General features: G+C 62.8%; 212 protein-coding genes and 4 pseudogenes (2 of these 216 cut by a window edge). 121 read left to right on the top strand and 95 right to left on the bottom strand.

The features are described 5' to 3' along the window. The 5 genes in view from AC0L24_RS12600 to AC0L24_RS12580 are tightly spaced (at most 18 nt apart) and all read right to left on the bottom strand, a layout consistent with a single transcriptional unit that may run on beyond the window. Positions 1-622, bottom strand: partial view of a GNAT family N-acetyltransferase gene (locus AC0L24_RS12600; RefSeq protein WP_473563764.1) — the 5' portion only. Its footprint begins 155 nt before the window's first position; 622 of the gene's 777 nt are visible here — the first part of the coding sequence; its start codon is at positions 620-622; the stop codon falls past the left edge of the window. Further along, on the bottom strand, positions 619-1,290 hold the full coding sequence (locus tag AC0L24_RS12595) for a hypothetical protein (protein WP_473563763.1): 672 nt from the start codon (positions 1,288-1,290) through the stop codon (positions 619-621). Before AC0L24_RS12595 ends, AC0L24_RS12600 begins: the two co-directional genes overlap by 4 nt. Then, positions 1,290-1,874, bottom strand: coding sequence for a hypothetical protein (locus AC0L24_RS12590; RefSeq protein WP_473563762.1), 585 nt, complete (start codon positions 1,872-1,874; stop codon positions 1,290-1,292). The genes AC0L24_RS12595 and AC0L24_RS12590 overlap by 1 nt, the downstream gene beginning before the upstream one ends. Further along, the gene (locus AC0L24_RS12585) at positions 1,875-2,138 is read right to left on the bottom strand and encodes a hypothetical protein (RefSeq protein ID WP_473563761.1); all 264 of its coding nucleotides are present in this window, start codon (positions 2,136-2,138) and stop codon (positions 1,875-1,877) included. A gap of 18 nt (positions 2,139-2,156) precedes the next feature. Next, a complete protein-coding gene (locus tag AC0L24_RS12580; RefSeq protein WP_473563760.1) occupies positions 2,157-2,972 on the bottom strand; it encodes a terminase small subunit in 816 nt (271 codons plus the stop codon). 117 nt (positions 2,973-3,089) lie between these two features. Between AC0L24_RS12580 and AC0L24_RS12575 the strand changes: the two genes are divergently transcribed. The 3 genes from AC0L24_RS12575 to AC0L24_RS12565 all read left to right on the top strand — a co-directional run bounded on the left by AC0L24_RS12575 (position 3,090) and on the right by AC0L24_RS12565 (position 4,716). After that, entirely contained in the window at positions 3,090-3,404 is a 315-nt protein-coding gene (locus AC0L24_RS12575; RefSeq protein WP_473563759.1) for a hypothetical protein, read from the top strand. Positions 3,405-3,654: 250 nt separating this feature from the next. Further along, complete coding sequence (locus AC0L24_RS12570; RefSeq protein WP_473563758.1) at positions 3,655-4,065, top strand: hypothetical protein; 411 nt, start codon at positions 3,655-3,657, stop codon at positions 4,063-4,065. A gap of 81 nt (positions 4,066-4,146) precedes the next feature. Beyond that, a complete protein-coding gene (locus tag AC0L24_RS12565) occupies positions 4,147-4,716 on the top strand; it encodes a hypothetical protein (protein ID WP_473563757.1) in 570 nt (189 codons plus the stop codon). A 174-nt stretch (positions 4,717-4,890) separates the two neighbouring features. Here the strand turns inward: AC0L24_RS12565 and AC0L24_RS12560 are convergent, their stop codons facing one another. Continuing rightward, positions 4,891-7,320, bottom strand: a complete 2,430-nt coding sequence (locus AC0L24_RS12560) for a hypothetical protein (protein WP_473563756.1) — start codon at positions 7,318-7,320, stop codon at positions 4,891-4,893. An 88-nt stretch (positions 7,321-7,408) separates the two neighbouring features. On the opposite strand from AC0L24_RS12560, the gene AC0L24_RS12555 reads away from it, so the two are divergent. Together AC0L24_RS12555 and AC0L24_RS12550 are read left to right on the top strand one after the other, a co-directional pair. Continuing rightward, positions 7,409-8,476: a hypothetical protein gene (locus AC0L24_RS12555; RefSeq protein WP_473563755.1), complete on the top strand. Its 1,068-nt coding sequence runs from the start codon at positions 7,409-7,411 to the stop codon at positions 8,474-8,476. A gap of 34 nt (positions 8,477-8,510) precedes the next feature. Next, positions 8,511-8,885: a hypothetical protein gene (locus AC0L24_RS12550; RefSeq protein WP_473563754.1), complete on the top strand. Its 375-nt coding sequence runs from the start codon at positions 8,511-8,513 to the stop codon at positions 8,883-8,885. Positions 8,886-8,916: 31 nt separating this feature from the next. Here the strand turns inward: AC0L24_RS12550 and AC0L24_RS12545 are convergent, their stop codons facing one another. From AC0L24_RS12545 to AC0L24_RS12530, 4 genes are all read right to left on the bottom strand, one after another. After that, positions 8,917-10,734 (bottom strand): hypothetical protein, encoded by a 1,818-nt coding sequence (locus tag AC0L24_RS12545; protein ID WP_473563753.1) that lies wholly within the window; start codon positions 10,732-10,734, stop codon positions 8,917-8,919. Next, entirely contained in the window at positions 10,731-11,345 is a 615-nt protein-coding gene (locus AC0L24_RS12540) for a GNAT family N-acetyltransferase (RefSeq protein WP_473563752.1), read from the bottom strand. The genes AC0L24_RS12545 and AC0L24_RS12540 overlap by 4 nt, the downstream gene beginning before the upstream one ends. A gap of 210 nt (positions 11,346-11,555) precedes the next feature. Beyond that, on the bottom strand, positions 11,556-11,756 hold the full coding sequence (locus tag AC0L24_RS12535; RefSeq protein WP_473563751.1) for a helix-turn-helix transcriptional regulator: 201 nt from the start codon (positions 11,754-11,756) through the stop codon (positions 11,556-11,558). Positions 11,757-11,839: 83 nt separating this feature from the next. After that, complete coding sequence (locus tag AC0L24_RS12530) at positions 11,840-13,036, bottom strand: tyrosine-type recombinase/integrase (protein WP_473563846.1); 1,197 nt, start codon at positions 13,034-13,036, stop codon at positions 11,840-11,842. A gap of 315 nt (positions 13,037-13,351) precedes the next feature. On the opposite strand from AC0L24_RS12530, the gene AC0L24_RS12525 reads away from it, so the two are divergent. The 6 genes from AC0L24_RS12525 (at position 13,352) to AC0L24_RS12500 (ending at position 16,112) form a co-directional block, all read left to right on the top strand. Further along, positions 13,352-13,540: a YodC family protein gene (locus AC0L24_RS12525; RefSeq protein WP_023811455.1), complete on the top strand. Its 189-nt coding sequence runs from the start codon at positions 13,352-13,354 to the stop codon at positions 13,538-13,540. Positions 13,541-13,878: 338 nt separating this feature from the next. Continuing rightward, the gene (locus AC0L24_RS12520) at positions 13,879-14,133 is read left to right on the top strand and encodes an EF-hand domain-containing protein (RefSeq protein WP_245481809.1); all 255 of its coding nucleotides are present in this window, start codon (positions 13,879-13,881) and stop codon (positions 14,131-14,133) included. 45 nt (positions 14,134-14,178) lie between these two features. Beyond that, positions 14,179-14,721: an RNA polymerase sigma factor gene (locus tag AC0L24_RS12515; protein WP_473563750.1), complete on the top strand. Its 543-nt coding sequence runs from the start codon at positions 14,179-14,181 to the stop codon at positions 14,719-14,721. 86 nt (positions 14,722-14,807) lie between these two features. Then, complete coding sequence (locus AC0L24_RS12510) at positions 14,808-15,260, top strand: hypothetical protein (protein WP_292336125.1); 453 nt, start codon at positions 14,808-14,810, stop codon at positions 15,258-15,260. Beyond that, positions 15,257-15,712: a periplasmic heavy metal sensor gene (locus tag AC0L24_RS12505; protein WP_127397732.1), complete on the top strand. Its 456-nt coding sequence runs from the start codon at positions 15,257-15,259 to the stop codon at positions 15,710-15,712. Before AC0L24_RS12510 ends, AC0L24_RS12505 begins: the two co-directional genes overlap by 4 nt. Positions 15,713-15,824: 112 nt before the next feature. Next, complete coding sequence (locus AC0L24_RS12500) at positions 15,825-16,112, top strand: GCG_CRPN prefix-to-repeats domain-containing protein (RefSeq protein WP_127397731.1); 288 nt, start codon at positions 15,825-15,827, stop codon at positions 16,110-16,112. 120 nt (positions 16,113-16,232) lie between these two features. Here the strand turns inward: AC0L24_RS12500 and AC0L24_RS12495 are convergent, their stop codons facing one another. The 5 genes from AC0L24_RS12495 to AC0L24_RS12475 form a co-directional block, all read right to left on the bottom strand. Beyond that, entirely contained in the window at positions 16,233-17,813 is a 1,581-nt protein-coding gene (locus AC0L24_RS12495; RefSeq protein WP_473563749.1) for an indolepyruvate oxidoreductase subunit beta family protein, read from the bottom strand. Beyond that, the gene (locus AC0L24_RS12490) at positions 17,806-19,959 is read right to left on the bottom strand and encodes a thiamine pyrophosphate-dependent enzyme (protein WP_127808054.1); all 2,154 of its coding nucleotides are present in this window, start codon (positions 19,957-19,959) and stop codon (positions 17,806-17,808) included. The genes AC0L24_RS12495 and AC0L24_RS12490 overlap by 8 nt, the downstream gene beginning before the upstream one ends. 100 nt (positions 19,960-20,059) lie before the next feature. Beyond that, the gene (locus AC0L24_RS12485) at positions 20,060-20,542 is read right to left on the bottom strand and encodes a MarR family winged helix-turn-helix transcriptional regulator (RefSeq protein ID WP_127808055.1); all 483 of its coding nucleotides are present in this window, start codon (positions 20,540-20,542) and stop codon (positions 20,060-20,062) included. Continuing rightward, positions 20,542-22,113 (bottom strand): phytoene desaturase family protein, encoded by a 1,572-nt coding sequence (locus tag AC0L24_RS12480; RefSeq protein WP_127808056.1) that lies wholly within the window; start codon positions 22,111-22,113, stop codon positions 20,542-20,544. Before AC0L24_RS12480 ends, AC0L24_RS12485 begins: the two co-directional genes overlap by 1 nt. A 15-nt stretch (positions 22,114-22,128) precedes the next feature. Then, positions 22,129-22,920, bottom strand: a complete 792-nt coding sequence (locus tag AC0L24_RS12475) for a cyclase family protein (RefSeq protein ID WP_127808057.1) — start codon at positions 22,918-22,920, stop codon at positions 22,129-22,131. A gap of 119 nt (positions 22,921-23,039) precedes the next feature. Here AC0L24_RS12475 and AC0L24_RS12470 point away from each other — a divergent pair, with 119 nt between their 5' ends. The 13 genes from AC0L24_RS12470 to AC0L24_RS12410 all read left to right on the top strand — a co-directional run bounded on the left by AC0L24_RS12470 (position 23,040) and on the right by AC0L24_RS12410 (position 36,758). After that, entirely contained in the window at positions 23,040-24,614 is a 1,575-nt protein-coding gene (locus tag AC0L24_RS12470) for a phytoene desaturase family protein (RefSeq protein WP_127808058.1), read from the top strand. 111 nt (positions 24,615-24,725) lie between these two features. Next, on the top strand, positions 24,726-26,255 hold the full coding sequence (locus AC0L24_RS12465; protein WP_127808059.1) for an ABC transporter substrate-binding protein: 1,530 nt from the start codon (positions 24,726-24,728) through the stop codon (positions 26,253-26,255). An 89-nt stretch (positions 26,256-26,344) separates the two neighbouring features. After that, positions 26,345-27,352, top strand: a complete 1,008-nt coding sequence (locus AC0L24_RS12460; protein ID WP_128364289.1) for an ABC transporter permease — start codon at positions 26,345-26,347, stop codon at positions 27,350-27,352. Beyond that, complete coding sequence (locus AC0L24_RS12455; RefSeq protein ID WP_127808061.1) at positions 27,345-28,193, top strand: ABC transporter permease; 849 nt, start codon at positions 27,345-27,347, stop codon at positions 28,191-28,193. The genes AC0L24_RS12460 and AC0L24_RS12455 overlap by 8 nt, the downstream gene beginning before the upstream one ends. Next, positions 28,190-29,068 (top strand): ABC transporter ATP-binding protein, encoded by an 879-nt coding sequence (locus tag AC0L24_RS12450; RefSeq protein WP_127808062.1) that lies wholly within the window; start codon positions 28,190-28,192, stop codon positions 29,066-29,068. Before AC0L24_RS12455 ends, AC0L24_RS12450 begins: the two co-directional genes overlap by 4 nt. After that, positions 29,061-29,897, top strand: a complete 837-nt coding sequence (locus AC0L24_RS12445; protein WP_127808063.1) for an ATP-binding cassette domain-containing protein — start codon at positions 29,061-29,063, stop codon at positions 29,895-29,897. Before AC0L24_RS12450 ends, AC0L24_RS12445 begins: the two co-directional genes overlap by 8 nt. Before the next feature lie 78 nt (positions 29,898-29,975). Beyond that, on the top strand, positions 29,976-30,575 hold the full coding sequence (locus AC0L24_RS12440; protein ID WP_127808064.1) for a VOC family protein: 600 nt from the start codon (positions 29,976-29,978) through the stop codon (positions 30,573-30,575). 141 nt (positions 30,576-30,716) lie between these two features. Beyond that, positions 30,717-33,011 (top strand): bifunctional salicylyl-CoA 5-hydroxylase/oxidoreductase, encoded by a 2,295-nt coding sequence (locus AC0L24_RS12435; protein WP_128287529.1) that lies wholly within the window; start codon positions 30,717-30,719, stop codon positions 33,009-33,011. Then, positions 33,008-33,781: an SDR family NAD(P)-dependent oxidoreductase gene (locus tag AC0L24_RS12430; protein ID WP_127808066.1), complete on the top strand. Its 774-nt coding sequence runs from the start codon at positions 33,008-33,010 to the stop codon at positions 33,779-33,781. The genes AC0L24_RS12435 and AC0L24_RS12430 overlap by 4 nt, the downstream gene beginning before the upstream one ends. Next, positions 33,775-34,245 carry a MarR family winged helix-turn-helix transcriptional regulator gene (locus AC0L24_RS12425; protein ID WP_127808067.1) on the top strand — a complete coding sequence of 157 codons (471 nt, stop codon included), beginning with the start codon at positions 33,775-33,777 and terminating at the stop codon, positions 34,243-34,245. Before AC0L24_RS12430 ends, AC0L24_RS12425 begins: the two co-directional genes overlap by 7 nt. After that, the gene (locus AC0L24_RS12420) at positions 34,242-35,054 is read left to right on the top strand and encodes an enoyl-CoA hydratase family protein (RefSeq protein ID WP_127808068.1); all 813 of its coding nucleotides are present in this window, start codon (positions 34,242-34,244) and stop codon (positions 35,052-35,054) included. The genes AC0L24_RS12425 and AC0L24_RS12420 overlap by 4 nt, the downstream gene beginning before the upstream one ends. 99 nt (positions 35,055-35,153) lie before the next feature. Continuing rightward, positions 35,154-36,302: an acyl-CoA dehydrogenase family protein gene (locus AC0L24_RS12415; RefSeq protein ID WP_127808069.1), complete on the top strand. Its 1,149-nt coding sequence runs from the start codon at positions 35,154-35,156 to the stop codon at positions 36,300-36,302. A 60-nt stretch (positions 36,303-36,362) separates the two neighbouring features. Then, a complete protein-coding gene (locus AC0L24_RS12410) occupies positions 36,363-36,758 on the top strand; it encodes a RidA family protein (protein ID WP_127808070.1) in 396 nt (131 codons plus the stop codon). Between the two features lie 144 nt (positions 36,759-36,902). On the opposite strand, the gene AC0L24_RS12405 is transcribed toward AC0L24_RS12410, so the two are convergent. Further along, on the bottom strand, positions 36,903-37,994 hold the full coding sequence (locus AC0L24_RS12405; RefSeq protein WP_128287525.1) for an LLM class flavin-dependent oxidoreductase: 1,092 nt from the start codon (positions 37,992-37,994) through the stop codon (positions 36,903-36,905). A gap of 112 nt (positions 37,995-38,106) precedes the next feature. Here AC0L24_RS12405 and AC0L24_RS12400 point away from each other — a divergent pair, with 112 nt between their 5' ends. The 4 genes from AC0L24_RS12400 (at position 38,107) to AC0L24_RS12385 (ending at position 41,447) form a co-directional block, all read left to right on the top strand. Then, complete coding sequence (locus AC0L24_RS12400) at positions 38,107-38,430, top strand: hypothetical protein (RefSeq protein ID WP_127322019.1); 324 nt, start codon at positions 38,107-38,109, stop codon at positions 38,428-38,430. 71 nt (positions 38,431-38,501) lie between these two features. After that, on the top strand, positions 38,502-39,299 hold the full coding sequence (locus AC0L24_RS12395; RefSeq protein WP_127268313.1) for an ABC transporter substrate-binding protein: 798 nt from the start codon (positions 38,502-38,504) through the stop codon (positions 39,297-39,299). Between the two features lie 152 nt (positions 39,300-39,451). Continuing rightward, positions 39,452-40,126, top strand: coding sequence for an amino acid ABC transporter permease (locus tag AC0L24_RS12390; RefSeq protein ID WP_023811481.1), 675 nt, complete (start codon positions 39,452-39,454; stop codon positions 40,124-40,126). A gap of 46 nt (positions 40,127-40,172) precedes the next feature. Next, on the top strand, positions 40,173-41,447 hold the full coding sequence (locus AC0L24_RS12385) for a cysteine desulfurase-like protein (RefSeq protein WP_473563748.1): 1,275 nt from the start codon (positions 40,173-40,175) through the stop codon (positions 41,445-41,447). A 252-nt stretch (positions 41,448-41,699) separates the two neighbouring features. On the opposite strand, the gene AC0L24_RS12380 is transcribed toward AC0L24_RS12385, so the two are convergent. Beyond that, a complete protein-coding gene (locus AC0L24_RS12380) occupies positions 41,700-42,284 on the bottom strand; it encodes a TetR/AcrR family transcriptional regulator (protein WP_245481810.1) in 585 nt (194 codons plus the stop codon). A gap of 103 nt (positions 42,285-42,387) precedes the next feature. Here AC0L24_RS12380 and AC0L24_RS12375 point away from each other — a divergent pair, with 103 nt between their 5' ends. Beyond that, complete coding sequence (locus AC0L24_RS12375; protein ID WP_127397773.1) at positions 42,388-43,299, top strand: alpha/beta fold hydrolase; 912 nt, start codon at positions 42,388-42,390, stop codon at positions 43,297-43,299. A gap of 144 nt (positions 43,300-43,443) precedes the next feature. Here the strand turns inward: AC0L24_RS12375 and AC0L24_RS12370 are convergent, their stop codons facing one another. The 5 genes from AC0L24_RS12370 to AC0L24_RS12350 all read right to left on the bottom strand — a co-directional run bounded on the left by AC0L24_RS12370 (position 43,444) and on the right by AC0L24_RS12350 (position 48,706). Then, the gene (locus tag AC0L24_RS12370) at positions 43,444-44,274 is read right to left on the bottom strand and encodes a dipeptide ABC transporter ATP-binding protein (protein ID WP_127397772.1); all 831 of its coding nucleotides are present in this window, start codon (positions 44,272-44,274) and stop codon (positions 43,444-43,446) included. Beyond that, complete coding sequence (locus AC0L24_RS12365) at positions 44,271-45,128, bottom strand: ABC transporter ATP-binding protein (protein ID WP_127267322.1); 858 nt, start codon at positions 45,126-45,128, stop codon at positions 44,271-44,273. Before AC0L24_RS12365 ends, AC0L24_RS12370 begins: the two co-directional genes overlap by 4 nt. 2 nt (positions 45,129-45,130) lie before the next feature. Beyond that, the gene (locus AC0L24_RS12360; RefSeq protein WP_224618710.1) at positions 45,131-45,985 is read right to left on the bottom strand and encodes an ABC transporter permease subunit; all 855 of its coding nucleotides are present in this window, start codon (positions 45,983-45,985) and stop codon (positions 45,131-45,133) included. 70 nt (positions 45,986-46,055) lie between these two features. Next, on the bottom strand, positions 46,056-47,063 hold the full coding sequence (locus tag AC0L24_RS12355; protein WP_127398204.1) for an ABC transporter permease subunit: 1,008 nt from the start codon (positions 47,061-47,063) through the stop codon (positions 46,056-46,058). 50 nt (positions 47,064-47,113) lie between these two features. After that, entirely contained in the window at positions 47,114-48,706 is a 1,593-nt protein-coding gene (locus tag AC0L24_RS12350; RefSeq protein ID WP_127330705.1) for an ABC transporter substrate-binding protein, read from the bottom strand. 470 nt (positions 48,707-49,176) lie between these two features. On the opposite strand from AC0L24_RS12350, the gene AC0L24_RS12345 reads away from it, so the two are divergent. Together AC0L24_RS12345 and AC0L24_RS12340 are read left to right on the top strand one after the other, a co-directional pair. Next, positions 49,177-51,180 carry a long-chain fatty acid--CoA ligase gene (locus AC0L24_RS12345; RefSeq protein WP_127397300.1) on the top strand — a complete coding sequence of 668 codons (2,004 nt, stop codon included), beginning with the start codon at positions 49,177-49,179 and terminating at the stop codon, positions 51,178-51,180. Next, the gene (locus tag AC0L24_RS12340) at positions 51,177-51,914 is read left to right on the top strand and encodes a class I SAM-dependent methyltransferase (protein ID WP_127808075.1); all 738 of its coding nucleotides are present in this window, start codon (positions 51,177-51,179) and stop codon (positions 51,912-51,914) included. The genes AC0L24_RS12345 and AC0L24_RS12340 overlap by 4 nt, the downstream gene beginning before the upstream one ends. 233 nt (positions 51,915-52,147) lie before the next feature. Here the strand turns inward: AC0L24_RS12340 and AC0L24_RS12335 are convergent, their stop codons facing one another. Continuing rightward, entirely contained in the window at positions 52,148-52,762 is a 615-nt protein-coding gene (locus AC0L24_RS12335) for a TetR/AcrR family transcriptional regulator (RefSeq protein WP_127397304.1), read from the bottom strand. 94 nt (positions 52,763-52,856) lie between these two features. On the opposite strand from AC0L24_RS12335, the gene AC0L24_RS12330 reads away from it, so the two are divergent. The 4 genes from AC0L24_RS12330 (at position 52,857) to AC0L24_RS12315 (ending at position 54,701) form a co-directional block, all read left to right on the top strand. Next, entirely contained in the window at positions 52,857-53,042 is a 186-nt protein-coding gene (locus AC0L24_RS12330) for a hypothetical protein (protein ID WP_127808076.1), read from the top strand. A gap of 41 nt (positions 53,043-53,083) precedes the next feature. Then, a complete protein-coding gene (locus AC0L24_RS12325) occupies positions 53,084-53,545 on the top strand; it encodes a GFA family protein (protein ID WP_127808077.1) in 462 nt (153 codons plus the stop codon). A 60-nt stretch (positions 53,546-53,605) separates the two neighbouring features. Next, positions 53,606-54,418: an oxidoreductase gene (locus AC0L24_RS12320; protein WP_127808078.1), complete on the top strand. Its 813-nt coding sequence runs from the start codon at positions 53,606-53,608 to the stop codon at positions 54,416-54,418. Positions 54,419-54,512: 94 nt separating this feature from the next. Next, on the top strand, positions 54,513-54,701 hold the full coding sequence (locus AC0L24_RS12315; RefSeq protein WP_174800301.1) for a hypothetical protein: 189 nt from the start codon (positions 54,513-54,515) through the stop codon (positions 54,699-54,701). A gap of 287 nt (positions 54,702-54,988) precedes the next feature. Here the strand turns inward: AC0L24_RS12315 and AC0L24_RS12310 are convergent, their stop codons facing one another. Then, positions 54,989-55,711, bottom strand: coding sequence for an HAD family hydrolase (locus tag AC0L24_RS12310; RefSeq protein ID WP_127808079.1), 723 nt, complete (start codon positions 55,709-55,711; stop codon positions 54,989-54,991). 5 nt (positions 55,712-55,716) lie between these two features. Beyond that, positions 55,717-57,366 carry a glucose-6-phosphate isomerase gene (gene pgi, locus AC0L24_RS12305; RefSeq protein ID WP_473563747.1) on the bottom strand — a complete coding sequence of 550 codons (1,650 nt, stop codon included), beginning with the start codon at positions 57,364-57,366 and terminating at the stop codon, positions 55,717-55,719. A gap of 351 nt (positions 57,367-57,717) precedes the next feature. On the opposite strand from pgi, the gene pdxR reads away from it, so the two are divergent. The 3 genes from pdxR to AC0L24_RS12290 all read left to right on the top strand — a co-directional run bounded on the left by pdxR (position 57,718) and on the right by AC0L24_RS12290 (position 62,393). Beyond that, positions 57,718-59,211, top strand: a complete 1,494-nt coding sequence (pdxR, locus tag AC0L24_RS12300; protein ID WP_127399042.1) for a MocR-like pyridoxine biosynthesis transcription factor PdxR — start codon at positions 57,718-57,720, stop codon at positions 59,209-59,211. Positions 59,212-59,400: 189 nt separating this feature from the next. Further along, positions 59,401-60,990 (top strand): trimethylamine methyltransferase family protein, encoded by a 1,590-nt coding sequence (locus AC0L24_RS12295; RefSeq protein ID WP_127395777.1) that lies wholly within the window; start codon positions 59,401-59,403, stop codon positions 60,988-60,990. Between the two features lie 173 nt (positions 60,991-61,163). Beyond that, positions 61,164-62,393, top strand: a complete 1,230-nt coding sequence (locus AC0L24_RS12290) for an aromatic ring-hydroxylating oxygenase subunit alpha (protein WP_292702017.1) — start codon at positions 61,164-61,166, stop codon at positions 62,391-62,393. A gap of 45 nt (positions 62,394-62,438) precedes the next feature. On the opposite strand, the gene AC0L24_RS12285 is transcribed toward AC0L24_RS12290, so the two are convergent. The 4 genes from AC0L24_RS12285 to AC0L24_RS12270 form a co-directional block, all read right to left on the bottom strand. Beyond that, complete coding sequence (locus AC0L24_RS12285) at positions 62,439-62,837, bottom strand: hypothetical protein (RefSeq protein ID WP_127317745.1); 399 nt, start codon at positions 62,835-62,837, stop codon at positions 62,439-62,441. 64 nt (positions 62,838-62,901) lie between these two features. Continuing rightward, a complete protein-coding gene (gene chrA, locus AC0L24_RS12280; RefSeq protein WP_292702014.1) occupies positions 62,902-64,290 on the bottom strand; it encodes a chromate efflux transporter in 1,389 nt (462 codons plus the stop codon). Next, a complete protein-coding gene (locus AC0L24_RS12275; RefSeq protein WP_292702011.1) occupies positions 64,287-65,105 on the bottom strand; it encodes a chromate resistance protein ChrB domain-containing protein in 819 nt (272 codons plus the stop codon). The genes chrA and AC0L24_RS12275 overlap by 4 nt, the downstream gene beginning before the upstream one ends. 214 nt (positions 65,106-65,319) lie before the next feature. After that, positions 65,320-67,125 carry an IlvD/Edd family dehydratase gene (locus AC0L24_RS12270; RefSeq protein WP_023811496.1) on the bottom strand — a complete coding sequence of 602 codons (1,806 nt, stop codon included), beginning with the start codon at positions 67,123-67,125 and terminating at the stop codon, positions 65,320-65,322. Positions 67,126-67,271: 146 nt separating this feature from the next. Between AC0L24_RS12270 and AC0L24_RS12265 the strand changes: the two genes are divergently transcribed. Then, positions 67,272-67,724, top strand: coding sequence for an SRPBCC family protein (locus AC0L24_RS12265; protein WP_013528005.1), 453 nt, complete (start codon positions 67,272-67,274; stop codon positions 67,722-67,724). A gap of 21 nt (positions 67,725-67,745) precedes the next feature. Here the strand turns inward: AC0L24_RS12265 and AC0L24_RS12260 are convergent, their stop codons facing one another. Further along, complete coding sequence (locus tag AC0L24_RS12260; RefSeq protein WP_473563746.1) at positions 67,746-68,927, bottom strand: Mrp/NBP35 family ATP-binding protein; 1,182 nt, start codon at positions 68,925-68,927, stop codon at positions 67,746-67,748. 269 nt (positions 68,928-69,196) lie between these two features. On the opposite strand from AC0L24_RS12260, the gene AC0L24_RS12255 reads away from it, so the two are divergent. Beyond that, the gene (locus AC0L24_RS12255; protein ID WP_027039668.1) at positions 69,197-69,574 is read left to right on the top strand and encodes a VOC family protein; all 378 of its coding nucleotides are present in this window, start codon (positions 69,197-69,199) and stop codon (positions 69,572-69,574) included. Positions 69,575-69,585: 11 nt separating this feature from the next. Here the strand turns inward: AC0L24_RS12255 and AC0L24_RS12250 are convergent, their stop codons facing one another. Continuing rightward, positions 69,586-70,590, bottom strand: a complete 1,005-nt coding sequence (locus AC0L24_RS12250) for an anion permease (RefSeq protein ID WP_473563745.1) — start codon at positions 70,588-70,590, stop codon at positions 69,586-69,588. Positions 70,591-70,593: 3 nt separating this feature from the next. Continuing rightward, positions 70,594-71,235 (bottom strand): DUF47 domain-containing protein, encoded by a 642-nt coding sequence (locus AC0L24_RS12245; protein WP_127267007.1) that lies wholly within the window; start codon positions 71,233-71,235, stop codon positions 70,594-70,596. Positions 71,236-71,386: 151 nt separating this feature from the next. Between AC0L24_RS12245 and AC0L24_RS12240 the strand changes: the two genes are divergently transcribed. The 10 genes and pseudogenes from AC0L24_RS12240 to AC0L24_RS12195 all read left to right on the top strand — a co-directional run bounded on the left by AC0L24_RS12240 (position 71,387) and on the right by AC0L24_RS12195 (position 81,356). Then, complete coding sequence (locus AC0L24_RS12240; RefSeq protein WP_127267008.1) at positions 71,387-72,301, top strand: LysR family transcriptional regulator; 915 nt, start codon at positions 71,387-71,389, stop codon at positions 72,299-72,301. 176 nt (positions 72,302-72,477) lie between these two features. Then, complete coding sequence (locus tag AC0L24_RS12235; protein ID WP_023811689.1) at positions 72,478-72,957, top strand: formate dehydrogenase subunit gamma; 480 nt, start codon at positions 72,478-72,480, stop codon at positions 72,955-72,957. After that, positions 72,954-74,510, top strand: a complete 1,557-nt coding sequence (locus AC0L24_RS12230) for a formate dehydrogenase beta subunit (RefSeq protein WP_128287515.1) — start codon at positions 72,954-72,956, stop codon at positions 74,508-74,510. Before AC0L24_RS12235 ends, AC0L24_RS12230 begins: the two co-directional genes overlap by 4 nt. A 10-nt stretch (positions 74,511-74,520) precedes the next feature. Next, positions 74,521-77,433, top strand: coding sequence for a formate dehydrogenase subunit alpha (fdhF, locus tag AC0L24_RS12225; protein WP_473563744.1), 2,913 nt, complete (start codon positions 74,521-74,523; stop codon positions 77,431-77,433). Between the two features lie 2 nt (positions 77,434-77,435). Continuing rightward, positions 77,436-78,266: a formate dehydrogenase accessory sulfurtransferase FdhD gene (fdhD, locus tag AC0L24_RS12220; RefSeq protein WP_292680983.1), complete on the top strand. Its 831-nt coding sequence runs from the start codon at positions 77,436-77,438 to the stop codon at positions 78,264-78,266. After that, positions 78,256-78,567 (top strand): formate dehydrogenase subunit delta, encoded by a 312-nt coding sequence (locus AC0L24_RS12215; RefSeq protein WP_023811684.1) that lies wholly within the window; start codon positions 78,256-78,258, stop codon positions 78,565-78,567. The genes fdhD and AC0L24_RS12215 overlap by 11 nt, the downstream gene beginning before the upstream one ends. A 112-nt stretch (positions 78,568-78,679) precedes the next feature. Beyond that, positions 78,680-80,233 (top strand): alpha/beta fold hydrolase, encoded by a 1,554-nt coding sequence (locus tag AC0L24_RS12210; protein ID WP_292632214.1) that lies wholly within the window; start codon positions 78,680-78,682, stop codon positions 80,231-80,233. Positions 80,234-80,389: 156 nt separating this feature from the next. Further along, positions 80,390-80,542, top strand: a pseudogene (locus AC0L24_RS12205) (carboxymuconolactone decarboxylase family protein); the annotation flags it as partial. Positions 80,543-80,623: 81 nt separating this feature from the next. Further along, positions 80,624-80,986 (top strand): nuclear transport factor 2 family protein, encoded by a 363-nt coding sequence (locus AC0L24_RS12200; protein WP_127267880.1) that lies wholly within the window; start codon positions 80,624-80,626, stop codon positions 80,984-80,986. Positions 80,987-81,041: 55 nt separating this feature from the next. Further along, on the top strand, positions 81,042-81,356 hold the full coding sequence (locus tag AC0L24_RS12195; protein ID WP_127267881.1) for a hypothetical protein: 315 nt from the start codon (positions 81,042-81,044) through the stop codon (positions 81,354-81,356). Between the two features lie 137 nt (positions 81,357-81,493). Here the strand turns inward: AC0L24_RS12195 and AC0L24_RS12190 are convergent, their stop codons facing one another. From AC0L24_RS12190 to AC0L24_RS12165, 6 genes are all read right to left on the bottom strand, one after another. After that, the gene (locus AC0L24_RS12190; protein WP_127808092.1) at positions 81,494-82,921 is read right to left on the bottom strand and encodes a gamma-aminobutyraldehyde dehydrogenase; all 1,428 of its coding nucleotides are present in this window, start codon (positions 82,919-82,921) and stop codon (positions 81,494-81,496) included. 103 nt (positions 82,922-83,024) lie between these two features. Next, positions 83,025-83,840 carry an ABC transporter permease gene (locus tag AC0L24_RS12185; RefSeq protein ID WP_127267883.1) on the bottom strand — a complete coding sequence of 272 codons (816 nt, stop codon included), beginning with the start codon at positions 83,838-83,840 and terminating at the stop codon, positions 83,025-83,027. After that, positions 83,830-84,780 (bottom strand): ABC transporter permease, encoded by a 951-nt coding sequence (locus tag AC0L24_RS12180; RefSeq protein WP_210214668.1) that lies wholly within the window; start codon positions 84,778-84,780, stop codon positions 83,830-83,832. Before AC0L24_RS12180 ends, AC0L24_RS12185 begins: the two co-directional genes overlap by 11 nt. A gap of 14 nt (positions 84,781-84,794) precedes the next feature. Continuing rightward, a complete protein-coding gene (locus AC0L24_RS12175) occupies positions 84,795-85,805 on the bottom strand; it encodes an ABC transporter ATP-binding protein (protein WP_127808094.1) in 1,011 nt (336 codons plus the stop codon). A 202-nt stretch (positions 85,806-86,007) separates the two neighbouring features. Further along, on the bottom strand, positions 86,008-87,162 hold the full coding sequence (locus AC0L24_RS12170) for an ABC transporter substrate-binding protein (protein WP_127808095.1): 1,155 nt from the start codon (positions 87,160-87,162) through the stop codon (positions 86,008-86,010). A gap of 218 nt (positions 87,163-87,380) precedes the next feature. After that, positions 87,381-88,292, bottom strand: a complete 912-nt coding sequence (locus AC0L24_RS12165; protein ID WP_127808096.1) for a LysR family transcriptional regulator — start codon at positions 88,290-88,292, stop codon at positions 87,381-87,383. Positions 88,293-88,380: 88 nt separating this feature from the next. On the opposite strand from AC0L24_RS12165, the gene AC0L24_RS12160 reads away from it, so the two are divergent. Together AC0L24_RS12160 and AC0L24_RS12155 are read left to right on the top strand one after the other, a co-directional pair. After that, positions 88,381-88,830, top strand: a complete 450-nt coding sequence (locus tag AC0L24_RS12160) for an RrF2 family transcriptional regulator (protein WP_127330683.1) — start codon at positions 88,381-88,383, stop codon at positions 88,828-88,830. Continuing rightward, complete coding sequence (locus tag AC0L24_RS12155; protein WP_127808097.1) at positions 88,820-89,719, top strand: NAD(P)/FAD-dependent oxidoreductase; 900 nt, start codon at positions 88,820-88,822, stop codon at positions 89,717-89,719. The genes AC0L24_RS12160 and AC0L24_RS12155 overlap by 11 nt, the downstream gene beginning before the upstream one ends. Here the strand turns inward: AC0L24_RS12155 and AC0L24_RS12150 are convergent. Further along, complete coding sequence (locus tag AC0L24_RS12150; protein WP_027039687.1) at positions 89,716-90,492, bottom strand: DeoR/GlpR family DNA-binding transcription regulator; 777 nt, start codon at positions 90,490-90,492, stop codon at positions 89,716-89,718. The genes AC0L24_RS12155 and AC0L24_RS12150 overlap by 4 nt on opposite strands. A gap of 400 nt (positions 90,493-90,892) precedes the next feature. Here AC0L24_RS12150 and AC0L24_RS12145 point away from each other — a divergent pair, with 400 nt between their 5' ends. Both AC0L24_RS12145 and AC0L24_RS12140 read left to right on the top strand, forming a co-directional pair. Beyond that, positions 90,893-91,780 carry a phosphotransferase family protein gene (locus AC0L24_RS12145; RefSeq protein ID WP_127382604.1) on the top strand — a complete coding sequence of 296 codons (888 nt, stop codon included), beginning with the start codon at positions 90,893-90,895 and terminating at the stop codon, positions 91,778-91,780. Further along, positions 91,777-94,230: a GcvT family protein gene (locus tag AC0L24_RS12140; protein ID WP_127808098.1), complete on the top strand. Its 2,454-nt coding sequence runs from the start codon at positions 91,777-91,779 to the stop codon at positions 94,228-94,230. The genes AC0L24_RS12145 and AC0L24_RS12140 overlap by 4 nt, the downstream gene beginning before the upstream one ends. Position 94,231: 1 nt before the next feature. Here the strand turns inward: AC0L24_RS12140 and AC0L24_RS12135 are convergent, their stop codons facing one another. Further along, positions 94,232-94,864, bottom strand: coding sequence for a class I SAM-dependent DNA methyltransferase (locus tag AC0L24_RS12135; RefSeq protein WP_164873721.1), 633 nt, complete (start codon positions 94,862-94,864; stop codon positions 94,232-94,234). A 101-nt stretch (positions 94,865-94,965) separates the two neighbouring features. Here AC0L24_RS12135 and AC0L24_RS12130 point away from each other — a divergent pair, with 101 nt between their 5' ends. Beyond that, the gene (locus AC0L24_RS12130; RefSeq protein ID WP_127267471.1) at positions 94,966-95,868 is read left to right on the top strand and encodes a phosphotransferase family protein; all 903 of its coding nucleotides are present in this window, start codon (positions 94,966-94,968) and stop codon (positions 95,866-95,868) included. Positions 95,869-95,875: 7 nt separating this feature from the next. On the opposite strand, the gene AC0L24_RS12125 is transcribed toward AC0L24_RS12130, so the two are convergent. From AC0L24_RS12125 to AC0L24_RS12115, 3 genes are all read right to left on the bottom strand, one after another. Further along, entirely contained in the window at positions 95,876-96,799 is a 924-nt protein-coding gene (locus AC0L24_RS12125; RefSeq protein WP_127808100.1) for a DMT family transporter, read from the bottom strand. A 115-nt stretch (positions 96,800-96,914) separates the two neighbouring features. Then, positions 96,915-97,181: a hypothetical protein gene (locus AC0L24_RS12120; RefSeq protein WP_127267473.1), complete on the bottom strand. Its 267-nt coding sequence runs from the start codon at positions 97,179-97,181 to the stop codon at positions 96,915-96,917. A gap of 87 nt (positions 97,182-97,268) precedes the next feature. Beyond that, positions 97,269-98,558, bottom strand: a complete 1,290-nt coding sequence (locus AC0L24_RS12115; protein ID WP_473563743.1) for an amidohydrolase family protein — start codon at positions 98,556-98,558, stop codon at positions 97,269-97,271. Between the two features lie 169 nt (positions 98,559-98,727). Between AC0L24_RS12115 and AC0L24_RS12110 the strand changes: the two genes are divergently transcribed. Beyond that, positions 98,728-100,482: an ABC transporter ATP-binding protein gene (locus tag AC0L24_RS12110; RefSeq protein ID WP_127808102.1), complete on the top strand. Its 1,755-nt coding sequence runs from the start codon at positions 98,728-98,730 to the stop codon at positions 100,480-100,482. 158 nt (positions 100,483-100,640) lie between these two features. On the opposite strand, the gene ilvD is transcribed toward AC0L24_RS12110, so the two are convergent. Further along, a complete protein-coding gene (ilvD, locus tag AC0L24_RS12105; RefSeq protein ID WP_127808103.1) occupies positions 100,641-102,485 on the bottom strand; it encodes a dihydroxy-acid dehydratase in 1,845 nt (614 codons plus the stop codon). A gap of 250 nt (positions 102,486-102,735) precedes the next feature. On the opposite strand from ilvD, the gene AC0L24_RS12100 reads away from it, so the two are divergent. Then, entirely contained in the window at positions 102,736-103,206 is a 471-nt protein-coding gene (locus tag AC0L24_RS12100) for a VOC family protein (RefSeq protein ID WP_127808104.1), read from the top strand. Between the two features lie 76 nt (positions 103,207-103,282). On the opposite strand, the gene AC0L24_RS12095 is transcribed toward AC0L24_RS12100, so the two are convergent. Next, positions 103,283-104,875, bottom strand: coding sequence for a peptide chain release factor 3 (locus tag AC0L24_RS12095; protein ID WP_127808105.1), 1,593 nt, complete (start codon positions 104,873-104,875; stop codon positions 103,283-103,285). Positions 104,876-105,111: 236 nt separating this feature from the next. Between AC0L24_RS12095 and AC0L24_RS12090 the strand changes: the two genes are divergently transcribed. Further along, positions 105,112-106,185, top strand: a complete 1,074-nt coding sequence (locus tag AC0L24_RS12090; protein ID WP_127808106.1) for an NAD(P)/FAD-dependent oxidoreductase — start codon at positions 105,112-105,114, stop codon at positions 106,183-106,185. On the opposite strand, the gene AC0L24_RS12085 is transcribed toward AC0L24_RS12090, so the two are convergent. From AC0L24_RS12085 to AC0L24_RS12075, 3 genes are all read right to left on the bottom strand, one after another. Further along, complete coding sequence (locus AC0L24_RS12085; protein ID WP_127396465.1) at positions 106,179-107,552, bottom strand: amidase; 1,374 nt, start codon at positions 107,550-107,552, stop codon at positions 106,179-106,181. The genes AC0L24_RS12090 and AC0L24_RS12085 overlap by 7 nt on opposite strands. Positions 107,553-107,881: 329 nt before the next feature. Continuing rightward, positions 107,882-108,682 (bottom strand): class II glutamine amidotransferase, encoded by an 801-nt coding sequence (locus AC0L24_RS12080; RefSeq protein WP_473563742.1) that lies wholly within the window; start codon positions 108,680-108,682, stop codon positions 107,882-107,884. 15 nt (positions 108,683-108,697) lie between these two features. Beyond that, positions 108,698-108,946 (bottom strand): DUF6356 family protein, encoded by a 249-nt coding sequence (locus AC0L24_RS12075; RefSeq protein ID WP_127808107.1) that lies wholly within the window; start codon positions 108,944-108,946, stop codon positions 108,698-108,700. Positions 108,947-109,061: 115 nt separating this feature from the next. Between AC0L24_RS12075 and AC0L24_RS12070 the strand changes: the two genes are divergently transcribed. The 6 genes from AC0L24_RS12070 (at position 109,062) to AC0L24_RS12045 (ending at position 113,908) form a co-directional block, all read left to right on the top strand. Continuing rightward, the gene (locus AC0L24_RS12070; RefSeq protein WP_127808108.1) at positions 109,062-109,532 is read left to right on the top strand and encodes an Lrp/AsnC family transcriptional regulator; all 471 of its coding nucleotides are present in this window, start codon (positions 109,062-109,064) and stop codon (positions 109,530-109,532) included. A 404-nt stretch (positions 109,533-109,936) separates the two neighbouring features. Beyond that, positions 109,937-110,422 carry a dUTP diphosphatase gene (gene dut, locus AC0L24_RS12065; RefSeq protein WP_127396467.1) on the top strand — a complete coding sequence of 162 codons (486 nt, stop codon included), beginning with the start codon at positions 109,937-109,939 and terminating at the stop codon, positions 110,420-110,422. Then, positions 110,422-111,084, top strand: coding sequence for an HAD family hydrolase (locus tag AC0L24_RS12060; protein WP_127408497.1), 663 nt, complete (start codon positions 110,422-110,424; stop codon positions 111,082-111,084). Before dut ends, AC0L24_RS12060 begins: the two co-directional genes overlap by 1 nt. A 72-nt stretch (positions 111,085-111,156) precedes the next feature. Next, positions 111,157-112,011, top strand: a complete 855-nt coding sequence (locus tag AC0L24_RS12055) for a hypothetical protein (protein WP_473563741.1) — start codon at positions 111,157-111,159, stop codon at positions 112,009-112,011. A gap of 80 nt (positions 112,012-112,091) precedes the next feature. Then, complete coding sequence (locus AC0L24_RS12050) at positions 112,092-112,895, top strand: isocitrate lyase/PEP mutase family protein (RefSeq protein WP_127808110.1); 804 nt, start codon at positions 112,092-112,094, stop codon at positions 112,893-112,895. A 14-nt stretch (positions 112,896-112,909) separates the two neighbouring features. After that, positions 112,910-113,908: a proline racemase family protein gene (locus AC0L24_RS12045; RefSeq protein WP_127808111.1), complete on the top strand. Its 999-nt coding sequence runs from the start codon at positions 112,910-112,912 to the stop codon at positions 113,906-113,908. A gap of 9 nt (positions 113,909-113,917) precedes the next feature. On the opposite strand, the gene AC0L24_RS12040 is transcribed toward AC0L24_RS12045, so the two are convergent. After that, positions 113,918-114,628, bottom strand: a complete 711-nt coding sequence (locus tag AC0L24_RS12040; RefSeq protein ID WP_127266633.1) for a sulfate transporter family protein — start codon at positions 114,626-114,628, stop codon at positions 113,918-113,920. Between the two features lie 175 nt (positions 114,629-114,803). Then, positions 114,804-115,721, bottom strand: a complete 918-nt coding sequence (locus AC0L24_RS12035) for a DMT family transporter (RefSeq protein ID WP_127321750.1) — start codon at positions 115,719-115,721, stop codon at positions 114,804-114,806. A 221-nt stretch (positions 115,722-115,942) separates the two neighbouring features. Between AC0L24_RS12035 and AC0L24_RS12030 the strand changes: the two genes are divergently transcribed. Both AC0L24_RS12030 and AC0L24_RS12025 read left to right on the top strand, forming a co-directional pair. Beyond that, a complete protein-coding gene (locus tag AC0L24_RS12030) occupies positions 115,943-116,935 on the top strand; it encodes an adenosine kinase (protein WP_292133643.1) in 993 nt (330 codons plus the stop codon). A 391-nt stretch (positions 116,936-117,326) separates the two neighbouring features. Next, positions 117,327-118,027 (top strand): annotated as a pseudogene (locus tag AC0L24_RS12025) (antitoxin Xre/MbcA/ParS-like domain-containing protein). 33 nt (positions 118,028-118,060) lie between these two features. Here the strand turns inward: AC0L24_RS12025 and AC0L24_RS12020 are convergent. Then, positions 118,061-120,340, bottom strand: coding sequence for an NADP-dependent malic enzyme (locus tag AC0L24_RS12020; RefSeq protein WP_127395289.1), 2,280 nt, complete (start codon positions 120,338-120,340; stop codon positions 118,061-118,063). Positions 120,341-120,553: 213 nt separating this feature from the next. Between AC0L24_RS12020 and mutS the strand changes: the two genes are divergently transcribed. Then, complete coding sequence (gene mutS / locus AC0L24_RS12015) at positions 120,554-123,283, top strand: DNA mismatch repair protein MutS (RefSeq protein WP_473563740.1); 2,730 nt, start codon at positions 120,554-120,556, stop codon at positions 123,281-123,283. Here mutS and AC0L24_RS12010 read toward each other — a convergent pair whose 3' ends face one another. The 3 genes from AC0L24_RS12010 to AC0L24_RS12000 form a co-directional block, all read right to left on the bottom strand. After that, positions 123,284-124,129, bottom strand: a complete 846-nt coding sequence (locus tag AC0L24_RS12010) for an aldo/keto reductase (protein ID WP_473563739.1) — start codon at positions 124,127-124,129, stop codon at positions 123,284-123,286. An 84-nt stretch (positions 124,130-124,213) separates the two neighbouring features. After that, a complete protein-coding gene (gene copM, locus AC0L24_RS12005) occupies positions 124,214-124,606 on the bottom strand; it encodes a CopM family metallochaperone (RefSeq protein WP_013528057.1) in 393 nt (130 codons plus the stop codon). A gap of 43 nt (positions 124,607-124,649) precedes the next feature. Continuing rightward, the gene (locus tag AC0L24_RS12000) at positions 124,650-127,154 is read right to left on the bottom strand and encodes a heavy metal translocating P-type ATPase (protein WP_473563738.1); all 2,505 of its coding nucleotides are present in this window, start codon (positions 127,152-127,154) and stop codon (positions 124,650-124,652) included. Between the two features lie 185 nt (positions 127,155-127,339). On the opposite strand from AC0L24_RS12000, the gene AC0L24_RS11995 reads away from it, so the two are divergent. From AC0L24_RS11995 to AC0L24_RS11965, 7 genes are all read left to right on the top strand, one after another. Beyond that, positions 127,340-128,158 (top strand): glycosyltransferase family 25 protein, encoded by an 819-nt coding sequence (locus AC0L24_RS11995; protein ID WP_127395943.1) that lies wholly within the window; start codon positions 127,340-127,342, stop codon positions 128,156-128,158. A gap of 78 nt (positions 128,159-128,236) precedes the next feature. Then, positions 128,237-131,038, top strand: a complete 2,802-nt coding sequence (locus AC0L24_RS11990; protein WP_127808116.1) for a [protein-PII] uridylyltransferase — start codon at positions 128,237-128,239, stop codon at positions 131,036-131,038. 46 nt (positions 131,039-131,084) lie between these two features. Then, the gene (gene murJ / locus AC0L24_RS11985; RefSeq protein ID WP_128289498.1) at positions 131,085-132,692 is read left to right on the top strand and encodes a murein biosynthesis integral membrane protein MurJ; all 1,608 of its coding nucleotides are present in this window, start codon (positions 131,085-131,087) and stop codon (positions 132,690-132,692) included. Between the two features lie 172 nt (positions 132,693-132,864). Then, positions 132,865-133,932, top strand: a complete 1,068-nt coding sequence (gene trpS, locus AC0L24_RS11980) for a tryptophan--tRNA ligase (protein WP_127256391.1) — start codon at positions 132,865-132,867, stop codon at positions 133,930-133,932. Between the two features lie 93 nt (positions 133,933-134,025). Then, complete coding sequence (locus AC0L24_RS11975) at positions 134,026-134,517, top strand: universal stress protein (protein WP_013528063.1); 492 nt, start codon at positions 134,026-134,028, stop codon at positions 134,515-134,517. 156 nt (positions 134,518-134,673) lie between these two features. Beyond that, positions 134,674-135,243 (top strand): NifU family protein, encoded by a 570-nt coding sequence (locus AC0L24_RS11970; RefSeq protein WP_023811631.1) that lies wholly within the window; start codon positions 134,674-134,676, stop codon positions 135,241-135,243. A gap of 82 nt (positions 135,244-135,325) precedes the next feature. Next, a complete protein-coding gene (locus AC0L24_RS11965; RefSeq protein ID WP_127269475.1) occupies positions 135,326-135,652 on the top strand; it encodes an NIPSNAP family protein in 327 nt (108 codons plus the stop codon). A gap of 111 nt (positions 135,653-135,763) precedes the next feature. Here AC0L24_RS11965 and AC0L24_RS11960 read toward each other — a convergent pair whose 3' ends face one another. Continuing rightward, the gene (locus tag AC0L24_RS11960; protein ID WP_127397760.1) at positions 135,764-136,381 is read right to left on the bottom strand and encodes a L,D-transpeptidase; all 618 of its coding nucleotides are present in this window, start codon (positions 136,379-136,381) and stop codon (positions 135,764-135,766) included. 226 nt (positions 136,382-136,607) lie between these two features. On the opposite strand from AC0L24_RS11960, the gene cueR reads away from it, so the two are divergent. From cueR to AC0L24_RS11930, 6 genes and pseudogenes are all read left to right on the top strand, one after another. After that, positions 136,608-137,030, top strand: coding sequence for a Cu(I)-responsive transcriptional regulator (cueR, locus tag AC0L24_RS11955; protein WP_127382668.1), 423 nt, complete (start codon positions 136,608-136,610; stop codon positions 137,028-137,030). 58 nt (positions 137,031-137,088) lie between these two features. Then, complete coding sequence (locus AC0L24_RS11950; RefSeq protein ID WP_127382669.1) at positions 137,089-137,520, top strand: OsmC family protein; 432 nt, start codon at positions 137,089-137,091, stop codon at positions 137,518-137,520. Positions 137,521-138,461: 941 nt separating this feature from the next. Then, positions 138,462-138,722: a hypothetical protein gene (locus AC0L24_RS11945; protein WP_473563737.1), complete on the top strand. Its 261-nt coding sequence runs from the start codon at positions 138,462-138,464 to the stop codon at positions 138,720-138,722. Positions 138,723-138,833: 111 nt separating this feature from the next. Further along, positions 138,834-139,789, top strand: a pseudogene (locus tag AC0L24_RS11940) (IS1595 family transposase). Positions 139,790-140,400: 611 nt separating this feature from the next. Next, on the top strand, positions 140,401-140,898 hold the full coding sequence (locus AC0L24_RS11935; protein ID WP_473563736.1) for a hypothetical protein: 498 nt from the start codon (positions 140,401-140,403) through the stop codon (positions 140,896-140,898). Next, positions 140,870-141,064, top strand: coding sequence for a hypothetical protein (locus AC0L24_RS11930; protein WP_473563735.1), 195 nt, complete (start codon positions 140,870-140,872; stop codon positions 141,062-141,064). The genes AC0L24_RS11935 and AC0L24_RS11930 overlap by 29 nt, the downstream gene beginning before the upstream one ends. Here AC0L24_RS11930 and AC0L24_RS11925 read toward each other — a convergent pair. Together AC0L24_RS11925 and AC0L24_RS11920 are read right to left on the bottom strand one after the other, a co-directional pair. After that, entirely contained in the window at positions 141,061-141,456 is a 396-nt protein-coding gene (locus AC0L24_RS11925) for a hypothetical protein (protein ID WP_473563734.1), read from the bottom strand. The genes AC0L24_RS11930 and AC0L24_RS11925 overlap by 4 nt on opposite strands. Beyond that, positions 141,422-141,940, bottom strand: a complete 519-nt coding sequence (locus AC0L24_RS11920; protein ID WP_473563733.1) for a Panacea domain-containing protein — start codon at positions 141,938-141,940, stop codon at positions 141,422-141,424. The genes AC0L24_RS11925 and AC0L24_RS11920 overlap by 35 nt, the downstream gene beginning before the upstream one ends. Before the next feature lie 249 nt (positions 141,941-142,189). Between AC0L24_RS11920 and AC0L24_RS11915 the strand changes: the two genes are divergently transcribed. After that, entirely contained in the window at positions 142,190-142,690 is a 501-nt protein-coding gene (locus AC0L24_RS11915) for an MmcB family DNA repair protein (RefSeq protein ID WP_050596738.1), read from the top strand. Positions 142,691-142,719: 29 nt separating this feature from the next. Here the strand turns inward: AC0L24_RS11915 and nhaA are convergent, their stop codons facing one another. The 5 genes from nhaA to AC0L24_RS11890 all read right to left on the bottom strand — a co-directional run bounded on the left by nhaA (position 142,720) and on the right by AC0L24_RS11890 (position 149,808). Then, entirely contained in the window at positions 142,720-143,916 is a 1,197-nt protein-coding gene (gene nhaA, locus AC0L24_RS11910) for a Na+/H+ antiporter NhaA (RefSeq protein ID WP_473563732.1), read from the bottom strand. A 303-nt stretch (positions 143,917-144,219) separates the two neighbouring features. Continuing rightward, on the bottom strand, positions 144,220-144,783 hold the full coding sequence (locus AC0L24_RS11905; protein ID WP_013528072.1) for an ActR/PrrA/RegA family redox response regulator transcription factor: 564 nt from the start codon (positions 144,781-144,783) through the stop codon (positions 144,220-144,222). Positions 144,784-144,868: 85 nt separating this feature from the next. Continuing rightward, positions 144,869-146,200 carry an ActS/PrrB/RegB family redox-sensitive histidine kinase gene (locus AC0L24_RS11900; RefSeq protein WP_127383477.1) on the bottom strand — a complete coding sequence of 444 codons (1,332 nt, stop codon included), beginning with the start codon at positions 146,198-146,200 and terminating at the stop codon, positions 144,869-144,871. Positions 146,201-146,407: 207 nt separating this feature from the next. Continuing rightward, positions 146,408-148,870 (bottom strand): ATP-dependent helicase HrpB, encoded by a 2,463-nt coding sequence (gene hrpB, locus AC0L24_RS11895; RefSeq protein ID WP_127808126.1) that lies wholly within the window; start codon positions 148,868-148,870, stop codon positions 146,408-146,410. 47 nt (positions 148,871-148,917) lie between these two features. Continuing rightward, the gene (locus AC0L24_RS11890; protein WP_292631015.1) at positions 148,918-149,808 is read right to left on the bottom strand and encodes a DMT family transporter; all 891 of its coding nucleotides are present in this window, start codon (positions 149,806-149,808) and stop codon (positions 148,918-148,920) included. A gap of 28 nt (positions 149,809-149,836) precedes the next feature. Here AC0L24_RS11890 and AC0L24_RS11885 point away from each other — a divergent pair, with 28 nt between their 5' ends. The 17 genes from AC0L24_RS11885 to AC0L24_RS11805 all read left to right on the top strand — a co-directional run bounded on the left by AC0L24_RS11885 (position 149,837) and on the right by AC0L24_RS11805 (position 165,670). Then, on the top strand, positions 149,837-150,526 hold the full coding sequence (locus tag AC0L24_RS11885) for a PIG-L deacetylase family protein (protein ID WP_127273168.1): 690 nt from the start codon (positions 149,837-149,839) through the stop codon (positions 150,524-150,526). Positions 150,527-150,803: 277 nt separating this feature from the next. Continuing rightward, complete coding sequence (locus AC0L24_RS11880) at positions 150,804-152,135, top strand: ABC transporter substrate-binding protein (RefSeq protein ID WP_027039732.1); 1,332 nt, start codon at positions 150,804-150,806, stop codon at positions 152,133-152,135. 126 nt (positions 152,136-152,261) lie between these two features. Next, positions 152,262-153,209 carry a carbohydrate ABC transporter permease gene (locus AC0L24_RS11875; RefSeq protein WP_032901495.1) on the top strand — a complete coding sequence of 316 codons (948 nt, stop codon included), beginning with the start codon at positions 152,262-152,264 and terminating at the stop codon, positions 153,207-153,209. Next, positions 153,206-154,156: a carbohydrate ABC transporter permease gene (locus tag AC0L24_RS11870; RefSeq protein WP_013528079.1), complete on the top strand. Its 951-nt coding sequence runs from the start codon at positions 153,206-153,208 to the stop codon at positions 154,154-154,156. Before AC0L24_RS11875 ends, AC0L24_RS11870 begins: the two co-directional genes overlap by 4 nt. Further along, on the top strand, positions 154,153-154,359 hold the full coding sequence (locus tag AC0L24_RS11865; RefSeq protein ID WP_127320730.1) for a hypothetical protein: 207 nt from the start codon (positions 154,153-154,155) through the stop codon (positions 154,357-154,359). The genes AC0L24_RS11870 and AC0L24_RS11865 overlap by 4 nt, the downstream gene beginning before the upstream one ends. A gap of 2 nt (positions 154,360-154,361) precedes the next feature. Beyond that, the gene (locus AC0L24_RS11860) at positions 154,362-155,474 is read left to right on the top strand and encodes an ABC transporter ATP-binding protein (protein WP_127398595.1); all 1,113 of its coding nucleotides are present in this window, start codon (positions 154,362-154,364) and stop codon (positions 155,472-155,474) included. Next, entirely contained in the window at positions 155,467-156,480 is a 1,014-nt protein-coding gene (locus tag AC0L24_RS11855; RefSeq protein WP_127398593.1) for an ABC transporter ATP-binding protein, read from the top strand. Before AC0L24_RS11860 ends, AC0L24_RS11855 begins: the two co-directional genes overlap by 8 nt. Positions 156,481-156,535: 55 nt before the next feature. Then, the gene (locus tag AC0L24_RS11850; protein WP_473563730.1) at positions 156,536-158,179 is read left to right on the top strand and encodes a dihydroxyacetone kinase subunit DhaK; all 1,644 of its coding nucleotides are present in this window, start codon (positions 156,536-156,538) and stop codon (positions 158,177-158,179) included. A 72-nt stretch (positions 158,180-158,251) separates the two neighbouring features. Beyond that, positions 158,252-158,854, top strand: a complete 603-nt coding sequence (dhaL, locus tag AC0L24_RS11845; protein WP_292702043.1) for a dihydroxyacetone kinase subunit DhaL — start codon at positions 158,252-158,254, stop codon at positions 158,852-158,854. Then, positions 158,851-159,240 carry a dihydroxyacetone kinase phosphoryl donor subunit DhaM gene (gene dhaM, locus AC0L24_RS11840; protein WP_013528085.1) on the top strand — a complete coding sequence of 130 codons (390 nt, stop codon included), beginning with the start codon at positions 158,851-158,853 and terminating at the stop codon, positions 159,238-159,240. The genes dhaL and dhaM overlap by 4 nt, the downstream gene beginning before the upstream one ends. Positions 159,241-159,261: 21 nt before the next feature. Next, a complete protein-coding gene (locus AC0L24_RS11835; RefSeq protein ID WP_127271907.1) occupies positions 159,262-159,564 on the top strand; it encodes an HPr family phosphocarrier protein in 303 nt (100 codons plus the stop codon). Next, a complete protein-coding gene (gene ptsP, locus AC0L24_RS11830; RefSeq protein ID WP_127808130.1) occupies positions 159,548-161,134 on the top strand; it encodes a phosphoenolpyruvate--protein phosphotransferase in 1,587 nt (528 codons plus the stop codon). Before AC0L24_RS11835 ends, ptsP begins: the two co-directional genes overlap by 17 nt. Positions 161,135-161,145: 11 nt before the next feature. Further along, a complete protein-coding gene (locus AC0L24_RS11825; protein ID WP_127328785.1) occupies positions 161,146-161,568 on the top strand; it encodes a hypothetical protein in 423 nt (140 codons plus the stop codon). Between the two features lie 90 nt (positions 161,569-161,658). Next, positions 161,659-162,645: a dihydroxyacetone kinase subunit DhaK gene (gene dhaK / locus AC0L24_RS11820; protein ID WP_127808131.1), complete on the top strand. Its 987-nt coding sequence runs from the start codon at positions 161,659-161,661 to the stop codon at positions 162,643-162,645. A gap of 63 nt (positions 162,646-162,708) precedes the next feature. After that, complete coding sequence (locus tag AC0L24_RS11815) at positions 162,709-163,734, top strand: nucleotidyltransferase family protein (RefSeq protein WP_127808132.1); 1,026 nt, start codon at positions 162,709-162,711, stop codon at positions 163,732-163,734. A gap of 122 nt (positions 163,735-163,856) precedes the next feature. Continuing rightward, positions 163,857-164,714 carry a glycosyltransferase family 2 protein gene (locus AC0L24_RS11810; protein ID WP_245481811.1) on the top strand — a complete coding sequence of 286 codons (858 nt, stop codon included), beginning with the start codon at positions 163,857-163,859 and terminating at the stop codon, positions 164,712-164,714. Beyond that, positions 164,711-165,670 carry a glycosyltransferase family 4 protein gene (locus tag AC0L24_RS11805; RefSeq protein WP_127808134.1) on the top strand — a complete coding sequence of 320 codons (960 nt, stop codon included), beginning with the start codon at positions 164,711-164,713 and terminating at the stop codon, positions 165,668-165,670. Before AC0L24_RS11810 ends, AC0L24_RS11805 begins: the two co-directional genes overlap by 4 nt. 217 nt (positions 165,671-165,887) lie before the next feature. Here AC0L24_RS11805 and AC0L24_RS11800 read toward each other — a convergent pair whose 3' ends face one another. The 4 genes from AC0L24_RS11800 to AC0L24_RS11785 form a co-directional block, all read right to left on the bottom strand. Next, complete coding sequence (locus AC0L24_RS11800) at positions 165,888-166,874, bottom strand: phosphoenolpyruvate carboxykinase (ATP) (RefSeq protein ID WP_127808135.1); 987 nt, start codon at positions 166,872-166,874, stop codon at positions 165,888-165,890. Then, a complete protein-coding gene (locus AC0L24_RS11795; RefSeq protein WP_127808136.1) occupies positions 166,871-167,305 on the bottom strand; it encodes a lasso peptide biosynthesis B2 protein in 435 nt (144 codons plus the stop codon). The genes AC0L24_RS11800 and AC0L24_RS11795 overlap by 4 nt, the downstream gene beginning before the upstream one ends. Further along, positions 167,305-167,589 (bottom strand): PqqD family protein, encoded by a 285-nt coding sequence (locus tag AC0L24_RS11790; RefSeq protein ID WP_013528093.1) that lies wholly within the window; start codon positions 167,587-167,589, stop codon positions 167,305-167,307. Before AC0L24_RS11790 ends, AC0L24_RS11795 begins: the two co-directional genes overlap by 1 nt. Before the next feature lie 444 nt (positions 167,590-168,033). Next, positions 168,034-168,864, bottom strand: coding sequence for a DUF2259 domain-containing protein (locus AC0L24_RS11785; protein ID WP_245481813.1), 831 nt, complete (start codon positions 168,862-168,864; stop codon positions 168,034-168,036). Positions 168,865-169,007: 143 nt separating this feature from the next. On the opposite strand from AC0L24_RS11785, the gene AC0L24_RS11780 reads away from it, so the two are divergent. From AC0L24_RS11780 to AC0L24_RS11770, 3 genes are all read left to right on the top strand, one after another. Then, positions 169,008-170,915, top strand: coding sequence for a propionyl-CoA synthetase (locus AC0L24_RS11780; RefSeq protein WP_127808137.1), 1,908 nt, complete (start codon positions 169,008-169,010; stop codon positions 170,913-170,915). A 113-nt stretch (positions 170,916-171,028) separates the two neighbouring features. Beyond that, positions 171,029-172,111, top strand: a complete 1,083-nt coding sequence (locus tag AC0L24_RS11775; protein WP_127808138.1) for an acyltransferase family protein — start codon at positions 171,029-171,031, stop codon at positions 172,109-172,111. A gap of 245 nt (positions 172,112-172,356) precedes the next feature. Beyond that, entirely contained in the window at positions 172,357-173,115 is a 759-nt protein-coding gene (locus AC0L24_RS11770) for a metallophosphoesterase family protein (protein ID WP_127395428.1), read from the top strand. Between the two features lie 76 nt (positions 173,116-173,191). Here AC0L24_RS11770 and AC0L24_RS11765 read toward each other — a convergent pair whose 3' ends face one another. The 6 genes from AC0L24_RS11765 to AC0L24_RS11740 form a co-directional block, all read right to left on the bottom strand. Beyond that, on the bottom strand, positions 173,192-175,579 hold the full coding sequence (locus AC0L24_RS11765) for a polysaccharide biosynthesis tyrosine autokinase (protein WP_473563729.1): 2,388 nt from the start codon (positions 175,577-175,579) through the stop codon (positions 173,192-173,194). Positions 175,580-175,804: 225 nt separating this feature from the next. After that, positions 175,805-176,701, bottom strand: coding sequence for a UTP--glucose-1-phosphate uridylyltransferase (locus AC0L24_RS11760; protein WP_127269746.1), 897 nt, complete (start codon positions 176,699-176,701; stop codon positions 175,805-175,807). Between the two features lie 74 nt (positions 176,702-176,775). Beyond that, positions 176,776-177,744: a glycosyltransferase family 2 protein gene (locus AC0L24_RS11755; protein WP_127808139.1), complete on the bottom strand. Its 969-nt coding sequence runs from the start codon at positions 177,742-177,744 to the stop codon at positions 176,776-176,778. Then, positions 177,734-178,684, bottom strand: coding sequence for a glycosyltransferase family 2 protein (locus AC0L24_RS11750; RefSeq protein ID WP_127321007.1), 951 nt, complete (start codon positions 178,682-178,684; stop codon positions 177,734-177,736). The genes AC0L24_RS11755 and AC0L24_RS11750 overlap by 11 nt, the downstream gene beginning before the upstream one ends. Further along, a complete protein-coding gene (locus AC0L24_RS11745) occupies positions 178,684-179,679 on the bottom strand; it encodes a glycosyltransferase family 2 protein (protein ID WP_127808140.1) in 996 nt (331 codons plus the stop codon). Before AC0L24_RS11745 ends, AC0L24_RS11750 begins: the two co-directional genes overlap by 1 nt. A 40-nt stretch (positions 179,680-179,719) precedes the next feature. Continuing rightward, a complete protein-coding gene (locus AC0L24_RS11740; RefSeq protein WP_127808141.1) occupies positions 179,720-180,892 on the bottom strand; it encodes a glycosyltransferase in 1,173 nt (390 codons plus the stop codon). A gap of 185 nt (positions 180,893-181,077) precedes the next feature. On the opposite strand from AC0L24_RS11740, the gene AC0L24_RS11735 reads away from it, so the two are divergent. Together AC0L24_RS11735 and AC0L24_RS11730 are read left to right on the top strand one after the other, a co-directional pair. Continuing rightward, a complete protein-coding gene (locus AC0L24_RS11735; RefSeq protein ID WP_473563728.1) occupies positions 181,078-182,574 on the top strand; it encodes a lipopolysaccharide biosynthesis protein in 1,497 nt (498 codons plus the stop codon). Positions 182,575-182,626: 52 nt separating this feature from the next. Then, complete coding sequence (locus AC0L24_RS11730; protein WP_473563727.1) at positions 182,627-183,649, top strand: phosphoribosyltransferase family protein; 1,023 nt, start codon at positions 182,627-182,629, stop codon at positions 183,647-183,649. Positions 183,650-183,667: 18 nt separating this feature from the next. Here the strand turns inward: AC0L24_RS11730 and AC0L24_RS11725 are convergent, their stop codons facing one another. From AC0L24_RS11725 to AC0L24_RS11690, 8 genes are all read right to left on the bottom strand, one after another. Continuing rightward, entirely contained in the window at positions 183,668-184,747 is a 1,080-nt protein-coding gene (locus AC0L24_RS11725) for a glycosyltransferase (RefSeq protein ID WP_127267654.1), read from the bottom strand. A 74-nt stretch (positions 184,748-184,821) separates the two neighbouring features. After that, positions 184,822-185,271, bottom strand: a complete 450-nt coding sequence (locus AC0L24_RS11720) for a hypothetical protein (RefSeq protein WP_127267655.1) — start codon at positions 185,269-185,271, stop codon at positions 184,822-184,824. Between the two features lie 13 nt (positions 185,272-185,284). After that, a complete protein-coding gene (locus AC0L24_RS11715) occupies positions 185,285-186,727 on the bottom strand; it encodes a GMC oxidoreductase (RefSeq protein ID WP_127808143.1) in 1,443 nt (480 codons plus the stop codon). Between the two features lie 92 nt (positions 186,728-186,819). Further along, complete coding sequence (locus tag AC0L24_RS11710) at positions 186,820-188,151, bottom strand: UDP-glucose dehydrogenase family protein (protein ID WP_127808144.1); 1,332 nt, start codon at positions 188,149-188,151, stop codon at positions 186,820-186,822. A 67-nt stretch (positions 188,152-188,218) separates the two neighbouring features. Next, positions 188,219-189,076, bottom strand: coding sequence for an endo-1,3-1,4-beta-glycanase ExoK (exoK, locus tag AC0L24_RS11705; protein WP_127808145.1), 858 nt, complete (start codon positions 189,074-189,076; stop codon positions 188,219-188,221). Between the two features lie 149 nt (positions 189,077-189,225). After that, the gene (locus tag AC0L24_RS11700) at positions 189,226-189,621 is read right to left on the bottom strand and encodes a single stranded DNA-binding domain-containing protein (protein WP_127322326.1); all 396 of its coding nucleotides are present in this window, start codon (positions 189,619-189,621) and stop codon (positions 189,226-189,228) included. A 291-nt stretch (positions 189,622-189,912) separates the two neighbouring features. Then, positions 189,913-190,935: a glycosyltransferase family 2 protein gene (locus AC0L24_RS11695; protein WP_127808146.1), complete on the bottom strand. Its 1,023-nt coding sequence runs from the start codon at positions 190,933-190,935 to the stop codon at positions 189,913-189,915. A gap of 95 nt (positions 190,936-191,030) precedes the next feature. Then, positions 191,031-192,161 carry a nucleotidyltransferase family protein gene (locus AC0L24_RS11690; RefSeq protein WP_127808147.1) on the bottom strand — a complete coding sequence of 377 codons (1,131 nt, stop codon included), beginning with the start codon at positions 192,159-192,161 and terminating at the stop codon, positions 191,031-191,033. A gap of 504 nt (positions 192,162-192,665) precedes the next feature. On the opposite strand from AC0L24_RS11690, the gene AC0L24_RS11685 reads away from it, so the two are divergent. The 6 genes from AC0L24_RS11685 to AC0L24_RS11660 all read left to right on the top strand — a co-directional run bounded on the left by AC0L24_RS11685 (position 192,666) and on the right by AC0L24_RS11660 (position 198,571). After that, positions 192,666-192,818: a lasso peptide gene (locus AC0L24_RS11685; RefSeq protein WP_013891488.1), complete on the top strand. Its 153-nt coding sequence runs from the start codon at positions 192,666-192,668 to the stop codon at positions 192,816-192,818. Positions 192,819-192,954: 136 nt separating this feature from the next. Beyond that, positions 192,955-193,269: a PqqD family protein gene (locus tag AC0L24_RS11680; protein WP_127289880.1), complete on the top strand. Its 315-nt coding sequence runs from the start codon at positions 192,955-192,957 to the stop codon at positions 193,267-193,269. Then, positions 193,253-193,816 (top strand): lasso peptide biosynthesis B2 protein, encoded by a 564-nt coding sequence (locus AC0L24_RS11675; RefSeq protein ID WP_292631057.1) that lies wholly within the window; start codon positions 193,253-193,255, stop codon positions 193,814-193,816. Before AC0L24_RS11680 ends, AC0L24_RS11675 begins: the two co-directional genes overlap by 17 nt. Beyond that, positions 193,813-195,735: a lasso peptide isopeptide bond-forming cyclase gene (locus AC0L24_RS11670; protein ID WP_127808149.1), complete on the top strand. Its 1,923-nt coding sequence runs from the start codon at positions 193,813-193,815 to the stop codon at positions 195,733-195,735. Before AC0L24_RS11675 ends, AC0L24_RS11670 begins: the two co-directional genes overlap by 4 nt. A gap of 59 nt (positions 195,736-195,794) precedes the next feature. After that, a complete protein-coding gene (locus tag AC0L24_RS11665) occupies positions 195,795-196,718 on the top strand; it encodes a phosphoenolpyruvate carboxykinase (ATP) (protein ID WP_473563726.1) in 924 nt (307 codons plus the stop codon). Positions 196,719-196,726: 8 nt separating this feature from the next. Next, on the top strand, positions 196,727-198,571 hold the full coding sequence (locus AC0L24_RS11660; RefSeq protein WP_127808151.1) for an ABC transporter ATP-binding protein: 1,845 nt from the start codon (positions 196,727-196,729) through the stop codon (positions 198,569-198,571). A gap of 97 nt (positions 198,572-198,668) precedes the next feature. Here the strand turns inward: AC0L24_RS11660 and AC0L24_RS11655 are convergent, their stop codons facing one another. Beyond that, positions 198,669-198,944, bottom strand: a complete 276-nt coding sequence (locus tag AC0L24_RS11655) for a hypothetical protein (protein WP_023811582.1) — start codon at positions 198,942-198,944, stop codon at positions 198,669-198,671. A 601-nt stretch (positions 198,945-199,545) separates the two neighbouring features. On the opposite strand from AC0L24_RS11655, the gene AC0L24_RS11650 reads away from it, so the two are divergent. Both AC0L24_RS11650 and AC0L24_RS11645 read left to right on the top strand, forming a co-directional pair. Then, a complete protein-coding gene (locus AC0L24_RS11650; protein ID WP_023811581.1) occupies positions 199,546-200,223 on the top strand; it encodes a sugar transferase in 678 nt (225 codons plus the stop codon). Between the two features lie 100 nt (positions 200,224-200,323). Beyond that, positions 200,324-201,589, top strand: coding sequence for a polysaccharide biosynthesis/export family protein (locus AC0L24_RS11645; RefSeq protein WP_164761652.1), 1,266 nt, complete (start codon positions 200,324-200,326; stop codon positions 201,587-201,589). 191 nt (positions 201,590-201,780) lie between these two features. On the opposite strand, the gene AC0L24_RS11640 is transcribed toward AC0L24_RS11645, so the two are convergent. The 5 genes from AC0L24_RS11640 to AC0L24_RS11620 form a co-directional block, all read right to left on the bottom strand. After that, on the bottom strand, positions 201,781-203,094 hold the full coding sequence (locus tag AC0L24_RS11640) for an O-antigen ligase family protein (protein WP_127395548.1): 1,314 nt from the start codon (positions 203,092-203,094) through the stop codon (positions 201,781-201,783). Positions 203,095-203,278: 184 nt separating this feature from the next. After that, on the bottom strand, positions 203,279-204,106 hold the full coding sequence (locus AC0L24_RS11635) for an SDR family NAD(P)-dependent oxidoreductase (protein WP_127395547.1): 828 nt from the start codon (positions 204,104-204,106) through the stop codon (positions 203,279-203,281). Between the two features lie 88 nt (positions 204,107-204,194). Beyond that, positions 204,195-204,689: an acetone carboxylase subunit gamma gene (locus AC0L24_RS11630; RefSeq protein ID WP_127328812.1), complete on the bottom strand. Its 495-nt coding sequence runs from the start codon at positions 204,687-204,689 to the stop codon at positions 204,195-204,197. Next, positions 204,686-206,890, bottom strand: a complete 2,205-nt coding sequence (locus AC0L24_RS11625) for a hydantoinase B/oxoprolinase family protein (protein WP_473563725.1) — start codon at positions 206,888-206,890, stop codon at positions 204,686-204,688. Before AC0L24_RS11625 ends, AC0L24_RS11630 begins: the two co-directional genes overlap by 4 nt. A 13-nt stretch (positions 206,891-206,903) precedes the next feature. Next, positions 206,904-209,063 carry a hydantoinase/oxoprolinase family protein gene (locus tag AC0L24_RS11620; RefSeq protein ID WP_127808153.1) on the bottom strand — a complete coding sequence of 720 codons (2,160 nt, stop codon included), beginning with the start codon at positions 209,061-209,063 and terminating at the stop codon, positions 206,904-206,906. A gap of 112 nt (positions 209,064-209,175) precedes the next feature. Between AC0L24_RS11620 and AC0L24_RS11615 the strand changes: the two genes are divergently transcribed. Further along, the gene (locus AC0L24_RS11615; protein ID WP_127397718.1) at positions 209,176-209,955 is read left to right on the top strand and encodes a helix-turn-helix transcriptional regulator; all 780 of its coding nucleotides are present in this window, start codon (positions 209,176-209,178) and stop codon (positions 209,953-209,955) included. A gap of 45 nt (positions 209,956-210,000) precedes the next feature. Here the strand turns inward: AC0L24_RS11615 and AC0L24_RS11610 are convergent, their stop codons facing one another. The 3 genes and pseudogenes from AC0L24_RS11610 to AC0L24_RS11600 all read right to left on the bottom strand — a co-directional run bounded on the left by AC0L24_RS11610 (position 210,001) and on the right by AC0L24_RS11600 (position 210,579). Then, positions 210,001-210,135, bottom strand: a complete 135-nt coding sequence (locus tag AC0L24_RS11610) for a hypothetical protein (RefSeq protein ID WP_348639499.1) — start codon at positions 210,133-210,135, stop codon at positions 210,001-210,003. Between the two features lie 25 nt (positions 210,136-210,160). Further along, a pseudogene (locus AC0L24_RS11605) lies at positions 210,161-210,301 on the bottom strand (type II toxin-antitoxin system RelE/ParE family toxin); the annotation flags it as partial. Further along, entirely contained in the window at positions 210,298-210,579 is a 282-nt protein-coding gene (locus AC0L24_RS11600; protein ID WP_023811572.1) for a type II toxin-antitoxin system ParD family antitoxin, read from the bottom strand. The gene AC0L24_RS11600 and the pseudogene AC0L24_RS11605, both read right to left, overlap by 4 nt. Before the next feature lie 279 nt (positions 210,580-210,858). Here AC0L24_RS11600 and AC0L24_RS11595 point away from each other — a divergent pair, with 279 nt between their 5' ends. The 3 genes from AC0L24_RS11595 to AC0L24_RS11585 all read left to right on the top strand — a co-directional run bounded on the left by AC0L24_RS11595 (position 210,859) and on the right by AC0L24_RS11585 (position 216,029). Further along, on the top strand, positions 210,859-213,033 hold the full coding sequence (locus tag AC0L24_RS11595; RefSeq protein WP_127808154.1) for an alpha-ketoacid dehydrogenase subunit alpha/beta: 2,175 nt from the start codon (positions 210,859-210,861) through the stop codon (positions 213,031-213,033). Positions 213,034-213,117: 84 nt separating this feature from the next. Next, positions 213,118-214,680, top strand: a complete 1,563-nt coding sequence (locus AC0L24_RS11590) for an ABC transporter substrate-binding protein (RefSeq protein WP_164761653.1) — start codon at positions 213,118-213,120, stop codon at positions 214,678-214,680. A 119-nt stretch (positions 214,681-214,799) separates the two neighbouring features. Further along, on the top strand, positions 214,800-216,029 hold the full coding sequence (locus AC0L24_RS11585; protein WP_127808156.1) for an aminotransferase class III-fold pyridoxal phosphate-dependent enzyme: 1,230 nt from the start codon (positions 214,800-214,802) through the stop codon (positions 216,027-216,029). Positions 216,030-216,062: 33 nt separating this feature from the next. On the opposite strand, the gene AC0L24_RS11580 is transcribed toward AC0L24_RS11585, so the two are convergent. After that, positions 216,063-216,800 (bottom strand): GntR family transcriptional regulator, encoded by a 738-nt coding sequence (locus AC0L24_RS11580; protein WP_127267755.1) that lies wholly within the window; start codon positions 216,798-216,800, stop codon positions 216,063-216,065. A gap of 146 nt (positions 216,801-216,946) precedes the next feature. Here AC0L24_RS11580 and otnK point away from each other — a divergent pair, with 146 nt between their 5' ends. Together otnK and AC0L24_RS11570 are read left to right on the top strand one after the other, a co-directional pair. Beyond that, positions 216,947-218,320: a 3-oxo-tetronate kinase gene (gene otnK / locus AC0L24_RS11575; protein WP_127397187.1), complete on the top strand. Its 1,374-nt coding sequence runs from the start codon at positions 216,947-216,949 to the stop codon at positions 218,318-218,320. Beyond that, a complete protein-coding gene (locus AC0L24_RS11570; RefSeq protein ID WP_127808157.1) occupies positions 218,320-218,958 on the top strand; it encodes a class II aldolase/adducin family protein in 639 nt (212 codons plus the stop codon). The genes otnK and AC0L24_RS11570 overlap by 1 nt, the downstream gene beginning before the upstream one ends. A gap of 102 nt (positions 218,959-219,060) precedes the next feature. Here the strand turns inward: AC0L24_RS11570 and AC0L24_RS11565 are convergent, their stop codons facing one another. The 5 genes from AC0L24_RS11565 to AC0L24_RS11545 are packed head-to-tail and all read right to left on the bottom strand — an operon-like array spanning position 219,061 to position 224,331. Next, complete coding sequence (locus AC0L24_RS11565) at positions 219,061-220,332, bottom strand: CaiB/BaiF CoA transferase family protein (RefSeq protein ID WP_127808158.1); 1,272 nt, start codon at positions 220,330-220,332, stop codon at positions 219,061-219,063. Between the two features lie 35 nt (positions 220,333-220,367). After that, positions 220,368-221,399 carry an ABC transporter ATP-binding protein gene (locus tag AC0L24_RS11560; protein WP_473563724.1) on the bottom strand — a complete coding sequence of 344 codons (1,032 nt, stop codon included), beginning with the start codon at positions 221,397-221,399 and terminating at the stop codon, positions 220,368-220,370. Continuing rightward, positions 221,396-222,472, bottom strand: a complete 1,077-nt coding sequence (locus tag AC0L24_RS11555) for an ABC transporter ATP-binding protein (protein WP_127808159.1) — start codon at positions 222,470-222,472, stop codon at positions 221,396-221,398. The genes AC0L24_RS11560 and AC0L24_RS11555 overlap by 4 nt, the downstream gene beginning before the upstream one ends. Before the next feature lie 3 nt (positions 222,473-222,475). Beyond that, entirely contained in the window at positions 222,476-223,318 is an 843-nt protein-coding gene (locus tag AC0L24_RS11550) for an ABC transporter permease (RefSeq protein ID WP_127276927.1), read from the bottom strand. Next, entirely contained in the window at positions 223,318-224,331 is a 1,014-nt protein-coding gene (locus AC0L24_RS11545; RefSeq protein WP_127808160.1) for an ABC transporter permease, read from the bottom strand. The genes AC0L24_RS11550 and AC0L24_RS11545 overlap by 1 nt, the downstream gene beginning before the upstream one ends. Before the next feature lie 185 nt (positions 224,332-224,516). Between AC0L24_RS11545 and AC0L24_RS11540 the strand changes: the two genes are divergently transcribed. The 4 genes from AC0L24_RS11540 to AC0L24_RS11525 form a co-directional block, all read left to right on the top strand. Continuing rightward, the gene (locus AC0L24_RS11540) at positions 224,517-225,326 is read left to right on the top strand and encodes an IclR family transcriptional regulator (RefSeq protein WP_127808161.1); all 810 of its coding nucleotides are present in this window, start codon (positions 224,517-224,519) and stop codon (positions 225,324-225,326) included. Between the two features lie 132 nt (positions 225,327-225,458). Continuing rightward, positions 225,459-226,211 carry an SDR family NAD(P)-dependent oxidoreductase gene (locus tag AC0L24_RS11535; RefSeq protein WP_127266933.1) on the top strand — a complete coding sequence of 251 codons (753 nt, stop codon included), beginning with the start codon at positions 225,459-225,461 and terminating at the stop codon, positions 226,209-226,211. A gap of 212 nt (positions 226,212-226,423) precedes the next feature. After that, positions 226,424-227,773 carry a glucoamylase family protein gene (locus AC0L24_RS11530; protein WP_127266934.1) on the top strand — a complete coding sequence of 450 codons (1,350 nt, stop codon included), beginning with the start codon at positions 226,424-226,426 and terminating at the stop codon, positions 227,771-227,773. Beyond that, on the top strand, positions 227,763-228,005 hold the start of the coding sequence (locus AC0L24_RS11525; protein WP_473563723.1) for a mercuric reductase. Its footprint extends 1,290 nt past the window's final position; 243 of the gene's 1,533 nt are visible here — the first part of the coding sequence; the start codon lies at positions 227,763-227,765; the stop codon falls past the right edge of the window. The genes AC0L24_RS11530 and AC0L24_RS11525 overlap by 11 nt, the downstream gene beginning before the upstream one ends.

Genomic DNA, 228,005 nt, shown 5'->3' with positions numbered 1-228,005 from the left:
AATCGCCCTCATACGATGGAGTTCGGTACCAATTACTGAAGCCGCAGCGCGTGAGGAACGCTTTCTTTCTCAGATGATCGAGGTTGATGACGACGCCGACGACTGGGGTGCTGGAAATTATGTGCTGCAGGACTTGTCGGACAATCGGCCCTCCTATTCCCAACCCACGAAAATCACGCCGCACCGCACCCATCATAATTCGAAGAGGCAAAACATGATCGACGCACGAACAGACGACTACTCCTACAAGCTCACCGTCGCAGAATGCCGTGTAAATTGGTGCCTCCCTACCCCCTTTTCGTCGCTTGCTTGGATATGGAATAGGGAAAGGCGTGGCATCGAGTCCGCTCAGCACATGCCATTGCCGCTGCGGCTGTAAACCGTAGGTGACTGCACATTGCGAGCGCATGCTATCTGGCTGGTGGGGATTTATGGTGTCCGTCGCAAAGAGTGCGGCTTTGATGCGCTCCGCAATAGTGATCGCCTTGCGCACGGTTATGACATGGCCTGCGGCTGTTCGAAGCGCGATTGTCTCTGCCGTCACACCGTTCTGACGGCGCTTGGCCTTCCAAGCCTCATATTCAGCTAGTGTTGCCAAAGTCGATCTCTTGAAGTTTGTCACCGGTATCCGCGCCTCTTGGCTTCTTTGATGGCCGCGCGGACGAGACGCGGATCATTGCCCGCGCCATGGCGCTCCAGGCTGGCGACGACGCCAGGGCTGACCAACTCCATGTCCGCGATGAACCGGCGCGCAATGCTGATATCGCCCTCAGCGACCCCGGAAGCCGTCAGTTCAGACATACCGGCGACGAAACCCGCCTCGATCTGTTCAGGCGTCGGCGGCGAGAAGCTGTCGGCGCTCTGTCGGACAATGGTGAAGGCTTCCTGGATAGAGGCCGGGTCGGTTCCAGAAGTTCGGAAATCCTCACTCAGCGCTGCCGTCGCTACCTTCAAGGCGCTGGCCCGCTCAGCGTCGCCGTCCTTCATCGCGTCGAGCGTGAATTGATCCAATTCGCCACCAACGTGCGCCGCGTAATCGACATCCTTTCGGGCCGCGTCATCCCTGAAAAGGACCGTCGCAGCATCGTCATCTTTGCCGGCAGAGGGCGGAGCATCAGCCTTGCGCTCGCTCGGGAACACCACGGCAGCGGCAGGATCTGGCTTTCCGTGATTGCCTACCAATCGTTGTTCCGCAGCCGTTTGCTGTGCCCGCGCCCACTCAGGCACGGCCGCAGGCTTCGACGGCGCATCGTTGGGGAATAGGATGCTCGCGTGGTCAATCTCAGCCATCACGCCGTCTCCCGTTCGGCGTCGGCGGTGAGCAAGACGGCCCATGCCGAGCTAGCGATTTCTTCGATGGATTTGCCTGGACCGGAGAGCCGCGCGCGGCCATTCGCAAGCTTTGACAGCTTATCCATCGCCATGACCGGCAAGCCCATCTGGCCAACAACACTGCCAGACACAGGGAATGCTGCGCGGCCCAAGTGCTGGCGGATGGCGATCTCATGATCCGAAAGGTCGGGCAACGCGGCGATGAACTCGGCAATCGCCGCATCAATGCGATTTGCGGCGGTTAGGAGGCCTCTTGCGTGCGTCTTGGCGATGTCGAAGTGTTTCCGGCGCTCGACTTCCTCTTTGGCCTCCCGTGCGGCGGCTTCGGCCTCCTGGGTGCGATCAAGCGCCCTCGACAGGATGCGGCGATCCACGGCTAAGCGTTCCAGCCTCTGATTGATATCGGCGGCTTTGCGGGCAGCATCGGGAGCGCCGGCAACCGCATCAACTGCCACCTCATCGAATGCTTGGCCAAGCGAAGTGACGAGCCTGTCCAGCCCGGCGATCTTTTCGCTGATCTCGCGTGACGTTTGCTGGGTCATCTAGGCCACCCCTGCCCAGGCAGTGACAGCGAGTTCGGTAATCGTCTTGTCGCCAGCGATGGAAGGCTTTGCAATGGCATCCAGCGCGACGAGCGCGAGACGTTCCTGGTAGGCTCTGGACGGCTCGGAAACGGGCCGAAGCCGCCTGATGTCTGCTTCGGCGGCGTCGATGATGGCCTTGGCTGTTCGGACCTGGGTGACTAGTCCGTCTAGCTCTGCGGCCTTCGACTGGATCGTTGCGATGTTGCTGGCAATGTCTGCCATTGGTCGTTCCCTTTCTTTTCAGGTGTTGCGGCGGGCGCTTAGAAACCCGTCATCAGCATTTTCGTAGTCAGTGTCGGCAAAGCCCTGCCGATCTGGCAGGATGGGTTGATACGGCGCGGGCGGCCTCGGCGCTTCCCAGTCCGATGAAATACGCGGCGGCGGGGCCGGCTCTGGTTTCGGCGCTGGCGCAACCTGTTCAAGTGCACAGGTTTTGTCCGGCTTGAGCGCTGGCAATTCGGCTGGCTCTGAAACAGAGGTTTCGTGGTCGGCTCGGGTCTGAGCACGCGCCAGCCGATCGGCGAGAGCGTCAAGCCCGCCAAGTTCCAGCTTGTCGTTGTAGAGCGACAGGTGACGCGCAAGCTGATCGAGCGCCTTGCTCTTGTCTGCGAGCTTGAGCGTGAAATTCTGGTTGCGGTCGTAGCCCCAGCCTACGATTGCGCGGCGAACGCTTTCCGGCAGTTTGAGGATGTCGACGGCTGAAGTGATACCGCTGACGGCGTAGCGCTTGCCGTCGATCGAAACGACCCCCTCGCCGTCAAGCGGCTCATCGCCTGGGCCAAGCTCGCGCGCCGCGCCAATCAATTGGGCGGGATCGTAGAAAGCCATGGTGGCGATCTCTTCCAGGACACGTTCGGAAGTGATCTCCGTTTTTTCGGAGCGCTCAGCTTTTGCTGCGTCGATCGCGGCCTGAACCTCGGGATTTTCCAGCAGCCTGGGTCCGGCTGTATCTGCTCCTTTAGCGCTATATCCAGCCCTGATCGCCGCCTGAGTAGCGTTCAGGTCGATCAGGTATTCTTCAACGAAGCGCGTTTGCTTTGGCGTAATGTCATGCATGATCAATGCTTGTGGGTCGAATGGTTGGCTGCACCACTACGTATTTGCAAAACCCACATTTCCCCACATTGGAAGATGTGTTAGCTGCCCATTCAGAGATATCGGGACGGGTGTATCATGCGACTTCTATTGGGCGGGATTTTGCTTGTAATCTGCACGCATTCGGCAACTGCTGGCGGTCTCGATCTGGAGTGCTCGGGATACCGGCCTTTGCTTGAAAACGATCAGGTCAAACGGCCCGAGCCGCCTGACTGCGTTTCATCTGGCTTCCAGTTCGCAGACGAATACCAATTCAACAGCTGCAAATCTGATATTGAAGAATATCGGCGCAAAATAGCTGGCTACGGTCGCTGCCTGGCGAGCGAGCAAGAACAAGCCATCAAGCAATTCAATGAGACGGTCGAAAGCTTCAATCGGAAAGCATCCAACTAGGCTGCTCTTTCGTGCAACTTTTTGGCGATTACGTGAAATCTTGCCACTTAGGATTTCCGGCTCATCCGGATCAGTTTTTCCCAAACGCGGGAATTTCGCAGTAGAGGACGATTTATACCTACCCATACTGCGAAATTTACAGAGGTAGACAAAACTGATCCGGAAATGGTGATAATCCGGTGAGTAATGTCGGGCCGCTTGACACCGGTTGTTTTCAAATTAACAACTTGGGCAAGCAGGGGGGGGCTACATGAAGATTCAGAATATTTGGGCCTTGGTCGCGGTTGCGATCGTGGCGGGGTGCCAGACGTTCGAAAATATGGATGCGGGCCTTAGCTCGTTGCGCGGGCAACCATACCAGGCAGCGTTCGACGTTCTCGGCTTCCCCGACGCCGAAAACAAGATAGACGACAAGCGAGTGTTCACATGGGGAAGCCGAAATTTGGGCTCCTATACGGTTCCGACATTCAATTCGAGCACGGCTTACGTGAACGGACAGCCGATTTATGTCCAGTCGCAAGGCACTGCGACGGAAACCTATGATTATCACTGCAAGATCGACGTGATCGTAGGGTCATCAGGCCTTATTGAATTCACGAAATACGACGGAAACATCGGCGGCTGCGAAAGGTACGCGCGCCGGTTCCCTAAGCTTAAGTAGACCAAAACTCGCCAGCACAGCGCCCCTTGACTAGGGCTTCCTTTTCCTTTCGCGTTTCTATGGCCTTTTGGAGGTTCAGACATGGAATTTTGTGACCCCGCTGACCGGCTGATGTTCTACGTTGGCACAATCGTTGTCACTACGCACGAGATCAGCGAAACTTTCAAACTTGGCGGCGCGATGAAAGCGCTTGAAGACTTCGGCGAGGAATTCAACCGTCGCAGAACGGCTTGGTATGCAGCCCTCAAAACAGCCTTCGCCGAATTTCCTTCCCTCACCGAACGCCTGCGCAAGTGTAACGACCAACTTGTTCAATTGCAGCAACTAAGAGATGCCTTGGTCCATGGCGGCCCGCGCACGATGCATTTCGAACAGGAGGGTCTCGTAGAATGTCGCCTCAACCCCTCTCGAAAGCGATACCGAGAAGCCGCCCTTATGCATGTCAGACGGACATCGCCGCCAGAGCACAAGAAGAACCGATTGGGCTGGATTAAGACCCTGATCGACAAAAAAGCCAGCGACATCACCATCTCATACCCTTTGAAGCACATCGAGCAATGGTCTGAGGACGCTAAGTTAATCAGGTTTGAGGTTATGGCACTGACCGCCGCGTCCCAAAACGTCAAGATACCCGGATACCCTCGCGATTAGAGCGGTCGCCGCTGCCCTGTACGACAGGGCCTCTTCAAATTCCTTGTCTCCGGTTTCCTCGCCGAGTTCCCTCATCTCTAGGAAATGCGAGATATCTGAAACCAGCTGCTCATGAGCCGGCCCGTCTCCGCGAATCATAGGAATATTTCCTTCACGCCAGGTATCTATTGGGCTCTAGGCTGTTACGGCCTTGATTACCGCAAAGGCAATTACCATCGCCTCTGACAGCGATCCGGCCGTGTTATTCCTCACGTCGATCGTTGCCGATCCTGCCGCACTGCTTGCGTTTATCGAGTACGCCCCACGCGTGCCGCCAGATATATGATTGAGGATAAGCACGTCGCCAGCCGCGATGGCGCTGTTGGTCAGAACAAAACTAGCGATGGTGCCGGCAGCGAGCGCGGCAGCGTTCATCGTAATTTGGCCTGTCGCCTTGTTAAGCGTCACGCCAGTTGTCTTGCTGGTGGCTTGCACTACCGTGCCGCCAGCGCCCGCTGAGTAACCGATGCCTTTCAACGGCTGCGCCTGGAGTTTTGGGCCGAACACCGTAGTGGCCGCGTTATCCGCGACAGCAAGCGCTCCGCCAGAAATATCGCTGTTTCCGTCCCTGATCTGCGTCCGTTGAGCCCCGGCAACGACCCATATGTGAGCGGTCTCACCTACGCCGAACTCGCAATCCTCAACAACGGTGTCGTTCGAAGTGCCGTCTACTGTAAGAGCATAGGCCGTCGACACAACCGGCGCAGCGAGGGGCTGGATCGTGCAATCTCGAATGACCGTCTTCTGCGCCCCCGACAGCAACACCTGTGCGCCGAGAGCGCCAAGCGCATCACCCCAATATGAGGGATGTTCAATCCAGGTCTTGAGAATTTTGACCCCAGTGGTTCCGACAAGCTGAATACCGCCACCCTGGCAGGTGATGTTGCAATCCCAAATCGTGAACTCGCGCGCGCCCGCCGCTTGAGTAAGGTAGACGCCGATGAAATTCCCTTGAGCGTTTATGGTCGTGCTGGACAGCATGACGCTGTCACCGACATTGTTGCCTTTGAAGCCGTTGGCAATAAAGCAGCGGTTGACGTGAAGGGAAAAGAACCCGCCTGTTGTCCCTGTGTTGTTGAAGTAAAATCCGTTGGTCCCGAACTGCCCGATGTAGCAGCGCTCCACCATAGAGTTCGAAACGTATTCCGTCCCGGCGACGGTCCAGATCATCCCATAGGTGCCGCCGTTCTGGGCGGATGGCGCAACGGAAAAATCAGCGAAGTAATAGCCGGTGTTGTCGTTAGCGAAAGTCGCATCAGGATTGATGAACATCGCCGAGAAAGCGCCCGTGTAGACAAGCCGAGAACGGAACATGCCGTCGCCGGTCATGCGGATCACACTCTTAATCGTGAGACCGGTATCGTAGCTGTAATCCCCGGCAGGAATGCGCAGCGGGAAACTGTACTTCTGGCACAGATTGATCGCGGCCTGAATTGCGGTCGAGTTAGCCGCCGCTGCGGCAGACGTTCCCGCACCGAACATTTCAATATCGGCTTGACCCCGGCATTGCCGGATCCAAGTGTACGTGCCCGAGGTGAGATACATCCCCTCTTGCGCGTCATCTGCCGCAGCGGATTGATCGCTGGCCGACAGAGTTGACGTGAGATAGGCGACCCACGTTCCATTTCGTCCGCGACCCTCGCCGTATGTGGTTGCGGCTTTATCCTTGGTGGGATCAAGGGCCTTAACCGAGGCACGATTAGCGACGAAAGCGGCAGCGGCAAGCGCATTGCGCACCTCAACCGCCGTTTTGGTTGCGTAGCCGGTTGCGCCGGGGTTGGCCTGTAGGAAGGCGTTTGCCACAATGGGCGGCAGATTAATAGACGCGGCGGACGCCGCAGCGGCGATCGCGGATACAGACGCGGAAGCGGCATAGCCCAGCGCCTTGCGCATCCAATGGAAGGCAGAGAAGCCAACCGCGTGAACGCCGTCATTGACCGGAACGTCTTCCGCTTCCGTTGCCCACTTGTTCGCTACGAAGACCGCAGCGCTTGCCGAAGCCGCCGATCCCGCCGCCGCAGATGCCTGCGCAGGCGCGGCAATGATCGCCGCCATGTTTGCGGATGCAGTATTCACCGCTCCAATGTTGTTCGCAACAGCATCGATCTCGTCGGCGCTATCAGCCAGACGAAGAATATCCGCGACAAGGCCCTCAAGCTGGGCAGGGTCTTCCGAGGCCGGGATTGTCACCGCCCTGCTGACCTGTTCTTGCAATTGCTGATCACGCATAACCGCGAGGTCAAGGGCATCTTCGACCGTTTCGGCGTAATATGCGCCTTGGTTCTCCAGGTCGATTTCCTGTGTGAATGGAACGCTCGGGATCATCGTGAGCGTTTGCCCCGTTGGCAACGGCACAGTGAGCGACACTTGCCCGCCTGCCGGGTTGCCGACATCGGAAACGATGTAATCGGCATCGATCGTCAGGATGGTTTCAACGCCAGCGGCGTTAGCCTTGATCACCTTGATATAGTTCTCATTGGTGATCTTGAACTCATAATCAAAAACGGTCGTGACCCCGTTCCCGCTGTAGGGCCCGGAACGGTTGGTTTCGCTTGGAACAGTCATGATTTTTTCGCGCCCAAAGGTGTTTCGGGCACGATAGGAGCCGATGGTTGGGAGCTAGAATCAGGGCTTCCATCGCCCAAGGTAGTTGTTGCAAGGCCTGCTGTACGCGATACTTGCCCGATTGAAGATTCGCGGGCGGTATATTTCTTCGATGTCAAAGAGTCCTTTCAGCCAGAAGTTTGCCTATTTCATAACGGGATGGCCCAAAGAGCACCTGCACCAGGTCACGTGGTGGCATGTGGCGCGGTTCATTTCTTCACTGTGCGCGTCTGCCGGTATGATCTACGTGCTCGTTGCCATTGGGCTAGGTGGTTGGGATTCCTTAGCGCTGTTGCGCTCGGAGAAGATCCAAGCCTATCAACAAGAAAAAAGGGGTTCAGAAGCACAGCGCAGCGAAGCTGCCCGCCGTATTAGCCAGGATTGCGCCGTTTCTTCCGCGCCCGCCGATTTCGTCGCCGAATGTCTGGTTCATGCTCTCCAGTCGTTCGAGCAAACCAGAGACATCAACGTAGATGCTCAAGCGCAGCAGGAGATGGCCTATTGGGCTGACTGGACATTTAAGGCGACAGCGACCGGCGTAGCCCTCAGCTTCATTGGCGTGGTCTTCCTGCTTTGGTCGCTAATGCAAACTCGGCTGGCCATCAGCACCGATCGTGAGGTCGGCCACGCTCAGGTACGAGCCTACGTTTCTGCCCTGCCTGCTGACGTGGTGGAATTTGGCGAGGACTTGGTCCCGAGATTTGAATTCAAGTTGAAGAATTCGGGCGCGTCTCCCGCCTTTAACTTGCGCCACATAGCGATCTTAATGATCCATACTCATCCGGTCGGACAAGTTGTCGGAGAAATGATCGTGCCGGCAGAGGGCCAAATCACTCCTGCTAATGCCCTTGCGTCGGGAGCAGAAGTCACATGCAATGGCGATGGCTTGAAGCCTCTGTCAAAGGATGAAGTAGCTGCCGTTGTTGCCGACAAAAGCCGACGCCTCTACGCATTTGGCCGCGTTTTCTACGACGATGTGTTTGGGAAAAGTCACGAAACAAAATTCTGCGCCAGCGCCGTCCCCGACCTGAGAGAACCGGAGGTCGTGACTGTCGAGGGCCGCAGAGGTTTCAAATTCAGCTGGGAACTCTCGCCTTTCAACAATGAGGCGAGTTAAGCGCTGCGGCGGCATACAGAGTGGAGAGACCGAAATGGGTGGCGGCACAGGCGGCAAGTTTAAGGCTACGGCTCTCGTAGAGCAAAAGGGCATGATGCGTTTTTCGATCGAAGAGAACGGAAAGGAGAATGCTTTCTGCGAAATGAAAACGAAAGAGGCCGGAACTGTTGCGGCTCTCTTGCTCAAAACCGCAAAGGACGCCAATGCAAACTACGCTTCGACCGGGCGGCCGACTTTCAGCGTTCTTGTCCCATCTGGAATAAATGTAGCGCCGGGCCAAACGCAAGGGTACCACAACCTTGTTTTTCATTTTGGGGATACAACGATTGGATTCGCCATTCCTCATCAAGAATTGCAGGTATTTGGGCAACGTCTGATGACTCTCGGGGCGAAAGGGCAGGCTCAGTAGGCCAGCTTTGACAGAGATGCAGCCCCTTTTTTCACCAGCTATCAAGCTCCGGTTCCGTGGAACTCGCTTGCCCTGTGGAATGCATGCTATCCCCGCCCGCGATCCGCCAAACGCTGCTATTGGTGTTGCGGTCACGCGGCATCTGCTCAATCCAGCGCCCACCAATTCGAGTACCTTCGTAACGTGCCAGGTAGCGTCCGAACTTCTTGGAGGAAAATACACCGCCTCGATCGATGAAGAATGCGAGCGCTTCCCTGAGCAGCGGGTTTTCGCCGACCTTGAGGGCTATTTGCCGCGACGTGAACGGCCCGCCAGGCAGCGCTTCGATGATCTCCGCAAGTTCGTCCTTCTCAGGGTCCGCCGCCCGCTGGGCGGCTACGTCGCCTCGGCAGTCGGCCAGGCCAAGCCAAATCAGCGAGGAGCGCACTAGGTCGCTCCAATCTTCAAAGCTGCCCATAGGTGAGGCTCGATTGGGTGTGCCCGCTGAGAGATAGGCGCGCATGATTGTCAGAGCCGCCGCGACAAGCTCCGGCCTTTTGCGCATGGCCAGGTCAACCGCATCAAACTCGAAAAGCCTGTCTTCGGGTCGCTCAGTCTTGGCATCTAGCCTGATCTGGATCGTGCGCCGGTTTAGATCGCCATATACCGTTAGGTTGTTGCCTGTGGCGCAAATCAGGCTCGTCGCGGGAATACGGACGTTCTTTGAAGAACCGAGCACGCGAACCTGAACCTCGTCTTGCGTGAGCATCTGACATAACTGGTCGCTTCGTAGAATGTGAGTGACGTTGTCGATGCTCAAGATCTGATCGCCAGCCAGCGCACAGGCTCCAATGCGCTTCTCGAGTTCCGCCTCGTCAGGTGTGGGGGTGACAACGGCGGCTCGCCGACCGGTCGCCATCACCGCCGCGACATCGACAACCAAGCTCTTGCCGGTACCGGCAGAAGGTGCAGACACTGCGAACATTGGCGCGGTCTTCAAGCTGGGTCGCATGACGCTTGTAATCAACAGTGCCAGGGCAGCGGCGCGGTCGCTTTCGCCGACGTAAGGCAGCGCGGCGATCGGTTCCGACAGGACAGCAACAGCTTCCATTGCCTCGCGTTTAGACGGGCTGTCAGGGACGTGTCGCCAGAGTCGGTCTCCAACCAGGAGCAAACCCGTCGCAGTGTCATACCCCGGTTCGCTGATCACGGTGCCGTCATGGCGCAGCGTTGGCGCGCTGATCACCGCCCTTAGGCGGGGCATGGTCCAGTTGTGCCCCTTTCGAGCAAGGGCCATTCTTGCCACCTCAGGCGGACAGTCGCACGGCTCGAAGTCATGTACCCGCTTGTTGAACTTTACAAATAGCGCTCTTTCCGTCAGCACCTCAATAAGCGCGGCCTCTGTCATGGTTGTAACGATCACCGATCCGTCTGGACGACTGACGTTCTCGCCCTGCTTTGCAACGGTCAGAGTTTGAGTGGGCGTGAAGTGCGTCACCGGCCGGACAAGTTCATCCGCTCGGGCGAAGATCCCGACTTCCGGGGCTGAGAGGACGGCGATAGCCTGGTTTACTGCCCGGTGAATTTCGCCCTTCACAACTGCGATCTTGGGCTTAACACGCGGCGCTCCAGGAAGCCCGTTGTCATTGCCTCCCTTAGGCAACCGCACAGTCTGTGGCGAAACACTTTCAGCGCCGCTCTCTGCCGGTTTCTGTTGTGGCGGCGACCAAGGCCGAGCCGTCGCGCGCATGAAGGCGTCTAACTGGCTCTTGCTCCATCCGTCATCCACCGCGTCGGCGCAGTCCCAGCCCTTCTTTGGGGCCTTGCCTTGCTGCCAATCGGAATAGGTGTAGCGTGGATGCGAGTTCATTGGTCGCGGCCAATGCGCCAGCTGTTGCGTACGCGCATTTCAGATGGACGGTACGCGGAAACGGGAGGCGATTCAGATAACAGCGGCTTGCCGAAAGCGAGTGTTTGATTTTCCCGCGCTGTTGAGCCGATGAACCAGGGCGCGACTGGCGGGCCAGCCTCTTGCCAGAACCGGAAGCCAGCATTGTCATAGAAGCCAATCAGGCGATCTTTGTTGGTGCTCAAATGCACGACCGGCGCAGACCGCACCACGTGCCGAGCCAGCGCCATACCGATCCCGCGAGCGCGAAAGGCGGGATCGACCGCAAGCCAAAGCAGCCGCAACGGCAACGATGAAGTCAGAACCGAACAGACTGCTGCACCAACAATGTCACCGCCTTCGCGAACCACATAAATCGGCAGTGTTGCCTCGACATCGTGCATGAGACTGGACGGCACACAATCATCGCGAGTGTCAGTGACGAACTCAGGACAGGACAGGACAGCGAAGCGTCGAGCGGTGGCCATGCGGCTTTCCGCGGACTTTTCGGGCAACACAATGCGCTGTGCAAATTCGGCGGCGGCAAACCTGTCACGGAAGTCCGTCAGTGGAAGGAGCGTGATCTCACGCACAGCGCGCCTCTCTTGTCGTCCCGGACACATCAGGACGCGTTTTTCAAATGTCATCATTTTCAGGGACTGAGGCTGTTTCGACTGGGATTGGCTTGGTTTCGCTCTCGGCTGGAGATGGCCTTGCGCCAAGGTGAGGGAACGGGACAACGTTATCATCGACAATCCGGTGACCGGTCTTGGCGCAGAAAACGATTTCTTCGGCCACGGCGATCACGCGGCAGCGCGAGCAGCTTTGGCCCGCTCGATCACGGCGAGGATTTCAGAGCGCGGCCAGCGGCTCATACCGCCAATCTTGACCGGCTGCGGGGCGGTTTTGTCCCGCACTCGCCGCCAGAAAGTCGGCTTGGACATGCCAAGGATGGCGGCTGCTTCTGCGTCCCTGAGAAGTGGGTCTGTGTGTTCGAAATTCATAGTCGGGCCTCTTTGCTGCACGAGTGACCCGGACTGATCTAAGGTGAGATGGTTGCTTTCTAAAACACCCGATATGAGAACGGTCAGACGGCGCTAACCAGCTGCACCACCTTGCCGCCCTTGCCGGTGCAATGGTCTGCCCACCGCTCCATGAGCTTGGCCCGCTGGTCGATGAAGTCCGTCCGTCGATACGCGCGTTCGACGGCACCACCGACTTTGTGGCCTAGGACCGTTTCAGCGACATCGTGAGGCGCGTCGGTGCATTCAGCGAGCCAATCCCGCAACGATGACCGGAAGCCATGCGGGCGCGCTGTCAGCTTACGCCGCTCCATGTGTCGGCTCAGCGTCATGTCACTGACGACACCGCGCTTGATTGACGGGAACAGGAAGCCGCCGCGAGCATGGCGCTTAGCTTGTTCGATCACGGCCAGGGCTGCCTTCGACAACGGCACTCTGAAATCGCCAGTCGTACCCTCCCGACCCTTCATCAGGTCGGCAGGGACGGTCCACACTTCCCCGGCAATGTGATCGACCTGCAAGAATCGAAGGGGCCGCGAGCGAACACCCGTAAGGATCAGCAGGCGCAATGCCAAGTGCGTCACTGATCCGTCGCTCAAGCTCTGATAGAACGCAGGCACCTCGTGCCAAGGCATCGCTGGGATATTTACGGCTTTGTGCTGTGACGCTCCGATCAGCGCCTTCGCCTTGTCCACAACTTGCGTGTCAACGTCGAGACCGAGCGCCGCAGCATGACGGACAACCATATCGAGGCGATTGAGAGCCTTACGCATCGTCTCGAATTTCGTGTCTCGCAGCGGCTTCAAGGTATCGCGAATGTCCACCTGATCGAGGTCGGCCACCGGCACCTTTCCGAGCTTGGGCAATACATGCAGTTCGAGCGGCGAGAACCATCGGCCCGCCTTTCCTTGGCCCCGCAGATTGCCCTTGATCGCTTCGAAACAGTCTTCCGCGACATCTTTCAAAAGATGGAGATTCCGCGCCGCCTCGCGCTTCTGTCGAACGCGCTCTTTGATGGGATCGCCGCCGTCCCGCACGACTGTACGCCACTTGTCAGCCGACCTGCGGGCCTCGGCCAAGCCGACATCGGAAATCGAGCCAAGACCCATCTCACGGCGACGGCCATTGACCACGGCGCGCAGCACCCACTTGCCGGTTTCTTTGTCGGACTTCACAAGCCAAAGGCCGCCGCCGTCCGCATATTTGCCAGCAGGCGATTGCTTAATCTGCACCGCCGACAGTCTGTCTTTCGCCCTTGCCATTTCTTCGTCCACCCTTTGGTCCACCTTCTAGGTGTAGATGAAACGATCCTACATGACAATGCTTGACGCTGATTTGTTGCAGATTTCGCAACAAAATCAGCATCATCGAAGATCCGGCGAAACTGCCGACACTACATGATGTTGTCTGATATCGCGATTATGTGCACGCAAGCGGCACCATTCCTCCTCCATTTTTGTCGTCTGTCTGCCCCTTCGCAGCTGGTGCAAAGGATTGCGGCGCCGGCCTGGCAGATCTGCCATTGTCGAGACACCGGTTTGGTGTGAAAATCATGGCCTCAGCATGGGAGGTCAAAAATGCCCAACAATTTCAAGACCGGAGACGTCGTCAGGCTGAAATCCGGAGGTCCCAGGATGACGATCAGCGATGGGGCAGCCTCGGGCATGTATCTGTGCCACTGGTTCAATCGCGAGGGCGAGGTGTGGACCCCGCAACATGCCGGGTTCAAGCCGGAACAACTGATTGCGGCGGACCAGTCGGACTAGAGTTCCTTCCATCCCGATCGAGTCGGGATGGGCACCCTCTTTTGTCCGGGCGTGAACGGATCAGCAGGCGCGACCGACGGATTTTCCGGGTCGCGGCGTTTAACGGTTGAAGCGCGATGGCGGCACAAGCCGTCTGCGTCGCGCCAACCTGGAGAGACGCACAACATGATCAACCGTTCGATTCGTTGCCTTGAGTTTGCAGGCCGTTGCGGCTCTCGCCCAGGCAACGACGCCGCCTGCACCGCCGACCGCCGCGCCACTTGCCGCGCCAGGCGCCTCGGTGGCCAGGTCCGACATCACGCTGGCCAAAATTCCAGAAGCGGCGCGAAAAGGCGATCATGGCGGCCGACACGGATGGCGACGGCAAGATCAGCCTGCTGGAATGGGAGGCCTTTCAGACGAAGCGCAACGTCAAGGGCGACGCCGCCAAATCCTTCGCGCGGATCGATTCCAACCATGACGGCTTCATCGACCGCGCCGAACTCGATGCCTTCTTCGCCAGGCGCTTTGCAAGGCTGGACAAGAATGCCGACGGCATTCTGACGGCCGACGAACTGCCGGGCCATAAAACCGCTCCCAAGCCGGGGCAATGACCAAGAGGCAATGACGCGCGATGAATATCGGGAGTGCGCCGACTGATGGCTGCGGATCCGGACGAGGAGCTGGTTCGCCGTGTTGGGGCCGGCGAGCCCGCAGCCGTGCAAACCCTCGTCGCGCGCAAGCTGCCGCGTATCCTGGCGCTTGCCGTGCGCATGCTCGGCGATGCGGCGGAGGCCGAGGATGTCGCGCAGGAAACCTTCGTGCGGATCTGGCGCCATGCCGCGAGCTGGCGGCGCGGCAATGCGCGCTTCGACAGCTGGACCCACCGGGTGACGCTCAACCTTTGCTACGACCGGCTGCGTCGCAGGCGCGAGTGGGTGACCGGCGACCTGCCGGACGTGGTCGACCCTGCGGCACTTCCCGACGCCCCTCGCCAGGAGGACGCGCTTCGGGTCGAACGGGCGCTGCAAGCCATAGCGCCGCGCCAGCGCGAAGCGATCGTTCTGGTCTACTATCAGGAGATGTCCAATATCGAGGCGGCAGCGACCTTGCAGATCAGCGTCGATGCCCTGGAAAGCCTGCTTGCGCGCGGCCGGCGGTCGCTGCAGGCGATCCTGGCGGGGGATGGCGCCGATGAGTAAGCACCGGGCAAGCACCAACGCACCACGGCCATTGCGCCTTGCTGGTGCCGCCTGGCGCCCGGCGCCGACGGGCAAGGGGGCGACACATGGCTGAAGGATCCAGGAACGAACCCGCAATGGATGCCAGGCGCTTTGCCGTCTTGGCCCAGGCCTATGGCGGCGACTTGCGGCGATGGCCCGAGGCTGAGCGAATGGCCGGCACGGTCTTTGCCGCGAGCGGCGCGGGCAAGGCCATCTTGAGGCAGGCCGGGACACTTGACGCGCTGCTCGACAGCTACCGCGTCGACGCCCCGGACAAGGCACTGCACGGCAGCATTCTGCAGGCTGCCGGCCGGCACCTCGTCCAGCGCAGGCGCCAGTGGTTCTGGTGGCTGGGACTCGGACTTGCCGGCATTGGTGTGGCCGGTGCCGTAGCAGGGCTGGCCCTGGTGACCATCGTCACGCCGGAGGTCCAGCCGGACCATTATGTGCTGGATGCCAATGCGACGGCGTTTGGCGATGCCGGCCCCGCTGCCGAGAACGGTGAGGAAAGCCTATGAGCACGCGCTGGGTCCGTGGTCTGGTTATTGCTTCCGTGGTGCTGAACGTCTTTCTTGCCGGCGCATTCGTCGGCGGTGCGGTCTGGCTGAGAAATGCCAAAACAGGTGTCTCGCTGGAATCGGCCGGCCGACAGCTTCCCGACCAGGATCGCAAGGCGTTCCGCGAGGCGCTGCGCCAGGTTCGCGTGCAGTCCCGTCAGATCATTCTCGATGGCCAGCAGGCGAGGCAGCAGGCAGCGGACCTGCTGCAACAGCCTGTCATAGACAAGGCCGCCGTGTCGGCGGCCCTGGAGCGGGCACGCAACGCCGACGCGACGGTTCGCACCCGGCTCGAGCAGGCCATTGTCGACTTCGCGGCGAACACATCACCCGAAAACCGGAGCGTGCTGGCACAGGCATTGCTGCGCCACATGGAACGCCGCGCTGCCGTGGCGCCGAAAAAATCGCCATGACGACCGACGGAAAAGGCGGGAGACGCCGTTTAACGAAGAGAAGGGACAAGCCTGCCCGATCGCACCGTGCCGGGCGGCCATCTTCAACCTCGAATGCACTCGGAGCCCAATTATGAGTCGCCTGAAAAACTATGCAGCAGCCGCTATCCTGGCGGTCAGTGGAACTGTCGTGACCGCCACCGCGTCCAACGCAATGCCCGTCATGTCTGTAACCCATCCGGCCGCCCCGGCATTGGTCGAGCATGTCCGCTGGGGGTGCGGCATCGGCTGGCACCCGAACCGATGGGGCCGTTGCGTGCCGAACGGCGTCGTCATCGTGCGCCCGCGTTACCACTACTGGCACGCTCCGGTCTATGGCTGGCACCCGCACCATCACTGGCGCCGCTGGCACCATAACTGATCAAAGCACGGCGGGGTCAGGCACCTGGCCCCGCGTCAGCGCCGGCGCACGGGCAATCCTGTCAGCCAGCCCGGAGTTAAGGTTAGCGCCGCTCCAATCCGTGGACGCCCGCTAGATATCTCAGCTGATTGGGTCCGGCCCCAGCGTCGCCACCGTCTTCAGCGCGCCGTCGAGCATGTCGCCCTTCTCATCCTTCAGCGCCATTTCGCGCAGGCGGCGGATCCAGTCGGCGGCGTCGGCGCGGCCCTTGACCAGGTCGAGCGCGGACAGAACGCGGTCGAATTTCGACTGTGCCCGGACATGGGTGTCGCTGTAGCCCTTGATCAGCCGGCGACAATTGAGGATCTCGACGGCCAGTGCGTAATCCTGGGGCACCTGGTCGAGAGCCAGCGCGTACCAGCGATCGAGATGCGCGATCTCAACCTTGTGGCGCAGAAAGCTGCGGCGCCAGCGGCGCAGGCCGCCGATGAACCACAGAGCGGCAAAGCCAGCAAAACTGTCGGTGCGGATGCGGCGGCCATGGTTGATGCGGCGATCGAGAAAGGCGGCCAGCTTCGGGCGGCTTTCGATATAGCTTCCCAGTCCCGCCGGCAGCGTGCCGCAGAACTCCTCGATGCGCGGGTGGAAATATTCGGTCACCTGCAGGATCGAGCCGTCCTTGACGCCGACCTCGCGGCGCACACGTTTGCCGCGCGTCGAGCGCGTCTTGAGATCGGCGACGCGGATCATGTCGTCGTAGCACAGCGCGTTGGCCAGATGCTTGGCGGCGGCGATGGACAAGCCATAGCCCTGAAGCGGCCCGTCCAGCGCGACGGCCTTGTCCAACCGGTCGAGATACTCGCACCCATAGGCGATGTCCTGATAGTCGACGACCTTTCTCAAGCCCCGAAGTGCCATGTCGCGCACGGCTACCGGCAACAGGTCGATGCGGGCAGCCAAGGCCTGCCAGCCCTGCAGCAGGTTTTGCGGGCCACTCACCTGTCCTGTGCCCAAGGCAGATTCGACCATCGCGGGCTCGGCCGGCTTCGGCGCCGGCGCTGCCGTGCCGCGCGCGCGGTCAAACGCAGCGCCGAAGGCAGCGAGGCTGGCCTTGACGCCCCGGCCGCCGGCACCGATCGCCTGTTCGTAGCTCTCGCGGGTGAAGGGCAGCGCATCGGACCCCGCCAGCGCGCCAAGCAGGCTGGCCGAGATCATCGAGCCATTGTCGGCTGCGATCTTCTCCATGTCGAAAGCGATGAAGCGCTTCGATGCGGCTTCCGCCGTCGCATGCACCTTGGAGGACGAAGCCCGGCCATCGCCCGGTTCGATCTTTTCCGACACGGCGGCGATGCGGTGCGACGAGGCAATCAGCGTGGTCCGGTCGGGCGTGACGAAGCCGCGAATGATGGCACGGCCGGCTTCCATCAATTCGGCGGCGATCAGGATGTCGACGTCGCCCTGCGACGGCGACAGCGCGAAGACCGGCAGCCGGCCGGTGTCGCGGGCCATCTCGACATAATAGATGGTGGCGCCGGTACGCTGGGCGACGCCGGCGACCGAGGTCGATTGCCCAACATAGCCGTTGCGCTCGGCGACAGCGGTGATCCAGTCGGCGAGCACGCCACCGCCCTGGCCGCCGACCGCCAGCACGGCGAGCTTGATGACACGCTCGCTATCCTGAGCGCCGGCGCGGGCGCGAAGTGGGGGGACGGCGTCAAGCATCGGCGAAGGTCAGGCGCCGGCTTTCGCGGCGGCGTTGCAACAGGCTGATGGTGGCCCGGCGCGCGGCTTCCAGGAAGCGATCCCAGCGGCTCGGATTGTGCACGACATCGGCGCGGTAGAAGGATGGGCAGAGCACCGCCGCATCGGCGACGTCGCCACAATTGCCGCAGCCAACGCAGCTCTGGTCGATATGAGCGACCGGATCGTCGCGCAGCGGATCGTCTGTTGACTTGACCGACAGCGAGGGACAGCCGGACAGCCGCATGCAGGCATGGTCGCCCGTGCAGATGTCCTCATCGACGCCGAATTTCGGTTTCACCACACGCTCGCCGCCCTTGATCGCCTTGTCGACCAGCGGCTTTTCGCGGCGCTGCCGGTTGAGCATGCATTCGGACGAAGCGACGATGACCTTCGGCCCTTTCTCCTCCGTCGTCAGTGCTTCGCGCAGCGTGTCCTGCACCTTGGTCACGTCATAGGTGCGGTCGACATGGCGCAGCCATTTGACGCCCATGCCTTTGACCGCCTCGGTGATCGGGTGCTTCGTCGACTTGGTCTTGTTGCCGGCGCGCGATGACAGGATGTCCTGCCCACCCGTGGCCGCCGAATAAAAATTGTCGACGATGACGATGACGCCGTCGTTCTTGTTGAACACCGCATTGCCGATCGAGGAGGTCAGGCCATTGTGCCAGAAACCGCCATCGCCGACGAAGGAGATCGAACGGCGCTTGGCATCGGGCGAGTTGAAGGCTGAGGCAGAGGCCGGACCCAGGCCATAGCCCATGGTGGTGGCACCGAGCTCGAAGGGCGGCATGATCGAGAACAGATGGCAGCCTATGTCGGAGGCTATGTGGTGCTTGCCGAGCTCCTGCTCGACCAGCTTGGTCGCGGCAAAGATCGGCCGTTCCGGGCAGCCGATGCAGAAGCCCGGCGGACGGCCCGGCACGACATTGATCAGATCGGCTGCGTCGACGCCGTCACCGACCTTGTTGGGCGCGCGCACTTCGCCGGGCAGCAGATGCGGCGCCTCGGCGCGCAGGAAGGCGCCGATGCCGTCAAGCATGACCTGGCCGGTATATTCGCCGGCCATCGGCAGGTACTCCTTGCCGACCAGCCTGGTGCCGCGACCGGCCTTGTGCAGCATCGAAGCAAAGGCCTGTTCGATGTAGTTGGGCTGGCCTTCCTCGACGACCAGCACCGCCTGCTTGCCCTCGCAGAACGACAGGAACTCGTCATCGATCAGCGGATAGACGGCGTTGAGCACATAGAGCGGCACGTCGGTGTCGCCATAAATGTCGGCAAGGCCGAGCCGCTGCAGCGCGCGGATGACCGAATTGTACATGCCGCCCTGCAGGACGATGCCGACCGAACCATGATCCGAGCCGAAGAACTCGTTGATCTTGTTCTTGGCGATGAAGTCCACCGCCGCCGGCCAGCGCTTCTGCACCTTCTCCTTCTCATGCAGGAAGGACGCTGGCGGCAGCACGATGCGGCCGGTGTCGCGGCGCGGCGCGTCGAGCGCATCGGCGACGGTCATCGGCGGCCGCTTGTTGTCCTTGGCGATGAAATGGCCATGCACGTGGCAGCAGCGGATGCGCACCTGCAGCATGACCGGCGTGTTGGAAATCTCGGACAGTTCGAAACCATCCTCCACCGCCTTGACGATCGACGGCAGATTGGGTCGCGGGTCGAGCAGCCAGACCTGGCTTTTCATGGCGAAGGCATGGCTGCGCTCCTGCATGATCGAGGAGCCTTCGCCATAGTCCTCGCCGACAATGATCAGCGCGCCGCCGGTGACGCCGCCGGAGGCGAGGTTGGCCAGCGCATCGGAGGCGACATTGGTGCCGACCGTCGATTTGAAGGTGGCGGCGCCGCGGATGGGATAATGCACTGACGCCGCCAGCATGGCGGTGGCGGTGGCTTCCGAAGCGCTGGCTTCGAAATGCACGCCGAGTTCGCCCAGAATGTCCTGCGCGTCGGCCAGCACGTCCATCAGGTGACTGATCGGAGCGCCCTGATAGCCGCCGACATAGCCGACGCCGCATTGCAGCAGCGCCTTGGTGATGGCGAGGATGCCTTCGCCGGCAAATTCCTCGCCGGCGCCGAGCCGAAGCTTTTCGACTTCCCTGGCAAAAGAGCGTTCGGCCATTTTTCAATCCTTCCGTTGCCGCCCTGCGCTGGCGGCGCGTAGGTCTATCTGCTTGAGCATGACCTCTTCCGAAAACCGGGATCCACTTTTCGGGGTCATGTTAGATGTCGTGCTTGCGAATGTTCTTCAGCATCTTCAAAAGCGTGGCGATGAGTGCGGAATATTCGGCGTCGTTGATATCGTCGAACATCGCCTCGAAGGCGTCATGCATGGCCGGCCAGGCGCGCGCGAACTCGGCGCGGCCCTCGTCGGTCAGGAACACATGGCGGATGCGGCTGTCGGTGACACCCTGTTCGCGCCGTACCAGGCCCTGGCCCTCCAGTGAGTCGAGCGTCCGGCTCAAGGTCGATTGCTCGATGACCGTATAGACCGAGAGGTCGTTGACGGTGATGCCGTCGGTGACCGACAGCACGGCCAGCGTGCGGACCTGCGGAATGGTCAGGCCTTGCTTGCGGAAATCGTCGCGCAAAGTGGCGTTGTAGCGGCCCATGATGCGGTTCATCAGATAGGGCGCGAATTGCTGCAGGCCGATCTGCCCCAGGGTCGAAATGCGCTGGCGCTTCTCAGTGACCTTCTCTTCCATTACAGCCTCCCCGCCAGGAGAAAGCCGGAACCGCCGCCAAGGCCCGCGCCCGGGTGGGTCGAGGCGCCGATATGGTAGAGGCCCTTGATGCCGGTCTGATGGTTGCGGCTGGTCTTGAACGGCCGCCAAAGGAAGGACTGGTCGATGGTCGAGGAACCGCCATAGGGATCGCCGCCGATCAGATTGATGTTCATCGCCTCGAGATCGGCCGGCGAATAGGCGCGCCGCGCAATGACGCTGTCCTTGAAGCCCTCGATATGGCTGGCGAGGATCGCTTCAGCGCGATCGGCATAGGCTTCGCGCAGCACATCGGTCCATTGCCCGTCCGCTGGTGCCTGCAGCTTGCCGGCGGCGTCGCCCTTGATGTGGCGAGGCGCCTCGGGCAGTTGCAGCCAGAGGACCGCCTTGCCTTCCGGGCAGCGCGACGGGTCGAGCGCATGCGGCTGGCCGACACAGATGGTCGGCACCTCCGGCAGCATACCGCGCGCCGCCTCGTTGCAGGCTTTGGAGACGCCATCCAGCCCAGGCGTCAGATGCAGCAGTGCCACCTTGTCCAGGCCTTCGCCCCGCCATGCTGGCGATTTGTCCAGGGCGTAGTGGATCTGGAAATTGCCTTTGCCGTAGCGGTATTTCCGCGTCGCCTCGACATCGGCTTTGGGAGCATCCGCGCCAAGCAGCCTGCCATAGAGCTGCGTCGGCGTGACCGAGCAGATGACGCCCTTATTGGCCGTGATTGTCTCACCCGAGGCCAGCAGCACGCCGGTTGCCCGGCCATTGCTTTGAACGATCGAAGCGACGTCGGCGCCGGTGCGGATGTCGCCGCCGCGTTCCCGGATCAAAGCCTCGAAGGCCGCCAGCAGGTTTTTTGCCCCGCCCTTGACGATCGGCGCGCCCGCCGCCTCAAGCGCGAAGGCGATAACCCTGGCGATCTGGCCGGAGAACGCATCTTCAGGGCCTAATCCAGCATGCAGTACCCAGGGCGCCCACAGCGCACGGATGGTTTCAGACTGGTAGGTGCTTTCGAGCCAGCCGCGCGCCGGCACGAGCGCTTCGCCGAGAAAGGCGGCAAGGCCACGCGGGCCCCGCCGCCAGCCATCACCGGCAAGCAGCTTCGCTGTCGGGTAAGACCACAGGCTGCCGCCGAGCAGGCCGAAAAGCAGGCCGGCATTGCGCTCGATGCCGCCGACATCATCCGCGTGCCGGTCACCCTCGCCTGCCGCGATCGCATTAAGGGCGACGACGTTGGCGGCACGGTCGGTGGCGAGCACGGCATGGCTGCCGTCCGGCCGCAGCACGCCGGTCGGCGTGCCCGTGTGGCAGAACTCCAGCCCGTGGCGCGCGAGGTCGGCGCCCAGTGCCGCAAAGGCCGGCGAGGTGATGAACAGCACGAAGGTCGTCGCCATCACATCATGGATGAAGCCGGGCGCGGTGATCTCCTCGGTGCGCAGGCAGCCGCCGATGCGGTCGTTGCGCTCCAGGACGAGCACACGCGCCCCTTTGCCGCCGAGCATCGCCGCGCAGACCAGCGCGTTGATACCGCTGCCGACGATGATGTGATCCGGCTGGGTCACGGCAAACGCTTTCGCTTAGCCCTTCGAAACCAGCGCCAGCGCGCGGATCGGGCTGCCGGTGCCATGTTCGATCTTGAGCGGCGCCGCGATCAGGATGGCGCCCTTCGGCGGCAGCTGGTCGAGGTTGCAGAGGCTGGCAAGACCGTAGCGGTTGGCCTTGTGCATCAGCGTGTGCGCCGGGAATGGCGGCTCCATGCCGCCGGCCTTGCCGGCATCCGTGCCGATCGTCTCCGAGCCCCAGCCCTTGATGTCCTTGCCGATCAGGAACTGGATGGCTTCGGCCGTCGGCCCCGGCGTGTGCGGGCCGGTCTCGTTGGCGTTGAGGAACTCGGCTTCCGAGCCGTTGCGCTTGTACCAGTCGGTGCGCATCACCACCCATTCGCCGGCATTGATCGCGCCATGCTCGGCTTCCCAAGCCTTGATGTGGTCGACGGTGAGCAGGAAATCGTGGTCGGCGGCGGCTTCCTTCGAACAGTCGATGACATTGACCGGGCCGACGAAATTCTGCGCCGGAATGGTGTCGGTGGCGCCGTCCGGATAGTCCTTGCCGGAGATCCAGTGCTGCGGCGCATCGAAATGCGTACCCGAATGCTCGCCGAGCTTCAGCCAGTTCCAGGCCCACCACGGACCGTTCTTGTCGTAACGGGAGATATTGTGGATCTCGACCTTCGGCGTGTCGACGGCGAGTTCCGGCGGCAGCTTGATCAACGGCGTATCCGGCCCGAGCGTCGCCGACAGGTCGACCACCTTGATGGCGCCTGAAAGAAGCTGGCTGGCGACTTCGCCGAGGAGTTTTTGCGTGTCCATGGTTTGAAGTTCCCTCTTTCGTGTGATGATCAAGGCTCGTCTCGGCCCTTAATATCCTACTAGACGAAAACATATGCATCTGCAATTATCTTTAAGCATAAAGGAAATGGGGACGAGGCGTGAGCGAGTTCGACGCCATCTTTGTCGGGGCGGGCCACAACAGTCTGGCATGCGCCGCGCATTTGGCGCTCAAAGGCTGGAAAACCGGGATTTTCGAGCGCCGCGCAACAATCGGCGGCGCCGTCCAGACGCGCGAATTCACCCTCCCCGGCTTCCGCCACGATTTCGGCGCGATGAATCTCAGCCTCTTCGCCGGCTCGGCCTTCCACCGGAAATATGCAAATGAATTGAAAGCGCAGGGGCTGGAGTTCGCCCCGGTCGTCGACTGTTTCGCCAGCGCATTCCCCGACGGACGCTGGTTCGGCGTCAGCAACGATCTGGAAAAGACCGCCGCGCGCATCGCCGCCTTCTCCGCCGCCGACGCCCAGACATGGCGCAGGCTGGTCGCCGCCTTCCCGGCGGAGGCCGAACACCTGTTCCGGCTGCTGGGATCGCCGATGAGCGCCCGTGCGCTGGCCGGCACGGCGTGGAACCTGTGGCGCAAGAAAGGCATGTCTGGGGCGGTCGACACCTGCCGGCTGCTGTTGTCCTCGCCCCGCGCCTGGCTGGAGGAGAATTTCGAGTCGCCGCATATCAGGGCAACGCTCGCCACCTGGGGCATGCATCTCGACTTCGCGCCCGACATCGCCGGCGGTGCTGTGTTCCCTTATCTGGAATCGATGGCCAACCAGAGTTTCGGCATGGTGCTGGGCAAGGGCGGCGCCGACACCATCATCCGTGCCCTCTCGGGCATGGTGACCTCCGCCGGCGGCAGGATCGTCACCGGGGCCGAGGTAGCGGAAATCACGGTTTCAGCCGGCAAGGCGACCGGCGTGCGGCTCGCTTCGGGTGAAACGCATAGCGCCACCAAGGCGGTCATTGCCGGCGTCGCGCCCAAGGCGCTGACCGGCAAGCTGCTGGCGAACGGTTCGGGCGATGCCGGCTTCGATACGGCGATGCAAAAATTCCGCCACGCGCCGGGGACGATGATGATCCACCTAGCGCTCGACGATCTGCCCGACTGGCGTGCCGGAGCGGAGCTTCGGCAGTTCGCCTATGTGCATCTGTCGCCGTCGCTCGACGCCATGTCCCGCACCTATCAGCAGGCGATGGCGGGCATGCTGCCGGACGAGCCGGTGCTGGTCGTAGGCCAGCCGACGGCGATCGACCCGTCGCGGGCGCCTCAGGGAAAGCATGTGCTGTGGGTGCAGGTGCGCATGCTGCCCGCCGAAATCCTGGGCGATGCCGCCGGCAAGATCGCGCCGGACCATTGGGACAAGGTGAAGGAAGCCTACGCCGAGCGTGTCCTCGATATCATCGAGACCTATGCGCCCGGCCTGCGCAACAAGATCCTCGGCCGCGCCGTGTTTTCGCCCATCGATCTCGAGCGCGAGAACCCCAACCTCGTCGGCGGCGACCAGGTCTGCGGCAGCCATCATCTGGCGCAGAATTTCCTGTTCCGCCCGGCGCGCGGCTATGCCGGATGGAACACGCCGGTGGCCAATCTGCACCTCACCGGGGCCGCGACATGGCCGGGCGCCGGCACCGGTGCGGCGTCGGGCTTCATGCTCGCACAACAGCTTGGCGGGAGGTAGGAGCCGAGGATTTCCTTGAGGCTGCAAGGGGCAAGGCGCTGCTGCCCAAGAAGCCTGAACCAATGAACTAAGACGCCGCGCGCAGAAACAAAACCAACAAGGGGAACGACCATGACAATCAACAGACGTGAATTGCTGGGATACAGCGCCGCGGCACTCGGGGTGGCCGCCGTCGGCCTGCCGTCGATCGCTAGGGCGGCTGCCGGCGAACTGACCATCGCCTACAACGTCAACCTGCCATCCTGGGATCCAACCACCGGCCCCTCGGCCGTCAACCCGACCATCCAGGGGCTGTACCAGTCGGTGTTCGACCAGTTCATCCCACAGAAGCCCGACCTTTCCTTCGCGCCGGGCCTGCTCACCGAATGGGGCTGGAACGACGACCGCACCAAGATCATGATGACGGTGCGCGAGGGCGTGACCTGGCATGACGGCTCGCCGTTCACGGCCGAGGACGTCGTCTGGTCGCTGCAGCGGGCAGGCGACGAAAAGACCGGCAACCCGATCCAGTTCGTCTGGAAGAACGTCAACAACTTCAAGATCGACGGCAACAAGATCACCGGCGACGTCGTGCAGTTCGACCCAGTCTATTTCAAATGGATGTCGTTCCTGACCGGCTACATCATGCCGAAGGCCTACTACGAGAAGGTCGGCGCCGAAGGTTTCGAGAAGGCGCCGATCGGCACCGGCCCCTATATGGTCGAAAAATTCGAGCGCAACGCCTTCCTGCGGCTCAAGGCAAACCCGAACTACTGGGGCGGCAAGCCGGCCTTCGAGAATGTGACGATCAAGTTCGTCGCCGACGCGGCAAGCCGCGTCGCCGAGATCGAATCCGGCTCCTCGCAGGTGACGCTCGAAATTCCCTATGAGGAGTATGACCGGCTGATCGCCAAGGACGGGCTTGCCGGCTCGTGCAAGAACGTTTCCGACATCGGCATGATCTTCTTCAACGATATCGAGGCGATGCTGGACAAGAACGTCCGTCAGGCCGCCGTGATGGCCGTCGACAAGAAGCTGCTGGTCGATCGCCTGCTGCGCGGCTACGGGCAGCCGATCGATACGCTGGAAACGCCGGAATACGCATCCTACGACGCGTCGATCAAGGTCGAGCACAATCCGGAAAAGGCCAAGGAATTGCTCGCCGCTTCCGGCTACTCGCCGGAAAAGCCGGTCAAGTTCACCATCCAGACGACCAAGGGCTTCAAGCCCAAGGACTATGAGATGATCCAGGCGATCGTCGGCATGTGGCGCAAGGTCGGCATCGAGGCGACGATCGAGGTCTACGAGATCGCCAAGCACTACGAACTGCGCGCCGCCGACAAGCTGGCGCCGGCCGCCTTCTACAATTGGGGCAATGCCATCGGCGATCCGACCACCTCGACCGGCTTTGCCATGTACGGCCCGAGCCCGCATTCGGTGTGGGACAGCCAGGATCTGATCGACATGATCAACCCGCTGTGGGGCGAAAAGGACGAGGCCAAGCGCATCGCCGGCTGGAAGGGTGTCGACAAATACATCGCCGAGCAGGCCTATGTGCTGCCGCTGATGCAGTATGCGCAGCCGATCGTGCATGCCAAGGGCGTCAATGTGGTGCAGCATGTGTCCGGCGCGCTGCTGCCGGCCCTGATGACCCCGGCCTGACATCGGCCTGGAATTGCCGCGCGCCGTCCATAGCGACGGCGCGCATTTCTATCCGGCATACGAGCCAACGAGCTCCTGCAAAGATTTACATGCTCCTGCAACGATTCCTGATCCGCCTTCTGACGATGCTGATCACGCTGTTCGGCGTGGCCGTCGTCGTCTTTGTCGTGATCCGCGTCGCGCCCGGCGATCCGATCGCCATGATGCTGCCGCCCGGCGCGACGGATGCCGACATTGCCCGGCTGCGCGCGCTCTACGGCCTCGACAAGACCATCGTCCAGCAATTCTTCATCTGGCTGTCGGGCGTGGCCCGGGGCGATTTCGGCACTTCGATTTCGCTGCGGCAGGATGTGCTGGGCCTCGTCTTCAACCGGCTGCCGGCGACGCTGGAACTCGCCATCGTCGCACTTGTGATGGCGGTGGCGATCGGCGGCACGACGGCGATCATCGGCGCGCGCGAACGCGGCACGGCGGTCGAGACCGGCATCGACATCGCCAGCGGCGCGGCGCTTTCGATTCCCGATTTCCTGTGGGGCCTGGTGCTGATCCTGCTGTTCGGCGTGCTGGTGCCGATCTTCGACATTTCCGGGCGGGTGTCGCCGCAACTGGACCTGCCCTTCGTGACCCAGTTCTATCTGTTCGAGAGCCTGTTGCGCCTGCGCCTCGACCTCACCTGGGATCTGCTGAAGCACATGCTGATGCCGGCCGTGGCGCTGGCGCTGCCGCTGGCAGCAATCATCTCGCAGCTGCTGAAACAGTCGCTGAAGGAAGTGCTCGACCTCGACTATGTCGTGCTGGCGCGGGTCAAGGGGTTTTCGGAAACGCAGGTCATCCTGCGCGAGGCGCTGAAGAATGCCGCGCTGCCGACGCTGACGCTGGTCGGCGTGCAGTTCACCTTCCTGATCGGCGGCACCGTCATCGTCGAACGGCTGTTCTCCTATGAGGGTCTCGGCAATATGGCGATCGACGCGGTCATCAACCGCGACCTGCCTTTGATTCAAGGCATCGTGCTGGTCTTCGCGCTGCTGTTCGTGCTGATCAACCTCAGCGTCGACATGATGTATGCGCTGCTCAATCCGAGGCTGCGCCATGGATGAGGGCCGTGCTCGAAGGCGAGGTGTGTCGCCACGCCTGTGGCTGGCCGGCGGCTGGCTGCTGCTGGCGCTGTTGGCCGCGATCTTCGGTCCGCTTGTCGCGCCCCAGGATCCGCTGGCACAGGATCTGATGCTGGAACGACTGCCGCCATTCTGGATGAATGGAGCCGAACCCGGCTATTGGCTCGGCACCGACAGCCTCGGCCGCGATCTGTTGTCGAGGCTGATCTTCGGCGGCCGCATCGCCTTCATCGTCGCATTCGCCGCAGCCATCGCCGCCTGCGTGGTCGGTTCGACGCTAGGCCTGATCGCAGGCTATTTCGGCGGTTGGGCCGACCGCATCATCTCGCGCATCGTCGATGTCTGGATGGCGTTTCCGCCGGTGCTGTTTGCCATATTGCTGGTGGCGGTGCTCGGCACGGGCTTGAGTTCCGTCATCCTGGCCATCGCCATCATCGACTGGACGCGTTTCTGCCGGGTGATCCGTGCCGAGACGATGGGTCAGTCGCGCATGGACTATGTCGAGAATGCCCGCATTGCCGGCTACGGCCGCATCGGCATCATGCTGCGCGAAGTGCTGCCCAATGTGGTGCCGTCGATCGTCGCGCTGCTGTCGCTGGAAATGGGCATCGCCGTCATCGTCGAGGCGATCCTGTCCTTCGTCAATCTGTCGATCTCGACCGACGATCCGACCTGGGGCGGCATCATCGCCGAGGGCCGGCTGTCGATCCATCAGGCCTGGTGGGTGCTGGTGTTTCCGCTGATCACGCTGATCCTGACCGTGCTGTCGTTCAGCCAGTTCGGCGAGGCGCTGAAGACGCGTTTCGATCCGGTGCTGCGATGAGCGCCTGCCTCGACATCAGGGATCTGAGTGCGGTGCTGCCCAACGGCCAGCGCGTGCTGCGCTCGGTGTCGCTCTCCGTTCAGCCCGGCGAAGTGCGCGCGCTGGTCGGCGAGAGCGGCGCTGGCAAGACGATGATCGGCAAGGCGGTGCTCGGTGTGCTGCCGTCGAGCGTGCGCATTGTCGAAGGCGACATGCTGCTCGAGGGTGAAGACCTCGGCAAATTGCAACCCAAGGCACGACGCACGCTGATCGGGGCGCGCACGGCGCTGATCCCGCAGGACCCGCTGACCGCGCTCAACCCGTCGCGGCGCATCGGCTCGCAGATGACCGACCGGCTGGTGCGCATCCTCGGCTGGAGTGGCGAGAAGGCCGATACCCGCATCCGGCAATTGCTGGACGAGGTGCAAATCCGCGATCCCGACCGCGTGCTGAAGAGCTATCCGCACGAACTTTCCGGCGGCATGCGCCAGCGCGTGCTGATCGCTGCGGCCTTCGCCGCGGAGCCAAGGCTGATCGTCGCCGACGAGCCGACCACGGCGCTCGACGTCACCGTGCAGAAGCAGATCCTGCGGCTGATCGTGCAATTGCAGCGCGAGCATGGCACGGCGATCCTGTTCGTCACCCATGATCTCGGCGTCGTCGCCAAGATCAGCCAGAGAGTCTCGGTGCTTTATGCCGGCAAGGTGGTGGAGGAGGCCGACACGGCTGCCCTCTTCGCAGCACCGCAGCACCCCTACACGCGAGCGCTGATGGCGGCGACGCCACGCTACACCGATCCTTTCGCCTCGCTGAAGCCGGTGGACGAGGCGGTGCTGGCCGGGCTTGCTTCGGAGATCGCTGCCGCCGACCAAGCCTGGAGGCGGCCGTATGGTTGAACCGTTGTTCTCCGTGCGCGGGCTGAAGGTCGCGCTGCCCGACATGACGCGCAAGCCACTGATCGGCCGCGCGCCATTGGTCGAAATCCTGAAGGGCCTGGATTTCGACCTGCCCAGGGGCTCGGTGACCGGCATCGTCGGCGAATCCGGTTCCGGCAAGTCGACGCTCGGCCGCGCTTTGGTGCGCCTGCTGGAACCCAGCGCAGGCAGCATCACTTTCGACGGCCGCGACATCACGCATCTGCCGGAAGCGGAGCTCAGGCCTCTGCGCCGCAATCTGCAGATGATTTTTCAAGATCCGATGTCGTCGCTCAACCCGCGCCGCACCATTGCCAGCATCATCGCCGCACCGCTCAAGCAGAATGGCCTCGGCGACAATCTCAAGGCGCGCGTGGCTGAGGCGCTGCAGCGTGTCGGCCTGCCGCAAAGTTTCGCCAGCCGCTACCGCCACGAACTGTCGGGCGGCCAGCGCCAGCGCGTCGGCATTGCGCGCGCGCTGGCGCTGTCGCCGAAATTCGTGCTGGCCGACGAGATCGTCTCCGGCCTCGACGTGTCGACGCAGGCGCAGATCCTCACCCTGCTGGAGAAGCTGGCGGCGGAGATGGGCCTGACCGTCGCTTTCATCAGCCACGATCTGTCGGTCATTCGGCGGCTGTGCCGGCAAGTGATCGTCATGCGCGAGGGCGTGATCGTCGAGGCGAGCACCACCGACGTCTTGTTCGACAATCCACGGCAGGCCTACACGCGCGACCTGATCGCAGCCATTCCGCTGCCCGAGATCGATGCTGGCTGGCTGGACATCCCCGCCGCCGCCAAGGCGCCGACATGAATGCATACGCACGCCGAAGAGCGGGCCTCGGGCGTGCGACCACAAAGACCCAAGTCCCGCCAAATGGAGAGGACTGACATGAAGACCACTATCGCAATTGCAACGCTGGCCGCCGCGATGCTCGGCAGCGCCGGCATGGCCTCGGCGGATTCGATCCCGGGCATGCGCGGCCACGACCACACCGGCATCACCGTTCCCGACATGAAGCAAGCGGTCGACTTCTTCACCGAAGTGGTCGGCTGCAAGAAGGCGATGTCGTTCGGTCCGTTCGCCGACGACAAGGGCACCTTCATGCAGGATCTCCTGGGCGTCGACCCGAAGGCGGTGATCGAAGAGGTCACCATGGTGCGCTGCGGCTATGGATCGAACATAGAGCTGTTCAAATACACAGCACCGGACCAGAAGGACCTGACGCCGAAGAACAGCGACATTGGCGGCTTCCACATCGCCTTCTATGTCGACGACGTCGCTGCCGCCAAAGCCTATCTCGAAGGCAAGGGCGTCAAGACGCGGATGGGGCCGCTGCCGGTCAAGGAAGGGCCGGCCGCCGGCCAGACCATCCTCTATTTCCAGGCGCCGTGGGGACTGCAACTGGAAGCGATCAGCTATCCCGATGGCATGGCCTATGAGAAGGACGCCGAGACGGTGCTGTGGAGCCCGAAGAACCCGGAAAAGTGATCCGGCAGCGCGCTTGCGCGATGACACGCAGGCGCGCTTTCGCCATGTCAGGATAATCGTTTTGATATAAAACTTTAAGCTTGAAATATCTTGTTGCCGGCGCGATACTGAACTCCAGCAAGCGAAGAGGAGATCGCAGACATGAAGGTTGCGGTTCTCGGCGGCGGACCAGCCGGCCTCTACTTTGCCATTTCGATGAAGCTGAGGGACGCCGCGCACGATGTGACGGTGTTCGAGCGCAACCGCGCCGACGACACGTTCGGCTGGGGCGTCGTGCTGTCGGCCGAGACGCTCGACAATCTGTCGAAAAACGACCCGGTCAGCGCTGTCTGGATCAAGAAGCACTTTGCCTACTGGGACGACATCGCCGTCATCCATGACGGCGTGCGCACGGTCTCGTCAGGTCACGGTTTCTGCGGCATCGGCCGCAAGCGGCTGCTGGTCCTGCTGCAGCGCCGGGCGCGCGAACTCGGCGTTAAGCTGATGTTCGAGACGGACATCGCCGATCCCAAGCCCTACATGGAGACGCATGATCTGGTTGTCGCGGCCGACGGCCTGAACTCCAGGGCGCGCAACAGTTTCGTCGACATCTTCAAGCCCGACATCGACACCCGCAAATGCAAGTTCGTCTGGCTCGGCACCAACCAGAAGTTCGACGACGCCTTCACCTTTATCTTCGAGAAGACCGAGCATGGCTGGGTGTGGGCGCACGCCTACCAGTTCGACAGCGACACCGCGACCTTCATCGTCGAGTGCAGCGAACAAACCTGGGCTGCCTTCGGCTTCGGCGCGATGTCGCAGCAGGAATCGATCGCCCTTTGTGAGCGGATCTTCGAAAAACATCTCGGCGGCCACGCGCTGATGACCAATGCCAACCACATCCGAGGTTCGGCCTGGATCAATTTCCCGCGCGTGCTGTGCGAGCGCTGGTCCTACAAGAATCTGGCGCTGATGGGCGATGCGGCGGCCTCAGCCCATTTCTCGATCGGCTCCGGCACCAAGCTGGCACTGGAAAGTGCCGTGGCGCTGGCCGAATATGTCGAAACCGAGCCGGACCTGGATGCCGCCTTCCGTAAATATGAGGATGCCCGCCGCACCGAGGTGCTGAAGCTGCAATCGGCGGCGCGCAATTCGCTGGAATGGTTCGAGGAGGTCGAGCGCTATCTCGGCCTCGATCCGGTGCAGTTCAACTATTCGCTATTGACCCGCTCGCAGCGCATCAGCCACGAGAATCTGCGACTGCGCGATGCCGAATGGCTTGAAAGCGCGGAGGAATGGTTCCAGCGCCAGGCGGGCGCCGGCGGCAACAGCCTGCGCCGCGCGCCGATGTTCGCGCCGTTCAAGCTTCGCGACATGAGGCTGCAGAACCGCGTCGTCGTTTCGCCGATGGCGCAGTACAAGGCCGTCGACGGCTGTCCGACCGACTGGCATTTCACCCATTATGCCGAGCGGGCCAAGGGCGGCGCCGGCCTCATCTATATCGAGATGACCTGCGTCAGCCCGGAAGGGCGGATCACGCCCGGTTGTCCGGGGTTCTATGCGCCCGAGCATGAGGTGGCATGGAAGCGGCTGGTCGATTTCGTCCACACCGAGACCGAGGCGAAGATCTGCGCCCAGATCGGCCATTCCGGCGCCAAGGGCTCGACCCGGCTCGGCTGGGAAGGCACCGACATGCCGTTGACCTCGGGCAACTGGCCTGTGATGGCGGCCTCGGCTGTCGCGTGGTCGCCGCAGAATCAGGTGCCGAAGGCGATGGATCGCGCCGACATGGACCGTGTGCGCGACGAATTCGTCGCATCCACCGAGATGGCCGCTCGTTGCGGCTTCGACATGCTCGAGATCCACGCCGCACACGGCTATCTTTTGTCGTCCTTCATCACGCCGGTCACCAACCGGCGCACGGATGAATATGGCGGTTCGCTAGATAATCGCATGCGCTATCCCCTCGAAATCTTCCGCGCGGTGCGCGCCGCCTGGCCGGCGGAGAAGCCGATCTCGATGCGCATTTCGGCCAATGACTGGGTCGGCATCGAGGGCGTCACACCGGCCGACGCGGTCGAGATCGCACGGCTGCTGCACGAGGCCGGCGTCGACATCTGCGACGTCTCGGCAGGCCAGACCTCGGCACTGGCCAAGCCTGTCTATGGCCGCATGTTCCAGACGCCGTTTTCCGACCGCATCCGCAACGAAGTCGGCATGGCGACGATGGCGGTCGGCAACATCTACGAGCCGGACCATGTCAATTCGATCCTGATGGCCGGCCGCGCCGATCTGGTGGCGCTGGCACGGCCGCATCTCACCGATCCCTACTGGACACTGCATGCCGCCGTGACGCTCGGCGACCGTGGTGTCAAATGGCCAGATCCCTATCTGCCCGGGCGCGACCAGCTCTACCGTCTGGCCGAGCGCGACGCCGCAGCGGGGCTGAAAGTATGAGTACCGCCGCGACGATACCCGGCAAGCATGCGCTGGTCACCGGCGGTGGCTCCGGCGTCGGGCGGGCCATCGCGCTGGCGCTGGCTGCTGCCGGCATCGATGTCACCATCTGCGGCCGCCGGGAAGCCGAGCTCACTGAGGTGGCCGGGGAGAACGGCCGCATCTTCGGCATTGCCGCCGATGTCACCGACGAAGTGGCAATGGCGGCGCTCTACGAGACGGCGCAAGCCGCGCGCGGACCCTTCGACATCGTCGTCGCCAATGCCGGCATGGCCGGCAGCGCCCCGGCGCACAAAACCGCGCTCAGCGACTGGCAGCGAACGCTCGACGTCAATCTGACCGGCGCCTTCCTGACGGTGAAGCCGGCGCTGGCCGGCATGGCCGTGCGGAAAACAGGACGAATTGTTTTCATCGCCTCGACCGCCGGCCTGAAAGGCTACGCCTACGTCGCGTCTTACGTCGCCGCCAAGCATGGCGTCGTTGGCCTGATGCGGGCGCTTGCCGCCGAAACGGCGAAATCGGGCGTCACCGTCAACGCGGTGTGCCCAGGCTTTGTGGAAACCGAAATGCTGGAAGAGTCCATCCAGCGCATCATCGAGAAGACCGGCCGCTCGGTCGAGCAAGCGCGGTCAAGCCTCGCCTCGACCAACCCGCAAGGCCGCTTCATCCAGCCGGATGAGGTCGCCGCCGCCGTGCTGTGGCTGTGCGGCGACGCCGCCCAGTCGATAACGGGACAGGCGATTTCCATCTCAGGAGGCGAAACATGGTAGCCGGCCCCCTGCCCGCGCCGTCGGGACCCGGCAAAGACCGCTTGCGGCTGTGGATCAGGCTGCTGCGAGCCTCCCGCACGATCGAGGCCGAGCTGCGCGAGCGGCTGAAGAAGGAGTTCAACACGACGCTGCCGCGCTTCGACGTGATGGCAGCACTCTATAGGATGCCGGAAGGCATGCTGATGAGCGACCTGTCGCGCTTCCTGCTGGTCTCCAACGGCAATGTCACGGGCATCGTCGACCGGCTGGTTTCGGAAGGACTTGTCGCCCGCGCAAGGCGCAATGGCGACCGCCGCACGTCGATGGTGCGGCTGACCGAGGAAGGCGCGCAGGCATTTGCCGCCATCGCTGCGGCGCATGAAGGCTGGATCGGCGAATTGCTGGGCAAGGTCAGCGAGGACGACGCGCGCCGGCTGACCGGCATGCTGACCTCGTTCCGCAGCAACTGGGAGGGACGCGAATGACCGCAATGGCCGGGCGCAAGCCGAAGCATTTCCTGTGGGAGGTCGAGGGCAGGATCGCCAAGGTCCGGCTCGACCGGCCGGAGCGCAAGAACCCGCTGACCTTCGACAGCTATGCCGAGCTGCGCGACACGTTCCGCGACCTCGTCTATGCCGACGATGTCGACGCCGTGGTGTTCCTCTCCAATGGCGGCAATTTCTGCTCCGGCGGCGATGTCCACGACATTATCGGCCCGCTGGTCAAGATGGACATGAAGGAGCTCTTGGCCTTCACCCGCATGACCGGCGATTTCGTCAAGGCGATGCTGAATTGCGGCAAGCCGATCATTGCTGCGGTCGACGGTGTCGCGGTCGGCGCCGGCGCCATCATTGCGATGAGCTCCGATATCCGCATCGCCACGCCGGAAGCCAAGACCGCATTCCTGTTCACCCGCGTCGGCCTCGCCGGCTGCGACATGGGCGCCTGCGCGATCCTGCCGCGCATCATCGGCCAGGGCCGCGCCGCCGAACTGCTCTACACCGGCCGCACCATGACGGCGGCGGAAGGCGAACGCTGGGGTTTCTACAACCGGCTGGTCGATGCCGCCTCGCTGGAGCACGACGCGCTCGATATGGCGGCGCGCATCGTCTCCGGCCCGACCTTTGCGCACGGCATCACCAAGACGCAGCTCAACCAGGAATGGTCGATGGGTCTCGACCAGGCGATCGAGGCGGAAGCGCAGGCGCAAGCGATCTGCATGCAGACCCGCGACTTCGAGCGCGCCTACAAGGCGTTCGTGGCCAAGGAAAAGCCGGTGTTCGAGGGCGATTGAGGATGATGCATTCCGTGGAGACGTCGGCGGGACAGCGCCCCCCTCTGTCCTACCGGCGCCGCAGAGCGCAGGGCCTGGAGAATAGTGGTGGAAGCACCCATGCCTGACCGCTCCTTCCTCTCCTGGCCGTTCTTCGAAGACCGCCATCGCAAGTGGGCCGAGCAGCTCGACGTATGGTGCGCGAAAAACCTGCCGGTCTCCCACCATGATGTCGACGCCGCCTGCCGCGAGCTGGTCAGCAAGCTCGGGCGAGACGACTGGCTGAAGCCGACGGCGATCGACCCAGACAATCCTGGCCCCCTCGACGTCCGCACTTTGTGTATCACGCGCGAGACACTCGCCCGTCATGACGGGTTGGCCGATTTCGCCTTCGCCATGCAGGGGCTTGGTACCGGCGCGCTCAGCCTGTTCGGCACGCCGCACCAGCAGCAATGGCTTGCGAAGACGCGTGCCGGAAAGGCGATATCCGCCTTCGCCCTGTCGGAACCGCGCTCGGGATCGGATGTCGCCAACACGGAAATGACGGCGACCCGCGACGGCGACAATTACGTTCTGTCGGGTGAAAAGACCTGGATCTCCAATGGCGGCATCGCGGACCTCTATGTCGTCTTTGCCCGCACCGGCGAGGCGCCGGGCGCCAAGGGGCTTTCCGCCTTCCTCGTGCCTGGCGACGCCAGGGGCCTTGGCATCGCCGAACGGCTGGAAGTGATCGCGCCGCACCCGCTGGCGCGCCTGTCTTTCGACCAGGTCCGCCTGCCTGCCGCTGCGCGGATCGGCAAGCCCGGCGACGGCTTCCGTATCGCCATGTCGGTGCTCGACGTGTTCCGCTCGACCGTCGGTGCGGCGGCGCTCGGCTTTGCCCGCCGCGCGCTGGACGAGAGCATCAAACGCGTGGCCGAGCGCAAGCTGTTCGGTGCCCCGATGGGCGAACTACAAATGGTGCAGGGCCACATCGCCGACATGGCGCTCGACATCGATGCGGCGGCGCTGCTGGTCTACCGCGCCGCCTGGACCAAGGACATGGGCGCCGCGCGGGTCACCCGCGAGGCGGCGATGGCCAAGCTGTTTGCCACCGACAAGGCGCAAGAGGTGATCGACAAGGCCGTGCAGTTGCATGGCGGCGACGGCGTCCGCAAAGGCCATATCGTCGAAAGCCTGTATCGCGAGATCCGCTCGCTGCGCATCTACGAGGGTGCCTCCGACGTGCAGAAAGTGGTGATCGCGCGGCAAGTGATGGGCGCGGCCTGACGGCTGGAAATCGACGAGCGATTTTTGAGACTTGGTTTTTTGGGTACCGGGAGGTTTTGAATGCATACGATTCTGCAGCCGGAAGGCTGGGCAAAACCTGTCGGTTACGCCAATGGCGTCGCGGCACGCGGACAGCTCGTCTTCGTTGGTGGACAGGTCGGCTGGAACGGCCAATGCCAGTTCGAGACCGACGACTTCGTTGGCCAGGTGCGACAGACGCTTCAGAACATCGTGGCGGTGCTGGCCGAGGCCGGTGCGGGGCCGCAGCACATCACCTCGATGACCTGGTATTTCACCGACAAGGCCGAGTATCTGGCCAACCTCAGGGGCATTGGCGAGGCCTATCGCGAGGTGATCGGCCGGCACTTTCCGGCGATGGCCGCCATGCAGGTGATGGCGCTGGTCGAAGACCGCGCCAAGGTGGAGATTCAGGCAACTGCCGTCATCCCGGAATAGGTGTACTGATATTCAGGTGATGCCGGTCTGCAAACGGCAGCTTCCTGCGCTTCCGGTGCTCGCGTACGAAAAGTACGCTCCGCTCCGGTTCTCGTAACCCACCGTTTTCGACTCGGCCTGACCTGAATCTCAACACACCTTCGGCTATACGCGCAGTCCCGCTTGCCGTAAAATCGGCAGTACGTGATCGCAGAAATAGGGCAGTTCTTGCGTGTAGTTGACGAAGGACAGCGCGATGCCCTGGTAGCCGTGTCCGGCGATGGCGGCCATGTCGGCGGCGATCGTTTCAGGCGTTCCGATCAGCGGGTAGGTGCCGGCGCCGCCGGCGAAGCGCTGCCGGTAGCGGTCATAGGCGTGCGGGTCGTGGGACTGCGAGAATTCCTTCTTGCCGGCCATATGGGCATCGACCGCATCGTGGTCGGCCATATCGACGGCATAGCGCGTGTAGTAGGCCTGCGCCTCTTCCATGGTAGGGCGGCAGACGACATGCGCCACCGTGTAGACACCGACATCACGGCCTGCCTTGTCGGCCCGCTCGCTGATATCGGCGACATGCTTGCCGGCATCGCTCATTTCCGAAAAGGTCGTGAACAGATAATCGCACCGGGCGGCGGCGAAATCGCGGCCCGGCCCGCCGAATGCGGCGTTCATGGTCACGGGGCGGGGAACCTGCAGGCTGGCCGGCCGGCTGACAGCCTCCTTGAGGCGATAATAGGTGCCTTCGTAATCGAGCGGTTCGGCCGAGGCATAGAGCTTTTCGAGGATTTCGATCCATTCGGCCGCCTGGTCATAGCCCTTCTCGACCAGCGGCGTGCCGAACATGCCGAATTCCTTCGGGTTCCAGCCGCAGACGATGTTCAAGCCCGCGCGGCCCTGGCTGATATGGTCGACCGTCGCCAGCGCCTTGGCGGCATAGAGCGGATGCACCAGCGGCACATGCACGGTCATGAACAGGCCGATCTGCTCGGTAGCCACAGCAAGCGCCGCCGCCCATGTGAAGGTTTCGAACGACCATTCGCGCACCTTGTTGCGGCCGCCAAAACCGCGCCAGCGCGCGATCGGCAGCATGAACTCCAGCCCTGCGCGGTCGGCGATCTGGGCCGCGGTCACATTGTCCTGCCAGTTTGCCGTCCAGCGTTCCGGAACGTCTGTGATAGCAAGGCCGCCATCGGCATTGGTCGAAAAGACGCCAAGCTTCAATCTGTTCGGGCCGTGCAAAGGGTGTGGTTTGTTCATGTCGCGACCTCCCGGCGAGAGAGCACACGCTAGGCCCGTGCCGAGATATTTCAAGCCTGAAATAGCTTCGGGTCGCCATCGCTCGCGGGTATCGGTTCCAGCGGGCCGCACGGTGTCCGCCACGCAACCGACACCGCAGCTTTTTAAGCTTAAAACTTTCGCCTTGAAAAGCGCCGCACTTTGGATAAGCATTCCACAGTCGATGGCGATTGCCTTGCCGGACGGGCTTGCCGGCCAGTCCATCGTGCAGACCAGTCCATCGTGCCGGCCAGTCCATCGTGGGTGCTCCGGGTGGGAGTCTCAGTTCTTGTCGTTCATACTGTCCCAGTCATCATCCAATGCGCGCCATGCCTTCGATGACGTGCGCGCGCAGATCCGCGATCTGCAACAAAAAACGTCGCCAACCATGACCGCATTGGTCGCTGCCATGAATTGACGCCCTGCGGTGCGGGGCGGCAAAAAACCGTGCGGGAGCAACCCGCCCGATCAACAACAGAGGGAACACAAATGAGCTTCACACGTCGCAAATTGCTTCTTCTCGCCGCCGCCATCGGCATCGCCGCCGGCCCCGCCACCGCTTATGCCGCCGATGTGCTCAATGTCGGCGCCTACCCGACCAATCCACCCTTCGAGTACAAGAACGAGAGCGGCACTTTCGAAGGCTTTGAAGTCGACATCGTCAACGAAGCCGCCAAGCGCATCGGCATGACCACCGACATCGCCGATCTCGGTTTCCAGGCACTGTTTGCCGCCACCACCTCGAAGCGCATCGACGTCGCCATCTCGTCGATCACCATCACGGCGGAGCGGCTGAAGTCACAGTCGTTCACGCAGCCCTATTATGATTCGGACATGGGCATCGCCACCAAGACCGACAGCGCGATCAAGGCCGAGGCCGACCTCAAGGGCAAGATCATCGGCGTGCTGTCCGGCTCGACCGGCGAAACCTGGGTCAAGGCGCATCAGGAAGCCGATGGCTTCAGCGACGTGAAGGGCTACGACACGCAGCAGAACCTGCTCCTCGACCTCAGCGCCGGCCGCGTCGATGCGGCCGTCAGCGACATTCCGGGCATGGAGTATTCCTTCACCAAGATGAAGGACCTGGTCGTCAAGGAGCGCATCAAGACCGGTGAGCAATACGGCCTGATGATGACCAAGGACCACCCGCTGCTCGGCAAGCTGAACGATGCGCTGAGCGCGATGAAGAAGGACGGCACCCTGGCCGCCATCCACAAGAAGTGGTTCGGCAGCGACGCGCCGGCCGACTCCTCGACCATGAAGGAAATGCCGCTGCCGAAGGCCTGATCTGAAAGCTGCGCTGACATCGTGCCGGCTTTCCAGGCCGGCACGATTCATTTCATGCTCCAGCGCCGGCTTCCGCGCCGACTGCCTCGCCATCTGCGAGGCATATTGGTTTTAACCTGAGCATGATTGCTCTCGGGTTCGGGAACGCTCCCATGTCGCTGCTGGATACCTTCTTTAACCCCGACGTCATCATGTCCAGCCTGCCGGCGCTGCTGCGCGGCTTCCTGAACACGCTGCTGCTCGGCATTTTGAGCATCGGCATCGGGATCCCCATCGGCCTGGGGATCAGCCTGGTGCGGCTCTATGCGCCGAAGCCGCTGCGCTGGCTCGCGGTCGGCTACACCGACATCTTCCGCGCCCTGCCGGTGCTGGTCGTGCTGATCCTGATCTACTACGCGCTGCCCTTCCTCGGCATACGCCTGTCGTCCTGGGCGTCGGCGGTGACTGCCTTCGCCTTCATCATGTCGGCTTACTCGGCCGAAGTGTTCCGCTCCGGCATCGAAAGCATTCCGCGTGGCCAGTTCGAGGCGTCGCAGGCGCTTGGCCTGCCGTTCCTCCTGACCTTGCGCAAGGTGGTGCTGCCGCAAGCGATCCGCGTCGTCATCCCGCCGATGACCAGCAACTGCGTCTCGATGTTCAAGGACACCTCGCTCGCCTCCACCGTGGCGCTGCCGGAACTCTTGAAGGAGGCGACCAACGCGCAGTCGCTCTACGCCAACCCCTCGCCGCTGATCGGCGCAGCCCTCGTCTATCTCATCTTCCTCTGGCCGATGGTCCGCCTCGTCAGCCTGCTTGAAGAGCGCTTCAAGACCGAAAAGAAGCGCTGACCTCCGCCACCTGATCCCCGCCCAAGTCCTTTGCAGGAGCCTACCCGTGAACAAGCACCAGACCGACAATGCGAATGCCACCGCGTTCCCCGTCGACGCCATCCGCGCCATGTTTCCAGCTTTACAGCGGGCTGGCGACTTCATCTTCTTGGACAATGCCGCCGGCGCGCAAATTCCGCAGAGCGTGCTCGACGCGGTGACCAACCATCTGGTTTCGCACAATGTGCAGCGTGGCGGCCGTTATGGCCGCAGCGTCACTGTCGACCAGTCGGTCGCCGATGCGCGGACAAGCGTCGCGCTGCTCATCAACGCCTATAGCCCGGCGGAAATCTGCTTCGGCATGAACGCCACCTCGTTCATCCGCCTGGTCAGCCTCGGCATCGGTCAGATGCTGCAGGAGCGCGACGAGATCGTCATCACCGACATGGACCATGATGCCAACATCGCGACCTGGCTGGCTCTGGAGTCCGCCGGTGCAAAGTTCAAATGGTGGCGCATGCGCGAGGACGGCAATCTGCATGTCGACGACCTTCGCCCGCTGGTTTCCGACCGCACCCGTCTCGTCGCCAGCACGGTCACCGCGCATTCGATCGGCTCGATCGTCGATGTCGCCGCGGTGGCCGAGATCGCACATGCGGCCGGCGCCGAAGTGTTCCTCGACTGCGTGCATTACGGACCGCACGGGCTGATCGACGTGCAGGCCTGGGATTGCGACTATCTCGTCTGCTCCGGTTACAAGAATTTCTCGCCGCATATGGGCTTCCTGTGGGGCCGTTTCGAAATGCTGAAGCGGCTGCCGACCTTCCGCGAGGATTTCATCCCCGACGAGCCGCCCTACAAGGTCGAGGCCGGCACCTTCATCTACGAGAACGTTTCCGGAATGGATGCCGCCGTGCAGTATCTTGAACTGATCGGCCGCAATCTGGCGCCGTCCAACAACCGCTCGCGGCGCGACAACATCGTTGCCGGCATGGGCGCCATCCGCGACTATGAGCTGGTGCTGGCGCGTGAGATGCTGGCCGTGCTGAAAGGTTGCGGCGCGACCATCTACGGCGTTGCCGACGAGGCCCGCATCAATGAGCGTGTGCCGACCTTCTGCTTCAACATCGGCAGACTGTCGCCGCAGCGGGTCGTCGAGGAAATGGCCGAGATGCAGATCGGCATCCGCGACGGCCACATGTACGCGCCGCGACTGATGAAGCGTCTCAACCTCTCAATGGACAGCGGCGCCATCCGCGCCTCCCTGGTCCACTACAACACCGTGGGCGAAATCCACAAGTTCGGCGAGGCGCTGCGCGCCATCATCGCCAAGCTGTCGTGATCGGCGTCTAGAGCGAGATGCAGTCAGGCCGAACCGGCGTGGGCTCCATCTACCTTCAGCGCATTTGGTGCGACGCCAAGTTATTCCACCTAGCTGAAAACGCTCCAAGTCAAAACTCGGTCGGCTGGCAGCCGCAAATGGCTGGTCAGAAATGGACGCTAGGACCGCGCCAGAAGCGGCCATTCGGATATGCATTTCGGAACGATGGGAACGGGGCCGACAACGGACTGTCAGCATTTATCGGTAGAATGGCTATTGGGTCGGCCAGGCTCTCATCGCGATATCAGCGATGCGGTGGAGTTCGTCTGGCTGGGCTCCGCTCGCGGCCTCGACGGCGATGCCGCGCAGAATTGCAACCAGGTATCCTGAGAGGGCAGCTGTATCGGTGTCCTTGCCGACATCACCGTCTATCTGAGCACGTTCGAGACGTTTAGCTATCTGGTTTCTAAGTTGCCCGCGTCGAAGATTTGTCTCCTTGCGGGCCGACGCGCTGTCGTCGCTCCCTATCAGGGCACCATGCACCATAAGGCAACCTGGCGGATTTCTCGTGTCGGAGTGGAACGCGCATGCACCATATATCAGCCCCGCAGCAAGCGCGCGTGCAGTTGGCGCGTCCAAGGCATTCTGGATGAAATGCGACGTCTCGCGGTCATAGCGGTCGAGCACCTTCAGGAACAACTCTTCCTTGTTGCCGAACGCCGCGTAGAGACTGGGGCGCGTAATGCCTAGCTCTTCAGTAAGGTCAGTCAGCGATGTGCCCTCGTAGCCCTTGCGCCAGAAAAGCCGCATCGCCTGCACGAGTGCTTTCTCGGTATCGAACTCTCTCGGCCTGCCCATAGTCACTCACTCTCTTTATTGTACCGACTGGTATATTATCGCTTGACGCGTGAATCGATCTGCCTTTTATATACCGATCGGTAGATAATGGGGAAGTGAAGCGATGTCGAAGCTGTTGATCTTTTGTACTGCGCTGTTGCTGGCCACGCAGACCGCCAGCGCCAACGTTAAACCGTTTCCGGCCAGCTTCGAAACGCGCGAGGTCAAGACGGACGGTGTGACGATCCACGTGCGCGTAGGTGGTTCCGGTCCTGCGGTACTAATGCTGCACGGGTACGGTGAGACGGGAGACATGTGGGAGCCGCTCGCCGTTGAAATGGCAAAGGATCACATGGTCGTCGTGCCGGATCTACGTGGCATGGGTCTGTCGTCTCATCCTGAGACTGGCTACGACAAGAAAACTCAGGCTGCCGACATGGAAGCAGTCCTGCGCAGCCTAAATATCCAAAGCGTCGATCTCGTCACGCATGACATTGGCAATATGGTGGGTTTTGCCTTTGCTGCGCAGCATCGGGATCAGGTGTCCAAATTTGTGCTGATCGACGCACCTGTTCCCGGCGTCGGCCCCTGGGAAGAAATACTCAAGAACCCGCTTCTCTGGCATTTCAGGTTCGGTGGACCGGATATGGAGCGGCTCGTGGCAGGTCGGGAGCGGATTTATCTCGACCGATTTTGGAACGAGTTTTCTGCCGATCCATCACATTTCGACGAAGCGTCCCGTGAGCACTATGCCGCTCTCTACGCTTTGCCGGGCGCGATGCACTCCGGCTTCGCGCAGTTCGCAGCCTTCGACCAGGACGCGCTCGACAACAAGGCGATCCTGGAAACGTCAGGAAAGCTGAAGATGCCCTTGCTGGCAATCGGAGGAGAAATGTCGTTCGGTACTCAAATGGCGACGGTGATGCGCTTCGCCGCGGACAACGTTACCGAGGGCGTCATTCCCGGTTCGGGACATTGGATCATGGAGGAGAATCCGGTCGCCACGGTGAAAGTGGTCACTGACTTCCTCAGATAAACGCGATCGGTTTGCTATCAGCTTTCAGGCATCGCGCAAACAGAGTTTGGTGGACGACTTGGGCGCAAAGCTGCCGTCCACTTCGCGGAAGACGTAAGTCGTGTTCGGGCAAAACTCAATCGTTCAGAGTAATTGGGTTTTGGCTCAAGCCGCCTTCTTCTTCGCCAGTCTTGCCTTGATCGAGGCGACGTCGGCGCGCGGGGTCGCGGCGAACAGCGTCCTGGTGTAGCTGTGCTTGGGGTCGGCGAAGACCTCGTCGCGCGAGCCGTATTCGACCGCTTCGCCGAAATACATCACCATCACATCGTCGGCGATGTAGCGCACCACGGACAGATCGTGGCTGATGAAGACATAGGTCAGCTGGAACTCGTCCTGCAGGTCGGCGAGCAGGTTGAGCACCTGTGCCTGCACGGAAAGATCTAGCGCCGAGACCGGCTCGTCCAACACCAGCAGGCTTGGGTTGAGCATCAGCGCACGGGCAATGGCAATGCGCTGGCGCTGGCCGCCCGAGAACATGTGCGGGTAGCGGTTGTAGTGCTCGTGACCGAGGCCGACTTTCTTCAGCATCTTCATCGCCAGGTCGCGCCGCTCGGCCGCCGGCTTGTCGGTGTTGATCAAAAGCGGCTCGCCCAGCACGTCGCCGATCTTCTGGCGCGGATTGAGCGATCCATAGGGGTTCTGGAAGACGATCTGGACCTTGCGGCGCATCTCTTTGGTCAATCCGCCCTTGGCGATATCGACCTTGTTGCCGTCGATGAACAGGTCGCCTGACGTCGCCGGATCGATCAGCGTGATGATGCGGGCGAGCGTGGACTTGCCGCAGCCGCTTTCGCCGACGATGGCCAGCGTCTTGCCCTTGTCGACCTTGAACGAGACGCCCTTGACCGCGTGCACGGTACGCGGCCCGGTGAACAGGCCACCACCGATGTGGTAGTCGCGGACAATGTTCTTGCCTTCGAGGACCGTGGTGTTCATGAGGCGGCTCCCGCGGCAGAGGGGGCCGGCTCGAACAGCATGTCGGAAACGGTCGGCAGCCGGTCGCCGACGGCGTTCTCCGGCAAAGCCGACAACAGCGCCCGCGTGTAATTGCTTTTCGGCGATTCGAACAACGACAGCACGTCGGCCTCTTCCATCTTGCGGCCCTTGTACTGGACGATGACGCGATCGGCGGTCTCGGCCACCACGCCCATATTGTGGGTGATCATGATCAGGCCCATGCCGTATTTGGCCTGCAGCGAAACCAGCAGATCGAGGATCTGCTTCTGGATGGTGACGTCGAGCGCCGTCGTCGGCTCGTCGGCGATCAGCAGTTTCGGATTGCAGGCGATAGCGATGGCGATCATGACGCGCTGGCATTGGCCGCCCGACATCTGGTGCGGAAACGAGCTCAGCCGTTCTTCCGGATCGGCGATGCCGACCAGCTTCATCAATTCGATGGCGCGGGCCCGCCGCTGAGCGCGATCCATACCCATATGGAAGCGCAGCACCTCCTCGATCTGGAAGCCGACGGTGAAGCACGGATTGAGGCTGGCGATCGGCTCCTGGAAGATCATCGAGATGTCCTTGCCGACGATCTTGCGGCGTTCGGACGGGCTGAGCTTCAGGAGATCGACGCCGTCGAAGGCCATGCGGTCTGCCTTGACGGTTGCCGTGTTGGGCAACAGGCCCATCACCGCGAGCATCGCCACGGACTTGCCGGAACCGGACTCGCCTACAATCGCCAGCACTTCGCGCGGCTCGATCGAGAGGTCGATGCCTTGCACGGCCATGAACGGTCCGGCCGCGGTGTCGAAGGAAACGGTGAGGTTCTTGATCTCGAGCAGAGGCATGCTCACGACCTCTTCAGCTTGGGGTCGAGCGCGTCGCGCAGGCCGTCGCCGATCAGGTTGATGGCGAAGACGGTGATCAGGATGGCGAGGCCCGGGAAGGTCACCACCCACCAGGCGCGCAGGATGAACTCGCGCGCTTCGGCCAGCATGGTTCCCCATTCCGGCGTCGGCGGCTGCGCGCCCATGCCGAGGAAGCCAAGGGCCGCCGCCTCGAGGATGGCGTTGGAGAAGGACAGCGTCGCCTGCACGATCAGCGGCGCGATGCAGTTGGGCAGGATGGTGACCAGCATCAGCCTGAGATGGCTGGCCCCGGCGACCTTGGCCGAGACGACATATTCGCGGGTCTTCTCGGCCATCACGGCGGCGCGGGTGAGCCGGGCGAAATGCGGCTGCAGCACAAAGGCGATGGCGATCATGGCGTTGACGAGGCCAGGGCCGAGAACCGCGACAAGCACCAGGGCCAGCAGCAGCGACGGGAAGGCCAGGATGATGTCCATGATGCGCATGATCAGCGTGTCGACCCAGCCGCGGCAGTAGCCGGCGAGCAGGCCGAGAATGACGCCTGAGATCAGCGCTGACGTGACGACGACGAAGCCGATGGCGAGCGAGAACCGCGAGCCGTAGATCAGCCGCGACAGCATATCGCGGCCGACAGCGTCGGTGCCGAGCAGGAACTGCGCGTTGCCGCCTTCCTGCCAGGCCGGCGGCGTCAGGAAGAAGTCGCGGAACTGATCGTCCGGCGAATGGGGCGCCAGCAGCGGCGCGAAGATGGCGATCAGGATCAGCAGCGCAAAGACGAAGAGCCCGATCACCGCGCCCTTGTTGACGGAGAAGTAATGCCAGAACTCGCCGAACATCTGCAGCCTGGCGTCCTGCGGCTTGACGACGGTCGCGGCTTCGATGGTGGCTGGGCCTTCGTTGCTCATGTCAGTTGGCCCGGATGCGTGGGTTGATGACGGCGTAGAGCACGTCGACGATGAGGTTCACCGACATGACGATCAGCGCGATCAAAAGCAACCCGCCCTGCACGGTGAAATAGTCGCGCTTGGAAATGGCGTCGATCATCCATTTGCCGATGCCGGGCCAGGAGAAGATGCTCTCGGTCAGGATGGCGCCGGTCAAAAGCGTGCCGACCTGCAGGCCGATGGTGGTGACGACCGGGATCAGCGCGTTGCGGAAGGCATGCAGGCCGATGACGCGGCGCGGCGCCAGGCCCTTGGCACGCGCGGTGCGGACATAGTCCTCACCCAGCACTTCGAGCATCGCCGAGCGCGTCTGCCTGGCGATGACTGCGAGCGGGATAGTGCCGAGCACGATCGTGGGCAGGACGAGGTGCGACAGTGCCGAGCGGAATGCGCCCTTCTGGCCCGAGATCAGCGAATCGATGGTCATGAAACCGGTCACCGGCTTGAAGAAATAGAGAAGGTCGATGCGGCCGGAAACCGGCGTCCAGTGCAGCGTGCCGGAGAAGACGATGATCAGCAGCAGGCCCCACCAGAAGATCGGCATGGAATAGCCCGCCAGCGCCGTGCCCATCGTCAGCTGATCGAACCAGGAACCGCGACGGATGGCGGCGAAGATGCCGGCGGCGACACCCAGGATGACGGCAAAGATCATGGCGAAGATGGCGAGTTCGACCGTTGCCGGGAAGCGCACCAGGAAATCCTTCAGCACCGGCGTCTTGGTGGAAAACGAGGTGCCGAAATCACCGCTGAGGATGTTGGTCAGATAGGTCAGATATTGTTGCCAGATCGGCAGGTCGAAACCGAACTGGTGCATCAGCGCCGTGTGGCGTTCGGGCGACAGGCCGCGTTCGCCCGCAAGCACCAGCACCGGATCACCGGGCAGGATGCGCACGAAGCCAAAGGCGAGGATGGTTATCCCGATGAAGGTCGGGATGATGAGGGCGAGCTTGCCGAGGATATAACGCAGCATGGCGGGCGAGTGGGGGCGTCACCATATGGTGGCGCCCCCGTTTCGCAACCTTATTCGGCGATATCGACGCCGTCGAAGCGGTGGATACCGAGCGGATCCATCGCAAAGCCGGTGACGGTCTTCTGCATCGGCATGAACACCTTGGAGTGAGCGAGCGTCGCCCAGGGTGCCTGTTCCTTGAAGATGACCTGTGCCTGTTCATAGAGCTTGGTGCGCTCGGCCTGATCCGAAACGGTCTTGGCCTTGTTGATGAGCGCATCGAAGTCCTTGTTGCACCATTCCGCGCGGTTGTTCGAACCGACGGAAGCGCAGCTCAGGAGCACGCCGAGGAAGTTGTCCGGATCGCCATTGTCGCCGGTCCAGCCGACGATGACGGCGCCGTCGTGATCGACCGCGGAAGCGCGCTTGAGGTATTCACCCCAATCGTAGCTGACGATCTCGACGGTGACGCCGACCTTGGCGAAGTCCGCCTGGATCAGCTCGGCGGTACGGCGCGCGTTCGGCATATACGGGCGCGACACCGGCATGGCCCAGACGTTCATCTTGAGGTCCTTGACGCCGGCCTCTTCAAGCAGCTTCTTGGCTGCATCCGGATCGTAAGGATCGTCCTTCACTTCCTTGTTGTAGGACCACATGGTCGGCGGGATCGGATTGATCGCCACCTGGCCGGCGCCCTGGAAGACGGCGTCGATGATGGCCTTCTTGTTGATGGCCATGTTGAGCGCCTTGCGGACGCGCACGTCGTCGAACGGCTTCTGCTGGGTGTTGTACATCAGCGCGCCGACATTGAGGCCTTCCTGCTCCTCGACCTTCAGGTTCGGATCGGCCTGCAGGCCTGCGATGTCGGCCGGTGCCGGGTACGACATGATGTTGCATTCGCCGGCCTTGAGCTTCTGCGCGCGCACCGCCGGATCGGTGGTGATGGCGAAGACCAGATCGTCGATCTTCTGCTTGCCGCCCCAATAGTCCGGGTTGGCCTTGTAACGGATGGCGGCGTCGGTCTGGTAGTCGACGAAGATGAACGGACCGGTGCCGATCGGCTTCTGGTTGAACAGCTCAGGCGTCTTGTCGGCCTGCAGCTTGTCGGCATATTCCTTGGAGACGACCGAAGCGAAATCCATGCCCAGCGTTGGAATGAAAGTGATCGCCGGCTCCTTGAGGGTGAACTTCACCGTCAGGTCGTCGACCTTCTCGACCTTGGCGATGTTTTCGCCGAACTGGTCATTGTAATACTGGTATGCAATGCCCGGAATGTACTGAAACCAAGGGCCGTTCTTGTCGACCTGGCGTTCGAACGAGAACACCACGTCGTCAGCGTTGAAGTCGCGCGTCGGGGTGAAATAGTCGGTCGCGGCGAACTTGACGCCCTTGCGCAGCTTGAAGACATATTCCTTGCCATCGTCGGAGATCGTCCAGCTCTCGGCCAGGCCCGGCGAGGTCGTCGTCTTGCCGTGATCGAATTCGACAAGGCGGTTGAAGACGGTGCGCGATGACGCGTCGAACGTCTGGCCTGCGGTATACGGCGCCGGATCGAAACCCTCCGGCGAAGCTTCCGCGCAGTAGACCAGAGTTTTCGCATTGGCCACGCCGCCCAGGACGCTTGCAGCCAGCAACGCGGCTGCAAAAGTCAGCTTCTTATTCATTGAGCACTCCCTGATGTTCTTCCAAGCCCCTCTATCAGGCTCGCGAAGCGCGCATATAAGCACCGTTTTTCCGGCTTTGGAACACCCCGTTTGCTTACCCCGCGGGAAGCAGGAAAAAAATCCGCTATTTTGCCAAATTGGAGAAAAAATTAGCAGTTTCTTCCATTCACGAGATTATTAACAACCGAATTTTTTTATTGATCGCCAAGCTGACGATATAATGTTCCCCGCGCTTCCGAGCGGCCGAGGGATGCGCCAGAACACCGTTTGGCAGCGCTGGCGGCGGCAAGGACTTTCGACGGCAAATCTTTCGCCGTGTTGCCGCAAGGGCAAGACTTGCACGGTCACCAAGGGAGGCAATACATAGGGTATAACGGCCGCAGCGGAGGGCGCCCTTGTCAATTCAGAGGCGAGGTCAATTCAGGGGCGAGCGCGGCGCGAATGAACAAGACTTGTCCAGGGAGGAACGGGTGGCAAAAGCATCAAGGACGACGACGGTGAAAGCGGGAGCCAAGGCGCCGTCGAAAGCAGCCGGTACTGCCAAGCCGAAAGCACCCGTTGCCAAGGTCGCCACGCCGAAGGCGGCCGCGGCGCCCGTAAGGGCAAGCACAAAGCCGGCGGTGAAAGCCCCGGCCAAGGCCGCGGCCGAAAAGACGGCGCCGGGGAGTAAAGCGGGTGCGGCAAAGCCCGCTGTCAGGCCGGCGTCGAAGGCTGCGGCGGCGGTGAAGGCCCCACCGGCGGCAAGGCCGACCGCCGCCACCGCCAACCGATTGCCGAAAGCATTGACGGCGCTGGCCGCCGGCTTGCCGGAAAAGCCGTGGCTCAAGAGCTATCCGAAAAACGTGCAGGCGGAGATCGGCGCCCTGCCCTACAGCTCGATCGGCGATTTCCTCGTCGGCGCCTGCAAGCAGTTTTCCGCGCAGCCGGCCTTCACCTGCATGGACAAGTCCATCAGCTACACCGATATCGAGCGGCTGTCGGCGGCCTTCGGCGCCTACCTGCAATCGAAGGGCCTGCAGAAAGGCGCGCGCGTCGCGCTGATGATGCCGAACGTGCTGCAATATCCGGTGGCGATGATGGCGATCTTGCGCGCCGGCTATGTCGTGGTGAACATCAATCCGCTCTACACGCCGCGCGAGCTCGAACACCAGTTGAAGGATTCCGGTGCGCAAGCCATCGTCATCCTGGAAAACTTCGCCAACACCTTGCAGGCGGTGATCGCGAGGACGGCGGTCAAGCATGTGGTGGTCGCCGCGATGGGCGACATGCTCGGCGGCCTGAAGGGCACCATCGTCAATTTCGTCGTGCGCCGCGTGAAGAAGATGGTGCCGGCATGGTCCTTGCCCGGCCATGTCAAGTTCAATGCCGCCATGAAGGCCGGCGCCGGCATGGGCTTCAAGCCGGCCAAGGTGGAAGCCGACGATGTCGCCTTCCTGCAATATACGGGCGGCACCACGGGCGTGTCGAAGGGCGCCACACTGCTGCACAGAAACGTGCTCGCCAACGTCGCGCAGAACGCGCAGTGGATGGAGGACGCCTACACGATCAAGCCGAAACCGGCGCACCCCAACTTTATCTGCGCGCTGCCGCTCTATCATATTTTCGCGCTGACCGTGAACGCACTGATGGGCATGCAGCAAGGCGCCCGAAATGTCCTCATTCCCAATCCGCGCGACATTCCCGGCTTCGTCAAGGAACTGCAGAAGTATCCGGTGCACATCTTTCCCGGCCTCAACACGCTGTTCAACGCGCTGCTCAACAATGAGGATTTCCGCAAGCTCGACTTCAAGCCGCTGGTGCTGACGCTGGGCGGCGGCATGGCGGTGCAGAAGGGCGTTGCCGAACGCTGGAAGACGCTGACCGGTTGTTCGGTCACCGAAGGCTACGGCCTCTCGGAAACTTCGCCGGTGGCCACCGCCAACAAGTTCACCGCCGGCGACTTCACCGGCACCATCGGTTTGCCGCTGCCCTCGACCGAGATCGCCATCCGCGACGACGACGGCAACAATTTGCCGCTCGGCGAGGTCGGCGAGGTCTGCATCCGAGGACCGCAAGTGATGGCGGGCTACTGGAACCGGCCCGATGAGACCGCCAAGGTGATGACCAAGGACGGCTACTTCAAATCCGGCGACATGGGCTTCATGGACGAGCGCGGCTACACCAAGATCGTCGACCGCAAGAAGGACATGATCCTGGTCTCGGGCTTCAATGTCTATCCGAACGAACTCGAGGAAGTCGTGGCCATGCATCCGGGCGTGCTCGAAGTGGCGGCGGTCGGCGTGCCGGACGAGCATTCGGGCGAGGTGCCGAAACTGTTCGTGGTCAAGAAGGATCCGGCGCTGACCGCAGAGACGCTCACCGCCTTCTGCCGCGAGAACCTGACCGGCTACAAGCGGCCCAAATACATAGAATTCAGGACCGAGCTGCCGAAGACGCCGGTCGGCAAGATCCTGCGGCGAGCTTTGCGCGAATGATTGCAGCCGGCGGCGCGGATGCCGTAAATGCACCTTGCCGTCCTGACCCGGCAGAATTCATCAGGACGAACATGCGCCTCGCCCCGGTGCCGTCGGTGCCTGAGATCCGGCTCTACACGCCGCACCCGGCCAGCGGCCTGAGGCGGCTTACCGATCCGCTCCAAGGCTCCGACGCCGATGACGACACATTCGAGGCGGACGAACCTGAGCCGCAGCCGCCTTACTGGGCTTATGTGTGGGCCGGCGGCGCGGTGCTTGCGCGCCACATCATGGATCACCCGCAAACGGTGGCCGGTCGCCGCGTGCTCGACCTTGGCGCCGGTTCCGGCCTCGTTGGCATCGCCGCAGCCAAGGCCGGTGCGCGCGAAGTGATCGCCGCCGAAATCGACCGCAACGGCGTTGCCGCAATCGGCCTTAACGCCGCGGCCAACGACATCGAGATCACCATTGTCGACAAGGACATCACGACGGCTCCCCCGCCGCCGGTCGACCTCGTGCTTGCGGGGGACGTGTTCTATGGCCGCGAGGTCGCTCTACGCTTCATCCCGTTCCTCGACCGCTGCCTGGCAGCCGGCATCGAAGTGCTGGTCGGCGATCCCCGCCGCAACGACCTGCCGCTGTCGCGGCTGCGGTTGCTCGCCGAATACAAGGTGCCGGATTTCGGCGACGCGAAGGGTGCCGCGAGCAAGCCGAGCGGTGTGTTTTCCTTCGAGGCGGATAACCGCTGGCGCTGAGATCAAAACCCAGTCAGTCGGAATGACCGGGTTCGACCTCCATCTTTGCCGCAACGACGTTGCTGGCCATTACCTGAAAGCAGACATTCGACTGCTGCACCACGTTGGCCGTTTTGCGCCTCATTTCGGCCGTTGCCGTCGTGACGGCCGCTGCCCAGAAGCGGACAAAGGCGAGGCAGAGCACCGTGGCACCTTTGCGCCAGAAGCTGCCATTGGCAAATGACCAAGTTAGGTCAATCCCCCTGCTCGACCGCCAGTCCTTCGATGAGAGTGTCCAGTGCCGCCTCGAGGGGGTTCGGCCCCACCTTTTCGGGCACGAGAAGGCCGTCAATAGCAAGCATGGCGATGCCGTGCAGCAAGGCCCAGCACGTCGCTGCCTGGCCCTGTATTGGTCGATTGCGAATAAGGCCGGCGGCCTGACCCCGTCGCAACAGCTCGACCGTCACCTCAAATACGCTGAGAGCACTATCGCTCAAGTGGAGGCCTGTCGATCGTCCCTCTTCAGCGCTGAACATCAGGCGATAGAGCGCCGGATTTTGCATGGCGAAGGCGATGTACGCCTGTGCAATCGGCACGACCTCATCGCGCAATGATGCAGTGTTTTTTGGTGTCGCACCGTTGAGTGTTGCCGCTAGTTCGGCAAATCCCAACTTCGCCAGCTCGGCCAACAACGCCGACTTGTCGTGAAAGTGCTTATAGGGCGCCGCGTGGCTCACACCGGCCCGGCGAGCGACTTCCCGCAGCGTGAACTGCCAGTCCTTCTCCTCCCGAAGCATGTCCTGTGCCGTGTCGATGACTGCACGACGGAGATCACCGTGATGGTAGGGGCGACTAATCGGGTCTGGCATGATAGCAAAGTTTCTCGTGGATACATTGTTGACAGTGACTACTTCAAGGCTTATGTAGAGGCATAAGTTTCTCTTGTCTACATCAGAGTGGATCATGAACGCCATATCAAAAACCACCGACGCCGATCACATAGGCGGTTTTCTGTCAGCCCAGCTGCGCGACGAGGCCCTGAGCCATGCCAAGGGCATCTATGAGCAGGTTCGGTGGAACACCATCAAGCTCCTGCACGCCCCCTCCGGGCGGCCGGTCGAAATCAGTCTCAACATGATGCTGCGGTGACCGGAATGGCGTCCCCAAATGAAACCCAGAAGCATCAGCACGTGACCGCCGACAGCTCGTTCCCGCTCACCGGCTCGTGCGAGTGCGGCGCCTGCTCGTTCGAAATCCAAGTCGCGCCAAAGGGCAGGTTCCGGTGTCATTGTCTCATATGCCAAGGCTTCACTGGCAGGCACTTTTCCGACGTCGTCGTCGTGCCGGCCAGGCATGTCACGCTGAATGACGCCTCGAACATCTCCTTCGCTAAGTATCGCCCGCCGCCGAACTTCAATCGCGGCAAATGCCGGACATGCGGAAAGCCCGTAGTCGAGGTCGCGGGGGTAGGCTCCCTGCAGCTGATGTTCATTCCGGTCTTCAATCTGCGGCCGACCGCGCCTTTGACTCCCGTTCGCGCCGACGTCTTCTACCACCGCCGCGTCGAGGACATGCATTACGGCGTCCCCCACTACAGCGGTTACTGGCCAAGCCAATATGCCATCACCCGCACGATTATCCGCAGCCTGTGACGAGCTGCTTCTCAGCGCTTGCTGCCATCACAAATCGAACCAACTGAAAGAGACATTCAAATGAGCAAAGACAACAAGGCAATCGCGCTGGTGACCGGCGCTTCCTCGGGCATCGGCCTGGCGACCGCCAAGGCACTGGTCAGGGCGGGCTACTGGGTGTTCGGCACGAGCCGCAAGGCCGTTGCAGACCGCGACGGGATCACCATGCTGGTCTGCGATGTCACTGAAGATGCATCGGTGGAGGCGCTGGTTGCCGAGATCGCGCGACGCGCCGGGCGCATCGACCTCGTCGTCAACAACGCCGGGATCGGCATGCTGGGTGGCGCCGAGGAATCATCCATTGGCCAGACTAAAAGACTGTTCGACGTCAATGTGTTCGGCGTCGCCCGCGTCGTCAACGCGGTGTTGCCCATCATGCGCCGTCAGAAGAGTGGTCGGATCATCAACATGAGTTCCATTCTCGGCCTGATCCCCTCGCCGTTCAACGCCTTCTATGCATCGACCAAGCACGCCATCGAAGGTTATTCGGAGTCGCTGGATCACGAAGTGCGGGGCTTCGGCGTCCGCGTCCTCATGGTCCAACCAGGCGTAACGCACACCGCCTTCGAGGAAAACCTGACGCGGGCGGACCAGCCTATTGACGTCTATGGCGTCGGCCGCGACCGCAGCGAGAAGCTGATGCGCAAATGGGTGGATGCTGGCGATGATCCGCAGGTGGTCGCCGATGCTGTGGTGAAGGCCGCAACCGCGGCCAACCCCCGGCTGCGTTATCCTGCAGGACCACAGGCCCGCCAGCTCAGCATGGTGCGCCGGTTCATGCCGCAGCGCATCATGGACCGCATGCTGCATCGGTATAACGGCTTCAACGGCTAACGCTCGCAAACCGAAGGCCCGCAGCCCGACCGCACCTTGGCGAAGCTCGCGACGGCGATCCGGCACACCCAAACAATCAATCAATCTGGAGGCGATGATCAATCGTGCCGTACTGCCGCCCGACGCCGACCTGGTCGCCGCGTATGGTGAGTTCAGCCGATCACTCACCTTGCCAGGATTTCTCGTGCGTGCCGCTGGGAGCCAGGCCTTGATCCAGCAAGCGGGCTCCGATATCGAGTACCGTCTAGGGCACTACCTCGGCATCGCCAATCAACGGGGCTGAGACAACGCCGGGTGACGAGCGCAACAGCGCTCCTCACCCCCACTGCTACACAAAGTGTGAGGCAGCTTTGGGCCACTTCCGGCCCTAGGCTTTCATCGGCGGTATGTCCGTTTCTCGATAAACGTCCCCCAATAGCGGCCTGTCTGCCACCGGCCCCATGACAGACATAGAAGCGAGCGAACTGCACGTCTGCTTTCCTGAACTGCTTCCCCGAAACCTGCCGTTCCGCTTTCCACCAATCAGCCGTTGGCGGGAAAGCCCAAGTTGATTTTGCCCCGCCTCGGCCGTCAGATCGCCTCCTTGACCCGCGCCGAGAGAAAATCCGGCAGGTCGGCGACCGAATCCAAGATCACATCGGCAATGCCGGCCAGCGATTCGCGGGTGCCGGTGCCGGAGAGCACGCCGACTGCCAGCCCGCAGCCACCGGCACGCGCCATTTCGAGGTCGTGCCTGTTGTCGCCGACCATGGCGATCTCCGCCGGCCTGAGGCCGGTGAGGTCGCTGAAAGCCAGGATGGTGTCGGGCGCCGGCTTCGGATTGGCCACCGCGTCGTAGCCATAGGCCGCGTCGAACAATTGGGCGACGCCGAGCGTCACCAGCGTCTTTTCCGCGCCGCTGGTCGAATCATTGGTGGCGACGCCAAGCCGGTAGGATTTCCTGTGCAAGGCCGTCAACGTGTCGACGATGCCCGGCAGCGCCACGGCCATCGCCGAGCCCTGCACAGAGGTGATCTCGTTGAAGCGGGCAACCGCAAGCATCTGGTCCTCGTTGGACAGGCGCGGAAACCACAATTCGACGACGTCGAGATTGGTGCCGGACGCAAAGATCGAGTCGGGCTTGAAGCGTTTGTTGGCGAAATCGAAGCCGGCGGCGGCCAGCAGCCTGTCGGCTTTCCAGCGATCGCCTTCGGACGCATCCATGGCCATGAAGTCGGCAACGCCGAGCCAGGTTGCGTTGAAGTCGACAAGCGTGCCGTCCTTGTCGAACAATATTCCCTTGATGTCTGCCAAGCTTTTCACTCCGCGCCACGCAAATGGTGGATGAATCCCACAAGGCCAGCGGTCGATGCATCCCGCTTGGCGGCACTTTCCTTGCCCTCCACGACAGGCAGAAGGCCGGTGGCCAGTTCCTTGCCGAGCTCGACGCCCCACTGGTCGAAGGAGTTGATGTCGAACAGCGTGCCCTCGACGAAGACGCGGTGCTCGTAGAGCGCGATCAGCCGGCCGAAGGTGCGTGGGTCGAGTTTGCGGTAGAGGATGGTCAGCGAGGGCCGGTTGCCCGAGAAGACGCGGTGCGGCGCTATCTTGTCGACGTCGGCCGGCTTCATGCCCTTGGCCAGCATCTGGGCGCGGGCTTCGTCCAGCGTGCGGCCCTTCATCAGCGCTTCCGACTGCGCCAGGCAGTTGGCGAGCAGCAGATCGTGCTGGTGTTTGAGTTCCGGCTCGTGGCCGACCGCCGCGGCGAGGAACTCGACCGGGATGAAATCGGTGCCCTGGTGCAGCAGCTGGAAGAAGGCATGCTGGCCGTTGGTGCCGGGCTCGCCCCAGACCAGCGGTCCGGCCGGCGTCGTCACCTCTGTGCCTTCGAGGGTGACGCTCTTGCCGTTCGATTCCATGTCGAGCTGCTGCAGATAGGCCGGCAGCCTGGACAGGCGCTGGTCATACGGGATGACGGCGCGCGCCGGGTAGCCGCAGATGACGCGATGCCACCAGCCGACCAGTCCAAGCAGCGCCGGCAGGTTCTCCTGCACCGGCGCGGTGCGGAAATGCTCGTCCATCTCATGCGCGCCATCGAGGAAGGCGCGAAAATTCCGCGGGCCGACAGCGATCATCACCGGCAGGCCGATGGCGCCCCAGAGCGAATAGCGGCCGCCGACCCAGTCCCAGAAGCCGAAGACGCGATCCGGCTCGATGCCGAACTTGGCCACCAGGTCGAGTGCGGTGGAGACGGCGGCGAAATGCTTGCCGACCGCTTCCTTACCCAGTGCTTCCTGCACCCATTTCCGAGCGGTTTCGGCGTTGGTCATCGTTTCGACGGTGGTGAAGGTCTTGGAAGCGATGATGAAAAGCGTGGTTTCGGCGGAGAGGCCCTTCAGCGTGTCGTGGATATGGGCGCCGTCGATGTTGGAAACGTAATGTGCGCGCGGCCCGTCATGATAGGGCGCCAGCGCCAGCGTCGCCATGGCCGGGCCGAGATCGGAACCGCCGATGCCGATGTTGACGATGTCGGTGATCTTCTTGCCGGTGGCGCCAGCCGCCTTGCCCGAGCGCACGGCATCGGCAAAGGCGCCCATGGCGTCGAGCACGGCGATGACGTCAGCCTTGACGTCCTGGCCATCGACGGTGACGCCCTTGCCGGTCAGGTTGCGCAGCGCCGTGTGCAGCACGGCACGGTCCTCAGTGACGTTGATCTTCTTGCCGGCGAACATGGCGGCGCGGCGGCCTTCGAGATCGGCGGCCTGGGCGAGCTTTTCCAGCAGCTCCATGGTGGTCGCGTCGACCGCGCATTTCGACCAGTCGAGCAGCAGATCGCCGTCGGCAGCGGAGAATTCCACGAACCGCTTGGGATCGGCGGCGAAGGCCTGGCGCATGCTGGCGGGCGCCGCCGCGCGGTGGTCACGCAAGGCGGCGAGCTGTTTTTGAAAGGACGATTGATCCACTGCCAAACTCCGAGACCTCGAGCCATCATTACGGACCGGATGTTTCCGGCGCGTGTCGTCGCGACAATCTATCGGGCCGAACTCCACCCGTTTCAATGCGCAGCGATGACGCACACCGTCACCCCAGCGATGACGCAGACGTCACGCGGCGATCACGCAGACGTCACGTACGGTGTCATCGCCGGGATGAGGCGCCGCGTCACCCCAGGATGCCGCAACGCGGCATCAAAAGGACGTGAAGGATCACTGGCATAAATCCCAACGATCAGAAAAATTGATTGGCGCAACCCCTTGTGCCACGGTTACGTTCGGCTGGTCCAGCCAAGCGAAAAAGGCTGGCCATCGAGGAAATCTCCCATGCCACAGCGAAACGACACGGCGATATGGTCCGGCCTGTTCCGGATTTCGGCCGAATCCGGCCAAACCCTGCAGGCGCAGATCCGCCAGGCCATCGTAGCCGCCATTCTCGACCGCCAGATCGCCGCTTCGATGCCGCTTCCTTCCTGCCGGATCCTGGCCGAAAAACTTGGTGTGGCTCGCGGAACCGTGGTGCTGGCGTTCCAGCAGCTCGTCGACCAGGGTTTCCTGGTGGCGCGCGAGCGGCGTGGCCATTTCGTCAATCCCGATGTGCTGGCGACACCGGCCAAGCCCCACCAGAAGGCGCCCGACCAGGCCAACGAGATCGACTGGAAGGCACGCCGCAAGATCGCCGCAAGCGACATGCCGCCGCCAGCGAAGCACGAGAACTGGATCAAGTCGTCCTATCCCTTCGTCTACGGGCAGTTCGACCCGGCGCTGTTCCCGACCGCCGAGTGGCGCGAGTGCAACCGCATGGCGCTTGCCGTGCTGGAAATCCGTAACTGGGCGTCCGACATGGTCGACCGTGACGATCCGCTGCTGATCGAGCAGATCCAGGCGCGGCTCCTGCCCCGGCGCGGCATCTTCGCCAATCCGGACGAGATCATCGTCACGCTGGGCGCTCAGAACGCGCTCTACATGCTGGCGACGCTGCTGATGTCCAAAGGCTCCAAGGTGGCGATGGAAGACCCGGGCTATCCCGACGCCCGCTCGATCTTCCGCCTTGCGGGCGCGGAGATACAGCCGGTACCGGTTGACCAGTCCGGCATCGTAACTGCTTCTATCCCCAACGATTCCGGCTTCGTCTTCGTCACGCCCAGCCATCATTGCCCGACCATGGTGCCGTTGTCGGCGGAGCGGCGGCAGGATCTTCTGGCGCGCGCCAACCGCTACAACCAGATCATCATCGAGGACGGCTATGACAGCCAGCTTCTCGACGAGGCACCGCAGCAAGCGCTGAAGAGCCTCGATCGCTCCGGCCGCGTCGTCTATGTCGGCTCGATGTCCAAGACGTTGGCTCCCGGCCTGCGGCTCGGGTACATCGTGGCGTCCGCTGGACTAATCTCCGAGCTGCGGGCTCTGCGCCGCTTCATGCTGCGTCACCCGCCGGCCAACAATCAGCGCGCCGTAGCGCTGTTCCTGTCGCTCGGCCACCACGAGGCGCTGGTGCGGCGGCTGTCTTCAGCCTTCGATGAGCGGCGCAAGCGGCTGGTCCATGCGATTTCCGCCTTCCTGCCGGAATGGCGTTCGACCGATTCGGCCGGCGGCACGTCGCTGTGGCTCGAAGGGCCGCGCGGCACCGATTCGCGCGGGCTGGCCGAGGCAGCCGCCTCGCGCAGCGTCATCATCGAGCCAGGCGACCGTTTCTTCGATCGCACTGAAAAGCCTTCGCGTTTCATGCGGCTGGGCATCTCGTCGATCGCACTGCAGCACATCGAGCCAGGCATTCGCGAACTGGCCACGGCCGCCGGACGCAGACCCGCGGCCGCCTGACCCATCGTCGATCTCTCGTGACCGGAGCCGTTCGCAGCGGCTCCGGTATTTTAGCTCTGGCACATGGAACTGGGCCAGCTGGCCCATAGGATGAGCCAGTGCCAGCGGCATAGTCGGCGTCAGGGGAAGAAGCAGGCCGATGGTGGAGCAACCGCCACGAGTTCCTGCCGACGACGGTGGAGTGCTTCCATGCCAGTGGCTGTCGAACAGCAGGACACGCCGGCGAACCGTCGTCCGCAGCGCTCCGGTCTTCGCGAAACAGGACATGCCATGCGATCATCTCCCCTGGTGGAGGATACCAGACCCCAGCACAAGGCCATCGAGGGCGGCGGCTACGGGCCGCTGCGCGGGGATGACCGCGAGCGTATCCACGAGGGCGTGATGACGCTTTTGGAGACAGTGGGTTTCGCCAACGCCATTCCTTCCTGCATAAAGGTGCTGACCAAGGTGGGGGCGGTCCACGGCGACGATGGCCGGGTCCGCTTTCCGCGCGCGCTCGTGCTCGACACCATCAAGCGGGCGGCACGACATTTCACGCTTCATGGCCAGGACCCCAGGCACGACATGGTGGTCCAGGGCAAGCGCGTGCACTACGGCACGGCAGGCATCGCCGTGCACCTGGTGGATCTGGAGAAGCGCGAGTACCGCGAGTCCAAGCTGCAGGATATTTATGATGCCGCCCGCATCGTCGACGGGCTGGACAACATCCATTTCTTCCAGCGGCCGATGGTGGCGCGCGACATCGCCGATCCGCTCGAGATGGATTTCAACACGCTTTATGCCTGTGTGATGGGAACATCGAAGCACGTCGGAACATCCTTCACCGTGCGTGAGAACGTGAAGCCTGCGCTTGAAATGCTGTACGCCATCGCCGGCGGCGAGGAGAATTTCCGTGCCCGGCCGTTCGTTTCCAACTCCAACTCATTCGTCGTGCCGCCAATGAAGTTCGCCGAGGATGCCTGCGGCGTGCTTGAGGCCTGCGTCGAAGGCGGCATCCCGATCCTGCTGCTGTCGACCGGCCAGTCCGGCACCACGGCACCCGCGGCGATGGCCGGCGCCGTCGTGCAAGCAGTGGCCGAAGTGCTGGCCGGCCTGGTCTATGTCAACGCGCTCAAGCCCGGCCATCCGGCGATCTTCGGCGCATGGCCGTTCATGTCGGACCTGCGCACCGGCGCCATGGCGGGCGGGTCGGCCGAGCAGTCGGTGGCAACGGCGGCCTGTGCCCAGATGGCGCAATTCTACGACCTGCCCGGTGGCTCCGCCGCCGGCATGACGGATTCGAAATTGCCCGATATTCAGTCCGGCTACGAAAAGGGCATCACCAATGTGATGGCCGGCCTCTCCGGCCTCAACCTCGTCTACGAGGCGGCCGGCATGCATGCCTCGCTGCTCGGCTTCTGCCTGGAGAGCCTGGTCATCGACAACGACATGCTCGGTCATTGCCTAGGCTGCGCGCGTGGCATCGACGTGACTGACGAGGCCCTGTCGATCGACAGCATCGCCGAGGTCTGCCTCAAGGGGCCGGGCCACTATCTCGACAACGAACAAACGCTCAAGCTGATGCAGACCGAGCACTTCTATCCCGCCCTCGGCGATCGTTCCTCGCCGAAGGAATGGAACGAAAAAGGCCGGCCTGATATATTGCTGCGTGCGATCACCGAGAAGAAACGCATTCTTGCCGAGCGATTTCCGCGCCACGTGCCAAAACAGGTCGACGACAGATTGCGTGCCCGCTTCGGCAACCTGATCCACCTGCCGCGCACGCAAATGGGCGGCTGACCGGAGACGAGTTCGTGCAGCCATACAGCCACCACCCGGAGCCAATTCAGGACGGAAAACCGCTTCACACTTTTCCTGGAATTGCGCTCTTCGTTTGACGCAATTCCTAACAGAAAACCGCTTCACACTTTTCCTGGAATTGCTCCGGGATCAACCATCGGGCAGAACGACAAATGAGTGTGCATCCTATCCAGCAAGCACCCACCGACGGCGACGCGATCGATCGGCTGGTGGCATCTCATCGGCCAGGTCACGGCCTGGTGCGTGCCTTCTATCATGATTCGGCGATCTTCGAGCGCGACATGGAACGTGTCTTTCGCCGCCACTGGCACTGCCTGGCGCATGCCAGCGTCATCGCGAACCCGGGCGATTTCGAGCTGTTCAAGCTGGGTGACGAGGCGGTCATCCTGACGCGCGGCATGGATGGCACCGTGCATGCCATGCTCAATGTCTGCCGCCACCGTGGTGCCGAGGTCTGCACCAAGGAGAAGGGCAATGCGAAGATGTTCGTGTGCCCCTACCACGCATGGGCCTATTCCAATGACGGATCCTTGCGTGCCGCGCGCCTGATGCCAAAGGATTTCGACCGCTCGGCGCACGGGCTGAAGAAGCTTCATGTCCGCGTCGCTTCCGGGCTGGTCTTCATTTCCTTCGCCGAGACGCCGCTCGATTTCGATCCGATCGAACAGTCGCTGCGCACGAGTTGCGGCCAATATGGCTGGGGCGACGCCAAGGTGGCGTATCGTCAGTCCTATGCGCTCGACGCCAACTGGAAGCTCGCCGTCGAGAACTATGTCGAATGTTACCATTGCGGGCCGGCGCATCCGGAATATTCGCAGACGCATGCGCTGGAAAAACCGGCCGAGATGATCGAGCAGCTCAATGCGGCGATGGAGCAACGCACCTGCGCGCTCGGCATCGAGATCGGCAGCGCCAACCGCTGGCAGAACTCGGCCGCCGGACAGGAGGCGATCCACACTTTCCGCTATGCGCTCTATGACGGCGTTTCCAGCGGCAGCAAGGACGGCTCGCCGGTCGCGCCGCTGATGGGCCGTTTCACCGACTATGATGGTGGCGTGACATCGATCCATCTTGGCGGTACGACCTTTCTCGTCTGTTATCCCGATCACGGCATGATCTATCGTTTCATCCCGAAAACAGCTGGTACCTGTGAGATGGAGCTGATCTGGCTGGTGCGCGGCGACGCGGTCGAGGGCCAGGGCTACGATCTGGAGAAGCTGACCTGGCTGTGGAAGGTCACCACCGAAGAGGACAAGAAGATCATCGAGCACACCGCGCGCGGCGTGCGTTCGCACTATTTCGTGCCCGGACCGATCGCGCCGATGGAATACAACGAACTGCGCTACATCGGCTGGTATCTCGAGGAGATCAGCCGGGCCTGATCGGCTCGGCTGCCGCGGGGGATCAGGCAGATCTTGCCTTTCGCGTCATTCCGCGCTGAGCCCGTATCGGTCGACGACTTCAGCGTTGATGAGCTTGGCATGCAGCGTCATCAGCACGATCTGCGCGTCGAGGCTGTCGCCGGTTTCAAGCGCCGCCTCGATGCGACGCTCGGCTTCCAGCGTCCGCTCATGGCCATTGGCTTGCTCGAAGGTTTCCGGACCCGCGATGCAATAGCTGCATAATTGTGCCACCGACGCATAGGTGCCCGGCGGCGGCTCGTCGGGCCAGCGATCCTTCATCAGGTTGACGATGGTAAGCTTCACGCCCTCCGGCACAAGGGCTGGATGCAGATCGGCGCCGCGCAAGGCATCGTCGAGCTGCCTCAAGTCGCCCGAACGGCCGAACATTCCGAGGAAGCCGAGGGAAGAGCGCCGTCCGGCCATGATGTTTCCTTCCGTTTCCAGCCCACTTAGGTGGTGGGCAAGCGGATTACAAAGGCGGTGCTGTCTAACCAGCCGCCGCCAGCAAGACCCCTGCAAGGGCGGATAGTGCGAGTGTCGGCAGCATGCCGACTTTCAGCTTCAGGATGGCGACCATGGCGGCCACGGATAGCAAGGCCGCACGCCAGTCGATGGACGAAAGCACCGGCACGTTCATGCCAAGCCCCGTCGCGTGCACCTCACGGAAAATGACATGCAAAGCAAACCATAGGGCCAGATTCATGATCACCCCAACAATTGCGGCGGTGATCGCGCCCAGTGCGGCCGACAATGCCTTGTTGCCGCGCAAGGCCTCGATGTAGGGCGCCCCGAGGAATATCCAGAAGAAGCAGGGCGTGAACGTCACCCACAGGGTGAGCAGCGCCCCCAGCGATCCGGCAAGTAACGGGTCGAGCGAGCCGGAATGGCGGAACGCGGCGATGAAGCCGACGAACTGCAGCACCAGGATGAGCGGTCCTGGCGTCGTTTCTGCAAGTCCAAGACCGTCCACCATTTCACCCGGCGCCAGCCAGCCGAAAGACTGGACGGCTGCCTGCGCGACATAGGCGAGCACCGCATAGGCGCCACCGAAGGTGACGACAGCCATCAGGCTGAAGAACCGGCCTATCTCGGTCCAGACGCTTGCGGAGCCGGTGAACCACCAGATCAAAAGAACAGGCCCGAGCCAGATCGGCAGCCAGATGGCGAGGGTGCGCGGCGCGTGCCATTTGGTCGGTTTGACATGGGCCAGTTCGCCACGCTCGAACATCAGGTCGACCGCTCCCTTGGAGTCGGCAACACCGTCTTTGCCATGGGCCGAGCCGGAAAACAGGCCGGGAGCAACGCGGTCCCCCAGCCATCCCGTCAGGCCGGCGAGAAGGACGATGAGCGGAAACGGCACATTCAACGCATAGATGGCGATGAACGCCGCGACCGCGATCGACACCATGACCGGATTTTTCAGGGCGCGTCGCCCGATCCGGATCACCGCCTCGATGACAATGGCGAGCACCGCCGCCTTCACCCCGAAAAACAGCGCCGCGACGAGCGGCATGTCGCCATAGAGGACGTACAGGCTGCTCAAGGCGAGCATGACGAGCGCGCCCGGCACGACGAACAGGATGCCGGCAACAAGGCCACCGGCCGTCCTGTGCAGCAGCCAACCGATGTAGATGGCGAGTTGCTGGGCTTCCGGGCCAGGCAGCAGCATGCAGTAATTCAACGCATGCAGGAAACGCCGTTCCCCGATCCAGCGCCGCTCCTCGACCAGTTCCTTGTGCATCAGCGCGATCTGCCCGGCCGGTCCGCCAAAGCTGAGCAATCCGATCCTCGCCCAGACCTTCACCGCCTCGGTGAAGGTCGGTGCAGCCGGAACCGGGATGTTTTCCGCTGTATCCGCCGGGACGAGAGCGCTCATGTCGGTTTCCCCGCAGCCGGCCAGTTGTGCGTTTCTTCGGTGGCGTCGCGACACCAGCGGAAGAACGCGTCGTAGAGCAGCATGCCTGCTTCCAGTTGTTCCAAATCGTCGCGGTACATACGCGACAGACCGAGCGAGGCAGCCAGAAAGCCGGCCGCCTGGGGCACCAGGTCGAGGCTTGCAGTGTCGGCCGCGCGCACGATTGCGGCGAGGCGATCGAGCGCCCCGGATTCCAACCCGAACTCCTCGATCATGATGTCGAAGGTGCAGCGTTCGCCGCGATGGCTCCAGAACACATTGTCGATGTCGAACGGCACGGCCTGAAAGCGGTCGGCAACAGCCAGTACTTCAGCGGGTTCGACAAACAGGAACACCGCGTCAGGGTCGAGGAAACGCCGGATCAGCCATGGGCAAGCGATGCGGTCGACCTTCGGGCGGGATCGCGTCACCCAGACGGTGGCGCCCTTTTCATTGCGTGGCGGCAACTTGGCGGTGCGGACCAGAAGCCCCCCGGCATCGCGCCAGGCCTCAAAGCCGCCTTCAAGGGATTCGGCTGATATCCCCTCATGGCGCATCCATGCGACGACGCCTTGCGAGAGCTTTTGCCCCTTCTGGCAGACGACGGCCACAGGCTTGCCGGCGAATGCAGCGGCCCAGGTCGAAACGGTTTTGAAATCGCGCCGGCACGAGGCCGGCAACAGGCGCGGATCGGCTTCGAAATCTTCTTCGATGCGAACATCGATGATGACAGGTGCACCCGGCAGACCTATGAGCCGGGACAATTGCGGTACGGTGATAGCGGTTGTTGACGGCATGGCGTCCACCTCCTGAAAAGAGAAGCTTGGACGCGAACGTTGGGCTGACGCCTCACGGGGTCGTCGCGATGCACCCCTTGTCATGATGGTGGATTTGTTGGGCGCGCTTGTCAAGGACGGTGACCGTTCTCGACCTACCCGGCCGGGATGCAACACACTGACCGGAAAACCGATGGCGGCCTGATTTGATCAAGCCGCCATCCGTCAATTCAGATCAATGATTGTCTCTGGGGACACCGCTGGTGTGCGCGACATCCTGGTATTTCACCGCCGGCTTCAGCACCATCCCCTCCGAGAACTGCGCGACCATGCCGCGCTGGATCTCCTGCCAGGGTGTCTGGTGCTTGGGATAGTGGAAGCCGCCATTGTTCTGCAACTCGGCGCGGCGCCGGGTGATCTCGTCGTCGGTGACGAGGATGTCGGCCGTACCCTTGCGCAAGTCGATGCGGACACGATCGCCCGTCTTGAGCAGCGCCAGTCCGCCGCCGATCGCGGCTTCCGGCGAGGCGTTGAGGATCGACGGCGAACCCGACGTGCCCGACTGGCGGCCGTCACCGATGCAAGCGAGCGCGTGGATGCCCTTCTTGATGAGATAGGCCGGCGGCTGCATGTTGACGACCTCGGCACCGCCGGGATAGCCGACCGGGCCGGCGCCCCGCATGAACAGGATGGTGTGTTCGTCAATGCCTTGCGCCGGGTCGTCGATGCGGGCGTGGTAATCCTCCGGCCCGTCGAAAACCATGGCGTTGCCTTCGAAAGCTTCGGGATCCTTGGGGTTGGAGAGATAGCGTTCGCGGAATTCCGGCGAGATGCCGCTGGTCTTCATGATCGCCGAATCGAACAGATTGCCCCGAAGATTAATGAAGCCGGCATTGGCCTTCAGCGGCTTGGCGACAGAGCGGATGACGTCGGGATTTTCGTTGGCGACGCCCTCGCTGTTCTCACCGATCGACTTGCCGTTGACGGTGCGCGCGCCGGGATGCGGCAACAGCCCGCCCTTCATCAGTTCGGCGATGACCGCCGGCACGCCGCCGGCATGATGGTAGTCCTCGCCGAGATATTCGCCCGTCGGCTGCAAATTGACCAGCAGCGGCACATTGAGGCCGACCGTCTGCCAGTCGTCATTGTCGAGCTTGACCCCAAGGTGACGGGCGATGGCGTTGAGATGGATAGGCGCGTTGGTCGAGCCGCCAATGGCCGAATTGACGACGATGGCGTTCTCGAAAGCCTCTCTCGTCATGATGTCGGACGGCTTCAGATCCTCATGCACCATCTCGACGATGCGTTTTCCGGTCTCATAGGAAATCTGGCCGCGCTCGCGGTAGGGCGCGGGAATAGCAGCCGAGCCCGGCAACTGCATGCCAAGCGCCTCGGCCAGCGAGTTCATCGTGGTGGCGGTGCCCATGGTGTTGCAATAGCCGGTGGACGGCGCCGACGAGGCGACGATGTCCATGAACTCGTCATAATCGATTTCGCCGGCCGACAGGCGCTGGCGTGATTCCCAGACGATGGTGCCTGAGCCGGTGCGCTTGCCCTTGTGCCAGCCATTGAGCATCGGCCCGACCGACAAGGCGATCGCCGGGATGTTGACGGTGGCCGCCGCCATCAGCAGGGCCGGCGTCGTCTTGTCGCAACCGATGGTCAGCACGACGCCATCGAGCGGATAGCCGTAGAGCACTTCGACAAGGCTGAGATAGGCAAGGTTGCGGTCAAGTGCCGCGGTCGGGCGCTTGCCGGTCTCCTGGATCGGATGGCAGGGGAATTCGAAAGGAATGCCGCCCATCGAGACGATGCCTTCGCGCACACGCTTGGCGAGTTCGATATGGTGACGGTTGCAAGGCGACAGATCCGAGCCGGTCTGGGCGATGCCGATCAGCGGCTTGCCGGACATCAGTTCGGCGCGCGTCAGGCCGTAATTGAGATAACGCTCGAGATAGAGCGCCGTCATGCCCGGATTGTCGGGATTGTCGAACCACTCCTGCGAGCGAAATTTTTTCTTATGGGTGGGGGCGCCTGCCATCATGGTCTCCGTATTTGTAAGACAAATCGATATGGCAACGCGCGGGAGCAGGCAAGAGGGCGTGCGGTCGCAACCGGACTTTGGTGCGATAGACACGCACCGAGCCGTGCGTTACGGGTTCGGGCAGTCTTGTCCGGGAGGTTTTCATGGCTTTGGTGATCGAAGGCGAGGAGCGCATTGCCGCACCGCTGCAAAAAGTGTGGGAAGCGCTGAACGATCCCGAGGTCTTGAAGGCGACCATTCCCGGGTGCCAGAGCCTGGAGATGAAGTCGCCGACCGAGATGGCGGCAACCGTGGTGGTGAAGATCGGACCGATCAAGGCGACGTTCAACGGCGAAGTGACGCTGAAGAACCTGAAGCCGCCGCACTCCTACACCATCCAGGGCGAAGGCAAGGGCGGCATTGCAGGCTTCGCCAAGGGGGGCGCCGACGTGACGCTGACGGCGGATGGACCCGACGCCACGATATTGAACTACGCGGCCAAGGCCGATGTCGGGGGCAAGATCGCACAGCTTGGCAGCCGCCTGATCGAATCGACCTCGAAGAAACTGGCTGGACAGTTTTTTTCCAGCTTTGGCGAGAAGGTCGGCGCGGCCTAGGCTGCAGCACGGCGGCGCCTGCTATTCAAACACAATACTCGGCACGGCAGCAGCAGCCGCACCACGCTCTTCGTTGACCCGGTCCCAGACCTTCGAGGCGATGTCGCGGTAGATTTTCGCTTCGGGGCCATCGGGCTTGGAGACGACAACCGGCGTGCCGGCATCCGAGCTCTCGCGAATGCCCATTTCGAGCGGCACCTCACCGAGGAAGGTGACGCCGAGGCGCTCGGCCTCGCGGCGGGCGCCGCCATGGCCAAAGATGTCGTAGCGCTTGCCGGTGTCCGGGGCGATGAAATAGCTCATGTTCTCGACGATGCCGAGCAACGGGACGTCGACCTTCTTGAACATGTTGAGGCCTTTTCGCGCGTCGATCAGGGCCAGGTCCTGTGGCGTCGAGACGATGACAGCACCAGCCAGCGGCACCTGCTGGGCCATGGTCAACTGCGCGTCGCCAGTGCCGGGCGGCATGTCGACGACGAGCACGTCGAGACGGCCCCATTCGACCTCGCGCAGCATCTGCGTCAGCGCCGACATCACCATCGGGCCGCGCCAGATCATCGGCGTTTCCTCGTCGACGAGGAAACCCATCGACATTACCTTCAGGCCGTAATTCTCCATCGGTTTCAGGATCTTGCCGTCGACGGTCTGCGGCCGGCCGTGGATGTTGAGCAGCCTGGGCATGGACGGTCCGTAGATGTCGGCATCCAGCACGCCGACGCGCAGGCCGTTGGCGGCGAGGCCGAGCGCGATGTTGACGGCGGTGGTCGACTTGCCGACGCCGCCCTTGCCGGAAGCAACGGCAATGATCGCCTCGATACCGGGCACGCCACGTTTGCCCGAACTGTGCGAGGCGGGCGCGTGCGGAGCCGCACGCGGCGCGGCGGCAGCGGGCGCAGCCGGCGGAACGGGCCTGGGTGCGGCGCGCGACGGAACCGGCGCCTCCATGCCGCCGCCCTTCTTCTCGGCCGTCAGCGCGACGACCGCGCCGGCGACCCCGGGGATTGCCTTGACGACGCGCTCGGCGGCGGCGCGCAGCGGCTCCATTTCCTGGGCACGAGCGGCGGGAACGGTAATCGAGAAGAAGACCTTCCCGTCGGCGATGAAAATCTCCGAAACCATGCCGAGGTCGACGATGTTGCCGGTGAAATCCGGCCCGTTGACCGTCTTCAGACGCTCGGTGACGATTTCCTTGGTGACGGACATGGCAGTTTTTCCTTACGCAGCTTGCGCCTGAGATGCAGCTTGCACCTGAGATAATGCAGTTTCCGGACAGAACCAAGCCGTGGAGCAATGGCTGCCTTGGCGTGTCTGGAAAAGCGGCGGGTCCTGTCGGATTTCATCCGCGCCAAACGTCTTCCAGATAATCGAGCGCCGATGCGGCCAACAATCAGGTCGAGCGACAGTCGTCAAACGATCGCGGCGACCTATTTCGGTGACCAGCACGGGGTCGACAACCAGGAAAGGAGACCATCATGCTCGCAAACAGCAATGCAACGGCCAATCTCGCGGTGAAGGATCTCGCGAAAGCCAAGGCTTTCTATGAGGGAACGCTTGGCCTGAAACAGGTGCACGATGAGGGCGGCGAACTGATCGTCTACAAAAGCGGCGATACCACCCTCAACGTCTATCATTCTCAATTTGCCGGAACCAACAAGGCGACAGCGGTAACCTGGATGGTTGGCGACGAGATCGGCAACATCGTCAAGGAACTGAAGTCGAAGGGCGTCGCCTTCGAGCACTATCAGATGCCGGGCTTGACGCTGGAGGGCGATCTCCACGTCGGTTACGGAATGAAGGTCGCCTGGTTCAAGGACCCGGACGGCAACATCCTGAACCTTGTGGACAGGTAGATTTCTTTACGTCACCTCGCCAGGCCAACCGCCAGGTAGGTGAGCGCCGAAATCAAAGCGGTGGCCGGCAAGGTGACGATCCAGGCAATGACGATGTTGCCGGCAATGCCCCAGCGTACGGCCGAGACGCGGCGTGCGGCGCCGACGCCGATGATGGCGCCGGTGATGGTGTGCGTGGTCGATACGGGAATGCCGAGCCAGGTCGCCGCAAACAGCGTGATCGCCCCGCCGGTCTCGGCGCAAAAACCCTGCATCGGGTTCAGCCGGGTGATCTTCGAGCCCATGGTGTGGACGATGCGCCAGCCACCGAACAAGGTGCCGAGCGCCAATGCCGACTGGCAGGTGAGGACGACCCAGAGCGGTACATGGAAAGTCGTGCCGAGCATGCCTTGCGAATAGAGCAGCACGGCAATGATGCCCATGGTCTTCTGGGCGTCATTGCCGCCGTGCCCGAGTGAATAGAGCGAGGCGGAAAAGAACTGCATGACGCGGAAGGTGCTGTCGACCGCAAACGGCGTCTGGCGCACGAAGAGCCACGAGACGGCGAAAATCAGGACGAGCGCCAGGATAAAGCCGGTCGCCGGCGACAGGACGATTGCCGCAACCGTCTTGCCAAGCCCTGTCCAGACGATGGCGCCCACGCCTGCCTTTGCCACACCGGCGCCGACCAAGCCGCCGATCAGCGCATGCGAGCTGCTCGAAGGGATGCCGGCGATCCAGGTGACGATGTTCCAGACGATGGCGCCGACGAGGGCTGCAAAGATCACTGCCGGGGTGACGATGCTGACGTCGATGATACCTTTGCCTATGGTCTCGGCAACGTGGAGGCCAAAGAACATGAAGGCGATGAAATTGAAGAATGCCGCCCACAGCACCGCATATTGCGGCCGCAGCACCCTGGTGGAAACGATAGTGGCGATGGAATTGGCGGCATCGTGCAGGCCGTTGAGAAAGTCGAAGAACAGTGCGACGGCGACGAGGCCGACCAGCACGGGAAAGGCAATGGTGGCTTCCATCACCTAGACATTCTCAATCACGATGCCGCTGATCTCGTTGGCGACGTCCTCGAAGCGGTCGACCACTTTTTCCAGTTGGCCATAAATCTCGCTGCCGATCATGTACGCCATCGGATCGCTGCTGCCGTGCTTCCTGAAGAGATCCTTCAGCCCTTGCTCGTGCAGGTCGTCGGCCCGGCTTTCGACGCGCATCACCTCTTCGGCGATGGCGTTGAGGCGCACCGTGTGCGTCGCGACCTTGTTGAGCAGCGGGATCGCCTCGGCCACCAGCTTGGCGGCGGCGACGATGACGCCACCCATTTCCTGCATCAGCGGATCGAATTCCTTGCGCTCGAACAGCTTCACCGTCTTGACCGTCTTGTGCATCATGTCGATGGCATCATCCATCGACTGGATCAGGTCCTTGATGTCGCCGCGATCGAAAGGCGTGATGAAGGAGCGCCGCACCGCCAGCAGGACTTCCGCGGTGATGTGGTCGGCCTCATCTTCGAGATCGACGATTTTCTGGCACCAGAGGTCGATATCCCTGCCCTGGAGAAGCTGCTCCAGCGCCTCGGCGCCGCCGACCACGGTGCGCGAATGTCGTTCGAACAGGTCGAAGAAGCGATCTTCGCGCGGCAGAAGCTTGCGGAACCAGCCCAGCATGGTCGATCTCCCAGTTTCATCCACATAGCGCCGCATCGCGCCGCGGGAAACAGGTAGCCGGCTTAAAGGTGTGGATGCAGGGCAATTGTGCATCGCGCTTGCGGTGAGGCGCGATTTCCCCGACCTTGCAGCGAACCACCGGAAAGATCGCATGATCGACAAGCTGGAATTCTTCATCGCGCTCGCCAGGGAGGAGCATTTCGGCCGGGCGGCGGAGGTATGCGGCGTCACCCAGCCGACGCTCTCGGCCGGCATCAAGCAGTTGGAGGGCCAGCTTGGCGTCATGCTGGTCCTGCGCGGCTCACGCTTCCAGGGGCTGACGCCGGAGGGAAAACAGGTGCTGGTGTGGGCACGCCGCATCGTCGGCGACACCAGGACCATGCGCGAGGAAATGCGCGCGGCGCGCCACGGACTTTCGGGCCGTATCCGCATCGCCGCCATTCCGACGGCGCTCGCCATGCTGCCGCGGCTGACGACGCCGTTTCGCGAAAAGCATCCAGGCGTCACCTTTTCGGTGCTGTCGCGGACCTCGATCGAGGTGCTGTCGCTGCTCGGCAATTTCGACATCGATGCCGGCATCACCTATCTCGACAACGAGCCGCTGGGGCGGGTGACCAGCGTGCCGCTCTATGACGAGCGCTATCAATTGATCACCGCGATGGGAAATCCCTATTCCGACCGCGACAAAGTGACATGGGCGGAGCTCTCAAGCCTGCCGCTATGCCTGTTGACGCCAGACATGCAGAACCGCCGCATCATCGATCAGCATCTGGCCGAAGCCGGCGTGCAGGTGCGGCCGACGCTGGAATCCAATTCGATGATCGTGCTGTTTTCGCACATCCGCACCGGCAAATGGTCGTCGATCATGCCGCTCAACCTTGCGGAAACATTCGGTTTTTCCGAGCCGATCCGGGCCATTCCGATCGTCGAGCCAGACGCCAGCCACACGGTCGGCCTGGTGGCGACACCGCGCGAACCGCACACACCTTTGGTCTCGGCGCTGCTGGACGAGGCAATGGCGCTGGCGGACGATTTCCACGCCAACCGTTCCGCTAGACAGAGTTAGCCGAACGGAGCGATAGAAAATTTCTATCGTGCAACGAAACCGCTTTATTGATTTCAGAGGTTTTCTCTGGTTTCTTAAGCACTTAGCGATAAAGCGGCACGCGCATGTCGTTGTTCCAAAACAGCTTGATGCTTCTGGCCGATATGTATGGGTCGCTACGATAGGGAGGGCGCTGCATGACAATGCAGCCTGCAAGTACCGAGATCACGTCGCGCACGGCCGCGATCATCCAGGAGATGAAGGGCCTCGAAGGCCCGTTGCTGCCGATCCTCCACGGCATCCAGGAAGAGTTCGGCCATGTGCCCAAGGATGCGCTGCCGGTCATCGCCGAGGCGCTGAACATTTCCAGGGCCGAGGTGCACGGCGTCGTCAGCTTCTATCATGATTACCGCAGCCACCCGGCAGGCCGGCATGTGCTGAAGCTCTGCCAGGCGGAATCCTGCCAGTCGATGGGTTCGGACGCCATCGCCGCCAAGCTGAAGCAATTGCTGGGCATCGGCTTCCATGAGACGACCCGCGACGGTTCGGTGACGCTGGAGCCGGTCTATTGTCTCGGCCTGTGCGCCTGTTCGCCCGCCGCAATGCTGGATGGCGAGGTGATCGGGCGGCTCGATGACGAGAAGCTCGACGAGATCGTTGCAGAGGTGCGCTCATGATCCCGCGTATCTACATTCCCGGCGATTCCGGTGCGCTGGCGCTTGGCGCCGAAAAGGTCGCCAAGGCGATCGCCGGCGAACTCGCCGAGCGCGGCATCGAAGCCAAGATCGTGCGCAACGGGTCGCGCGGCGCCTATTTCCTCGAACCAATGGTCGAAGTTGCGACAGCGAACGGCCGCGTCGCCTATGGGCCGGTCAAGCCGTCCGACGTCAAAAGCCTGTTCGACGGCGGCTTCCTCACCGGCGGCCACCACAAGCGCTGGCTGGGCACGCCGGACAAGATCCCCTTCCTGGCCAAGCAGACGCGGCTGACCTTCGCGCGCTGCGGCGTCACGGATCCGCTGTCCCTCGAATCCTACAAGAAGCATGGCGGGTTGAACGGACTGACGAACGCGCTGGCACTGACGCCTGCCGACATCGTCGCCCAGGTTACCGAATCGGGCCTGCGCGGGCGCGGCGGCGCCGGCTTCCCGACCGGCATCAAGTGGAAAACGGTGCTCGATACCGCAGGCGACCGCAAATACATCGTCTGCAACGCCGACGAAGGCGATTCAGGCACCTTCGCCGACCGCATGATCATGGAGGGCGATCCGTTCGTGCTGATCGAAGGCATGACGATCGCCGGTATAGCCACGGGCGCGACCAAGGGCTTTGTCTATGTCCGCTCGGAATATCCGCATGCGGTGGCGGTGATGAACAAGGCCGTCGAGGTCGCCCGCAAGGCCGGCGTTCTTGGCGCCAGCGTGCTGGGTTCGCCCTACGCTTTCGACATGGAGATCCGGGTCGGCGCCGGCGCTTATGTCTGCGGGGAGGAGACGGCGCTGCTCGATTCGCTTGAGGGCAAGCGCGGCATGGTGCGCGCAAAGCCGCCGCTGCCGGCGCATAAGGGGCTGTTCGGCAAGCCGACGGTGATCAACAACGTCATCAGCCTAGCCTCTGTGCCCATCATCATGGACAAGGGTGCGGCCTTCTACAAGGATTTCGGCATGGGCCGTTCGCGCGGCACGATCCCGATCCAGATCGCCGGCAACGTCAAATATGCCGGCCTGTTCGAAGCCGCTTTCGGTATGACGCTAGGCGAAATCATCGACGATATCGGCGGCGGTACGGCCACGGGGCGACCGGTCAAGGCGGTGCAGGTCGGCGGGCCGCTCGGCGCCTACTTCCCGCGCGCGCTGTTCGACACGCCGTTCGATTATGAAGCCTTCGCGGCAAAGGACGGGCTGATCGGCCATGCCGGCATCGTGGTGTTCGACGACACCGCCGATATGCTGAAACAGGCGCGCTTTGCCATGGAGTTCTGCGCCATCGAAAGCTGCGGCAAGTGCACGCCCTGCCGCATCGGCTCGACGCGCGGGGTCGAGACCATCGACAGAATAGTCGCGGGCATCGAGCCGGAGAAGAACCTCGCTCTGGTCACCGACCTCTGCAACACGATGAAGTTCGGTTCGCTCTGCGCGCTGGGCGGCTTCACGCCCTATCCCGTGATGAGCTCGATTACCCATTTCCCCGACGACTTCAAGCCAGCGCCCGTGCGCGTGGCTGCCGAATAGGAACTGGCAGATGAACATCAAGGCCGACTTCCCCTCCCTCGTCGAAGAGATCGACTACGGAACCCCGCAATCGAAGGCGCAGAAGCAGGTCACGCTGAACGTCGACGGTCGCAGCATCACCGTGCCGGCAGGCACCTCGATCATGCGTGCCGCGATGGAAGGCGGGGTCGAGATCCCGAAGCTTTGCGCCACCGACATGCTGGACTCCTTCGGTTCGTGCCGTGTCTGCCTTGTCGAGATCGAAGGACGCGGCGGCACGCCGGCATCGTGCACGACGCCCGTCGGCGAAGGCATGATCGTGCGCACGCAGACCGAGCGGCTCGATGCCATTCGCCGCGGCGTCATGGAGCTCTACGTCTCCGATCATCCGACCGGCTGGAACGAACAGGCCGGAACCGGCGCGAGTGAGTTCGATGCGGTGGCGAAGTCGATCGGCCTGACCGAGAACCGCTACGGCATCGAAGGCCGCAACCACGTCAAGCCGGAAGGTGGCGTGGCGCCCGGCCATGGCTCGCTGGCGGTCGACTACATCGCCCGCGATGAATCCAACCCCTATTTCACCTATGATGCCTCGCAATGCATCGTCTGCTCGCGCTGCGTGCGGGCCTGCGAAGAGGTGCAGGGCACCTTCGCGCTGACCATCGAGGGACGAGGCTTCGAATCCCGGGTTTCGGCGGGGATGCACGAGGCGTTCATCGATTCGGAATGCGTGTCCTGCGGCGCCTGCGTGCAGGCCTGTCCGACCGATGCGCTGCGCGAGAAGACGGTGCTTGCCAAGGGCCTGCCGGAGCGCTCGGCTGTTACCACCTGCGCCTATTGCGGCGTCGGCTGCTCGTTCAAGGCCGAGGTGAAGGGTGACGAAGTCGTTCGCATGATGCCCTATAAGGAGGGGAAGGCGAACCACGGCCATTCCTGCGTCAAGGGCCGTTTCGCCTATGGCTACGCCACCCACAAGGACCGCATCCTGTCGCCGATGATCCGCGAAAAGGTCACCGACCCGTGGCGCGAAGTGAGCTGGCAAGAGGCGATCTCCCATACAGCGAAAGAATTCCGCCGCATCCAGTACCAGTACGGACGCACCGCGATCGGTGGCATCACCTCGTCGCGCTGCACCAACGAGGAAACCTATCTCGTCCAGAAGATGGTGCGGCAGGGTTTCCGCAACAACAATGTCGACACCTGCGCACGCGTCTGCCATTCGCCGACGGGCTACGGGCTCGGCCAGACCTATGGCACCTCGGCCGGCACGCAGGATTTCGATTCCGTCGACTTCACCGACGTCGCCGTCATCATCGGCGCCAATCCGGCTTCCGCTCACCCGGTGTTCGCCTCGCGGCTGAAGAAGCGGCTGCGCCAGGGCGCCAAGCTGATCGTGCTCGATCCGCGCCGCACCGAGATGGTCAAGTCGGCCCATATCGAAGCGGATTATCACCTGCCGCTGAAGCCCGGCACCAATGTGGCCGTGCTGACGGCGCTGGCGCATGTGATCGTCACCGAGGGCCTGTTCGACGAAGCCTTCATCCGCGAACGCTGCGACTGGACGGAGTTCCAGGATTGGGCATCGTTCGTAGCCTTGCCGGAAAACAGCCCCGAAACCGTCGGCAAATTGTCCGGCGTCGATCCAGAGCTGATCCGGGGCGCTGCGCGGCTCTACGCCACCGGCGGCAACGGCGCGATCTATTACGGCCTCGGCGTGACGGAACACAGCCAGGGCTCGACCACTGTGATGGCAATCGCCAATCTCGCCATGGCCACCGGCAATATCGGCCGGCCCGGCGTCGGCGTGAACCCACTGCGCGGCCAGAACAACGTGCAGGGCTCCTGCGACATGGGCTCCTTCCCGCACGAACTGCCGGGCTATCGCCACATCTCCGGCGAAGCCGTGCGCGATATCTATGAGACCTTGTGGGGCGTGAAGCTGGACGACGAACCCGGCCTGCGCATCCCCAACATGCTCGACGCCGCCGTCGACGGCAGCTTCAAGGGCATCTACATCCAGGGCGAGGACATTCTGCAGTCCGATCCCGACACCAAGCATGTCGCCGCCGGCCTTGCCGCGATGGAATGCGTCGTCGTGCATGACCTCTTCCTCAACGAGACGGCGAACTACGCGCATGTCTTCCTGCCGGGCTCGACTTTCCTGGAGAAGGACGGCACCTTCACCAACGCCGAGCGCCGCATCAACATGGTGCGCAAGGTTCTTGAGCCGAAGGCGCGCTACGCCGATTGGGAGGCGACGCAGGAGCTTGCCCGCGCGATCGGGCTGGACTGGAATTATCAGCACCCCTCCGAGATCATGGACGAGATCGCGATGACCACGCCGAGCTTCGCCGGCGTCTCCTTCGAGTTGCTCGACCGTGTCGGATCCGTGCAATGGCCCTGCAACGAGAAGGCGCCGCTCGGTACCCCGATCATGCACATCGATGCGTTCGTGCGCGGCAAGGGCAAGTTCATCCGCACCGAATATGTGGCGACGGACGAAAGGACGGGGCCGCGCTTTCCGCTGCTGCTCACCACCGGCCGCATCCTGTCGCAGTACAATGTCGGCGCGCAGACCAGGCGCACCGACAACAGCATGTGGCACTCGGAGGACCGGCTGGAGATCCATCCGCACGATGCCGAGAACCGCGGTTTGCGCGACGGCGACTGGGTCCGGCTGACCAGCCGATCGGGCGAGACGACGCTGCGCGCGCTGATCACCGACCGGGTGTCGCCCGGCGTGGTCTACACGACGTTCCATCATCCGGACACGCAGGCCAACGTCATCACCACCGACTTCTCCGACTGGGCGACCAATTGTCCGGAATACAAGGTGACGGCGGTGCAGGTCGGCGCCTCCAACGGGCCGTCGGAATGGCAGCGCGACTATGACGAGCAAGCCAAGCAGAGCCGGCGCATCGCGTCTTTGCAGGCGGCGGAGTAGTCTTGAGCGCGCGCCGCAAAGCCACGACGCAGGTATCGCGGCTGGCGCACCGCGCGGTTGGGACGACGGCTGCCAACCGGATGGTGCCGGAAGAGACGCCGGTGGCGTTCTCCTTTGCCGGCACCACGCATGCGGTGATGATGGCAAGCCCGGCCGATTTCGAGGATTTCGCGCTTGGCTTCTCGCTGACCGAAGGCATTGTGGCTGCGCCGGAAGAGATCGAAGCGATCGAGGTCGAGGACCATGGCGCCGGCATCGACATTCAGATCCGGCTGAAGGACCGAGCCAACACACGTTTCGAAGCGCGGCGGCGAAGGCTCGCCGGCCCGGTCGGCTGCGGGCTTTGCGGCATCGAATCGATCGAGGAAGCAATGCGCTCGGTCGATGCGGTTGGTACCTCAAGCCTTACGCTTGATGCCGACGACATCGCCCGTTCGGTCAAGCTTTTGTCCAAAGTGCAGCCGCTGCACACCGAGACCGGAGCGGTACACGCCGCCGGTTTCTATATGCCTGGCAAGGGCATCGTCATGGCGCGCGAAGATGTCGGCCGTCACAATGCGCTCGACAAGCTGGCCGGTGCGCTGGCCAGGGCCGGCATCGATGGCGCATCCGGTGCCGTCGTGGTGACATCCAGGGTGTCGGTCGAAATGGTGCAGAAGACGGCTTCTATCGGCTCGGCCTTCATCATCGCCGTCTCGGCGCCGACCGCCCTTGCCATCCGCACGGCGCAAGAGGCTGGCATGACGCTGGTGGCGCTGGTTCGCGGCGACGATTTTGATATTTTCACCCACCCCGACCGGGTGGTTTGCGGAGTTGCCAAGCATGTCGCATGACGAAGAACACATTATGAGCACCGCCGAGAAGCTGGTGCGCATGGCAAACCAGATCGCCGATTTCTTCCATTCCAAGCCGCGCGAGGAAGGCATTGCCGGCGTCGCCGAGCACATCAACAAGTTCTGGGAGCCGAGGATGCGGCGGCAGTTCTTCGAAATGCTGGACGACGGCACCGGGAACTTCAACGAGTTGGTGGTGGCCGCCTCCGCCAGGATCAGGCGGCCGATCACGCCGGCTGCGGCCGACCTCAAACTCGGACTCGAGCCCTCCCCTGCCGACGTCGCCGCCTCGCAGGAATAATCGCCAAGCCGCGCCGGCTTACATTCGTCATCGCTAAAGTTTAAGCTGCCGCATCCGCGCTGTTCTGCTATGGTTTGACGACCAGAAATCGTCAGGCCGGGGTGGAAATCTCGTGAGGCCGATCGAGACGCGATACGCCCGTAGCGGCGATATGAGGATCGCCTATCAGGTGGTCGGGCAGGGATCGCTCGATCTGGTCTTCGTGCCGGGCTTCATTTCCAACCTCGACCTGCACTGGGAAGACGAGGGCTATACCAGGCTCTTGAAGCGGCTTTCGGCATTCTCGCGGCTGATCCTGTTCGACAAGCGCGGCACGGGTCTGTCCGACCGCGTCGACGCGCATAACCTGCCCAGTCTCGAAACGCGGATGGACGATGTGCGCGCGGTTATGGACGCCGCCGGCAGCGGCCGTGCAGCCCTGCTCGGCTCCTCCGAAGGCGCGCCGATGGCGATGCTGTTCGCCGCCACCTATCCGGAGCGGACGCGGGCGCTGGCGCTCTATGGCGGCTATGCGCATTTCCACAAATGGGTGATGTCGCCCGAACGCCTCGACGCTTTCATCGAGATGGCGGAGACAGCCTGGGGCACCGGCGCCACTCTGCCCCATTTCGCGCCGAGCCGGGTCGACGACGCGCATTTCGCCCAGTGGTGGGCACGTTTCGAACGATTGTCGGCGAGCCCGACGGCGGCGGCGGCGCTGGCGCGCATGAACGCCGACGTCGACATCCGCCACATCCTGAACGTGATCAGCGCGCCGACGCTTGTGATTCATCGCCGCAACGATGCGCGGGTCGACCCCGATGCCAGCCGCTTCCTTGCACAGAAGATTCCCGGCGCCCGGCTGGTCGAGATTGCCGGACGCAACCATCCGATCTGGACCGGCGATGTCGACGGGGTGGCCGATCTGATCGAGGAATTCCTGACCGGCGAGCGCGCCGTAGGCGAAGTGGACCGCGTGCTGGCGGCACTTCTGGTGACACGCATCTACGATACGGCGCGGCTCGGCGACCGCATGTGGAGCGAACGCAGCCAACGCTTCCAGGAAACCTGGCGGCTGCTGGTCGGACGCCATGGTGGGCGCTCTGTGGGCCTGCATGGCGAGTTGATGATTTCGCGCTTCGACGGCCCGGCACGCGCCATACGCTGCGCGGCAGCCCTGCGCGAGGCGGCGCAGGAAATCGGCGTGGCAAGCGCGCAAGGGGCGCATGTCGGCGAGATCGAAATGCGCGGTCCGCCCGTTGGGATGACGGCGCGGGTGGCGATGCAGTTGGCCGCCCATGCCGGCCCCGGCGACATTATCGCGTCGCGTCTGATCGCCGATCTGGCGGCTGGGTCGGGCCTGCATTTCACCGACGCCGGGCGCATCAGCGTCGACGAGTTGGAGGAGCCGCTGGCGCTGGTCCATGCGACGTCCGAACAGCATCTGGAACCCGCCTGCCGGCCCAAACCCAGGGTTGCCGAGCCGGCCGCATTGACGGCGCGCGAAAGCGAGGTGGTGAGCCTCGTCGCCGACGGCAAGAGCAATGCCGCGATCGCCGCCGAATTGAGGCTGAGCGAACACACGGTCAAGCGCCATGTCGCCAACATACTGCTCAAGCTGGACCTGCCGTCGCGGGCGGCGGCGGCGGCGTTTTCGGCCAGGCACCCTGGCCCGCACGGGCCATGAGAGCCATGGCGCTTTCGGGCGAAGCGGCCATGGGCGGGTCAGCGCTATCAATTCTCTCCATGCAGGCCAGGCGGATGTCGTCGGGAAAGGTGCTGCGAACGGAGGAGGAAATGCTGACGTCGAACCAAACACTCAAATCGCTTGCGATAGCGGCAGGGCGCCAGCGATGAGGAGATCAAGGAGGCGGTGGCGATGTCCGCGATCGTGCGCCACTGGCCGACGATGCTCAACGGCAGTCAGGTCGATCTGACGACCTTCAAGAAGCAGGCCGACGACGTGTTCGCGGCCGTCAAGGCGAAGTCGCAGTAACAACCACTGCCCGGCGACGAGCGCCGGGCAGCCCTTCGACCATCAACCGCCCGGTCGCAAGACGGGCCAATGGAGGATGACATGCTGACCAAGACCCAAACAGTGGATGGCGCATCGATCAAGAAGGCCATCGAAACCCGTGACGGCAAGATGCTGTCGAGCTTCTATGCCGACGACGCGCTGGTGCGGGTGATCGACCGCAACAACCCGCCGAGCAAGCCGCGCGAGATCCGCGGACGCGCGGCGATCACCACATTCTGGGACGACATCTGCAGCCGGGCGATGACCCACAAGGTCGATACCACCATCGCCGACGGCGACAGTCTCGCCTTCACCCAGGCCTGCGCCTATCCGGACGGCACCAAGGTGTTCTGCGCGGCGATGCTGGAGTTGAAGGACGGGCGGATCGCAAGGCAGACCGTCGTGCAGGCCTGGGACGAGTAGACCAACAGCCGGTGGATCAACCGCGGCCTGGGCCGCAAACCTGGAGGAGAAGACGATGTTCAGCGCCAGATGGCAGATCGACGCCAAGTTCGGACACAAGCAGACCGTGCTCGACCTGTTGAAGAAATGGGAACGCGAGATCGGCTCGCAGGTCGGCATCGACGAGCTGGAATTCCAGATCATGACCGGTTCGATCGGCGCGCGGGAGGCGACGGTAGAGTCCCATCATCAGGTCGAAAGCCTGGCCCAGTTGGAGGCGTTCTTTGCCAAGATCGGCAAGATCGACGCGCATGCCAAATGGGGCAAGGAGATCGAGCCCTATGTCGTGTCGGGCACCAGCCTGTGGAATATTTACCGCATTGTGGAGTAGTGATTCTTCTCCTCGTTTCACGGGGAGAAGATGCCGGCAGGCAGATGAGGGGCGGAGCCGGCTTTGCCAGCGACGCGCTGCTCCTCATCCGGCCCTTCGGGCCACCTTCTCCCGTAAAACGGGGAGAAGGGAAGGCGCTAGCTGTGAGCCACCATCACATGGCGCACGGCGGTGTAGTCTTCCAGCGCGTAGAGCGACATGTCCTTGCCGTAGCCGGACTGTTTCAGCCCGCCATGCGGCATCTCGTTGGTCAGCATGAAATGCGTGTTGATCCAGGTGCAGCCATATTGCAGGCGGGCGGCCGTCGCCATGGCGCGCGAGACATCCTTGGTCCACACCGATGACGCCAGGCCGTAGTCGCTGTCATTGGCCCAGTTCACCGCCTCGTCGACCTCCGAAAAACGGGTAACCGAGACGACCGGGCCGAAGACTTCGCGGCGGACAATCTCATCTTCCTGCAGCGCGCCGGCGACGACGGTCGGCTGGTAGTAGAAGCCAGAACCCTCGCCCGGCTTGCCGCCGGTGGTGATCTCGATGTGCTTCAGTTCCGAGGCGCGCTCGACGAAACTCGACACGCGGTCGCGCTGGCGGCGGGAGATGAGCGGGCCGATCTCGTTTTCAGTGTCGTCGGGACGGTTGTACTTGATGGTCGAGACGGCCGAGGAGAGATCGGCGACGAGTTTGTCGTAGATCTTCTTGCCGGCGTAGATGCGGCAGGCGGCGGTGCAGTCCTGGCCGGCATTGTAATAGCCGAAGGCGCGCAGGCCGTTGACCACGGCACCGAGGTCGGCGTCATCGAAGACGATGACCGGCGCCTTGCCGCCGAGCTCGAGATGCGTGCGCTTGACCGACTTGGCAGCCGCCTGCAGCACTTTCTTGCCGGTGGCGACGTCGCCGGTGATCGAGATCATGTTGACCTTGGGATGATTGATCAGCGTGTTGCCGACGCTGTCGCCGCGGCCGAGCACGACGTTGACCACGCCCACCGGCAGAATATCGGCGAGGATTTTCGCCAGCTTCAGCGCCGTCAGCGGTGTCTGCTCGGATGGTTTGAAGACGACGGTATTGCCGCCGGCGATCGCCGGCGCCAGCTTCCAGGCCATCATCATCAGCGGGTAGTTCCACGGCGCGATGGAGGCGACGATGCCGATGGCATCGCGGCGGACCATCGAAGTATGGCCGGGAATGTATTCGCCGGCCACGACGCCCGGCATCGAACGGACGGCGCCGGCGAAGAAGCGGTAGCAGTCGACGATCGCCGGGATTTCGTCATTGAGCACAGCGTTGATCGGCTTGCCGCAATTGAGCGCCTCGAGCGTGGCGAACTCCTTCGCGTCTGTTTCGATGCGGTCGGCGATCTTCAGCAAATAGCCGGAGCGCTGCGCCGGCGTGGTGCGCGACCACAAGACGAACGCCTGTTCGGCGGCGGTGACCGCCGCCTCGATCTGCGCCTGGCTGGCCTCGGGCAGGCTGAGGATGGTCGCCCCGGTCTTTGGATTGAGGATCGGCTCCTCGGTCTCGGTGCCCTTCTCGAATTTCGAGCCGATCAGCATCTGGGTGTCCATTGGATTCTCCCTTAACAGGAGCGAGTAGCGAGTAGCTGAAAGCGAGCAGGGTTGACCGTCGATGATCCCTACTCGCTGTTCGCTACTCCCTATTCGCTGTTTTTCATTTCCCACTTCCGGCGATCTGGTCGCCGTCACGGGTGAGGTAATAGGCGGCAAGGATCGGCAGCAGCGTCACCAGCACCACGACCATGGCGACGACATTGGTGACCGGGCGCTGGCGCGGACGGATCAGCTCTTCCAGCATCCAGATCGGCAGCGTCTGCTGCTGGCCGGCTGTGAAGGTGGTGACGATGACCTCGTCGAAGGACAAAGCGAAAGCCAGCATGCCGCCGGCAAGCAGTGCCGTGGCGATGTTGGGCAGCACGACATGGCGAAAAGTCTGAAAACCGTCGGCGCCGAGATCCATCGAGGCCTCGATCATCGATCCGGAGGTGCGGCGGAAGCGGGCGACGGCATTGTTGTAGACGACCACCACGCAGAAGGTGGCGTGGCCGAGCACGATCGTCCAGAACGAGAACGGGATATCGGCGAGCGAAAAGGCCGAGCGCAGCGCGATGCCGGTGATGATGCCGGGCAGCGCGATCGGCAGGATGACCAGCAGCGAGATGGTTTCGCGGCCGAAGAATTTTGTCCGCGACACCGCCGCCGAACAGAGCGTCCCGAGGACCAAAGCAATCGCAGTCGAGATGGAGGCAACCCTGACCGATAGCGACAGCGCCTGCCAGACATCCGGCCGGTTCCAGGTCACGGCGAACCATTGCGTGGTCAGCCCTGGCGGCGGCCAGACGAAGCTCTTCTCCTCGGTGGTGAAGGCGTAGACGAAGATCAGCAGGATGGGCAGATGCAGGAACAGCAGGCCGCAGGCGGCGGCTATCTTCAGGCCGAGCGGAGCCGACTGGGAACCATCAGAGCGCATCGAAGGCCCCCATGCGCTTGGCGCCCCAGAGGTAGAAGCCCATGATGACGATCGGCACCACGGTGAAGGCGGCGGCGAGCGGGATGTTGCCGGCGGTGCCTTGCTGCGAATAGACCGCCTGGCCGATGAACAGCCGCGAGGTGCCGATGATCTGCGGGATGATATAGTCGCCGAGCGTCAGCGAGAAGGTGAAGATCGACCCGGCGACGATGCCCGGCAGGGCCAGCGGGAACAGCACGTTGCGGAAAGTCTGCCCCGGAGAGGCGCCGAGGTCGGACGAGGCCTCGACCAGATTGCCCGGCACGCGCTCGATCGCCGCCTGTACCGGCAGGATCATGAACGGCAGCCAGACATAGACGAAGACGATGAAGGTGCCGGTGAACGATACCGACAGCGAATTGCCGCCGACGATCGGCAGCGACAGCCAGGCGTCGAGAACCCACAACAAATGCAGCTTGGCGAGGAGCCAGGTGAGGATGCCCTCCTTGGCCAGGATCAGCTTCCAGGCGTAGATCTTGACCAGATAGCTCGACCACAGCGGCAGCATGATGCCGAGATAGAACAAGGCCTTCCAGCGGCCGCGCGCATAACGTGCCGCGTAATAGGCGATGGGGAAAGCGATGACGGCCGAGGCCAGCGTGACCAAGGCCGCCATCGTCACCGTGCGCAGGATGATGTCGAGATTGGCGGCCTGGAACAGGTCGCCATAGGTCTTGAGCGTGAACTCACGGTTGATAAGGCCGGAAAACTCGTCGATGGAGAAAAAGCTCTGCGCCAGGAGCGCAAACAGCGAGCCAATATAGACGATACCCAGCCACAGAACCGGAGGCAGCAGCATGAGCAGCAGCAGGACCTTCGGCTTGCGCCAGAAAAGGTCCGATAGCGCGCCGCGCAAGCCGCCGCTGCCGGGCAGGATGGCGGGCGCTGTTGCACGCATCATGGCGGCGTCGAGGCTCATGCCGGCTCGTCCATCAGATGCAGGTGCTCGCGGTTGAAGGTGAGCACCACCGCCTCGCCTTCCCCAGGCAAGGCCGTGCCGGCGGGCACGATGGCGTGCAGCCGCAGCCCGTCGGCGTCGAGCGCCAGCTTCGTCGTGGCGCCGAGATAGTTGGTCGAGACGAGGCGGGCGGATACGCCTTCGCCACTTGTGCCCGCGCTGGCCGCGCGGCCGACACGAATGGATTCAGGGCGCAGGCTGCCCCAGCGATGCTGGCCGGAATAGCGCTGGACGAAATCCGGCGGCAGCACGTTGGAGGAGCCGACGAAATCGGCGACGAAGCGCGTCTTCGGTCGCTGGTAGATATCCTCCGGCGTGCCGATCTGCATGATCTTGCCGTCGTTGAAGACAGCGACGCGATCGGCCATCGACAGCGCTTCGCCCTGGTCGTGGGTGACGAAGACGAAGGTGATGCCAAGTGCCTTCTGCAGCGACTTCAGCTCCTCTTGCATGTTCTCGCGCAATTTGAGGTCGAGGGCGCCGAGCGGCTCGTCGAGCAACAGCACCTTGGGCTGGTTGACCAGCGCACGGGCGAGCGCCACGCGTTGGCGCTGGCCGCCGGAAAGCTGGCCGGGCCGGCGGGCGCCGTAGCCGGGCAGCCGCACCAGTGACAACGCCTCTTCCGCCGCCTTGTGCCTGCCAGGCTTGCCGACGCCCTTGACCATCAATCCGTAGGCGACGTTGTCGAGCACGTTCAGATGCGGGAACAGCGCATAGTCCTGAAACACGGTGTTGACGTTGCGGCGATAGGGCGGCACGCCTTCGGCGCGTTCGCCGAAGATCGAGATCGAGCCCGAAGTCGGCTGCTCGAAGCCAGCGATGAGGCGCAGGCAGGTGGTCTTGCCTGAACCGGACGGCCCGAGCATGGCGAAGAATTCGCCGGGCACAATGTCGAGATCGACAGCGTCGACAGCGCGCACGCTGCCGAAATGGCGCGAGGCTTTCTGGAAGGAGACGGCGGAGGTCATGGGCTGTCCTGATCTGTCAGGCAAATCAATTCGGGCTGCGGTGCAGCGTTCTTCTAGCTCAGGCGTTTGCGCTGCCCCTCATCCGCCTGCCGGCACCTTCTCCCCGTATAGTGACGGGGAGAAGGGAAGCGCTCCAGCGCTGACGCCCCCCTCTCCCCGTTCTTCACGGGGACGGGTAAGGGTGAGGGGCAGCGCTATGCTCTTACCGCCCGCCGATGACGCCGATATAGTCAGACACCCAGCGGTAGTAGGGCACGCACTGGTCGTTCTGAGTGGTGCATTTCGACACCGGCGTTTTCCAGAACTTGATCTTGTCGAAATTCTCGTAGCCGTTCGTCTTGCAGCCTTCGTCGGTCAAAAGCTCATTGCCCTTGCAGGCGGCGGGCACGACCGGCAGCGAACCGAACCAGGCAGAGACATCGCCCTGCACCTTAGGCGACAGCGAATGTTCCATCCACATATAGGCACAGTTGGGGTTGGCCGAGTCGGCTTCCATCATGGTGGTGTCGGCCCAACCGGTGGCGCCCTCCTCCGGGATGGTGGAAGCGACCGGCTTCTTGGCGGCAACCAGCGTGTTGACCTGATACGGCCACGAACCGGAAGCGACGACGCCTTCGTTCTGGAAATCGTCGACCTGGATGGCGGCGTCATGCCAGTAGCGGCCGACCAGCGTGCGCTGGACGCGCAGCAATTCAAGTGCAGCCTTGTACTGGTCCTCGTTCAGTTCGTAGGGATCCTTTATGCCGAGTTCCGGCTTGTGGAACATCAGATAGTTGGCCGCATCCGCAATGTGGATCGGTCCGTCATAGGCCTGGACGCGGCCCTTGTTGGACTTGCCGTCCGGCAGCTTCATTTCCTCGAAGACGATGTTCCAGCTCTTGGGAGCCTCCTTGAACACCTCGGTGTTGTACATCAGGACGTTGGGACCCCACTGGTAGGGAACGCCGTAGTGGGCGCCGCCGACGGTGAACCACGGCGCGTCCTTGAGGCGCTCGTCGACCGTCTTCCAGCTCGGGATGAGATCGGTGTTGATCGGCTGTACGCGCTTGCCGGCAACGAGGCGCAGCGAGGCATCACCCGAAGCGGTGACGAGGTCGAAGCCACCCTCATTCATCAGCGAGACCATCTCGTCGGAGGTGTTGGCCGTCTTGACGTTGACTTTGCAGCCGGTCTCCTTCTCGAAGGAGGTCACCCAGTCATAGCCCTTGTCGGTTTCGCCGCGCTCGATATAGCCCGGCCAGGCAACGATGTTGACCTGGCCTTCGCCCTTGCCAAGTTCCTTGACCTGGGCGACGGCTTGACCGGAGAAGGTCAGCGCGACCGTCAGAGCAGTGCATGACTTCAGGAATGAATTCATTGTCGATCTCCCATTTAGGCGCCTGGCCCCGAAGGCCGGTTTCGGTCTTCGCTAGGGGTCACGCGCGGACTGAAAACTGTCAGTTCGTCCGTTGGGCTTGATGCCGCTCTGATGGCGGCTTTGGTCCCTGAACCGAAAGTGCTTTGAAAATTCCGGTTTCGCAAATTCATTTATCAGAAGGGCGATATCGGTTTTTCCGATAGGTTGCAGCCGATCTCTCAGGGACGCTGGCGAACCGTCCGCTGCGACTGGGCAAGGCCGATGAAATCGCGCGCGGCCTGCGGCAGACCGGAGCCGCGCCGCCAGACCATGCCGACCTGGACCACCGGCAAGGAGCCGGAAATATCGCGCGATTCGATGCGGTCGCCTTCCAGCGACCAGGGCCGGTAGACGAGGTCGGGCAGCAGCGCCACGCCGGCGCCGGTGGCGACGAGACTGCGCACGGCTTCCACGGAACGGGTGCGGAAGGCGACATGCGGCTTGGCGCCGATTGCCGTCAGCAGCTTGCCGGTATTCTCCTCGATCTCGTCGACGGTCAGCATGATCAGCGTTTCGGAGGCAATGTCGCCAATGCTGATGATGTCGGCGCCGACGAGCGGATGACCGAGCGGCAGCCACAGCCGATAGGCCGAGACTTCGAGGATTTCCGACTGCAACGCGGTGCGGTCGCGCAAATTGGAGGTGACCATGACGGCAATGTCGAGCTTGCCGCCAATCAGGAGGTGTTCGAGATAATCGCCATTGTCCTCGATGGCAGAGACCTCGACGCCGGGATAGGCGCGACGGTAGCGGGCGAGCAGATCCGACAGCACATAACCGGCAACCAGGGAGGTGACGCCGAGCTGCAGCCGGCCGGCCGCCACCGTCTGCTCGCCGGAGAAAGAGCGGCGCGCGTCGGAAACGTCCGCGAGGATCTTCGTCGCGTGGCGCAGGAACTGGTGGCCCTTGTGGGTGATGTTGAGGCCACGCGGATGGCGTTCGAACAGTTCGACGCCGAGATCGCTTTCGAGCTCCTTGATCGCTTCGGTGACCGACGACTGCGAGATTGACAGGTTCTGCGCGGCGCCCGAAACCGTGCCTTGCTCGGCGACGGCGATGAAGAACTGCAACTGGCGGATGGTGAAAGCCATGGCCGGACTAAACACGGCGGACGCGATGCTGGGAAGTGGCAACCGGCGAACACTTGACGGCTTCGCCAATCGTAACTAACTAAGTTACATGAAACGCAACAGCCGACTGTCCTCGACCTTGCACATTCTCGTCCACATGGCCGAGAAGCCCGAACAGGCGCTGACCTCCGAGCAGCTTGCCACCTTCATTCACACCAATCCGGTCGTGGTCCGCCGCACCATCGCAGGCTTGCGCGATGCCGGCATCGTCACCTCGTCGCGCGGGCACGGTGGCGGCTGGCTGCTCGGGCGGGCGCCCGAGAAAATATCCCTGGCCGAGATCAGCGTCGCCCTTGGCGAGACGCTGCTGCCGTTCAGCACCGAGCCGGAAAGCCCCGGCTGCCTCGTCGAGCAGGCGGTGATCGCCGTGCTCGACGATTTTCGCATCGCCGCCGAAAGGCTGCTGGCGGAGAAGCTGAGCAGCATCACGCTGGCCGACCTGACCGCCGATTTCCGCCGCCGTTTTGATCTCATTGGAGTCTCCAGCCATGCAGTATGATCTTGCCGTCGTCGGCGGCAGCTTTGCCGGCCTGTCCGCCGCCATCCAGGTGGCGCGGGCAGGACGCAAAGTGCTGGTGATCGACGCCGGCCAGCCGCGCAACCGCTTTGCCGAGCATTCGCACGGCTTCCTCGGACAGGACGGGCGCGCGCCCGGCGCAATCCTGGCTGACGCAAGGCGGCAGCTGCTGGCCTATCCGACAGTTAGGGTTGTCGACAGGCGTGCCGACAAGGCCGTTGCTGCCGGCAGCAGCGATTTCGAAATCACCACCGATGGCGACGAGACATTCGGTGCCGCACGATTGGTTCTGGCCACCGGGGTACGCGATATCCTGCCGGAGGTTGCCGGGCTTGCCGAGCTCTGGGGCAGGAGCGTGCTGCACTGCCCCTATTGCCACGGCTACGAGGTTTCCGGCGGGCCGCTCGGCGTGCTCGCAACCGGCCCGATGTCCCTGCATCAGGCACAGCTGATCGCCGATTGGGGCGATGTCACACTGTTCGGCAATTGCCTGTTCGAGCCTGACACAGAGCAGATGCGCGCGCTGGAGAGCCGAAAGGTGCGGTTTGAGCCCACCAGCGTTGCCGAGCTAAGGGAAGACGGCTCCGGCGGGTTGATCGTCCGCCTCGACGACGGCAGAAAGGCCGGCGTCAGGGCGATGTTCACCGCTCCGCGCAACATCATGGCCAGCCCGCTGGCCGAACAGCTCGGCTGCGGCTTCTCCGAAGGCCTCCTCGGCCCGGTGATATCAGTCGATGACAGGCAGCAGACGACCGTGCCCGGCGTCTACGCCGCCGGCGACGCGGCACGTTCGATGCACAATATTGCCTTTGCGGTATCGGGTGGCGCCTTTGCGGGCGTCTGCGCCCACCAGTCGCTGGTGTTCGGCTAGAACCCGGCTTCCTCGCCGGCGATGCTGAGCCGCGCGCCGGCCTGGGCCAGGGCGGCAGCCAAGTCGTGCGGCGGCGAGCGGTCGGTGGCGAGTTCGGAAAAGCTGTCGAAGCCGCAGACCTGGACCAGACCAAGACGGCCGAATTTCGAGTGATCGGTGATGACCAGGGATCGCTGACCGCGCGACAGCACCATGCGGGCGAACTCGGCCTCATCCAGATCAAAATCCATGACGCCCATCACCGCGTCGACGCCGCCGGTGGAAATGATGGCGTGGCTGACCGAGAAGCGACTGACAAAATCGATTGCCGAGGCACCGAAAGCAGCACCGGAATCGCTGCGCAGCTCGCCGCCGGCCATATAGACCTTGTTGCCGTTGATGGTGGCCAGCGTGCGGGCGATGTCCGATGAGTTGGTGACGACCGTCAGGCGCCGGTGGCCAAGCAGTTCACGCGCAAGGAACGAGGTTGTCGTTCCGGTGTCGAGCATGATCGATTCCCCGTCGCGGATGGTGGCGGCGACCATGCGGGCAATGACGCGCTTGGCATCGGCGTTCTCACGCATGCGCCGCTCGAAGGGCGCTTCGCCGATCATCGACGGCAGGCCGATGGCGCCATGCATCTTGAGGACAGAGCCGTCACCAGTCAGTGGCTTGACGTCGCGGCGCACCGTCTCCAGCGACACGCCCAGCCGGTCGGCCAAACTGGCGATGGTGACGGTGCCCTCTTCCTGCAGGAGACGCAGGATCTCGCCGTGTCGTTTGGACTGGGCCATCTGGTTTCCCGAACTGATGCTCCTGACCGATTTTAAGGTAATTCAAGTGCTTTTAAAGGAACTACCTTATGCTTTCAGGCAAAATACCCAAAAAAAGTCACACCTTTTTATTGACAAGCGGGCAGCCCTGGCGTGAAATCGAAGACATCAACAGGCTTCAGATCTGCGGCTGGGGCAGAGCCGCAACTCAGCGATCAGGCCGTTTGGAACGTGCCTGTTCAAGGAATTTTCAGGTCCGCGGGGGCGGATGCCGGGCTCAAAAACCTGGCCAAGGGGCTCGTCGGTGCGGTGCGGGATACCGATCCTGGCGTCCCGCACCGACGAGATTATTTACGTTTTTCCCGCCATCGTTGCGCTGTTCACGGCGCCTTGTCGAAGCCCAGCAAACCAGGGATGTTCCGTGACCGCCGAAGATCGCATCCGCGCCCTGCCCTGCTGGACCGGTGGCATCGAGATCGCACCGCTGCCCGGCGGCCTGAGCAACGCGAATTATGTGGTCACGGACGCGGCCGGACGACATGTCGTGCGCTTCGGCAAGGACTATCCGTTCCACCATGTCTTTCGCGAGCGCGAGGTTATGACCGCGCGGGCGGCGCATGCCGCCGGTTTCGCGCCAGCCGTCCGCCATGCCGAACCGGGCATCCTGGTGACGGAATTTCTCGGTGCGAAAACCTATCTGGCGGAAGACGTGCGCGCCAATCTCGGCCGGGTCGCGGCCCTGATGCGCGCCTTCCACCGGGAGATGCCCAATCACGTCTCGGGCGCCGGCTTCATGTTCTGGGTGTTCCATGTCATTCGCGACTATGCGCGCACGCTTGAAGAAGGCGGCAGCCGCAAGCGCAGCGACTTGCCGCGCCTTTTGACACTGGCCGACGAACTGGAGCGCGCGCAGAAACTGCTGCCGATCGTCTTTGGCCATAATGACCTGTTGCCGGCCAATATTCTCGACGACGGCAACAGACTATGGCTGATCGACTTCGAATATGCCGGCTTCAACACGGCGATGTTCGACCTCGCAGGCGCCGCCTCCAACGCCGGCATGAGCGACGAGGAATCCTTTGCCTTCCTGACCGCCTACTTCATGAAGGAACCGGACGAGGCGATCCGCCGTTCGCACGCGGCCATGCAATGCGCCTCGCTGCTGCGCGAGGCGATGTGGAGCATGGTCTCCGAGCTCTATCTCGACGCGCCGGGCATCGACTACGTCGCCTACACCGAGGAAAACCTCGCCCGGCTCGACGCGGCACTGGAAAACTACCGGACAAAATACGGGATACAGAAATCATGACATTGCCGAGCCAGGCCGCCATCGTCGTCATCGGCGGCGGCATCATCGGCTGTTCGACGGCCTATCATCTGGCGCGCGACCACAAGGCTGACGTGGTGCTGCTGGAGCAGGGCAAGCTGACCTCGGGTTCGACCTGGCATGCCGCCGGCCTTGTCGGGCAATTGCGCTCGTCGGCGTCTATCACCCGCGTGCTGAAATACTCCGTCGACCTCTACAAGGGACTGGAGGCCGAGACCGGTCTCGCCACCGGCTGGAAGATGACCGGTTGCCTCAGGCTCGCCACCAACGCCGACCGCTGGACCGAGTACAAAAGGCTGGCGACGACAGCAAAAAGCTTCGGCATGGACATGCAATTGCTGTCGCCGGACGAGGTGAAAAGGATGTGGCCGCTGCTGGAGACCGGCGATCTCGTCGGCGCCTCCTGGCTGCCGACCGACGGCCAGGCGAGCCCCTCCGACATCACGCAGTCGCTGGCCAAGGGCGCGCGCATGCATGGCGCCAAACTGCTCGAGGATGTTCGCGTCACCGGCTTCGAGATGAAGGACGGCCGCATCACGGCGGTGAAGACCAGCAAGGGCGACATCGCCTGCGACAAGGTGGTCAACTGTGCGGGCCAATGGGCGCGGCAAGTGGGGGCCATGGCCGGCATCAACGTGCCGCTTCAGCCGGTGAAGCACCAGTACATCATCACCGAGAAGATCGACGGTCTGGCGACCGACGCGCCGACCATCCGCGACCCTGACCGACGCACCTATTTCAAGGAGGAAGTCGGCGGGCTGGTGATGGGCGGCTATGAGCCTAACCCGCAGGCCTGGGCGACTGGTCTCCCCGGCGACGACGTTCCCAATGATTGGGAATTCAGGCTGTTCGACGACGACTACGACCATTTCGAGCAGCACATGAGCCAAGCGATCGCGCGTGTGCCGGCGCTGGAAACCGTCGGCGTCAAGCAGATGATCAACGGGCCGGAGAGTTTTACGCCGGACGGCAATTTCATTCTCGGCACAGCGCCCGAATGCGCCAACATGTTCGTCGGCGCCGGCTTCAACGCCTTCGGCATCGCCTCGGGCGGCGGCGCTGGCTGGGTGCTGGCGCAGTGGGTGGTCGATGGCGAAGCACCGCTCGACCTGTGGGTGGTCGACATCAGGCGCTTTTCCAACCTGCACCGCGACCGTCAGTGGGTCTGCGACCGCACGCTGGAGGCCTATAGCAAACACTATACGATCGGCTTTCCGCATGAAGAGTACGCCAGCGGGAGGCCGCGCATCGTCTCGCCGCTGTACGAGCGGCTGAAACAGCAGCGCGCCGTGTTCGGCTCGAAGCTCGGCTGGGAGCGGCCGAACTGGTTCGCGCCCGAAGGCGTCGAGCCGCAGGACATCTATTCGATGGGCCGGCAGAACTGGTTCGCGGCGGTCGGCGACGAACACCGGCATGTGCGTGAAAAGGTCGGCATTTTCGATCAATCGTCTTTCGCCAAATACGAGCTGAGCGGGCCTGATGCGCTGAAGGCGCTGGACTGGATCTGTGCCAACGACGTCAGCAAGCCGGTCGGCCGGCTGACCTATACGCAGCTTCTCAACACGCGCGGCGGTATCGAAGCTGATCTCACTGTGGCGAGGCTGGCCGAGGAGAAATTCTATATCGTCACCGGCACCGGTTTCCGCACGCATGATTCCTCATGGATCAGCGATCATATCGGCGAAGGGCTCGATGCCAGGCTTGTCGACGTCACCGAGGATTTCGGCACGCTGTCGCTGATGGGTCCTCGGGCGCGCGACGTGCTCTCGGCGGCGACCGGAGCCGACGTGTCGAGTGCCGGCTTCCCGTTCGGCCATGTGCGCGAGATTACCATCGCCGGCCGCACGGTTCGGGCACTACGCGTCACCTATGTCGGCGAACTCGGCTGGGAACTGCATGTGCCGATCGCGGCCACCGGCGAAGTCTTCGACGCACTGATGGCGGCAGGCGAGAAGCATGACATCCGACCGGTCGGCTATCGGGCGCTGGAATCGCTAAGGCTGGAAAAAGGCTATCGCGCCTGGGGCTCTGACATCACCCCCAACGATACGCCGCAGGAAGCCGGGCTCGGTTGGGCGGTCAAGCTGCGCAAGAACACCGATTTCGTTGGACGGCGCGCGCTGGAGAAGACCAGCGGCGCGGCACTGAAGAAACGCTTTGCCGGCTTCACGGTCGACGACCCCGAGATCGTGCTGCTCGGCCGCGAAACCATCCTGCGCAATGGCGAACCGGTCGGTTATCTCAGCAGCGGCGGTTACGGCTACACGCTGGGCAGGAACATCGGCTACGGCTATGTGCGCAACGCCGACGGGGTGAGCGATGATTTTCTCGCTTCCGGCGACTATGAACTGGTGGTTGCGATGGAGAGGACAGCGGCCAATATCCACCTCGAGCCGATGTATGATCCGGCAGGCGCCAGGGTCAAAGCGTAGGTCAAATAACGCGCAAAGCGAGGCCGCGGCTTGGTACCGTGTCGGCCTCGCCGGGCATCGAGACGTAAGGACGCGTTTCCTCGACGCGGGTGACGAGGCCTTGCGCCTCGATCTCGCCGACACGCGTGGCAAAGCCGGCATCCCACAGCGTGTTCTTGACCGTCAGCACGATCACGCCGCCCGGCCGGCAGATGCGGATTAGCTCGTCCAGCCCTTCGACGCCGACATGACCCGATGTGAAGACGCCGGCCGAGATTATCCCGGCATAGGCATCATCGGCAAAGGGCAGATGACCGCCGAGCGCAAGGCAGTGGAGCGCGGAATAGACGCCCTTGCGGGCCGCCTGATCCAGCATGCCTTGTGAAATATCGAGTGCCTCGACCAGGGGATAACCAGCAATATCAAGCCATTCGCCGATGAGCCCGGTGCCGGCCCCGGCATCGAGCAGCGGTGCTGAACCGCGCGGCAGATGGCGGGCCAGCAACGCAAGGCAGATCGTCGGATGGCGATAGCCGGCGGCCGACATGTCGGCGTCATAGGTTTCCGACCAGCGGTCATAGAGTGCAGCCACCTCTTCGGGCCGTTTTGCCGCGTAGGCCGCGCCGAGCGCGCCCTGATGTTTGCTGTCCGCCACTTTTATCCAGTCCGCCAATTTTTGATCTCGCAGTGATGATAGCCAAAGCGCGAAAATTGTGGAACCGTCGCTGCGACAAATAACAGCGTGGGGGCGCAGGCATGGTGACAGACGAGGCGCGTGCGGCACTGGACGCCATTCCCATGCTGGCCGGCTACAGCGGGCCGCTGGAACGGCTGGGCGGCCTCACCAATCTCGTCTTCAAGGCCGGCGACTTCTGCCTGCGCATTCCCGGCAAGGGCACCGAGGAATACATCAACCGGGCCAACGAAGCGGTGGCCGCGCGCGAAGCTGCAAAAGCGGGGGTCAGTCCCGAGGTGCTGCATGTCGACCCCGGTACCGGGGTGATGGTGACACGCTACATCGCCGGCGCCGAAACGATGTCGCCGGAGAAATTCCGGACACGTCCGGGCAGTCCGGCACGCGCCGGCGAAGCCTTTCGCAAGCTGCACGATTCAGGCGCGGTGTTTCCCTTCCGCTTCGAATTGTTCGCGATGATCGACGATTACCTCAAGGTGCTGTCCACCAAGGAGGTCGCCCTGCCCGCCGGTTATCATGACGTGGTGCGAGACGCCGAGAGCGTCCGCTCGGCGCTGGCCGCCCATCCGCTGCCGATCGTCGCCTGCCACTGCGATCCGCTGTGCGAGAACTTTCTCGATACTGGCGAGCGGATGTGGATCGTCGACTGGGAATATTCGGGCATGAACGATCCGCTCTGGGACCTTGGCGACCTCAGCGTGGAGGGCAAGTTCGACGCCGCCCAGGACGAAGAGATGATACGCGCTTATTTCGGCGGCGAGGCGAGGCCGGCGGAGCGCGGCCGCATCGTCATCTACAAGGCAATGTGCGACCTGTTGTGGACCTTGTGGGGGCTGATCCAGCTCGCCAACAACAACCCGGTCGATGATTTTCGCGCTTATGCGGATGGCCGTTTCGCTCGCTGCAAGGCGCTGATGGAGACGCCGGAGTTTTCGCGGCATCTGGCAGCAATACACCGGGACTGAGCCTGGACTAACTCACGCCCTTCGGCACGTTTTCGGGCGGCACAGTGATCTCGACCACTTTCTGGCGATGGAAGATGAACAGGCCGGCGAGAACAACGATGGCCGAGCCGATCAGGATGCGCGGACCGGGAACGTCGCCGAAGAACACCAGGCCGAACACCACCGCCCACAGCAGCAGTGTGTAGTGCAGCGGCGCCAATGTCGAAGCCGGCGCCAGCTTGAGCGCCCTGGTGATCATCAGGTGGGCGCCGCAGGAGACGATACCGAGCAGCAGCATGGCGCCGAGATCGAGTGCCGACGGCGTCTGCCAGGCGCCGATGGTCAGCACACCGCCGACCAGCAGCGTGCCGATGGTTTGCCATGTCACCAGATTGGTGTCGCTGGTGCCACGCAGGCGGCGGTTGAGGATGATGGCGAAGGCGAAGGAGATGCTGCCTACCAGCGCAAAACCCGATGACAGCGAGAACGCCGCCGAGGACGGTTTCAGCATGATCAAAACGCCGCAGAAGCCGAGCAGGATCGCCATCCAGCGGCGCCAGCCGACCTTTTCGCCAAGCAAGAGGTGCGAGAGTGCCGCAACGTAGATCGGCCCGGCCATGTAGAAACTCATCACATCGGCAAGCGGCAGATAGACCACGGCGGCATAGAAGAGCGCGGTGTCGAGCGTGGTCATCACCACCCGCAGCAGCTGCAGCTCCAGACGTTCCATGCGAAACAGCTTGGCCGGGCCCTGATTGGCGATCATCGGGCCGAGCACGAAGAAGGCGCCGATAGAGCGGATCAGCACCACCTGACCGACGGAGAAGCTGGCCACCAGCCACTTGCCCATGGCGTCGTTCAGCGCAAACAGGAAGTCGCCGGCCAGCATCAGCAGAATGCCGGCCAGAAGCACATTCCTGATCGTCGAACTCTGCGCCACGGGCTGCGTCATGCCGATCCCGATTCCTCCCTAGTAAGCCGCGTCGTAGACGGAAGCGGCGGCTTTGACGAGGAGAAAACCGGAAATCGGCAAGGCCAGCCTCGGGAATCGGCTGGGTCTGCGCGATTCAGTTCCCTTTTGGCTGCGGCCTGAGAATAATGGGCCGATAGATCACCGGCCTGTCCCAGGGGTCGAAAGCCGGGGTGCGTCTGAGCTCCGCACGCCGCTCCAGATCGATGCGCTGCAGACACTCGGCAAAGGCGTCATTCTTCTTGACGAAGCCGTAGGACCGGCATTTCGCTTCGTCGGCGGCGCGGCGGTCCTCTGCCGTCACCGTCGTGCAGCCGGTGCAAAGCACCGTCAACGCCACCGCCATCACAGTCTTGCGCCACATGGAATCCTCCTCGAATAAAAGTGGAGCCTTTATGTGGACTTATTTCCGGACGGGCGAAGCTCAGACCCTTGATGCAGATGCGGTGTCCTATTGGTCCTGATGCGAATGGTGCCGTCGGTTCACAAGTACCGGCCTTCCGTCGATGGACAGCCTGGTTTCCTGCTTCGTCCGCTCCGCCACCACCTTGCCCCTGGCGATGACGCACAGGCGTTCGGCGCGCAGGCGCAGGGCCTCCACCGGATTGCCGGCATCGAGGACGACCAGGCTGGCGCGCTTGCCGACCGCCAGGCCGAGATGATCGAGGCCCATGATCGCGGCATTGACGTTGGTGACCATGTCGAAGCAGCGCGCCATCTCGGCCGGGCTCGACATCTGAGCGACGTGCAGGCCCATGAAGGCGACATCGAGCATGTCGGCGGTGCCTAGCGAATACCAGGGATCGAGCACGCAATCCTGGCCCCAGCCGACGCGAATGCCGAGCGCCAGCATTTCCTTGACCCGAGTCAGGCCCCGGCGCTTCGGGAAGGTGTCGTGGCGGCCCTGCAGCATGATGTTGATCAGCGGATTGGGAATGACCGAGACGCCGGCCTCGGCGATCAGCGGCAGCAGCTTCGAGACATAGTAATTGTCCATCGAATGCATCGAGGTGAGGTGCGAACCGGCGACCTTGCCCTGCAGACCAAGGCGCTGCGTCTCATACGCAAGCTGTTCGATGTGACGCGACAGTGGATCATCAGTCTCGTCGCAATGCAGGTCGACCATCAGGCCGCGCCTGGCCGCGATCTCGCACAACTCCGTTACCGAACGCGTGCCGTCGGCCATGGTGCGCTCAAAATGCGGGATGCCGCCGACGATGTCGACGCCCATGTCCAAGGCGCGGATGGTGTTCTCCCGAGCCGTTGGCGAGCGATAAAACCCGTCCTGCGGGAGGGCGACCAGTTGCAGGTCGATATAGGGGGCGACCGTCTTCTTGACCTCGAGCAGCGCCTCGACCGCCAGCAGCCTGTCATCGCAGACATCGACATGGGTACGGATTGCGAGCAGGCCCATCGACACCGCCCAGTCGCAATAGGCCAATGCGCGATCACGCACCGCCTCATGCGTCAAAAGCGGCTTCAACTCGCCCCATAGCGAAATGCCTTCGAGCAGCGTACCCGACGCGTTGATGCGCGGAATGCCGTAGGAGAGCGTCGCGTCCATGTGGAAATGCGGATCGACGAAGGGTGGCGAGACCAGATTGCCGCGGGCGTCGACCTCGGTCCGCGCAGGACCCTGCAGGGTGGGCTCGATCGCCGTGATCGTCTCACCGTTGATGCCGATGTCGGCAACCCTGCCATCAGGCAGTGTGCCGCCGCGAACGATAAGGTCGAAAGCCATCTGTCGTCATCCCGTCAAAAGAATCATCTGATAGTGCCGAGGCTGAAAATCGCATCCCGTCGATGCCGCTTGCAACAGCGGTTTGTCCGCGGCGGCCGCGGATGGTTCCATCCGGCCGCAACTCCCTCTATAAGCCGCCTTCGTTGTCCCGGTTTCAAGGATCCGCCGTTTGTTTCGTTTCTTCCGCTCGACGGAAAACCAGCGCCTCGTTGCGAGGTTGATCCGGGAATCCTTTTATCAGCACAGGTTTGGCTACGGCGCCGCGATCTTGTCGATGCTTGTGGTGGCCGCCACGACCGGCGCCAGCGCCTGGATTCTCAAAGAGATCACCGACGAATTCGTGGTCTTCAAGCGGATTGACCGCGTCAACCTGATTGCGGCGGGGGTCGCCACGATCTTCATTCTCAAGGGTCTCGCCAACTTCATCCAGGCCTATTTCATGAGCCGGGTCGGCAACGCCATCATCGCCGACCGCCAGCGCAAGATCTACGACCGCATCCTGGCGCAAGGCATCGAATTCTACCATTCGACCTCGTCGTCCGACCTGATCACACGCATGACCAACAATGCGCAGGCGGCGCGCAACGTGCTCGACCTCGTTGTCACGTCCTATGTGCGCGATCTGTTGTCGCTGGTTGTCCTGGTAGGAGTCATGGTCTGGCAGCAGCCAGCCTTGTCTATAATCTGCTTCGTCGTCGGCCCCTTGGCTATCTACGGGGTCAACCGCATCCTCAAACGTGTTCGCAAGTTCGCCGCGATGGAGTTTCGCTCGGTCGGCCAGATCGTGCAGGTGATGCAGGAAACGGCAATCGGCGTCCGCGTTGTCAAATCCTTCAACCTCGAAGGCGCAATGCGCAACCGCATGTACAAGGCCGTGTCGGACGTCGAGAACCGCGCCAACAACATCGCGACGCTGGAGGCTGCGACAAGCCCGGTGATGGAGACGCTAGCCGGGCTGGCAATTGCCGGGGCCATCTTCGTCAGCGGCTTCCTGGTCTTGCAGGGCGGCCAGATGCCGGGAAACATCATGGCCTTTATCGGGGCGCTCCTGTTTGCCTATGAGCCGGCAAAGCGCCTTGCGCGCGTGCGCATATCGCTGGAAAGCGGTATTGTCGGCGTGCGCATGATGTTCGAGCTCGCCGACCAGCCGCTGACTCTGGTCGAGAAGCCCGACGCGAAGCCGCTTCTGGCCGGACCGGGCGAGATCCGGTTCGACGCCGTCGACTTCGCTTATCAGAACGGGCCGCCGGTGCTGGACAGGTTCGATCTGACGCTTGCGCCCGGCAAGATGACGGCGCTGGTCGGGCCTTCCGGTGGCGGCAAGTCGACCGTCCTGAACCTGATCATGCGCATGTACGACCCGAAGAGCGGCAAGGTGCTGCTCGACGGCCAGGATATTTCCCATGCGACGCTCGCATCGCTGCGGGAAAAGATCGCCTATGTCAGCCAGGACACGTTCCTGTTTGCCGGCACCATCATGCACAACATCCGGCTTGGGCGCGAGGGTGCGACCGACGAAGAGGTGATCGCCGCCGCCAAGGCGGCCAACGCCCATGACTTCATCAGCGCACAGGCGAAAGGCTACGAGACGGATGTCGGCGAGAATGGCGGCCTGCTATCGGGCGGCCAACGCCAACGGATCTCGATCGCACGCGCCATGCTGCGCAATGCCGAGATCCTGCTGCTGGACGAAGCTACCAGCGCGCTTGATGCCGAATCGGAAGCGCTGTTCCGCGACGCGCTGCAGCAATTGACGGAAGGCCGCACGACGATCGTCATCGCGCACCGTCTGTCGACGGTGCACCAGGCAGACACGATCGTGGTGCTCGAAGCCGGCAAGGTGGTGGAAAGCGGCCCGCACAAGACCTTGCTCAAGCAGGGTGGGCTCTACCAGAAGCTTTATGAGTATCAGTTGATGCCGTGATGGTGTTCCGGATGTTGGAGCCAGCCCCCTCATCCGGCCCTTCGGGCCACCTTCCCCCCGAGGGGAGAAGAGATCGTCAGCGCCGGCGCCAGCCTCTTGTCCCCAGCGGGGAGAAGGTGGCCGCGTAGCGGCCGGATGAGGGGGCCTGGGCGCAAACCTTATTCCGGCACAAACCTCACCGCGCCCTTGGCCGCGCTGGTCGCCATGGCGGCATAGGCGCGCAAGGCGGTCGTCACCTTGCGCTTGCGCTTTTCCTCGGGCTTCCAGGCCAGGGCGCCCTTGGCCTCCATCGCCGCCCGGCGGGCAGCGAGTTCCGCCTCATCGACAGCCAGGCGGATGCTGCGGTTCGGGATGTCGATCTCGATCGTATCGCCCTCCTGCACCAGCCCGATCAGCCCGCCTTCGGCGGCTTCCGGCGACGCATGGCCGATCGACAGGCCCGACGTGCCTCCCGAGAAGCGGCCGTCGGTGACCAGGGCGCAGGCCTTGCCGAGCCCTTTCGACTTCAGATAGCTGGTTGGATAAAGCATTTCCTGCATGCCTGGGCCGCCGCGCGGCCCTTCATAGCGGATGACGACCACATCGCCGGCCTTGATCTCGTTGGACAGGATCGCCTTGACGCTCGAATCCTGGCTTTCGAAGACGCGGGCCGGGCCGGTGAACTTCAGGATCGATTCATCGACGCCGGCGGTCTTCACGATACAGCCGTCGAGAGCCAGATTGCCTTTCAGCACGGCGAGGCCGCCATCCCTGGAAAAGGGATGTTCGGTCGAGCGGATGACGCCTTTCTCGCGGTCGAGATCGAGTTCGTCCCAGCGGCGGTCCTGGCTGAAAGCGACCTGTGTCGGCACGCCACCAGGGGCGGCGAGGAAGAAATCGCGCACACTCTGGCTGGTCGTGCGGGAAATATCCCAATGGTCGAGCGCTTCGCCCAGCGTTCGCGTGTGCACCGTCGGCAGGTCGCGGTTGAGCAGGCCGGCATTGTCGAGCTGGCCGAGGATGGCCATGATACCGCCGGCGCGGTGCACGTCTTCCATGTGCACGTCGGACTTGGCCGGAGCAACCTTGCACAGCACCGGCACCTTGCGCGACAGCGCGTCGATGTCGTCCTGATCGAAATCGATCTCGCCTTCATGCGCGGCAGCCAGGATGTGCAGCACGGTGTTGGTCGAGCCGCCCATGGCGATGTCGAGGGTCATGGCGTTCTCGAAGGCGCCCTTCGAGGCGATGTTGCGCGGCAGAGCCGTCTCGTCATCCTGTTCGTAGTAACGCTGAGCGAGATCGACGATCAGGTGGCCGGCCTCGACGAACAGCCGCTTGCGGTCGGCATGGGTGGCCAATGTCGAGCCGTTGCCGGGCAGCGACAGGCCAAGCGCCTCGGTCAAACAATTCATCGAATTGGCGGTGAACATGCCCGAGCAGGAGCCGCAGGTCGGGCAAGCCGAGCGCTCGATGACCTTGACGTCCTCGTCGGAGACCCTGTCGTCGGCGGCCGCCACCATGGCATCGACCAGGTCGAGAGCCTGCGTCTTGCCGGCGAGCACCACCTTGCCGGCTTCCATCGGACCGCCGGAAACGAAGACGGTCGGGATGTTGAGGCGCAACGATGCCATCAGCATGCCGGGCGTGATCTTGTCGCAATTGGAGATGCAGACCATGGCGTCGGCACAGTGAGCATTGACCATGTATTCGACGGAATCGGCGATCAGCTCGCGCGACGGCAGCGAATAGAGCATGCCGTCATGGCCCATGGCGATGCCGTCGTCGACGGCGATGGTGTTGAATTCCTTGGCGACGCCGCCGGCCTTCTCGATCTCGCGCGCGACCAACTGGCCGAGATCCTTCAGATGGACATGGCCCGGCACGAACTGGGTGAAGGAGTTGACCACCGCGATGATCGGCTTGCCGAAATCGCTGTCCTTCATGCCGGTGGCGCGCCAGAGGCCGCGAGCGCCGGCCATGTTGCGGCCATGGGTGGTGGTGCGGGAGCGATAGGCAGGCATGTTTTTTCCTTGGTGGCTGGCCACAGCCATGCATGGCGCGGCGGAGCTGAATTCGGACCGCAGGCGTTATAGACGCGCAAGCCCGGTCTGGCCACAATTTTGCAATGCGCCAGATTCTCTCAAAAAAATGCGTAGCACTGTCGGATGGCGCACTGCATGCCCGTCCTTAGGCAGACGACATGGAAATGGCACCACGTTCGGAGTCAGCCGTTTCGCCGTAACGCAACCAAAACAACCCGAGGAGCACGACATGCAAAAGATCACCACCTGCCTGTGGTTCGACGGCCTGGCCGAAGAGGCCATGAATTTCTACGTCTCCATCTTCAAGAATTCGAAGGTGCTGAGCGTAATGCGCTGGCCCGAAGGCCACGCCGATGAAGGCAAGGTGCTGGTGACCACGTTCGAACTCGACGGGGTGCAATTCCAGGCGCTCAATGGTGGACCGCAGTTCAAGCACACCGAGGCGATGTCGCAGTCGATCGACTGCAAGACGCAGGAAGAGGTGGATTACTTCTGGGACAAGCTCATCGAAGGTGGCGGCCAACCGTCGCAATGCAGCTGGCTGAAGGATAAATTCGGCGTCTCCTGGCAGGTTGTGCCGGAGCAGCTGCCGCGCCTGCTGCTGGATCCGGACCGGGCCAAGGCCGGCCGCGTGATGTCGGCGATGATGCAGATGAGCAAGATCGACATCGCCAGGATCGAGGAAGCGGCGAGAGGATAGTCGAGGGTTGGCGCTGCCCCTCATCCGCCCTTCGGGCACCTTCTCCCCGTGAACGGGGAGAAGGGAAAACTGGCGCCTACGCCGCCTTGTCGCGGACCTGATAGTCCTTGATCGTGGCAAACTTGATCGCCTTCCAGCGTTCCGCTTCGTAGTTCAGCGAGAAAGCGTGCTGGGCGAGGAACACCGGATCATTGTCGAGGTCGCGGGCGATGTCACCGCGATGCGCCTCGATGAAGCGAAGCGTCTCGGCTTTGTCGTCGGCCGATATCCAGCGGCAGACTGAAAACCGCGACATCTCGAATTCGACCGGCAGCGTGTATTCGAAGTTCAGCCGTTCCTTCAGCACGTCGAGCTGCAGCGCGCCGACGACGCCGACGATGGCCGGCGAGCCATCCTCCGGCGAAAACAGCTGCACGACGCCCTCCTCTGCCATCTGGTGCAGCGCTTCCTTGAGTTTTTTCGCCTTCATCGCGTCGCCGAGGCGCACACGACGCAGGATTTCCGGGGCGAAATTCGGAACGCCGCGGAACAGTATCTCCTCGCCTTCGGTCAGCGTGTCGCCGATGCGCAGCGTGCCATGGTTGGGGATGCCGACGACGTCACCGGCAAAAGCCTCGTCAGCGGTAACGCGGGTCCGGGCAAAGAAGAACTGCGGCGCCGACAGCGACATCGGTTTTCCCGTGCGCACCAGCTTGGCCTTCATGCCGCGCTCGAGCTTGCCCGAACAGACACGGACGAAGGCGATGCGGTCGCGGTGATTGGGATCCATGTTGGCCTGGATCTTGAAGACGAAGGACGTCATCTTCTCTTCGGTCGCCTCGACCTTGCGGGTGTCGGCCTCCTGCGCGCGCGGCGGCGGTCCAAAAGCGCCGAGTGCCTCGATCAGGTCGCGCACGCCATAGTTGCGTAGCGCCGAACCGAAATAGACCGGCGTCAGATGGCCCTCGCGGAAGGCCTCAATATCAAGGGGTCTGCACGCTTCTCGCGCGAGTTCCAGTTCCTCGATGAAGGCTTCGCGCTCGTTTTCGGGCAGCAGCCCGGCGACGCGGTTGGAATCGGGGCCGTTGACCGGCGTGCGTTCCTTCTCCGCGTCGCCCCTGCGCACGGCATTCAGCGCCAGATGATAGGTGCCGGCAAAATTCTTGCCGCGGCCGATCGGCCAGGTGACGGGGGCAGTATCCAGCGCCAGCTTCTGTTCGATCTCGTCCAAAATCTCGAACGGATCGCGGCTTTCGCGGTCCATCTTGTTGATGAAGGTGATGATCGGGATGTCGCGCAGGCGGCAGACTTCGAACAGTTTCAGCGTGCGTGGCTCGATGCCCTTGGCGGCATCGATGACCATGACCGCCGAGTCGACCGCCGACAGCGTGCGGTAGGTGTCGTCGGCGAAATCCTCGTGGCCGGGCGTGTCGAGCAGGTTGAAGACATTGTCCTCATACTCGAAGGTCATCACCGAGGTGACGACCGAGATGCCGCGTTCGCGCTCGATCTTCATCCAGTCGGACCGCGTCTGGATCTTGTCCTTCTTGGCCTTGACCTCGCCGGCGAGCTGGATGGCGCCGCCGAACAGCAGCAGCTTTTCGGTGAGCGTCGTCTTGCCGGCGTCCGGGTGCGCGATGATCGCGAAGGTGCGGCGGCGTGCCACTTCTTCTTCTATTGCTTCGGGCATTCTCTGGGATTTCCGTGTGACAGGCCGGGCTTCTAGCAGCGCAGTGCCGGCCTGTCGACCGGTCCGGCGGCTCGGGCGCTGCTGATCGCCGCCTCACCGTCAGAGCATACAGCTCAGTCGTGCTGTGGCTCCGGCCAGTGCATTGCCGCATATTTTACGCTGCGCGATGTTGGCAAGCGGCTGCCGGGATGGCACTGGATGAACATCCCTCCGGATGACGAGGAAGAGGAGCAAGCATGACTGCGGCGAAACAAGTAATCGTCATCGGCGCCGGCATCATCGGTGCCTCCACCGCCTGGCATCTGAGCAGAGCGGGTGCGCAAGTGACGGTGATTGCCGACAGTGCTGCCGGTGGGGTGGCGACGCCAAATTCGTTCGCCTGGATCAACGCCAGCTGGGGCAATCCGGAGCCCTATTTCCGGCTGCGCACCCGCGCCATGGCCGAATGGTCGCGGCTGGCGCAGGACCTGCCCGACCTGCCGCTTATCTGGTGCGGCGGCCTGTGCTGGGACTTACCGGCGGCCGACATGGAAACCTACGCCACGGAACATTCCGCCTGGGGCTATGGCATCAGCCAAGTCGACCGCGCCGGTGCAGCGCGCATCGAACCTAATCTCACCGAGCTTCCGGATTTTGCCCTGCATGTTGCCGAAGAAGGTGTCGCAGAGCCCGTGGCCGCCGTCCGTGCCCTATTGGCAGACGCGAAGCGACATGGCGCGAAGACCATCTCCAGCACGGTGACGGCCCTGGTCCAGACCGGCGGCAGGATCACCGGTGTCGACACATCGCATGGCCTGATTGCATCGGACGAGGTGGTGGTCGCGGCCGGCGTTGGCTCGCCGGAGATCGCCGCGACCGCCGGGATCAACCTGCCGATCGAAACGCCGCCCGGCCTGATCGTCCATTCGCGACCGCACGAAAAGCTGCTCAACGGGCTGGTGCTGGCCGAGCGGCTGCACATGCGCCAGACGGCGGAAGGCCGCATCATCGCCGGCTCGGATTTTGGCGGAGCCGATCCGGGCATGGATGCCGAAGCCACCGCCCACGCCCTGTTTGCGGCCATGAAGGCCATGCTGCGCGACAGCGATGGGTTGGAACTCGATTTCCACACGGTCGGCTACCGGCCGACGCCGATCGACGGCTTTCCGATCATTGGCCGCGCCGAGGGCTTGGACGGTGTCTATGTCGCCGTCATGCATTCCGGCATCACGTTGGCGCCGGCCATCGGCCTGTTCGCCGCTCGGGAAATCCTCGACGGCGAGCGCGACCCCTTACTTGCCCCTTATGGATTGTCGCGTTTCGCTCAATAGGCGGGCGGACGCCGAAAGCCGCCGGTCAGTGGTTCGATTGCCCTGGCGATGCCGAGCAGCTGTGACTCCGACCAGCGTTTGCCGACCAGTTGCAAGCCGATCGGCAAGCCCTCGCTGCCCTGTCCGCATGGGATGGAAAGCGCCGGATGGCCGCTGTAGTTGAAGACGGCGCCATAGGCCGGCAGCATCCAGTAGCTCTGCTCCTTGCCGTCGACCGTGATCGGCGTGCCCGGCTCGCAATGCGGGAAGGCGGAAGTCATGGCGACCGGGCAGAGCAGCGCGTCATGGTTTTCGAAAAACCGGTCCCAGGCGAGAATGGACCTGTCGCGGCGGGCGAGTGCCTCGAACCAATGCGAGACCGGTGTCGGGTTCTCCGGCGACTCCGGCTGGGCGGCCTCCAGCATCATGCCGATCAGCGCGCCGCCCTGCTCCAGATCGTGGTGCAGATCGAGTTTCGGCAGTTTTGCCTCCTCAACGAGGGCACCGGCCGATTGCAGCTGCCTTGCGAGGTTTTCGACCGCGGCGCTGATGTCGCCGGCCACCGGAAAGCCGGGAAAGGACGGCGCGAAGGCGATGCGCAATGTCCTAGGGTCGAGCTTCGGCATATCCTGGACCGGCACCGGAGCAAGATCGGTGTCGCTTCCATCCGGGCCGGCGATGATTTGATAAATCAGCGCCAAATCTTGCACGCTGCGCGCCAACGGCCCGAGGCAGGACATCAGCCGCACGCTGCGCGCGGCACCGCCGGGATCGGGGAAGGCACCGGCCAGCGAGACACGATGCTCCGTCGGCTTCAAGCCATAAACACCGCAAAAGGCGGCCGGCAGCCGGATCGAATCCTGCATGTCTGTGCCCACGTCGAACGGCGTCATCCCCAAGCAAATTGCCGCTGCCGCGCCTCCGCTGGAGCCTCCCGCCGTGCGCTGGAGATTCCATGGATTGTTGGTGCGGCCGAACAGCGGGTTGTTCGATTGCCAGTCCGAAAGCATGGCCGCGACATTGGTCTTGGCCATCAGCACGCCGCCGGCCGCTTTCAGTCTGATGACGACCGGGCTGTCCTGCTTGGCGACATAGTCGGCAAAGGGCGGGAAGCCGACCGTGGTCCTTATGCCTGACGTTTCGTGCATGTCTTTCAGCGTGAACGGCACGCCATGCAGAGGTCCGGGTGCGGCGCCGCGCGCCTGGGCAGCGTCCGCCTTCTTGGCACGCTCGCGGGCGCCTTCCCTGTCGAGCGAGATGACGGCATTCACCGCATGGTTGTGCGCATCGATTTGCGCCAGATAGGCGTCGAGTGCTTCCACGGCGGAGATTTTGCGCTTGGCGATGGCTGCAGCGAGATCGACGGTTGAGGAGAAGACGATGTCCATGAGGAATGCTCCGGCTTGGCCGCGCGTGCCTGACCAATTGGCGGAACGCGGCGCGATTTCAAGCGGAGTTGAGCATTCGGTATTCGCTAGTGCTTGATCGAAGTTGTGCTGCCGATGTCGGCACTCTACGGCGCCCCCCTCTGGCCTGCCGGCCATCTCCCCCTCAAGTGGGGAGATTGGATAGCGTCACGGCTTTCGCCAATCTTCAACGTTGCAAGAACGCGCGGTCGGCGAAGCTGCCAATCTCCCCACTTGAGGGGGAGATGTCCGGCAGGACAGAGGGGGCGCTGGCCCGCGACTTTGCAGCATTTGCGATCCGGCGAAGAAACTTACCCGACCAGCGCCAGCTTTGCCGCCGCTGGAGCAAACGGGCGAATGCTGATGCCGTCCCGCGTCATCGTGACAAAACTCGATGGCGGGATCGCTTGCCAGTCGCCGCCCTCGCGGTCGAACGGCTCGGACACGATGCAGCGGCCGCCGCCCTTGCGCAAGACGGAGGTGTAGAGCGTCGGCGCGTGGGCGTCGGTGGCATAGCGCACCGCATGCAGCGCCTGTCCATCCGAGAAGGCGGCGGTGAGCTTCAGCGCTGGTTCGAGGCCGGCGCGGCGCGAGGCTTCGAGCACGCGGCTAGTGGCGCGGGACACCGCGCCTTGCGGATCGCCGGCCAACCCTTCGTCGGTCATCAGCAGGAAAAAGAGTTCGGAATCGGTGGTGCCTTCGCGCTGGTCGAAGACGGCGTCTGACAGCGAATTCTCCAGCGCGCGGCGGATCTTCTCGAAGCCGCCGATCTGGCCGTTGTGCATGAACGACCAGGCGCCGGAGATGAACGGATGGCAATTCATGCGGCTGGTGGCGCCGCCGGTGGACGCCCGTACATGGGCGAGGAACAGGCCGGATTTGATCTGCCGGCACAGGCTTTTCAGATTGGGATCGGACCAGGCCGGCAGGATATCGCGATAGAGACCCGGCTCTGGGCGGTCGCCATACCAGGCAAGGCCGAAGCCGTCGCCATTGGTCGGCGATTTCGATTCCTGGGCGCAATGGCTCTGGGCGATCAGCGAGTGACAGGGCGCCGTGAGGATGTCTTCGAGAAAGACCGCTTCACCGAGATAGGCCGCCCACCGGCACATCGCTTCTGTCGTCCTCTAGGCGCGATCCATAAGAGCCGCAGGCTCCTTGATCGCGTGTGTGTCTCTGTTGTGCGTCCGCTCGTAAAGCTCGCGAACGATTCGGCTGGCGGTAGTTTCAAACAGAAATGGCAAGAAAGCATGAACGAGCGCAGCACAAGCCGCCATCAACAGGCGCGACGAAAACCAGGCGGCAAAGCCCATGTGGCTGAAATAGGTTTCGCCGACCTTGGCCGGGTGAGAGGTGAAAATCTTGGCGACCGACATGCTGGTTCCCCTTCAGCGCTTCAAGTTCCTGATATGAGTATCCTGACACGCTTCGCCGGTTCATCGGTCTCAAAATGTCCTTGTATTTCGGTGATCCTTGGGACAAACATCCCACATGACGCTGGAAATTGACGAAATCGACCGGAAATTGCTCGCTGAGCTGCAACGCGACGGCACGCTGTCGGTCGACCAGCTGTCGGAACGGGTGGCGCTGTCGCGCAATGCCTGCTGGCGCCGAGTGAGGCGGCTGGAAGAGGCTGGTGTCATCACCGGCAGGGTGGCGCTGGTCGATGCCGAAAAGCTCGGGCTTGGCCTTTCCGTCTTCATCCTGATCCGCACGTCCAACCACGATCCGGAGTGGCTGCAGAAGTTCCGGGCGGCGGTGACCGGCTTTCCCGAGATCATCGGCGTCTACCGCATGTCCGGCGACCTCGATTATGTCTTGCGCGCCCGCGTCGCCGACGTGAAGGCCTATGACCGGCTCTATCAGCGGCTGATTGCCAAGGTGGCGCTGTCGGACGTTTCCGCGTCGTTCGTGATGGAGGAAATCAAGGAAACGACCGTCGTTCCGATGGAACTGCGTTAGGGGCAGCGCATGTGGGATTGGGTAGTGTCTCGGTATGAACTGGGCGCTTCTGGTCTTTAGGTCCGGTGGGCCTCGTGTAGCCTTAGCAATTCTGACTTGGCATCCACCAAAACCTGTTTCCAATGAGCGATATCGTCCGGCGTCGCTGGTTCTGGCAAAGCGTTTGCTGCATAGGCCTTCAACATGGCCTCAGCGAGACGCTTGCTAGACTCTGCAGTGCTTCTCAATAGGGCTAAGATGTCGGGTTGGTCATCGGCCTGATTATCCATGCGGCCAACATATCGAAATTCGAACAGTTAGGCGACAAACTACCGGACCGGCCATCGTGCCGCCCAAAAGAAAGCCGTTGATAGAATTACAGTCGAGTTGACCGAATCGCCGTTCGCGCCGATAGGATCGATTTTATGCGCGCAGCCCTTCAAACTTCCTCCGTCATCGGTCCGACCGTCGGCTTCGTCAGGTTGCCGCATGCTGAAGGACTTCCCCTTCCCGCCTATGAAAGCACTGGTGCCGCCGGCATGGATCTGCGCGCCGCTGTGCCGGACGACCGGCCGCTGCTGATCCTTCCGGGAAAGCGCGCTCTGGTGCCGACCGGGCTGATCCTGGAAATTCCGGAAGGCATGGAGGGCCAGGTGCGGCCCCGCTCCGGACTTGCTTTCAAGCACGGCCTGACCGTCCTCAACACGCCCGGCACCATCGATAGCGACTATCGCGGCGAGGTGAAGGTGCTGCTGATCAATCTCGGCGATGAAGACTTTGCCGTGACGCGCGGCATGCGCGTCGCCCAGATCATCTTCGCTGCGGTGGCCCAGGCGACCGTGGAAGAGCGCAGTCTGGCCGGTGGTACGGCGCGTGGCGCGGGCGGGTTCGGATCGACCGGCACCGCCTGATGCCTGAACTGCCTAAGCTTGTCATCTTCGACTGCGACGGGATCCTGGTCGATACAGAGAATTTGGCCAATCGGCGTCTCGCCGAATGGCTGACCGCTGCCGGCTATCCGACAAGCTTCGAATATTGCCGCAAGAATTTCTCCGGCCGCAGCATGGCGTCCGTGCAGAAAGAGATCGAAGAAGAGACCAGCGTCAGGCTCGGCGCCGGTTTCGTCGATCGCTGGAACGCCGGCCTGCCGGACCTGTTTGCCCACGGCGTCGAAGCGATCCCCTACGTCCGCGAGTTCGTCGAAGCCGTGCGTTCAGCCGGTATCGCCTATTGCGTCGCCACCTCGGCCCGGGTGTCGAAGATGCACATCACGCTTGGCCAGACCGGGCTGCTGCCGCTGTTCGAACACGCGATGTTTTCCTCGACCATGGTCAGCCGTGGCAAGCCGTTCCCGGACCTGTTCCTGCATGCGGCCAAGACCATGGGCTTCGCGCCTGCCGACTGCATCGTCATCGAGGACAGCGTCGCCGGCACGCAGGCCGGGATCGCCGCCGGCATGCGGGTGTTTTCCTACCATGCCGATCCCTATTCCGACCGCGCCGGCCTGATCCAGGCCGGCGGCATCCTGTTCGACGACATGCGCGAGCTGGCCGGGCTGGTGCCGATCCACTGACCTGATCTTCAGCCTGCAGCTGTACGCCTCGATTGTCCGTGCTAGCTTGGCGCCGCCAACTCGAGGCCACGCATGAACCCCAGCCTGCTCCGCCTCATCCTCGCCTTGATGCTGGCGCCGTTTCTATGGACCGCGGCCGGCGCGCAAGCCATCAGCTTTCCGGAGCTCGGCAGCGCTCTGCCCGGCCGCACGGATGTCACCTATCTCGACCTCGCGAGGATGGTCATTCCGGATCTCGCTGCGGACAAGGACGGCTTCTATAGGGGTGGGTTGCCGATCGAGATGCGTCATATCGAGGGACCGGACAGCGGCGGTTCGCCGCCCGAGACTTCGGGCTTTTCCAATGCCGCGGTGCTCGCCATCAAGGCCGGCGGCAAGGATCGGCTGACCATGCTGTTCGACCTTGGCGATTCTCCCGACAGCGCCGAAGGCTATGCGGTGCTGGCGCTCTACGACATCACGGCCAAGCCAAAGCTGCTCGACGCCGTCAATGTCGCGCTCGACCGCGGCACCTATTTCCACGAGCCGGGCAGACTTTCGGTCAGCGCCAACGATGACGTCCTCATCACCATGAGCGCGCATTTCAATTCGAGCCAGAACTATGTGATCACGCCGCTGATCATGATCCGCGACGACAAGTTCGAACCGATCGACATGATCTATACGTTCGACGAAAACCTGTGCGCCTACAGCCGCAAGCAGGACGTGACTTTGCAGACCGTAGGCGACGGCCAGCCTTATGCCGCCATCAAGGTGACCGTGACCGACTCTACTGTGCTGAACGGCGAAAGCTGTGACGACACTCCGCCCAGACCAGAGTCCCACGAGATTTCCGTCACCTATCACTGGGACAAGGAGACATCGCGCTACACCAAGGATTCCGACGCGCTGGACAAATTGGCAGGAGAGAACGCCAATCGCTTCTGAACCAACCGCATTCGTTTGCCCGGTCAAATCGGGCAGGATAAAATCCGCTTAGCCACACCGCACATGATGGGGGAACTACCATGGACAAGGGCAAGATCTTTCGCGACCTGCATGCCTCGACCTTCGTCATGCCCAATCCCTGGGATATTGGCACGACGAAGCTGCTGACCTCGTTCGGTTTCACGGCGCTGGCGACGACCAGCGCCGGCTTTGCTTTTTCACGCGGCCTGCCGGATGGCGCCGTAACCTTCGACCAGATGATCCACCATTGCCGCGAGGTGACGGCGGCGACCAGCCTGCCTGTCTCCGCCGACCTCGAGAAGGGCAAGGGCGACAGCGCCGAGCAGGCCGCCGAAACCATCTTCGCGGCGGAAGCGGCCGGTCTTGCCGGCTGCTCGATCGAGGACCACACCGGCGATCCCGACAAGCCGATCTATGATTTCGCGCATGCCGTCGAGCGCATTGCGGCGGCGGTGGAGGCGGCGCGGGCGCTGAAGCGCGATTTCGTCTTCACGGCGCGGGCTGAGAATTTCCTGTGGGGCAAGTCCGACCTCGACGACACCATCAAGCGGCTGCAGGCCTTCGAGAAGGCCGGCGCCGACGTGCTCTATGCGCCCGGCATCGGCGACGTCGAGATGATCCGCACGCTCTGCTCGGCGGTCAGCAAGCCGGTCAATGTCATGGCAAAGCCTGGCTTCACCATCGCCGACCTCGCCATGGCCGGCGTCAAGCGCATCTCGCTCGGGCCGTGGCTGACCAATTTCGCCTATGGCATGCTGGAAACGGCGGCGCGCGAGATCCAGCAGGACGGCACCTTCGGCTTCACCCGCGCCGCCATGCCGTTCGGCAAATTGCAAGCCCTCTTCGGCAAGTCTTCAGCTTGAACGGGGCCCATCGCATGACGCTTACCGTCGTCGATATGCATACCGGCGGCGAGCCGCTCAGGATCGTCACCGGCGGCTATCCCAGTGTCCCCAGGGGCACGATCCTGGAAAAGCGCGCCTATGTGCGGGACCATCTCGATCATCTCAGGAAGATCCTGATGTTCGAGCCGCGCGGCCATTACGACATGTATGGCGCCTTGCTGGTCGAACCCGACCTGCCCGGCGCCGACCTCGCCGTGCTGTTCATGCACAATGAGGGCTATTCGACGATGTGCGGCCACGCCATCGTCGCGCTCGGCCGCTACGCCGTAGATGAAGGATTGGTGGCGAAACAGGAACCAATCACGACAGTGAATATCGAGGCGCCGTGCGGGCTGGTCGTCGCCTCGGTCGAGGTCAGGGACGGCAAGGCCGGTGCGGTGTCGTTCGAAAGCGTGCCGGCGTTTCTGTTCGCCGGCGGGCAGACGATAGAGCTGGCGGGCCACGGCACGATCGGCTTCGACGTCGCCTATGGCGGCGCTTTCTACGCGCTGGCCGATTGTCACCAATTCGGGCTCGAATTCGGCAAAAGCCGGGTGCGCGATTTCGTCGATGCGGCAACCGCGCTGACGGACAGGCTCAAGGCCGAATTTCCGATGTCGCATCCCGACCATGCCGACCTTGCCTTCCTCTACGGCACCATCCTGACCGATGGCCGCGATGCCTTTTCCGATGAGGTGACCAAGAACATCTGCGTCTTCGCCGAGGCGGAGGTCGACCGCTCGCCGACCGGCTCCGGCGTCACCGCAAGGCTGGCGGCCATGCATGCCAAGGGCGAGATCGCGATCGGACAGACGCGCACATTCGAAAGCATTGCCGGCTCGCGGTTTTCGGGAGCCGTGGTGCGGACTGCGAAGGCTGGCCCGCACGGGGCGATCATCGCCCGCGTCGGCGGCCGCGCCTATTATAGTGGCAGGACGGAGTTTATCGTCGAAGCGGACGACGAGCTCGGACGCGGATTCCTGTTGCGCTGAAGAAAATGCTCAGCGGCGCGAGGAGCGAGCCACTTCCCGCACCGAGATCGCCTTGTGCAGATGCACCATCACGGCGGCGGCGAAGAGCGGCGTCAGCAGGTTGAGCAACGGCACGGCGAGGAAAGCCGCGATGAGCAGCCCGGCGAGAAACACCGTGCCGGCATAGTGCCTGCGCAAGGCCCTGGCCTCTTCTTCCCCGCGAAAGCGCATGGCAGCGAATTCGAAGAACTCGCGCCCGAGCAGATAGCCGTTGACGATAAAGAAGGCGGCTATGTTGACGCCCGGCACCAGCAGAAGCAGCAGGGCGACGATGTTGCCGAGAATGACGACGCCGAGGAATCGCGCCGACAGCACCAGCGAGCGCAGCGCCGGCATGGCGCGACCGGTCGGATCGCCGGGATAGTCGGTGCGCTCGACCACTTCGGCGATATCGTCGAGGAACAGGCCGGCGACAACAGCCGTCACCGGCGCGATGAGCAATGCCATGCCGAAGGCAAGCGCTATCGCGGCGATGATGCCACCCAGCCAGCCGGCCCAGGACGGTATGCCGGGCAACAGCGTCTGCAGCCACGGCAGGGCGAGCCACTCGACGAGGCTGGTCAGGCCGAACCACAAGGCGACAAGCGCCAGCAGCGTCAGACCCAATGTCTTGAGGAACACGGCCCGAAAGGGAGGCGAGAGCAGCTCGAGGGCCGCAGTGCGGGCAGCGTCGAAAATCACCGTGCTTTACCCCCAGGTCACACCAGACACCGTCGAAAAGGCGGATGCTTCCGAGATAAGCAGAGCACGGCATGAGCGCAAGCAGGCCGGTTCTTTTGCTTTGGCGCAATCCCCAAGGGGAGAGCGCTATGCGCTTTTCCTTGGAAAACCGCTTCACACTTGTCCTGGAATTGCTCTACCGCGCAAATGCTGGCTTTCGAACCGGAATGGTCATGGCGGCGACCCCAGCCACGACAAAACCCATGCCCAGCCATGCCGTCGAGCCTAGGCTTTCGCCGAGGAAAAGGGCGCCGATGCCGACGCCGATCGGCACCCGCAGATAGGCCTGCGAGGTGGTGCCGACCGAACCCAGCGTGTGGATGAGGCGGAAATAGATGACGAAGGCCAATGCGGTGGAAAACACCGACAGGCCGAGCAGGGCCAGAATCGATGCGGCCGAAGGCGCCAGCGTCCACGGCTGGTCGAACACCAGACTGAGGGGCACGAGGATGACGGCGCCGCACAGCATCGAACCCGCGGCAGGCAGCATCGGATCGAGACCCTTGAAGCCGCGGCCGAAAATGGCGGCCCCGGCATAGCAGATTGTTGCCGCTACGATGGCCAACTGCGCCCACAACTCGTGACCGAGACCACCCAGTGCCTGCGTGCCTATGATGAGACAGATGCCGGCAATGCCGGCGCCGACGCCAATCAGCTTGCGCACCGTGACCGGCTCGTGGCGGGTGATGAGCGCTGTCAAGAGGAAGGTGAAGATCGGCGAGGTCGCGTTCAGGATGGTGGCGAGGCCGGCATCGACCGAACGTTCCGCCGCGGCGATCAGGGTGAACGGGATGACGCTGTTGAGGCAGGCCTGGAAGGCGAAGCGGCGCCAGCTTGCCGCATCGCCCGGCATGGCGAGCCCGCGCCAGCGGAGGATGGCAAACAAGATACCACCGGCAATCAGGGTGCGGGCGGCGATGAAGGTGACCGGCGGGATGGTTTCGACGCCGATCTTGATGAAGGTGTAGGAGGCGCCCCAGAGCACCGCCAGCACGACGAGCAGCGCAAGGTCGGTGGTCATGTCGTTCTTTGCAGGCTCGTTCTTTGTCGGCATGGCTCGCCTTCAAACGGGATCGGGTGAGCCATGCTTGTAGGCGGCCCGGCGATGAAATGCTTCGGCCACGGTCGAATTGTCATAGCGCCTCGCGGCTGATGCGCCTTTTGCCTGTTCCGCCAAAGTTGCGTGTCACGCCCTAGGCAAACCGGTTTCAAATCGCTAGACCCGCGCCGGACCGGCGTGGCAAGAAGCCGGCTCGGGTTTTGGCGGAGATTTTGATGCCGGATTATGACGTGCTTTGCATCGGCAATGCCATTGTCGACATCATCGCCCAGTGCGACGAGGAATTCCTCGAGACCAACGGCATCATCAAGGGCGCGATGAACCTCATCGACACACAGCGCGCCGAACTGCTCTACAGCCGCATGGGGCCGGCGATCGAGGCGTCCGGCGGCAGCGCCGGCAACACGGCGGCCGGCGTCGCCAGCTTCGGCGGCCGCGCCGCCTTCTTCGGCAAGGTCTCCAACGATGCGCTGGGCGAAATTTACGCCCACGACATCCATGCGCAGGGCGTCGCCTTCGACACCATACCGCTCAAGGGTGAGCCGCCGACGGCGCGCTCGATGATCTTCGTCACGCCCGACGGCGAGCGCTCGATGAACACCTATCTCGGCGCCTGCGTCGAGCTTGGCCCTGAGGATGTCGAAGCCGACAAGGCGTCTGGCGCCAAGGTCACCTATTTCGAAGGCTATCTGTGGGACCCGCCGCGCGCCAAGGAGGCAATCCGCCAGACGGCGAAGCTGGCGCACGCAGCAGGCCGAGAAGTGTCGATGACACTGTCGGATTCGTTCTGCGTCGACCGCTACCGCGACGAATTCCTTGAGCTGATGCGTTCGGGCACGGTCGACATCGTCTTTGCCAACAGCCACGAGATCAAGTCGCTCTACCAGACGTCGTCGTTCGACGAGGCGCTGGCCCAGATCCGCAAGGATTGCCGGATCGCCGCCGTGACCCGCTCGGAAAAAGGCTCGGTGATCGTGCGCGGCGACGAGACCGTGGTCATCAAGGCGACCGCCATCAAGGAACTGGTCGACACGACGGGCGCCGGCGATCTCTATGCCGCCGGCTTCCTGCATGGCTACACGCAAGGCCGCGACCTGCAGACCTGCGGCGATCTTGGCTCACTGGCGGCCGGCTTGGTGATCCAGCAGATCGGCCCCAGGCCACGGCAGAATCTGCGCCGCGAGGCTGAGCAGGCGGGGTTGCTGTAGGGAAAGCTCTTCCCTTCTCCCCCTGTGGGAGAAGGTGTCGCCGAAGGCGACGGATGAGGGGTGCTCCAGCTTGGCACTGACGGTACTCCGTCCTACACCCCTCAACCGTCTTGGCGCTGCGCGCCAATCCACCTTCTCCCACAGGGGGAGAAGGGAAGGCCGCCTCCGCTTCTCACCGTCGCGCGGCTGTCATACATCGCACCTACACGCAATCCGGGCGTCCCGCGACTGACATTTCGGTGCGCCCTCAGTTAGTTGGGGGTCAAGAAATGCTAGACAGCATGCTGTCGGGCCGCAGCATCTGTTGCCGTCGCGATTTCCGCTTTACGCTCTAGAGATTCAAAAGCCGGCCGCAGCTGTGGGAGGGGAGCGCGGCCCAGAAGACAGATGTATGAACAGATTTCAGATCCAAGGCCTCAAGCAGGACGACTTCGCCGAGATGGTCGCCGAAGACGTCGAACGCGCGCTTGCCCGCTATGACGAGACTATCAACAAGCCCACCATGGTCTCGGTCGGCAAAATCGCCGGCAGCATAGCGTCCGCCGTCACCTTGCTGTCACCGAAGCACCAGCGCGCTATCGACGCCATCCATGCCGACCTGCCCGGCCTGGCCTCGAAATTCGTGCGCGCGCTGGCGGCGGAAGCCGCGCGCCGCAGCGAAGCCGGTATAGCCGGCGTGATCAATCCGCCGACGACCCCGTTGGCCGATGTCGAGCCTCCTTCGCTGCCAAAATCCGACGATCTCGAATCGATGCTGATCGAGGACTGGGCGGGCCGCGTCGCCGGCTCGACCTATCTGGAAGAGAATTTGCGTATCGCCCGCTCGACCCTGCACCGCTGGCAGCGGCGGGGCGAGGTCATCGCCTTGCGCAAGGGCGGCCGCAAACATGTCTTCCGCTGGCGCAGTTCGTCGACGGCCGGCCGGTAGCGGGCATTCGCGACGTGCTGTCGCTGATCAGCAATCCCAGACTGGCGTGGCTGTGGCTGACTCGCCCCTCGGCGCAGCTCGACGGCCGCGTCCCGATCGACTTGCTGCGGCAGGATCAGGTGGACGAGGTCGTCGAGGCCGCGCGCGTGTTCGCGCCGGGCTGAACGCCTCCCGGACTCACCGCTAAGGCTCGCCGCTCAAGTCCCCGCCGTATACGCCGCGATCGCCGCCATGTTGACGATGTCCGAGTCCTTGGCGTTCAGCGACACGATCTGAACCGGCTTGTTCAGCCCCACCAGCAGCGGGCCGATCACGGTCGAGCCGCCGAGTTCCTGCAGCATCTTGGTCGAGATCGAGGCCGAGTGGAACGCCGGCATGATCAGCACATTGGCCGGGCCGGTCAGCCTTATGAACGGATATTGCGCCATGGCCCGCGCATTGAGCGCCACGTCGGCGGCCATTTCGCCGTCATATTCGAAATCGACGCGGCGCTTGTCGAGGATACGCACGGCTTCCTGGACGCGTTCGGAGCGTTCGCCCTGCGGATGGCCGAAGGTCGAATAGGCGAGCATGGCAAGCCTCGGCTCATAACCCATGCGGCGGGCAAAGCCGGCTGCCTCCTCGGCGATGTCGGCGATCTGCTCGGCATTCGGCATATCGTGCACGGCAGTGTCGGCGACCAGCACGGTCTTGCCTCGCGCCAGCACGATCGAGACGCCGATGACGCGGTGGCCGGGCTTGGCGTCGATGACGCGGCGGATGTCGTCGAGCGCGGTCGAATAGTTGCGGGTGACACCGGTGACGATGCCGTCGGCGTCCCCCAGCGCCACCATGCAGGCGGCAAAATGGTTGCGATCGTTGTTGATCAGGCGCTGGCAGTCGCGGAACAGGAAGCCTTTGCGCTGCATGCGCTCGTAGAGATAGTCGGTATAGATGCCGTTGCGGCGCGACAGCCTGGCATTGATGATCTCGATGCCTTGCTTGTTGAGGTCGATGCCGGCGTGCTTGGCGTTTTCCTTGATGACGTCGTCGCGTCCGAGCAGGATGGCGGTGCCGAGCCGCTGGTTCACATAAGAGACGGCGGCGCGCATGACCTGTTCCTCCTCGCCCTCGGCGAAGACGATGCGCTTGGGCTGGCGGCGCACGCGGTCGTAGATGCGCTGCAGGGTCGAAGCGATCGGGTCGCGGCGGGCCGACAGCTCCTGCGCGTAACGGTCGAGATCGAGGATCGGCTTGCGGGCGACGCCTGAATCCATCGCCGCCTTGGCGACCGCGATCGGAATGGCCGAGATCAGGCGCGGGTCGAACGGCACCGGGATGATGTAGTTGGGGCCGAATTTCGGCCGGTTGCCCTGATAGGCGGCGGCGACATCGTCGGGCACATCCTGGCGTGCCAATGCCGCCAGCGCCTGCGCGGCGGCGATCTTCATGTCGTCATTGATGGTGGTTGCCCTGACATCCAGCGCACCGCGGAAGATATAGGGAAAGCCGAGCACGTTGTTGACCTGGTTGGGGTAATCAGAGCGACCGGTGGCCATGATGGCGTCGGTGCGGATCTCCGCCACTTCCTCCGGCGTGATTTCCGGATCGGGATTGGCCATGGCGAAGATGATCGGGTTCTTGGCCATCGACTGCACCATGGCGGTGGTCAGCGCGCCCTTGGCGGAGAGGCCGAGGAAGACATCGGCGCCATCGAGTGCCTCGGCGAGGCTGCGCGCCTCGGTCTTGACCGCATGCGCCGATTTCCACTGGTTAATGCCTTCGGTGCGGCCCTGGAAAACGACGCCCTTGGTGTCGCACAGGATGATGTTTTCCGGCGCAAAGCCCATCGCCTTCATCAGCTCGATGCAGGCGATGCCGGCCGCACCGGCGCCGTTGCAGACCATTTTTGTGGTCTTCATGTCGCGACCGGTGATTTCCAGCGCGTTGATCAGGCCGGCCGCCGAGATGATGGCGGTGCCGTGCTGGTCGTCGTGAAAGACGGGAATGTCCATCAATTCGCGCAGGCGCTGCTCGATGATGAAGCATTCCGGCGCCTTGATGTCCTCGAGATTGATGCCGCCGAAAGAGGGCCCGAGGAACCGCACGCAGTTGATGAACTCGTCGGCGTCCTCGGTGTCGACCTCGAGATCGATGGAATCGACATCGGCGAAGCGCTTGAACAGCACCGCCTTTCCCTCCATCACCGGCTTGGAGGCCAGCGCGCCGAGATTGCCTAGACCGAGGATAGCCGTGCCGTTGGAGATGACGGCGACCATGTTGCCGCGCGTCGTGTAGTCGAAGGCGCGGCTGGGGTCCTCGGCGATGGCCAGAACCGGAACCGCGACACCAGGCGAATAGGCGAGGCTGAGGTCGCGTTGTGTCGCCATCGGCTTGGTGGCGACGACCTCCAGCTTGCCCGGCCGACCCATGGCGTGGAACTCGAGCGCTTCCTGCGCACTGACGGACGGACCGCTGTTCTCGGTTTTCCTGGCCATGATGTTCTTGATTTCCTCACCGGTGCAGCACCTCCTTGAAGCGGGTGCTTTGTTTCGGTCCGAATTAAGACCACGCGCCGCCGCGTGTAAACCGCCAGCGCGCTGGAATCGCCGTCCGCATCGGCAATTGCGGACAAGCTGCCGTCCCGTCGTCCCCTGTTTTTCGAAGCGCCGGCATTAAACCGCATCATCACATCTGCTAGCGTGCCGCGCATGAACATGCACAGCCCGAACGAGCCAGACGCCCCCGAGGCGATGACGCCGGCGCCGACCGTCCACGCCGGCGCCACGCCGATGATCGAGCAATTTATCGAGATCAAGGCGGCGAACCCCGATTCGCTTCTGTTCTATCGCATGGGCGATTTCTACGAGCTGTTCTTCGACGATGCCGAGAAGGCGAGCCGGGCGCTCGGCATCGTGCTGACCAAACGGGGGAAGTATCAAGGGCTCGACATCCCGATGTGCGGGGTGCCGGTGCATGCCGCCGACGACTATCTGCAAAAGCTGATCGGCCAGGGCTTCCGCGTTGCCGTCTGCGAACAGATCGAGGATCCGGCCGAAGCCAAGAAACGCGGTGGCAAATCGGTGGTGCGCCGCGACGTGGTGCGGCTGGTGACACCGGGCACCATCACCGAGGACAAATTGCTGGCGCCCTCGGAATCGAGTTTCCTGATGGCGCTGGGGCGGGTGAAGGGCGGAGCGGACCACTCCTTTGCGCTGGCCTGGATCGATATCTCGACCGGCGCCTTCCGCGTCACCGACACCACCGCCGACCGGCTGCTGGCCGATATCTTCCGTGTCGATCCGCGCGAGCTGATCGTCGCCGAGCCGGTGTTCCACGATCCGGAGTTGAAGCCGGTGTTCGACGTGCTCGGCCGCGTCGCCAGCCCGCAGCCACCATCACTGTTCGATTCGGCCTCGGCCACGGGACGCATCGGCCGCTTCTTCGATGTGGCGACACCGGACTCCTTTGGCGCCTTTTCGCGCGCCGAACTGTCGGCGATCTCCGGCGCCATCGCCTACGTCGAGAAGACGCAGAAGGCCGAGCGCCCGCCGCTGTCGCGGCCCGAGCGCGAAGAGCAGGGCTCGACCCTGTTCATCGATCCGGCGACACGCGGCAATCTGGAACTGCTGCGCACGCTGTCGGGCAGCCGCGAAGGGTCGCTGTTCAAGGCGATCGACCGCACGGTGACCGGCGGCGGCGCAAGGTTGCTCGCCGACCGGCTGATGGCGCCGCTGACCGATCCCGCGGCCATCGGCGCCAGGCTGGATTCGGTGTCGTTCTTCCGTTCCGAAACGCGGCTCTGCCAAGCGGTGCGGTCGAGCCTGAAGAGCGTTGCCGACATGCCGCGCGCACTGTCGAGGCTGGCGCTCAACCGGGGTGGGCCGCGCGACCTTGGCGCGCTGCGCGCCGGCTTCGAGGCGGCAGGCGCGATCGCCGAAATCTTTGCCGCGACCGCCCTGCCCCCGGAACTTGCGGCGGCATTGGCCGCCATCCATGCTCTGCCCGAGGCGCTGGCCCAGCATCTGACCCAGGCGCTTGGCGACGAACTGCCGCTGCTCAAGCGCGATGGCGGCTTCTTGCGCGGCGGCTACCATGCCGATCTCGACGAGATGCGGGCGCTGCGCGACGAATCGCGAAAGGTGATCGCCGGGCTGGAGCGCTCGCTGATCGACGAGACCGGCATCCGCTCGCTGAAAATCCGGCACAACAATGTGCTTGGCTACTATATCGAGGTGACCGCCAACCATCATGCGGTGATGACCGGCAGCGATGGCGCCAAGGCGCGCTTCATCCACCGCCAGACCATGGCCAACGCCATGCGCTTCACCACGACCGAGCTCGCCGAACTCGAGACCAAGATCGCCAATGCCGCCGACCGGGCGCTCAGCATCGAGCTTGCCGCCTTCGACGCGCTGACGATGGAAGCGGTCGGTGAAGCGGAGAATATCCGCGCCGGCGCGGATGCGCTGGCCGTGCTCGACGTCTCGGCGGCGCTCGCGCTTTTATCGGAAAGCGAAGCCTGGTGCCGGCCGGTGGTGGATTCCAGCCTTGCCTTCGAGATTGCGGGCGGGCGGCATCCGGTGGTCGAACAGGCCTTGCGCCGTTCGGGCGAAGGCCCGTTCGTTGCCAATGATTGCGACCTGTCGCCGGAGGGCAGCGCCAGGAACGGCGCGATCTGGCTTTTGACCGGCCCCAACATGGGCGGTAAATCGACGTTCCTGCGGCAGAACGCACTGATCGCCATCCTGGCCCAGACCGGCTCCTTCGTGCCGGCGACATCCGCCCATATCGGCGTCGTCGACCGGCTGTTCTCGCGGGTCGGCGCCTCGGACGATCTGGCGCGCGGCCGCTCGACCTTTATGGTCGAGATGGTCGAGACGGCGGCGATCCTCAACCAGGCTGGTGAACGCGCGCTGGTGATCCTCGACGAGATCGGCCGCGGCACCGCCACTTTCGATGGCCTGTCGATCGCGTGGGCGGCCGTGGAATATCTGCATGAGAAGAACCGCTGCCGGGCGATCTTCGCTACTCACTTTCACGAAATGACCTCGCTGGCCGGCAAGCTGGCGCGGCTCTCCAACGTGACCATGCGGGTCAAGGAATGGGAAAACGACGTCGTCTTCCTGCACGAGGTCGGCAAGGGGGCCGCCGACCGCTCCTACGGCGTGCAGGTGGCGCGGCTGGCCGGCCTGCCGGAAGCGGTGGTCGACCGGGCCAAGGAAGTGCTGCACCAGCTTGAGGAAGGTGAGGTTTCGGGCAAGACGAACCGGCTGGTGGACGATTTGCCGCTGTTTTCGGTGGCGGTGAAGCGGGAAGCGCCGAAGCCGCCCAAAAGCGATGCGCTGGGGGCGGCGCTCGGCGAGATCAATCCCGACGAGATGACGCCGCGCGAGGCACTGGAAGCACTCTACCGGCTGAAGGGGCTGGCGGGGACATAGTCAGATCATCTCCAACCCGCGCTTGCGCGCTGGTGGCGGGAAGGCGCGGTCGAGATCGGCGATGTCCTGCGGCGTCAGCTTGATGTCGAGCGCCGCGACGTTCTGGCGGACATGCTCCTGGCTGCTGGCTTTCGGGATGGCGATGACGCCCTCCTGATGCACCACCCAGGCCAGGGCGATCTGCGCGGAGGTCGCATCGTGGCGAGCGGCGATCGCGTCGAGCCTGGCATTGCGCGCCAACGCGCCCTGCTCAACCGGCGAATAGGCCATCAGCGGAATGTTGCGCTGCCGGCTCCAGGGCGCCAGGTCGAATTCGAGGCCGCGCCGGACCAGATTGTAAAGCACCTGGTTGGTCTGGACATTGCCGCCATCGGGCACGCCAATCAGCTCTTCCATCTCGTCGGTGTCGAAATTGCTGACGCCCCAGTGGCGGATCTCGCCGGCCTTTTTCAAGGTCTCGAAAGCCGCGACCGTTTCGGTCAGAGGCACGCTGCCAGGCCAATGCAAGAGATAGAGGTCGATGCGGTCGGTACGCAGGCGTTTCAGGCTGTTTTCGCAGGCGCGCTGCACGCCCGCGCGTGAAGCGTTCGACGGTAGAACTTTCGAGACCAGGAAGGTCTCGTCGCGGCGCCCGGCAATAGCCTCGGCCACCACCTCCTCGGCGCCGCCGCTGGCATACATTTCGGCGGTGTCGATCAGCGTGATGCCGAGGTCGAGGCCAAGCTTGAGGGCGTTGACCTCAGAGGTGCGGCGACTGTTATTCTCGCCCATCTTCCATGTGCCCTGGCCAAGCACCTGAACGGCTTCGCCTGAGGGCAGTTTGGTGGTTCTGATGGTCGACGGCATGGCGGGCTCCATTTGGGCCGATCGCATCACAGGCTGGACGGGAAATCCAGAGGCGCTCTCGCCGCGCTGGCGATGGCTGAAGACTTACTTCACCGGATGGGCGGCGAGCCAGGCCTGCATCTGCTTGATCTCGGCTTCCTGCGCGGCGATGACGCCTTCGGCCAGCTTGCGAATTTCCGGGTCCTTGCCATTGGCAAGTTCGACCTTGGCCATGTCGATCGCACCCTGATGGTGCGGGATCATGCCTCTGACGAAATCGACGTCGGCATTGCCGGTGTAGTCGGATGCCATCATGTCGGCATGCATCTTGTCCATCGCCGCCTTGTAGCCTTCGGTCGAAGGGCTGGTCGCATCCGTAGCCATGGCGCCCATGTCGTGTTTCATCTCTTCGCTCTGCGCCGGAACGCTTTCGAGGAAGACGGCAACCAGCATTCCGGCCGCCATCAGCAGCAGCACGAGTTTTTTGGCGAAGGTCATTCATGGTCTCCTGTTGGATGGGTTTCGTATTTGGGGGCTTGGATCAGAGTTTCAATGTTCTCAGCCGCAACGCGTTTGCGATCACCGACACCGAAGACAGGCTCATCGCCGCCGCCGCCAGCATCGGCGACAGAAGCGTGCCGGTGAGCGGATAGAGCACGCCAGCGGCGACCGGCACGCCAAGCACATTGTAGAGGAAGGCAAAGAACAGGTTCTGGCGGATGTTGCGGATCGTCGCCTGGGCCAGCGTGCGGGCGCGCACGATACCATTGAGGTCGCCCTTGACCAGAGTGATACCGGCGCTTTCGACGGCGACATCGGCGCCAGTGCCCATGGCGATGCCGACATCGGCAGCTGCAAGCGCTGGTGCATCGTTGACGCCGTCGCCGGCCATGGCAACACCGGCGCCTTTTGCGCGCAGTTCCTCGACAAGGGCTGCCTTCTGTTCCGGCAGCAGGCCGGCGCGGACCGCGTCGATGCCGAGGCTTCTGGCGATCGCGTTGGCCGTGCGTTCATTGTCGCCGGTCGCCATGATGATGCGCAAGCCGCTTTCATGCAGCGCCTTGATCGCCTCGGCCGTCGTTGCCTTGATAGGGTCGGCGACGGCGACGATGCCGGCCAGTTTCTTGTCGACAGCGACGAACATCGCCGTCTTGCCTTCGAGCTGCAGCGCCTCGGCCTTGGCCGAGATGGATGCGGTGTCGACGCCAAGGTCCGCCATCATCGCGGCATTGCCGAGCGCGACCGTCTTTCCCGAGACCGAACCGGACACGCCCTTGCCGGTGACCGCCTCGAAGGCGCTGGCCTCGGCAACGGTCACGCCGCGCGTAGCAGCGCCGTCGACGATGGCTTCAGCCAGAGGATGCTCCGACCCCTTCTCCAGACCGGCGGCAAGCGCCAGCAATTCCTCCTCGGAAAAACCGTTTGCCGCAACGACATCGGTCAGCTTCGGCCGGCCTTCGGTCAGCGTCCCCGTCTTGTCGACGATCAGCGTGTCGACGGAAGCGAAGCGTTCGAGTGCTGCGGCCTCCTTGATCAGCACACCGGCATGCGCTCCGCGCCCGGTGGCGGTCATGATCGACATCGGCGTGGCGAGGCCGAGCGCACAGGGGCAAGCGATGATCAGCACCGACACCGCCGAGACGATGGCAAAGATCAGGCTGGGCTCGGGTCCAAACACGGCCCAGGCGATGAAAGCGACAATCGCGACAAGGACGACGGCCGGGACAAAGTAGAAAGAAACGCGATCGGCCAACCCTTGAATCGGGGCGCGCGAGCGCTGCGCCTTGGCGACGAGATCGACGATGCGCGCCAGCGTCGTCTCGGCGCCGACCTTCTCAGCGCGCATGATCAGCGCACCATTCTTGTTGAGCGTGCCGCCGGTCAGCGCATCGCCCTCGACCTTCTCGACCGGCAACGGCTCGCCCGTGATCATCGATTCGTCGATCGAGGATCGCCCTTCCAGCACCGTGCCATCGACCGGCACGGCGTCACCGGGGCGTATGCGCAGGCGATCGCCGGCCTTGACGGCGTCGAGCGGCACATCCCCTTCGGACCCATCGGCGGCGATCAGCCGCGCGGCCTTCGGCGCGAGATCAAGCAAGGCGCGGATTGCCGAGCCGGTCTTTTCACGGGCGCGCAGCTCCAGCACCTGGCCAAGGAAGACCAGCGCAACGATGACGGCAGCAGCCTCGAAATAGACCGGTACCGCACCGCCATGGCCGCGGAACTGATGCGGAAAAATGTCCGGAAACAGCGTGGCTACGACGCTGTAGAGATAGGCAGCACCAACGCCGAGCGAGATCAGCGTCCACATGTTGGGGCTGCGGTTGACGAGCGAGTCCCAGCCCCGGTGGAAGAAGGGGAAGGCGGCCCAAAGCACCACCGGACTTGCCAGGACCAGTTCGATCCAGACTTTTGCCCGGTCCTCGACCAGACCTTCAAACGTCAGGCCGATCATGGGTGCCATGGCGATGATCAGAAGGGGGACCGACAAGGCAGCGCTCACCCAGAACCGCCTGGTGAAATCGACCAGCTCGGGATTTGGCCCTTCGTCGCCCGTTGGTACGCCCATCGGCTCCAGCGCCATGCCACAGATCGGGCAGGATCCTGGCTTGTCGCGGATGATTTCGGGATGCATCGGGCAGGTGTATTGCGTGCCTTTGGGCATCGGCTGCGGTGCCGGCCTGTCGCCGAGATATTTTTGCGGCTCCGCCTCGAATTTCGCCTGGCAGGCGGCCGAGCAGAAGTGAAAGCCCTGGCCTTCGTGGCGGGCAAAGTGCCTGGCTGTCGCGCGGTCGACGCTCATACCGCAGACCGGATCGGTGGCCGTCAGGAATTTTTCCGGCTCGGCGACGAATTTCGCGCGGCAGCCCTGGCTGCAGAAATGATAGGGATGGCCATTATGCTCGGTCGTCGGCTTGCCGGCGACCGGATCGACAGTCATGCCGCAGACCGGGTCGCGGACGACGCTCTTCGTGGTGGGCACCGCGCCTTTTGTCGAGCAGCAGCTACCATGCGCGTGATGATCGTGATCGGAATGCGTCATTCGAAAATGCCTCGATGGATCGGTGTGTGACGTGGAGATAGGGCTTCCAGTAACTGGAAGGTCAAGGGCTGTTTCGACTTTTCTTCTCCGGTCCACCGCGCGTCCATCCACCCCAAAAAAAGTCTCACGCGGCAACACCACGCCTGCTAGAGAGCGAGCGTCCCGGGGTGAGATTTTCTTTGGCAATGAAGCGTCTGGTCATCAATCTCGATCGGTCTCCCGATCGCCTTGCCCGTGTGACGGCGGAGTTTGCCCGCATCGACGTCCCATTCGAACGCGTTCAGGCCATCGACGCACGGGATCGGCCGGACCTGGACCAGCTGCCGCAAAATGTCGGATATCGGAACAGGCTGCCATTGACTGACGGCGAGATCGCCTGCCTGCTCAGTCACCGGGCCTGCTGGGCCGCCATCGCGCAAGGCGACGCTCGCTACGGGGCAATCTTCGAGGACGACATCGTCTTTGCCGCGAAAGCCGGCGCATTGCTTCGCGACAGCGACTGGATTCCAGCCGATGCCGAAGTCGTCAAGCTCGAAAGCTATTTTTGCAAGACCGTGATCCGACGCAAGCGCATTGCCATCGGTCACGGCTTTTCCACATCCAAACTCGACGCCGGACATATAGGAACCGCCGGCTACATCATCTCCAGGCAAACCGCGCTCGACCTGATCAAGGCCACAGAGGAGATCGGCATCGCTGTCGACGACCTTGTCTTCAACCCCGAGTTTTCGGTTTTGCGAGGCGAGACGATCTATCAGCTTGTTCCTGCGCTCTGCGCACAAGATCAGTTCCTTGGCGACAGGGCGCTCCAATTGCCAAGCCTGCTCAGGGAAAAGCGCGATATCCAGTGCGCCGTCGGGACCGGGAGACGCAGAAAGACAGCCATAGCGACGGTAAAAGCCGAGGCTCGGCGAATAGGCAAGCGCATTGCCGATTTCTGTCGACTGAAGCGGAGAATGGTCATTCCATTTACTTATCCGAGCCAGAGATCAGCCGGGTCTTGAACCGGCTTTCAACGCCCCATACCCAGCGTCGCGAAAACGCGCTATAGACGCCGCCGAACGGCAAGGCCGGCTGGGTATATGGCAAGAATCTCCCTGAAGCTCGACGAATTGATCGACGGCGAAGCCTTGCGCCGCGAGATGACCGCGCTGACCGCGGCCACGGCGGGCGACGGCTCCGGGCAGGTCGCGCGCAATGGCGTGCTCCAACTGCTCAAGGGACGACTGGCGGAAGGGCGCGCCATCGCCGAACGCATGCTGATGGACGATGGCGGCGGCAGCGCCTGCGCGGCGCGGCTGTCGCACCTCATGGACGAGATCATCCGGGCGCTTTACGATTTCGCCGTCACCCACGTCTACCGGGTCAAGAATCCGTCTTCGGCGGAGCGCATGGCCGTCGTCGCTGTCGGCGGCTACGGCCGTGGAACGCTGGCGCCAGGGTCCGACATCGACCTTCTGTTCCTGCTGCCTTACAAGCAGACGCCGTGGGGCGAACAGACAGTCGAATACATGCTCTACATGCTGTGGGACCTGGGGCTGAAGGTCGGCCACGCCACCCGTAACATCGACGAATGCCTGCGCCTGTCGCGCACCGATGTCACCATTCGCACCTCGATCCTCGAAGCACGTTTCCTGTGGGGCGAGGAAAAGCTCTATGATGAACTGATGCTGCGGTTCGACCATGAGGTGGTGCGCACGACCGGCCCCGAATATGTTCAGGCCAAGCTTGCCGAACGCGATGACCGCCATGCCAAGGCCGGCGAAAGCCGCTATCTGGTCGAGCCCAACGTCAAGGACGGCAAGGGCGGCCTGCGCGACCTGCAGACGCTGTTCTGGATCGGCAAATATTTCTATCGAGTGCGCACCGGCGAGGAACTGGTCGACAAGGGCGTCTTCACCGAGGGCGAATACCGCGAGTTCCAGAAGGCCGAGGATTTCCTGTGGGCGGTACGCTGCCACATGCATTTCCTCACCGGCAAGGCCGAAGAGCGCTTGCATTTCGACATCCAGCGCGAGATCGCCGAACGGCTCGGCTACACCACGCACCCCGGCCTGTCGGCGGTCGAGCGCTTCATGAAGCACTACTTCCTCGTTGCCAAGGACGTTGGCGACCTGACCCGCATCTTCTGCGCTGCGCTCGAGGAGGAGCAAGCCAAGCACGTTCCTGGCTTCAACCGCATCTTCCTGACTTTCTCCAGGCGCAAGCGCAAGCTGGCCGGCACCTCCGATTTCATTGTCGACAACCACCGCATCAACATCGCCGACGACCTGGTGTTCGAGCGCGATCCGGTCAATCTGCTCAGGCTGTTCTGGTTCGCCGACAAGCACGGTCTGGAATTCCACCCTGACGCGCTGAAGCTGCTGACCCGTTCGCTCGGCCTGGTCAACAAGTCGCTGCGGCGCGACGAGGAGGCCAACCGGCTGTTCCTCGACATATTGACCTCGGATCGCAATGCCGAACTCAATCTGCGTCGCATGAACGAAGCCGGGCTGCTCGGCAGGCTGATCCCGGATTTCGGCAAGATCGTCGCCATGATGCAGTTCTCGATGTACCACCATTACACGGTGGACGAGCATCTGATCCGCTGCATCGGCGTGCTGGCCGAGATCGAGCGCGGCGACGGCGAAAAGGTCCACCCCTTGTCGCACACGCTGATGCCGGGCCTGAAGAAGAGCCGCGAGGCGCTCTATGTCGCCGTACTGCTGCACGACATCGCCAAAGGCAGGCCGGAGGACCATTCCGAGGCCGGGGCCAGGATCGCCCGTCGCATCTGCCCGCATATGGGGCTGTCGCCTGCCGATACCGAAACCGTGGCCTGGCTGGTCGAGAACCACCTCGTGATGTCGATGACGGCGCAGACCCGCGACCTCAACGACCGCAAGACCATCGAGGATTTTGCCGCGATCGTGCAGTCGGTCGAGCGGCTGAAGCTGCTTTTGATCCTCACCGTCTGCGACATCAGGGGCGTCGGACCCGGTGTCTGGAACGGCTGGAAGGGCCAGCTGCTGCGCACGCTCTACTACGAGACCGAATTGCTGCTGACCGGCGGGTTTTCGGAAGTGTCGCGCGCGCAGCGCACGGCGGCGGCGCGCGAGCGCCTGGCCGAGGCGCTTGCCGACTGGCCGGACAAGGCCCGCAAGCGCTATGTCGGCCAACACTACGAGAATTACCTTTTGACCGTCGATCTCGCAGACCAGTTGCGCCATGCCGAGTTCATCCGCGAAGCCGACGTGTCAGGCAACAAGCTTGCCACCATGGTCAAGACCCACCAGTTCGAGGCGGTGACCGAAATCACCGTGCTGGCGCAGGACCACCCCCGCCTGCTCTCGGTCATCGCCGGGGCTTGCGCCGGAGCCGGCGGCAACATTGTCGACGCGCAGATCTTCACGACGTCGGATGGCCGCGCGCTCGACACGATCCTGATCAGCAGAGAATTCGATCGCGACGAGGACGAGCGCCGGCGTGCCGAGCGTGTCGGCCGGCTGATCGAGGACGTGCTGTCGGGCAAGAGTTGGCTGCCGGAAATGATCGAGAAGCGCACCAAGCCGCGGCGCGGCTCCAAGGTGTTCAAGATCCCGCCGCGCGCCGAAATCCGCAACACGCTGTCGAACCGTTTTTCGGTCATCGAGGTCGAGGGCCTCGACCGGCCGGGACTGCTGTCGGAGATCACCGGAACGCTTTCCGACCTGTCGCTCGACATCGCATCGGCCCACATCACCACCTTCGGCGAAAAGGTCATCGACACTTTCTATGTCACCGATCTCACTGGCCAGAAGATAGATAGCCCGGCCCGCATCGCCACCATCCGCAATCGGCTGATGGCAACGCTCGAAGGCATCGTGCCCGAACGCGGCGGCAAGTCCAGGGCGGCGGCCGAGTGACAACGACCATCACTTTGTCCCAATTGCGCAGGCAGTTCCCAAAAGCATGAGCCTCGTCAAGAAATTCGCAACGGTCGCTTCCGGCACGCTGATGAGCCGCGCGCTCGGTTTCGGCCGCGAGATGCTGATGGCTGCCGCCCTCGGTACCGGACCGGTCGCCGATGCCTTCAACGCCGCCTTCCAGTTTCCCAACACCTTTCGCCGGCTGTTTGCCGAGGGGGCCTTCAACGCCGCCTTCGTGCCGCTGTTCGCCAAGGAGATCGAAACCCACGGAACCGAAGGCGCCAAGCGCTTTTCCGAGGAAGTGTTCGGCGTGCTGTTCACGGCGCTGCTGGCGCTGACGATCATCATGGAACTGTCGATGCCGCTGATCGTGCGCTTTCTGGTGGCGCCGGGTTTTGCCGGCACGCCGGGGAAGTTCGACACCACGGTGACGCTGGCGACGATCATGTTTCCCTATCTGATCTGCATGTCGCTGGGCGCGATGATGGCGGGCATGCTGAATTCGTTGCGCCGCTATTTCGCCGCCGCGGTGGCACCGGTGTTCCTCAACATCATCCTGATCGGCGTGCTCGCGTATGCCTGGTACAAGGGCTCGGATGCCCTCACCGTCGGCTACGGGCTGTCCTGGGGCGTGCTTGCCGCCGGACTGGTGCAACTGGCGATCGTCTGGGTGGCGGTGCGCCACGCCGGCATCTCGATCGGCTTCCGCCGGCCGAAAATGACGCCCGCGGTCAAGCGGCTGCTGATCCTGGCGCTGCCGGCGGCCATCACCGGCGGCATCACCCAGATCAACCAGCTGATCGGCACGGCGATCGCCTCGGCGCAGAACAGCGCGGTATCCTCGCTCGCCTATGCCGACCGCATCTACCAATTGCCGCTCGGCGTGGTCGGTGTTGCGGTGGCGATCGTGCTGTTGCCCGAACTGTCGCGGGCGCTGAAGTCGGGCAATCTAATCGAGGCGGCCAATCTGCAGAACCGCTCGGTCGAGTTCACGCTGTTCCTGACGCTGCCGGCAGCCGCGGCACTCTGGGTGATGTCGGAGCCGATCGTGCGGCTGGTCTATGAGCGCGGCGCGTTCGCCGCCAACGGCTCGACGCCGACAGTGGCGGCGATCCTGGCGATCTTCGGCCTCGGCCTGCCGGCTTTCGTGCTGATCAAGGCGTTCACCCCAGGCTATTTCGCCCGCGAGGACACGCGCACGCCGATGATCTTTGCCGCCATCTCGGTGGCGGTGAACGTTACCACGGCGCTGACGCTGTTTCCACGGATGGGCGCGCCCGGCATCGCTGTGGCCTCGGCCGTCGCCGGCTGGGTCAACGCGGTGATGCTGCTCGGCGTCTTGATCCGGCGCGGCCATTGGGGGCGCGACGTGCCGCTGATGAAGCGCATTCCACGGCTGGTGCTGTCGGCGGCCGTAATGGGGGCGGCACTCTATTTTGCCGAGCACTGGTTCGCCGTCAGGCTAGGGCCGGGCTCGCCGCTGGCGGTCAAGGCGACGACGCTGCTGTCGCTGGTTGCCGGCGGAGCGCTGCTTTATTTCATCACCGCCTTCGCCACAGGCGGTGCCGATTTCGGCATGATCCGACGCAACGTCAAGCGGGGATCGGGCAAGTCGGCGCCACCGGTCGCAAAGACCGACCTGGACGAGTAGAGCGCCCGACACGCCCGCAGCGCCGTCTTGATCGCAGCGCCGTCTTCGTCCATAAGCGCGCCGTCGCAAGACTTTCGCCGCGCGCGGTTTCCAGCCGCGCGATTGGCTCCGAAAAGTCTGCAACTTTTCGGAATCACGCTTATACGGCCCTCCACAAGCCATGAGGACAATCATGACCGCCTTCAAGCCACTCGTCTTTTCCGGTGTCCAGCCGACCGGCAATCTGCACCTCGGCAACTATCTCGGCGCCATCAAGAAATTCGTTGCCCTGCAGGACACCTCCGATTGCATCTATTGCGTCGTCGACCTGCATTCGCTGACAGCCCAACTCGTTTATGAAGACCTGGCCGATCAGACGCGGTCGATCACCGCTGCGTTCCTGGCCTCGGGCATCGACCCGAAGAAGCACATCGTCTTCAACCAGTCGCGGGTCATGCAGCACGCCGAGCTCGCCTGGATCTTCAATTGCGTGGCGCGCATCGGCTGGATGAACCGTATGACGCAGTTCAAGGACAAGGCCGGCAAGGATCGCGAGAACGCCTCGCTCGGCCTGCTTGCCTATCCTTCGCTGATGGCTGCCGACATCCTGCTCTACCGTGCCACCCACGTGCCGGTGGGCGAGGACCAGAAGCAGCATCTGGAACTCACCCGCGACATCGCGCAGAAATTCAACAACGACTTCTCCGACCGCATCGCGGCCCTTGGCGTCGGCGTCGAGATGCAGGTCGGCGAAGAGACCGTCAACGGTTATTTCCCGCTGACCGAGCCGGTCATCGGCGGGCCGGCGGCGCGCATCATGTCGCTGCGGGACGGCTCCAAGAAAATGTCCAAATCGGACCCGTCGGATTTGTCGCGCATCAACCTGACTGACGATGCCGACGACATCTCGAAGAAGATCCGCAAGGCCAAGACCGACCCGGAAGCGTTGCCGAGCGAGCTGGACGGCCTGGCCGGCCGGCCCGAGGCGGAGAACCTGGTCGGCATCTATGCGGGTCTCGCCGAGATATCGAAGGCGGATGTACTCAAGGAATTCGCCGGTCAGCAGTTTTCCGTGTTCAAGCCGGCCTTGGCCGATCTTGCAGTGGAAAAACTGGCGCCGATCGCCAGCGAGATGCGCCGCATTTCGGATGACCGCGCCTATGTCGACGCTGTGCTCAAGGACGGCGGCGAGCGCGCCGGCGTGCTGGCCGAAGCGACGATGAAGACGGTGCGCGACATTATCGGCCTGCTGCAGGGCTGATCGCGACATCGGGTGCACTGGCACAAGGCCGGCGACTTGCCGCCGGTCCCCCGCAGTGGCAGATTGCGGCCGCACGACACCGAGTAGATAGACATGGTCTCCAAACGCCTCAGCCGCGAAGCCGGCCATCGCAGGAAATTCCTGACGATCATCGACGACACGCCGGAATGCGAGCGTGCCGTCGCCTATGCCTCGAAACGGGCGCAGAGCACCAGCGGCACGCTGGTGCTGCTCTATGTCATCGTGCCGGACGATTTCCAGCATTGGCTGGGTGTCGAGAAGATCATGCGCGAGGAAGCCAACGCCACCGCGCGCGCCGCGCTCGACAGCTATGCCAACAAGGTGCGCCAGAAGCTCGGCATCGAGCCCGAGATGGTGGTGCGCGAAGGCAAGCCGACGGAAGAGATCCACAAATTGATCGAGGAAGACCAGGACATCGCCATCCTGGTGCTGGCCGCCGGTGCGGGCAAGGAAGGGCCGGGGCCGCTGGTCGGCGCCGTGGCCGGCAAGGGTGCCGCCTTCCCGATCCCGGTGACTGTCGTGCCGCAGAACCTGTCGGACGAGGAAATCGACAGCCTGGCCTGAGATTCTGCTCTTCAGGTGATGCCGGTCCGATGATGGGCGCGAAAAAACATTCCGCCAGCCAGCTGTTCCGGCGATGCGTTTCGCTTGAATGTCCAGCCAATTGAGCCTATTTAGAATTGTTCCAAACTAGATGCCCAAACGGGCACGGAGACGGCCATGTTCATCCAGACCGAATCGACGCCAAACCCGGCGACGCTGAAATTCCTGCCCGGCAAGGAAGTGCTTCTGGAAGGCACCGCCGATTTCCGCGATGCCGACAGCGCCGCCGTCGCCTCGCCGCTGGCCGGCCGGCTGTTCGAAATTCCTGGCGTCACCGGCGTTTTCTTCGGCTATGACTTCATCACCGTGACCAAGGATGGCCCCGACTGGCAGCATTTGAAGCCGGCGATCCTCGGCGCCATCATGGAGCATTTCATGTCCGGCGCGCCCGTCATGGCCAAGGCCGGCCCGGCCGCCGAGACCAGCCAGACCGGTGAGTTCTACGACAAGGCCGACGAGGAGTTGGTCATCACCATCAAGGAACTGCTCGACACGCGGGTGCGCCCGGCGGTCGCCCAGGATGGCGGCGACATCACCTTCCGCGGCTTCGAGAATGGCACGGTGTTCCTGCACATGAAGGGCGCCTGCGCCGGCTGCCCATCCTCGACGGCGACGCTGAAGCACGGCATTCAGAATCTGCTGCGCCATTTCGTGCCGGAAGTGCAACAGGTCGAGCAGGTCTCCTGACGCCCCCTTTTAAAATTCTACCCTGCTGACCATCTGGTCCGATTTCTTCGCTTCCGGCGCCTCGGCCAGAAGGAACTCCAAAATGATCTACGAACTTCGGGTTTACCGGGCTTTGCCGGGGCGCTTGCCGGCGCTTCTTGATCGTTTCGACAAGATCACCCTCAAATTGTGGGAAAAGCACGGTATCCGCCAAGCGGGTTTCTTTACCACGCTGATCGGTGCTTCGAACAACGACCTGACCTACATGCTGGCATGGGAATCGCTGGCCGAACGCGAAGAGCGCTGGACGGCGTTCGTGAAGGACCCGGCCTGGACACAGGCGCGGGAAGATTCCGAGCGTGACGGCCAGATCACCGAGACAATCACCAACCAAATTTTGGCTCCCACCTCGTTCTCGGCGGTGTCCTGACCACCGAGCAGGCGTCGCATCGCGCAAACAACAAAAAACCGGGCCGAATTGCCCGGTTTTCTGCTTGGGACGTCCGTTGTTGCCTAGACGGTCCGCGTACGAAAACTGCCTCTAGAGAACGATGACCTTGGCGCCGACCGAGGCGCGGTCATAGAGGTCGATAATGTCCTGATTCATCAGGCGGATGCAGCCAGACGACATCGCCTTGCCGATCGAATTCCACTCCGGGCTGCCATGCAGGCGATAGCCTGAATCACCGCCCTTGTTGAACAGGTACATGGCGCGCGCGCCGAGCGGGTTCTTCAGGCCCGGCTCCATGCCGCCGGCAAACTTTTCCAATTCCGGCTGGCGCTGGATCATCTGCCTCGGCGGCGTCCAGGTCGGCCATTCGCGCTTGAGCGCAATGTGGGCGGTGCCATGCCACTCGAAGCCCTCGCGGCCGACGCCGATGCCGTAGCGAATGGCCCTTCCGTCGCCCTCGATGAAGTAGAGGAACTTGTTCTGCGTATCGACGATGATCGTGCCCGGCTTTTCCGGGCTGTCGTAGTTCACTTCCTGCCGATGGTACTTCATCGGCACTTTCTCGATCGGGATGCGCGGCAGCTGATAACCTGCGTCGGTGACCGCGCCGTAGTTGTTGGAGAATATCTGCGAGCCGATGGTGCTGCAACCGGCGATAGCAGTGGAGAGCGCCAGTGCGGCGATGATTGCAAACGACTTCATGCGCATCAGGTGATCCGGTGCCCCGCCCAACTTCGGCGGCACGAGTCGGCCGCTCTCTCATCATCATTCATGCTGGCATTTGCTTTGCTTGCCAAGCGTGCGATGCCTATATGCCTGCCTTGACGTACCGGTAAGCGTATCACTATGGCATTTTGGCAACAGTGCCCACAGGATTGTGAAGCAAATTCAAGGGGCCCGCTCCGTGGGCTCCTGGAAATCGAGGAGAACCGTCATGAATGTCGGTGACGCCGCCCACCGCTCCGGCCTGCCGGCCAAGACCATCCGCTACTATGAAGAGATCGGCCTGATCGCCCCGGCGCGCGCCGCCAACGGCTACCGCGATTATTCCGGAGACGACATCCATCGGCTGGCCTTCCTGCGCCGCGCGCGCAATCTCGGCTTTTCCATCGACGATTGCCGCCAGTTGATGGCGCTTTACCAGGATCGCAGCCGCGCCAGCCAGAACGTGCGCGAAATCGCCGCCGCCCATGTCACGGCGATCGAGGAGAAAGTGCGCGAGTTGCAGTCGATGCGCTCGACGCTGCAGAAACTGATCCATGCCTGCCACGGCGACGAAAGGCCGGATTGTCCGATCCTTGATGACATGGCGGGGGCGGCGTTGCCCAGCGACAAGGCCGCCTCTGCGCCTGCATAATGACTCTACGTCGACGAGGCCCGACGCCTGGTCGACTCCTGCCGGGAGGACATCAGCAATGGTCTCGATGACCGTCGAACTGCGCAATGTGGAGGACACGCAAGCCGCCATGGGCTGGGCCGGCGGCCACACGATCATCGTCGACCGGCCCGAAGGCAAGGCCGGCGGCATGGGCCTGGGCTTCAATGGCGGCCAACTGCTCGCCCTGGCGATCGGCGGCTGCTTCTGCAACGACCTTCGCTACGTCGCCGAGGAAATGGGTGTAACGCTCAACAAGATCGCGGTGACCGTCACGCTGAACCTCGAAGGCAAGCCTTTGCTCGCGACCTCGTCAATCATGAAGGTTTCATGCACGACGCTGGACGGCTCCGACCCGGCGGAGATCATCACAAGGGCCGCGGCGATTTCCACGGTCAGCAACTCCCTGCGCCAGGGCGTGCCGGTGAGCATTGAAACGGACGCAACGGCGACCGGCTTGTCGGAGGAATGATCCCTGGGAACAGGCGCATTTGGCCGCGTGGATTGTCGGAGACCGCTAAAAAGATCCGCCGCCGGCACGGCAGGGGGATTGACCCAATTTTCTTCGGCATCTGGGCGCGTCAATCTGCCGCTCTATGTCTTCCCTTGTCGCAATGATCAACGATGGAGGTTGGCATGGATCGGCGATTGTTTCTGACTGGAATGCTTGGGCTTGCAGGGGCTGCGACCGTCGTCGCAATCGCGCGTCCTGCCACCGCCCTGGCCGGCATCCCTGATACGGGGCCCGGCATTCTCGATGAACTCGACAAATCATCCGACGACATTCTCGGCCCGGATGGTCCCGATGTTCAGGACGGCGTCGAGTTCGTGCGGCACCGCAGATGGCACCGCCGCCGTCGCCGACGCGGGTGGAGGCGGGTTTGCCGTCGCTATTGGCGCAATGGCTATTGGCGCCGGCGATGCTTCCGCAGATCCTTCTGGATTCACTTCTGACGGGATCACCAAACGCGAAGGCTCCGGCATCCGCCGGAGCCTTCGCTATCGCTGCGGGCTTGAATCCAATCGGCAAAAAAGGCCCGCCGCCCCTCGGCAGCGGGCAGGTCCTGGAGTGCCGGGGGATCAACCCGGCATGGGGTCAACGAGCGGATCACCGGTTGGTTGCAGGGATCGGCCCGGTAGCCTTCCTTTGGGTGGACCGCCACCGGGCCTGACCGGAGCGGGGTGTATTGGGGGAGCCCCGGCTGCTTCTAAAATATCACCTTTCACTTAAATTAGCTTTAGCTAATTTACAGAAAGCCATGCGCCACCCGCAGATGGGTTGCGCACTTCACGGAAGTGTCGCAGCGACGTCTCCCTGCTTATGCCATTCGACATTCGCGGAACTAAAGCGGTTGCATCTGACTTTGGTTGGTAACGCGCAAAGATTTTTTTCTGCTATCTTAAGGTTACTAAGTGGAAATTGATCGGCGCGGCATATCAAGTCGATTCGCGCTGACGATCTCTTTGTTTTTCGAGGAACTGCTTGGCGTGTTCCGCCCAATCAGCCGCCGTGACTTTATGCTCCCGAACGGACTTTCTGAAAGCCTTGCGCAGAGCGTCAAGGTCAAAGGCCCATACTTGTTGGCCTTCCTTAGTGTTCGATTTTGCGTCACCCGTCCCCATGGAAGCGACGGTACGCACCGCAAACTCAATCTTTCAAGGATCAATGCCTGACTTCTTTTGGGTATATCCGGGTATATCGAATATACAATCGTCTGCATAAAGGTGATTATCCGGTTGACAAACCCAAACTGCTTACGTGGGGTAAGGGCATAGGAGATTTCCATGTCCGTTCTGTCCCGCCCCGAGTTCCACGACGAAGCCAAGGCTTTCGAGCATGTGGAAGGCATCTTGTGGCCGAATGGTCCGGTCTGCACCAAGTGCGGCTCCGTTGACCGCCACTATGCGTTGAAGGGCGTTCGCACCAAGGCCTCCAAAAAGAACCCCCACGGTGTCGAGCGTCATGGCCTGTACAAGTGTAGCGCTTGCCGCTCGCAGTTCACGGTTCGCATGGGATCTATTTTCGAGGAAAGCCATCTGCCGCTTACCAAGTGGCTTCAGGCTATCCACCTTATGTGCGCCTCTAAGAAGGGCATTAGCGCCCACCAGATGCACCGCATACTCGAATGCACCTATGAAGCCGCATGGTTCCTGTGCCACCGCATTCGCCTTGCAATGGCTTCTGGCGATCTCTCCCCGCTTGGCGGCAACGGCAAGACCGTCGAGGTTGACGAGACCTACACAGGTCGCCTTGCCGGCACTCAGGTTAAGCGCGGTGGCGGCGCTCACAAGAACACTGTCGTTACCCTTGTCGAGCGTGGTGGCCGTGCCCGTTCGTTCCATGTCGATACCGCCCGCATTGGAACGGTTATGCCTATTCGTCCGCGCCAACATCGCCAAGGAAAGCGCGTTGATGACTGACGAGGCTGGCATGTACCGCCGCGTGGGCCAGGAATTCGCCACGCACGATGTCGTCACGCACTCCAAGGATGAATACGTCCGCTACGAAGGCGAAAAGACCATCCACACGAACACCGTGGAAGGCTTCTATTTCGATCTTCAAGCGCGGCATGAAGGGCGTCTATCAGCATTGCGGCGAACACCACCTGCACCGCTACCTCGCTGAGTTAGACTTCCGTTACAGCAACCGCATCGCGCTTGGCGTCGATGACGGAACCCGCGCATTCATCGCGTTGAAGGGCGCCGCTGGCAAGCGCCTCCGGTATCAAAGACCTGCTTGACGAAAGGCGGACGCACTTCCGAAAGCCCATCCAACTCGAATTGCCTTACTGGCGATATGCAAGGGCCAAGAAAAAGCCGGGGACCTAAATCCCCGGCGAGTCTGGTTGATCGGACAGCTAGGCGGCTACGCCGCTGGCGCCGGTCTTATCGGCTGCGATAGTGGCCGCAAACGAATTCGGTGCGGCCAAAGCGGAAGCGCTGGTAGGGGCATACCCAAACCATCACGTCACCTCTTTCAGGCGAGGGGCCTTGAAAAGAGACGATAGAAGTGCGATTCTACAGTGGTCACCACTTGTGATCGCGAGGCCCTATCGCCTCTTATCGGTTGCTAGTCGTTTAGGGCCGCATTCCCGTTGAAGCCGGGTTTGCGGCCTTTCCATTTTCCTGCCCACTCGTACGCCAACGGCCAGAGCGTGAGGGGCAGCGCTATCTTCTCATCATCGTAAACTCCGCCGCGCTTTCTACATTCGCGCCACTCAATATATGCCGTCTCGCGTGATTCACGCAAGGGCACATGAAATGCGCGTTTCCTAGGAAATGGTTAACGAGTCCTTTCATTGCGGTTTTTGCAACCCCATGGTACGTCTTTGGCACCTTATAGGAGGCAGAGATGGACCGCGCTTACGCTAATGCATTGAAACGAAAGCAGGAAATCGAGGCGGAATTGGCCAAGATTGACTCGTTTCTAGACATGTATAGGCAATTCTCTGGATCGGAACAGGAACAAACTGAACCTGCAGTAAATGACTCATCTGGCGCTGGAAACGAGGAAACGATGAACCCTCGCCCTTCCCGCCGCCTGCGGCCTCCTGAAATAGCCGACTTGGCTGAGAGGGTGATTCGGGGTGCGGGGCACCCATTGACGCGCGCAGAGATCGTGTCGAGGTTGGAGAGCGCTGGCATTGAATTGCACAGCGAGGACAAACCCCGTTATCTTGGGACGATCCTCTGGCGTGAGAAAGCCAGGTTCGTCAACGTATCGGGCCAAGGCTATATCATGGCCGACATGGTGACGGCGGAGCAGGAGTTGGAGGCGCTGCTACAACTCGATGATCACGATCAAGACGAAGGACAGGACGATGAAAAGGACAAAGGCATCTTCGGATAGCCCGCCGCAGATCGACAAATTCCGCGAAGCCGCGCGCGAACTAAAAACCGATCAGTCCGACGCGGCCTTTGAGGACGTGGTGAACAAGGTCGCCCACGCGCCGAAGCTGACTGCCGAGCAGATAAAAGAATTCGTGCGACGCCAGCGCGCAGAGAAGAAGGGCTAGGCGTCTTCCTGCTTCTTCCTGTGGAACAGGTGATTGGCCACAATGAGCAGGAAGCCGAACACGCTAGCGGTGGTGGTCGTTACAACGGCGATAAATTCGCCGGTTTCAAGGTGAAACGGCCTCACCAAGTAGACTGGCCTCCAATCGTTGGCTTTGACCAGAAGCGTTACGGACCACCCAGTTTCAAAACCTTGGGCGAGTATTATGTAAATAAGAAAGGCTGACCACGTTAGGGCTAGCCTCCTTGCTATCTTGTCGATTCTCGTTTTCGCGGCTTCGCCATCGAATGGCTTGATACCGCTGTACGCGGGATAGTTTTCAAAATCCCTGACCTCTTCATCAAAGGTCGGAGTGGGATCAAGCTGCAGCAATGGGGACTGGTTGGTATCCACGTGCCCTCGCCAACTCTGCAAAGTAATTCCAATCCTCGGCAGCGGGGATGGTTTCATTCTCGGGAACCTGGAATTGATTGCGCTCAGCGATCTTGCGCCAAGGAGTACCGGGACGGTGGGTTTCTTCTGAAAGCACCGTTCCGCTCTTATGTCCGTACTCAGCCATGATCCAATCCAGCAGCTGGTCTACCTTTTCACGCGCGGCAGCAGGGATCTGACGCGGAGCCCCACCAAATGGCGAAGCCGGTTCTGGGTGCTTTATGACACCGCGCCCATACTTGGAAAACTGATGGTAAATCGACTTGAATACAGGGCCGTACCGCCAAACCTGCGGCGCTTCATCGATAAGCGGCTGCCCGAGCAGAGCTAGCCACCATCCATTTGCAAAATAGAGCAATTTCTGGAGCTTCAACGGCCCGATATTACCAGTCTCGCCATGCCTAGCGATCAACTCGTTTGCAACTTCAATAGCAGGATAGGACATCAGTCCAACCTCCAACTCACGTTCGAATCGCCACGAACGCCCCCTTGAGTTCTAAGGGGGACGTTACACTTGCGGAGAATCTTCCGCAATTGGCTGGGGACCAACTCATATCATACACGAATTGAGCAGTTTCAAGAGCGCTCCGGCCTGTTAGGACTATATTCCTATTTCACTTTGGGTTTGTCAACCATATAATCGCCTGCATAAAACAGGTTCAAACCGTGAACAAAATCTGGCATGGTGCCTGGCATGCCGATCATCTCCCCCATCCTCATCAATCCTCTCATCGACGGCCGCCAGTCCGAACGCGCCATGCTGGTGCGGCGCGGCGTACAGCGGCTGCTCATGGATATGGGCGCACATGTGTTGCCCGAACTGTCGCTGGCCACGGGCCGCCGCGCCGACCTCGTCGCGCTGACCCGGCAGGGCGATATCTGGATCATCGAGATCAAATCCTCGATCGAGGATTTCAGGGTCGACCGCAAATGGCCCGACTACCGGCTGCATTCCGACCGCTTCTTCTTCGCCACCCATCCCGGCGTGCCCTCGGAGATATTTCCCCAGGAGTGCGGCTTCATCCTCTCCGACGGCTACGGCGCCGAGATCCTGCGCGATGCGCCCGAGCACCGCATGGCAGCGGCAACGCGCAAAGCGCTGATGCTGCGGATCGCGCGGGCCGGCGCTTCGCGGCTGCTGGCGGCAGAGCTTGCCGGCGTGTCGGTGCCTGCGCTGGAGGGTGAGAGCGAGTAGCGATTGTCCCCCAAGTCCTAAGACTGCCTCTACTCTTCACCGTCCTCCACGCCACCCCTGGCGGGCGCCATGAGCAGCACGGCAGCGCCCAGGATAGCGGCGATGAAGGAACCGGCGAGGATGCCGACCTTGACCGCGTCCTGCAGCGCCACGTCGCCGGCGAAGGCGAGCAGGCCGATGAACAGGCTCATGGTGAAGCCGATGCCGCACAGCAGCGATATGCCGATCATGTGCGTCCAGCCGGCATTGGCGGGCAGGTCGGCAAGACCGAGCCGGATGGCAAGTGCCGAGGAGCCGAACACGCCGACCAGCTTGCCGACCACCAGGCCGGCGGCGACACCCAGCGTCAACGGCTCAATCAGCGCACTGACGCTGAGACCGGCGAGCGAAACGCCGGCATTGGCAAAGCCGAAGATCGGGATGACGAGGAAGGCCACAATCTTGTGCAGGCCGTGCTCGAGCCGGTGCAGGGGCGAACGGTCGAGATCGTGGCCGATCCCGGCGGAACGCTCAAGCGGGATGGTCAGCGCCAGCGCCACGCCAGCGAGCGTGGCATGGACGCCGGATTTCAGAACCAGCACCCACAGGATGACGCCGAGCACGAGATAGGGAACCAGCGTCATCACCCGCATGCGGTTGAGCACGACAAGCGCGGCAATGACGGCGAAGGCAGCACCCAGATAAGCCAGCGAAAGGCCGCTGGTGTAGAAGATGGCGATGATGATGACGGCACCGAGGTCGTCGATGATGGCGAGTGCTGTGAGGAACACTTTCAGCGAAGCCGGCACGCGGCTGCCGAGCAGCGACAGCACGCCGAGTGCGAAAGCGATGTCGGTGGCGGTCGGGATCGCCCAGCCGGACAGGGCTGCCGCATTGTTGCGGTTGACGGCGACATAGACGAGTGCAGGAACCAGCATGCCGCCGGCGGCGGCGATGCCGGGCAGCACGCGCCGGGGCCAGGTGGAGAGCTGGCCGTCCAGCATCTCGCGCTTGATCTCCAGCCCGACGAGCAGGAAGAACACCGCCATCAGCCCGTCATTGACCCAATGCGAGACGCTGAGCGGGCCGAGATAGGCGTGGAGCGCGGAGAAGTAGGTTTCGGCGAGCGGCGAATTGGCGACGATCAGGGCTAGTGCCGCCGCCACCATCAGGAAGATGCCGCCGGCCGCTTCGCTATCGAGAAATTCGCGGAAGACGGAAACCGGCCGCTGCTTCAGATCCTGCATGTCGCCTCCGTTAAGCCGCCTGTTTGGCGGGCTTCATTGTCCAAGCGCTAGCGCCGCCCCTCACCTGCCTGCCGGCATCCTCTCCCCGTATAGTGACGGGGAGAGGGACGCTGTCATTTATGATTTCGCCAATCACCAACGTTACAGAAATTACGCCTAGGTTGCGGCTAGCCCCTTCTCCCCGTCACTATACGGGGAGAAGTGCCCGGCACCGGCAGGGCGATGAGGGGCGGCGCTGACTTCGGCGATTGGGCTCTCTCCGCCGCTGGTTACAAACTTGGCCCCAAGCGACACCCTGCGATCCTAACGCGGCGCGCGCTTGGCCAGTATGCGCTGCAAGGTGCGGCGGTGCATGTTGAGCCGGCGCGCTGTCTCGGAGACGTTGCGCTCGCACATCTCATAGACGCGCTGGATATGCTCCCAACGGACGCGGTCGGCCGACATCGGGTTTTCAGGCGGCGCCGCGCGCTCGCCGGCGGTGCGGGTGAGTGCAGCGAAGATATCATCGGCGTCGGCGGGCTTGGAGAGATAATCGACCGCACCGAGCTTCACCGCGGTCACCGCGGTGGCGATGTTGCCATAGCCGGTCAGGATGATGGTGCGGGAATCCTCGCGCTTTTCGCGGATGGCCGCGACCACGTCGAGGCCGTTGCCGTCGCCGAGCCGCATGTCGACTACAGCGTAGGCGGGTGGATTGGCGCGCGCCTTGGCAACCGCCTCCTCGACGCTCTCGGCCGTCTCGACCACGAAGCCCCTGGCTTCCATGGCGCGGGCCAGACGCGTGAGGAACGGCTTATCGTCATCGACGACAAGCAGCGAGGTGTCCTCGCCTTCAACCATTGCGCCAATATTCTCGTCGCCTGTCATAGTCTCAAAATTCCTGCTGCCTTAATTTTACGCAAATATAGTTCCTGAGCCCGATTGTCCAATTTTTAGAGGTCCTTCAAGGCTCTCAGGCGGTGTCGAACATGCTGGCCGAAGTGATTTCCGGATTGAGGAACACACCACGCGGCCACGATATCTGTACCATGGCGCCCTCGCCCAGGCCGCTCGAATTGCGGAAATCGAGCACGGCACCGGAGCGTTCGAGCAGGGTCTTGGCGATGAACAGGCCGAGGCCCAGACCGCCGCCTGTTTCATTGCCCTGGCGCGTCGACATATAGGGCTCGCCGATGCGGTCGATGATCTCGGCCGGAAAGCCAGGGCCATCATCGATGATCGAGAAGGTGACGGTGGCCTCGTCCCAGCTCCAGTGCACGGTGACGCTTTTGCGGGCGAAATCGACGGCGTTCTCGACCAGGTTGCCGAGGCCGTAGATGACGCCCGGATTGCGTCGCCCGACCGGCTCGGGGCCGATTCGTTCACCGGGCCGAAGCTTGATCGAGATGCCGAAGTCCCGGTGCGGCGCGGTGACCTCCTCGACCAGCGAGGTCAATGGCAGCCGCGAAAGATGCGCCTCGCCCTCGGAGGACAGGCTGGTCAGCCGCTTGAGAATCTCGCGGCAGCGCTCGCTCTGCGAACGCAACAGCGTTACGTCTTCCCCATATTTCGGATCCTTGCCGAGCGCCTTTTCCATCTCCTTGGCGACAAGTGCGATGGTGGCGAGCGGCGTGCCGAGCTCGTGCGCGGCCGCGGCGGCCAGCCCGTCGAGGGCCGAAAGGTGCTGCTCGCGCTGCAGCACCAGCTCTGTTGCGGCGAGCGCATTGGCCAGAAGCCGGGCTTCGGCGGCCACCCGGAAGGCGTATATGGCGGTGAAGGCGATCGAGGACAGCACCGCCATCCACATGCCGGCGACATAGAGAAAAGGCATCGCCAGCGGCGCGTCCTCATGCCAGGGCAGCGGCAGGTGGACAAAGACCAGAAAGGTCGCCGCCGACATGACCAGCCCGCCGAGGATGGCGGTCAGGCGCAGGGGCAGCGATGTCGCCGAAATGACGACAGGCACGGTCATCAGCAGCGAGAACGGGTTGGTGAGGCCGCCGGTCATGTAGAGCAGGCCGGCAAGCTGCAGGCTGTCGAAGATGAGGATGCCGAAGGCGGCAAGCGGCGTGAGCCGATGCGCCGCCGGAAAGCGGAAGGCGAGAAACAGGTTCATCCATGCCGAACAGGCGATCAGGGCAAAGCAGAGGCTGACCGGCAGCGGAAACTTCAGCCCATAGGCGACGACGAGCACCGTCAGGCTCTGACCGACAATGGCAAGCCAGCGCAACCGGATCAGCGTGTTGAGGCGCAGTCTCTGGCTCTGCTGGAAATCGGGCGAACGCAAAACGTTGATCATGGCCATGAATTACAGCCGCAGGAGGACAAGCGCTAGTAGCGGTGCGCAGTCGGCATTCGCGATTGACCGAAGCCCCCCGACGTCGTCATCCCTGGGCGAAGCAGGAGCGAAGCTCCGTCACAGAGACCCTGGAATGACGAAGTGGTCGATTTTTGCACCAAATTTTCAAGGGAATCCCTCCTGATCCAAGCGGTCCGCCCAAGCTTCCCGAGGCTAGGTGCCTCTGGGTTTTGCGCGGGCGGTGGCGGTCGCGAGCAGCGGGTTTTCCGGCCAGACATGCTTGGGATAGCGGCCGCGCATGTCGGCGCGCACATCGGCCCAGGAGCCGCGCCAGAAGCCGGGCAGGTCGCGCGTCGTCTGGATCGGCCGGTGCGCCGGCGACAGGAGTTCGAGCGTCAGCGGCACGGCGCCATTGGCGATCGAAGGATGGCGGTCGAGGCCGAACAGCTCCTGCACGCGAATCGCCAGCACCGGCCATTCGCCGTCATAGCGGATCGGCACATGGCTGCCCGACGGAGCATCGAAATGGGTCGGCGCCAGCGTATCGATCCTGCGCTGCAGATCGTGTGGCACGAGGCTGGCCAGCCCGGCCGAGACAACGCCCGCATCGATGGCGGCAAGCGATGCCGCGCCGGACAGGTAAGGCAGCAGCCAGTCGTCGAGGCACTCGATGAGGGCGTCATCCGCCATATCGGGCCAGGGCGCGCCAAGGCCGCGATGCAACCAGCCAAGCCGCTGGCGCAGCGTTTGCGCCTCCTTGCTCCAATTCAGCAGCGACAGCCCGTGCTGGCGCACCGCGTCGAGGACGGCGCGGTCGGCGTCAGCACCGATTGGCGGCGGCAGCATGCGTTCGGCAAGCGTGATGGCGCCAAGGCGCACGGTTTCGCGGACGCGCACGGCGCGCTTGTCGCGGTCGAAGCTCGTTTCACGGCGGACCTCGATCCTGTCCGCCAGCGCGGCGCGGACATCGTCCTCGCCGATCGCTGCCGCCGCCGTGATGCGCGCATTCTGTGCCTTGCCCTGCAGGTCGGCGACGACCAGAAACGGCTCGCCCGCCAGCGGATCGGCGGCGTCGAGCATGGCGCCGGAGCCGTTGGCCAGCACGAAACGGCCACGCTCGCCGCGCGCCTTCGCCACCCGATCCGGCCAGGCGTGGACGAGCAGGGGACCGGCTGCCGCAGCTTCGCTGCCCTTCGCCTCGCCAGCCTGCCTCGCCAGCCGTTCGGCGAGCTGCTTGGCGGCTGTAGCGCGTGGCGATTTTTCCCCACGAAAACGCATCAGCCGCCGCTCCAGATCGGCGCCGTCGCCACCAAGGCCGCGTTCGGTGAGCAGCACGGCAAGCATCGCCGCCTCGAAGGCATGGCCGCTGCCGGTTGCCTCGGCAACCATGTGCGCCAACCGCACCGGCAGGGCGAGCTTGCGCATCGCTGCACCCGCGTCCGTCAGGCGCCCCATGTCGTCGATGGCATCCAGCGCGCGTAGTAGCCCCCTTGCCTCATTAAGGGCCGGAACAGGCGGCGGATCGAGAAAAGCGAGCCCTGCCGGATCGGCAACGCCGAAGGCAGCGCAATCGAGCAGCAGTCCGGACAGATCGGCCTCAAGGATTTCCGGCGGCGTGAAGGCGGGGAGTGCAGCCGTCTGCTCGGCCCGCCACAACCGGATGGCGACGCCTGGCTGCGTGCGCCCGGCACGGCCGGCGCGCTGGTCGGCGGAAGCCTTGCTGACGCGCACGGTCTCCAACCGGGTGAGGCCGCTGGCCGGCTCATAGCGCGGCAGCCGCGACAGGCCCGAATCGATGACGACGCGCACGCCGTCGATGGTGATCGAGGTTTCGGCGATCGAGGTGGCCAGCACCACCTTGCGGCGGCCGGCCGGCTGCGGCTTGATCGCCGCGTCCTGCGCCTTGCCGTCGAGCATGCCGTAGAGCGGGACGATGTCGGTATCGGTGCCGACCTTGCCGGCCAGCCGTTCGGCGGTGCGCTCGATCTCGCGCTGGCCGGGCAGGAAAGCAAGCACGCTGCCGCTTTCGTCGGCGAGGGCGGCGCGGATCGCCTTTGCCATGGCGTCCTCGATGGCGATGCCGGCCGGCCTTTCGTCATAGCGGATTTCGACGGGAAAGGCGCGGCCCTCGCTCTCGATCACCGGCGCGCCCGACATGAGTTTGGCGACACGCGCGCCGTCGAGCGTCGCCGACATCACTGCCAAGCGCAGATCCGGCCTGAGCGCCCCTTGCACGTCGAGCGCCAGCGCGAGACCGAAATCGCCGTCAAGCGAGCGCTCGTGGAATTCGTCGAAGATGACAGCCGAAACACCGGGCAGTTCGGGATCGTCGAGGATCATGCGCGCCAGCACGCCTTCGGTGACGACCACGATCCTGGTCTTTGCCGAAATGCGGTTTTCCATGCGCATGGCATAGCCGACGGTGGCGCCAGGTTCCTCACCAAGCAATTCAGCCATCCGGCGGGCGGCGGCGCGGGCGGCGAGCCGGCGCGGTTCAAGCAGGATGATCTTGCCGGCGCCGAGCCAAGGCGCGTCAAGCAGCGCCAGCGGCACCAGCGTCGTCTTGCCGGCGCCCGGCGGCGCCACCAGCACGGCGCTGTTGCCATGGCCCAGCGCTTCCCTCAGCGCCGGCAGCACGGCGGATACAGGAAGCTCCGGCAGGGGTTTTGTGGTCATGGCGCCCGCATATCAGCGGTTACGGCCAAGGCGCAACCAGAGTCGGTTTAAAGCCGGGTGCGCGAAAACGGGTTCCAGCGCACGGTGCCCAGCCGCGCTTCCTCACGAACCATGGTCAAAAGGCCGGCGCCGCCAACGACCGCCAGGCCAACCAGCGACAGCCCGTCCGGATATTCCTGGAAGAACAACGCGCCGAGGATCACCGCCCAGGCGATCTGCGAATAATGCGTCGGCGCGACGCGGTTGGCGGGCGCGTATTTCATGGCCAGCAGCTGCAGGAATTGTCCACCCGCGGTGAAGGCACCGGCCATTGCCAGCCACAGCAACTGCTTTCCGCTGGGAACAGTGAAGGCGGTGGCGGCGGCACCGATGCCGTTGAACAGCAGGCCGCAACCGACCAGCACGCCGAGCATGGTGGTGCGCTTTTCCTGCTGCGCCAGCGAGCGCATCAGGATGACGCTGGTGGCCGCGAGGAAAGCAACGCCGAAGGCGGCAAGATGGCCGAGATTGAGTTCGCGAAAGCCAGGCCGCACCACCAGTATGACGCCGGCAAAACCGGCGACCACCGCCAGCCAGCGCCAGGGGCCGACCTTCTCCTTGAGGATCACCGTGGAGAGAATGGTGACGCAGAGCGGCGCCAGGAAGATCAGCGCATAGGACTCGGCCAGAGGAATGGTGGTGAAGGCGTAGACGCTGAGCACGCCGGAAGCGATGCCCGCCCAGGCGCGCGCCTGCACCGCCCATGGTCTTTTGGTGCGCCAGAAATCGCGCCAGCGTTCGCCCGCAGGTCGCGTGAAGAATAGGAAGAAGCCCGCGAACAAAGTTATGAAAAAGCCGATCTCGAAGATCGTGAGTTGACCGCCCAGGCTTTTGACAACGGCATCGCTGCCCGAATAGCTTGCGTAGGCGATCAGGGCGAGCAGGATTCCGTTCGTCACGTTGTTCCAGTTCCGGGGAGAGAGTGATTTGAAAATCCTGGCGCTCGGTGCCCATCCGGACGACATCGAGATCTTCATGTTCGGTACGATGGCCGCCTATGCCGCGCAAGGCGCAGAGCTCACTTTTGCCATGGCCACGGATGGTGCCAGGGGCGGCACGAGTGATCCCGCTGTTCTCGCTCGTGTCCGTCGCGATGAAGCAACGGCCGCGGCTGCGCTGGTAGGCGCAATGCCACGCTTCCTCGACTTTCCGGACGGCGAGTTGGTGGCCGATGCAGCGCTGATCGGAGCTCTGAAAGCACTGATTGGTCAAACCGGCCCGGATCTGGTGATCACGCATGCGCCCAACGACTATCATGCCGACCATCGCGCGCTGTCGGACGGCGTGCGCATCGCGGCGTCTTTCGCCGTCCCGGTGCTGCATGCCGACACGATGGGCGGCACCGGTTTTTCGCCGACGCACTATGTCGACATTTCCGCCCATGCCGACGTCAAGGCCGAAGCGATCCGAATGCATCAGTCGCAGGATCCCGACCGCTTCGTCGACATCGCGCGGACACAGAACGCCTTTCGCGCCGGCCAGTGCAACGGCGCGCAAGGCTCCTCGGCCGAAGCCTTCCGCTTCGAACCGTCGTTCCCGTTTGCCGATATCCGTATGCTGCTGCCGCCGGCACCGCCGATCCGGAAGGTGATGGTGAGCACCAGAAGGGTCGGTTGAGAAGCCGAGGCGACCCCACGTCCTGGTCACAATCGGCCTGAACAGCTTCGGTAAGCCGACCAGCGAGCCGCGCTTCTCCAACGTTTTCAGACATCGCGATAAGCATGCTGCGGCGCAGCAACGAATTCGCTTGCTTTGTTTAGTAAAAATTGCATCACTAAACAAATTACTAAACATCCGCAGCGTAACCGCGCAGCCATGTTTGGGCCCCTGAGGAGAGGGGTTGAGGGCTTTTTGAAACCGTCATCCGGGCGCGTTTCGCAAATGGGAGGAAGTCATGAAATCGAGCTTGAAACTGGCGTTGGGACTGACCTCGGCGATCACAGCGTCGACAGCCGTCTCGAACGTCGCGCACGCTGAAGACCTGACGCTGTGCTGGGCCGCCTGGGACCCGGCCAACGCGCTTGTCGAACTGTCCAAGGATTTTACCAAGGAAACCGGCATCGGCATGAAATTCGAGTTCGTGCCATGGACCAACTATGCCGACCGTTTCCTCAACGAGCTGAACTCGCACGGCAAATTGTGCGACCTGATCATCGGCGACAGCCAGTGGATCGGCGGCGCTGCCGAGAACGGCCATTACGTCAAGCTGAACGACTTCTTCGACAAGGAGAAGATCAGCATGGACGATTTCGTGCCGGCAACCGTCGTCGGCTATTCGGAATGGCCGAAGAACACGCCGAACTACTGGGCGCTGCCGGCCATGGGCGACGTCGTCGGCTGGACCTATCGCAAGGACTGGTTCTCCAAGCCGGAACTGCAGAAGGAATTCAAGGAGAAGTACGGTTGGGATCTCGGCCCGCCGACCACTTTCGACCAGTTGAAGCAGGTCGCCGAGTTCTTCCAGAAGCGTGAGATCGACGGCAAGACCGTCTACGGCGCCTCGATCTACACCGAGCGCGGCTCTGAAGGCATCACCATGGGCGCCATGGACGTGCTCTACAGCTATGGCTTCCAGTACGAAAACCCCAAAAAGCCCTACGAGATGGAAGGCTTCGTCAACTCCGACAAGTCGGTGAAGGGGCTGGAGTTCTACAAGGCGCTCTATGATTGCTGCACGCCTCCGGGTGCCTCGAACAGCTATATGGGCGAAGGCGTCGATGCCTTCAAATCCGGCCAGGTGGCGATGCACATGAACTTCGCCTTCACGTGGCCGGGCCTGCAGAAGGACGAGAATGTCGGCGGCGACAAGATCGGCTACTTCGTCAACCCGAAGGGGCCTGACGGCGAGCAGTTCGCCCAGCTCGGCGGCCAGGGCATCTCCGTGGTGTCCTATTCCGACAAGCAGGAAGCGGCGCTGAAATACATCAAATGGTTCGCCAACAAGGACGTGCAGGCCAAATGGTGGTCGCTCGGCGGTTATTCCTGCCTCAACGCGGTGGTCAAGGATCCGGGCTTCCCGGCCAGCCAGCCCTACGCGCAGACCTTCCTCGACTCGATGGCCATCGTGAAGGACTTCTGGGCCGAGCCGAGCTACGCCCCGCTGCTGCAGGCCTCGCAGAAGCGTTTCCACGACTATGTCGTCGCCGGCCAAGGTTCGGCCAAGGATGCGCTGGACGGCCTGGTCAAGGACTGGACGCAGGTCTTCCAGGACGACGGTAAGATGTAACTGGGGCAAGATGTAACCCGGCTCCTCCCGAGCTCGACCCATGCGTCCCGTGCCGCCCTTGGCACGGGACGCAGTTCAGATAAATTCCATGACAGAGACGACCAAGTGACCGAAGCAGGACTCACCATGCTCAATCGGACCGCGGAGAACGTTGCCCGGGCGACGCCGGAACCGTTGGCCCGCAAGGTCCGGGGCATCAGCGACAAGGGCCTCGCCTGGCTGTTCATCTCGCCGACGATCCTGTTGCTGCTGGCCATCAACATCTTCCCGCTGTTCTGGGCGATCTATCTGTCGTTCACCAACTACCGCGCCAACCGCCCGAACGAGGTGGTGAAGAACCTCGGCTTTGCCAACTACCAGCGCATCCTCGGCGACAAGGATATCTGGATCGCCATGCAGACGACGGCGCATTTCGTGTTCTGGACCATCCTGCTGCAGACGCTGATCGGCTTCACCCTGGCCTGGCTGATCGACAGGAAGTTCCGCGGCCACGCCTTCTGGACGACGCTGATCCTGGTGCCCATGATGCTGTCGCCGGCGGTGGTCGGTAATTTCTGGCGCTTCCTCTACGAGCCGCAGATCGGCCTGTTCGCCTACGCGATTTCCTTCGTCACGAGGATTCCGCCGACCGATATCCAGATGCTCTCCAACGTGTCGCTGGCGCCCTGGTCGATCATCATCGTCGACACCTGGATGTGGACACCCTACGTGATGCTGATCTGCCTCGCGGGCCTACGCTCCATCCCCGAATACATCTACGAGGCGGCCGAGGTCGACCGCGCCTCCAACTGGCGGCAATTCTGGTCGATCACGCTGCCGATGGCGCTGCCCTTCATCATGCTGGCTGTGCTGTTTCGCGGCATCGAGAACTTCAAGATGTTCGACATGGTCAATCTGTTGACCGGCGGCGGGCCGGGCTCGACCACCGAGGTCGCCTCGATAACGCTGAAGCGGCAGGCTTTCGAAAGCTGGCGCACCGGCTATTCCTCGGCCTTCGCAATCATTCTTTTCGTGGCGGTGTTCGGCCTCGCCAACATCTACGTCAAGGCGCTCAACAAGGTGAAGCAGAGATGAGCCTGACCACAGCCCATTCGGTCGTCGCACCGAGCAGCAACTCGAAACGGATCGCCGGCACGATCATCGTACTTTACGCACTGATCTCGATCGTGCCGCTGCTGTGGATCTTCGCCACCAGCTTCAAAACGCCGCCGGATTCGATCGCCTATCCGCCCAAGATCCTGTTCCAGCCAAGCCTTGAGGGCTACTGCAATCTGTTCACGACGCGGACCCGGCAGACGCCGGAATACATCAACTCGCTGGGCCCGGCGACAGGCTTCTGCGACGAGACCACGCGCAAGCGCAACATGGTGATCGCCGGCCCGTCCAACTTCCTGCCGCGCTTCGTCAATTCGCTGATCATCGCCTTCGGCTCGACTTTCTGCGCCGTCTTCCTCGGCACGCTGTCGGCCTACGGCTTCTCACGCTTCAAGGTGCCGCTCGCCGACGACCTTTTGTTCTTCATCCTGTCGACGCGCTTCATGCCGCCGATCGCCGTCGCCATTCCGATCTATCTGATGTACCGCGAGCTTGGCCTGTCGGACACGGCGCTCGGCATGATCCTGCTCTACACGGCGGTCAATGTTTCGCTGGCGGTGTGGCTGCTGAAAGGCTTCATCGACGAAATCCCGCGCGAGTACGAAGAGGCGGCGATGATCGACGGCTATACACGGCTGCAGGCCTTCTGGCGCACCGTGCTGCCGCAAGCGACGACCGGCATTGCAGCGACCGCGATCTTCTGCCTGATCTTCGCCTGGAACGAGTATGCGTTCGCGGCACTCCTGACCTCGGGCACCGCGCAGACCGCGCCGCCCTTCATCCCAACCATCATCGGCGAAGGCGGCCAGGACTGGCCGGCGGTCGCGGCCGGCACGACGATCTTCCTGGTGCCGATCCTGGTCTTCACCATTCTGCTCCGCAAGCAATTGCTGCGCGGCATCACCTTCGGCGCGGTGCGCAAATGAGCATGACCAAGCCTCAGAAACGCAAGTCGCGCTGGCCGGTCTGGGCCAGGCGCGGGCTGATGGAAAACATCGCCACGGCGCTGATCGCCATCGGCTTCCTGATGCTGTTCCAGCCCTTCGCGCTGTCGCTCTACACCTACTCCTTCATCACCATGCTCGCCGGCACCGTGATGTTCATCATCGTCTCGAAATTCCCGGAATAATCATGGCCGAAATCCGCGTCCAGCACCTGAGAAAGGCCTTCGGCGATTTCGTTGCCGTGCAGGATTCCAACTTCGTCGTCGAGGATGGCGAGTTCTTCGTCATGCTCGGGCCGTCGGGCTGTGGCAAGACGACGACCTTGCGCATGATCGCCGGGCTCGAACTGCCGACCGGCGGCCAGATCCTGCTCGGCGGCGACGACGTCACCATGCTGCGGGCACGCGAGCGCGACATCGCCTTCGTCTTCCAGCTGTTCGCGCTCTATCCGCACATGAACGTGCGCAAGAACATCGGCTTCCCGCTGTTGGCGCAAGGCATGCCTTCGGCCGAGATCCGCACCCGTGTCGAGGAAACAGCAAAACTGCTGCGCATCGATCACCTGCTCAACAAATCCGTCTCCGGACTTGCCGGTGGTGACCGCCAGCGGGTCGCGCTCGGCCGCGCCATCGTGCGGCGGCCAAAATGCTTCCTGATGGATGAGCCGCTCGGCACGCTCGACACCGAATTCCGCGATTTGATGGTCCATGAACTGCGCGAACTGCACAACCGCATCCGTGCCACGACGGTCTATGTCACGCACGACCAGATGGAAGCGATGTCGATGGCCGACAAGATCGCCGTGATGAACCATGGCGTCATCGAACAGTTCGGAAGCCCACGCGAAATCTACGACCGCCCGGCAACCATGTTCGTCGCCGACTTCATTGGCTCGCCGCCGATGAACTTTTTGGGATTTGGCGGCGGGGTCGCCAAGGGCGCCAGGGAGATCATCGTGCAAGGTGCGAAGGTCGCGGTGCCGGAGGTACGAGAGGACATCGCACCCAGCGACATGGCCCTTGGCATCCGCCCGGAGCACATACGCTTCGACGACGCCTCCAAGCTGCGCGGCGCCATCTACGGCACCGAATATCTCGGCACCACGCAGATCGTCGCGGTCGAAACGGCGGACGGTATCATCAAGGCACGCGTGCCGGCCGAAATCCGGCTGTCCACCGGCGACCATGTCGGCCTGACGCTGAGCAGCGCGCGGCTGTCGCTGTTCGAGAAGGGATCGGGCCGCGCAGTGAGAACCGCGATCCACGATGTCGCCTCGGAGCGGAGGACCCAGCATGGCTGAGGTGCACATCAAGAACGCGACCAAGAGTTTCGGCGATCATGCCGCCGTCAACGGCCTCGACCTGCACATAGCAGATGGCGAATTCGTCGTGCTGCTCGGGCCGACCGGGGCCGGTAAGACAACGACGCTGCGGCTCATCGCCGGGTTGGAACGGCCGGATACCGGCACGATCGAGATCGGTGGACACAACGCCACGACGCTGTCGCCGGCCGAGCGTGACACCGCCTTCGTCTTCCAGCAGTATTCGCTCTATCCGCATCTGTCGGTATTCGACAACCTCGCCTTCCCGCTGCGCTCGCCGGCGCGGAAAATGCCGGAGGACCAGATCCGCCGCCGGGTCGAGGAGGTGGCGAAGATGGTGCGCATCCATCACAAGCTCGCCAATCGCTCGACCAAGCTTTCGGGCGGCGAAATGCAGCGCGTTGCCATCGGTCGCGCGCTGGTGCGCAAGCCTTCGATCTATCTGATGGACGAGCCGCTGTCGTCGCTCGATGCCAAGCTGCGCGGCGATCTCAGGCTCGAGCTGAAGCGCATCCAGACCGAACTCGGCGCCACCATGCTTTATGTCACGCATGATCAGATCGAGGCGATGACGATGGCAGACCGCATCGGCATCCTCACCGAGGGCGTGCTGGTGCAGATCGGTTCGCCGCGCACTATCTATTCCGAGCCGGCAAACCTTCATGTCGCGGCAAGGCTCGGCCAACCGGCGATCAATCTTCTGCCGACCGGACTGCTGCCTGATGCCGGCGCGCCAGCCGGGACCAAGACGATCGGCGCGCGCACCGAACATCTTTCGATCGCGAAGGCTGCGAATGGTCATGCCGACGGCGTCGTCGACTGGGTCGAGCATCTCGGTGATCAGAACCATTTGCATGTGACGGTGGGGACCAAGAAACTGGTGACGCTGACCGATCCCGACACGGATCTGGCGCAGGGCGACAAAGTGGTGATCCGCTACCGGGCGCCGCTGTATTTCGGCGCCGATGGACAGCGATTGATGTGAGCGGTTTTCGGTGATTCAGCACCGGTTTTGACTTTGCCAGTATGGGACGAATTCGATGAAGCACTTTTTCAATCGCAGGGAAACGATCGTCACCGAGGCGCTCGACGGCCTGTTGCGGACCATCGGATCAGGCGATCTCGCGCGCCTCGACGGCTATCCCGAGATCAAGGTCATCCTGCGCGCCGACTGGAACAAGACGAAAGTCAGTGTCGTCTCCGGCGGCGGGGCCGGGCACGAGCCGTCCCATGCCGGCTTCGTCGGCAAAGGCATGCTGACGGCGGCGGTCTCAGGCGAGATCTTTGCCTCGCCGAGCGTCGAAGCCGTGCTGGCCGCCATTCGCGCAGTCACCGGCCCGGCCGGCTGTCTGTTGATCGTCAAGAACTACACCGGCGACCGCCTCAATTTCGGTCTGGCCGCCGAGAAGGCGCGCGCCGAAGGATTTCATGTAGAGATGGTGATCGTCGCCGACGACGTCGCGCTGCCTGATATCACCCAGCCGCGCGGCGTTGCCGGCACCTTGTTCGTGCACAAGATCGCAGGCCATCTGTCGGCGGCCGGCCACGATCTGGCATTCGTCGCAACGGCCGCTCGCGCGGCGGCGAAGGATATCGTTTCGCTCGGCATGTCGCTGTCGTCCTGCTCGATCCCCGGCCAGCCGCACGAAGACAGGTTTGGCGAGAACGATGGTGAACTCGGCCTCGGCATTCATGGCGAGCCGGGCGTCGAAAGGATTGCGGTGCAGAGTGCCGACAGACTGGTGGCGATCATGGTGGAGCGCCTCGCGGCACGGCTTGATCCCGAGGCCACCTACGCCTTGCTGATCAACAATCTCGGCTCCGTGCCGCCGCTCGAAATGTCTGTCGTCGCCAATGCGGTGCTTGCATCGCCGCTGGCCAAGACCATCAAGCTGACGATCGGCCCGGGCCCGCTGATGACGGCGCTCAACATGAACGGCTTCTCGCTGTCGCTGATCCGGCTGGATGCGGCGCGCGAAACCGCCTTGCAGGCGCCGGTCGGTCCGCACGCCTGGATGCCGGCAAAGCCGGTTGTTTCACCTGCCGTCGTGCCGATGGCGAAAGCGGCCGGACAGAGCGCGGCACGCAAGCCCAGCCAGGATGCGCGCACGAAGCGTCTAGTCGTCACGGTCTGCGAACGGCTGATCGCGCTCGAAGCGACTTTGAACGGATTGGACGCCAAAACAGGCGACGGCGACACCGGCTCGACGGTGGCGACCGGCGCGCGCAGTGTTCTCGAGCGGCTTGATGCGCTGCCGCTTGCCGAGCCGGCGGCGACCCTTGGCGCGATAGGTGACATTTTGAGCGCCTCGATGGGCGGCTCCAGCGGCGTGCTGCTGTCGATCTTCTTCACCGCCGCGGCGCAAGCTCTGGAGAGCGGCGCAAACCTGGCCAAGGCGCTGCTTGCCGGCCTCGAGCGAATGACTTTCTATGGCGGCGCAAGGATGGGGGATCGCACGATGGTCGATGCCCTGGAGCCTGCCCTCAGAGCGCTCGATGCCAGGAGCGTGGAAGAAGCGGCTGTGGCGGCTCGACGTGGCGCCGAGGCCACCGCTGCCATGGACAGGGCAAAATCCGGGCGGTCCGCCTATGTCGGCAGCAAGCTGCAAGGCGTGGCCGACCCCGGCGCCTATGCAGTGGCCGAGGTTTTCGCGGCGGCGGCCGCGCTGCATGAAGCGGCCTGATTCATGCTCCAGTTGTCGAATGAGCGTTCTTTCGATACTGCGGGCGGCATGGAAACCGGAAATGCGGGTGACATGGCGGCGTTGAACCTTGCCAGGCTGATCGCGGCCGCTGCGGATACCATTGCCGCTCACGCCCAGGAGTTGACGGCGCTCGACCAGGCGATGGGCGACGGCGACCACGGGCTGAACATGAAGCGCGGCTTCGAGGCCGTGCGCGCGGAAGCCGAAGCATTTTCGGCCAAACCGCTGCCCGATGCCTTGAAGGCGATCGGCACCAAGCTGGTGATGACGGTCGGCGGCGCCTCCGGCCCGCTATTCGGCACCCTTTTCCTGGCACTCGGCAAGGAGATTTCAGCGGCGCCTGATCGCGCCAATCTGACGGCGGCGTTCGGCAAGGCGATCGAAGCGGTGGCAGCACGGGGCAAGTCGCAGGTTGGACAAAAAACCATGCTCGACGTGCTGCAGCCGGTGCATGACGCGTTGCTGCAGGGAAAGACGGCGCCGGAAATCGCAGGTATCGCCGATGCGGCCGCCGAGGCGACCGTGCCGATGAAGGCCCGGCGCGGCCGTGCGTCGTTCCTTGGCGACCGGTCGATCGGCCACATGGATGCCGGTGCACGCTCGACCGCGCTTCTGGTGTGCACGATCGTCGAAACGCTGGAAGGTCAGCCATGAGCAATGTCGGCATCGTCATCGTTTCGCATTCGCCGCTGGTTGCCGAGGGCACGGCCGACATGGTGCGGCAGATGGTGGGCGACGAAGTGCCGCTTGCATGGTGCGGCGGAAACGGCCATGGCGGGCTCGGCACCAATGTCGAGGCGATCATGGGCGCCATCGACAAGGCCTGGTCGGAAGCCGGTGTCGCCATTCTGGTCGATCTCGGCGGTGCCGAGACCAACTCGGAAATGGCGGTGGAGATGATCGGCGAGCCACGCTCGCACAAGATCATCGTCTGCAACGCGCCGATCGTCGAAGGCGCGGTGATGGCGGCGACCGAGGCCTCCGGCGGCGCCTCGCTCCGGGAAGTGGTGGCGACGGCACATGAATTGTCGCCGTCGTGAGTGAACGGGAAGTTTGAAGACATGTCCGCATCCGCCGAAGCGACCGTTGTGATCACCCACGAGGTGGGCCTGCACGCGCGTCCTTCGGTGAAGTTCACCAAGCTGGCCAAGAGCTTTGCCGCCGAGGTGGAAATCGCGCTTGCCGCCAACGGCCCCTGGTTCGACGCCAAGAGCATCGTCAAGGTGATGGCGACCAAGGCGCCGAAGGGTACGCTGTTGCACATCAGGGCCAGCGGAGACGGCGCCAATGATGCCGTCGACGCGCTGGTCGAACTGGTGCGGCGCGATTTCGACGAAGGCGCGGACCATGCCCGAACCGCTTAGGATTAAAGGCATTTCGGCCTCGGCCGGTTATGCCGAAGGGCCGCTGTTCGACCTCGACCAGACTGTCGGCTCCTATGTCGGCAAAGAAACAGCCGACGATGAGAAGGCCGCGCTCGAAACCGCAATCGGCATTGCCACGGGCCGTCTCACTGCAATGATCGGGATGGCCGAGGGCGATGCCGCCGACATTCTCGAGTTTCAGATCGCCATGCTGCAAGACGATGCGCTGAGCAGCCCGGCCTTTACCGCGATCCGCTCCGGCCTGCCAGCGGACAAAGCATGGCGGCAAGCGCTTGATACTGAGACTGCCGGCTACGATGCTTCGGACCAGGATTATTTCCGCGCGCGCGCCGCCGACATCCGCGATATCAGGGACCAGGTGCTGCGGGCTCTGTCGGAGGTTGGCAACGTCGAGCCGCCCGCCGGCGCCATCCTCTATGGCGAGGATATCGCGCCGACGCGTTTTCTCGAAACCGACTGGAGCAGCGGCGGCGGCATCGCGCTGAGGGCGGGCAGCACCGCCAGCCATGTCGCCATGCTGGCGCGCTCGCGCGGCGTACCCATGATCGTCGGTCTCGGTGCTTCGCCGGCTCATCTCGCCGGCATCGCCCTGCTCGACGCCGAACATGGCGGCATCGTGGTGTCGCCCTCCAGGACCGAAATCGCCGCTTTTCGGCAATCCTGCGCGTCGTTCTCTGCGCGCCGCAACCGGGCCGGGACATTCCTGGCGCGGCCGGCGGTCACCAAGACCGGCAGGGCGGTGCGGGTGCAACTCAACATCGCCGACCCGTCCGAGGTCGACGGCATCGATATCGCCACCTGCGACGGGGTCGGGCTGATGCGCACCGAATTCCTGTTCGGCAAGACGCTGCCGGACGAGGGGACACAGTATCGCGCCTATCGCAAGGTGCTGGAATGGGCTGGTGACAAACCGGTGACGATCCGCACCGTCGATGCCGGCGGCGACAAGCCGGTGCCCGGCTTCACCATCGAGGAGAGCAATCCGTTCCTCGGCCTGCGCGGAATCAGGCTGTCGCTGGCAAGGCCGGAGGTGTTTCGTGTACAGATCCGGGCACTGCTGCGCGCCGCGGTGCACGGCAATCTGAAAGTGATGTTTCCGATGATCGCCATTGTGGAGGAATACCGACAGGCAGCGGCGATGTTCGCCGAGGAGCAGACCGCACTTGCCGCGCGCGGCATCGCGAGCAAGATGCCGCCGCTCGGCATCATGGTCGAGGTGCCGTCGGTGGCGATCCTGCCGGAAGCCTTTGCTGATGCCGCCTTCTTCTCGATCGGCTCCAACGACCTCACCCAATATGTCATGGCGGCTGCCCGCGACAACTCTGCCGTGGCTCATCTCAATTCGGTCCGTCATCCAGCCGTGCTGCGGCTGATCGCTGCCGTGACCGCGTTTGGCGAACAAGAAAAAATACCGGTCAGCCTGTGCGGCGATGCCGGCGGCGATCCGGCCTCGATCCCGTCACTGCTCGAGGCCGGCCTGCGCGATCTTTCCGTCGCTCCGGCGCAACTCGCCATGGCCAAGGCGGCCATCGCGGACGTTTCTGTCTAGGCGCGGCCAGCATGGTCGACATCAAACCCGAACCTGGCTCCGAGGACGCGATCCGCGCCTACAAGACGATCCTGTCGCACGTCATCGACCAGCGCCCATCCGGCATGCGCCAGCGCCTGGCCGATGCGCTCGGCAAACACCGAAGCTTCGTCACGCAGATTTCCAGTCCTGCCTATTCAATTCCGATCCCGTCTAAACATTTGCCGGCTATATTTTCGGTCTGCCATTTCAGTCCGGTTGAGCGCGATCAGTTTCTCGCCGCCTACCATCAGGCGCATCCGGGGAAAATTTCGGTCGCGGCAGGCATGCGCAAGACGCGGCATGTCTCGCTTGTGGTGCCGGATTTCGGCGACGACAAGCAGAACGCCGCACTCGACAAAGCGGTGAACGACTTTATCCAGAAGATCACCAGCATCACCGGCAAGGGTAGCTGATCGAACTCTTTGTTTTACGCAATTCCGGAAAAAACCGCGACACATTTTTCCTGGAATTGTTTGGAAGGCCTATTTCGGGAGGAGACGATCGTGAAGAAGTTCATGAACTCGGTGGACACGGTGCTGACCGAGAGCCTCGACGGTTTCGTGGCCGCCCATGCCGACATCCTGGTGCTTGGCGACGAGCACAAATTCATCCGCCGCAAGACCTTGCGGCCGGGCAAGGTGGCGTTGATCTCCGGCGGAGGCTCCGGCCACGAGCCGCTGCATGGCGGCTTTGTCGGGCACGGCATGCTCGACGCCGCCTGCCCCGGCCAGGTGTTCACCTCGCCGACGCCGGACCAGATGCTGGCGGCGTCGCAAGCCGTCGACACGGGCGCCGGCTGCCTGTTCATCGTCAAGAACTATGAAGGCGACGTCATGAACTTCGAGATGGCGGCCGAAATGTCGGAAGGCATCCTGCAGATCGTGACCAATGACGATGTCGCCGTCGAGAATTCTTCCTATACGACGGGCCGGCGCGGCGTCGCCGGCACGTTGGTGGTGGAAAAGATCGTCGGCGCGGCCGCGGAACATGGCCTGGCGCTGGCGCCGTTGAAGGCGCTAGGCGACCGCGTCAACACGGCAACCCGCTCAATGGGCGTGGCGCTGACAAGTTGTACCGTGCCGGCGGCGGGCAAGCCGACTTTCGACATCGGTGACGGCGATATGGAGTTCGGCGTCGGCATCCATGGCGAACCCGGTCGTCGGCGCGACACGTTGAAAAGCGCCGATGCGATCGCGCAGGAGATCTGTGCCGCAATCCTGGGCGATCTCGGCGACCGGGCGAAGGGTCCGGCGCTGCTGTTCGTCAACGGCTTCGGCGGCACGCCGCTGATGGAGCTCTATCTGATGTACAACAGCGCGCGCGCGATCTTCGAAAAACACGGCGTGACGGTGACCCGTTCGCTGGTAGGCTCCTACGTCACCTCGCTCGACATGGCCGGCTGCTCGATCACGCTGACCATGCTCGACCACGAGACGACCGCATTCTGGGACGCGCCGGTGCACACAGCAGCGCTGCGCTGGGGCATGTAAAGCTGGCTTCCACCCTGCTTTTCTGCAACATCTTTCCCTTTAATCGCAACATTGTCCGGGTTGATGCTGCCACCGCTTACCCCTGCCGAAGAAAAGCTGCTGCTGCGCTACGCAGATCCGGAAGCGCCGACTGTCGACGTCGATAATTTGCCGGCAAAGACGCTGATGTCGCTGCTCGACAACGCCGAATTCCATGGCGTCCTGCCGATCATGCTGCGCAAGCTCAGCGGCGACGCGCAACTGCCATCGGATCAGGAGCTGGGAGACAAACTGGAGGACCTGCGCCAGAAGGCAACGATCGCCACCGGCCAGTCGATGCTGTTGAAGTATCATGGCGACCGCATCATGAAGGGACTGGCGGCGGACAATATTCCGGCGCGGATCGTCAAGGGGCCGGTCTTCGCGCGAAAGCTCTACCGCAACGTCGCCGACAGGCCGTTCACCGACATCGACATCCTGGTCGAACCCGCCAATCTGGCCAAGGCAAATCGGGTGATCGCGGCATGCGGCTTCGAGCTTGGCAGCAACGAGGCCGAGTCCTACGAATTGCAGGAATTCAAATGGCTCGAAAAGGAGAATTCCAGCCTGCTGGTCGAACTGCATGGCGACCTCGTGCATGACACCGGCATGCGGCGGCGCCTGTCGCTGGGTTTCCCTGAATTGCGCGCCATCGACGGCGACGCGACAGACACACCGGCGGCTCTTCTGACAATCGCCATCGTGCACGCCGCCGGCGGCCACAAATTCCACCGGCTGCAGCTTTGCGTCGACGTGCTGCAAGGCGTGCGGGCGCTGCAATCACCCGAAGCGGAAGCACGCCTCTTCGACGCTGCCCGTACCACCGGCATCGAGCTCGAGTTGGCAATCGTGCTCGATGTGACCGGCCAGTTGTTCGACGAAAGCCGAGCGCTCGACCTCGCCGGCCAGATCAAGCCCGATCTCTCCATACGGCTGGCCAGACGGTTGATCACCACGAATACGCTGCTCGGCGTCAATTCCAGGGATAAGCTTGGTTCGCGCCTACGCCGCGACGCCTTCCGCTGGATCCAACGGCTGGCCAGGGCCAGAGCAATTCCAGGAAAAGTGTGAGACGTTCTCTCCCGGAAAAGCGTCGCGCCATCACCTCAGGTCGGAAAGTGATGGCGCTCTTGGCTTGACCGCTCTGAGTCTTTAGCCTGCGTCGGGAAGCACACGACGAAGGATTGAGGAATTTGGCCGATCTCAATACCCACATTGCGAATGCTGCGCGTGATCGGAGTTCCCCGCGAGTCGTCGCGGTCCTTACAACACGGAACGAAGAACGGTTCGTTGCCGGATGTCTCGAGAACCTCTTTCGTCAAGGCGTACAGGTCTACATCTGCGACAATCAGTCGACGGACCGAACGCTTGAGATTGCCCAGCGCTACTGCGGAGCCGGATTGATAGGATTCGAAACCATCCCGCATAACGGCTGGTATTGCTGGGAGCACCTTCTTCGTCGCAAAGAGGAACTGTTTCGGTCGCTCGAAGCAGACTGGTTCATGCATGTTGACGCTGACGAGATCCACCTCCCGCCGACTTCGTACTCATCGTTGGTCTCCGCCATTGCGGCAGCCGACGCACTCGGCTTCAATGCAATCGAATCTTCCGAGTTTACGTTCATTCCTACCAGGGAAGCTCCCGATCACGACAATCCCGATTATCAACACACGCTGCGCACCTACTACCCGTTCCGGCCGACCTCCCCACACTGCGTCCGTGCCTACAAGAAACAGGACGGCCCCATGGAGATTGCGTGGTCAGGCGGCCATCTCGTACGGTTCGCGGGTCCGGTGAGGCTTTACTCCGAGCGTTTTCGCATGAAGCACTATCTGTTCCTTAGCGCAGAGCACGCCGCATGCAAGTATGCTGGCCGCCGGTTTCTGAGCGAAGAGGTCATTGGTCGTGGCTGGCACGGATGGCGACCCCGCTTGCGATCAGAGGATATTCTGCTGCCGGACGCCAGCCAGGTGCGCGCCAGCGCGACGGACGACGATCTGGACGAGGCCAATCCATGGTCGGCACACTGGCTTGAGCGGTACGCCTCGTGAATGAGGTACACCTCCCCCGCGTCCTGGCGATCGCGGATCGACCCGGCTGGGCGATTGATCGCAAGACCCAAAATCTCCGGCGCGTGCTGGAAAGAAGGTTCGAGATCGTCCAACGATTTCAACATGATGTGACTGAGTCGGACGTGAACACGGCGGACATCGTGCTCATCTTCTATTGGCTCCAGATCTCGAAGCTGCCCCTGCCGGAATCGGCCCTCGCCGGGCGGTCTGACAGGCTGCTCATCGGGATCTGCAGCCACAGAGAGCTGGAGGGCGAATTCCGCGAGCCCGGGCTCGCCGCCCTGCACCGGCTGGCGCGCGCTGTCTTTGTCAACAATCGGCAGCTCGAGCACGAATACGGTCCTCTACTGCGTGTTCCGGTCCACTACACGCCCAATGGAGTCGACACGACGTTCTTTTGTCCCGCACAAGAGCCACAACCCGGTTCTGGCGAGCTCCGTGTCGGATGGGCGGGAAGTCTCGGCAACCATGGTCCAGCACATCGCGGCTTCCACGACGTCATCGAGCCCGCGGTAGCGGCCGTGCCGGGCGCGCGCCTACTGACGGCGATTCGCGAGCAACGCTGGCGTAGCCATGACGAGATGCCCGACTTCTATCGGGATCTCGACGTTTATGTCTGCGCCAGCCTCAGCGAAGGCACTCCCAATCCTTGCTTGGAGGCGGCGGCGTGCGGTGTCCCTTTGGTGACCACCCGTGTGGGAAACATGCCCGAGCTGATTCGGGATGGCGACAACGGGCTGTTCTTCGATGGAACTGCGGAGGGGCTTGCGAACAAGCTAGCCTTGTTGCGGGACACGCCATCGCTCCGGTCGAGGATGGCCGCCCGCATGATCGAGACGATCCAAGAGTGGGATTGGGGCGTGCAGGCGGAGAACTACGCGCGCATGTTTGCCTCGTTGCTTACTGCGGGCGGAGCTGTCGGGCCCATGAGATGAGCGGCTTCGGGTGTGCCCTGCCAAACCTGACCTTTGTAGCGCCATTCGAGTTTTCCCGGACCCTTGCTCTTCCGTACCTCGCGCAGCAAGGATAACGAGGCGGCGCTGCGCTTAAATCGTTGTTTTTGCGCAAAACTGCGAAGTAGAAGCACTCCGAAACACGCTATCCCCACGCCCTTGGGAACAAGGAATAGCGGCCCCACGTTGCCTGGGGTATTCAGTCCCGCGTCGTCAGAGCGGCGCTGATCAGTGCCGCAGCGTCAGCCGGGCGCGCGCCCACCTCCAACCGGAAGGTCGGCACCGCATTGACCACCCCGGCGATGGTCGCCAGCCGGCGTTTCTGCATCGGCAGCAGCCCGGTCATACCGGTGCGGACGTTGTCCACCGCCAGTGCCACCATTGCGTCAGTGCCGGCCATGGCGACGAGCCGGCTCTGGCTTCCGGCGGAACGCGCCAGGTGCAGAAGGGCCGCCACCGGCCGGGCGGATGCGTTTTCCACCCGCACGATCGCTGCCAGCCTTTCAAGCGAGACGGGCTGTTCGCCGTTGCGATCCCAGGTCTGGCCAAGGCATGGCGCAACCTGCGGGATCATTTCGGCAGTCTTTCGGTGGATCTTGACGGCGCGCGGCAGACCCCAGGCTACGACCTTGCCCGAAGTGGCATTCACGATCATGGCGTCGTCGGAGCAGAGGCCAAAGCCCTGAGTTGCCAGCGCGAGCGACGTTGTGGTCTTGCCGGTGCCGCTCGGAGCATGGATCAGCACCACCGCATCGCTGTCCGGCAACGTCAAGCCGGCAGTGTGCAGCATATGCTGGCCACCGGCGTCGAGCGCGGCGTCGAGCACCAGCATTGCCGGTGTCCACGCGGCTTTCGCGCCAGGGCGGATCCGGAGTTCGGCCCATCCCGCCACGCCGTTGATGGCAACGGTCTGACGCCCGGGAAAGACCAGATGGATGATACCACCATCCTCGAACATCCGGCAGGGACCATCCTCCGGCACCTCGCCATCGAAGACGAGGGATCCGTTGGGTGCCTCGTCCAAGGTGTCTGTCTCGGCGATCTCGAGACGAAAGTCCGGCTCGACGGGTTCCGCGATACGCAGGCTGCCCAGCATCCGGTCGAAATCCTGCCACAGCTCTGGGCGCTCGGCCGATATGCCAAGGATCAGGCCGTCGAGGCCATAGCAGGCTGAAGGTCTGGTCAAGCGGGACGCGCCTTTACGGCATCGGCATGATGACGATAGATTTCGACCATGCCGGGAAGCTTGTCGCTGACCACCGGCCTGCCATCGAGGCAGACCCAGCAATGCGCTGCCAGGCGCTGCGCTTGCATCGACTGCGGATCGACGCCGAAGCGCAGGTCCGGATCGAAGCCGGCCAGGCGCAGGAAACGATGACCTAGCAGACCCTCCCTCAGGCACCTGCGGTCACGCATCAGCCAGGGACGGCGGACGGCGCGGTTGACGCTGGCGACTATGTAGGCGGACGGCAGACCGCGATAGGGCGTCGACGAGGCGAGCGGCGCCCATTTGAGCACCTCCTCGAAGCTCCGGTTGGTGACAAGGACCGGCATCAGTCGCGCGCTTGCCCAGAGATGGCAGCGAAACAGAGCGCGCAGGAGCGGGCCGTCAGCCATCAAGCACCTGGCGCGGCGAGGATACCTTCAGAGATCAGATCCGTGGCCAGTGCCGCCATGTCCTGATCGAGCGTCCCCTTGTCAACCTCGAACTCCTCGCAAAGCAGGTCGACGATCTGGTCGAGGTTGCGCGCGCCGTCCACCTTGTCGAGAAAGGCTTCGGTCGTGCCGTTGCATGTATAAAGCTGGCCGCTGCGCGCCAAAAGCACGACTGCGCCATCGCCCACATGCTGCACCGAGGCATCCTCGGCCAGCCGCAGAACGGTTCCAGAGACTATTTCCACCACGCCCCTCCAAGCCACGCTCATCCCGGAAATCAGATAGCGCGGAGGTGGAGCGCTGTCTATCAGCCGATCATGGGAGCCCAGTGCACGGACCAACGGCTTTGCTGACGGATTCTCCGCGCCAGTCGCGTTAGAACCTGCTCGGTTGCGTCTTCCCGGCCGCACTCGTCCCAGAAATAGTTATCGATGAAACGTGACAAGCAGCGGGCCTGCCGGCAGCGGACGTTGCATTTCTTCCCCTAAGTAAGGTAAAACCTGTCCGGGTGTTGGGGAGATTGCGTATGCGTTACAATTGGGAGCGGGCTCCGACGAGCTTCGAACGTCACAGAAAAGCGCTGGCTACAGCCATTTTGATCGCTGGCGGCATTGGCCTCATGCTTGTGGCCCTGCCGATCTAGAAACAACCTTCAGACAGAGCGGCTGCCGGCGCCTGGGCGTGACCTCTCAGCGTGGCTGCCCGGTCACCGCGAGGAAGCGGCGATCGCGCCCCTCGAAACCCTGGCTGAAACGCTGCACCAGCACAACGATCACCGCCGGCTTGCCGGCCGGGGTGAGTTCGTAGGATTCCGACAGGCTGTAGGAGGTCGGGCAGTTTCTTGAGCCCGGCACGGTCTTGTCCTCGTGCAGGATCTTGATCGGCTTGCCGTCCTGGCCATGCAGCGTCAGCCGGAAGCCGAGCGCCTTGCCTGCCTTTTCACCTTGAAGTGCCTGGTCACGCTGCTGTGTCGTTGCGAAACTCGCCGAACAATCGCTCGTGCTGGCCGCCAGGATTTCGTCGAGCTGGATGGTCGAAATGCCTGTTTCGCCATGGAGCGGCGACAGCCATTTCTGCGACACCTGCTCGAGGCGAGAAATATCGTTGTAGGCAACCGTTTCGCCCGGAAACGTGAACTTGTCGGAAGCCGCCTGCTCGGCTGGGAATGTGATGGCATATTGGGCGAGAATGGGCGCCGCCTGAGCGGCGGCCTGCGCCCTCGCCTGCTCCAGCGTCAGTGTCGCCTCCTCCGTCTCGTCGACGACGAGGATCGGCTTACCGCCAACGAGCTGATCCGTGCGGGTATCGATGATGTCTATCTGCGACCAGCCAGAGTCCGAGGCGCCGGCGTCGAGCGTTCCATATTGCTCGAAGGCGAAATAAGCGCCATCCGGCGAAAAGCCGATGATGTGCCGTGCCGCGGCATCGCCAGCCTGAGCGATTCCAGCGGAGATCGCGAGCACGACACCCATGACCAATGGGAGCGCAAGGCGCCCGATGATCCGCACAGCAGCAAACATCCCCACTCCAATCTCGTATCGCAATTTCATAGCTGCTTGCCCCCAAGCGCCAGGTCGATATCGGCCGTACAATGGCGTGCATTTGCGGCCAAGGGTAGAGCGCGCTATCTGGAGGGAAGAAAATCATTCCTGGGGAGGTATGGATGGCTTCACGCTATCACGAGGTCTATGAAGGCTGGAAACGCGACCCGGAACGCTTCTGGGCGGACGCAGCCGGCGCCATCGACTGGTATTCGCCCTGGAACAAGGTGTTCGACGCCACGGCTGGCGTCTATGGCCGCTGGTTCACCGGCGCCACCTGCAACACCTGCTACAACGCCATCGACCGCCATGTCGCCGGCGGGCGCGCCGACCAGATCGCACTGATCCATGACAGCGCGATCACGGGAACGATCAGGAAGTTCACCTATGCCGAGTTGAAGCGCGAGGTGGTTGCACTCACCTCGGTGCTGAAGAACCGTGGTATTCGCAAGGGTGACCGCGTCATCATCTACATGCCGATGGTGGCCGAGGCGGCCATCGCCATGCTCGCCTGTGCCCGCATCGGCGCCGTGCATTCGGTGGTCTTCGGCGGCTTTGCCTCGCATGAGCTTGCCACCCGCATCGACGATGCCAGGCCGAAGCTGATCATTTCGGCATCCTGCGGCCTGGAGCCGGGCCGCGTCGTTGCCTACAAGCCGTTGCTCGACAAGGCGATCGAGATCTCCCGCCACAAGCCGGACGCCTGCCTGATCCTGCAGCGCGACCAGTTGCGCTGCGAGTTGAAGGAGCATTTCGACATCGACTACGCCGATGCCGTCGCTCGCGAACGGGCAGCGGGCGCCAATGTCGATTGCGTGCCGGTGCTGGCCACCGATCCGCTCTACATCATCTACACATCGGGCACGACCGGCCAGCCCAAGGGCATCGTGCGCGACAATGGCGGCCATATGGTCGCGCTGAAATGGACGATGGAAAACGAGTTCGGCGTCAAGCCGGGCGAGGTGTTCTGGGCGGCGTCCGATGTCGGCTGGGTGGTCGGCCATTCCTACATCGTCTACGGACCGCTGCTGCATGGCTGCACCAGCATCCTGTTCGAAGGCAAGCCTGTCGGCACGCCCGATGCCGGCACCTACTGGCGGGTGATAGCGGAGCATGGTGTCGTAGCCCTTTTCACCGCACCGACCGCGTTCCGCGCCATCAAGGGGCAGGACCCGAAGGGCGAGTTCATTGCTAAATACGACCTCTCGAGGTTCCGCACGCTGTTTCTTGCCGGCGAGCGCGCCGACCCGGAAACCATCAAATGGGCGGAGCAGAAGCTGAATGTGCCTGTGGTCGACCATTGGTGGCAGACCGAGACCGGCTCGCCGATGACGATCAATCCCGCCGGCCTTGGCCTGCTGCCGGTGAAATACGGCTCGCCCGGCGTGCCGATGCCCGGCTACGACATCCGCGTGCTCGACGATGCTGGCCATGAGGTGCAGCGGGGCACGCTGGGCAATGTGGTGATCAAACTGCCGCTGCCGGCCGGCTGCCTGCCGACGCTTTGGAATGCCGATCAACGGTTCCGCCAAGCCTATCTCGACGAGTTCCCCGGCTTCTACAAGACGGCGGATGCCGGCATGGTCGACGAGGACGGCTACCTCTACGTCATGGCTCGCACCGATGACATCATCAACGTCGCCGGCCACCGGCTGTCGACCGGCGCCATGGAAGAGGTGCTTTCGGCCCATCCCGATGTCGCCGAATGCGCGGTGATCGGCATTGCCGACGCCATGAAGGGCCAAGTTCCGCTGGGCTTCGTGGTGTTGAATGCGGGTGTGACGCGTGACGTCGGCCTGATCGAGAATGAAGTGGTCGGCCTTGTGCGCGAACGCATCGGCCCGATTGCCGCCTTCAAGACGGTGGTGACGATCAAGCGCCTGCCCAAGACGCGTTCGGGCAAGATCCTGCGCGGCACCATGCAGAAGATCGCCGACAAGGAAGAATGGACCATGCCGGCGACGATCGACGATCCGGTCATTCTCGACGAGATCACTGCCGCCTTGAAGGAACGCGGAATCGGACTTTGAGCCACTGAAGGGTGGGCCGCGGACGACCTTTTCGATCGGCAAGCAATACTTTTATTGTGCGACGCAGCAATGCACCCTAAAGTCGTTCGCGGGGGGACATCGACAAAGGTCGCATGGCTCAGCAGAAGATTACATTTGGTGGCGTAGACATCCTGCGCTTTCTCGCCGCCGTCATGGTCATGGTCTACCACTATGGCTTCTGGGTGTGGGCGTATCCGGACGGTGTTTCGGCGCGCGCGACGGGCGGCGTTCCCCCGCAGCCGGCAATAGGCGCCTGGGTCGAATCCGGCTGGGTCGGCGTCCAGATCTTCTTCGTCATCAGCGGTTTCGTCATCGCCTTCAGCGCCGAAAGGTCGACACCCCTGCAGTTTTTCGAAGCAAGGGTGAAACGGCTGGCGCCGGCGGTCTGGATCTGCGCACCGGTCACGGCGGTGGTGCTGCTGCTTGTCGGGCTCAGTTGGCCGACCGATGCCGTCATCAGGCTCCTACGCACCGGCCTGTTCGTTCCGTACGCGCCTTGGGTGGACAGCGTCTACTGGACGCTGGGCATCGAGATCGCCTTCTATGCCATCGTCTGGATCCTGCTCAGCTTTGGCCGCTTCCATCTGATGGAGATTGTGGCCGTCGCCATCGGCTTGGTCAGCACGCTGTTCTGGTGCCTCTACTATCCGCTCGGCTGGGCCGATCTTGCCGAAACACGCACACTCGACCTGCTGCTGGTGCATCACGGCGTTTTCTTCGCCACCGGCGTCATGCTGTGGCTGATGCGCATCAAGGCGGTGACAGGCGCCCGACTTGCCTTCTGCGCCCTGTTCCTGGCCGGTGGTGTGCTGCAGATCGCCAGTTCAGTCGACGTTCATATCCTGAAGGTCGGGCGGGATATGCCGTTCGCGCCGCCGATCCTCATCTTCCTCATCGGCATCGCGCTGATGGCATGGTCGCTGCGGCTCGACCTCTCCTGGAGCGGCTGGCGCCGGATCGGGCTGCTGACCTACCCGCTCTACCTGCTGCACGATGTCGTCGGCGCGGCCCTGCTCGGCATCCTGGTTCGCGCCGGTCTGCCACATCTGTTCTCGATGGCGGTCGTCGGCGCGACGATGATCGCGGCAAGCTGGCTGGTGGCGATCGAGGCCGAACCACGCATCCGGCTGCTGCTCGACCACACCGTTTTCCGTTATCGGCTCAAGGCAGCCTGACGACGATCCGGCAGACCGGGCCGGCCGCCGACCTAAAGCATGTCGCGCCTGAGCGATTCAGGCCCGCTTCAGGCCTTTGTTTCCACAGATCGTTTTCCCAAGACCGAGCTCATTTCTGAGCGACATGCATTGCGGTCCCGACCCGGCGGGGCTGCATTTTCCACGATTGCGGAATTCTCCGTTTCGGGCATGATAACAGGCACTTATGCCTTCCGTATGAGAGCTTGCCTCGAGACGCCCTGCACGTGAACCTGTTCCAGCGAAAACCCCGCATCGCGGCGCGTGCGCGCCTCGATATCGACATGCAGGACGCCGTCGTCTATGCGATCGGTGACGTGCATGGCTGCTACAAGGAACTCCGTGCCCTGGAGCAGAAGATCCTGCTCGATTCGCTTCGCTTCCAGAGCCGCAAGATCATCGTCATGCTTGGCGACTACATCGACCGGGGGCTTCAGTCGGCGCGGGTGCTGGATCACCTCCTGGCGCCGCCGCCGAAAGGGTTTCAGCGCATTTGTCTTGCCGGCAACCACGAAGTGGCGATGCTGAACTATCTCGACGGAAATCTGTCCCGCGAGCCCTGGCTGGCGACGGGCGGCCTGCAAACCCTGTTTTCCTATGGCATCGATCCGGCGCGCCTCGCCAGCCTCTACGGGAGCAGCGCGCAGATCGACCGACGCATAAGGGAGATCATTCCAGATGATCACGTCAGCTTCCTGCGCGGGCTGCCGATCATGGTCCGTTCGCGGAAGTTCGTGTTCGTCCACGCCGGCATCAGGCCCGGCGTCGACCTTGCGGCGCAAACCGACCACGACCTGGCCAACATCCGTTCGGACTTCTTCGAGGCAACGCACCTGCTCGACCGCTGGGTGGTGCACGGGCATACTCCGGTGGACGTCCCGAAGCTCGAAGGGCGCCGGCTCGGCATCGACACAGCCGCCTTCCAGAGCGGACGCCTGACCGCCGTCAGGATCGCCGACAAGCAAGGCAGGCTGATCTTCTCTTGACGCGCATCGATATTCAGGTGTGCTGACCTGAAGATCGATACACTTCAGAGAGGGTCCACTCGCGCAACGGTCGACGTCACACCGGCGCCTTGCCGCGCACTTCCGACTTTTCCAGATAGTAGCTCGAATATTTATCAAAGAATTTTTCCGAGCCGCCGAACGATCCGTATTTGGCCAGTTTCTTCAAATCGACCTTGTTCAGCACCGCGCCGACGATCTTGTTGGCGACATAGGGTTCGGATTCCAGCATCGACCTGACCATCGCGCGCGGGGTGCGCCCCCACTCGGTGACCAGGACAAAACCGTCGACCAACGGCGCGAAAGCCTTGGCGTCGACCACCGGTCCGAGCGGCGGCAGATCGACGACGATGTATTCGAACGTCTCCTTGGCGTTCTCGATGAAGCGTCGCATGCCGGCCGAGGAGAGAAGTTCGCTGGTATGCGAGAAGTGACCGCGCAGCAACGCCGGGATGATCGCCAGCTTCGTCTGCCTGTCGATCTTGCCGACGGACTGCCAGGTCTGGCCACTGACCACCGCTTCCATCAAGCCCTGCTCGGTTTCCATGCCAAGGCCCCGGCTGAGGCCGGGATTGCGCAAGTCGCCGTCGATCAGCAGCGTCTTGGAGCCATTGGCGGCGAGCAAGCCGGCGAGATTTGCCGCGACCGTCGACTTGCCTTCGCCGGGAAGCACCGAGATGACGCCGATGACGCGGCTGCCTTGCCCTTCCATCACGACGTCGAAGGCGATCTTGGCGCTGCGCAGCGTTTCGGAGAACATCGAGGCTGGAGAATCGATGCTGACCCGCATGCGCGCCCGCCTTTCGGCCGCCGACAGCGATTGGGTGGTCTTGGCGTCTACCTGGGTCTCGCCCGGCTTTTCGTCCTTGCCGAGCTTGCCGCCGATCGTCGGGAGATAGCCGAGGAATTTCAGGTTGACGCGGTCGCGCACGTCCTCGCCGGTCCTGAAGAAGCGTTCGTTGAACTCGTTCAGCCCACCAAAGCCGGCGCCCATCAGCAGGCCAAGCACCAGCGAAAGTCCGAGCACGACGATGGTGCGCGGGCTCGAGGCCGCCATCGGCATCGACGCGTCGGAGATGATGCGGATCTTGCCGACAGGGAAGGATTGCTGTTGCGCAGCTTCCTCATAGCGGCCGAGGAATGTCTGATAGAGCGTGGTGAGCGCCGTCGCCTGCTGATCGAGTTCACGCAGCTTGACTTGCGTCTGGTTGTCGACGGAACTCTTGCCCTGTGCGGCCGCGACGTTGGCCCGGAGCGCGGTCTCGCGTGCCTGCGCCACCTCATATTCGTTGCGATAGCTTTCGGTCAGCTGCTTCAGCTCGCCGAAAATCTGCGTCGATATGTCGGCCTTCTCCTTGGAGAGAGCCACCGCCTGCGGGTGCTCGGGGCCGAAATTCGCCTCGACGTCCTGCAGACGCTTGGCCACCGTGAGGTAGCGGGTCTTGAGCGCCGATATGACCGAGCTGCTCGGCTGGTCGCTCGATATGGCGGCATCCTTGAAGGCGTTTTCGGAGCCGCTGTCGACAATGGCTTTGTACTGCTGGTAGCGGGCGCTGGCGCGCGCGGTGTCGGCCTGCGCCACGATAAGCTGGGCGTTGAGGTCGGAAAGCTGCTTGTCGCTCATCAGCTGGCCATCGCTGTTGGCGGCCAGCCCGTGTTCGGCCCTGAATTTCTCAACCGCAAGCGAAGCTGCCTGCGAGCTCTGGCGCAGCTCCGTCAACCGGCCCTGGAGCCAGACCGCAGCCCGCTCGGTGGCATCGAAGCTGGCGTCGAGCTGATCGGCGAGATAGGCATCGGCGTAGGCCTTGGTGATCGCGTTTGCCAAAGCCGGGTCCGTCGCCTGATAGCCGAGCGCGATGACGTAGCTTCGCCCGATGCGTTCAGCACGGATCTCGTTCTGCAGTTTGAGGATCGCGTAGTCGCGGCGCGACGTGGCGATCAGCGCATCGCGGGCGGCCGGGTCGAGCTTGCTGAAGTCAGTGCCACCCGGCATGGAAGAGTTGGGGCGGACATACTGGATCAGGCCGCGGATGAGGCCTATGCCTTGGGCAAGCGCCGACTGGGGCGGATTCATGAATGTGTCGTTCTGGTCGAGCTTCAGCTTGTCGACGACCACGGCGGCAAGCCGCGTCGAGGTCAGGATCTCGATCTGGCTCAGGATCGCCGAATCGGTCTGCATGGTTGTCGACGTCGCCGAAATGTCGTCGACGATTTTGTTCAAGCCCTCATCGATCAGCACGCTGGCGACCGACTGATATTTAGGCGGCGTCGTCTGCAAATAGAGCAAGCCCAGGAAGAGACCGATGACGGCACACACGGCAACCACCTTGGCCTGCCGTGCGGCCATGCCAAGCAGCCGCTCGATATCGATGAAGTCTTCGCCGTCTCCTGCGTCCGAATTCGGCAATGGCATCCTCTTGTCGAGAGGAAAGTTGGCATAATTCATCTTCGGTCCAATTCTAGAGCCGGTCCATCGCAATGGACTCTATCTCACTGTTTCAACATGATCTTTTCCGGAAACCGGGACCCACTTTCCGGGATCATGCCTTGGCTTGCAGGCGCCTCGAAGATCGGGAGCATCGCCAGAAGCGAAGCAAGCGTCGTGCCAGACGGCGAGAACCTGCCGGCCCCTCTTCGCCGGCCATCTGACCATGCTCCCGAAAGATGGGCATTATGCGGCTTCTTCCTGGCGTTCATGCGACCGGACGAACTCCTGAAGCATCTCGAAAACCGGACCCTTCATGTCGTCGCGCGCCAGCGCGAAGGCGATGTTGGCCTGGATGAACCCTTCCTTGGAACCGCAGTCGAACATGCGACCCTTAAAAGGCTGGGCGAAGAACGACTGATCCTTCGACAGACGAACCATGGCGTCCGTCAATTGAATCTCGTTGCCGGCGCCGCGCTGCTGATTGCCCAGAAGCGCGAAAATCTCGGGCTGCAGGATGTAGCGGCCATTGATGTAGAAATTCGACGGCGCATTGGCCGGCGCCGGCTTCTCGACCATGGCCGTCACCTCGAAACCGCCACCGATCTCGGCGCCACGGCCAACGATGCCGTATTTGTTGGTCTCGCTCGGTTCGCAACGCTCGACGGCGATCACGTTGCCGCCCGTGCGCTCATAAAGCTCGACGGTTTCGGCGAGGCATCCGCGCCCGCCGAAGGACACCATGTCCGGCAGCAGCAAGGCGAAGGGCTCATTGCCGATAACCTCGCGCGCGCACCAGACGGCATGGCCGAGGCCTTGCGGCGATTGCTGGCGGATGAAGCTGGTGGCACCGGCCACAGGCAGCATGCTTTCGAGCGCCTCCAACTGGGTCTTCTTGCCGGTCTGCTCCAGGGTGCCGATCAATTCCGGATGCAGGTCGAAATAGTCCTCGATCACCGCCTTGTTGCGGCCGGTCACGAAGACGATGTGCTCGATGCCCGCCTCGAAGGCCTCGTCCACCGCATATTGCACGACAGGCCTGTCGACCACGGGAAGCATTTCCTTTGGCATCGACTTGGTCGCCGGCAGGAATCTTGTTCCAAGCCCCGCCACCGGTATCACGGCCTTCCTGATTTTCTTCATCGCAAATTCCTTCTGAGGAGATCGACTTCAGTCCATTCACAGGCCACGAAAAATCCCTCCATGTGCCTGCATCTTCACCTCCCCGCCCCAACGGCAAATTGTGCCGCCATTCTTCGCAACCGCACGGCGATCGGCATGCCCATATGCCTGACCGCCGCCGGGTCGCTGAGCGCTGTCCGGATCGCCTTGAGCGGGGACCGCGCCTTGATGTGCTGTACCAGTGACAGAAACGATGCCGCCTTGCGCAGGCTGCGGCCGCGCCGGGCGAACGCGGCCTGCGCGGCCTCATCCATCCGATGGGTTTGAGCGAACACGGCATCCGCCCTGCGCATCGCTTCGACGTGGTGAAGCTCGAGCACGCGCGAGATGGAGCCGCTGCGGATATGATAGGCATAGCCGATATCGGGCTCGACGACGCATTTTCCGCCCCTGGCCAAGGCGCCGGCAAACAGGATGTAGTCTTCGCCGATCCTCAGCTTTTCGTCGTAGCGAAGCCGGTTTTCGTTCAGGAACGCGCGCTGGAAGATCGGCTTGAGGTAGCCGAGGTTGAACTTGGATTCGAAGACGACGTTGCCGGCGATGTAGGTGGCCAGCGAAATCTCGCGCAAGCCTTCCAGATACTGCCGCGGAAACATCGCGTCCTCGATGACGCCATCCTCGCGAACGACCTGCAGATTGTCGACGGCGATCTGGGCATCCGCGCTTTCGGCACGAGCGATCATGGCCGCGAGCCGGCCGGGAAGGACCGCGTCGTCGGAATCGAGAACCGCGATCCATCTGCCGCGGGCGGCGTCGAGGCCGGCATTCCTGGCGCCGCCAGGGCCGCGGTTGCTGGCCAGGGCGACGACACGGACGATATCCCCGGGGTAGGCCCGCGCCACGTCGAGCGTCGCATCGCGCGACTTGTCGTCGACGACGATGATTTCGACGCTGACACCCTTCTGGGCGATGGCGCTGGCAATCGCCCGATCAAGGGTCGCCTCGGCGTTGTAGGCGGCAATAACGAAGGAAACATCCGGGACAGAGCTGACGTCAGGCTGCACGTTTGCCTCCCTCCTGTGGCGACGGCTGGCCATAGAGGCGAATTTCGCGGATGCCGACGAGGCCGCTGACGACACCAACATGCATAATGCCGCGCAGCACGCTGCGGTTCCTGCGGACTGGACTGACGACGACCGGAAGTGCCGAGGCGAAGCAATAGATGGCCTTTGCCGAGGCCAGGCCGACCTGCTTGACCAGGCCGATGCCGCTGGCGCTGCTGCCCAGGAGATGGCCATGCGTCTGGCCGACGCGGAAGCGGCGGCGGCCGAGCCATTCGAATGCCGCCCTTGAGCGCGGCACCACCTCGTCGACCCACGCCTCGGGCGCGAAGGCGATGCGGCCGCCGGCCTTGTGCATCTGGTCGAAGAATTCGGTGTCCTCGCCGCCGGTCTGGCCACGCGCCAGGCTGAAGCGGCGGCCGCGCAGGCTGTCCGAGCCCATCCGCAGCAGAACATTGCAGGTGTAGCCGGTGCGGATCTCGCCGCGTACCCAGACCGGCAAGGTCGAATGGAAATCGCCGCGCCGCATCCAGTCCGGCGCATCCGGGCGATAGCGCGCCCTGACCGGGCCGAGCACGACGGCGACACCGCTTTGCTGCGCCATCGCGACCAATTCGGCGAGCCATTGAGGCGTGGCCGTTTCGTCGTCATCAATGAAGGCGACGAAATCCGCTGTGCTCGCATCGAGGCAGGCATTGCGGGCGATCGAGATGTTGCGCGCCGGGGCATGCCGATAGTGGATCGGCACCGTCAATTCCCGCGACAGCGCCGCCACCAGGTCACGGGCCGTCGGGGTGTCGTCATTGTCGGCGACGATAATGCGGATATCGAATCCCGCCGGCATCTCCATCGCGTCGAGCGAGCGCAGCGTGTCAGCCAGCTCCGGCCGGCGGAACGTGCAGACGCCGATGTCGATGCTGCGGTTCTTTGCCGACACCGCCATCAGGCCACTCCGCGTCGCGAGCCGAGGCCGAGAAGCTGCAGCCAGAAGCCAACCGACCAGCCAAGATGCATGACCATGGCCGAGACACCGGCCAGCGCAACGTCAGCCTTGCGCTGGCGGATAGCCGTCACCAGTCCGTAGCCCAGGCACACTGACACCCACAGCAACAAAGGCACTGCCGCAATCCAATGCACGAAGGAGAAGGCCGCAAGAAGAACCACCGGGAAGACCGCCAGCGGCACCATCTGCCGGATCTTTGGGATGACGCGGTGCTTCAGCACATTCTTGGCACGCCCGCGACCGTAGCCGAGATACTGGAAATAGAGGCCTGAGAGCGAGGCGCGCGGATAGTAGACCATCTGCGTCTTGCCACTCATCCAGATCTTGTAGCCCGCCTTGCGCAGGCGATAATCGAGCTCGGCGTCCTCGTTATGGCTGAACGCTTCGTCGTAGCCGCCGACGGCGCCGAATGCCGATATCCGCATCAGTGCATGATGGCCGTGATCGATCCACTGTCCCTGCGAAAGATGCCGATGCTTCGAGCCGCCGGTGCCGAGCTTGGAGTTCTGCGCCGCGGCGGCCGCCTTCTGCACGGCACCGCTGCCGCTGGTCAGCATCGAAACGACAACCGAATCCGCGCCCGTGGCCAAGGCTTCCTCGACCAGCCGGTCGCAATAATCGTCGGGATAACCGCCATGCGCATCGATGCGGATGAGATAGTCGACACCATCGCCGAAGGTACCGACGGCGAGATTGATCGCCGCGCTCTGGATGCGCCGCTTGTTGTGGAGCAGGATAACCCGCGGGTCCTTGGCAATCACATCCTCGACGATGGAAAGCGTGCCGTCGGTGCTGCCGCCGTCGGCGACGATGATCCGGGCGCCAAGCCGGGCGGCCGCGGGCCGCAATTGATCGAGCAGCGCACCGATATGGGCGGCTTCATTCAGGCACGGAACGACGATCAGGCTGGATGAGGGTTTGTCCGTCTGCGTCATCAAGCTCTGTCCATCTTGCCTCTGTCCATCCTTAGCCATCCTATGCCAATGCCTCGGCGGCAAAGGAGCCGGGCACGGCCGTCAGGCTGCGCAGCCGCTCGACAAGCGCCCGGCAATCGCTGCGATCGTAGCTCCAGGTCCTCGGATTGCGGGCCAGAACGCGCTCCTTCAGCCTGGCGAAGCGATGCTCTTCCATCTTGCCGAGCACGGCTTCGAGCGCTTCGGGCGACGCCTGCGGCAACAGCACGCCGATATCCTGCTGTTTGAGGAACCGCCCGGTCTCGGTGTTGCCCATCGAGATCGGCACCGCTCCGAAACGGCAGCCTTCATAGAGCCGGTTGGGCAGAAGCCATTCGGAGTTCTGCCCCGCCTCGAAGAAATCGATCGCCCACGAAAAATGGACATGGTTGTAGATCGCCGCCATGTCTTCCGGATTGCGGTAGGGCCCGAGAAACGACAGCCACGGCTCGGCTTCGACAAAGCCGTGAAAGTCAGGGAATTCCGACAAAGCCGGACGTCCGCGCAGCACGATCTCGAAGCGGCCCTCCATGCGGCGGGAGAAATCGGCCAGCAACTCGAGTGAGCGTCGGCAACGCAGCGCACCGAACCAGCCGATCCGCCATGGCGGACCGACCGGGCTCTCTTCAGTCTGCGGAGCGCCGGGCAAGATCGTCGCGGCCTCGAAATATTTGTTTTCGACCAGCTCGATGGGTGCCGCGACCTGGCCGAACGGCTTGAAATAATTGGCGATAAAGGCAGGAGAACTGGTCACCAGCAGCTTCACATCCCTGGCCAGAAAGCGTTCGGTGGCGCGCAGCGCCTTGCCCAGGACATCGTTGCGCAGCACAAGCCGATGAATGTCGAGGCACTCGTATACGATCGGAACCGATGCACCGAAGGCTGACCTGGCGCGGCGGGCAAGCGCCAGCATTTCCAGGTTGCGCGCGATGATGATATCCGGTTTTGGCATGCCGCCCAGCTTCGAGCCTATCGAAACGGCTGCTTTGGCCACGGCCGCGAGGCGTTGGCCGAATCGCCCGTCACGCGTCGCGCCGAGGTCGATCGGGCGCAGTCCCTCGATATCCGCAATCGGATTCGCGGTGCGACGGAAGCCGGCCAAAGTGACCTGGGCCCCACCTGCCCTGAGCATCGTGATCCGCCGGCGCACCGCCGGGTCGGAAACGTCGTGCACAAGGTACAAGACATGCAGCATAAAAACTCGACCGCTGTTGGCCCACCCGAGGGAATGCTAGTACAGGTCTTGCTGCATCGCAACATTTTTGGTGCGGCGGTCCACGTTTTCTGTTGCACTGCAAAATTATTGCCGTAGTTTGTGGTCGGCGGCGGTCGTGGATTTTCGGGCTCGGAAATCCACGTAAAAAATCAGGAATCCTGAATTTGGAAGCCAATGCATTCGATCCGCCAGAAGGCTCCTTGCGCAAATCGATTGGGCGCGGCGCGGTTGTCACGGCCATGGCGCAATCGGTGCGGGTCGCGACACAGATCCTGTCCGTCATCGTCTTGTCGCGGTTGTTGTCGCCACAGGATTTCGGCGTCGTGGCGATGTGCGCGCCGGTGCTTGCCTTTATCGCCCTGTTCCAGGATTTCGGCCTGACCCAGGCGACGATCCAGAAGTCGGGCATCCGGCATGAGGAGGTGAACTACCTCTTCTGGATCAACGTCGCGGTCAGCGCGATCCTGGCTTGCGTGCTTGCGGGTGCGGCGCCGCTGGTTGCCGCCTTTTACGGCGAGCCGCGCGTGACGGGCCTGGTGGCTGCGTTCGGGCTGCAGATCATGGCCTATGGGCTGGGCGCCCAGCATCTGGCGCTCTTGACGCGCCGCATGCAGTTCGGCCGGCTGGCCGTCGTCGACGTCGCCAGCGCCATTGCCGGGCTTGCGGTGTCGATCGCCTGGACCTTTATCGATCGCTCCTATTGGGCCCTGTTTGCCGGCACGCTGACCGGTGCCGTGCTGCCGACGCTCTGCTATTGGGCGAGCTCGCGCTGGCGTCCGGGCCTGCCGCGCAAGGTCGCCGGCATCGGCGAGCTGATTAATTTCGGCGCCGGCATCACCGGCTTCAACTTCGCCAATTTCTTTGCCCGCAACCTCGACAATGTGCTGATCGGCAAATATTGGGGCGAGGCGCAACTCGGCCTCTATGACCGCGCCTACAAGCTGCTTCTGTTTCCGCTGAGCCAGATCACCAACCCGCTGTCGAAGGTGATGGTTCCGGCGCTTTCGAGGCTGAAGGATGAGCCGGATCGCTACCGCAGCGCCTATCTGCGCGTCATGCCGCTGATCCTGCTGGTGGCGCTTCCCGGCGTCGCCTTCGCCACCGCGATGTCGGATGTGCTGATCCCCTTCGTGCTCGGCGAGCAATGGCGCGCAAGCGCCTCGATTTTCCTGGCGCTCGGCTTTGCCGGGCTGCTGCAGCCGCTCAACAATCCGGCGGGGTGGCTTTTCGTCAGCCAGGGCCGCTCCGGCGATTTCATGCGCTGGGGCATCATAACGGCCGTGACGTCGGTGCTGGCCTTCATGCTCGGCCTGCCCTATGGCGCGCTGGGCGTGGCGATCGCCTATGCGATCAGCGAATATCTGCGGACGCCGTTCCTGTGGCTCTATGTCGGCAAGAGCGGGCCGCTTCAGGCGCACCATGTACTTCGAGCGGCAACGCCGTTCGTGCTTGGCGCCCATCTGGCACTGGCCGGCATCTGGTTCATCAAGCCAGCGCTGCCGCAGCAGCATGTCGTCGCCCTGGCCAGCGGCGCCGTGCTCGCCTACCTCATCACCATCGTCATCGCACTGGCATTCGCCTCCGGCCGCGAAGCCTTGCGCGAGGCCCTCAAGATGCTGCCGGCAAGGCTGCCTGCGGCGGCGGCGCGCGAAGCGCAATAATTTGGGCGTCTTCGACTGCTACCGACATCTCCTCCAGGACCAGGTCTGAACCATGCACTACCGATCGATCTCCGATATGAACGACGCCATCGTCAGGGGCCTGCACCGGCTGCCGCGCGACATCGACCTGGTGGTCGGTGTGCCGAGAAGCGGCGTTTTGGCAGCGACGCTGGTCAGCCTTGCCGCGAACATCCCGATGACCGATCTCGACAGCTTCCTGGAAGGGCGTATCTATACGTCTGGCGTCACCAAGCGCCGTGCCGCTCTCGACCGCAAGGTTTCCGAGATGCGCAAGGTGCTGGTGATCGACGACAGCGTCGCCGGCGGCAACGCCATGCGTGACGCACGCGCCCGCATCCAGGCTGCGGGCATCAAGGCGGAGTTCACCTTTGCCGCCGTGTTCGGCCTTGAGCCCCAGCACCAGGAAACCGACCTCGTCTTCGAAGTCGTGCCGCATCCGCGCATGTTCCAGTGGAACTTCATGCATCATAAATTTCTGGCGCAATGCTGCGTCGACATTGACGGCGTGCTGTGCCTCGATCCGACAGAGGCGGAAAACGACGACGGCCCGGCCTATGAACAATTCCTCAGCGAAGCGCGGCCGCTCCATGTCGCGACCCACAGGATCGGCTGGCTGGTCACCAGCCGGCTGGAGAAATACCGCGCGCTCACCGAGGCATGGCTCGCCAAGCATGAGATCAAATACGACCAGTTGATCATGCTCGATCTGCCGAGCAAGGCGGAACGGCAACGGCTCGGCGCGCATGGCAGTTTCAAGGCCGATTTCTACCGCAAATCCGATGCCATCCTGTTCATCGAGAGCGAGCACGAACAGGCGCTGAGGATCACCGAACTGTCAGGCAAGCCGGTGCTGTGCGTCGAAACGCATATGGTCAGCTTTCCCAACACGCTGTCGCTGCCGGCACTTAGCCAGGCGGCCAGAAACCTGCCGGCAAGGCTGCGGCAGATCAAGTCGCAAGAGGGCCGCAAAAGCGCCGCCAAGACCATTGCCCGCGCGCTGCTTGGCGCCCGCGGCTACGAGACGCTGAAAAGCCGGGTCAAACGCCCGGCCTGACCTGCTCAGGCGGCGCCGTCAGGCCGCCTGCCGCGCGCGTTGCTGCATGGCCCTGTCCAGTATCGAGAAGAAGGTGATGAACTGGCGATCGGGATCGAGTTCCGGGCGCCCGGCGAAGCTGCGGGCGAGGCTGGAAAGCCGGTCATATTCCTGATTGTCGTTCCACAGCCGCCTGACGGCCGCGACCCAGTCGGCCAGCGGTGCATCATAATCCAGCACCACGCCACCGGAGCCAATCGCTTCGGGCAGACCGCCGCGCCGCGAGCCGACAACGGGGATTCCGCTGCAATGGGCCTCCGACGCGACGCGGCCCCAGGCCTCTTCCCACTTGCTGGGAGCAAGCAGGATCTTCGTGCGGCCGTAGACCGTCTTCATGTCGCTGGTGCGGCTCTCCAGGACGACATTGCCCAAGGGAGCGATCGTCTGCTCGATCCGCGCCCGGTGATCGTCGTCGAGCTTCCAGCTTTCGACGAACAGGAATGGAATTTCGCGGCAGGCGCCGGCGATCCGCACCGCGAGCTCGAACCCCTTTTCCTCATAAGGGTTGATCAGCGTGACGAACTGGCCCGTCGTCGGCGTCGAGTAGTGCGCCGGGTTGATGGTTGGCGGGATCACCACCGCCTCGATGCCGAACTCCTGTCTGTAAGTACGTGCGGTGAAGTCAGAATTGGCGATGTAAAGCGCGGAATGCAATTCGCGCAGATCGCCGCCCAGTTCATGGAACTCGACATTGCGGAGATAGACGACCAGAGGCACGCCCTCCGCCTGCAGCGCCTTGCCGATCGGAACCGATTTGTGACACTGGACCACGGCGACATCGGGCTTCAGCCTGTCGACGGCATAGCCCGCTGCTTCCCAGGGAAACCAGGCCCGCACCACCGGATAGCCGGGATAGCTGTCGACAACCGCCGGCTGCCGCAGCAGCTTCATCTTGGCGCGCGCCTTGAAGCCGAAGACACCATCACCGAACAGGGCGGCGAGCACAGCGGCTTCATGACCGTGCTCGATCAGCTGTTCGGCCAGATGATGCGTGCTCGACTGAACGCCGCCGCTGAACTCGGGCGGGTAGCCGTTGCCGCCTGCAAAGAGAACTTTCATGATCGGGCTCCTTGTCGCATCTCGTATTCCTTGCTCGGAGACAACAGGCAAAGTCCGCCGCCTCGCTTTCGACGTCAGGCAAGTTTCGGCGGCTCCAGATTGGCGAAGGGATTGGTACACGATTGCCAGCCGGTAAATCGGATCGGGTCGTTGGGCGAACTGCGCCAGGCATAGTCCGTCAGCATATGGAATTCGGCGACCACCCAGCGGTCGAAATGCACTAGATCTTCCCGCTTTCGCTCGGGCAGCAGGCGGCGTGCTGCGCCCAATTTGAGTTCCTCCACCAGCGTGACGGCGTCGCTTAGTTTTTCGCTTGGAAAGTTCCACGGATTCCTGTTGCGGAACGCCAGCACGAACTGCTGCAGATGCTCGATGCGGATGTTCAACTTGCCAAGGTATTTTTCCAGCGTGACGCGCACCAGATCCTCGTCCGAGAACGAGGAAACGGCGGCGTAGGCGACCCCTGTCGAAACCACTCCGCCAGCCATGACGGCCAGGGCCGAGCGTCTGGAAATCTCGATCATGCGATACCTCCTTTCACGCGATCCGGCTCGCCGCCCGCAAGGACAGCGCTGCCGCGGTCAGGCTCGGGTTGGCGCAGGAGCAGCTCGGATAGGTGCTGGTGCCGACGACGACCAGATTTCTGAGCTGGTGGTGGATCATGCCGCTGTCGATGACCGAATCGGCTGGGCCCGTACCCATCCTCAGCGTGCCCTGGACGTGCGATTCGCTCGGCCGAATGCCGCGGTCGAAGAGCTTTTCGACCGGCAGCGGCGCCAGAAGGCCAGGCAATTTCTCCAGAGCGCGCGCCATGCCCTTCACCGCATAGTCCGATGGCGCCTTGAAGCTGACGAAGGCATTCTCATCCTCGTCAAGCGTGACGAAGTTCTCGGGATCGAGCAAGTCCTCGGTGACCACGACAAGCGGCAGCGCCTGGCGTAGCCGCCCTTTTTCGGCACGCAGTCCGTGCTGCCAGCGGTTCTCGAAATAGACCAGTGCCGCCGCATGCTCCGATCGGTGAGGACCATCATAGAGGCCGAAATTCAGGCCGGTGGTGATGGTGCTGCCATCGAAATTGTCGACGCCGTCCAGATAGACCTCGAAATTCCAGCCGTAGGATTCATGCAGGCCGCTGCCGACGAATTCGCCGCCCAGGCCGGATCGCAGCATGATCGCCGCGCTCTGGATGGCATTGGCGCCGAGAATGAAGAGATCGCCGCTGACCTGGTATTCCTTGCCGTCATGGCGGAACGTGACCGAACGGACAGCGCCGCCGACGTGATCGAGCCGGCGGACTTCCGCACCGAGGCAGACCGAGACGTCGGGATGCTCGAAGACGTGCATCAACCCGTTGTTGACGGTGAATTTGGCGTCGACCGGGCACAGCCAGCAACGCAGATTGGCACAGCACGAGGTGCGTTGTGATGTCGGCAGCCGCGCCCGCGCGGTTGGCATGACAAAGTGCTGGCCGGGCTGCGCCGCCTTCATCACCCTGTCCGGTGTCGACATGCGATGCGGCGGTTGCGGAAACGGCTTCGAGCGGGGCAGCATCGCCGCCATGTCGGGATCGCCGGAGATCGACATGATGTCTTCCGCGTCGCAATAGAACGGCTCGACGTCGTCATAGCTGATCGGCCAGTCATTGCCGATACCGTAGGTGCTTTTCAGCCGGAAATCATTGGGATGAAATCTTGGCGTCTGCGCGAACCAGCAGTTCGTCCCGCCACCCAGTCCGATCGTGTAGTTCCACGGCTTGTTGGAATTGGTCTTGTAGGTCGTTTCGTCTTCGATGTCGGTGTTGACGTTCTGCTCGAGCTGCCATTCATGGGTGTTGTGGCGCCCCCACTCCAGCACCAGAATGCGTGCCTTTCGGCGCTTGGCGAACTCGTGCAGGAAGAAGGCCGAACCGAAGCCGGAACCGATGGCTACGAGATCGAAATGATCCTTGGTGATTTGCTCCGGCTTTACGTCCAGCACCATCGGCTACAACTCCACACAGAAATACGCGCTCAGTCCCAGCGCCCGCAGGCCATGTGCGGACCGGTATTGCATCCGTCTGCCAGGGCCTAGTCTCATGCCGCCATTCTGCCGATCGAGTGATATTCGATGCCGTGGCGGGCGATGACCTTGGGGTCATAGAGGTTGCGGCCGTCGAAGATGACCGGCGTAATCAGCGCATCCTTTACCGCGTCGAAGGACGGCGCGCGAAAGCTCTTCCATTCCGTGGCGATCAGCAGCGCATCGGCACCGCGCAGCGCTGCCTCCTTAGTGCCGCACAGAAGCAGGTCGTCGCGCAACCCGTAGATGGCCTGGCATTCCTGCATCGCCTCGGGATCATAGGCCTGCACATTGGCGCCGGCCTTCCAGAGCGCTTCCATCAGGACGCGCGCCGGCGCCTCACGCATGTCGTCGGTGTTGGGCTTGAAGGCCAGGCCCCAGAGCGCAAAGGTCTTGCCTTTGAGGTTGCCCTTGAAATAGCGGTCCACCTTGTCGAAGAGAACCGATTTCTGTGCGTTGTTGCGCTCCTCGACGGCGCGCAGCAGCTTGGCGTCGAATTTGACGCCTTCGGCGGTCTTGATCAGCGCCCGCACGTCCTTGGGGAAGCACGAACCGCCATAACCCAGACCCGGATAGATGAAATGGTAGCCGATGCGGGGATCGCTGCCGATGCCCTTGCGGACCTCCTCGATGTCGGCGCCGAGCTGTTCGGCCAAATTGGCCATCTCGTTCATGAAGCTGATCTTGGTCGCCAGCATACAGTTGGCGGCATATTTGGTGAATTCGGCGCTTCGCACGTCCATCACGATCATCTTCTCGTGGTTGCGGTTGAACGGCGCGTAGAGTTCGCGCATCACAGCCTCGGTGTCCTCGCTGTCGGTGCCGACGATGATGCGGTCCGGCTTCATGCAATCGGCGACCGCGGACCCCTCCTTGAGGAACTCGGGATTCGAAGCGACATCGAAAGCCAGGTCCTCGCGGCCTCTTTTCTTCAACGTGTCGGCAATCCTGGCCTTCACCTTTTCGCAGGTGCCGACCGGCACCGTAGACTTGCCGACGACGATCTTGGGTTTGTCCATTTCGCGGCCGATGGTCTCAGCGACGGCCAGCACATATTTGAGATCGGCCGAGCCGTCCTCGCCCGGCGGCGTGCCGACCGCGATCATCTGGATCTCGCCATGCCTGACAGCGGCGGCGGCATCGGTGGTGAACTTGATGCGGCCGGCGGCATGGTTTTCCTTAACGAGGTTTTCCAAACCGGGTTCGAAAATGGGAACCAGGCCCTGGTTGAGCCGCTCGACCTTGGCGCCGTCGATGTCGACGCACACCACCTGGTGCCCGACTTCGGCAAGGACCGCAGCCTGCACGAGGCCGACATAGCCAATTCCAAACACCGTCAAATTCATTCGGTTTCATTCCCATGCAAGGCAGCGGACCGTTTTCGGTCCCGCCGGTTCAAATCGACTTTCCCAACTACTTTACACTGCATGCCAGCGATTCCGGAAATTGACAGGGTTCGCCGAGCGCCGTGAAGGCAACCCGCTCGATCTGCAGGGAAAGCTTGCGGCCCGGATCCGCGAACGCTCCCATCCAACCCTTCATCGTATCGCTGCCCCAAAAGCTGAAGAATATCTTCTGTGCATGGCTGGGCAGCTTCGCCGGGTCGGTAATCGTGTTCACCAGCTGGCCGTTGACGTACCATCGCAAGCTGTCCTTCTGCCAGACGAAGGCGTAGTCGTTGAAGGCGTTCTCCGTGCCGCCAGGCACGTCGACCAGCTTCTCGTTCTTGCCCTTGCCCGCGATATAGGCATTGACCTGCACCTTGGAAGTGTCCTTGGTCAGCACCTCGAAGTCGATCTCGTCCCAGGGCTGCTTGTCGCTGGGACCGATATAGGTGAAGAACGCCGCGTTGAGGCCGGAGCCGGTATCGGTCTTCAGCCGTGCCTCATAGGTGCCGTAGCCGAAGCGCTGCTTGGTCTGTATCTCGCCGCAGACGTAGTCGCGATCCTTCAGCGTCTGCTTTTCGAAGCCGAGCGACAGCACATTATTCGACAGTTCGACCATGCCTTTCGACCAGGTGCAATTCTGATGGCTGCCGTTGTTCCAGCCGTCGGAAACATACCAGCGCGCGCGATCGAAGCTTTTGAAATCATCGACGAAGGACGGCGATGTCGGAATTTCCTGGGCGTAGGAAGGGGTTGCCAGGAAACCGCCGAGAGCAGCCAGCAGCAACGCACCGAGCGACCCCAGCCGTCGCCAGGCGGCTTGTCCGGTCCGATATGCGAGAGGCGGCGCGTCAATTGCCGTCGTAGGTTTCGGATTCGACTTCATATCAAACTCACCTTTGCGCTGTGTGTCCCCAACCCAAAGTCGACGTGCGAACCGCTCCTGAACGGGCCAACCTTGACCTTCCCTGTGACCCTCTCGATTGCTTCCCGCCTTGCATCAAATCTGTTGCAACAGTTCCGAGCCTTCACGTTTCAACCTCTGCCGGCGCCTGCCGGCCAGGCGAATTCCGCCGAGGCGGCCGAATCGGCGTCCTCGTCGAAGACCATATCCAGCGAATGACGGAGCTCTTTCATCATGCCGTCCTGGCGCGACAGCGCCGCAATGCGGCGTTCGCAATTCAGGATCGACTGTGTCAGTGCGCTGACTTCCGAAGACCGCTTGTCGGAAGCTGAGCCGTTTTCCATGGCTTCGACCAGGAAGGCGGCGTTGGTCGACGTTGTCCGGTAGCGATTCTCAAGCCCGGTTCTCTCGGCCTCGATCTCGGCCGCAATCTGTTCGAACAGCTTTGCCAGACGATCAAGACGTGAAACATCGGCCTGCCGGTCGCGGGCCGGATCCCTTGATCTGAAACCGAATATCGAGGCCATGAACTCAGATTCCTGTCATCGCCGGCTTGTGGGCCGGGCTTCTGGCCGATCCCCGCAGCCGGGGCTAAAAAATTCGTGTTGCGTTGTCCTGCTCCTTTTGAGGGAGAGACATCGGACCAATCCGATCGGGGGCCAGTTCGGCTGGTCGTCCACTATGCTGCACCGCAACATAGACTGCCATCGTCGGAGCCGCGAGGCAACCACCCAATTCGTAAACTCATAAATCTGGCCGAAATGGTTTGCGTGATGACGTGCTGCGAGCGGACAAATCGCAAGCACCGGGGTCCGCTCTCAGCGTTCCTTGCCCGTGCTGGTTCCGGCCATCAGAAAGCGCAGCGGCGGCACAGGCTTTTGGCTGGACATAAGGCCGACGCGACGAAACAGCGCCTCGAGCTTGTCGGAAGCCACGCCCTGGACGATGGCGACGAGGTTGGACAGGCTGGCGAAAGCGTAAGCCGCGGCCGATGCCAGCCCCCGCTCAGCCTTGACGTCAAGGAAATTGCGCAGCCGATATTTGTCGCGCACGTGCCGTTCATGCCGCCGCAGCACCGCCTTCGAGCCTTCCGGCAGACTGTCGATCGCCAGCAGCGCCAGATCCGCATCGGCCAAACGCTTCAGGTCCTGAGTCTTGTGGCGGCCGCTCAAAGAATCGGCGCGGACGACGGCGCCGTAGCCGCAGGAGCGAATGACCTTGAACCGCGCCCCGCATGCGACCGCGCGGGCGTAGAGTTCATAGTCCTCGCCCAGCCGCAGGCTCTCGTCGTAGCTCAACCCGTGGCGGTCGAGGAAGGCACGGCTGATCACCGGCTTCAAGAAGCCCAGTTCGCCCCTCTGCACGCGGCGCCTGGAGATGTTGCCTTCGACGAAGCGCTCGAAATCGAGGAATTCCGGATCGGCGGCAAATTGCGGCGCCACGATTTTCGTCGCGTCGCCCGTCGCATCATCCCTGATCAGCATGATGTTGTCGGCTGCGAAATCCCAATCGGCGCCGGCAAACAGGTTGCGAAACCGGCCTTCGAGGAAAAAATCGTCGGCATCAAGAATGCTGATGAACGGCGATTTCGAGCCGGCGATGGCTGCGTTGCGGGCAAAGGAGGGGCCGCGATTGACATCGAGGCGCATCACGGAGAGCCGCCCGCTGCCATCATCGGCGGATCGTGCGACATCGGCGGTGTGGTCGGTAGAGGCATCATCGACAACGACGACCTCCGCCACTTCCGGTTCGCGCAACGCGGATGCGATGGCGACGGCGATTGTCGCTGCCGCGTTTTTTGCCGCGATGATCACGCAGACCTCGGATTTCGTCATCGACATGGATTTGCCTCTCGTACAGGTAATATCGATTTGCCCTCGCCCCATACTCCTTCGATGCCCTACAGAATTGCCATCAACACCCAATTTGCCTTCATTCAGCGACTCCCCGGCCGCTCGAAGATGCGGCGGCTGATATCGGCGGACGCCGCCCAACCGGCTTCGGCCAGATAGCGGACCGGCGCGCGGCCGCACAGTTCCCACAGCACCGTTCGCCGCTGTGGCCACCGCAGCGACGGCAGCCATGGCGCGATGACCATGCTGAGCAGATCCTCATTGCCGATGCGCGACAGGATCCTGGTCGCGCGCTGCGACAGCAGCGTGCCACCGCCGCCGAGTAGCACATCGGCGGCGCGCAGGCCAAGCAGCAGCGTGTCGTCCAAACCTTGCACGGTTGCGGCATCGAGCAAACGCTGCTGATCCGCCTCGTCGAGGCGGGCGGCGCTGGCACCGATATCACAGACGTAGCCCGCGCAGGGTTCCCGGTTGAAAAGTGCCTTGGCGACGCTGATGCAGGACAAAAGCAAAGTATCGGCCACCGAGGTGAACGGCACCGTCGCACCGGCGATTTCGACCTGTCGCTTGCGCCGCAGGAACCCGTCCGCGTCGCGCGGGCTTGGCGAGCCGGGCTGCTGGAGGCGGTAGTGGAGATCTACCGTGGACGACCTCGGCCCGTCGTCCCGGGTCATGTGCTGTTCGCCGAGGAAGCGGACCCACCAGACGGAGTTCGACTTGCCTGATACCTCATAACCGATCTGGCGAAGCGCATCACGCGCCCTGAAAAATCCGAGCGGCGAAACCAGGATGTCGACATCGCCGGACGGCTTCATGAAGTGGTCGTCGTAGAGAAGCTGCTGCTGGAACGGACCCTTCAGAAAAACAAAATCGATCTCGCTGGCGCGCAGCACATCATGGACCGCCATGGAATCCATGATGCAGGACGCGTTCATCGAAACCGTCCTCCTGCGGTAGGTGTCGAGCCATCGGAAAAGCTCAGGCGGCCTCTCAAGCGCGGGTGCGCGCGAAAGGGCCTTGAGGACAAAGGTGGCGACCTTGTTCAGCCTGGCGATGTCGGCAATTTTGGCACCGTCCAGATCACGCATCGAAATGTCGCCCGCGCCGGCGTGCGGCCCGGCGAAATACAATCGCAGGCAGGCCTGCACGCAGGCCACCTCGTCGGCACAGCCGGCGGTGCGCAATCGTTCGTATGAGCCGTCAGGCAAGGCCATTTAGCGCACAATCTCCCACGAAAGCGGTTTGCGCGAACACTTATGCTGCATGTGCGAAGCAAACATCACCAAAAACCTCGATGCCGTAAAGCCTTTCCTTTTGCAGTGCGAATTTTTGCAACCGAAGCGCCTATCGAGATCACATCGTAAAGAAGTGAGAACCGCGGCTGAAATACCAAGTCTTTTAGCCGATCCCCGGCCGAATTTTCCAAACAGAAAATTCTTCCATTAGCGAAGCCTAAAAATAAGCACAAAGCAAACGACTTATGCAAGCAAAATCATATGCTTAAAGAATCAGCACAGGCGCTGCCATCATGCCCAAGGAATCGGCTAAAAAGTGACAAGTTTTAGGCATGGCCGCTCATGTCCTGACGCCAGCAACGTAATTGATTAACGGAAAGTAAAACAGTCTTGACTCATAAATGCTGCCGTGCAGCTATTGCATTGCAGCATAAAAGTGCTGACGGCACTCGACAGGCCGTTTCCAGTAAATCGGAGAGTAAAATGGAACAGAATGTTGAAAAGCATGAATACGAGACACCAAGCCTGACGGTTCATGGTTCGATTGAGACCATCACCCAGGGTGGCGGCGGCAACACGGCGATCGACGCATCGTTCCCCGCGCACACGCCGATCGGCGACCTGACGTTCTCCTGAGACTTATAGCCGTTCCAGAGTGACATTTTGGGACTCTGGATTCAAAAGCAGACGTAAGAGGGGTCGGGGGGCCAGCCTCCCGACTTCTCCTGCGCCAACCGGAGATGTCGAAGCGTTTTGTCAGTGAGGTGCGGGGATGAACTGGAAGCAATCCGACCATGATCTGGCCGACCACGATAGCGTGAGTGCGACCAAGGATGCCGTGGCTTGCGAGTTCGGCGATGGCTTGGCGCTGCTCAATCTCAAATCCAATGTCTACTACAGCCTGAATGGCGTCGGCGCCTTCATCTGGGATTTGATCCAGGAGCCCCGGTCGATCGGCGACATCCGCAGCGCCGTGCTTGCGCGATATAATGTCGACCCGGTGCGCTGCCAGGCCGATGTCGACGCATTGCTGAAGGGCCTGACTGATAATGGGCTTGCGAGACGGCATCATGAGGCACTTGTCTAAGCCGGTCCAGCACAAGGCGCTGGTTTCGCAGGCCATAGTTTCGCGGACCCTGGTTTCTCGGGCCACGGCTTTACGGCAGGAACCTGCGAGGGAAACAGGCTTCAAGCAGTCGAAGCGCGGCGGAAGCCGGCACGGGCTGGTCAGGATTTTCTCCCTGAGCGGCTCGGAAATGATCTTCCTTGGCCATTGCCTGCTGGTGGTGGCGACAGTTCGGCTGGGGCTGACGCTGCTGTCCTACAATCGTGTACGCAGCCTGGTGACGCGGCTCGACGCGCGGCAGTGCGCCTCGATGGGTGAACTGCGGCGTGTCGCCTGGGGTGTTGCCGCCGCGGCCCGTTTCGTCCCTTACGCGACATGCCTGACCCAGGCGCTCTCCGGCCAGTATATTCTCGCCCGCCAAGGCAATGAATCGACAATACGCATCGGCATCGAACGTGGTACGGGCGAGCAGTTGAAAGCACATGCTTGGCTGGTCAGCGACAACCATATCGTGCTTGGCGGATCGGTCGACGGCTTCGCCCATCTCGTCGACCACGGCAGCCGATGAGCGGCGTCGCCGGAATCCTGCTGCGCGGAGCACACGCACCGGCGGTCGCGGCGGCAGACATTCAGCAAATGCTGGCGCGCATGCGCCATCGCGGTCCCGACGGCGGTTCATGGTGGCTGGACACCAGCATCGCCCTTGGCCACGCCTGGCTCAACACATCGGATGAGGTCGGTCCAGGCCCTTTGTCGATGGCTGGCGACCGGCTCGCCATCACCGCCGATTGCCGGCTGGACAACCGTGACGAGTTGCTAGCCAGGCTCGGTATCCGCGACCAGTCGGTGGCCGACGCGATCGTGCTGATGCGGGCCTATCTGCGTTGGGGCGAAGCCTGTCCGGAGCATCTGCAAGGCGATTTCGCGTTCGCCATCTGGGATGACGAGCGGCAATCGCTGTTTTGCGCGCGCGATCATTTTGGCGTCAAGCCGTTCTACTACCACGCGGCGGACCGGCGTTTTGCCTTCGCGTCCGAGATCGGGCCGATCCTGGGGGTCGAAGGTATCCGCGCACGTGTCAGCGAGCGCCAGATCTCCGGCTTCCTGGCCGGGCTTCCCGACGACCCGCAGTCGACCCCCTACAGCGATATATTCAGCCTGCCGGCCCGCCACAGCCTGACCGTCACCGCGCAACAGGTGATGTTGCGTCGATACTGGCAGATCGAGCCGTCGGCGCGGCCCTTGCGGTCGGATGCATCGGAGGAATTCGCCCATCTTTTCTCGCAATCGGTGCGCAACCGCATGCGAGGGACCTCGGCAGTCGGCGCAATGTTGAGCGGCGGCCTCGATTCCTCATCTATCGCCTGTGTCGCCGGCCTGCAGAATGCCGCTGCGCGCAAGCCGAAGCTGCCGACCTTCTCGCTGGTTTTCGAGAAGGGCTCGCCGATGGACGAGCGGCCCTTCATCGATGCCGTTCTCGACCAGCAGAAGGTCGACGCGACACTGATCCCGGTCGGCAACTATGCCCCTTTCGCCGAATTCGAACGCGTGCTGGAAGAACAGGAAGGAATGTTCCTGGCGCCGGGCCTGACGCTCACCCGCGGTATCTACCGGACTGCCGGCGCCAAGGGCATCAAGGTGCTACTGGACGGCCATGGCGGCGACGAGGTCGTTTCCCAAGGCCATGGTCACCTGCACGAGCTTGCGAATGGCGGCCGATGGATGGATCTGTGGCGCGAGGTCCGCAGCGCCTCCAATACCTATGGCGACAGCACGCTTGGCCTTTATCTCCAGTTCCTGACCCTCTACGGGCCGGCCTGGCGCATCGCCAAGCTGAGGCATCTGGCCAACCGTGCCCTGAACAGTATCCGCAAGCCCGCGCACGTGCAGCGCGCGCGAAGCTGGCGCGACCTGATCAATCCGGACCTTGCCAAGCGCACCGAGCTTGTCGACCGGTTTCACCGGGCCGGCTATATGCCGCCCCGCGTTCAGGCCAGCGACGCCTTGAGCCATCGCTGGATCCTGTCGAACGGCTATGTCCCGCATGCTTTCGAGGTTCTCGACAAGGCCGCCGCCAATTTCGGCGTCGAGCCGCGATACCCATTCTGGGACAAGCCGCTGGTCGAGTTCTGCCTGGCATTGCCGGGCGAGGAGAAGCTGAGCCACGGCTTTGGTCGCTATGTGCTGCGTCGCGCCATGCAAGGCGTATTGCCGGAGGCGGTGCAGTGGCGACGCGACAAGATCGACTTCACCGCCAATCTCGTCAACGGCATGCTGCGCAATCATCGCGACCTCCTGGAACAGCTGCTGGTCTCGGATGCAGGCCGCATCGCGCCTTATGTCAATCTGCCGCAAGTGAGTGCTGCCTATGCGCGACTGCTGCGCCAGCCCGATCAGGCAGCCCCCCTGGATGTCCAGTATGTCTGGCGCTCGGCCTCGCTGTCGCTCTGGCTGCGGCAACTCCAGCACGGCGGGAGCCCCACGTGATGCCGCGCAACGAGCCGATGGCCGCATACAGTGATAATCCCCGTCCGCATGGCAGGGCCATGCGAGAACGCCGCTTCTACCGCGCCTATGGTCTGACCATCGCGTCGGAGGTGATGTTGCCCGAACTGCAGCCGGCGCCGCCCGGGGCGGCGGATGTCGTGATCGCCGTCGGCGCGATCGACCTGCCAAAGCCGGCGCCCGAAGCCGCGACCGACTTTCGCTTCGAGGCGGACCGGCAATATCTGGCCTGGCATGCCGTGGGCGCGTTCCTGATCACCGATTCCAACCGTATCGACATTGAACCGGCGCCCGGCGTCGACGACGCGCTGCTGGCGTTTCCGCTGCTCGGCCCGGTCATGGCGCTGCTCTTGCACCGGCGCGGCCTGCTTGTCCTGCATGCCAGCGCCATCGCCGCCGCCGGCACGAGCGCCATCTTCATGGGTGACAAGGGTGCCGGCAAGTCGACGACCGCAAGTGCGATGATCCGGGCCGGGCATCGACTGCTTACCGATGATGTGGTGGCGCTGGACCTCGCCAATCCGAGTGAGCCAATGACCGTTCCGGGATTTCCGCAGATCAAGCTGGCGGCCGACGCCGCGGCGGCGATCTCGCTCGGGGAAGCGGAAGTGCGGCCGCAAGTGCATCCGGCGATCGACAAGATGCAGCATCGCCTGAACGGTGACTTTTCGGGCGATAAGGTGCCGGCGACCAGGATCTATATCCTCGAGCGCGGCGAAAGGGCTGGCATCACGCCCTTGCCCGCCATTGCCGCCCTGCCGGCCATCATCAAATTCTCCTATGTGACGCGCTTCGGCCGCGCGGCCCTCCCCGACGACTTCGCGGCGGCGCATCTTCAGCAATGTTCATGGATTGCTAACCATATCGGCGTGTACCGGCTGGAAGTCCCGACGGGCCTGGACAGGATCGGCGAAGCCGTGGAGCTGATCGAAAAGGATCTGTCGGCTGGCAGCCGGCGGTCGTGAGCGCAACCATGTCGAAGTCCCCAACCCTTCGCCTGTCGCTGTTTCGAGAAATTGCCGCATTCGGCGCCGCCATTGCCCGGATCGGCGGCCGGCGAACATGGACGGCGCTTTTCTTCCTCATCCTCGGCAGCCTGACCGAGGGCATCTCCATCCTGCTACTCATCCCGCTGCTGCATCTGGTCGGACGCGCCGACCAGGATTTCGCTGTTCGGCTGCCCAACAATGATTTCGTGCGCTGGCTGGTGCCTGACGGCACGCTGCAACTGACGACCGTGCTTTGCATGCTGGTCGGGCTTGTTGCAGCGCAGGCGGCGTTCAATCGCTTCAAGTCGGTCTACATGGCCAAATTGCTGTTCGATTTCGTCAACCGCGTTCGCATGAACCTGTTCGAAAGCATCGGCAAGGCGCGCTGGGGCGTTTTTACCCGAATGCGCAGTTCCGACCTCGATCATGCCCTGACCGGCGACATCGACCGCGTCCAGGGCGCGGCGTTCTCACTGCTGATGCTGGTGCAGATCGCCGTTCTTCTGGCTGGCTATCTCCTGGTTTCCATGTTCATCTCGCCGGTCATGACGCTGTTTGCCGTCGTCATCGGCATGCTGATGTTCGTGGCGCTGCAGCCCTTCCGGACACGGGCCACTGCCTTCGGCCGTGTGCTGACCGCCAATCGACAGGATCAGTACCGGACGGTCTCGGAATTTCTCGGCGGCATCAAGGTGGCCAAGAGCCTGAACGTTGAGGACAGCTATTTCGCGCAGCTGCGGTCGACGCTTGAGAAGATGAAGGCCGACAACATCGACTATGTGCGCAACAGCACCATCGGCACCGCGGTATTCCAAGTGGCGAGCGTGGTGGGCCTGAGCCTGTTCATCTATGTGGCTTTGGTTCGCTTCAACCTGTCGCTGGCCGAGATCGTCGTCCTGCTCCTGGTCTTCATGCGCATCGCGCCGCGCTTCATGGACATGCAGACGCAAGCCCAGCAAGTGCTGATCAACCTGCCCGCCTTTACGGCAATGCGCAGCCTGCAGGCACGTTTCGATGCCGAACGCGAACCAGGCCATACCGAGTTCGCCGACGCCGGGACACTCTCCCTCAATACGGGATTGAATATTCGCGGTGTCTCCTTCGCCTATGGAGATGCTGGCGACAAGGTGGTGGTGAGCGGCATCACCTTCGGCCTGCCGGCCGGCAAGGTCACCGCCCTGATCGGCCCGTCCGGATCGGGCAAGAGCACGATCGCCGATATGCTGCTTGGCCTGCTGGAGCCCACCACCGGCATGATGCTTGTCGACGGCGTCGAGATTGATGCCAGCAATCGCCGTCGCTGGCGCGACCAGGTGGCCTATGTGCCGCAGGACGTGTTCCTCCTGCACGACACGATCGCGGCGAACCTGCGCCTTGCCGCGCCACGGGCCAGCGATGGCGACCTGTGGGCCGCGCTGCATCAGGCGCACGCCGGCGAGTTTGTCGAACGGCTCGACCTCAGGCTCGAGACGGTGGTCGGCGATCGCGGCGTGCGGCTCTCGGGCGGCGAACGCCAGCGCATCGCGCTCGCGCGCGCGCTGCTGCGCAAGCCGTCACTGCTCATCCTGGACGAGGCGACCAGCGCGCTCGACTGGCAGAACCAGTCGCTGATCGCCAGGTCGATCGACGGATTGCGCGGCACGATGACGATCCTGACCATCGCGCACCGGCCGTCGATGATTGCCTTCGCCGACTGGGTGGTGGCGATGGAAAACGGCCGTATCGTCGAGGTCGGCCAATATCAGCGGCTGAAGGAAAAAACCGGCAGCCGGTTGTCGAGGATGCTGTCGGGGGAACAGTCAGAGGGCGAACCCGCCGATGTCGCGTGAGCCGGCGACCAAGACGCGCCGAAACCGATTCACGCGGCGCCTAGTCTCTTGTTTCGAAGCATGCCTACAAACCGGGGGCAGGTTTGAGCAATCTGCATCAATGCAGGCCGCGCCTGGCACCGCCCAGCTTCTCGCTTTCGGCGACCTCTGGTGCGTTCAGTTTGCGCTCGGCGTCACGGGCTATGTCGGCAGGCGTCGGCGCGCTCCTGGCGATCATGGTGTAGATGAGCACGAAATAGCCGGCCTGAATGATCACGGCGCAGATGATGACGCGCACCAATATCGTGCCTATCGACGCTCCGCCCAGCCAGGACCAGCCGACGACGATCGCCAGAGCGAAAATCATCCCGAGGATGAATTTTGGAAGTGCCATACCCAACAGCCCATAAACCGGCTCGGGTATTATCACGATTGCCCCACCCGAGCGCCGTCCCTTGTCATGTGGGCTTGTTAAGGTCGCCCACTCTCGACCGGTTGCTTCCGGCCTTTTCCACCTGTCGTCACCGTGACAGGTATAATTTGCAATTCTATTAAGGCGAGCAATAGGCGGCAAGGGCAACTTCGGATATTTTTGATCGAGCTTTTGCGATCGACTCTGCCATGCTGCAATGCACGCAACGGGAGCTAAGCCGATCTCCTCTCCTCGGCATTTTTCAGTAAGATAGACAATATTAAGTAGTATTTTATACGGTTTTCACCAAGCATCAGGGCATGATAAAGCACTAATTTGCAGCTTGCCTTGGCAAATAGGTAGGTCCGCCTAAAAACCGCCCCACAAAGGCCTCTATTTTTTCGGCCGTGCCCATTTATTGTCACAAATGTGCTAAATACGCCGAAATTTGTGCATGACAAGCTTATTATTTAGTCAATTCATGACGTGACTATTTCAATGGGGTGGTAAATTGTGTGTTGCGCTGCAACATTTTTTTGGTATCGTGCGCTGAACCATTCGTTCAACGCATGGAGTTTACGGCATGAGGGACGTTGCCAAGTCGGCCACGGCGAGCTTTTCGCAGGCTGACATCGATTTTCCGCCACCGATCGGCGGCTTGCTCAAACGCAGCTTCGATATCGCCGGTTCACTGATTGGACTGATCGCACTCAGCCCGCTGTTTGTCATGATAGCGCTGCTGGTCAAGTTTTCCGACGGCGGCTCGATTTTCTACGGTCACAGGCGAATTGGACGCGGCGGGCGGATTTTTCCTTGCCTGAAGTTCCGCACCATGGTTCCGGACGGCGACAGGGTATTGGCAACCTATCTCGCCACCAACCCGGACGCCAACGCGGAATGGATCGCCACCCGCAAGCTGAAGAACGATCCGCGCGTTACCCGTGTCGGAGCTGTGCTGAGGAAACTCAGCCTCGACGAGCTGCCGCAGATCATCAACATCCTGCAGGGCGACATGAGCCTTGTCGGCCCTCGTCCGGTCGTGCGCGACGAGCTGGAGATCTATGGCACGTCCGCCGTCTATTACCTGAAATCCCGCCCGGGCCTGACCGGCCTGTGGCAAGTCAGCGGCCGCAACGATGTGTCCTATGACAGCCGCGTCGCCTTCGATCGCCACTATGTCGAGAACTGGTCGCTGTTCGAGGACGTTCGCATCATCATCAAGACCGTCCCGGCCGTCTGGATGTCGCGTGGTTCTTACTGACCGGCCGGTGGCCAATGCCAGACATTGGCATCGGCCATTCGACGCAAGCTCATCGGGCGATGGGGCTATAGCGGATCGGAACGTTGAGTTGAAAACAGATTTGTTCGAAGCCTTTCGCAGCGGCCCGGATTCCGGCCGGCTGCGGCGGGCGCGTTTGCTGGCCACATGCCTTGCCATGGCGCTCGTCGTCCCGCACATCGCCGCCGCCGGCGACTATCGCCTCGGCTCGCAAGACAAGCTCACCATCCGCGTCGCCGAATGGCAGACAGTCGAAGGCACATTTCGTGACTGGTCGGCGGTGAATGGCGAGTACACGGTCGGTCCATCCGGTACGCTGTCGGTGCCGTTCGCCGGCGAGTTGCCGGCATCCGGCAAGACCACGTCCGAAATCGCGGCGGCGATCGGCGAGGCGCTGCAGAAAAAGCTCGCTTTGTCGGACCGACCGGAAGCCTCGGTCGAGATGGCGCAGTTCCGGCCCTTCTACATTTCGGGCGAAGTCCAGAACCCAGGCCAATTTCCTTATGTCCCGGACCTGACGGTGTTGAAGGCGATCAGCGTCGCCGGCGGCATCAGGCGCAACGCCGATTACGGCCCCCAGCTCGGCAAGGACCTGGTCACCGCCAAGGGCATGTTCGACATCTCCGACGACCAGCGCATCCGACTGATCGTCAGGCGCGCCCGCATCGATGCGGATATGGCCGGCAAGGCGAGTTTCGACGTGCCGAAGGAGGTCGAGGGCGATCCGAGACTGCCAGCCATCGTGGCGGACGAGATGACGATTCTGACGGCCGACCAAAAGGCGCTGAAGCTGAAACTCGAGGCGCTCGACGACCTGAAGGGGGTTTTGGAATCTGAAATCGAGTCGCTGCAGAAGAAGATCGTCAATCAGCAGCAGCAGGTCGACTTGGCGCAGCAGCAACTCGCCAGCATCGGTCCGCTGGCGCAAAAAGGCCTGATCGCCAATGCCCGACTGCTGGATTCGCGCCAGTCCGTGGCCGACCTGCAGGGCAAGATCCTGGACTACGAAACCGCCATCCTCACCGCCAAGCAGGCGATCAGCAAGGCGAAGCAGGATGCTATCGATGCCCAGAACACCTTGAGTTCAAGTCTCGCCACTGACCGGCAGCAGACCGAAGCCGACCTGAACGAGGCCGCGTTGAAGGTGAACATGCAGAAAGGCCTGATAGCCCAGGCCAGCGATCCCGCGATGGCGGCCGCTATGACAAATGATCAGCAGCCGACCCTGCTCTATTCACTGGTGCGCAATGTCGACGGCAAGACCACCGAAATAGCCGCCAAGGAAGAAACCCCGGTGCTGCCTGGCGATGTGATCAAGATCAAGCTGGCGCCGCTGGCCAGCCAGTAGACCGACTTCCAACACGATCCAGTGTTTCGAGCCAGAGCCTCACCCGACAAATCGGGATGAGGCTCTGGCTCAGTTGTTTGAACATCTCCCTGCGGAAACCATAATAGCCGTCTCGGGATCGAGGCTTCCCGTCCGAGCACATGCTTGCTCAAAAAAGGAAGGCCGCTCCCTTCAGCCCGCGAGATGATAGTTTATGAGGGACCGGCGCCCGCCGGATGGCCGGCATACCGAGGCCAGTCAGTCTCGCCCCCGGCCGCGTCAGCCGGCTCCAGAGCCGGTGACCGCCGCCTGCGGGTAACGGGCAGCCGCGCCAGCTTGAAGAAGCTGAAATACATCAGGAAAGAACCCATGATGTAGGGATTCAGTATCTCGACCTCGACGAAGGAGCGGATCAGCAGCAGGACCATCACGCCGAAAAGGATCACCGAGTCCGCCTGCCATGCCTTGAAGATCACCGCCGAGACGTGGCCGTAGAGCGTGCGCAGCATGATCAGCGACACCAGCGTCGCTCCGACGAAGCCGAGTTCGACGAGGGCCTCGATATAGGTGTTGTGGAAGTGGAAGCCGGTGCGGGTGGTGATGTAGAATTCGTTCCACAGCCGCTCGGCTTCAGCGAAGCCCTGCACCCAATAGGCGGCATAGCCGACGCCGAGAATCGGCGATTTCTGGACCGTGTTCCAGCCTTGCTCCCACAGATAGGTTCGCCCGGTGAGCGTCGAATCCTTGCCGAAGAGGCCGAGGACGAAGTCCATCAGCCCGAGATTCAAGGCGACGAAGGCCGTCACGACCAGCAGCCCCGCGCCGATCAGGAAGATGACCCGGCGATAGCGGCGTGACAGAAGTTTGCTCATCGCAAGAAGCGCCACCAGCGCCAGAACCGCGGGTATCGAGGCCATCGAGGTGGCGGAATGCGAGGCGACCAGGACATAGGCCGACAGCAGCACGACGGGCACCGCCAGTATGAAGCTCAGCCGGCCGCGTCTGTAGAATGCAAGGAAGACAACGCAGAAATAGATGCCGAGCGAGCCGACAAAGCCGATCTGATTCTTGGAGGCGAAGGCGCCGACGAAGTTCACGGTGCCGTCAAGGACATCCTCGGAATAGTTCCCGACCTTCAGCGAATAGAGAAGGACGACGAATATCCCGACCAGCGCCCCTATGGTCAGCGTGCGCACGCTGACGGTGCGCGCAGCTACGTAGGCGCAGGCAATATGGGAAAAATACTGGACCGACGTCCTTGCGGTGACGCCGGGAGCCTGCGACCAGAAAACCGAGAAGCAGATATAGGCCGCAAACAGCAGCGGCAGCCAGGCGCTGGACAGATGCCGCAGAAACCGCCGGTAATCGACCAGGATGAGCGGAAGCCAGACCGCATAATAGGCCAGGATCAAGATTTGGCCGAAGATGACCGAATAAGAAAACGCCCAGATCGAAACGGCTACGGCAAAGGCGCCATAGACCGAATTCTTCTCGGGATCGATAAGCAGGGACTTTGGAATCTTCATCTCAGGGTTCCGCCGACACGACCCAGGGCCGGCAAGCCATGAGCCGGCCGGAATCTTCGCAAATATGGGCGTGCAATAAACGGCGTCTCCATTGTGCAGTGCAATATAACCTATTGCGCCCGGCGCTCAATGGCAAATCCGGTCACCTTGTCTTACAGCGAGGCATCTGCGGAGAGATCAGCCGCTACCAAAGCGCTCCGCCGGTGATCTGGATGTTCTCCATGGTGATGCCCTTGGCGAGATCCGAGCACAGGAACACCGCCAGAGCCGCGATCTCCTGCGGCTGCAGCATGCGCTGCTGCGGGTTGCTTTTGGCGATCTCGGCCATCGCTTCCTCAGCGGTGCGCCCCTTGCCTTGGCGCTCGACGACCTGCGCCACATTGCGGCGCATCAGTTCGGTCTCGACCCAGGTCGGGCTGATCATGACGCAGGTGACGCCATGCGCTGCCCCTTCCAGCGCCACGCAGCGTGTGAGGCCGAGAAGGCCGGCCTTGGACGCGCAGTAGGCTGGGTTGTCCTTCCAGCCGACCGAGGCGGCGGTTGAGCCGATGTTGACGATGCGGCCCCAGCCGCGTTCGATCATGCCCGGCAGTACCGCACGCGTGACGCGGAAGGCGCCCGTCAGGTTGGTATCGACGATCTTGTCCCATAGCGCGTCGGAATGGCCGCAGACCGGCTGCTCCGCGGTCGTCCCAGCGGCATTGACCAGGATATCGGCGGGGCCGATGGCCACCTCGGCGTCAGCCGCGAACCGATTGGCGACGTCGCTGTCGCGCACGTCTAGATGAGCGGCGTGAACCCTCGTTCCGTGGGCGGCAAGAGCCGCACGCACGCGCCCGATCTCGTCCGCGCCGGGATAATAGGCGGCATCGGACCTGTCGGCGCCGGCCGGCGCGATGTAGGAGCCGACGGCGACGTTCGCGCCGGCTTCAGCCAAAGCCGTGGCAATGGCAAAGCCCATGCCCGAGAACCCACCGGTAACGATGGCGCTACGGCCGAAAAGGTTGTTCATGGCGCACGGTCTCCACTTCGTTCCGGGCAGGCAATCAGGCCTGACCGTATTTGGCAATCACACCGGCGCAGCCTCCATCGCCAGCGTTTCATGTTTGCTGGAGCGGTTTGCCTAGCCATTCGCGATAGAAGCCTTCGAGGTCGGGCTCGAAATCGTGGACGATGGGATAGCCAGGTGCCGCCGCTTCCACTTCGTGCAGCGTGCCGCATTGCGGACAGATGAATTCGCGGATCTCCATCCATTCGGGATCGGGGAGATCGCTGTTGGGATAGATTTCGCGCAAAGCCCCCTCGGTGTTGCGGACGTTGATCGCAGCCTTCAGCTTCCAGTTCTTGCGATAGTCGCCGAAGGAGTGGCCGCATTCGCAGCGGGTAATGCGCTCATCGCCGCTCTGGCAGATGAACAGATGGTCCGAGACCGGCAGCAGGATCGGATCTTTCCAGGCGACACGATCCTGATAGACGGCAACCATCTTGAAGAAACGGTCATCGTCCTTGTAGGCACTCATGATCCGCCTTGTCTGTGGCCAGGGCAGCTTGCCTGCGGCCAGATCGCCCAGGACTTCCTTGCTATACGAGGTCATGGCTTTGCTCCCGGCATGAAGATCGATCTGGCATCGACGTTCCAGAACTCGCTGAATTCGCTGGTGAAGCGCGGCGACAGCTTGATCGCGCTGGCGTACATTTTCTTCACCTCGGGGGCGAAATCGGCCCTTTCGACACGACCACGCTCCTTGGCGATCCAATCCACCACAGGGACCGCCTTGGCCAGACGCTCCTTGCGCATGGCGGCGCGGCGCTCGACCGTGGCGTCGATATCGGCGATGGGATAGCCGTCTTCATCGTCCTTCAGCACAATGCCGAAAACCTGGTCCGCCGCTTGCCGGGTGAGAAAGCCGTTCTCGACATCCCAGGCGGTCTTGATCGGATCGCGCTCCAGTACGTCGCCGTAACCACCGCCGCCATTGTAGGAATGGCTGAAGATGTCGCCGGATTTGTGCGGCGCAGTGATGTAGGGGCCCTCGACCACGACATGGTCGCCACCGATGTTCCGCTCGTAGTCGGAGACATGCGGATCGATGCCGGGCGCATGCGCCAGCGGTTCGCCTTTTGCCGCGAGTTCGTGAATGTCTGAGTTGCGCACGGCGCGATGCTTCTGGCAGGTCGGCGCCGGATAACCGCCGCACATGCCGCCATTGTCGAACACGCGCGAAGAATGTTCGGAGGTGTGGAGCCGCAGATGCGACGTCTTGTTGATCAGCCAGGTCGAGACGAAGGAACAGCCGCCGCGATATTTGCCGGCACCGCCGGAGTTGGGCACGATCGAGCGGCCGATATAGACCATCGGCATCGACTGTTCCCAGACCTCGATGTTGCCCATGTCGGATTCCGGGTTCCAGCCGACATAGGCGGTGTCGAGACCATCCTTGATTGCGAGCGCGCCGGAGCCGGCGGCGGCGCATTCAAAATGGGCCATGCCGAACGGCGTGCCGTACTGGCTCTGGCCACCCATTTCGATCATGGGGCTGTTGACCTGACCGACGAAGGCCTCCTCGACGAAGCCACGCGCGATAAAACTGCGCGACAAAAGCCGCTGGAAGACGCCATAGGCTGGCAGCAGCAGCGCCCACGAGGTGGCGGTCGCCACCATCTCGTTGTCGGGATTGGTCCAGGTGCCGTGCGGCAGTTTCAGTTCGGTCGCCATCCAGGCGCCGTCATTGACCAGCCCTTCGAAATTCATGTGCTGGGTCAAGGTGACGAACATGCCGCCATCCATGCCGGCCGGCGTGCAGTTCATCGAATGGTAGCCCCAGGGCTGCGTGCCCTCGAAGTCCATGGTGATCTTGCCGTCGGTGGTGATCTCCATCTCGATCGGGATGTTGTAGAGCCAGTCCGGATCGCCGAGCAGCTGGAAGCCGGGTTTGCCTGCGGTGACGTGGCCGTAAAAAGTGTGGCCGCGATAGATTCCGGGGACGGTGAGCTGGCGGGTGCGGGCGAGCTGGGCACGGCGGCCTTCCTCGATGAACTCCTTCGACACCTTCATCCAGTAGTCGAGGCCGATCTCGGAGATGAGCTGCTTGACGCTTTCGCGCATATCGATGCAGGAGGCGACCTTGGCCTTCTCGTCCAGCACCCAGTAGATCGGCATGCGCAGATTGCGCTCGCAGCGGATGACGTAGTCGCGGCGGATCTCGTCGTTCTCGCCGATCTTCTCGGCGCAGACGAACAGACCCTCGGTGAAGCGCTCCTGCGCGAGACACACATCACCGCCTGGGGTAATGCCGCCGGCCTCCAGCTCGTGGCAGACGGCGCCGGCCCAGCCGACAAGCGTGCCTTCATGAAAGATCGGCACCACGTCCATCACGTCGGGCACCTGCACGGTGCCTATGAAGGCGTCGTTGTTGGCGAAGATGTCGCCTTCGCGGATGCGCGGGTTGTCCTCGTAGCCGTTTTTGATCATCCATTTGATGAAGCGGCTCATCGTATGGACGTGCACCATGATGCCGTTGGAGAGAGCGATGGCGTCGCCCTCGGGCGTGTAGATGGCGACCACCATTTCGCCGACCTCGCGCACGCCGGGCGAGGCCGAGATGCGGCGCGCCATTTCGCGTGCCGAGACGCAATAGGCGCGCAGCTTGGTGTGCAGCGTCTCGAATTTCAGCGGATCCTGGTTGCGCAGCGTGAGTTCCGTGATGCCGTCATAGCAGCCGGTCTCCTCCATCAGCCGCTCGGAATCGAGCAGTCTTTCGCGAAGGCGCAGGGCCGAGGCAGGTTTGTCCAACATGGCGGTCGCCCTCTCAAGCGTGGGTGTAGTGCAGCAGCGTCCATTCATCGACATGGACACGGTCCTGCGGATGAACGACGAGCGTGGTGGCGGGATGTTCGATGATGGCCGGGCCGATGACTTCATGGCCGGGCTGAAGCAGATCCATCTCGTAGAGATTGGCCTTGTGCCAGCGCCCGCCGATATAGGCCTCGCGCACGCCCTTGTGGGCGACTGCCGGATCAGACTTGCCGAGCGGCCGCTTGAGCAGCACCGGCTTGACCTTGTCTGCGGTGGCGATCAGCCCGAGTTCGGTGATGGTGAAGCCGGCTTCGCCATAGCGCGACACGCGATGGTTGACCTTGGCATAGACCGCCTCGAACTCGTCGATAACCCCGCGCATGTCGTCGGCCGAACCGACCTCGGCCAGCGGCGCCATGACTTCGACGTCCTCGAGCTGGCCGGTGTAGCGCATCATCAGGAACGGCACGGTCCTGATCTTCTCCCTGGTATGGCCGTCGGCGATCATCTCGTCGACCGCTGCCTTGGTCAGGTCGTTCCAGACCGTGGTGACCTTGGCGCCGAAGGCGGCCAGCGTAGCCCCGTCGGCGCGTGACGGGATGTCGTGCTGGGTGGAGACGGAATGACGCCGCATGAAATCGGCCGTGGTGCAACCGAAGGCGGAGAAGGCGGCCGCGAACTGGAAGGTGATGATGTCCTTGAAGCCGATGCCCCTGGAGCAGCCGGCCAGATGCAAAGGTCCCGAGCCGCCATAGGACAGCAGCGTGAATTCGGAGGGATGGATGCCTTGCCCGGAAATGACCCGGCGCAGCGCGTTGTTGGCATCGGACTCCAGCATGTCGATCATGCCTTCCGCGGCTTCCTCGACACCAACGCCGAGCACGCTGGAGCACTTTTCCTCGAAGGCGCGGCGCGCCTTTTCGACCTGCAGCACGACCTTGCCGCCCAGGAAATAGTGTGGGTTGAGGCGGCCGAGGATGGCGTCGCAATCGGCGATGGTCGGCTCGGTGCCACCGCGATCGAAGCAGATCGGACCGGGATCCGAGCCGGCGCTTTCCGGCCCAAGCGAGACCTTCTTGGTCAGGGGATCGACCTTGAGGATCATGCCGGCGCCGGCGCCGATCGTGTCGAGATGCAGCGTCGGCACGTTGAGCTTGAAACGGTCCATCAGCGGCTCGTTCTCGATCCGCGTCTGGCCGCGTGTGATGACGCCCATGTCGAAAGAGGTGCCGCCCATGTCCGAGCAGATCAGCGAGTCGTTCCCGATCAGCTTGCCGACATAGGCAGCGCCCAGAATGCCGCCGATCGGGCCGGAGATCATGGTTTCATGCAGGCGCGGGTGGTTGATCGAGGTCAGGCCGCCGAAGGAGAGCAATGTCTGCACGCCATATTTGAAGCCGTATTTCTTCGAGACATCCTCAATGCCCTTGAGCTGCTTGCGGCCGCGCGACGTGGCGTAGGCCTCGATCAGCACCGAGTTCAGCCGCGACTGCTCGCGGATGACCGGACGAACCTCGTGGCTGGTGTAGACGATGATGTCGGCACCGGCCTTGTCGACCTCCGCGCGGCAGATCTCTGCGATGCGCTTCTCGTGCACCGGATTGACATGTGAGAAGATGGTCATGATGCAGATCGCCTCGACCTTGTCGGCGATCAATTTTTTCGCCGCGGCGGAGACTTCGTGTTCGTAGAGCGGCAACACGATGTCGCCGAACTGGTCGATGCGCTCGGTGACGCCATGCGTGCGGCGGCGCGGCACCAGCGGATCTGGATGGTGATGGGTGACGGCATGCAGCCGGTCGGCATAGGAATAGTCGGCCCAGGCCTGCAGCCCCCGGCCCATCAGGATCATGTCCTCGAGGCCCTTGGTGGTGATCAGGCCGAGCCGGCGGCCGGTGCGCGACAACAGTGTGTTGAGCATGCCGGTGCCGGAATAGAGCACGACGTTGACGCCGGAAAACAATGATTCCAGCGAGATGCCCCAGGCATCCGCCGCGTCCTCGGCAGACGCGAGAAAACCTTCGGCTTCGTTCTTCGGCGTGGTCGCCGACTTGCCGATCTTGAAGTGGCCGTCCTGATCGACAAGGATCGTGTCGGTCATGGTGCCGCCGGCGTCGATACCGATGACGATTGGATTGCCGACGATGGGGCCGGTGAGATTGGGTTGGGTCACGGTCGCCTCGGGATCTGGTCTAGGTTGACGCAAGGCTAGATTCGATGGGCGGCTTCGCGCCATATGCCTAAAGACATAATGACGGCTGAGCTGACATCGCCGAAAAAAGGGCATGCGCATGGGGACCATCTGGGCGCCGCTCGCCAAAGCGATCGCCGCCACCGGCACGGACAGGCATGTCGACTGCCTGATCGACCTGATCGGCGCGGATATCGAGCACGACCTCGTCACGGTGACGCGCTATTCGACGACGCAGACACCCGAATTCATCAAACACCGACGCTTCTCGGACGAAATGGTCCGGCGCTATCTCGACAATTACTATGTCTTCGACCCGTTCTATGCGTCGTGGCGACGCGAGCGAAGGCTGGGCATCATGCCGCTGAAACGGCTTGCCAACGATGAGGCCAAGCGCGGCCAGTACATAGCCGGCTTCCTGGCGCAGTCGGAGATCTGCGACGAGGTCGGCATCATGCTGGCGGACGGCGGCGACTGGTGCCTCGGCATCTTCCTCGACCGCTCGACCACGCCATTCAAGGACAGCGAGATCGCCCTGCTGGATGAACGGCTGCCGGTGTTCGAGGCGCTGCATGCGCTCGACATCAAGGCGCGCGGAACGGAATTCTCCCGCACGTCAGCGCCGACAGGCCCCGGCGCCTCGCCCCGGCGGGAACCGACCATTCCAGCCAGCCTGTGGCCGGAGCTGTCACTACGCGAGCGGGAATTGGTCCAACTGATCCTCGCCGGTCACCCGACGGCCAACATCGCCGAACGCCTCGGCATCACCGTCGGCACGGTCAAGAACCATCGCCGGCGCATCTACGAGAAGCTCGACATCACCACGGAGCGGGAATTGTTTTTGCAGTTCTTCCAGCATCGGGTCGACCGATAGCCCGGGTTCGGACAGCTAAGCGGGTTACGCTTTTCCCGTTGCAGGTTAGAGCTCATCCTCCCAATTGGCGCCGCCATAGAACACACGGAAGATCACCACTTGGTCGGATTCCACTGTAAAGGTCACCGTTACACGGCGCTCGAAACCGACAACCCGAAGGCCCTGGCCGCAGATCGTCACGGCGTGTTCCGCGCTCCGAGGCGTAGTCGAGACCCTGGCAGTAGGCTTCGATACGCTCGATATAGCGTATGGCCGTGACGTTGCCGGCGGCGATCTCGATGGTGTCGTATATCCATCTTAAGTCCGCTAAGGCTTCCGGCAACAGAACAATATGCCGGCGCTTCACACATCCCTCTTAAAGCGGGCGGCGTGGTGAGCGCGGATGTCGTCAAAAGCCTGGTTGGCTGGGATAACTCGGGAAGGATCCGCCTTCCACCTGTCATAGGTCGGCACAACCTCCTCGCGGAGCCAGCGCTCTACGGCCGCGTCGCGCTCTTGCAGGGCGCGAAGGCCGGCGCGGATCACTTCACTGCTGGTCGCGTAGGTTCCTGATTCAACGAGACGGTCGATGAAAGCAGCCTGCTCTGTTGGCAGGCTGAAGGTGCGCTTTTCGGTGGCAGCCATGATTTCTCCTATAATGTCGGTGTGATTATATCATACCAATATCCAATACGTGAGAAAACCTGTCGGCCCAAGAAACCGACATCGGCGCTGCTAGCAGTCTCAAAAATTCCTCTTGCGGAACCGCGCCGTCCCGGCTTAGTCTTTGCCTTCTCGCAAAAATGAAATTTAATTCCATTTGCTGCAACCTTCTTGCCAGCGTCGTGCCCCCAGGAAAAATGAACGGCCCAATCGACTGAGAAAATATTTGATATATCATCTACCAGAGCGGAAATAGCTGACATGGTCCAGCAGACATCGATCCAGCCATCGGCGCCCTGGTTGCGGCTAGATGTCGATGATTCGGACTGGACCGACGCCGAGGTGTCGAGCCTGGTGCGCTGGTATCACCAGATGCTGCTCATCCGCCGTTTCGAGGAAAAGGTGCTCGATCTGGCCAATGCCGGGCTGGTGCATGGTCCGGCCCACGCCAGCATCGGACAAGAGGCCACGGCGGTCGGCGCCATGTCCGTGCTCGGCACCGGCGACCGCATCAACGGCACCCACCGTGCCCATCACCAGGTGCTGGCCAAGCTTGTCAACGCGCAGACGCCCGGCGGATTCGACCCGCTGCATGATGCTTTCAACCCAGGCATGCAGGGATCGGTTCGCGGCCTGATGGCCGAGATCATGGGCCTCAAGTCAGGCTATTGCGGCGGCCGTGGCGGCTCGATGCATATGCGCGACGATGCCTCCGGCATCCCAGGCACCAGCGCCATTATCGGCGGCAACCTGCCGCACGCGGCGGGCTATGCGCTCGCCGACAAACTGCTCGGCACCGGCAACATCTCGGTCGCCTTCTTCGGCGACGGCACGATGATGGCAGGGCCGGCCTATGAGGCGATGAACATCGCCGCGCTCTACCGGCTGCCGGTGATCTTTTTCGCCGAAAACAATCTCTATGCCGTCTCCACGCACATCAATGAGCAGACGCGAGAGACGCGGCTGGCCTCGCGCGGACCTATGCTCGGCTTTCGCGGCATCGAATGCGACGGCATGGATGTGGTGGCAGTCCACCATGCCATGCGCGAGGCGCGCCGGACGATTGAGGAAGACGGCGGCCCGGTGCTGGTCGAGGCGCTCTGCTATCGGTTTCTACACCAGAGCGGCGCCCGCCCGGGCAGCGAATTCGGCTACCGCACGCGCGCCGAGGAAGACGTCTGGAAAGCGCGCGACCCGCTTGCGACGATGGCGGCTCGCCTGAAGACGATGGGCATCCTGAACGCTTCGGACCTCGGTACACTCGACCAGCGCGTCATGGAGGTGGTCAACACCGCTGCCGATTCCCTGACCGAGATGAGCGGCAACGCGCTGCGCATTCCTGATCATCTGTGGCCGGACCCAAGCGACGTCGACAACCAGATCCGCGGCGATCTTTCCGAACTGAAGGGCGAGCGCTTCCTCGAGATCGAGGACGTGCCGCCGGCCGACACCAGGCCGGTCAAGTTCATGGTTGCCGCGTCCGAGGTGATTGCGCGCGCCATGGAGCAGGACGCGCGCATCATCATCATGGGCGAGGATGTGCACCGGCTGCGCGGCGGCGTTTCGGGCGCCACAAAGGGCGCGCTGGAGCGCTGGCCGGAGCGTGTGCTGGCGATGCCCATCGCCGAGAATGGTTTTGTCGGGGTGGCGCTGGGTGCAGCGCTTTGCGGCTTGCGGCCGATGGTCGAGATCATGTTCGGCGACTTCTGCCTGGTTGCCGCCGACCAGCTGTTCAACGCGGTCAGCAAGGTGCGCCACATGTTCGGCGGCGGCTTTCCGGTGCCAATCGTGGTCAGGGTGCGCGTCTCGCCGCACACCGGCTACGGCTCGCAGCATTCGGGCGATCCGTCCGGCCTGTTCGCCCTGTTTCCCGGCTGGCGCATCGTCGCGCCGACGACGCCCTTCGACTATATCGGCCTGATGAATTCAGCGCTGAAATGCGACGATCCGGTCGTCGTCATCGAGCATGTCGAGCTGTTCCCGAGCGAAGGCCCTGTGCCTGCGGACGACCGCGACTATTGCGTGCGGCTCGGCAAGGCGAAGATCGTCAGGCCGGGCAGCGCCTGTACACTGCTCACCAGCGCCAGCATGGTTGCCGTCGCCAGCCAGGTGGTCGAGGAGACCGGCGTCGATGCCGAGATCATCGACCTGCGCAGCCTCGACCCGACCGGGCTCGACTGGCCGCTGGTGGAGGCCTCGATCCGCAAGACCAACCGGGTAGCCGTCATCGAACAGGTGCAGCGTGGGCTATCGCTTGGCGGACGACTGACACAGGAGATTCAGGATCGCGTGTTCGATTATCTCGATCACGAGATCCTGCATGTGACGGGAAGCCTCTCGGCTCCCGTCGTATCGGCCCCGCTCAACCGCGCCGCACTGGGCGGCGCTGAAAAGCTCAAGGCCGCGCTTCAATCCCTCACTGCCGTGGGTGGATAGAGCGAACGCATTGCCACAAAGATCCGACAAGAAAATGGGAGAACTGACATGAGCATCCTACAGAGAAACAAGACCAGGGCGACGATGCTGGCAGCCGTGCTGCTGGCCACCAGCGCCTTCTGGGCGCCGGCCACGTTCGCGCAGGACAGCAAGCCGCTGGTCATTGCGCGCAACATCGACCTCAACTCGCTCGATCCGCACCGCGCCTTCTGCGACACCTGCCAGATCTACAATTCCAGCGTCTATGAATCGCTGCTGACGCTGGACAAGGACAACAAGCTGATCCCGTTGCTCGCTTCCAAATGGGAAGGCAATGCCGACCAGAGCAGCTTCACCTTCACGCTCGACCCGGCCGCCAAATTCTCGGACGGTTCGCCGGTCGAAGCCAAGGACGTGAAATGGTCCTGGGAGAGGCTGAAGAACCTCAAGGGCAGCGCCTCGTTCCTGATGGACAATGTCGCCTCGATCGAGACCCCGGACGCGCATACGGTGGTCGTCAAGATGGTCGCGCCGAGCTCCGAATTCCTCAACATCGCGGCGGCGCCCTACGCAGCGGTCGTCAACAGCAAGGTTGCTTCCGAAGCCGGCGCCAAGGCCGATGCGGACGCTTCGACGACAGACAATGCCGAGGCCTGGTTTCTGGCGCATTCGGCCGGCAGCGCACCGTTCGTGCTGAAATCCTATGAGCCCAATTCGGAACTGCGGCTGGCACGCAACGACAAATACTGGCGCACGGCGCCGGCGCTGAGCGAAGTCGTCATCCGCCAGACCAAGGATGCGGTGGCCCAGGCACAGATGCTGCAGAGCGGCACCGCCGACATCGCCATGCAGATCGACCCGGACACGGCCAAGACGATGACCGGCAGCGACGTGAAAATCGAGACCGTGCCGTCCTACAATTTCATCTATGTGGCGCTGTCGCCCGGCGCCAAGGCCAACAAGGTTCCGCTGACGCCCGAAGTGCGCGAGGCCATTTCGCTCGGTCTCGACCGTCCGAGCATCCTCGACTTCACCATCGGCTCCGAGGGCCAGTTGATCAGCGCACCGATCCCGCTCGGCTTCCCCGGCGGTTCGGGCTTCGAGGCGCAACCCTATGACGTCGCCAAGGCAAAGGAACTTCTGGCCAAGGCCGGCCATGCCGACGGCTTCGAGATGGAAGCGGCGTTTCCCGGCATGAACGTCTATGGCGTCGATCTGTCGCTGTTGATGCAGAAGGTTCAGCAGGATTTGGCCAAGATCAACATCAAGCTCGACCTGCAGCCGATCCCCTTCGCCAACTGGCGCGAACGCGTCAATGGCGACGGCATCCCGATGACGGCGGTGTTCTACGCGCCGGACTATTACGGCACGTCGCAATACGTCGATTATTTCGCCATGACCAAGGGCAGCCCGTGGGCGCGCCGCGCCGGCGCGGAGCGCGATCCGTCGGTGCTCAATCCGAAGGAAGCGGATATCTACAAGGCAGCCCTTGCGGCGAGCGGCGACGAGGCCGCCAAGCTGTGGCACCAGGCCGGCGAGGAGATGATCAAGGACAGGATCATCCTGCCGCTGATCAGCCCGAACCTGATCCTGGCCTACAAGTCGGACGTCAAGGGCGTGCGTTACAGCGCCTGCTGCAACCTCCCGCTGGCGGAACTCAGCCACTGAGCGAAAAGATGCGGGAGGCGGCCAGCCGCCTCCCGCTTCCTCATCCTGGACGGTCAGCAAATCCTGTTCTTCCAGCATTAAGATCAATATATGATATATCAACACGCGGAGAACTCGCTATGCCTTCCCTGATCAACTCCAAGGACCAGTTGCTGCGCGAGCGCGCGGCCTCGGTCATTCCGGGCGGCATGTGGGGACACATGGCGACGCGCTATCTCGGCTCCGCCTATCCGCAGTTCTTCGAGCGCGCCGACGGCTGCCGGGTCTGGGACGTCGATGGCCGCGAATACATCGACCTGATGTGCAGTTGGGGCCCCAATATCCTCGGCCACCATCATCAGGCGGTCGAGGCAGCGGCCGAGCGGCAGCGTCGTCTGGGCGATGCGATGAACGGCCCTGGCGAGGTGTTGGTCGAGCTGGCCGAACTGCTGGTCAAGACCGTCGCGCATGCCGACTGGGCGATGCTGCAGAAGAACGGCACCGACGCCACCACGGCCTGCGTGACGATCGCACGCGCCGGCACTGGCCGGCGCAAGGTGCTGGTCGCGCGCGGCTCCTATCACGGCGCCGTGCCGTGGTGCACGCCTTCGCTCGCCGGCGTCACCGCCGAGGACCGCGCCCATATCATCCATTTCGACTACAATGACGTTGCCAGCCTCGAGGCAGCCGTCGAGCAGGCCGGCAGCGATCTTGCCGCCGTCGTCGTCACCGCTTTCCGCCACGATATCGCCCGCGACCAGGAACTGCCGACCGCCGCCTTCGCCAGACAGGCGCGCGAGCTGACCACCGCCGCCGACGCGGCGCTGATCGTCGATGATGTCAGGGCCGGCTTCCGCATCGATCTCGCCGGCAGCTGGGAACCGCTCGGCGTACGGCCGGACCTGTCCGCTTTCTCGAAGGCGATCGCCAATGGCTATCCGCTTGCCGCGATCACCGGCACCGACCGGTTTCGCGAAGCCGCGACCAAGGTCTATGTGACGGGGTCGTTCTGGTATGGCGCCGTCGCCATGGCCGCCGCGATCGCCACCATCAACACGCTGCGCGACACCGACGCAATCTCCAGGATGACTGAAGCCGGCGACAGGCTGCGCTCAGGCCTCGATGCCGCAGCGAAGAAGCATGGCCTGTCGCTTCGCCAGACCGGCCCAGTGTCGATGCCGATGGTGCTCTTCGACGGCGATGCCGAATTGAAAAAGGCCGACGCCTTCTGCTCGGCCGCCTTGCGCGAGGGCGCCTATTTCCACCCCCGGCACAACATGTTCCTGAGTGCCGCGCATACCGCAAAAGACATAGATCTCGCCCTGCAGGCTGCCGATGCCGGCATGGCCGCAGCGGCGCAGGTGGCGTGACCAGCGCCGATGCGGTGGGAAGGAACAAATCGCTCAGCCGACGGCCGACACCAGGCGGCCGTTCTGCGCCGCGCGGCGCAGTTCCTCCGGCGTGACCGCACCGTCGTTCAGCCGTTCGAGAACCTTGACCAACAGGCGTCCGCCTTCGATCATGTCCTGCTGAATGCCCTTGCGCACGCCGTTCTCGTCACGCGCCCGCAGCGCGTCGAGAATGTCGAGGTGCCGGTGGCGGCCGTCGTAGGTCGGCCTGGCGTGCGGGTATTGATAGTTCACCAGTGGTCCGTTGCGCAGCCAGATGCCCTCGATGATGGCCAGCAACTCCGGCATTTGCGCCGCCTGGTAGATCGAGTGATGGAATTCCCAATTGTCGCGGACGGCTTCGAACCAATGGCCATTGTCCTCGTTGGCAATCAGTCTGTCATGCACCTCGGCCAGACGGTCGATCTCCCGTGGCTCGATGCGCGTTGTTGCCGCCGCCCCCGCCATGCCTTCGAGATGCAGCCGGATGCTGCGCAGTTCCAGATATTGGGCCAGCGACAGCTGGGCGACGGTGATCGAACGGCCAGCCTCCATCTCCAGGCCTTTTTCGCGCACCAGCTGCATCAGCGCCTCGCGCACTGGCGTCTCAGACACCTGAAGGCTGGCGGCAAGGTCGCGGATCTTGAAGCGATGGCCCGGCCAGAAGCGGCCCTCCATCATGGCGCGGCGAAGCTCCTCGTAGACGCGCGTCGTCAGATTGTCGCGCGCGATCGGCGCGATAGAAGCAGTCACATCCGCTCTCCGTTCTTGCAGCGGCGCCGGCGTCGCCTGCGTCGCGTGGGCTGTGTATATGATACCACGAATGGCCTGACCACCGACATGAGACAGGCAGCTGCGAGACGGGCAGCCATGGTGCAGACGGACATGAGACGGGGCGCATGACCGCGACGCCTTCACTCCTGTTCGGCGCCATAGCCGACGATCTGACCGGCGGCACCGAGCTGGCGTCGATGCTGGTGGCGCGCGGCATTCCAACGGGATGCACGGTCGGACTGAGTGCGCCGATCCCACCAGGCAATCTTGCCCATGTGATCCTGCTGAAGACCCGCGTCATCGCGGCCAGCGATGCGGTGCGCCAGGTTCTGGAGGCGGCGGACCGGCTGCTTGAAGCTGGTGCCCGGCAGATCTTCTTCAAATATTGCGCCACTTTCGATTCGACGCCTGCCGGCAACATCGGTCCTTGCGCCGAGGCGCTGCTCGAGCGGCTCGGCGGCGGCGTCACGCTGTTCACCCCGGCGCTGTGTGAGACCGGCCGCACCGTCTATCAGGGACACATGTTCGGCGGCGCCCAATTGCTGGGTGAATCGCCCAAGCGCTTCGATCCGCTGACGCCGATGACCGATTCCAATCTGGTTCGCGTGCTGCAGGCGCAGAGCAAGGGCAAGGTCGGGCTGGTGCCCTATCTCGTCGTCGATGCCGGGGCGGAGGCCATCCGCAACGCCATACGAGAGCACAGCGCGGGCGGCGAGACGCTGCTGGTCACCGACACGATTCGCGAGCGCGACCTGGTTGCGATCGCGGAAGCGACCTTCGACCTGCCGCTGATGACCGGCAATTCCTCGGTCGCCGCGCATCTGCCACCGGCCTGGCTCACGCATGGGCTGCTGAATTCAGTCGATCTCGTTACCGCCAGCCTGCCGGCCATAAACGGCCCAGCGGCGGTGCTGGCCGGCAGCGTCGCCGACCGCACCATCGAACAGCTCGAACGCTTTGCGCAAAACCATCCACTGCTGACGATCGATCTGGCCAGAGCCTTCGCCGGCGCCGATGTAGTGGCCGAAGCGCGTGCCTTCGCCCAGCGGCATTTGCCCGGCGCGATGATCGCCATTGCCACGACAGCGCCGCAAACGACGGTCGAAGCGCTGCAGCAGGCGCATGGCCGCAAGGCGGTGGCGGCAAAGGCGGAAGAGATGCTGGCCGGGATTGCACAGATTCTGGTGCGTGAACTCGGCGTCCGACGGCTGGTCGTCGCCGGCGGCGAGACAGCCGGTTCGGTGGTCAAGGCGCTCGGCATCGACCGCATCGCCATGGGTGCCTATGAGGGGCCGGGACTGTCGCGTGCGACTGCTCACCTCCCCGGCCTGCCATCCGAGCCGCTGGCGCTGATGTTGAAATCGGGGAAGCTCGGCGGCCCGGATATTTTCGCCGACGTCCTGCAAGACATGACACGGGCGACCACCGTCGCGCCGGCGATCGATATATGGCCACCGGCAAAACCTGTCATGCGGCCAACCACAGGAAAAGCATCGTGATGGACACCGAGACTGCACGCGCCAGCCTGATCACCGCGACGCAGACGCTGGACGCCAGCGGGATGAATGTCGGCACCACCGGCAACATCAGTGTGCGGACGACAAGCGGCATGATGATCACGCCGACGGGAATAGCTACAAGCGCGCTTCGGCCGGAGCAGATGGTGCCGATGCAACTCGATGGCAGCTGGGAGGGAGCGTTCCGGCCGTCGAGCGAATGGGAAATGCACGCCGAGATCTACAAGGCTTTCCCCGAGGCCGGTGCCGTCGTGCATGCCCATCCCGATCATTGCGTGGCGCTATCGTGTCTGCGCGAGGGACTGCCGCTGTTCCATTACATGGTCGCGGGTTTCGGTGGCGATGATGTGCGCTGTTCGGGCTATGCGCTGTTCGCGTCAAGCGAACTGGCCAAGGTTGCCGTCGTCGCGCTCAAGGACAGGTCGGCCTGCCTGCTCGCCAATCACGGCATGGTCGCTTTCGGCGGCGATCTCGACATGGCGCTCATCCGCACCATCAAGCTCGAGACCTTGGCGCGGCAATACCTTTTGGCGCGCAGCGCCGGCACACCGGCGATCATCGAGGGCACCGAGCTTGCCGCCATTCGCGGGCGGTACAAGAATTACGGCCAGCAGAAGTAGCTGGCCGAGCATTTCCGGGAACGGCTCTTCGCGCTCTTGAAGTGAAGAACCACTCAGTCGACCCGCAAATGCGAGACGAGGGCTGCCACGTTCCGTGGAAGATCAGGCGGGGATCGGTTCGGCTGCAGGCGCATAGACGCTGACAGCCCCGGAGCCGATCAGTTGGTCGATGGTCTCGGCGCTGTAGCCGAGCACGTCGGCCAGCACGGCAGCTGTGTCCTGGCCCAGCATCGGCGGCGCGGTAAAGTCGGCGGTCAGCTGCGCGGCAAGTCCCTGTGCCGGGCGCACCATGGCGACGGAGCCGAGATGCGGATGCGGCAAGGTCTGGACGAGGCCACGTTCGCGCACATTGGGGCTATCGAAGACTTCCGGTATCGATTTTACCGTGCCGGCCGGCACGCTGGCGGCGGCACAGGTTGCCATCCAGTGGTCGCGTGGCTTGGTCTTGAAGGCAGCCGCCAATTCGGGGATCAAAGCCTCGCGGTTGGTGGCACGCGCGCCTGCCTTGATGAAGCGCGCATCCCCAGCCAGATGTGGCAGATCAAGGACCTTCTCGCACAGCGCCGCGAACTGGCGGTCATTGCCGACGGCCAGCGCGAAGCCGCCATCGGAGGCCTCGAATATCTGATAGGGGACAACCGTCGGATGCGCATTGCCGTAGCGGGCGACCTCGCGGCCGGTGTTGAGGTAACCGCTGCCGACATTGATCAGCAGGCTGAGCGCGCAGTCGATCAGCGACAGGTCGAGGAACTGGCCCTTGCCGGTCGTCGCGCGCTCGTAAAGCGCTGCCAGGATCGACTGCGTCGCGACCATGCCGCAGACGATGTCGGTGATGGCGACGCCGACGCGCATCGGCTCGCCATTGCTCTCGCCAGTGATGGCCATCAGGCCGCTTTCGGCCTGCATGACGAAATCATAGCCGGGCCGTCCGGCATCGGGTCCGGTCTGGCCATAGCCGGAGATCGAGCAGTAGATCAGCCGCGGGTTTGGCGCGCTGAGTTCCTTGAAACCGACGCCGAGGCGGTCGGCGGTGCCGGAGCGGAAATTCTCGACGACGATGTCGGCCTTCGCCGCCAGTTCGCGCACGATGGCCAGCCCCTGCGGGCTTTTCATGTCGAGCGCGATGCTCTGCTTGCCGCGATTGGCGCAGAGATAGTAGGTCGAGACACCCTTGTAGCTCGGCACCGACCACGCCCTGGTGTCGTCGCCGCCATCTATGTTCTCGATCTTCCAGACCTCGGCGCCGAGATCGGCAAGGCTCATCGTTGCCCAAGGACCGGCGAGCACGCGGGAAAGATCGAGAACCTTGATGCCTTCGAGCGGCAGGCGCGCGGATCCTGCCGTACCGGCATTCTCGGAATGGTCCTCAGTCACGATCAAGATTCCTTCGGGTGAATTCGGCAGGCCAATCACACAGTCTTGAACGTGTTGACCGGCTCCGGAAAATGACAGGCGACGCGATGCGAACCGCCAGCCGGATCGAGCGGTGGTTCGACGGCAGCGCAGATCGCCTGCGCCTTGAAGCAGCGCGTGCGGAAGCGGCAGCCGGATGGTGGGTTGAGCGGGCTCGGCACGTCACCGGTCAGTACGATGCGCTCGCGCTTGCGCTCCTTCTCGGGATTGGCGAGCGGCACCGCCGACAGCAGCGCCTGCGTGTAGGGATGCAGCGCCCTCGAATAGAGTTCGGCCGCAGGTGCGATCTCTACGATCTTGCCGAGATACATCACCGCGACCTGGTGCGAGATGTGGCGCACGACCGAAAGATCATGTGCGATGAACAGATAGGATGTGCCGAAGGACTGCTGAATATCCCTGAGCAAATTGAGCACGCCAGCCTGCACTGAAACGTCGAGCGCCGAAACCGGTTCGTCGAGGATCACCACTTGCGGGTTGAGCGCAAGCGCGCGGGCGATGACCACGCGCTGGCGCTGGCCGCCGGACAGTTCATGCGGATAGCGCTTGCCGTGATCGGGATTGAGCCGCACGAGTTCGAGCAATTCGGCGACGCGCGCCCGGCGGTCGGCCGCCGACATGTCGCTCATGCGCAAAGGCTCGGCGATGTTGTCGGCGATGCGCATGCGCGGATGCAGCGACCTGTACGGATCCTGGAAGACCAGCTGGATGTAGCGCCGCATCAGGCGCATGTCTTCGTGGTTGAGGGCGAGCAGGTTCTGGCCACGGAACCAGCTTTCGCCGCTGGTCGGCTCGATCAGCCGCATCAGGCAGCGTCCGAGGGTCGACTTGCCGCAACCGGATTCGCCGACGAGGCCCAGCGTTTCGCCCGGCGCCAAGTCAAAGGACACATCGGCCACCGCACGCACATGGGCAACCGCGCGGTCGAAGACGAGGCCGCCGCGAACCGGAAAATCCTTGACAAGATGGCGTACGGAAAGCGCTGCCGCCGGCTTGGTTTCGACTTGAATTTGCTCCACTGCGCTCATGGGGCCATGCTTCCACTGTCCAGTTCTGCCGCCGCCAGCGCAGCACTATGGAAGGGCGGCAAGGTCGTCGCGAAATGGCAGGCCGAGAAGCGGCCGCCTATGTCGTGCAAAGGCGGATCCTCGGTCCTGCAGCGTGCCTCGGCATAGATGCAGCGCGGATGGAAGGCGCAGCCGCCCGGCAAGCGCCCAAGTGCGGGTGGCGAGCCATCGATCGAAAACAGCCGCTCGCGGCTTTCCTCGAGATTGGGGATCGAGGCAATGAGGCCGCGCGTATAAGGATGGCGCGGGTCGGCGAACAGCTCGGACACGCCAGCCTGTTCGACGACGCGGCCGGAATAGACGACCGCGACGCGGTCGGCATGACCGGCGACAACGCCGAGATCATGGGTAATCAGCACCAGGCCAAGGCCGAGCCGCTCCTGCAACGAACGCAGCACTGCCAAAATCTGCGCCTGCACCGTGACATCGAGCGCCGTGGTCGGTTCGTCGGCGATTAGCAAATCGGGATCGTTGGCGACGGCCATGGCGATGACCGCGCGCTGGCGCATGCCGCCGGAGAATTCGTGTGGATACTGGTTGACCCGGCGTTCGGGCTGCGGGATCGCCACCAGATGGAGCAATTCCACCGCGCGCGCCATGGCCTGCTTGCGGGTGACGCGCTGATGCAGCCTGACCGCCTCGGCGATCTGGGCGCCGACAGTCATCACCGGATTCAACGAGGACAGCGGGTCTTGGAAGATCATGGCGATGCGCGCGCCCCTGATCTTGCGCATTTCGCGTGACGATTTGCCGACCAGTTCGTCGCCGTTGAAGCGGACCGAACCGGTGACGACCGCGTTCTTCGACGTCAGGCCGAGCGCGGCGAGCATGCCGACGGACTTGCCCGAGCCGGACTCCCCGACAATGCCGACCACTTCGCCCTTGGCGAGGTCGAGGTCGATGCCGCGCACCGCTTCGAACTGATCGCCTGCCCGCCGGAAGCCTACCCGCAGGCCGCGTATGGACAGCAGCGGCTCACCTCTGCCCGCCTTGTCGACTGCACCCGGCGGCGCTGTAGATATCTGTGCGCTCATCGCTTAATCCGACCTTGGATCGAGAATGTCGCGCAAGCCGTCGCCGATGAAGTTGAAGCCGAGCACGATGGTGAGGATGGCGACGCCCGGACCGAAGGCGATCCACCATTGGTAGAAATGGACGGCGCCATCCGAGATCATCGACCCCCATTCGGGGGTCGGCGGCGTGGCGCCGAGTCCGATGAAGCTGAGCGACGCGGCAAGCAGCACGACCTGGCCAAGATCCATGGTCGCGCTGATCAGCACTGGGGTCCAGCAAAGCGGCAATATGTGCGTGAACAGCACGCGGCGCGGCCTGGCGCCGGCGGCGATCGCCGCCTCGACATGCTCACGCTCCTTCACCTCCAGCACCTGCGCCCGCATCAGCCGGGCATAGACCGGCCACCAGACCAGAACCATGGCGATGGCGGCATTGCCGAGGCCCGGCCCAAGCGACGCCGCGACGGCCATAGCCAGCAGCATCGGCGGGAAGGACAGAGTGACGTCGACAAGCCGCATGATCGCCGCACCGGTCAGCCCGCCGACGAACCCGGAAATGGCACCGAGCAGCGAGCCGATCACCACAGCCGAGACGACGACCAGAACCGCGATCGGCAGCGAATGCGCCGCCCCGTGCAAGGTGCGGGCGAGAACATCGCGGCCGAGAGCATCGGTGCCCAGCCAGTGCGCCCAGCTCGGCGGCTGCAAGCGGCGCGCGACCATTTCGAGCGGATCGAACTGCACGATTAAGGCGGCGAAGACGGTCATGAACAGCCAGAACAGGATGACGACCGTGCCGATGACCAATGGCGCGGTCAGCCATTCGGGAACAGCGGCGGAATGGGATTTGGTTGTGACCGCCGACATCAGCTCAACCTCACGCGCGGATTGGCCACCACGTAGAGGATGTCTGTGATGAGGTTGGTGACCAGGAAGGCGAGGCCGCCGACGATGGTGACGCCGATGATCGCCGGGAAGTCGAGCGCGCGCGCCGCCTCGACGGCATAGGAGCCCATGCCCGGCCAGGAAAAGATGGTTTCTGTCAGCACCGCGCCGGTGATCAGATAGGCGAAGGAATAGCCGATGACGGTCAGGGTCGGCACCATGGTGTTGCGCAACGCATGGACGATGACGACGCGGAATTCGCTCGCGCCCTTGGCGCGCGCGGTGAGGACGAACTCGCGGCTCATCACATCAAGCATGTTGGCGCGCACCAGCCGCGATATGGTGCCGGAAACCGTCCAGCCGAGGACGAAGGCCGGCAGAAGCAGGTGCCGGAGCGCGTCCTTGAAGACGGTCCAGTCGCCAGCCAGAAGCGAATCGATGGTCAGGAAGCCGGTTATGCCGGGCGGCAATGCCAGGCGGGCATCGACCCTGCCCGGCCCCGGCAGCCAGTTCAGCATGACGGAGAAGATGAACAACAGGCCGAGTCCCGACCAGAACACCGGCAGCGACGAGCCGAACAAGGCGAAGAGCCGCGCACCATGGTCGATCAGGCTGTTGCGGAAATAGGCGGCCAGCACACCAAGCACGATGCCGAGCGTGGTGCCGAAGATCATCGCGGTGAAAACCAGTTCGAGCGTTGCCGGCAAGCGGTAGAGGATGTCGGTGCCGACATTGCGCTTGGTGATGAATGAGGTGCCAAGATCGCCGCTCAGCAGATTGCCAAGATATATCATATAGCGTTCCGGCAAAGGACGATCGAGACCCCAGCGCGCCTTGGCGGCGGCCACCACTTCGGGGTTGCTCATCTGCTGTTCGGCGACAATCGCGGTCAGCGGATCGCCCTTGGTCACCGTGGTGATCAGGAAGGCAATGGTGACGATGCCGAGCACCAGAAACGGCATGGCGATAAGCCGGCGCAAAATATAGCGAGACACGTGGCTACCTTCACAAGGACGGGCTTCGTAAGATGGCACAGGGCGCTGGGAGATGCCATCGAGGGAAGCATATTGACAGGGAGGGAAAGCGCCTGTCAAATATAAATGGAATTTAATTTCATTTTTGGGAAAGCGCCGGCGACACCGGCCCGACAGGCGGACGACGACGCCAGAAAGACCTCAGCGTGCGCAAGCGAGCCACCAGGGACGAGACGGAGCTTGAAGTCGAAGGCGCGCAGCTTTCGTCGTCGCTGGTGCGCGGGCTCGGCATCCTGCGCGCCTTCCGCCCGGGCGATGCCTCACTCGGCAATCAGGACATCATTGCCCGCACCGGCTTGCCCAAGGCCACGGTTTCGCGCATCACCTATACGCTAAGCGCGCTTGGCTATCTCCTCTACGACAAGGACCTCGGCCGCTATAGCCTGGGACCAGCCACCGTGGCGCTGGGCTATTCGGCACTGAGTTCCAGTGCGGTCGTCCACGTCGCCCGGCCGCTGATGCAACCGCTGGCCGATCTGACGGGGGCGGCGGTGGCGCTTGGCACCCGCGACAGCCTCAACATGGTCTATCTCGCCAACTGCCGGTCGGAGAGCCTTGTCACGCTGCGCCTCAACCCGGGCTCCTACCTGCCGATCTGGAAGACATCGATGGGGCTGGCCTATGCGGCGGCCCTTTCACCTGAGGAGCGCGCTCGCCTTGTGGAGGCTTTGCAGGAGGCCGAGCCGGACAGGGCGGCGATGATCGGGGCGGCGATCGACGATGCGATCGCCCAGTATGCAGACAAGGGCTATGTGACGTCGTTCGGCGCCTGGCACAGCTATATCCATGCGGTCGGCGTGCCGTTCCGTCCGAGTGACGGCTCGCCGCTGGTTGCCATCACCTGCGGCGGCATCGGCGAGATCATCACGGAAGAGCGCGCGCATGCCGAGATCGGACCGGCGCTGGTGGCGATGGTGAAGGCGCTGGGCAGAGAGCTCGAGGGAAATCCCGGGTAACGGGATTGGCCCAGACGATCGGCCTCGCATGCCGGCTTGAACTCGCCTGATGGGGACCGCACAGTCGCAGTCGATGGTATGGCGGTCGCGTGCCGTCATCGTCCATCGGGTTGGGATGATCGGGAAAATAGGATGCCGATGAATTTTACAGGGCGGTTCAGCGGTCGAGCGGCGGTGATCACCGGCGGCGCTTCAGGCATCGGTCTGGCAGTGGCTCAGAGGATTGTCGAAGAGGGCGGACGGGTTTCAGTCTGGGATCGCGATCCGGCTCAGATCGAACAGGCCAAAGCCACCCTTCCCGGCCTCCACGGTGTTGCCATCGACGTCGCCGATGCGGCCGGCGTGGAACGCGCCAAGCAGTCGGCGATCGAAGCGCTTGGCGGTGTCGACATCCTGGTCACCAGTGCGGCGATCACCGGGCCGAACATGACGACCTGGAACTATTCGACCGAGGATTGGCAGAAGGTCATCGACATCAACATCAACGGCGTCTTCTACTGCAACAAGGCGCTCGTGCCGCACATGCTCGAGCGCAACTATGGCCGCATCGTCAACATCGCCTCGATCGCCGGCAAGGAAGGCAATCCCAACGCTTCGGCCTACAGCACCTCGAAGGCCGCGGTGATCGGCCTGACCAAGTCGCTCGGCAAGGAACTGGCCAAGACCAAGGTGACGGTCAATTGCGTCACACCGGCGGCCGTGCGCACCGCTATCTTCAAGCAGATGAGCCAGGAGCACATCGACTTCATGCTGTCCAAGATACCGATGGCGCGCTTCGGCGAGGTCGAAGAGGTGGCGGCGCTGATCTGCTGGATTGCCTCGGAAGAGTGTTCGTTCACGACCGCCGCCGTGTTCGACGTTTCCGGCGGCCGCGCCACCTACTGAGGCAGGACGCATCTCAATTCCGCGTGACGACGCAACGAACGGGAGCGTAGGGGCGTATAGTCCCAGGCGTCGAATCGACGTTGACGCAACAAAGCTATACGGGAAAGCTATGACGCGGCATGACAGTTCAGCATGCGTGATGATCTGCCGGTGCGGGGCAACTGGTTGGCGGTTGACGGACGCTGCAACCATCCGGCGGGAGCTTGTTTCCTTTGCTTAGAGCCGAGCCTGCCGCGCTGTCCGACGACGAGCTTCTGGACCGCTATCAGCGCGCCGCCTTCGACTATTTCCTCGAGAACGTGAACCCCGAAAACGGATTGGTCGCCGACACGTCGCGGCCGAATTCGCCGGCCAGCATCGCTGTCGTCGGCTTCGCGCTGTCCAGTTATCCGATCGGCGTCGAGCGCGGCTGGATGGCGCGCGATGCCGCCGCGAAGCTGACGCTGGCCGCGCTGCGCTTCTTCTCGGCCAGCCCGCAAGGCCATAGCGACGACGTCACCGGCCACAAGGGTTTCTACTACCATTTCCTCGATATGCGGACCGGCCTGCGCGTCTGGCGCTGCGAACTGTCGATGGTGGATACGGCATTGCTGATATCGGGCATGCTGGTGGCGGGCGCCTATTTCTCCGGTGACGATGACGAGGAAGCCGAAATCCGCCAACTAGCAGAGGCGCTCTACCGGCGCGTCGACTGGCGGTGGGCACAAGGCTCAAGCCCGACCTTGCGACAAGGCTGGAAGCCGAAGAGCGGCTTTCTCCACTATGGCTGGGAGGGCTACAACGAAGCCACGATCCTCTACATCCTGTCGATGGCCTCGCCCGACAGCCCGACCTCGGACAACAGCTACGAGGGCTGGACGGCGACCTATCAGTGGGAAAACATCTACGGCTACGACGTGCTGTATGGCGGTCCGCTGTTCATGCACCAGTTCTCGCATGCCTGGATCGATTTCGCCGGCATCCGCGACGCCTTCATGCGCGAGAAGAACTCGGACTATTTCGAAAACAGCCGCCGCTCGACCTATCTGCACCGCGACTATGCACGCCACAACCCTTACGGCTATGGCGGCTACGACGAGAACCTTTGGGGTCTTTCGGCGGGCGACGGGCCAGGCGGTTTTCGCACCAGCGTGGAGCGACAGCGCCGGCGGTTTTCCGGCTATGCCGCGCGCGGCGCGCCGTTCGGGCCCGATGACGGGACGATCGCGCCTTGGTCCTATCCGGCATCACTGCCTTTCGCCCCGGAGATCTGCTTGGCGGCGTTGCGCCATCTCGGTGATCGCTACCCCGAGGTGATCGGTAATTTCCGACTGCCGAGCGGTTTCAACCCGACATTGGCGAACCGGCGTAAATTCGGGAGGCACGGCTGGGTGTCGGAAGGCCACTATGGGCTGGATCAAGGCATCGTGGTGATGATGATCGAGAACCATCGGTCAGGGTTGATCTGGAGACTGATGCGGTCAAATCAACACATCCGCAACGGCCTGCGCAAGGCCGGGTTCAATGGCGGCTGGCTGTCTCAGCCAGCAAGCCCGGCGTCGGGTGGGGGCGATGTCGCGTGACCGGACCAGGACTACCGCCTTTCCTGTCGATCACAACGACATTGAGCTGATCAAGGGCGCCCATCCGCCGCACTGGAAGAACCCGCAGCCGGACGATCCCTACAATATCGTGGTCATCGGTGCCGGGCCGGCTGGGCTGACCGCCGCCTACGAAGCGGCCGGCCTCGGCGCAAAGGTCGCGCTCATCGAGCGCAACCTGATCGGCGGAACTTGCGTCAATGTCGGTTGCATC

The organism is Mesorhizobium sp. WSM4809 (assembly GCF_055811655.1).
The sequence above is the reverse complement of the archived record's forward strand: the minus strand, read 5'-3'. Positions and strand labels throughout refer to the sequence as shown.

Bases quoted from the DNA above. Each gene is read 5' to 3' on its own strand.
- AC0L24_RS12435 (WP_128287529.1), top strand. From the start codon at position 30,717: ATGAAGGTTGCGGTTCTCGGCGGCGGACCAGCCGGCCTCTACTTTGCC.
- AC0L24_RS12080 (WP_473563742.1), bottom strand. From the start codon at position 108,682: ATGTGCCGGTGGGCGGCCTATCTCGGTGAAGCGGTCTTTCTCGAAGAC.
- ptsP (WP_127808130.1), top strand. From the start codon at position 159,548: ATGCCCGAACCGCTTAGGATTAAAGGCATTTCGGCCTCGGCCGGTTAT.
- AC0L24_RS12405 (WP_128287525.1), bottom strand. From the start codon at position 37,994: ATGAACAAACCACACCCTTTGCACGGCCCGAACAGATTGAAGCTTGGC.
- AC0L24_RS12090 (WP_127808106.1), top strand. From the start codon at position 105,112: ATGACTGCGGCGAAACAAGTAATCGTCATCGGCGCCGGCATCATCGGT.
- AC0L24_RS12230 (WP_128287515.1), top strand. From the start codon at position 72,954: ATGATCCCGCGTATCTACATTCCCGGCGATTCCGGTGCGCTGGCGCTT.
- AC0L24_RS11615 (WP_127397718.1), top strand. From the start codon at position 209,176: ATGCGCATGGGGACCATCTGGGCGCCGCTCGCCAAAGCGATCGCCGCC.
- AC0L24_RS12270 (WP_023811496.1), bottom strand. From the start codon at position 67,125: ATGGCAGGCGCCCCCACCCATAAGAAAAAATTTCGCTCGCAGGAGTGG.
- AC0L24_RS12030 (WP_292133643.1), top strand. From the start codon at position 115,943: ATGCCGGATTATGACGTGCTTTGCATCGGCAATGCCATTGTCGACATC.
- AC0L24_RS12295 (WP_127395777.1), top strand. From the start codon at position 59,401: ATGCCAGTGGCTGTCGAACAGCAGGACACGCCGGCGAACCGTCGTCCG.
- AC0L24_RS11870 (WP_013528079.1), top strand. From the start codon at position 153,206: ATGAGCCTGACCACAGCCCATTCGGTCGTCGCACCGAGCAGCAACTCG.
- AC0L24_RS12425 (WP_127808067.1), top strand. From the start codon at position 33,775: ATGGTAGCCGGCCCCCTGCCCGCGCCGTCGGGACCCGGCAAAGACCGC.
- AC0L24_RS11695 (WP_127808146.1), bottom strand. From the start codon at position 190,935: ATGTCGATGACGAAATCCGAGGTCTGCGTGATCATCGCGGCAAAAAAC.
- AC0L24_RS12455 (WP_127808061.1), top strand. From the start codon at position 27,345: ATGGATGAGGGCCGTGCTCGAAGGCGAGGTGTGTCGCCACGCCTGTGG.
- AC0L24_RS12350 (WP_127330705.1), bottom strand. From the start codon at position 48,706: ATGAATAAGAAGCTGACTTTTGCAGCCGCGTTGCTGGCTGCAAGCGTC.
- AC0L24_RS11550 (WP_127276927.1), bottom strand. From the start codon at position 223,318: ATGTCGGCGGTCACAACCAAATCCCATTCCGCCGCTGTTCCCGAATGG.
- AC0L24_RS12525 (WP_023811455.1), top strand. From the start codon at position 13,352: ATGCCCAACAATTTCAAGACCGGAGACGTCGTCAGGCTGAAATCCGGA.
- AC0L24_RS12095 (WP_127808105.1), bottom strand. From the start codon at position 104,875: ATGCCCGAAGCAATAGAAGAAGAAGTGGCACGCCGCCGCACCTTCGCG.
- AC0L24_RS11670 (WP_127808149.1), top strand. From the start codon at position 193,813: ATGAGCGGCGTCGCCGGAATCCTGCTGCGCGGAGCACACGCACCGGCG.
- AC0L24_RS11950 (WP_127382669.1), top strand. From the start codon at position 137,089: ATGGTCTCGATGACCGTCGAACTGCGCAATGTGGAGGACACGCAAGCC.
- copM (WP_013528057.1), bottom strand. From the start codon at position 124,606: ATGACCTTCGCCAAAAAACTCGTGCTGCTGCTGATGGCGGCCGGAATG.
- hrpB (WP_127808126.1), bottom strand. From the start codon at position 148,870: ATGACCACAAAACCCCTGCCGGAGCTTCCTGTATCCGCCGTGCTGCCG.
- AC0L24_RS12250 (WP_473563745.1), bottom strand. From the start codon at position 70,590: ATGGAAGCCACCATTGCCTTTCCCGTGCTGGTCGGCCTCGTCGCCGTC.
- AC0L24_RS11795 (WP_127808136.1), bottom strand. From the start codon at position 167,305: ATGGCTGACGGCCCGCTCCTGCGCGCTCTGTTTCGCTGCCATCTCTGG.
- ilvD (WP_127808103.1), bottom strand. From the start codon at position 102,485: ATGCCTGCCTATCGCTCCCGCACCACCACCCATGGCCGCAACATGGCC.
- AC0L24_RS11715 (WP_127808143.1), bottom strand. From the start codon at position 186,727: ATGGTGCTGGACGTAAAGCCGGAGCAAATCACCAAGGATCATTTCGAT.
- AC0L24_RS12490 (WP_127808054.1), bottom strand. From the start codon at position 19,959: ATGGCCGAACGCTCTTTTGCCAGGGAAGTCGAAAAGCTTCGGCTCGGC.
- AC0L24_RS12165 (WP_127808096.1), bottom strand. From the start codon at position 88,292: ATGGCTTTCACCATCCGCCAGTTGCAGTTCTTCATCGCCGTCGCCGAG.
- AC0L24_RS12370 (WP_127397772.1), bottom strand. From the start codon at position 44,274: ATGAACACCACGGTCCTCGAAGGCAAGAACATTGTCCGCGACTACCAC.
- AC0L24_RS12560 (WP_473563756.1), bottom strand. From the start codon at position 7,320: ATGACTGTTCCAAGCGAAACCAACCGTTCCGGGCCCTACAGCGGGAAC.
- AC0L24_RS12240 (WP_127267008.1), top strand. From the start codon at position 71,387: ATGATCGACAAGCTGGAATTCTTCATCGCGCTCGCCAGGGAGGAGCAT.
- AC0L24_RS12430 (WP_127808066.1), top strand. From the start codon at position 33,008: ATGAGTACCGCCGCGACGATACCCGGCAAGCATGCGCTGGTCACCGGC.
- AC0L24_RS12160 (WP_127330683.1), top strand. From the start codon at position 88,381: ATGAAACGCAACAGCCGACTGTCCTCGACCTTGCACATTCTCGTCCAC.
- AC0L24_RS12445 (WP_127808063.1), top strand. From the start codon at position 29,061: ATGGTTGAACCGTTGTTCTCCGTGCGCGGGCTGAAGGTCGCGCTGCCC.
- AC0L24_RS11960 (WP_127397760.1), bottom strand. From the start codon at position 136,381: ATGCGCATGAAGTCGTTTGCAATCATCGCCGCACTGGCGCTCTCCACT.
- AC0L24_RS12115 (WP_473563743.1), bottom strand. From the start codon at position 98,558: ATGGCTTTCGACCTTATCGTTCGCGGCGGCACACTGCCTGATGGCAGG.
- AC0L24_RS11850 (WP_473563730.1), top strand. From the start codon at position 156,536: ATGAAGCACTTTTTCAATCGCAGGGAAACGATCGTCACCGAGGCGCTC.
- AC0L24_RS12320 (WP_127808078.1), top strand. From the start codon at position 53,606: ATGAGCAAAGACAACAAGGCAATCGCGCTGGTGACCGGCGCTTCCTCG.
- AC0L24_RS11880 (WP_027039732.1), top strand. From the start codon at position 150,804: ATGAAATCGAGCTTGAAACTGGCGTTGGGACTGACCTCGGCGATCACA.
- AC0L24_RS12420 (WP_127808068.1), top strand. From the start codon at position 34,242: ATGACCGCAATGGCCGGGCGCAAGCCGAAGCATTTCCTGTGGGAGGTC.
- AC0L24_RS11675 (WP_292631057.1), top strand. From the start codon at position 193,253: ATGAGGCACTTGTCTAAGCCGGTCCAGCACAAGGCGCTGGTTTCGCAG.
- AC0L24_RS11680 (WP_127289880.1), top strand. From the start codon at position 192,955: ATGAACTGGAAGCAATCCGACCATGATCTGGCCGACCACGATAGCGTG.
- chrA (WP_292702014.1), bottom strand. From the start codon at position 64,290: ATGAGCGCTCTCGTCCCGGCGGATACAGCGGAAAACATCCCGGTTCCG.
- pdxR (WP_127399042.1), top strand. From the start codon at position 57,718: ATGCCACAGCGAAACGACACGGCGATATGGTCCGGCCTGTTCCGGATT.
- AC0L24_RS12175 (WP_127808094.1), bottom strand. From the start codon at position 85,805: ATGACCTCCGCCGTCTCCTTCCAGAAAGCCTCGCGCCATTTCGGCAGC.
- AC0L24_RS12550 (WP_473563754.1), top strand. From the start codon at position 8,511: ATGGGTGGCGGCACAGGCGGCAAGTTTAAGGCTACGGCTCTCGTAGAG.
- AC0L24_RS11740 (WP_127808141.1), bottom strand. From the start codon at position 180,892: ATGCTGCATGTCTTGTACCTTGTGCACGACGTTTCCGACCCGGCGGTG.
- AC0L24_RS11965 (WP_127269475.1), top strand. From the start codon at position 135,326: ATGATCTACGAACTTCGGGTTTACCGGGCTTTGCCGGGGCGCTTGCCG.
- AC0L24_RS12585 (WP_473563761.1), bottom strand. From the start codon at position 2,138: ATGGCAGACATTGCCAGCAACATCGCAACGATCCAGTCGAAGGCCGCA.
- AC0L24_RS11720 (WP_127267655.1), bottom strand. From the start codon at position 185,271: ATGATCGAGATTTCCAGACGCTCGGCCCTGGCCGTCATGGCTGGCGGA.
- AC0L24_RS12355 (WP_127398204.1), bottom strand. From the start codon at position 47,063: ATGCTGCGTTATATCCTCGGCAAGCTCGCCCTCATCATCCCGACCTTC.
- AC0L24_RS12545 (WP_473563753.1), bottom strand. From the start codon at position 10,734: ATGAACTCGCATCCACGCTACACCTATTCCGATTGGCAGCAAGGCAAG.
- AC0L24_RS12200 (WP_127267880.1), top strand. From the start codon at position 80,624: ATGCTGACCAAGACCCAAACAGTGGATGGCGCATCGATCAAGAAGGCC.
- AC0L24_RS12045 (WP_127808111.1), top strand. From the start codon at position 112,910: ATGACGCTTACCGTCGTCGATATGCATACCGGCGGCGAGCCGCTCAGG.
- AC0L24_RS11710 (WP_127808144.1), bottom strand. From the start codon at position 188,151: ATGAATTTGACGGTGTTTGGAATTGGCTATGTCGGCCTCGTGCAGGCT.
- AC0L24_RS12485 (WP_127808055.1), bottom strand. From the start codon at position 20,542: ATGGAAGAGAAGGTCACTGAGAAGCGCCAGCGCATTTCGACCCTGGGG.
- AC0L24_RS11780 (WP_127808137.1), top strand. From the start codon at position 169,008: ATGGCTTCACGCTATCACGAGGTCTATGAAGGCTGGAAACGCGACCCG.
- AC0L24_RS11590 (WP_164761653.1), top strand. From the start codon at position 213,118: ATGCTGGCAGCCGTGCTGCTGGCCACCAGCGCCTTCTGGGCGCCGGCC.
- dhaL (WP_292702043.1), top strand. From the start codon at position 158,252: ATGGCGGCGTTGAACCTTGCCAGGCTGATCGCGGCCGCTGCGGATACC.
- AC0L24_RS12520 (WP_245481809.1), top strand. From the start codon at position 13,879: ATGGCGGCCGACACGGATGGCGACGGCAAGATCAGCCTGCTGGAATGG.
- AC0L24_RS12190 (WP_127808092.1), bottom strand. From the start codon at position 82,921: ATGGACACCCAGATGCTGATCGGCTCGAAATTCGAGAAGGGCACCGAG.
- AC0L24_RS12495 (WP_473563749.1), bottom strand. From the start codon at position 17,813: ATGCTTGACGCCGTCCCCCCACTTCGCGCCCGCGCCGGCGCTCAGGAT.
- AC0L24_RS12510 (WP_292336125.1), top strand. From the start codon at position 14,808: ATGGCTGAAGGATCCAGGAACGAACCCGCAATGGATGCCAGGCGCTTT.
- AC0L24_RS12460 (WP_128364289.1), top strand. From the start codon at position 26,345: ATGCTCCTGCAACGATTCCTGATCCGCCTTCTGACGATGCTGATCACG.
- AC0L24_RS12125 (WP_127808100.1), bottom strand. From the start codon at position 96,799: ATGACGCAGCCCGTGGCGCAGAGTTCGACGATCAGGAATGTGCTTCTG.
- AC0L24_RS11700 (WP_127322326.1), bottom strand. From the start codon at position 189,621: ATGGCCTCGATATTCGGTTTCAGATCAAGGGATCCGGCCCGCGACCGG.
- AC0L24_RS11765 (WP_473563729.1), bottom strand. From the start codon at position 175,579: ATGAATTATGCCAACTTTCCTCTCGACAAGAGGATGCCATTGCCGAAT.
- AC0L24_RS11745 (WP_127808140.1), bottom strand. From the start codon at position 179,679: ATGACGCAGACGGACAAACCCTCATCCAGCCTGATCGTCGTTCCGTGC.
- AC0L24_RS11900 (WP_127383477.1), bottom strand. From the start codon at position 146,200: ATGGCCATGATCAACGTTTTGCGTTCGCCCGATTTCCAGCAGAGCCAG.
- AC0L24_RS11860 (WP_127398595.1), top strand. From the start codon at position 154,362: ATGGCCGAAATCCGCGTCCAGCACCTGAGAAAGGCCTTCGGCGATTTC.
- AC0L24_RS11905 (WP_013528072.1), bottom strand. From the start codon at position 144,783: ATGACAGGCGACGAGAATATTGGCGCAATGGTTGAAGGCGAGGACACC.
- AC0L24_RS12410 (WP_127808070.1), top strand. From the start codon at position 36,363: ATGCATACGATTCTGCAGCCGGAAGGCTGGGCAAAACCTGTCGGTTAC.
- AC0L24_RS11730 (WP_473563727.1), top strand. From the start codon at position 182,627: ATGCACTACCGATCGATCTCCGATATGAACGACGCCATCGTCAGGGGC.
- AC0L24_RS11865 (WP_127320730.1), top strand. From the start codon at position 154,153: ATGAGCATGACCAAGCCTCAGAAACGCAAGTCGCGCTGGCCGGTCTGG.
- AC0L24_RS12085 (WP_127396465.1), bottom strand. From the start codon at position 107,552: ATGGACATCGTCTTCTCCTCAACCGTCGATCTCGCTGCAGCCATCGCC.
- AC0L24_RS12365 (WP_127267322.1), bottom strand. From the start codon at position 45,128: ATGCCTCTGCTCGAGATCAAGAACCTCACCGTTTCCTTCGACACCGCG.
- AC0L24_RS11625 (WP_473563725.1), bottom strand. From the start codon at position 206,890: ATGTTGGACAAACCTGCCTCGGCCCTGCGCCTTCGCGAAAGACTGCTC.
- AC0L24_RS12340 (WP_127808075.1), top strand. From the start codon at position 51,177: ATGATTGCAGCCGGCGGCGCGGATGCCGTAAATGCACCTTGCCGTCCT.
- mutS (WP_473563740.1), top strand. From the start codon at position 120,554: ATGAACATGCACAGCCCGAACGAGCCAGACGCCCCCGAGGCGATGACG.
- AC0L24_RS12055 (WP_473563741.1), top strand. From the start codon at position 111,157: ATGAACCCCAGCCTGCTCCGCCTCATCCTCGCCTTGATGCTGGCGCCG.
- AC0L24_RS11585 (WP_127808156.1), top strand. From the start codon at position 214,800: ATGCCTTCCCTGATCAACTCCAAGGACCAGTTGCTGCGCGAGCGCGCG.
- AC0L24_RS11660 (WP_127808151.1), top strand. From the start codon at position 196,727: ATGTCGAAGTCCCCAACCCTTCGCCTGTCGCTGTTTCGAGAAATTGCC.
- AC0L24_RS11535 (WP_127266933.1), top strand. From the start codon at position 225,459: ATGCCGATGAATTTTACAGGGCGGTTCAGCGGTCGAGCGGCGGTGATC.
- fdhF (WP_473563744.1), top strand. From the start codon at position 74,521: ATGAACATCAAGGCCGACTTCCCCTCCCTCGTCGAAGAGATCGACTAC.
- murJ (WP_128289498.1), top strand. From the start codon at position 131,085: ATGAGCCTCGTCAAGAAATTCGCAACGGTCGCTTCCGGCACGCTGATG.
- AC0L24_RS11995 (WP_127395943.1), top strand. From the start codon at position 127,340: ATGAAGCGTCTGGTCATCAATCTCGATCGGTCTCCCGATCGCCTTGCC.
- AC0L24_RS11815 (WP_127808132.1), top strand. From the start codon at position 162,709: ATGCTGCCACCGCTTACCCCTGCCGAAGAAAAGCTGCTGCTGCGCTAC.
- AC0L24_RS12010 (WP_473563739.1), bottom strand. From the start codon at position 124,129: ATGCCGTCGACCATCAGAACCACCAAACTGCCCTCAGGCGAAGCCGTT.
- AC0L24_RS12290 (WP_292702017.1), top strand. From the start codon at position 61,164: ATGAGTGTGCATCCTATCCAGCAAGCACCCACCGACGGCGACGCGATC.
- AC0L24_RS11555 (WP_127808159.1), bottom strand. From the start codon at position 222,472: ATGAGCGCACAGATATCTACAGCGCCGCCGGGTGCAGTCGACAAGGCG.
- AC0L24_RS11970 (WP_023811631.1), top strand. From the start codon at position 134,674: ATGTTCATCCAGACCGAATCGACGCCAAACCCGGCGACGCTGAAATTC.
- exoK (WP_127808145.1), bottom strand. From the start codon at position 189,076: ATGAAGTCGAATCCGAAACCTACGACGGCAATTGACGCGCCGCCTCTC.
- AC0L24_RS12500 (WP_127397731.1), top strand. From the start codon at position 15,825: ATGAGTCGCCTGAAAAACTATGCAGCAGCCGCTATCCTGGCGGTCAGT.
- AC0L24_RS12380 (WP_245481810.1), bottom strand. From the start codon at position 42,284: ATGGGCAGGCCGAGAGAGTTCGATACCGAGAAAGCACTCGTGCAGGCG.
- AC0L24_RS12120 (WP_127267473.1), bottom strand. From the start codon at position 97,181: ATGTGGCGCAAGACTGTGATGGCGGTGGCGTTGACGGTGCTTTGCACC.
- AC0L24_RS12245 (WP_127267007.1), bottom strand. From the start codon at position 71,235: ATGCTGGGCTGGTTCCGCAAGCTTCTGCCGCGCGAAGATCGCTTCTTC.
- AC0L24_RS12475 (WP_127808057.1), bottom strand. From the start codon at position 22,920: ATGGACACGCAAAAACTCCTCGGCGAAGTCGCCAGCCAGCTTCTTTCA.
- AC0L24_RS11990 (WP_127808116.1), top strand. From the start codon at position 128,237: ATGGCAAGAATCTCCCTGAAGCTCGACGAATTGATCGACGGCGAAGCC.
- AC0L24_RS12060 (WP_127408497.1), top strand. From the start codon at position 110,422: ATGCCTGAACTGCCTAAGCTTGTCATCTTCGACTGCGACGGGATCCTG.
- AC0L24_RS12130 (WP_127267471.1), top strand. From the start codon at position 94,966: ATGGTGACAGACGAGGCGCGTGCGGCACTGGACGCCATTCCCATGCTG.
- AC0L24_RS11635 (WP_127395547.1), bottom strand. From the start codon at position 204,106: ATGAACAACCTTTTCGGCCGTAGCGCCATCGTTACCGGTGGGTTCTCG.
- AC0L24_RS12505 (WP_127397732.1), top strand. From the start codon at position 15,257: ATGAGCACGCGCTGGGTCCGTGGTCTGGTTATTGCTTCCGTGGTGCTG.
- AC0L24_RS11935 (WP_473563736.1), top strand. From the start codon at position 140,401: ATGGACCGCGCTTACGCTAATGCATTGAAACGAAAGCAGGAAATCGAG.
- AC0L24_RS12275 (WP_292702011.1), bottom strand. From the start codon at position 65,105: ATGCCGTCAACAACCGCTATCACCGTACCGCAATTGTCCCGGCTCATA.
- AC0L24_RS12215 (WP_023811684.1), top strand. From the start codon at position 78,256: ATGTCGCATGACGAAGAACACATTATGAGCACCGCCGAGAAGCTGGTG.
- AC0L24_RS12360 (WP_224618710.1), bottom strand. From the start codon at position 45,985: ATGTTCGGCGAGTTCTGGCATTACTTCTCCGTCAACAAGGGCGCGGTG.
- nhaA (WP_473563732.1), bottom strand. From the start codon at position 143,916: ATGCAGGATCTGAAGCAGCGGCCGGTTTCCGTCTTCCGCGAATTTCTC.
- AC0L24_RS11655 (WP_023811582.1), bottom strand. From the start codon at position 198,944: ATGGCACTTCCAAAATTCATCCTCGGGATGATTTTCGCTCTGGCGATC.
- AC0L24_RS12000 (WP_473563738.1), bottom strand. From the start codon at position 127,154: ATGACGCATTCCGATCACGATCATCACGCGCATGGTAGCTGCTGCTCG.
- AC0L24_RS12570 (WP_473563758.1), top strand. From the start codon at position 3,655: ATGAAGATTCAGAATATTTGGGCCTTGGTCGCGGTTGCGATCGTGGCG.
- AC0L24_RS12285 (WP_127317745.1), bottom strand. From the start codon at position 62,837: ATGGCCGGACGGCGCTCTTCCCTCGGCTTCCTCGGAATGTTCGGCCGT.
- AC0L24_RS11825 (WP_127328785.1), top strand. From the start codon at position 161,146: ATGGTCGACATCAAACCCGAACCTGGCTCCGAGGACGCGATCCGCGCC.
- AC0L24_RS12020 (WP_127395289.1), bottom strand. From the start codon at position 120,340: ATGGCCAGGAAAACCGAGAACAGCGGTCCGTCCGTCAGTGCGCAGGAA.
- AC0L24_RS12170 (WP_127808095.1), bottom strand. From the start codon at position 87,162: ATGAATTCATTCCTGAAGTCATGCACTGCTCTGACGGTCGCGCTGACC.
- cueR (WP_127382668.1), top strand. From the start codon at position 136,608: ATGAATGTCGGTGACGCCGCCCACCGCTCCGGCCTGCCGGCCAAGACC.
- AC0L24_RS11665 (WP_473563726.1), top strand. From the start codon at position 195,795: ATGCGAGAACGCCGCTTCTACCGCGCCTATGGTCTGACCATCGCGTCG.
- AC0L24_RS12255 (WP_027039668.1), top strand. From the start codon at position 69,197: ATGCTCGCAAACAGCAATGCAACGGCCAATCTCGCGGTGAAGGATCTC.
- AC0L24_RS12155 (WP_127808097.1), top strand. From the start codon at position 88,820: ATGCAGTATGATCTTGCCGTCGTCGGCGGCAGCTTTGCCGGCCTGTCC.
- AC0L24_RS11920 (WP_473563733.1), bottom strand. From the start codon at position 141,940: ATGTCCTATCCTGCTATTGAAGTTGCAAACGAGTTGATCGCTAGGCAT.
- AC0L24_RS11685 (WP_013891488.1), top strand. From the start codon at position 192,666: ATGGAACAGAATGTTGAAAAGCATGAATACGAGACACCAAGCCTGACG.
- AC0L24_RS12530 (WP_473563846.1), bottom strand. From the start codon at position 13,036: ATGGCAAGGGCGAAAGACAGACTGTCGGCGGTGCAGATTAAGCAATCG.
- AC0L24_RS11600 (WP_023811572.1), bottom strand. From the start codon at position 210,579: ATGGCTGCCACCGAAAAGCGCACCTTCAGCCTGCCAACAGAGCAGGCT.
- AC0L24_RS12330 (WP_127808076.1), top strand. From the start codon at position 52,857: ATGAACGCCATATCAAAAACCACCGACGCCGATCACATAGGCGGTTTT.
- AC0L24_RS11650 (WP_023811581.1), top strand. From the start codon at position 199,546: ATGAGGGACGTTGCCAAGTCGGCCACGGCGAGCTTTTCGCAGGCTGAC.
- dhaM (WP_013528085.1), top strand. From the start codon at position 158,851: ATGAGCAATGTCGGCATCGTCATCGTTTCGCATTCGCCGCTGGTTGCC.
- AC0L24_RS12580 (WP_473563760.1), bottom strand. From the start codon at position 2,972: ATGCATGACATTACGCCAAAGCAAACGCGCTTCGTTGAAGAATACCTG.
- AC0L24_RS12260 (WP_473563746.1), bottom strand. From the start codon at position 68,927: ATGTCCGTCACCAAGGAAATCGTCACCGAGCGTCTGAAGACGGTCAAC.
- AC0L24_RS12070 (WP_127808108.1), top strand. From the start codon at position 109,062: ATGACGCTGGAAATTGACGAAATCGACCGGAAATTGCTCGCTGAGCTG.
- AC0L24_RS11835 (WP_127271907.1), top strand. From the start codon at position 159,262: ATGTCCGCATCCGCCGAAGCGACCGTTGTGATCACCCACGAGGTGGGC.
- AC0L24_RS12335 (WP_127397304.1), bottom strand. From the start codon at position 52,762: ATGCCAGACCCGATTAGTCGCCCCTACCATCACGGTGATCTCCGTCGT.
- AC0L24_RS12390 (WP_023811481.1), top strand. From the start codon at position 39,452: ATGTCGCTGCTGGATACCTTCTTTAACCCCGACGTCATCATGTCCAGC.
- AC0L24_RS12595 (WP_473563763.1), bottom strand. From the start codon at position 1,290: ATGGCTGAGATTGACCACGCGAGCATCCTATTCCCCAACGATGCGCCG.
- AC0L24_RS12265 (WP_013528005.1), top strand. From the start codon at position 67,272: ATGGCTTTGGTGATCGAAGGCGAGGAGCGCATTGCCGCACCGCTGCAA.
- AC0L24_RS12575 (WP_473563759.1), top strand. From the start codon at position 3,090: ATGCGACTTCTATTGGGCGGGATTTTGCTTGTAATCTGCACGCATTCG.
- AC0L24_RS12415 (WP_127808069.1), top strand. From the start codon at position 35,154: ATGCCTGACCGCTCCTTCCTCTCCTGGCCGTTCTTCGAAGACCGCCAT.
- AC0L24_RS11930 (WP_473563735.1), top strand. From the start codon at position 140,870: ATGAAAAGGACAAAGGCATCTTCGGATAGCCCGCCGCAGATCGACAAA.
- AC0L24_RS11750 (WP_127321007.1), bottom strand. From the start codon at position 178,684: ATGGCGGTGTCGGCAAAGAACCGCAGCATCGACATCGGCGTCTGCACG.
- AC0L24_RS12140 (WP_127808098.1), top strand. From the start codon at position 91,777: ATGACATTGCCGAGCCAGGCCGCCATCGTCGTCATCGGCGGCGGCATC.
- AC0L24_RS12395 (WP_127268313.1), top strand. From the start codon at position 38,502: ATGAGCTTCACACGTCGCAAATTGCTTCTTCTCGCCGCCGCCATCGGC.
- otnK (WP_127397187.1), top strand. From the start codon at position 216,947: ATGACCGCGACGCCTTCACTCCTGTTCGGCGCCATAGCCGACGATCTG.
- AC0L24_RS11630 (WP_127328812.1), bottom strand. From the start codon at position 204,689: ATGACCTCGTATAGCAAGGAAGTCCTGGGCGATCTGGCCGCAGGCAAG.
- AC0L24_RS12185 (WP_127267883.1), bottom strand. From the start codon at position 83,840: ATGCGCTCTGATGGTTCCCAGTCGGCTCCGCTCGGCCTGAAGATAGCC.
- AC0L24_RS11690 (WP_127808147.1), bottom strand. From the start codon at position 192,161: ATGGCCTTGCCTGACGGCTCATACGAACGATTGCGCACCGCCGGCTGT.
- AC0L24_RS12100 (WP_127808104.1), top strand. From the start codon at position 102,736: ATGCAAAAGATCACCACCTGCCTGTGGTTCGACGGCCTGGCCGAAGAG.
- AC0L24_RS11570 (WP_127808157.1), top strand. From the start codon at position 218,320: ATGGACACCGAGACTGCACGCGCCAGCCTGATCACCGCGACGCAGACG.
- AC0L24_RS12180 (WP_210214668.1), bottom strand. From the start codon at position 84,780: ATGATGCGTGCAACAGCGCCCGCCATCCTGCCCGGCAGCGGCGGCTTG.
- AC0L24_RS12440 (WP_127808064.1), top strand. From the start codon at position 29,976: ATGAAGACCACTATCGCAATTGCAACGCTGGCCGCCGCGATGCTCGGC.
- AC0L24_RS11785 (WP_245481813.1), bottom strand. From the start codon at position 168,864: ATGTTTGCTGCTGTGCGGATCATCGGGCGCCTTGCGCTCCCATTGGTC.
- AC0L24_RS12050 (WP_127808110.1), top strand. From the start codon at position 112,092: ATGGACAAGGGCAAGATCTTTCGCGACCTGCATGCCTCGACCTTCGTC.
- trpS (WP_127256391.1), top strand. From the start codon at position 132,865: ATGACCGCCTTCAAGCCACTCGTCTTTTCCGGTGTCCAGCCGACCGGC.
- AC0L24_RS11875 (WP_032901495.1), top strand. From the start codon at position 152,262: ATGCTCAATCGGACCGCGGAGAACGTTGCCCGGGCGACGCCGGAACCG.
- AC0L24_RS11595 (WP_127808154.1), top strand. From the start codon at position 210,859: ATGGTCCAGCAGACATCGATCCAGCCATCGGCGCCCTGGTTGCGGCTA.
- AC0L24_RS11640 (WP_127395548.1), bottom strand. From the start codon at position 203,094: ATGAAGATTCCAAAGTCCCTGCTTATCGATCCCGAGAAGAATTCGGTC.
- AC0L24_RS11775 (WP_127808138.1), top strand. From the start codon at position 171,029: ATGGCTCAGCAGAAGATTACATTTGGTGGCGTAGACATCCTGCGCTTT.
- AC0L24_RS11855 (WP_127398593.1), top strand. From the start codon at position 155,467: ATGGCTGAGGTGCACATCAAGAACGCGACCAAGAGTTTCGGCGATCAT.
- AC0L24_RS12450 (WP_127808062.1), top strand. From the start codon at position 28,190: ATGAGCGCCTGCCTCGACATCAGGGATCTGAGTGCGGTGCTGCCCAAC.
- AC0L24_RS12035 (WP_127321750.1), bottom strand. From the start codon at position 115,721: ATGCCGACAAAGAACGAGCCTGCAAAGAACGACATGACCACCGACCTT.
- AC0L24_RS12515 (WP_473563750.1), top strand. From the start codon at position 14,179: ATGGCTGCGGATCCGGACGAGGAGCTGGTTCGCCGTGTTGGGGCCGGC.
- dut (WP_127396467.1), top strand. From the start codon at position 109,937: ATGCGCGCAGCCCTTCAAACTTCCTCCGTCATCGGTCCGACCGTCGGC.
- AC0L24_RS11760 (WP_127269746.1), bottom strand. From the start codon at position 176,701: ATGAAGAAAATCAGGAAGGCCGTGATACCGGTGGCGGGGCTTGGAACA.
- AC0L24_RS12075 (WP_127808107.1), bottom strand. From the start codon at position 108,946: ATGTCGGTCGCCAAGATTTTCACCTCTCACCCGGCCAAGGTCGGCGAA.
- AC0L24_RS11560 (WP_473563724.1), bottom strand. From the start codon at position 221,399: ATGAGCGCAGTGGAGCAAATTCAAGTCGAAACCAAGCCGGCGGCAGCG.
- AC0L24_RS12565 (WP_473563757.1), top strand. From the start codon at position 4,147: ATGGAATTTTGTGACCCCGCTGACCGGCTGATGTTCTACGTTGGCACA.
- AC0L24_RS12150 (WP_027039687.1), bottom strand. From the start codon at position 90,492: ATGGCCCAGTCCAAACGACACGGCGAGATCCTGCGTCTCCTGCAGGAA.
- AC0L24_RS12465 (WP_127808059.1), top strand. From the start codon at position 24,726: ATGACAATCAACAGACGTGAATTGCTGGGATACAGCGCCGCGGCACTC.
- AC0L24_RS12535 (WP_473563751.1), bottom strand. From the start codon at position 11,756: ATGAATTTCGAACACACAGACCCACTTCTCAGGGACGCAGAAGCAGCC.
- AC0L24_RS12375 (WP_127397773.1), top strand. From the start codon at position 42,388: ATGTCGAAGCTGTTGATCTTTTGTACTGCGCTGTTGCTGGCCACGCAG.
- AC0L24_RS12195 (WP_127267881.1), top strand. From the start codon at position 81,042: ATGTTCAGCGCCAGATGGCAGATCGACGCCAAGTTCGGACACAAGCAG.
- AC0L24_RS12235 (WP_023811689.1), top strand. From the start codon at position 72,478: ATGACAATGCAGCCTGCAAGTACCGAGATCACGTCGCGCACGGCCGCG.
- AC0L24_RS11975 (WP_013528063.1), top strand. From the start codon at position 134,026: ATGGTCTCCAAACGCCTCAGCCGCGAAGCCGGCCATCGCAGGAAATTC.
- AC0L24_RS12315 (WP_174800301.1), top strand. From the start codon at position 54,513: ATGATCAATCGTGCCGTACTGCCGCCCGACGCCGACCTGGTCGCCGCG.
- AC0L24_RS11915 (WP_050596738.1), top strand. From the start codon at position 142,190: ATGCCGATCATCTCCCCCATCCTCATCAATCCTCTCATCGACGGCCGC.
- AC0L24_RS12590 (WP_473563762.1), bottom strand. From the start codon at position 1,874: ATGACCCAGCAAACGTCACGCGAGATCAGCGAAAAGATCGCCGGGCTG.
- AC0L24_RS11725 (WP_127267654.1), bottom strand. From the start codon at position 184,747: ATGAAAGTTCTCTTTGCAGGCGGCAACGGCTACCCGCCCGAGTTCAGC.